The sequence below is a fragment of the Streptomyces sp. NPDC101165 genome (assembly GCF_044768135.1).
Classification (GTDB): Bacteria; Actinomycetota; Actinomycetes; order Streptomycetales; family Streptomycetaceae; genus Streptomyces.
On the sequence record NZ_JBIWPG010000021.1, the window covers coordinates 1 to 185,679 of the forward strand.

Here is a 185,679-nt window from a genome sequence, read left to right on the forward strand (position 1 = left end):
GGGCTTTCCTCCGGGCTTCCCTTCGGTGTTTCCGACTCTATCAGATCTTTTCTCGATCCGATTTCCTCGGCGCTTTCCAGGTTTCCGCTCTCGCGTTTCCCTTTCCGGCGGTTCCGACTCTATCAGATCCTTTCGGCGTCCGATTCCCGGTCGGCGGGTTTGTCTTCCCGGCTGTTGGGCCGTTCCGACGAGTGAGACTTTAGCGGATTCCTGGCCCCCGAGCTAATCGGGGGCCGCGTCCTTTCGAACACGGATTCCTCATTTCGCAAATACGCACGCCAATGCGCACGACGACAGGTCGCCGATTGCTGGCTGGTACTTGCGGAATGGCTGTCCGGGGACCGACCGGAGTCGGCGCTCACGTCGGACAACTCGGAGAACATTACGTAGCGGGCCGGGGTGTGTCAACTCGCTGCGGGCGGGCCCTCTGCGGGCGTACGCTGGGCGACGTGATGACGCATACGTGCACCCAGCTCTGGTGGGCCGCCTGACCGGCGGCCGCACTCACGTATGCACTCAACGGCCGCCGCCTCGGCGGCCGTTCTCGTATCTCCCTCCAGGACTCCGGGGGCCGGCCGACGGGGACGGCGGTCTCGACCTGGAGGTGGAGTAGAGATGACGCGAGTCTTCAGCGGGGTCAAGCCGACCGGACATCTAACGCTGGGGAACTACCTGGGGGCCATGCGGCAGTGGGCCGCGGTGGACCAGCACCGGGCGGACTCCCTGTTCTGCATCGTCGATCTGCACGCACTGACCGTGGACCATGATCCGGCGCGGGTGCGCAGGCTCAGTCGCCAGGCGGCGACGTTGTTGCTGGCGTCGGGACTCGATCCCTCGCTGTGCACCGTGTTCCTGCAGAGCCATGTCGACGAGCACACCCGGCTGTCGTACGTGCTGGAGTGCGTGGCGACGGACGGCGAGATGCGGCGGATGATCCAGTACAAGGAGAAGTCCGCGCGGGAGCGTGCGCGGGGTGGGAGTGTGCGGCTGTCACTGCTGACGTATCCGGTGCTGATGGCGGCGGACATCCTGGCCTACGGGGCGGACGAGGTGCCGGTCGGGGACGACCAGACGCAGCACGTGGAGCTGACACGGGATCTGGCGGTGCGGTTCAACCAGCGGTACGGGCACACGTTCGTGGTGCCGAGGGCCACCCCGCCGAAGGTGGCCGCGCGGGTGATGAACCTGCAGGACCCGACGTCGAAGATGGGGAAGTCGGACGACTCGGGGCCGGGGATCGTCTATCTGCTGGACGAGCCGGACGTGGTGCGCAGGAAGGTCATGCGGGCCGTGACCGACAGCGGGCAGGACGTGGAGTACGACCGGGAGGCCCGGCCCGGGGTCTCGAATCTGCTGGAGATTCTCGCAGCGTGCACGGGCGGGAACCCTGAGTCACTGGCAGCCGTTTACGACTCGTACGGCGCTTTGAAGAAGGACACAGCCGAGGCCGTGGTGGAGGTTCTCAGGCCCGTGCAGGCCAGGCACAGGGAGCTGTGCGCGGATCCTGCCTATCTGGAGGAGGTGCTGCGGGATGGTGCGGAGAAGGCTCGGGCGATGGCCCGGCCGATCGTCGATACCGCCTACCGGGCCATCGGGTTGCTGCCGCCCGTGGCGGAGCCTTCGCTGAGCTCACTGAGCGCCGCTCACTAGCCGTGGGGCGGCGGGGTGGCCCGCCGCCCTTGCGGTGTGGTGGGTGTCAGTCCTTCTTGCCGGAGGCGAGTTCGCGGCTGCGGTCGCGGGCGGCCTCGAGGGCGGCGATGAGCGCGGCGCGGACTCCGTGGTTCTCCAGTTCGCGGATGGCGTTGATCGTCGTACCGGCCGGCGAGGTGACGTTCTCGCGGAGCTTGACGGGGTGCTCGCCGCTGTCGCGGAGCATCACGGCGGCGCCGATGGCGGACTGGACGATGAGGTCGTGTGCCTTGTCGCGGGGCAGGCCGAGCAGGATGCCGGCGTCGGTCATGGCTTCGACCAGATAGAAGAAGTACGCCGGGCCGGAGCCGGACAGGGCGGTGCAGGCGTCCTGCTGGGACTCGGGGACGCGGAGGGTCTTGCCGACGGCGCCGAAGATCTCCTCGGCGTGGGCGACGTGCTCGGCGGTGGCGTGGCTGCCGGCGGAGATGACGGACATGGCCTCGTCGACGAGGGCGGGGGTGTTCGTCATGACGCGGACGACCGGGGTGCCCGCGGCGAGGCGCTCCTCGAAGAAGGAGGTGGGGATGCCGGCGGCTCCGCTGATGACCAGGCGGTCGGCGGGGATGTGCGGGGCCAGTTCGTCCAGGAGGGCGCCCATGTCCTGCGGTTTGACCGTGAGGATCAGGGTGTCGGCGGTCTTGGCGGCCTCGGGGTTGGTGACCGGGCTGACTCCGTAGCGGCTGCGGAGTTCTTCGGCGCGTTCGGGGCGGCGGGCCGTGACCAGGAGGTCGGCGGGGGCCCAGCCGGCCCGGATCATTCCGCTGAGCAGGGCTTCGCCGATCTTGCCGGTGCCGAGGACTGCGACTTTCTGGCTCATGCGCTTCAGTCTGGCACCGGGGTCGGGTGTGCGGGTCGGTTGTCCGGCAGGCGGAATGTCCGTCGGCGGGTGGGCCCGCGGCTATGCCGTGCGCCGTCGTAGCGTCGCTGCTCCGAGTGTCAGGACCAGCACCGCGCAGCCCGCCACGATCGAGACGTCCCGTACGAACGTCGCCGTCATGTCCGTGTGGTGGAGGACCTCGTTCATGCCGTCGACGGCGTAGGACATCGGGAGGACGTCGGAGATGGCCTCCAGCACGGGGTGCATGTTGGAGCGGGCAGTGAAGAGGCCGCAGAGGAGGAGCTGGGGGAAGATCACCGCGGGCATGAACTGGACCGCCTGGAATTCCGAGGCCGCGAAGGCCGAGACGAAGAGGCCGAGGGCCGTGCCGAGCAGGGCGTCGAGCAGGGCGACCAGCAGGAGCAGCCAGGCCGATCCGGTGACGTCCAGGCCGAGGAGCCAGACGGCGAGCCCGGTGGCGAGGGCCGACTGGACGATTGCGAGGCCGCCGAAGGCGAGGGCGTAGCCGGCGATGAGGTCGGCCTTGCCGAGGGGCATGGCGAGGAGGCGTTCGAGGGTGCCCGAGGTGCGTTCGCGCAGGGTGGCGATGGAGGTGACCAGGAACATCGTGATCAGCGGGAAGATGCCGAGCAGGGAGGCGCCGATGTTGTCGAAGGTGCGCGGGCTGACGTCGAAGACGTAGCGCAGCAGGACCAGCATCAGGCAGGGGACGAGGATCAGCAGCGCGATGGTCCGCGGGTCGTGGCGGAGCTGGCGCAGGACGCGGGCCGCGGTGGCTGCGGTGCGGGCGGCGTTCAGGGCGCTGGTGGGCGCGGTGACGGGAGCGGTGGGCGCTGCCGGTGTGGTCGTGCTCATCGGGTCGTCTCCTTGGTGCGGTCCGCGGCGTCGGCGTCGGCTGCTCGGTCCGCTTCGTCGACGAGGCGGAGGAAGGCGGCCTCGACGGTGTCGGTGCCGGTACGGGTGCGCAGGGCGTCCGGGGTGTCGTCGGCGAGGATCCGGCCCTCGCGCATGAGGAGCAGGCGGTGGCAGCGCTCGGCCTCGTCCATGACGTGGGAGGAGACGAGGAGGGTGGCGCCTCGGGCGGCGAGGTCGTGGAAGAGGTTCCACAGGTCTCGGCGCAGGACGGGGTCGAGGCCGACCGTCGGTTCGTCGAGGACGAGGAGTTCAGGCGTGCCGAGGAGGGCGACAGCGAGGGAGACACGGCTGCGCTGGCCGCCGGAGAGGTTGCCGGCGAGGGCGTCGGCGTGGCTGGTGAGGTCGACGTCGGCGAGGACGCGTGCGACGTCCCGGCGGCGTTCGGCGGGGGCGCGGCCGGGGTCGAGGATCGCGGCGAAGTAGTCGAGGTTCTGGCGGATGGTCAGGTCGTCGTAGACGGAGGGGGCCTGGGTGACGTAGCCGATGCGGCTGCGCAGGGTGGGATGGCCGGCGGGGTGGCCGAGGACGTCGAGGGTGCCGGTGACCTTGGCCTGGGTGCCGACGATGGAGCGCATCAGGGTGGACTTGCCGCATCCGGAGGGGCCGAGCAGGCCGGTGATCTGGCCGCGCGGGACGGTGAAGCGGAGGTGGTGGAGGACGGTGCGGGGGCCGCGTACGACGGTGAGGTCTTCGGCGTGGACGGCGTCCGGTGCGGTGGGCTCGGGTGGATCGGGCGCATAATTCATCATGCGATGAATAATCTTCCCGGCGACCGGTGCCGTCAAGGGGAGGAAGTAGGTGTGCCGCACACGAAAGCGGCGGCCCGGGAAGGAACCGGGCCGCCGCTGCTGCTGGGAGGTTGACGAGGTGTCGGATCAGGGCTTGGTCGCGACGAGCAGAAGGACGTCGTAGGTCTCCTCTACGACGCCGTCCGGGAAGACCTTCAGCAGATGGCCGCGCTCTTCCTCCAGGAACGCGTTCCTGCGCTCCTCGGTGGTGACGAGGAAGGCCGAGTGGCTGCCGATGTTGGCGAGGTGGGTGTCGATCGGGACCCGGCGGCTCCAGCGGACCTCGCGGCGGGTGAACCGGAGGCGGCCGCTGGGGTCGGCGCGCTCGGTGCGGTCTCCGGCCCGGCGCTTCTCGGCGGCGATGTCCACGCCGAAGAACCGGCCGGTGCGGTCGGCGGCCTCGGCGATCCACTCGATGTCGAGGGCGTCGGTATTCCACCACAGCGCCAGCGCACCGCCCGGCCGCAGCACGCGCAGCGCCTCCGGCACCGAGTGCGCGGTGTCGGTCCAGTGCCAGGCCTGGGCATAGGTGAGGAAGTCGGCGTGGGCGTCCGCGACGGGGAGGGCGTTGCCGTTGCCCCGCACGATCGGAACGTGCGGCAGGGCACGGCGGAACTCGGCGGCCATGCCCTCACCGGGTTCGACCGCGAGGACGTCGGCGCCGCGGGCGTCCAGCAGCGCGGTCGCGATCCCGGTCCCGGCACCGACGTCCACGACCCGGGCACCGGACAGCGGCCGGCCGGCCAGCTCTTCGACGGTGTCGAAGAGGGCGGGCGGGTAGGAGGGGCGGTTCGCGGCGTACTGGGCCGCGGCGGCGTTGAAGGAGTGGGCGCGCAGGGCGGGCGACGGGGCGGCCGGTTCCGGGCAGGCTGAGGTCGTGGTCATGCCGCCATCGTGCGCGAGGCGGGGTGGGAGGGGACAGCGGGTTTGTGGGCGCGAGCAGCGCGTTTCGGCCAGGCACATCGCCCTGTGCGGACATACCGCTTTCCGGCTTACGGGCTTTACCGTTTACCGGCTTTACATCTCTGCGTCTTTACGGCTCGCCTGCGCCCGTTGCCGCTTACCGGCGCCGTTTCTTCTTCGACGGGTTGCCGGTGCGCCGGGAGGACCGCCGCTCGTACTCCTCGCGGGCCTTCTCGTACTCCTCGCGGTGCAGCTTCTCGCCCGGGGCCTCGGTGAGCGAGCGGAAGAAGTGGGCGAGCAGGGAGCCGACGAAACCGATGGCGAGCAGGCCGCGCAGCGAGGCCTGGCGCTGGGGATCGTGGCGCCGACCGAAGCCCTCCCAGGTGTTGCGGAAGGCAAGCGCGCTGCAGATCGCGAACATGACGACGACCAGAACGGTCACGAAGGCGCCGGTGTCGGCGATCTGGAGACCCTCATAGGCGAAGTTCAGGACCAGGCAGGAGAGGACGGCCGCGGCGAGGGAGCCGACGGCCACGCCGGCTCGGCGGGCCGCGTACCCGTTGTCGTGGTCCACCCAGGAGGTGCCGAAGAAGCGGAGGGGCTCGGGGCGGGGGCCGCCCTGGGCCGCGCCGCCCGGGGAGCCCGCCGGGGTGTCCGGGGTGCCGGTCTCGTCGTCGCTCACGGGACGATTATGGCTCCGGGCGGAGGCGGGCTCTTCGCGGGGTCAGCTGCAGCGGGCGGCGACGTAGCCGTCACTGCCGGTCTGGACGAAGGCGTCCGAGACGTACTCGCCGTTGCCGATGTTGTCCCAGATGTTCGAGGTGCCGTACGGACCGGCGATGGCGGTGCCCGGCGACTGGCAGTAGATGTGGACCTTGGCACCCTCGGGCAGGACGCGGACGAGGTTGTAGCTGGTGCCGGGCCCACTGCGGACGTTCAGGCGTACGCCCGGGGCGACCGAATAGTAGCGCAGGGACTCCGTCGCGACCGCGGCCGCATCACTGCTGTTGTCGTCTTCTGCGACGCGCTCGACAGACATCGAGTGCCTCCCCCCATTGTCCCCATGACTGTCATGGGGTCACGTTGATTCCCCTGAAGCGAATTGCGAAACACCTGTGCGCAACTCGCATGCAGACGCTAGCAAGCCGCCTCTGTCTCGTACGAGTCATCGACTAGGCTCCGTGCGTCGCGCGCGCGGACGAACAGCACGGGGGTGGTCCATGACGCCACAGCGCAACACCGGAGCGGGCGCGGAAGCGGAACTTCCCGAGTACGCCGGTCAGTATCACCTGGACTCATGTCTGGGCTCCGGTGGCATGGGCGTGGTGCATCTGGCCCGGAGCACCTCGGGACTGAAGCTCGCGGTGAAGGTCGTACATGCCGAGTTCGCCCGGGATCGCGAGTTCAGGGGGCGTTTCCGGCAGGAGGTGGCCGCCGCTCGGAGGGTGAGCGGTGCCTTCACGGCGCCTGTCGTGGACGCCGATCCGGAGGCCGAACGGCCCTGGATGGCCACGCTGTTCATTCCCGGTCCGACCCTCTCCGAGCATGTGAAGCGGAACGGTCCGATGCCGGCGGCGCAGCTGCGTCGGCTCATGGCCGGGCTCGCCGAGGCGCTGCGCGACATCCATCGGGTGGGGGTCGTGCACCGGGATCTGAAGCCGAGCAACGTGTTGCTCGCCGAGGACGGGCCGAAGGTCATCGACTTCGGTATCTCCCGGCCCAAGGACAGCGAACTGCGGACCGAGACCGGCAAGTTGATCGGTACACCGCCGTTCATGGCACCCGAGCAGTTCCGGCGGCCGCGGGAAGTGGGACCGGCGGCGGACATCTTCGCCCTCGGGTCGGTGCTGGTGCACGCGGCGACCGGGAGGGGACCGTTCGACTCCGACAGTCCGTATGTGGTCGCCTACCAGGTGGTGCACGACGAGCCCGACCTGACCGGGGTACCGGAGAGTCTGGCGCCGCTGATCCTTCGCTGCCTGGCCAAGGAACCCGACGACCGGCCGACTCCCGACGAGCTGATGCGGGAGCTGCGGTCGGTGGCCGCCTCGTACGACACACAGGCGTTCATACCGGCGCAGCGGACGAGTGAGAACGACCGGGAGCCGAAGGCCGGTGCCGAGCAGGCCGTGGATGAGCCCGCGGAGAAGTCCGCGGAGCGGTCCGCGAGACGCCGTCTCCCGGGGAGGCGAGTGGCGGCCCTCGGTGCCGCGGCGCTCGGCCTGGCCCTGTTCGGCACCCTGGTCTCGGTACGGCTGTTCGAGAACAGCGGGCCCACACCGCAGCACGGGAGCCCGCGAACGGTGTCGACGGCCTCCGTCGGCTGGACGGCCCAACCCGTCCGGGCGGACAAGGGCATGCCGCAATGCTCCTACGGAGCCGGGAAGTTGCTCTGCGCCCAGCCCGGTGCGGTGTTCGCCGTGTCCCCCGCCGACGGCACCCTGTTGTGGCGGCACTCCGTCGCCACGCAGACCACGAGCGAACCGCCCGTGGTCTCCGCCGGTCTCGTGCAGCCCTATACGAACGGCGGGTCACGTCTGGCGGCTCTCGCCCCCGCCTCGGGCAAGCAGGTCTGGGAGCGGAGCCTGCCCCCGGACACGACGATCAGTTACGCGGGCGGCATGGCCCTGCTCACGCGCGCCGACGGGACGGTCACCGGGGTGGACGCGGCGACCGGTGAGGCGAAGTGGCAGCGCGGGTTCACCGGTCAGGGCGCACCGGCCTTCCTCTCGTTCCCGGGGGACTCGTCGGTCTACGCGGCCCGTACCTCCGGTGACGGCTCGAGCACGCAGGTGACCGCGGTGGATCCGCGCACGGGGCACGTACGGTGGGACGTCCGGCTCGCCGGATCTCTGCGGCCGTTCGGTGCCCGGGGCGGCTCGGTGTTCTTCCTGTCCGTCGACAGCGTCTACGGACAGACCAAGGAGGTCGTCCGCTACACGGCCGCCTCCAGGCAGACGAGCCGGGTGAGGTTGCCCGTCGCGCTCGACGACGCTCACGCGACCGTACGGGGCTCCCTCGTCTACCTCCTGGCCACCGGTGGTTCCCTGGTCGCCGTCGACCTGGACGCGCAGAAGCAGCTGTGGCGGCTGGAGACCTCCGTGAGCCGGGGGTCGGCACCGGTCACCGACGGCGCGAGGGTGTACTTCAGCGCGGGCGACGGGCGGCTGCTCGCCGTCGACGCGGCCGGGGGGAGGCTCGTCGGGCAGACCGAAGCCCGGCTCGGCAGCCACTCGGCCCGGGTTGCGGGAGCACCGCCCGCACCGGTCGTCGTAGGCCGTCGCGTGTGTGCCACCGCCCCCGACGGCACCGTCTTCGCCCTCGACGCACGCGACCCCTCGGCCTGGTGACGTGCGAAAGGGGCCGCTCCCTTCCGGGAAGCGGCCCCTTTTTGGTGAACGGTCAGCCCAGCTTGCTCACGTCCCGCACCGCACCCTTGTCCGCGCTGGTGGCCATCGCGGCGTAGGCGCGCAGCGCGGCCGAGACCTTGCGCTCGCGGTTCTTGGGGGCGTAGACGCCGCCGAGGGCCTGCTCGCGTCGCATCAGCTCCGCCTCGTCGACCAGCAGCTCGATCGTGCGGTTCGGGATGTCGATGCGGATGCGGTCGCCGTCCTGGACCAGGGCGATCGTGCCGCCGGAGGCCGCCTCGGGGGACGCGTGGCCGATGGAGAGGCCGGACGTGCCGCCGGAGAAGCGGCCGTCGGTGATCAGGGCGCAGTGCTTGCCCAGGCCGCGGCCCTTCAGGTACGAGGTCGGGTAGAGCATCTCCTGCATGCCGGGGCCGCCCTTGGGGCCCTCGTAGCGGATGACGACGACGTCGCCCTCCTTGACCTCCTGGGTGAGGATGCGCTGGACGGCCTCCTCCTGGGACTCGCAGACCACGGCCGGGCCCTCGAAGGTCCAGATGGACTCGTCCACGCCGGCGGTCTTCACGACGCAGCCGTCGACCGCCAGGTTGCCCTTGAGGACCGCCAGGCCGCCGTCCTTGGAGTACGCGTGCTCGGCGGAGCGGATGCAGCCGCTCTCGGCGTCGTCGTCCAGGGACTCCCAGCGCTCGGACTGCGAGAAGGCCTCGGCGGAGCGGACGCAGCCGGGGGCCGCGTGCCACAGTTCCACGGCCTCGGGGGACGGGGAGCCGCCGCGGACGTCCCAGGTCTTCATCCAGTCGGCCAGGGAGGGGCTGTGGACCGCGTGGACGTCCTCGTTCAGCAGGCCCGCGCGGTGCAGTTCGCCGAGGAGGGCGGGGATGCCGCCGGCGCGGTGCACGTCCTCCATGTAGTACGTGCGGTTCTTCGCGACGTTGGGCGCGACCTTGGCCAGGCAGGGGACGCGGCGGGAGACGGCGTCGATCTGCTCCAGGCCGAACGGGACGCCCGCCTCCTGGGCGGCGGCCAGCAGGTGCAGGATCGTGTTCGTGGAGCCGCCCATCGCGATGTCCAGGGCCATGGCGTTCTCGAAGGCCGCGAACGTCGCGATGTTGAGCGGGAGGGCCGACTCGTCGTCCTGCTCGTAGTAGCGGCGGGTGAGGTCCATGACCGTGCGGGCCGCGTCCTCGTAGAGCCGGCGGCGGGCCGTGTGTGTGGCGAGGACCGAGCCGTTGCCGGGGAGGGAGAGGCCGATGGCCTCGGTCAGGCAGTTCATCGAGTTGGCGGTGAACATGCCGGAACAGCTGCCGCAGGTCGGGCAGGCGTTCTCCTCGATCCGGAGGATGTCCTCGTCGGAGATCTTGTCGTTGACGGCGTCGGAGATCGCGTCGACCAGGTCGAGGGTGCGGACCGTGCCGTCCACCAGGGTGGCGCGGCCGGACTCCATCGGGCCGCCGGAGACGAAGACCGTCGGGATGTTCAGGCGCAGGGCGGCGATCAGCATGCCCGGGGTGATCTTGTCGCAGTTGGAGATGCAGACCAGGGCGTCGGCGCAGTGGGCCTCGACCATGTACTCCACCGAGTCCGCGATCAGGTCGCGGGAGGGCAGGGAGTACAGCATGCCGCCGTGGCCCATGGCGATGCCGTCGTCGACCGCGATCGTGTTGAACTCGCGCGGGATGCCGCCGGCCTCCTTGATCGCCTCGCTGACGATCCGGCCGACCGGCTGCAGGTGGGTGTGGCCGGGGACGAACTCCGTGAAGGAGTTGGCGACCGCGATGATCGGCTTCCGGCCGATGTCCGCACCGGGTACACCGGAGGCGCGCATAAGGGCGCGGGCGCCCGCCATGTTGCGGCCGTGGGTGACTGTGCGGGACCTCAGCTCGGGCATCGTCGCTCGCTCCTTCAGAGACTGCGATCAGAGAGACTTCTGACTCCCTACGAGCGTACGCCGCCCCTCCAAGGGCTGGACAAGGTTGTCCGGAATGCGGGACGCGTGTTTCACGGAACCCCGACGTCAGGGCTGCGTCGCCTTCAGGACCGCGTCACTCTCAGGGCTGGGTCAGATGTCCCTGCACCACCGGCGCCACCCGCGCGATGATCTGCTCCAGATCCGCCGAGGCCAGCGGCTCCAGCTTGATCACGTAGCGCATCATCGCCGTGCCCACCAGCTGCGCGGCCGCAAGCTCGGCCCGCAGCTCCGCGTCCGGCAGGTCCACCTGGGCGGCGATGCGGCGCAGCAGCTGGGCGGCGACGAGGCGGCGGAAGACGGCGGCCGCGGTCTCGTTGTTCACGGCGGACCGGAGGATCGCGAGCAGGGGCGTACGGGTCGTGGGGTTCTCCCAGACGCCGAAGACGAAGCGGGTCAGCCGCTCCCCCACCCCGTCCAGCGGGCCGTCGGCCACCGCGTTCGGCGCGTTGAGTGCGGGTGCGAAGGCGACCTCGATGGCCGCCTCGAAGACCTGTTCCTTGGTGCCGAAGTAGTGGTGGACCAGCGCCGAGTCGACCCCGGCAGCCTTGGCGATGCCGCGTACGGACGTCTTCTCGTACCCGCGTTCGGAGAACTCCTCGCGGGCCGCGGCGAGGATCCGGTCGCGGGTGTCGCCGGACTCGGCGCGCGGCGGCCGGCCCCTTCGGCGTGCGGTCGCCCCGGTCATCGCCGGGGCACCTTCACGGCGGCGGCCAGGTGCTCGCGGGTGAAGGCCAGGGCCTCGGCGAGGTCGGCCTCGCGCTCGGCGCTGGACATCGCCCGGCGGGTGTTGACCTCGATGACGACATGGCCGTCGTAACCGGTGCGCGCAAGGCGCTCCAGCAGCTCGGCACAGGGCTGGGTGCCACGCCCGGGGACCAGGTGCTCGTCCTTGGCCGAGCCCCGGCCGTCGGCGAGGTGGACGTGGCCGAGGCGGTCGCCCATGCGGTCGAGCATGGCCAGCGCGTCCGTGCGGGCCGTCGCCGCGTGGCTGAGGTCGATCGTGAAGTGCCGGTAGTCGTCCTTGGTGACGTCCCACTCGGGCGCGTAGGCCAGCATCTCGCGGTCGCGGTAGCGCCACGGGTACATGTTCTCGACGGCGAACCGTACGTCGGTCTCGTGCGCCATCCGCCAGATCCCGGAGACGAAGTCGCGGGCGTACTGCCGCTGCCAGCGGAAGGGCGGGTGCACGACGACGGTGGAGGCGCCGAGCTTCTCCGCGGCAGCCCTTGCCCGCTGGAGCTTGACCCAGGGGTCTGTGGACCAGACCCGCTGGGTGATCAGCAGGCAGGGGGCGTGCACGGCCAGGATCGGAATGCCGTGGTAGTCGGACAGGCGGCGCAGGGCCTCGATGTCCTGGCTGACCGGGTCGGTCCAGACCATGACCTCGACGCCGTCGTACCCGAGGCGCGCGGCGATCTCGAAGGCCGTCGCCGTCGACTCCGGGTAAACGGAGGCTGTCGACAGCGCGACGGACACGTCCCTTGGTTCAGCCACGTCCGTCACCTTACGGGGTCGAGCGGTGAGGGGGTGGGGTGCCTATTCGCCGTTGTGACGTTCGCCATTCGGGCGGGTGCGGGTGTGCCGTGGTTGCCTGTGCTCACACCGCGGAGCCGCCCACCGACACGGCCCGCACCCCTTCACGCAGTCAAGCCGAACCCATGTGATCGAGACGCCGCAGGATCACGCCCTCGCGCAGGGCCCACGGGCAGACCTCCAGGCTCTCCACCCCGAAAAGATCCATCGCGCCCTCGGCCACCAGTGCCCCCGCCAGCAGCTGACCGGCTCGGCCGTCGGAGACTCCGGGGAGTTCGGCGCGCTGTTGCGTGGACATGCCCGCCAGGCGGGGGACCCAGGCCTCCAGGGACTCCCGCTTGAGGTCGCGCTGGATGTAGAGGCCCTCGGCGCTGCGGGCGGCACCGGCGATGCGGGCCAGCTGCTTGAAGGTCTTGGAGGTGGCGACCACGTGGTCGGGGGTGCCGAAGCGGTGGAACTCGCCGACGGTCCGGGCGATCTGCGCGCGAGCGTGGCGGCGCAGGGCGCGGACGTCCTCGGGGTCGGGCGGGTCGGCGGGCAGCCAGCCGGCGGTGAGGCGGCCGGCGCCGAGCGGGAGGGAGACGGCGGCGTCCGGCTCCTCGTCGATACCGAAGGCGATCTCCAGGGAGCCGCCGCCGATGTCCAGGACCAACAGCTTTCCGGCGGACCAGCCGTACCAGCGGCGGACGGCGAGGAAGGTGAGCCGTGCCTCCTCCGGACCGCTGAGGACCTGGAGTCGCACGCCGGTCTCGTCCTCCACGCGCGCGAGAACCTCGTCGGCGTTGGTGGCCTCGCGCACCGCGGAGGTCGCGAACGGCAGCAGGTCCTCCACACCCTTGTCCTCGGCGGCCTGGAGTGCGTCCTGTACGACCGCGATCAGCTTCTCGACACCGTCATCACCTATGGCACCGCTGTCGTCGAGCAGCTGGGCGAGCCGAAGTTCGGCCTTGTGCGAATGCGCGGGCAGCGGGCGTGCGCCGGGGTGAGCGTCCACCACCAGCAGATGCACCGTGTTCGAACCCACGTCCAGGACACCGAGTCTCATGTACGGAACGCTACTGCCAGAACCGCTGTGCTCGGTCCCCGAAGCGGCCTCGGGCCACTTACCCTGGACGGGTGCCAAAGACGAAAAAGGCTAACTCCGACAAGAGCACCAAGAACACCAAGGGTGCCAAGTCGGGCAAGATGCCCACATCCTCCAAGGGGTCGAAGGATCCTTCGCAGGTGAAGGCGTCGACGTCCGGGAAAGGCCCGAAGGTGAACGACGAGAAGGGTCTCGACTTCGCGCGAGCCTGGGTGGAGTTCCCGGATCCCGCGGACGACGAGCAGATCTTCCGCTGCGATCTGACCTGGCTGACCTCGCGCTGGAACTGCATCTTCGGCAGCGGCTGCCAGGGCATCCAGGCGGGCCGCGCGGACGACGGATGCTGCTCGCTGGGGGCCCACTTCTCCGACGAGGACGACGAGAAGCGCGTCGCCGAGCACGTGGCGCGGCTCACCCCGGAGATCTGGCAGCACCACGACGAGGGCACGCGGGGCGGCTGGATCTCCGAGGACGAGGACGGATCCCGCCAGACCCGGCCCTTCCAGGGCTCGTGCATCTTCCAGAACCGTCCCGGGTTCGTCGGCGGCGCGGGCTGCTCGCTGCACATCCTGGCCCTGAAGGAGGGCCGGGAGCCGCTGGAGACCAAGCCGGACGTGTGCTGGCAGCTGCCGATCCGGCGCACCTACGACTGGATCGACCGCCCCGACGACACCCGCGTCCTGCAGGTCTCCATCGGTGAGTACGACCGCCGGGGCTGGGGCCCGGGCGGCCATGACCTGCACTGGTGGTGCACGTCGGCGACCTCGGCACACGGCGCGGGCGACCCGGTGTACGTCTCCTACCGCGCGGAACTGACCGAGCTGATGGGCAAGGCCGGTTACGACCGTCTGGTCGAGCTGTGCGAACAGCGACTGGCCTCGCAGCTGCCCCTGGTGGCACCGCATCCGGCGGATCCGGCATAGGGCTGCCGGAGGGGCCCCGGGACGTCGCGCTGCCCATGGGGGACGGCGGGGCTGTCTGGGGCCGGGCCGGGTGAGCTGCGCGGCCCCGCGCTGACCGGACCGCCGCGTCTGGCGCGTCTCTAGCTGTCCGACGGGCTCGGAGTTCCGTCGTCGCTCGGGGACGGGGACGGACTCGGGGGGTCGGACGGGGTGGGGGCCGTGGGGCTGGGGCTCGGGTCGGTCGGGGTCGGGGACTGACTGGACGGCGGGTCCGTCGGAGGTGAGGACGACGGGCTCGGGTCGGGGGTGCCCGGGGGCGTGGGCGGGGTCGTCGGGCGGGTCGGGGCGGTGCCGTAGCCGTCGATGGTGACCACCGCACCGGCCGGTGAGACGGCCACCTGTGCGCGCCAGTGGCCGGAGGGCTCGCGGAGATGGTCGACGTACACCTTGATCGTCAACGTCTCGCCGGGGGCGAGGGTTCCCGTGGACTGGCTGAGGTAGAGCCAGGCCGCGGAGGTGGTGGCGGACCAGCGCACGGGGCCGGAACCGGAGGCGGTGAGGGTGATCAGCGTGGTGTCGCCGTCGTTGGCGGCGCTGACCGCGAGCTGGCCCGCGCCCTTCTTGTCTCCTCCGGAGACGCTGATGACCTCCACGGAGACGTCCGACTTGCCGTCCTTGCCTGGGCCGCCGGGCTTCGCGCTGGCGTTTCCGGCGTTCTCGTAGCCGCCGGCGGTGTCGCTGCCGAGCGCGTCGGGCCCCTGCGCCTCGCGCGCGGTGGCCGAGCGTCCGTCCTCGGCGTCCGGGGTACCCCGGTAGGCGGCCCACAGGGCGAGCACGGGGGCTGCGACGACGGTGGCGACGACGGTCGTGGTGACGGCACGCGCGCGTAGGCGGTCACGACGGGCCGCGCGGTCCTTGGGATCCATCGGGAAACCCCGCCGGTCGAAGCGGGGCACGGCCGTGCCCCGCGCGCGCGGCTGGTGCGCGAGGGCGACGTGCAGGGTGGTGCGCGGTGCCTCCAGGACGGGCAGCTCGGCCGGGGTGACCGTGGCGCCGGGCCACTGGCCGGGCACCGCGCGCTCGGCGGTACGGCGGCAGCGCGGGCAGTCGTCGACGTGCCGGACCAGCTCGCGGCGCAGGGCCGTGCTGAGGACCAGCTGACTGTCTCCGGTCAGATGGGCCACGCTCGGGCACCCGCCGGTCTCGACCACGGCGAGTGCGGCGCGGGTGCGCTCGACCTCGCAGGCAGCGGAGGCGAGCAACTCGCGCGCGGCGGCGGGCTCCATGCCGAGGACGGCGGCGACCTCGGGGGCGGCGAGGTGGTGGCGGACGGCGAGTTCCAGGGCCTCGCGCTGCTCGGGGGTGGTACCTGCCGCCTCCGGCCACGCGAGCAGGGCCAGTTCGCGGCGTCGCTGCTCCTGGATCTCCGGGGCGACGGGCGGATCGGGTACCTGTCTCTTGGCCGCGGGCCGGCCCGCGGCGTGACTGGCCTGACGTTTCTGCTTGGCCTCGGCGAGCCCGCGCAGGCATGCCCAGCGGGCCAGCGCGTACAGCCAGGCCCTGCGGTCGGCGGGGGCCTCCGGGACACGCTGCCCGCGCCGCTCGGCCAGCACCAGGACGTCCCCGAGGGCGGCGGTGGCCGCGTCGTGGTCGCACAGCACCGACAGGCAGTAGGTGAACAGACCGTCCAGGTACGGCTCGTAGCGCGCCGGCGGCCGCTGGGCGAGGGTGCGCGCGGCGGCTCGATCGCGCGCCTCTCGATGCGCCCGGTGCGCGCCGGCGGTGCGGGTCGTGGTCTGAGGACTGCTGCTCATCACCTGTGCGACCGTAGGCGGCGACGGAGTGCACCTTCTTGCACCTTGAGCACTTTTAATCCGTACGGGTGAAACGATCCCTCATAAGGGGACAGGAACGTTTTATTCCGTGGCTCGAATCCGACGGGCACTGGCCAATACCGATCCACCCACATACGCCCCGAGCGGGCGCTGTCAGTGCCGCGGGCTACGGTTTCCGCATGGCTGCCCGTACCAAGACCACCAAGGACCGACCGTCCTACCGCTGCACCGAGTGCGGCTGGCAGACGGCCAAGTGGCTCGGCCGCTGCCCCGAGTGCCAGGCCTGGGGGACGGTCGAGGAGTACGGCGCGCCCGCGGTCCGTACGACGGCTCCGGGCCGGGTCACCAGCTCCGCGGTGCCCATCGGCCAGGTCGACAGCCGCCAGGCCATCGCCCGCTCGACCGGCGTGCCGGAGCTGGACCGGGTGCTCGGCGGCGGTCTCGTGCCCGGCGCGGTCGTGCTGCTCGCGGGCGAGCCCGGCGTCGGCAAGTCCACCCTGCTGCTGGACGTGGCCGCCAAGTCGGCGAGCGAGGAGCACCGCACCCTCTATGTGACCGGCGAGGAGTCCGCGAGCCAGGTCAGGCTGCGCGCCGACCGCATCGGCGCCCTCGACGACGATCTGTACCTCGCCGCCGAGACCGATCTGGCCGCCGTGCTCGGTCACTTGGACGCGGTGAAGCCGTCCCTGCTGATCCTCGACTCGGTGCAGACGGTGGCCTCCCCGGAGATCGACGGCGCGCCCGGCGGCATGGCCCAGGTCCGCGAGGTGGCCGGCGCTCTGATCCGCGCCTCCAAGGAGCGCGGCATGTCCACGCTGCTGGTGGGCCACGTCACCAAGGACGGCGCGATCGCCGGCCCCCGGCTGCTGGAGCACCTGGTGGACGTCGTCCTGCACTTCGAGGGCGACCGGCACGCGCGCCTGCGCCTGGTGCGGGGCGTGAAGAACCGCTACGGCGCCACCGACGAGGTCGGCTGCTTCGAGCTGCACGACGAGGGCATCACGGGCCTCGCGGACCCCAGCGGGCTCTTCCTGACCCGTCGTGACGAACCGGTTCCCGGTACCTGCCTGACGGTCACCCTGGAGGGCCGCCGCCCGCTGGTGGCGGAGGTGCAGGCGCTGACCGTGGACTCCCAGATCCCCTCCCCGCGCCGGACCACCTCGGGCCTGGAGACCTCCCGGGTGTCGATGATGCTCGCGGTGCTGGAGCAGCGGGGCCGGATCAGCGCGCTCGGCAAGCGGGACATCTACTCGGCGACGGTGGGCGGCGTGAAGCTTTCCGAGCCGGCCGCCGACCTCGCGATCGCCCTCGCGCTCGCCTCGGCCGCCAGCGACACCCCGCTGCCCAAGAACCTCGTCGCGATCGGCGAGGTCGGCCTGGCAGGCGAGGTCAGACGGGTCACAGGCGTGCAGCGCAGGCTCGCCGAGGCGCACCGGCTGGGCTTCACACATGCACTCGTGCCGGGTGATCCGGGCAAGGTCCCGTCCGGGATGAAGGTCCTGGAAGTCGCCGACATGGGGGACGCGCTCAGGGTCCTGCCGCGCTCCCGTCGCCGAGAGGCCCCACGGGAGGCGGAGGACCGCCGGTAGACTTTGCCCAGGTCTCGCCCGTCCGTACGAACCGAGTGCGCGAAACGGGAGCGCCTCAGAACCTGCGACCGGAGGAGTGCAGTGGCAGCCAACGACCGGGCGGCAGCTCCCGGAAAGTCCGGTGGGAGTTCCCGTGCCGAGGGCCTGATGCGCGCCGCACTGAGCGCAGTGGCTCCGGGCACGGCCCTGCGTGACGGCCTCGAGCGGGTGCTCCGCGGCAACACCGGCGGGCTCATCGTGCTCGGCTCCGACAAGACCGTCGAGACGATGTGCACGGGCGGGTTCGTCCTGGACGTCGAGTTCACGGCCACCCGCCTGCGGGAGCTGTGCAAGCTCGACGGCGGCATCGTGGTCTCCTCCGACCTTTCGAAGATCCTGCGGGCCGGCGTGCAGCTGGTGCCGGACCCGACGATCCCGACGGAAGAGACGGGCACGCGGCACCGCACGGCGGACCGCGTCTCGAAGCAGGTGGGCTTCCCCGTGGTCTCCGTCTCCCAGTCCATGCGGCTGATCGCCCTGTACGTCGACGGGCAGCGGCGCGTGCTGGAGGACTCGGCGGCGATCCTGTCCCGCGCGAACCAGGCGCTGGCCACCCTGGAGCGGTACAAGCTCCGGCTGGACGAGGTCGCGGGCACGCTGTCGGCGCTGGAGATCGAGGACCTGGTGACGGTCCGCGACGTGTCCGCGGTCGCCCAGCGTCTTGAGATGGTCCGGCGCATTGCCACCGAAATCGCTGAATATGTGGTCGAACTGGGCACCGATGGTCGGCTTCTGGCGCTGCAGCTGGAGGAGTTGATCGCCGGGGTGGAGCCCGACCGCGAGCTGGTCGTCCGGGACTACGTCCCCGAGCCCACGGCGAAGCGCTCCCGCACGGTCGAGGAGGCGCTGTCCGAGCTGGACGCGCTCTCCCACGCAGAACTGCTGGAGATGGGCACGGTGGCGCGTGCGCTGGGCTACACCGGCTCCCCCGAGACCCTCGACTCGGCGGTGTCCCCGCGGGGCTTCCGCCTGCTGGCGAAGGTGCCGAGGTTGCCGGGGGCGATCATCGACCGCCTGGTGGAACACTTCGGCGGCCTGCAGAAGCTGCTTGCCGCGAGCGTGGACGACCTCCAGGCGGTGGACGGGGTCGGCGAGGCGCGTGCCCGCAGCGTGCGGGAGGGCCTGTCGCGGCTGGCCGAGTCGTCGATTCTGGAGCGGTACGTCTGATCCGGGGACTACCGGGTCCGTCGTAGCTGCGGGCCCGGTGCGGGCCGGCGCCCTCGGTGGCTTCGGGCGGTCGCTAATCCGCCGACAGTACGAACGAGGCCTGAGACTTCGTGAACCCCGGGGTCTTGGCCTCCAGCAGGTAGGTCCCGGGCTTGGCCGAGCCCGCCGGAGGCGTCCCGCACTGGGGAGCGCTCGGCTTGCGGTCCCACTTCACGGCGTACGTGATGCTCTGCCCCGCGGACACCCGGAACACCAGGCTCGCCGCACCCTTCGGGCAGTCGCCCGAGGACCAGTAGGCGTCACTGCTGTCGGCCGTCGTGATCGTCAACACCGCGCTCTTCGGCCCGAGATCGACCTTGCAGTCACTGGACGACGCGTTCTTCGCGACGAGTTCGAACGTCGGCACCTGGTCCGGCGAGTACGAGTTGTGCAGGCTGCGCAGGCTCAACGTGACCGCTCCGGCCGTGCACTTGGGCAGCGAGGAGGACGCCGGCAGTACGTCGCCCGTACCGACATCGCCCCCACCGGAACCCGAACCCGAGCCACCGCCCGAACCACCGTCGGACCCCGCCGAGCCGGAGTCGCCCTTGCCGTCCGACCCGGACCCGGTCCCGCCGGCGTCTCCGCCGCCGCTCGACTCGTTGCGCCCGCCCGGGTGTTGGCTGATCGCGGACCCGGACGGGGAGGGCCCCGGCGTGATCGTGGACACGGGGTTCTTGCCGTTGGACGCGTCGGTGTCCTTCTTGCCGCCCCCGTCACCGGCCGTGACGATCCAGGTGATCAGCAGCGCCAACACGGCGACCACCGACACCATGACGACCCTCCGTCGCCAGTAGATGGAGGAGGGAAGCGGCCCGACCGGATTGCGCAGAGATCCCACGGCGCAAACTGTACGAGAGATCGGCGCGCTTGCTTGCGCCACCCGCCGCCCCGGCTCCAACTTTTCCGGATCATCATCTCGGCAACTTCCGCCAGGAGAAAGGGTCCTTCACGTATCGCGACCAGACGCAACGCTCGGCAACCGCGCTGTCGTCGGCCATGCCCGCCCGACCCGTGGCAGGATCGGAAGGCCATGACTGAGAAGCTCCACGCCCCCGTGATCGCCTGGTTCGACACCCACGCCCGCGACCTCCCCTGGCGCCGCCCGGAGGCGGGCCCCTGGGGCGTGATGGTCAGCGAGTTCATGCTGCAGCAGACGCCGGTCAGCCGGGTCCTGCCCGTCTACGAGCAGTGGCTCGCCCGCTGGCCGCGCCCCGCCGACCTCGCCGAGGAGGCCCCCGGAGAGGCGGTGCGCGCCTGGGGCCGGCTCGGCTACCCGCGCCGCGCCCTGCGGCTGCACGGCGCCGCGGTCGCCATAACGGAGCGGCACGGCGGAGACGTACCGACGGACCACACCCAGCTGCTGGCCCTGCCCGGCATCGGCGAGTACACGGCCGCCGCGGTGGCCTCCTTCGCGTACGGGCAGCGCCATCCGGTGCTGGACACGAACGTGCGCCGGGTCTTCGCCCGGGCGGTGACCGGGGTGCAGTACCCGCCGAACGCCACCACGGCGGCCGAGCGCAGGCTCGCCCGCGAGCTGCTGCCCGAGGACGAGAGGACCGCCGCCCGCTGGGCCGCCGCGTCCATGGAGCTGGGCGCACTGGTGTGCACGGCGAAGAACGAGGGCTGCCACCGCTGCCCGATCGCCGCGCAGTGCGCCTGGCGGCTGGCGGGCAAGCCGGAGCACGAGGGTCCGCCGCGCCGCGGGCAGACGTACGCCGGCACGGACCGGCAGGTGCGCGGCAAGCTGCTCGCCGTGCTGCGGGAGGCGCACGCGCCGGTGCCGCAGGCGGCGCTGGACCGGGTGTGGCACGAGCCGGTGCAGCGCGCCCGCGCGCTCGACGGACTCGTCACGGACGGTCTGGTGGAGCCGCTGCCCAACCATCTGTACCGGCTGCCGCTGACCTGACACACAGCCAAGTCACGGCGTACGGGCCTTCGTTACGGCCCCTCTCGCCATACAAACCGCCCCATAAAGGAACATAAGCACCAGCCCCTCTACCCCGAACTCACTTCCGTTACACAACCGACGGACAGCCGATTGCTAGCCGCAGGCTGCTCCGCACAGCCCCGTGACAACAGCTCCGTAGCTTTTTTCTCGTGCCCGGCAGACCACGGGCGAGCGGTACAGCGGGACTCGGGCGGGGAGCCGGAGTACACGGGGAACGGAGGCGGTTGATCATGGCGCAGGGTGAGGTGCTCGAGTTCGAGGAGTACGTCCGCACGCGGCAGGACGCGCTGCTGCGCAGCGCCCGCCGCCTGGTCCCGGACCCGGTCGACGCCCAGGACCTGCTGCAGACCGCGCTGGTGCGGACGTACGGCCGCTGGGAGGGCATCGCCGACAAGCGGCTCGCGGACGCCTACCTGCGCCGGGTGATGATCAACACCCGTACCGAGTGGTGGCGGGCGCGCAAGCTGGAGGAGGTTCCGACCGAGCAGCTGCCGGACGCCTCCGTGGACGACTCCACCGAGCAGCACGCCGACCGGGCCCTGCTGATGGACATCATGAAGGTTCTCGCTCCGAAGCAGCGCAGCGTCGTGGTGCTGCGACACTGGGAGCAGATGTCCACTGAGGAGACGGCCGCGGCCCTCGGCATGTCGGCCGGTACGGTCAAGAGCACGCTGCACCGGGCGCTCGCCCGGCTCCGCGAGGAGCTGGAGGCCCGCGATCTGGACGCACGCGCGCTGGAGCGTGAGGAGCGGGAGCGTTGCGCGGCCTGACAGGGGCCGGGCCCAGCGAGGCCCGAGGCAGTACACAGGCGGTGATCGCGGCTGCGGCCGCGCTCGCCGCCCTCGCCCTTTTCGTCGCCGCGTGCGGCACCGGGGGCACGGGGGCACGGGACGAGGGCCCGGCGCACGCCTCCGCGGTGGCCGGTGCGGTCGCCTCCCCGCCGCCGAGTCCCACCGACACGTACCGGCGCGTGGACGCCGTGGCCCTGCTCAAGGAGGACCCCGCGGTCTCGTCGGCCGTCAAGCGCGACCTGAAGCCGTGCAACGGCGACGACTACCCGGTCGACGTCTCCTACGGCGCGCTGACCGGCGGCTCCGTGGACGACGTCGTCGTCAACGTGCTCACCTGCGACGACTGGATCGGCCTCGGCTCGTATGTGTACCGGGACGAGGGCGGCACGTTCAGGAACGTCTTCAAGAACGAGGAGTCCCCGGTCGTCGCGGACATCGAACAGGGCGTCCTGACCGTGACCAAGCAGGTGTACAAGAAGGGCGACCCGATCTCCAGCCCGTCCAGCGAGGATGTGATCCCCTACACCTGGAAGAACGGGCGGTTCGTCCAGGGGCGGGCCGTCCACAACGACTACGGCGCCGGCGTCGGAGACAGCTCCACCGCGACCCCCTCGCCCGTTCCGGGCACCTGACCGACCGCACCGACCACATCACCCAGAACTGAGAGCACCGGGATGGCAGACCAGACCCACGTCCTGTTCGTCGAGGACGACGACGTCATCCGCGAGGCCACCCAGCTCGCCCTGGAGCGGGACGGCTTCGCGGTGACCGCCATGCCCGACGGGCTGTCCGGCCTGGAGGCGTTCCGGGCCGACCGCCCCGACATCGCGCTGCTGGACGTCATGGTCCCGGGCCTGGACGGCGTCAGCCTGTGCCGTCGTATCCGGGACGAGTCGACCGTGCCGGTGATCATGCTCTCGGCGCGTGCCGACTCGATCGACGTCGTCCTCGGTCTGGAGGCGGGCGCCGACGACTATGTGACCAAGCCGTTCGACGGTGCCGTCCTGGTCGCCCGGATCCGCGCGGTGCTGCGCCGCTTCGGCCACGCCGGTGCCGCGCACATCGAGGAGAACCCGGCGCAGGTGAACGGCGGCCCGCTGACCTTCGGTGATGTGGAGATCGACACCGAGGGCATGGAGGTGCACCGGGCCGGGCAGCCGGTGGCGCTGACCCCGACCGAGATGCGGCTGCTGCTGGAGTTCTCCACCGCGCCCGGCACCGTGCTCTCCCGCGACAAGCTGCTGGAGCGGGTCTGGGACTACGGCTGGGGCGGGGACACCCGGGTCGTCGACGTCCATGTGCAGCGGCTGCGGCAGAAGATCGGCCAGGACCGGATCGAGACGGTCCGCGGCTTCGGCTACAAGTTGAAGGCCTGAGCGGGGCCGGCATGCGGGGGATCATCAGGCGTCCGATGGGGTGGGCGGAGCGCGCAGGCCTGCGGACCGGGCTCAGATGGAAGCTCAGCGCGGCGATCGCCCTGGTCGCCGGGCTGGTGGCCATCGCGCTCAGTCTGGTCGTGCACAACGCCGCCCGGGTCTCGATGCTGGACAACGCGCGCGACCTGGCCAACGAGCGTGTGCAGCTGGCCCAGGGAAACTACGAGCGGTTCGGGCGGCCGAACTTCCCCAACATCAAGATCGACGACCCCGAGCTGCCGCTGGTGCTGCGCGAGAAGGTCGAGGAGGGCCGCCGGGCCAGCTACGTCAGTGACCACCGCGGCGGCGTGCCGGACATCTGGGCGGCCGTACCTGCCAAGGACGGGCATGTGCTGTCCGTGCACAGCCACTTCCCCGACCGCTCCACCGACGTGATGAAGGACCTCGACCAGGCCCTGGTCATCGGGTCCATCGCCGTCGTGCTGGGCGGCAGCGCGCTCGGCGTGCTGATCGGCGGGCAGCTGTCGCGGCGACTGCGCAAGGCGGCGGCCGCGGCGGGCCAGGTCGCCAACGGTGAGACCGACGTACGGGTGCGGGAGGCCATCGGCGGGGTCGTACGGGACGAGACCGACGATCTCGCGCGCGCGGTGGACGCGATGGCGGACGCGCTGCGCCAGCGTCTGGAGGCCGAGCGGCGGGTGACCGCCGACATCGCGCACGAGCTGCGCACCCCGGTGACCGGCCTGCTCACCGCCGCCGAACTCCTGCCGCCCGGCCGCCCCACCGAACTGGTCCTGGACCGGGCGAAGGCCATGCGCACGCTCGTCGAGGACGTCCTGGAGGTGGCCCGCCTGGACAGCGCCTCCGAGCGGGCCGAGCTGCAGGACATCATGCTGGGCGAGTTCGTGGCCCGGCGCGTGGCCGCCAAGGACCCGGACATCGCCGTACGGGTGGTGCACGAGTCGGAGGTCACCACCGACCCGCGGCGCCTGGAGCGAGTCCTGTACAACCTGCTCGCCAACGCCGCCCGGCACGGCAAGCCGCCGATCGAGGTGACCGTCGAGGGCCGGGTCATCCGGGTCCGCGACCACGGCCCGGGGTTCCCCGAGGCGCTGCTCGCCGACGGACCGAGCCGCTTCCGCACCGGCAGCGCGGACCGCGCGGGCCAGGGTCACGGCCTCGGCCTGACCATCGCGGCCGGCCAGGCCCGGGTGCTGGGCGCCCGCCTGACCTTCCGCAACGTACGCCCCGTCGGCACCCCCGACCATCTCCCGGCCGAGGGCGCGGTGGCCGTCCTCTGGCTCCCGGAACACGCGCCCACGAGCACGGGCAGCTACCCGATGCTGCCGCCGTCCGGGCGCGCCGGCAGCTGAGCACGGAGCCGGGTTCCCCCAGGTGACACCCTCACGTGGTCGCGACGAGCAGCTCCTCCCCGCGTGACGGCCGCAGGCCGTCCGTCCGGTCGGCGAAGTAGCGCTCGCCGAGTTCCTCGGCCGTGACATGGCGGACCTCACGGAACCCGGTCTCGCGGGCCAGGGCCAGGATCCGCGGCGGTGTGAAGAAGCTGAGGAAGGGGGTCCCGGCGGCACGGGCGCCGTTCACGGCGGCCTGCAGCTGCGGACGCTGCTCCGGCTCGACGTCCGTCGGCGGCCGCAGGAAGGTCGTGGCCAGCGTGGAGCCCGCGGCGAGCGTGGCGACGAGGCGGAACATGGCCTCGACCGCTTCCCCGGTGAGGTACATCGTGACGCCGGTGGCGGCCACCACCGCCGGCCGGCCGGGATCCAGGCCGGCCGTGACCAGCTGCCCCCACCAGTCCCCCTCGAAGTCGACCGGCACCAGCCGCAGCCACTCGGGGACGCCGTACCCCAGCTCGGCCAGCCGCTGTCGCTTCCAGGCCTGCGGCCCGGGCCGGTCCACCTCGAACACCCGGAGCGTGGCGGCGATCTCCGGCCGCCGCTGGGCGAAGGTGTCCAGCCCGGCCCCCAGGAGGACGTACTGGTCGACGCCCCGCGCGGCCTGGTCCGCGACGAGATCCTCCACGAAGCGGGCGCGGGCCGCGATGGAGGCGCGGGTGCGCCGCGTGGCCTCGACGTCCATGTCCGGGCGGCCGCGCCAGTCCTCGTCCGGGGCCGCCAGCCGCAGTCCGATCTCGTCGTCGATCACATGTGGCGGCGGATCGGCCTGGACGTGCAGGGCCCGCCACAGGGCGACCCGCACGGCCGTGTGGTCCGCCGCGACCGTCTGCTCGTGCATGCCGCTGGCTCCCCGTCCGCCGGTCAGCCGAAGTCCTTCGAGAAATCGAGTTCCTCGCTGCGCTCGGTCAGCGAGTACCAGTTGCCGTTGTCGTCCCGGAAGATCGCCTCGATGCCGTACGGCCGTTCCTTCGGCTCCTGGACGAACTCCACTCCCCGCGCCCGGAACCGCTCGTAGTCACCGCGGCAGTCGTCCGTGCGGAACGCTCCGGCCCCCAGCACGCCCTTGGCCACCAGCTTCTTCAGCGCCTCGGCGGACTCGGGGTCGAGGCCGGGGCCGTCCAGGCTCATCAGGGCCAGCTCCACGCCGGGCTGGTCCTTGGCGCCGACGGTGACCCAGCGCATGTCGCCCATGGCGAGGTCGCTGCACACCTCGAAGTCCAGCTTCTCGGTGAAGAAGGCCTTCGTGCGCTGCTGGTCGAAGGTCCATACGGTGGTGATGCCCAGGCCTTTGATCATGGCTCCGCTCTCCTGTCGGCAGGCTGCTGTTCCTGCTCGTCACCGTAGGCAGCGGCGGGCTCGGCGCGCTTCTTCGAAGTTGCGGTGTTGAAGCCGCCGGCCCAGAGCATGGCGTAGCAGCCGGGTATGAGGGAGGCGCCGCGGCCGACGTGCTTCGTGCGGTACTCGCTCGGGGCGAGCCCGGTGCGGGCCTTGAAGCGGGCGGAGAAAGTGCCGAGGCTGCTGAAGCCGACCAGGGTGCAGATCTCGGTCACGGTGAGGTTGGCCCCGCGCAGCATCTCCTCGGCCCGCTCGATCCGGCGGTGGGTCAGATACTGCCCGGGCGTCTCGCCGTACGCGTCCTTGAAGGCGCGCAGGAAGTGATAGCGCGAGTACCCGGCATGCGCGGCCACCGCGTCCAGGTCCAGGGCAGGGTCGGCCCAGTCACGGTCCATGGCGTCCTTGGCCAGGCGCAACCGGCGCATCTTGTCCATGGAGCGATGGTGACATGAGGAACTGACAACGGTTTTGAACAGCCCGCAGCGGCCGCAACCATCGATTGAGGAATCACGACGGCGATCAGCCAGGTCCGCGGGAGCGGCGCCGGTTCAGGCGCAAAAAGGGGCAGGCCCCCGGGGCGGACACCAACCGGGGGCCTTCAGCTCAGGGACGGCTCACACCGCTTCGATCACGGGCGCCGGCACCGCATCGTCGCTGCCCTCCGCAGGAGTCGGCTTCTGCGGGCCGCCCCGGAGCGGCACCTCCTTCACGAACAGCGAGGCGATCAGCACGACCACGGCGATCACCGCGCCCAGCAGGAACGCCGAGTGCGTACCGGCGGACACCGCGTGCTGGTACGCCTCCCGCGCCGCCTTCGGCAGCTTCGCGAGGCTCGCCGCGTCCAGCTGGGCCGACTGCTCGGTGATCTTCGAGCCCAGCGCGCCGGCCCGCTCGGACATGACGTCCTGGACCCGGTGGTTGAACAGGGCGCCCATGATGGCGACGCCGAAGGAGGAGCCGAGGGTACGGAACAGGGTGGTGGACGAGGACGCCACGCCCATGTCCTTCATCTCCACGCTGTTCTGCGCGACCAGCATGGTGACCTGCATCAGGCAGCCCATGCCGAGACCGAGCACGGCCATGTAGAGGCCGGAGGTCAGCCGGGTCGTGTCCGTGTCCATCAGCGACAGCAGGTACAGGCCGACGATCATCAGCGCGCCGCCGACGATCGGGAAGATCTTGTAGCGGCCGCTGCCGGTGGTGACCCGGCCGGCGACCATCGAGGTCACCAGCATCGCGCCGAGCATCGGCAGGAGCAGCAGACCGGAGTTGGTCGCGGAGGCGCCCTGCACCGACTGCTGGTACAGCGGCAGGAAGAGCGTGGCGCCGAACATCACGAAGCCGGTGATGAAGCCGATGAGGGACATCAGGGTGAAGTTGCGGCTGCGGAAGATGTGCAGCGGTACGACCGGCTCGGCGGCCTTGGTCTGCCAGAACACGAACCCGATCAGCGCGGCGACGCCGATGCCGATCAGCTCCATGATCCGCGCGGACGTCCAGGCGTACTCGGTGCCGCCCCAGGTGGTGACCAGCACGATCGAGGTGATGCCGACGGTCAGCAGGACGACGCCGAGGTAGTCGATGCCGGCCTTGGCCCGCTTCTTCGGCAGGTGCAGCACGGCGCTGACCAGCGCCAGCGCGACCACGCCGAGAGGCAGGTTGATGTAGAAGGACCAGCGCCAGCCCCAGTTGTCGGTGATGGTGCCGCCGACCAGCGGACCGCCGATCATCGCGAGCGCCATGACGCCGGCCATCATGCCCTGGTACTTGCCGCGCTCCCGCGGCGGGATCAGGTCGCCGATGATCGCCATCACGCCGACCATCAGACCGCCGGCGCCGAGGCCCTGGATCGCGCGGAAGCCGATGAGCTGCCCCATGTCCTGGGCCATGCCGCTGAGCGCGGAGCCGATCAGGAAGATCACGATCGAGCTCAGGAAGGTGGCCTTGCGGCCGTACATGTCACCGAGCTTGCCCCAGATCGGGGTGGCCGCCGCGGTCGCGAGGGTGTAGCCGGTCACGACCCACGAGAGGTGTTCCAGCCCGCCCAGCTCGCCGACGATCGTCGGCATCGCCGTACCCACGATCATGTTGTCCAGCATCGCGAGCATCATCGCGATCATGAGCGCGAGCAGGACCACGCGCACGCTCTTCGGCTGTTTCTCCTGTGGATCGGGTACCCCCGGGGCCGTCACGGCCGCCTGTGTGTCCGCCATCTCTCCCACTCCCCCTGACGACTACTTACTTGCCGCCCGGCTAGTTCACTACACTGGGGAAGGTAGACCTGTCACTAGCCGGGCGTCAAGTAAGTTTTCGCCGGGGGGCGAGGAGTACGAGGATGGGCGTCACCATGGACGGCACCAAGCAGCAGCGCCGCGGCAATACCCGCCAGCGCATCCAGGACGTCGCGCTCGAACTCTTCGCCGAGCAGGGCTACGAGAAGACTTCGCTGCGCGAGATCGCGGAGCATCTCGACGTCACGAAGGCGGCCCTGTACTACCACTTCAAGACGAAGGAAGAGATCATCGTCAGCCTCTTCGAGGACCTGACGCAACCGATCCAGGACCTGATCGAGTGGGGCCGCAACCAGCCGCACACCCTGGAGACCAAGCACGAGATCCTGCGGCGCTACAGCCAGGCGCTGGTCGGCGCGGAACCGCTCTTCCGGTTCATGCAGGAGAACCAGGCGACGGTGCGGGAGCTGCGCATCGGCGACACCTTCAAGGACCGGATGCGCGACCTCAGGGAGATCTTCATCGACCCCGAGGCACCCCTCGTGGAGCAGGTCCGCTGCATCAGCGCGATGTTCACGCTGCACGCGGGGATGTTCGTGATGCAGGACGTGGAAGGCGACTCCGAGAAGAAGCACGAGGCCGTTCTCGAAGTCGCCATGGACCTCGTCACGCAGGCGCACCGGGGCGCCCACAAGGAGATCTAGTCCAGCCGCCCGGAGGGCCGGCTCAGACGGTCACGCCCTTGGCCTTCAGGAAGGCGACCGGGTCGACCGCAGAGCCGTAGTTCGGGGTCGTACGGATCTCGAAGTGCAGGTGCGGGCCGGTGGAGTTGCCGGTGCTGCCCGAGAGGGCTATGTGCTGACCGGTCTTGACGATCTGACCGATCTTGGCGTCGATCCGGGACAGGTGGGCGTACTGCGAGTACGTGCCGTTGCCGTGCTTGATGACGATGGCGTTGCCGTACGCGGGGCCGTCACCGGCGCCGTTGGGGCCGGCCTTGACGACGGTGCCGCCGTGCGCGGCGACGACCTCGGTGCCGGTCGGGACGGCGAAGTCCTGGCCGCTGTGCTTGGCGACCCAGTGGCTGCCGGCCTGGGCGAAGCTGGCGGAGAGCGTGTACTTCTTCACCGGGTCGACCCAGGCGGTCGCCGACGGAGCGGCGGCGCTCGCGATCCCGGTCCCCAGTACGGCCGTGGCGCCTACTCCGGCAGCCAGGACGGTTACGCGGGTGCGGAGCGAGGACGTACGGGAAGAACGGGACGTGAAGCGCTGGATCATCTGGACCTCGTGGGTTCGGGGACATAACCACCACCCGGCGCTCAGGTGTTCGCCGGGCGGGCCACTCATTGGTAACCCGGCGCCCCATCTCTACTCAAAGCCCCTCATCTACGGCGCAAGCTAGTAGACGCCCTGAAAAACACCCACTTCTTGACAGGTCGGCCAACCCCGGGCACCAGCCCCGACGACATCGGTTTCTTACGCAGACTTCTGGGGTGAAAGTCCCTTTTTGTCCGAATAAAGAGTCCCACTATGTGGGTTAGTAACGGACATTTCGCCTGTGCGGCTTATCACCGGAAACCCAAACCGCCGACCCGAGAAATGTGACGCACACCTCTAGCCACCTACCAGCCGGTAACCCTACGGTTCCCCTCGCGCCACCCTCACCACAGATCATGCCCCTGACAGCCAACCGTTCAGGCCGTGCAGCGTACGGACGTGAGAGGACCCCCACCGATGACCAATCGCCCCTGGGCGCGCCGGATTTCCGCCACCGCCGTCACCGTGGCCGCGCTCGCCGCGTTGGCCGCCCCGGCCGAGGCTGCGGACGCGACCACGAGCAGCGCCTCCGCCACGGCCGCCAAGGTCGACTACGCCACCTGGCAGAAGGACTGCCAGTCGGTCATGGACCAGGCCCTGCCGTACCTGAAGGCCCGCATCGCCGCCGCCAAGCCCGGTGAGAAGCAGGCGATCGTCTTCGACATCGACAACACCACGCTGGAGACCGACTTCGGCTTCAGCTACCCGCAGCCGGCCAACAAGCCGGTGCTGAACGTCGCCGAGTACGCCCAGGAGCACGGCGTCTCGCTGTTCTTCGTCACGGCTCGCCCGGGCATCATCTACTGGCCCACCGAGTACAACCTGGAGCACGACGGCTACGACGTCTCCGGTCTCTACGTCCGCGGCCTGTTCGACCTCTTCAAGGACGTCGCCGCGTACAAGACCGCCCAGCGCGTCGACATCGAGAACCAGGGCTACACGATCATCGCGAACGTCGGCAACAGCGCCACCGACCTGTCGGGCGGCCACGCCGAGAAGACGTTCAAACTGCCGGACTACAACGGACAGTTGTCGTAACCCGTCCGGAATTCGCCCGTCCGGAATTCGGCGCTCCCGCACGGGAGTCCATGCATGCGAAAAGGGGCCGGTGCTCGAAAGCACCGGCCCCTTTTCGTCGACCGTGACGCTTACGCGTCCTTGCTCAGGTTCGGCCCGGCACCGCCGGCCGCCTGCTCGATCGGCGGGACGTCGGGCAGAGCCGACTTCTCCTCGCCCCGGAAGGTGAAGGTGGCGGCGTCGCCCTCGCCCTCGGTGTCCACGACCACGATGTGACCGGGGCGCAGCTCGCCGAAGAGGATCTTCTCCGACAGCGAGTCCTCGATCTCGCGCTGGATGGTGCGGCGCAGCGGCCGGGCACCCAGCACTGGGTCGTAACCCTTCTTGGCCAGCAGCTCCTTGGCGGACTGGGAGAGCTCGATGCCCATGTCCCGGTCCTTCAGGCGCTCGTCCACCTTGCCGATCATCAGGTCGACGATCCGCAGGATGTCCGCCTGCGTCAGCTGCGGGAAGACGACCACGTCGTCGACGCGGTTGAGGAACTCGGGGCGGAAGTGCTGCTTGAGCTCGTCCGACACCTTGTTCTTCATGCGCTCGTAGTTGGACTTCGTGTCGCCCGTGGCCGCGAAGCCCAGGTTGAAGCCCTTGGAGATGTCGCGGGTGCCGAGGTTGGTCGTCATAATGATGACCGTGTTCTTGAAGTCCACGACCCGGCCCTGGGAGTCGGTCAGGCGACCGTCCTCCAGGATCTGCAGCAGCGAGTTGAAGATGTCCGGGTGGGCCTTCTCGACCTCGTCGAAGAGGACGACGGAGAACGGCTTGCGGCGGACCTTCTCGGTCAGCTGGCCGCCCTCTTCGTAGCCCACGTAGCCGGGGGGCGAACCGAAGAGACGCGAGACCGTGTGCTTCTCGCTGAACTCCGACATGTCGAGGGAGATCAGCGCGTCCTCGTCGCCGAAGAGGAACTCGGCGAGCGCCTTGGACAGTTCGGTCTTACCGACACCGGACGGGCCGGCGAAGATGAACGAACCACCGGGACGCTTCGGGTCCTTCAGACCCGCACGCGTACGACGGATCGCCTTCGACAGCGCCTTGACGGCGTCGTTCTGGCCGATGACCCGCTTGTGCAGCTCCTCCTCCATGCGGAGCAGGCGGCTGGACTCCTCCTCGGTCAGCTTGAAGACCGGGATGCCGGTGGCCGTGGCGAGGACCTCGGCGATCAGCTCGCCGTCGACCTCGGCGACGACGTCCATGTCGCCGGCCTTCCACTCCTTCTCCCGCTTGGCCTTGGCGGCCAGGAGCTGCTTCTCCTTGTCGCGCAGGGAGGCGGCCTTCTCGAAGTCCTGCGAGTCGATCGCGGACTCCTTGTCCCGGCGGACGGCGGCGATCTTCTCGTCGAACTCGCGCAGGTCCGGCGGCGCGGTCATCCGGCGGATGCGCATCCGGGAACCGGCCTCGTCGATCAGGTCGATCGCCTTGTCCGGCAGGAAGCGGTCCGAGATGTAGCGGTCGGCCAGGGTGGCGGCCTGGACCAGCGCCTCGTCGGTGATGGAGACGCGGTGGTGGGCCTCGTACCGGTCGCGCAGACCCTTGAGGATCTCGATCGTGTGCGGCAGGGACGGCTCGGCGACCTGGATGGGCTGGAAGCGGCGCTCCAGGGCCGCGTCCTTCTCCAGGTGCTTGCGGTACTCGTCCAGCGTGGTCGCACCGATGGTCTGCAGCTCACCGCGGGCCAGCATCGGCTTCAGGATCGAAGCGGCGTCGATGGCGCCCTCGGCGGCACCCGCACCGACCAGCGTGTGCAGCTCGTCGATGAACAGGATGATGTCGCCGCGGGTGCGGATCTCCTTGAGCACCTTCTTCAGGCGCTCCTCGAAGTCACCGCGGTAGCGGGAGCCGGCGACCAGGGCGCCGAGGTCCAGCGTGTAGAGGTGCTTGTCCTTGAGCGTCTCGGGCACCTCGCCCTTGACGATGGCCTGGGCGAGGCCCTCGACGACGGCGGTCTTGCCGACACCGGGCTCACCGATCAGGACCGGGTTGTTCTTCGTACGGCGGGACAGCACCTGCATGACCCGCTCGATCTCCTTCTCGCGCCCGATGACCGGGTCGAGCTTGGACTCACGAGCGGCCTGGGTGAGGTTCCGGCCGAACTGGTCCAGGACGAGGGAGGTCGAGGGCGTGCCCTCGGCCGGGCCGCCGGCGGTGGCGGTCTCCTTGCCCTGGTAACCGGAGAGCAGCTGGATGACCTGCTGCCGCACCCGGTTGAGGTCTGCGCCCAGCTTGACCAGGACCTGGGCGGCGACGCCCTCGCCCTCACGGATCAGGCCGAGCAGGATGTGCTCCGTGCCGATGTAGTTGTGGCCCAGCTGAAGGGCCTCGCGGAGCGACAGCTCCAGGACCTTCTTGGCACGGGGAGTGAAGGGGATGTGGCCGGACGGGGCCTGCTGGCCCTGACCGATGATCTCCTCCACCTGCTGGCGGACCGCCTCAAGCGAAATGCCGAGGCTCTCCAGGGCCTTAGCGGCGACACCTTCGCCCTCGTGGATGAGACCCAGGAGGATGTGCTCGGTGCCGATGTAGTTGTGGTTGAGCATCCGGGCTTCTTCCTGAGCCAGGACGACAACCCGCCGCGCGCGGTCGGTGAACCTCTCGAACATCGTTAATCGCTCCTCAGAGCGGTCAGGCAGTGGGGGGAACTTCCCCTCCCTGTCCTTCCGCAGCTTAGTCCCGCAAGCGGGGACCGCTCATTCCAACTGCCGACACCGTCCTTGGCCTCCTGACCCCGAACGCCGACATCTGCTCCAACCCGATGGTGCGAGACGATGTTCCCGCAGGCCAGGCAGTTACCCCACTCGCCACTACGCCGATGGCGAACGTGAGACGGCCCGTTCTGCGCGTCGCCCCCTCCCACTAGGCATGTCTTACCCGCAGGGACTGACACTCCATGCCGCGCGCACCGGTTCCCTCCGCTATGGGCGAACAACCTTGCGCCTCCGCGGACCCCCGCACGCTCCCTTTTCGGGCACTCTGCGCAATGGTCAGAGCACCCAGCGTAACCTGTGGCCCGCTTCGGCTGTTGCACTTGGCATGGCTGGCTCGGTCTCCATGACCTCCACTGTCCCCCTTCCTCGCCGAGCGCTCGACCGGAAGCTCTCCGACCTTCCGGAGAACCCGGAAGTACGGGCCCGGCACTGGTACGAGAACGATCTGGGCTGGCCGACCGTGCCCGGACGGCCGCTGCGGTTGGTCACGGGGCTGCGGTTCGACGTCCTGGACGTGCCGGCCGAGGCGGGAGCCGTGGCGCTCAGGCATCTCGCGCCGGGCTCTCCGGTGGCCCTGTGGGGCGATCGGATGCGGCTGCTGCTGGCCGTCGGCAGTGCGGAGGAAGTGCCCGGGCTGCTGGAGTGGCTGGAATGGGGGGCGCTGGCGCTGGACCTTCGGGTCCTGGGCGCGGGCGGCCTGATGGAGGCGCCGGTTCCGCCCGAGCGGGCCTGGAGCGGGGCTCAGCCTCTGCTCGACGGGCCCTGCGCCGCCGATTCCGTGCAGGGGGCCGCCGTATGGCTGCGGCCCCCCGGGCCGGGGGGCGAGGCAGAGGCCTCGCTGCCGGCGTTGCCGGCCATGGGGAGGCCCGGAGGCGCCCCCGATCTCGTACGACTGGTGGACACGGTGGCAGCGCAGTGCCACCGGGTCCGGCTGCGGCGCGCGAGCGCGCGGCCGCCCGCCTGCCGGCGAAATCAGCCGTTGGCCTTCTCGTAGGCCTCGCGAATGGACGCGGGAACACGGCCGCGGTCGTTGACCTCGAAGCCGTTGTCCTTCGCCCAGGCACGGATCTGCGCGGTGTCCTGGCTGCCACCGGAAGCGGCACGCGTCTTTCCACGCCCGCCCGAGGCACGGCCACCGGTACGCCGACCACCCTTCACATAGGGGTCGAGAAGGCCACGCAGCTTGTCCGCATTGCTGGTCGTGAGATCGATCTCGTACGTCTTGCCGTCCAGCGCGAACGTCACGGTCTCGTCCGCCTCGCCGCCGTCGAGGTCGTCGACAAGAAGGACCTGAACCTTCTGTGCCACCGGATTTCCTTTCATCGATAACGTGAGGGTCAGGGGTGTGCGGCGCCCGCCGTTTCGCCGCCCCTGTTATATGCAGTACTGCAGTACGTCGGAAAGCAAACCGCTTTTGCCGGAAAAACACAAACCCCTGGGAGAGACCCAGGGGCCCGCCCCGGCCCGGAAACATGCGCGTTTCGGACATAGGGCACCGGGGCAAAGACGATCACAGATGCAGAAGCATCCGGCTGTTGCCCAAGGTGTTCGGTTTCACTCGTTCGAGACCGAGGAACTCGGCGACGCCCTCGTCATAGGAACGCAACAGCTCCGCGTACACATCGGTGTCGACCGGTGTCTCACCGATCTCCACGAAGCCGTGCTTCCCGAAGAAGTCCACTTCGAAGGTGAGACAGAAAACGCGCCGAACACCGAGCCAGCGCGCTGTCTCCACCAACTTCTCCAGCAACTGATGACCGACGCCGGCGCCCTTGAGGCCGGGCTTCACCGCGAGAGTGCGGACTTCCGCCAGGTCTTCCCACATGACGTGCAGCGCCCCGCAGCCGACCACCTCGGCGTTGTCGTCGCGTTCCGCGACCCAGAACTCCTGGATGTCCTCGTAAAGCGTCACCGTGGCTTTGTCGAGCAGGATGCGGTCGCGGGCGTAGGCGTCGAGGAGGCGGCGCACGGCCGGGACATCGCTGGTCCGGGCCCGCCGGACGGTGATGGCTTTTGCGGTGACTTCGGGACGCTCTGCTGACATGAGCGGACGCTATCGCCCGGCGGCCTCCCCCGCCGCGCCGGGGTTCTCCACTTGCGGGGCTTGGGGGGCTTCCTGGGTTTCCGGACCCTGGACGATGCGTACGGCGTCCCTGAGAGCCTGGCGCTGTTCCTCGCTCATCATCCCGAAGAAGGCGACGAGAGCCGCGGCGGGGTTGTCGCTCTGCGACCAGGCGTCGTTCATCAGAGCGGCGGCGTAGGCGGCTCGGGTGGAGACGGCCTCATATCGATAGGCGCGCCCTTCGGCCTCCCGGCGCACCCAGCCCTTCTGATGGAGATTGTCCAGAACGGTCATCACGGTGGTGTACGCGATGGACCGTTCCTGCTGCAGGTCTTCCAGGACTTCTCGAACGGTCACCGGGCGGTTCCACTTCCACACCCGCGTCATGACCGCGTCTTCGAGTTCTCCCAATGGGCGAGGCACAGCTCAGAACAATAGTGGGAGATCCCGACAATGGCGTGCCGGACGTGCGCTTAGGTTACAAACGTGAACAAAAAGGGCGCACGACTCCGAAAGCACCGGGGTGCGGGGAGTCGTGCGCCCGGGTCCGTACGGTTCAGGCGTCGCCGGCGGCGGAGGCCTGACGCGTGCCTTCCGCGCGCGCGAGGGCGGCGTCCACGGCCGCGTCCTCCTTGGCCTTGGCGGCCCCGCCCTGGGTCTTCACGATCACCCTGACCACACCGATGAAGAACACGGCCATGACGACCGGGGGCACGAGCGCGGAGACGTAGTCCATGGCTCCAGGGTAGCCAGCGGGGTCGGGGCGAAAGGGGCGGGGTGGGCGAACCTGCGCTCAGCCGGCGGCGAGCTGCCGCGACTCGGCGGTCTCGGCCGGGGCGGCGGGCGGCGTCGGCGGCTTGCGGCGGGGGAAGACCTCGCCCGGTGTGGGGATGGGGCGCTTCGGGGCGGCCGGTTCGGAGGCCGGACGCTCGGCGGGGCGTGCGGGAGGGGTCTTGCCGGGCTTCGGAGCGGGCTTCTGGGCGGGCTTCTCCGGGTCGTCGGCCTCCGCGGCCGGGGTCTCCCCCGCGCCGCCGGGAAGGGCCAGCAGGCGCGTCCTGGAGGGCGGTACGGCGGGGGCCGGGACCTTGCGGGCCCCCTGGGCGAAGCGTGCCCGTACGTCCTGCTCGGCGAGCGCCCGGCAGCGGTCCAGCAGGGCGGCCGCCACGGGGTTCCCGCACAGCGCCCGGAGCGCGGCGAGATCGTCCGGCGTCGGCCGGTGCCCGGCACCCAACGCCTCCTCGAGCAGGGCGAGGTAGCCGGCGGCGGTGCCCGGCAGGGCGGCGCGGTACCGGCCCAGGTCGGCCACCAGGAAGGCGCGCAGCCTGGCCCCCTCGCACATCGCCTCGTCGAGGGACTCGGCGAGGCGGAAGCAGTCCTTGGCGTCCTCGGCGGACGCTCGGCCGGGGTGAAGGGCGAGGGCGAGAGCGCGGCGGAGCACACGCAGCTCCTCCGCACCGAACGCCATGCCGCCGCAGGATCCGTATGGCGTGGGCATGCGGCGACGCTACCGCTAATCGGACAAAAGTGACGAATCGGAATGCTGTGTCGTCGCGTGTCGCTGCCAGGTTTCCCCCGACCGGGGTCACCCGCGCGCGTACGGCGCGCAGACCGGGCGCGCGGCGCCCGTGAAGGCCGGCGCCCGCCACGGGCGCCGGTGCCTCACATCCGCGACACGTTCCGTTCGTACACCAGGCGCAGGCCGATCAGGGTCAGCCACGGCTGGTGCTCGTCGATCACCGAGGACTCGCCCAGCACCACCGGCGCGAGACCGCCCGTGGCGATCACCGTGACGTCGTCGGGGTCGTCGGCCAGCTCCCGGGCCATCCGGCCCACCACGCCGTCGACCTGCCCGGCGAAGCCGTACACGACGCCCGACTGCATGGCCTCGACGGTGTTCTTGCCGATCACGTTCCTGGGCCGGGCCACCTCGATCTTCCGCAGCTGCGCGGCCCTGATCCCGAGGGCCTCCACCGAGATCTCGATGCCGGGGGCGATGACCCCGCCGACGTACTCCCCGCGCGCGGAGATCGCGTCGAAGGTGGTCGCCGTGCCGAAGTCGACGACGATCGCCGGGCCGCCGTACAGCTCGTTCGCCGCGACCGCGTTGATGATGCGGTCGGCGCCGACCTCCTTGGGGTTGTCGAACTGGATCGGCACGCCCGTCTTCACGCCCGGCTCGACCAGCACCGCGGGCACGTCGCCGTAGTAGCGCCGGGTGACCTCGCGCAGCTCGTGCAGCACCGACGGCACGGTCGCGCAGATCGCGATGCCGTCGATGCCGTCGCCCAGCTCCTCACCGAGCAGCGGGTGCATGCCCATCAGGCCCTGCAGCAGCACCGCCAGCTCGTCCGCCGTGCGGCGCGCGTCCGTGGAGATGCGCCAGTGCTCGACGATGTCCTCGCCGTCGAACAGGCCGAGCACGGTGTGCGTGTTACCGACGTCGATCGTGAGCAGCATGGCCGTTACTCCGCCTCGCGCAGGTCCAGGCCGATGTCGAGGATCGGCGAGGAGTGGGTGAGGGCGCCGACGGCCAGGAAGTCCACGCCGGTGTCGGCGTACATGCGCGCGGTGTCGAGGGTGAGCCGCCCGGAGGCCTCCAGCAGGGCCCGCCCGCCGACGATCCCGACGGCCTCCGCGCACTCGTCGGGCGTGAAGTTGTCCAGCAGGATCAGGTCGGCGCCCGCCTCGACGACCTCGCGCAGCTGGTGCAGGGTGTCGACCTCGACCTCGATCGGCACCTCCGGGAAGGCCTCCCGTACGGCCTTGAAGGCCTGGGCGACGCCGCCGGCGGCCACCACGTGGTTGTCCTTCACCAGGGCGGCGTCGGAGAGCGACATGCGGTGGTTGACGCCCCCGCCGCAGCGCACCGCGAACTTCTCCAGCGAGCGCAGCCCCGGCGTGGTCTTGCGGGTGTCACGCACGCGCGCCGTGGTGCCCTCCAGCACGTCCGCCCACGCGCGCGTGGCGGTCGCGATGCCGGAGAGGCTGCACATGAGGTTGAGGGCGCTGCGCTCGGCGGTGAGCAGGTCACGCGTGCGCGTGGTGACCGACAGCAGCTTCTGCCCGGCCTCGACGCGGTCGCCGTCCTCGACGTGTCGCTCGACCTCGAACTCGTCCGTGCAGACCACCGAGAGCACGGCCTCGGCGACCCGCAGGCCCGCCGCCACGCCGGCCTCGCGCGCGGTGAAGTCGCCGGTGGCCACGGCCTCTTCGGGGATGGTCGCGACGGTCGTCACGTCCACGCCGCCGGCCAGGTCCTCCTGGATGGCGACGTTCGCGATGTCCTCGACCTCGACGGGGTCGAGTCCGGCAGCTTCCAGCAGCTCGGCGAGCGCGGGGTCGAGCCCGCACTCCAGGTACTCCTCGTCGCCCTCCGCGCCGCAGGCGCAGCCGTCACCGCAGCCGCCGGTCGGGGCGAGGGGAAGGTCGTCGGTGCTCACTTGTTCTGCTCCTGAGGGCGCTGGTGTTGCCGGGTCGGGGGGAAGTCTGCGGTGTCCGTGGTACGTACGGCCAACGACCGGTCGGGATTGAGCCGTACGACGATGTGGCGTCGCCAGTTCGTGTCGTCGCGCTCGGCGCGGTCCTCGCGCCAGTGGCAGCCGCGGGTCTCCTCGCGCAGCCGCGCGGCGGTGACCAGGACGCGGGCCACGCACAGGAGGTTGGTCGCCTCCCAGGTGTCGACGCCGGGCTCGGCGGTCTTGCCGTTCTCCTCCAGGGCGTCGCGGGCCTCGCTGTGCAGCCGCTGGAGCTGGTCCGCGGCCTTGTCCAGCGACTCCGCCGAGCGGAGCACGCCCGCGCCCTCGGTCATGATCCGCTGGATGGCGAACCGGGCCTCGGGGGCGAGCAGCGGGTGCGCGGGCTTCTCCGGGTCCGGGACCGGTATGGGCACGCGCGCGTGCAGGCCGTCCGCGGCGTGGGTCGCCGCGATGTCGGCGGCGATCCGCTCGGCGTAGACGAGGCCTTCGAGAAGGGAGTTGGAGGCGAGCCGGTTGGCGCCGTGCACGCCGGTGCAGGCGACCTCGCCGCACGCGTACAGGCCGGGGACGGTCGTCCGGCCCTGTGCGTCGGTGCGGAGGCCTCCGGAGGCGTAGTGGGCGGCCGGGGCGATCGGGATGGGCTCGGTGACCGGGTCGATGCCGTTGGCGCGGCAGGCGGCCAGGATGGTCGGGAAGCGGTGCTCCCACATGTGGGCGCCGAAGTGCCGGGCGTCGAGGAACATGTGCTCGGCGTCCTGCTCCTGCATCCGCCGCATGATGCCCTTGGCGACGATGTCCCGGGGCGCCAGCTCGGCCAGCTCGTGCTGTCCGACCATGAAGCGCACCCCGTCCCCGTCGACCAGGTGGGCGCCCTCGCCGCGCACCGCCTCGGAGACGAGCGGCTGCTGGCCCTCGGCGTCCGGGCCGAGGAAGAGCACGGTCGGGTGGAACTGGACGAACTCGAGGTCGCTGATCTCCGCGCCCGCGCGCAGCGCCAGCGCCACGCCGTCGCCGGTGGACACGGACGGGTTGGTGGTCGCGGAGAACACCTGGCCCATGCCGCCGGTGGCGAGGACGACCGTGGGGGCGTGCACGGCGCCCACGCCGTCGTGCTGGCCCTCGCCCATCACGTGCAGGGAGACGCCCGCGGTGCGGCCGTCGGCATCCGTGAGCAGGTCCAGGACCAGCGCGTTCTCGATCATGCGCACCCCGCGCGCGCGTGCGGCCTCCACGAGCGCGCGGGAGATCTCCGCGCCGGTCGCGTCCCCGCCCGCGTGCGCGATGCGGCGCCGGTGGTGGCCGCCCTCGCGGGTGAGCTGGATGTCGCCCTCGTCGTCGGTGTCGAAGTGGGCGCCGGTGGAGATCAGCCGCCGTACCGCGTCGGGGCCCTCCGTGACGAGGATCCGTACGGCGTCCTCGTCGCACAGGCCCGCGCCGGCCACCAGGGTGTCCTCCAGGTGCTGCTCCGGGGTGTCGCCCTCGCCGAGGGCGGCGGCGATGCCGCCCTGCGCCCAGCGTGTGGAGCCGTCGTCAAGACGGGCCTTGGTGACGACGACCGTCGTCAGGCCCGCGGCCTCGCAGCGCAGAGCGGCGGTCAGGCCGGCCACTCCGGAGCCGACGACGACCACGTCCGCGGAGATGGACCACCCGGGTGCGGGCGCGTGCAGTCGTATGCCTGTGCTGGTCACGAGGCGGCTCCGAGGGATCCGAAGGTGAGAGGGAGGTTGTCGATCAGCCGGGTGGTGCCCACCCGGGCGGCCACGGCGAGGACGGCCTCGCCGGTGAAGCCGTCACCGATCTCGGTGAAGTCGGAGGGGTCCACGAGGGCGAGGTAGTCCAGTTGGAGCGGCGGGTCGAGGCGGACGCCCTCGTCGAGGACCTGGCGGGCGGCCGCGCGGACGGCCGCCGGGCGGCCGGGTGCGGCGGTGGCCACGGCGTGTGCGTCGGCCGCCGCGCGGGACTCCCCTATGGCGCTCAGCGCCTCGGCACGCGCGTGCGTGGAGGGCACTTCGCGGGCCCGCGCGCGCAGCGCCTCCTGCGCTGCGTGCCGGTCGCTGCCGGCGAACAGCGCGCGGGACAGGGTGAGGGCGGTACGGCGCTCGTCGGGCGAGAGGTAGCGGTTGCGGCTGGACAGGGCGAGCCCGTCCTCCTCGCGCACGGTCGGTACGCCGACGATCTCGATGCCGAAGTTCAGGTCCCGCACCATGCGCCGGATCAGGGCCAGTTGCTGGGCGTCCTTCTGCCCGAACAGCGCCACGTCGGGGCGGCTGAGGTGCAGCAGCTTGGCGACGACGGTGAGCACACCGTCGAAGTGCCCGGGCCGCGAGGCGCCCTCCAGGCGTTCGCCCATCGGTCCCGCGGAGACGCGGACCTGGGGTTCGCCGCCCGGGTACACCTCGTCCGCGGAGGGCGCGAACACGGCGTCGGCGCCCGCCTGCTCGGCGAGTTTCAGGTCGGCTTCGAGGGTGCGCGGGTAGCGGTCCAGGTCCTCGCCGGCTCCGAACTGCAGCGGGTTGACGAAGACGGTGACGACGACCTCCCCGCCCGGGCCGGCCATCTCGCGCGCGGCGCGGATCAGCGTCGCGTGGCCTTCGTGCAGGGCGCCCATGGTCATCACGACGGCCCGGCGGCCGTGCCGCACGCGCGCGTGCAGCTCTTCGGCGGTGCTCAGCAGGGCGGCGGTCATCAGGCGTTCCCCTCGGTGCTGTTCGTGCCGTCGGTCCCGTTCTTGCCGTCGGTGCCGTTCTTGCCGTCGGCCAGCACGCCGAGCAGGTCCTCGGCGAGTTCCGGCTTCAGCAGGCCGTGGGCGAGGGCACGGTCGGCGGTCGCGCGGGCCATCGCCAGATAGCCCGCGACGGTCTGCGGGGCGTGTCTGCGCAGCTCGGTGACGTGCGCGGCGACCGTGCCGGCGTCACCGCGCGCGACCGGTCCGGTGAGTGCCGCGTCGCCCGAGCGCAGCGCGTTGTCCAGGGCGGCGCCGAGGAGCGGGCCGAGCATCCGGTCGGGGGCCTCGACGCCCGCCGTGCGCAGCAGCTCCATGGACTGGGCGACCAGGGTCACCAGGTGGTTGGCGCCGAGGGCGAGGGCCGCGTGGTAGAGCGGGCGGTTCTCCTCGCTGATCCACTCGGGCTCGCCGCCCATCTCGATGACCAGGGCCTCGGCGGCCAGACGCAGCTCCTCGGGCGCGGTGACGCCGAACGAGCAGCCCGCCAGGCGCTGGACGTCCACCGGGGTGCCGGTGAAGGTCATCGCCGGGTGCAGCGCCAGCGGCAGCGCGCCCGCGCGCAGGGCGGGGTCGAGGACCTTCGCGCCGTATCGCCCGGAGGTGTGCACGAGCAGCTGTCCCGGCCGTACGGCACCGGTCTCGGCGAGGCCGGCGACCAGGCCGGGCAGGGCGTCGTCGGGGACGGTGAGCAGGACGAGGTCGGCGCGCTGGAGGACCTCGGCGGGCGGCACCAGGGGCACGTCGGGGAGCATCGTCTCGGCGCGCCTGCGGGAGGCGTCGGAGACTCCGGAGACGGCCACCGGGCGGTGCCCGGCGAGCTGGAGGCACGCGGCCAGGGCGGGACCCACCCGTCCGGCGCCGACGACACCGACGGTGAGCCGCGCGGGGCGGTCCTTGAGGTCTGGCTGGTGGACTGTACTCACGCGACGGCGGCCTTCCCGTTCCAGTCCGCTCTGGGTACCGGACGATTTCTCGTCATGTTAACGCTATCGGGTCGGAGCGCGGCCGGTTGTCCACAGGCTGTGGGTTACCCCACGCCCGCCCCGCCGGAAAACCCCGCTGCCCCGCAAAGGCGCGCAGGGCATGATCCCGGGCATGACTGATACGGCTGAGCAGGGCGAGGAGCGGACCGCGCAGGAGCGGTCGCGGGAACGGCGCGCGGCGGCCCAGCGCGGGGCCCGGAGCGTCCTGTCGCGCGCGGGCTGGCGGGGCACGATCCGGGAGCGGCTCGCGCTGCTCCAGGAGGCGGCCCCCGAGATGTACGACCTGGACGAGCCGGCGGACGTCTACGGCAACGGGATCGTGGCGGCCCTGGAGAAGCGGGTCGCGGCCCTGCTCGGCACGGAGGCCGCCGTGTTCTTCCCGACGGGCACGATGGCCCAGCAGGTCGCCCTGCGCTGCTGGGCGGCTCGCACCGGCAATCCCGCCGTGGCCCTGCACGCCCTGGCCCACCCCGAGGTGCACGAACGGCATGCGCTCAGCCAGGTCGCCGGTCTGCGCCCGGTGCGCGTGACCGACGAGCCCCGGCTGCCCACGGCCGACGAGATACGCGACTTCCCGGAGCCCTTCGGGGCACTGATGCTGGAACTGCCTCTCCGGGACGCCGGTTTCGTGCTGCCCACCTGGGAGGAGCTGACCGAGGTCGTCGAGGCCGCGCGGGAGCGCGACGCGGTGGTGCACTTCGACGGCGCGCGCCTTTGGGAGTGCACCGTCCACTTCGAGCGCCCCCTGGACGAGATCGCGGGCCTCGCGGACAGCGTCTACGTGTCGTTCTACAAGTCCCTCGACGGCTTCGGCGGTGCCGCGCTGGCCGGTCCGCGAACCCTGGTCGAGGAGGCGAGGACCTGGCGGCACCGGTACGGCGGCATGGTCTTCCAGCAGTTCCCGACCGTGCTGTCGGCGCTCGTCGGCCTGGAGCGGGAGCTGCCCCGGCTGCCCGACTACGTGCGGCACGCGCGCGTGGTGGCCGCGGCCCTGCGCGAGGGCTTCGCGGAGGCGGGCCTGCCGTGGGCGCGCGTGCACCCCGAGGTGCCGCACACCCATGAGTTCCAGGTCTGGCTGCCGTACGAGCCCGAGGTGCTGACGGAGGCGGCGATCCGGCAGGCCGAGGAGACCTCGGTGATGCTCTTCACGAACGCCTGGGACGGCGCCGCGCCCGGCCTGGCGTACACGGAGGTCACCGTCCGCTCGGCGGGCCTGGAGTGGACGGCCGCCGACGTCCGTGCGGCCGTCCAGGAGTTCGTGAGCCGACTGCCCGGGAGGGCGTAGCGGGCCCTACAGGGCGCGCGGGCGCAGCCGGCGGGTCAGGGCCTGGCGGAGCCGTCCGTACGCCGGGCGCTCGGCGAGGACCGCGCGGAAGCGCCGGTAGTCGCGCAGTTCGCGCATCAGGTCGCGGTCGTGGCGGCCCGGCGCGGGCGGTGCGGGCTCTCCGTGCAGGCGGGCGCGGTAGGTGTCGAGGAGGTACTGCTGCGTGATGCTCATGGCGGATCGCCTTCTGGGGACGTGGCTGATCGATGACTGATCGGGCTCCGCGGTTGCCCCGGTGTCCTCAGATTGCTCCTGCTCGGAGCGGATGTCCCGTGGATTGACGGCAGCCGTCAATCCACGGGGCACCGTCAGTGGCCGGGTGCACCATGGGGGCATGAGCGTGACGATCGACATCGCCGGACTGCCGCCGGAGCGAATCTCCGTCGTGCCCTCCGCGCTGGCGGAGCTGGGGATGGCGCTGCACGCGCTCAGCGAGCCCGGCCACCACCCGCAGCTGCAGGGCTGGGTGACCGCCGTGTCGACCCGGCTGGACCCGGGTCTGGCCGACCGGCTGTGCGAGGCGGACTTCCTGTGGCGCACGACGTTCTCCGACGTCTTCGCCCCGTTCGCCGGTATCCCCGGCGGGCGTGCGCAGCCGGGCGCCACGCTCGCCGAGGAACTGGACCAGCTGGATCAGCTGACGGACGAACAGTTCGTCCACGCGGCCCTGGAGTTCACCTGCCAGCTGCGCTACGACATCGCCGAGCCCGGCCCGCTCGACGATCCCGAGCTGCGCCGGCGCTCCCTGGAGCTGGCCGCCGCGCGCGGTGCCGTCCAGGAACGGGTCACCCTCCGGCTGCTGGAGGACCCGTCGGCCGTCCGCGCCTGGTTCCGGCAGCTCGTGCTCGACTGCGACGAGGCCTTCTTCGCGGACACCTGGGCCCGGCTCCAGCCCCAGCTCGCGGCGGACGCCCGGCACAAGACCGAACTGCTGCGCCGCAAGAGCTTGGGCGAGGCCCTCGCCTCGCTCTCCGGTGCCGTCTCGCTGGACGAGGAGGCCGGGCTCATCACAGTCGACAAGCTCCTGGTGGGGCGGACGGCCACCGGCGACGGCGGCCTCGTCCTGGTGCCGACCAGCCTCGGCTGGCCCCATGTGATGGTCCTGCACCGCTACGGCTGGCAGCCCACGATCACCTATCCCGTCAGCGGCTGCCACCCGCAGGCGCCGTCCGTCGAGCAGCTCACGCTCCGTCTGGAGGCGCTGGCCCACCCGGTGCGGATGCGACTGTGCCGCCATCTGGCCCGCGCACAGCACACCACGAGCGAACTGGCGGACGCGCACGGCATGTCCGCCCCCGAGATATCCCGGCACCTGGCGGTGCTGAAGAAGGCGGGTCTGATCACGAGCGGCCGCCGCGGCCGCTACGTCCAGCACCAGCTGGACCTGTCCGCGGTGGCCCGCCTGGGCAGCGACTTCATCGAGGGCGTCCTGCGCTAGGCGCTCCGCCGGACATGCCGCGATGTGCCGTCGCTCGCCTGCAGCACCGTCGTGGCCGGTCGCGCCCACGCGGCGGTAGCCGCATGTCAAACACGGCCCCGCGCCCCTTCAGGGCGCTGCCCGACTGCAGCGGACTTCGCCGAGGGGCGTCAGCCGTGGCCGCCGGCCCGCACCAGTCCGGTCTCGTACGCCAGCACCACCACCTGCACCCGGTCACGCAGGCCGAGCTTGGTCAGTATGCGGCCCACATGGGTCTTCACCGTCGCCTCGGACAGCACCAGGCGGGCCGCGATCTCGCCGTTGGACAGGCCCTGCGCGACCAGCACCATGACCTCGCGCTCCCGGTCGGTGAGCCGCTCCAGCTCCTTGTGCTGGGGCTCCCGGCCGGCGGAGGGCAGCATCGGCGCGAACCGGTCCAGCAGGCGCCGGGTGGTGGACGGGGCCACCACCGCGTCGCCGCTGTGCACGGAGCGGATGGCCGCCAGCAGCTCGCCGGGCGGCACGTCCTTGAGCATGAAGCCGGAGGCGCCCGCCTTCAGCCCGGAGAAGGCGTACTCGTCCAGGTCGAAGGTGGTCAGGATGAGCACCTTCGGCGGGTTCGGCTCCTGGCAGATGCGGCGCGTGGCCTCGACGCCGTCCAGCTTCGGCATGCGGACGTCCATCAGGACGACGTCGACGGCGGTGGAGCGCACCACCTGAAGGGCCTCGACTCCGTCACCCGCCTCCGCGACGACCTCCATGTCCGGCTGGGCGGCGAGCACCATCCGGAACCCGGTGCGCAGCAGCACCTGGTCGTCGACGAGCATCACGCGGATCGTCATCGGGGTCCTCTTCCGTTTGCTCTGGGGTGCTCTTGGGGGGGTGTGACAGGTGTCAACAGGGGGCGTGCGGCGGCGTCAGTGCGCCGGTTTGAGCGGGAGCAGCACGCTGATGCGGAATCCTCCGCCCGGGCGCGGGCCGGCGTCCAGGGTGCCGCCGACCATGCCGACCCGCTCGCGCATGCCGATCAGGCCGTGCCCCTGACCGTCGGCGCCGCCCTCCTCGTACAGCTCGTGCGGGGCGCCCTTGCCGTCGTCCTCGACGAGCAGGCCGAGCCCGTCGTCGAAGTAGACCAGTCGCACGCTCGCGCCCGCGTTGGGCCCGCCGTGCTTGCGGGTGTTGGTGAGCGCCTCCTGCACGATGCGGTACGCGGTCAGCTCCACCCCGCTGGGGAGCGGGCGCGGGGTGCCCTCGACCTTGAAGTCGACGGGCAGTCCGGAACTGCGGCACTGCTCGATGAGGTCGTCGATCTGCTCGACGTCCGGCTGCGGGACGTACTCCCCGCTCTCCTGGTGCTCGCCGGTGCGCAGCACGCCCAGCAGGCGGCGCATCTCGGCGAGGGCCTGGCGGCCGGTGGAGGAGATCGTCTCCAGGGCCTTCTTCGCCTGGTCGGGCGCGGCGTCGAGGACGTAGGCGGCGCCGTCGGCCTGGACCACCATCACCGACACGTTGTGCGCGACGACGTCGTGCAGCTCGCGCGCGATCCGCGCGCGCTCGGCCGCGACCGCCACCTTCGCCTGTGCCTCGCGCTCCTTCTCCAGCCGGGCGGCGCGCTCCTCCAGCTGGGCGAAGTAGGCCCGGCGGGTGCGCATGGAGTCGCCGAGCACCCAGGCCAGGGCGAACGGCACCGTCTGGAACACCGCGATCGCCAGCTGGCCCACCCCGCTGGAGTGCTGGTCCGGCCAGCGGATCTGCGCCAGGGCGGCCGCGGACAGGCTGACGAAGAGCGCGAGCCGGGAGGCCCAGCGCGCGCCGACCGCCGCGACCGTGTAGGTGATCACCAGCATGGCGAAGTCGGCGGCGGTCATCTCGATGTCCAGGACCAGCTGGGCCAGCCCGGTCGCGAGGGCCAGCAGCAACATCGCCTCGGGGAAGCGACGACGCAGCGCCACGACGACGCACAGGACGGCGGACACCGCAAGACCGCCGCCGATCGACATGTGGTGGTCCGGCACGCCGTTCTGACTCACCACGCTCACGCCGGAAAGCCCGAACAGGACGACGGCCCAGAAGCTGTCGACCCATGTCGGGTGCCTGCGGAGGAAGTCATAAAGGCGTTGCACGTAACCCAGAGTAGGGAAGCTGGATGCGTGCAGGGGTCAACCGGAGGGCCGATCCGCAAGAGCGACGCGTACTCCGCAAGGTGGATGCCGTGATCACCTGTGCGCCTAGTCTGTCCCGGTGACGGATGAGGCGACGGCGGAGAGCGTCCGCGAGGGACGCGGCTGGCGGGAGGCGACCCAGGAGGCGCTCTACGGGCCGGGCGGCTTCTACCGGCGGCCCGAGGGCCCGGCCGGTCACTTCCGTACGTCCGTGCACGCGTCCGCGTTGTTCGCGGGCGCCGTGGCGCGGCTGCTGTGCCGGGTCGACGAGGCGCTCGGGCGGCCGCGGACGCTGGACTTCGTCGACATGGGCGCCGGGCGCGGGGAGCTGGTGACCGGCGTACTTGCCGCCCTGCCGGCCGACGTGGCGGCCCGCGCGCGCGGTTGCGCCGTCGAGATCGCGGACCGTCCGGCGGGCCTGGACGACCGGATCACCTGGCGCAGCGAACCCCCGGCGACGATCACCGGGCTGCTGTTCGCCAACGAGTGGCTCGACAACGTGCCCGTGGACGTCGCCGAGGTGGACCCGGCGGGCGTGCCCCGGCTGGTGCTCGTCGCGGCGGACGGCACCGAACGACTCGGGGAGCCGGTGTCGGGCGCGGACGCGCACTGGCTGGCGCGGTGGTGGCCGCTGCCGGGCGAGGAGGGGCTGCGCGCGGAGATCGGGCTGCCCAGGGACCTGGCGTGGGCGGCCGCGGTGGACCGGGTGGTGCGGGGACTTGCGGTTGCCGTGGACTACGTGCACACAGCGGACGCGCGCCCCCCGTTCGGGACGCTCACCGGCTTCCGGGAGGGACGCGAGACGGCGCCCGTGCCGGACGGCTCGTGCGACATCACGGCGCATGTCGCGCTGGACGCGTGTGCGGCGGCAGGCACGTCAGCTCACGCGACGGCTCGCAGGCCTCACGAAACGGCGCACACATCCTCCGGCACAGCGCGCACACTCATCGCCGCACGCCTGCTCACGCAACGCGCCGCCCTGCGCGCCCTGGACCTCACCGGCGCACGCCCCCCGCTCGCGCTGGCCTCGGCAGACCCCGCCGCCTACGTACGCGCCCTGGCGAGTGCCGGCGAGGCCGCCGAACTCACCGCCCCGGCCGGCCTCGGCGACTTCGGCTGGCTGCTCCAGCCGGTTGGAATCCCGGACCCGCTCGCCTAGGGCCGGCGGCTCACTTGTCGATGTCCCCGACCACGAAGAACATCGACCCGAGGATCGCCACCATGTCCGCCACCAGCGTCCCCGGCAGCAGCTCGGTCAGGACCTGGATGTTGTTGTAGGACGCGGAGCGCAGCTTCAGCCGGTACGGGGTCTTCTCGCCCTTGCTGACCAGGTAGTAGCCGTTGATCCCGAGCGGGTTCTCGGTCCAGGCGTACGTGTGCCCCTCCGGCGCCTTCAGCACCTTGGGCAGCCGCTGGTTGATCGGCCCGGGCGGCAGCTCGGCGAACCGGTCCAGGCAGGCGTCGGCGAGGTCGAGCGCGTTATGGGTCTGCTCCAGGAGCACCTCGAAACGGGCAAGACAGTCGCCCTCGCTCCGGGTGACGACCTTCAGCGTGTCCTGGAGGTCGCCGTAGGCCAGGTACGGCTCGTCGCGGCGCAGGTCGAAGTCGACGCCCGAGCCGCGCGCGATGGGCCCGCTCACGCCGTAGGCGTGCACGGTCTCCGGCGTGAGCGCCCCCACGCCCCGCGTACGCCCCCGGAAGATCTCGTTGCCGAGCACCAGGTCGTCGAAGACGTCCATCCGGGAGCGCACGGCGGCGACGGCCGCACGCGCGCGTGCCGTCCAGCCGGCCGGCAGGTCCTCCTTGAGGCCGCCGACGCGGTTGAACATGTAGTGCATGCGCCCGCCGGAGACCTCCTCCATGACGTTCTGGAGCACCTCGCGCTCACGGAACGCGTAGAAGACCGGCGTGATCCCGCCCAGCTCCAGCGGGTACGACCCGAGGAACATCAGGTGGTTCAGCACCCGGTTCAGCTCCGCCAGCAGCGTCCGCGTCCACACCGCACGCTCGGGGACCTCCATGCCGAGCATCCGCTCCACGGCGAGGACCACGCCCAGCTCGTTCGAGAACGCCGACAGCCAGTCGTGGCGGTTGGCGAGCATGATGATCTGCCGGTAGTCGCGCGCCTCGAAAAGCTTCTCCGCGCCCCGGTGCATGTAGCCGATCACCGGCTCCGCGTGCAGGATGCGCTCTCCGTCCAGCACCAGCTTGAGCCGCAGCACGCCGTGCGTGGACGGATGCTGGGGGCCGATGTTGAGCACCATGTCGGTGCTCTCGGCGGCACCGCCGATGCCGACCGTGGTCTCCGTCGCAGTCATGGACCCAGTTTCCCCTACGTACGCTGGCTCCATGGAGACGGGGATCCCCGAGCAGACCGGGGTATCGGGGGAAGAGCCGGTGTGGCGGGGGCTGCCGCCCGGCCTGCTGCGCATGCGCCGACTGCTGCTGGCGGTGTGGACGGGCGTGCTCGCCCTCGTGGCGGGGCTGCTGCCCGGCCTGCTCGCCGGCTGGACGTGGGCCGCCCTCGCGCTGCTCCCACTGGCCCTGGGCGCGTGGGGCTGGCTACTGCTGGGCCGCAACTGGCGCTCCTGGCGGTACGCCGAGCGCGCCGACGACCTGCTGATCAGCCGCGGTGTCCTGTGGCGCGAGGAGACCGTGGTGCCGTACGGGCGGATGCAACTGGTGGAGGTCACCTCGGGGCCCGTGGAGCGCTCCTTCGGGCTGGCCAGCGTGCAGCTGCACACCGCCGCCGCGGCGACCGACGCGACCATCCCGGGTCTGGACCCGGCCGAGGCGGAGCGGCTGCGCGACCGGCTCACCGAGCTCGGCGAGGCCCGATCGGCGGGCCTGTGACCACGCCTGACCTCGACGACGTGGCGGCACGCCCGTCCCTGGCCGAGCGGCGGCTGCACCCCGTCACGCCCTTCCGGCGGGCCTGGGCGCCGGTCGCCGTACTCGCCGGCTGGGCCGGGCACGACCCGAGCGGCGCGCAGGAGCAGCTTCAGCGGCTGACCTCCACGATGCTGCTCGTCGGGCTCGCCGTGCTGGTCCCGGCCGCCGGCCTCTACGGCTTCCTGTCCTGGTGGTTCACACACTTCGCGGTCACCGACAGCGAACTGCGCATCCGTACCGGGCTGCTGTTCCGGCGCACCGCGCACATCCGGCTGGAGCGCATCCAGGCGATCGACGTGACGCGTCCGCTCCTCGCGCGCGTGGCGGGTGTCGCCAAGCTGCGCATCGACGTCGTCGGGGCCGACAAGAAGGACGAACTCGCCTTCCTGGGCGAGCAGGAGGCGCGCGCCCTGCGCGCGGAGCTGCTCGCGCGCGCCGCGGGTTTCGCGCCCGAGACGGCGCGCGAAGTCGGCGAGGCACCGGCGCACGAGCTGCTGCGGGTGCCTCCGCGCGAGCTGGCGCTCTCCCTCGTGCTGACGGGCGCCGCCTGGGGCTCGCTGGCCGCAGCCCTCGTCGTACCGCCCGTGCTGTGGCTCGCCACCCACAGTGTGTGGACGGTCCTCGCCGCCGCCCTGCCGCTGCTCGGTACGGCGGGCGCGAGCAGCGCGGGGCGGTTCGTCGCCGAGTACGACTGGACGGTGGGCGAGTCCCCGGACGGGCTGCGCATCGACCACGGGCTGCTCGACCGCGCGCACGAGACCGTGCCCCCGGGACGGGTGCAGACCGTGCGGATCGTGGAACCGCTGCTGTGGCGACGGCGGGGCTGGGTGCGGGTGGAGCTGGACGTGGCCGGGTCCGACAACTCCGTGCTGGTGCCGGTCGCCCCGCGCGCGGTGGCCGAGTCGGTCATAGCGCGCATACTGCCCGGCGTGACCGTACCGGAGTCGCTGTCCCGACCGCCCCGGCGGGCCGGTCGGTGCGTGCCGGTGTGGTGGCGCGGGCACGGCCTCGCGGTCACCGAAGCGGTGTTCGCCGCCCGGCACGGCCTGCTGCGCCGCCGCCTGTCGCTGGTCCCGCACGCCAAGGTGCAGAGCGTACGCCTCACCCAGGGGCCCTGGGAGCGGCTGTGGCGGCTCGCCGACGTCCATGTGGACACCGGGGCCGACAAGACCGTCACGGCCCGTCTGCGGGACGCCGAGGAGGCCGCGCTGCTGCTGCGCGCCCAGGCGGAGCGGTCCCGCACCGGCCGCAGGGACGCCCGCCCCGACCGCTGGATGGCGTGAGCCCGGCCCACCCCTCTCGGGTGGACCGGGCTCGGTGCCTGGTGGGTGCCTGACGGAGTCTCAGGAAGCGGCGGTGCGCAGCCCCTGGAGGTCGATCTGCTCCGTCTCGTCGTGCGCGGTCAGGTCGATGACCTGACCGATGCCGCGCGACTCCGCGTCGGCGGGCTTGAACTCGGCCTCCGCCTCGGCCTTGTGCAGCGCGAGGGCCTCCTGGCCGACGACGTCGGCGAGATCCTCGTTCTGCACGGACTCCAGCGCGGCGGACGCCGACTGCTTCTGGGTGCCGAAGAAGTCGAACCCGCCCTCGATCGCCGGGCGCCGCACGGGCGCGGCCGGTACGACGGCTACCGCGGTCGGCACCGTGAAGTGACCGGCGGGCTGCTGCCCCGCGGGCTTGGCGGGCTGGTCCGGTGTCGTCGAGGTGGCGGCCGCGGGCTCGTGTCCGCCGACCGCCTCGGGCTTCCCCTGCGCCTCGCCCTCCGTGACGGCCTCCTGCGCGGACTCCTTGCGCGCACCGTCACCCGGGGCCTCGGCGGACCCGGCCGCCTTCGGCTCGGCCGTGACGGGCGAGGGCCTGACCGGCTCGGGTTCGGCGGACCCGGGCGCGACGGACTCGGCCGCGACGGACTCGGCCTGGGCAACCGCGACCTCGGCGGACTCGACCTCGGCCTCGGCCGGCGCCCCGTCACGGTCCAGCCGGGACAGCGCCACCGCGGCCTTCAGGAACAGCTGAGCACCCTCGGCGGAGAACGCCGGGCCGGCCTTCGGCTTCTCCTCGGCGGCCTCGACCGTCTCGGCCTCGGACTCGGCGGCCTCGGGCTCGGCGCTGCGCGCGGGCGGCAGCGCGGGCGGGCCGGACGGCTCGGCCGTCTCGATCTCCAGCAGCCGGCGCCCCTCCAGGGCGCTGGCGCGCTCGGTCTCCGCCGTGGCGTAGCGGCGCAGCAGGGCCGCGTGCTCGTTGCGCAGCCCGGCCAGCTCCGCACGCTTGGCGCGCAGCCGCTGCTCGAGCTTGGTGCGCAGCTCGCGCGACTCCTCCAGGTCGGTCTCCAGTTCGGCGACCCGTTCGTCGTAGCGCCACTCGTCGCTGACACGCGCGCGCGAGAGGTCGGCGACCTGCTTGCCCGCCTGGGAGTCCCAGCGGCGCATCACGACGGCGCCCGCGACAGCGGTCGCCGCGGCGGCTGCCGCCAGCGTGCGCAACACCGTGACCTCGGAGAACACCCAGGGACCCAGCGCGCAGACGACGGACACGCCGGCGATCGCCGACGGAGGCAACAGCCGGTGCAGAGGTGGTGAATGGCGGTGGCGTCCACGTGGCATGGCCAGAAACTTACCGCGCGTAGGCGATTCGCGGACCCCCGCCCCGCAAAAACACCGCCACACCATGAGCTTTCCCGGGTAACGGGCACCCGGCGGCTCAGCGGTCGCTCAGCCGCCCGCTGAGCCACTGCAGCGTCGGAGGGATCTCCCGGCGCCAGGTGTTGAAGTTGTGCCCGCCGCTGTCCAGGATGATCGACGAGATCCGGGTCAGGTTCGTGGCCTGCACATCCCCTATGAACTTGAGGGTGTCCTTGTAGTTGTGTTCGCCGATCCTGCTGCTGGTGACGAGCAGCGAGGTGTCGGGCGCGGGCTCGTGCTTGAGGAGCCACCACAGGTCGGCACGATTCTGCAGTTTCGTGTCGCCCTTGAAGAGGTCACCGGTCGTGGGGTCGATCGGCGCCTTGTAGTAGGGCGAGAGGCCGGCGGCGGCCGCGTAGACGCTCGGATGGTGCATGGCGAGCTTCAGCGCGCAGTAACCGCCGGTGGAGTCGCCGACGATGCCCCAGCTGCCGGGCCGCTTGCCCACCCGGTAGTGCGCGAGTACGGCCTCGGGCAGGTCCTGGGCGAAGAAGGTCTCGCTCTGTGGCCCGCCAGGGATGTCCACGCACTCGGTGTCGCGCGGCGGCGCCACGGTCGGCCGCAGCATCACCAGGATCATCGGCTGCATCCGCCCGTCCTTGGCCAGCTCCTGCGCCGTACGCGGGTAGTGCAGTTTGTCCACCAGCGCCTGCGCCGTACCGGGGTAGCCGGTCAGTACGACGGCCGCCGGGAACGTACGCGTGCGGTACTGCGGCTGGAAGTACTCGGGCGGCAGATAGACGTACGCCGGTGTGGCGATGTGGGTCTTGCGGCCCACGATGCCCACCTTCTGGATCTGCCCGGTCGTCTGCGGCCGTGATCCGTTGACGCCCTTGACCAGGGAGGTGGAGACCACCTGCAGCGGGCCGCCCGTACCGGGGTTGGCCGAGTGGTCGACGACTATGCCCTGGTCGGTCTCCTGGCCGAACAGGTCCGCCCAGCTGGCGTAGAACCCGAAGGCCTGGTTGGCGGCGATCCCGAGGGAGCCGACGAGGACCAGTTGTGTGACAAGGAGCAGACCGACGCGCCCGATGACGGCCCGCCAGTTCTGCCGGGCGAGCCGCGGCCACACCCACACCGTGGCGATGAACAGCACCGCGGCGAGCACGACCGCAAGCGCCAGCACCTTGTTGCTCGTGAGACCCATGGGCTCTTCCTGCCTGCGCTTTCCGCCCGTGGCCCACCCAGCATCGTTGCAAGGGCTTGCCCGGGGCTTTCCTTGGCCTTTGACCCGACTTTCCGGAGGGGAGTGAACCTCTCTCCCCGAGACACCGTCCTAGAGGGCGCAATGTCGCCGGATGCCCCGATCGGCACCGGGTTCAAGGTCTCTCGCAGAACTACGGGATGCGATGTCTGTCAGGATAGATGGGGAAATGTCGGGCGAGGTTCCGAGCCGATCAAGCCGGGCGCGGCGCATACTGCGCGGCCCGCGCCCCGAGGCCGTTCCCGCTCTGGTCGCCAAGGCGTGCGCCCTCGTGGGCGTGGTGGACATTGCCGCGGGCGTGTTCCCGCGCTTCCGTCACAGTCGTATGCACGCCCTGGCCGAGGTACTGCCCGGCTCCTTCGGGCCCTTCGCGGCGGCTCTCTCGCTCAGCGCGGGCGTGCTGCTGCTCCTGCTCGCACACGGACTCAAGCGCCGCAAGCGCCGGGCGTGGCGCGCCGCGGTCGCGCTCCTGCCCGCAGGTGCTGCCGCCGAGTTCGTGTACCGGCACTCGGTCATCGGCATGCTCATCTCGATGGCGATCCTGATTCCGCTGCTGCGCCACCGCGACGAGTTCGCGGCCCTGCCCGACCCGCGCAGCCGCTGGCGCGCACTCGCCAACTTCGTCCTGATGGCCGCCGGTTCCCTCGCCCTCGGCCTGGTCATCGTCAGCGTCCATCCGCACCGGATGGTCGGCGACCCGAGCCTCGCCGACCGCCTGACGCACGTCGTCTACGGCCTGTTCGGCTTCGAGGGGCCGCTGGACTACGACGGCAACACCTCCTGGACGGTCGCCTTCTCCCTCGGCGCCCTCGGCTGGCTGACCGCGGTCACCACCATCTACTTCGCCTTCCGCCCCGAGCACCCGGCCGCCCGCCTCACCGAGGACGACGAGGCCCGGCTGCGCGTGCTGCTGGACAAGCACGGCGGCCGCGACTCCCTCGGTCACTTCGCGCTGCGCCGCGACAAGGCGGTCGTCTTCTCGCCCAGCGGCAAGGCGGCGGTCACCTACCGCGTGGTCTCCGGCGTGATGCTCGCCAGCGGCGACCCGATCGGCGACGTCGAGGCCTGGCCCGGCGCCATCGAACGCTTCATGGACGAGGCCAAGGCGCACTCCTGGACCCCGGCCGTCATGGGCTGCTCGGAGACGGGCGGCGAGGTGTGGACCCGCGAGACCGGCCTGGACGCCCTGGAGCTGGGCGACGAGGCGGTGGTCGACGTGGCGGATTTCTCACTCGCCGGACGCGCGATGCGCAACGTGCGCCAGATGGTCAAGCGCATCGAGCGGGCCGGCTACGAAACCCGGGTACGGCGTATCCGTGACCTCGGCGAGGCCGAGCTGGAGCGCATCCGCCGGGCGGCGGAGGACTGGCGCGGCACCGACACCGAGCGCGGCTTCTCCATGGCGCTCGGCCGCATCGGCGACCCCACCGACGGCGACTGCCTGATCGCCACCGCCCACAAGACCGACGACGAGCCCGGCGAGTACGGCGACCTGAAGGCGATCCTGCACTTCGTGCCCTGGGGAACCGACGGTGTCTCCCTGGACCTGATGCGCCGCGACCGCACCGCCGACCCCGGCATGAACGAGCTGCTGATCGCCGCCGCCCTGCAGGCCGCCCCCAAGTTCGGCATCACCCGGGTCTCGCTGAACTTCGCGATGTTCCGCTCCGCCCTCGCGCGCGGGGAGAAGATCGGCGCGGGCCCGGTGCTGCGCGCCTGGCGCGGACTGCTGGTGTTCCTCTCCCGCTGGTTCCAGATCGAGTCGCTGTACAAGTTCAACGCCAAGTTCCAGCCCCGCTGGGAGCCGCGCTTCGTCGTCTACCGCGCCTCCGCCGACCTGCCCCGCATCGGCTTCGCCGCCATGCAGGCGGAGGGCTTCGTCGACCTGGCCCTGCCGCTCCCGCGCTTCCTGCGCCGGCGCCGGGCGGCCGCCGAGCGCCCCTGCGCGCACGCCGTGGCGGAACGCGACGTCCGAGCCGCCTGACCCCGGCCGCCTGCCGCGCGCAGAGCACAGCCCGGCCCCTGACCGGCCCGGGCGGAAGCCCCACCCCCTCCAGCACGGGAGCTTCCGCCCGGGCCGCGGCGCGTGGGCGGCGCCCCCCTGGGCCTACGCTGAACGTATGAACAACCTCAGCGGGCGCGGCCGAGTGGCAGGCCTTCCGGCATGGGACCGGTGCGCGGTCATGGGGGTCGTGAACGTGACCCCCGATTCCTTCTCCGACGGCGGCCGCTGGTTCGACACGACCGTCGCCGTCAAGCACGGCCTGGACCTGGTCGCCGAGGGCGCTGACCTGGTCGACGTCGGCGGCGAGTCCACCCGCCCCGGCGCCACCCGCGTCGACGAGGCCGAGGAACTCAGGCGCGTCATCCCCGTCGTCCGCGGCCTCGCCTCCGAAGGCGTGGCCGTCTCCGTCGACACCATGCGCGCCTCCGTCGCCGAACAGGCCCTCGCCGCCGGCGCCACCCTCGTCAACGACGTCAGCGGCGGCCTCGCCGACCCCGCGATGATCCCCGTGGTCGCGGCCACGGGCGCCCCCTTCGTCGTCATGCACTGGCGCGGCTTCCTGCAGGGCGGCAACGTCCAGGGCGCGTACAAGGACGTCGTCGCCGAAGTCGTGGACGAACTGCAGGCGCGCGTGGAGGCCGTTCTCGAGGGCGGCATCGCCCCCGACCGCATCGTCGTGGACCCCGGCCTCGGCTTCTCCAAGCAGGCCGACCACGACCTCACCCTGCTCGCCCACCTCGACCGCCTGCACGCCCTGGGCCACCCCCTGCTCGTCGCCGCCTCCCGCAAGCGGTTCCTCGGCCGCGTCCTCGCCGGACCGGAGGGCGCACCCCCGCCGGCCCGCGAGCGAGACGCCGCCACGGCCGCCGTCTCGGCGCTCGCGGCGCACGCCGGGGCATGGGCGGTGCGCGTGCACGAGGTACGCGCCACCGCGGACGCGGTGCGGGTCGCGCGCGCCGTTGAAGGAGCCCGGTGAGCGCCCCCCACACCGACGTCGAACAGGTGGAGGCCGCCAACACCGCCTTCTACGAGGCGATGGAGCGCGGTGACTTCGAGGAGCTGTCCTCGCTCTGGCTCACACCCGCCGACCTGGGCGTCGACGAGGAGTACCACGACCCGGCGGACACCGGCGTGATCTCCTGCGTCCACCCCGGCTGGCCGGTGCTCACCGGCCGCTCCGAGGTCCTCAGGTCGTACGCGCTGATCATGGCGAACACCGACTACATCCAGTTCTTCCTCACCGACGTGCACGTCTCCGTGACCGGCAACACCGCCCTCGTGACCTGCACCGAGAACATCCTCAGCGGCGGCCCCGCCCCGGAGGACGGCGCGGAGCTCGGCCCCCTGGTCGGCCAGCTCGTCGTCGCCACGAACGTGTTCCGGCGCACCCTCACCGGCTGGAAACTCTGGTCGCACCACGCCTCCCCCGTGCTGGCCGAATCCGACGAGGAAGAGGAGAACGGTCAGAACGAAGCAAACGGCGATAGTTCGGGTGACAACCCCCTCGCCTGACCGGGTACGAGCCCCACAAGGACCAAGAAGTGGTTGGAATCACCTACCCGGGGGTATGTGCGGCTACCAGCCCATGACGCGGCCGGGTTCCCCGGGGGAAACACACGGTGAAGCCTCCGGGTCGCCGCCGGGGCACACGCCCCCGTCACCCGGATGTGTCAGCGCCCGCAGGTAGATTCGTCAGAGGCCGGTGTGCCGCCCGCACGCGACACCGCCCGGCCGTTCCCGACGATTGCAGGAGTGATTCGCGTGGATCGTGTCGCGCTGCGCGGCCTGAAGGCCCGCGGGCACCACGGTGTGTTCCCCAAGGAGCGCGAGGAGGGCCAGACCTTCATCGTGGACCTCGTCCTTGGCCTGGACACCCGACCCGCCGCCGCCGACGACGACCTGGCGAAGACCGTCCACTACGGCATCGTGGCCGAAGAGGTCGTGGCCGTGGTCGAGGGCGAACCGGTGAACCTCATCGAAACCCTCGCCGAGCGGATCGCCCAGACCTGCCTGAAGCACGAAGGGGTCCAGGAGGCCGAGGTCTGTGTCCACAAGCCGGACGCCCCGATCACCGTCCCGTTCGACGACGTGACCGTCACCATCACCCGGAGCCGAGTATGACCCGACCTTTCGCCCAGGGTCACAGCGACCCGACCGTCCAGCCGGTGCCCGCCTCGGTCGTCGAGCAGGTGGACGCCGCCGACACGACACTGAGCAATCCGAAATGGGCCGTGATCTCCATCGGCTCCAACCTCGGCAACCGCCTGGAGACCCTCCAGGGAGCCGTCGACGCCCTGGAGGACACCCCCGGCGTCCGTGTGAAGGCCGTGTCGCCGGTCTACGAGACGGAGCCGTGGGGCGTCGAGCCCGGCAGCCAGCCGTCCTACTACAACGCCGTCGTCGTCCTGAAGACCACCCTGCCCCCGTCCTCCCTGCTGGAGCGGGCCCACGCCGTCGAGGAGGCCTTCAACCGGGTCCGCGACGAGCGCTGGGGACCGCGCACCCTGGACGTCGACATCGTCGCCTACGCGGACGTCACCTCCGACGACCCGCAGCTCACCCTCCCGCACCCGCGCGCCCACGAACGCGCCTTCGTGCTCGCCCCCTGGCACGACATCGACCCGCAGGCGCTGCTGCCCGGCCGGGGCACGGTGGCCGAACTGCTGTCGGCCGTCACCCTCAACGGCATCGAGGCGCGCGCGGACCTGGAACTCCGACTGCCCGAGTAGTCGTTAAGGTCAAGACGACCACAGTCCGGGACCGGTCCGGGGGAGCTGAAGGGACACCGTGAGAGAGCTGCGCATCAGGGTGCTGGCCGGCGTGTTCGTCGTGGCCGGCGTCCTGTCCTGGGCGGGCGCCCGCCTCTGGAACTCGATCGGGACACTCCCCAGCGTCCCCCTGGCCGCCCCCATCGTCCTCGCACTGATCGCGGTGGTCCTGCTCGCCACCGCGCTCTCGCTGCGCGCCCGCCTCAAGGCCCAGCGCGAACGCCGGCCCGGCGCCAAGGGCGTCGACCCCCTGATGGCCGCCCGAGCGGTCGTCTTCGGCCAGGCCAGCGCCCTGGTGGCCGCCCTGGTCGCCGGCATGTACGGCGGCACGGGCGTCTTCCTCCTGGAGCTCCTGGACATCCCCGCCCGCCGCGACCAGGCCCTCTACGCCGGTCTCTCGGTCCTGGCCGGCATCGGCGTGATAGCGGCGGCCATGTTCCTGGAGCGGGTCTGCAAGCTCCCCGAGGACGAGGACCACAACCACGCGGGCGCGGAGCCGGCGGCCTGACCACCGGCTCCGGTCGTGCGGTGGGGGCCGGTCAGCGCGCCATGATGAGGCTCATCGCCTCGTTCCGCGTCGCCGCGTCGCGCAGCTGACCGCGCACCGCCGAGGTGATCGTCTTCGCGCCCGGCTTGCGGATGCCCCGCATCGACATGCACATGTGCTCGCACTCGACGACCACGATCACGCCGCGCGGCTCCAGGATCTCCATCAGGGAGTCCGCTATCTGCGTGGTGAGCCGTTCCTGCACCTGCGGGCGCCGGGCGTAGACGTCCACGAGCCGGGCCAGCTTGGACAGACCGGTGATCTTCCCGGTCACGGACGGGATGTAGCCGACGTGGGCGACGCCCCGGAACGGCACCAGATGATGCTCACAGGTGCTGTAGACCTCGATGTCCTTCACCAGCACCATCTCGTCGTGCCCCAGGTCGAACGTCGTGGTCAGGACGTCCTCGGGCTTCTGCCACAGGCCCGCGAAGATCTCCTTGTACGCCCGCGCCACCCGCGCCGGCGTCTCCCTGAGGCCCTCACGATCCGGATCCTCACCGACCGCGATCAGCAGTTCCCGTACGGCGTTCTCGGCGCGCTTCTCGTCGAACTCGCCGATGGTGCCCTCACCGTCCAGGGTCACGGGGTCGGTCATCTGGTTCCTCGTTCCTGTGCTGTCACGCGTGCGTCCACGCGCTCTGTCTGCGGACATACGAAATGCCGCGCCCCCCAGGCTAGAACCTGGGGGCCGCGGCATTCATTCCGGCCTGGTGGCTGAAAGTGTTCAGCTCTCGGGGCGGTCTTCCGGGGTCTTGTCCGTCACCGGGGCGGACTCCGACGCCGTCGACTTGGCCGTGCTGATCGCCGCCGTCGATCCGTTCGCCCCGTTGGTCAGTGCCAGCTCCTTCGGGGAGAGCACCGGCGGGCGGGTGGACGGGGTGCGACGGGACGAGCCGGTCCACGCGGGCCGCGGCGGGCGCTTGTGGATCGGGGCGAAGATCTCGGCGATCTCCTCCTTGCCCAGGGTCTCCTTCTCCAGCAGGTGGAGGACGAGCTGGTCGAGCACGTCACGGTTCTCGACCAGGATCTCCCAGGCCTCGTTGTGAGCGGTCTCGATGAGCTTCTTGACCTCTTCGTCGACCAGCGCGGCGACCTCTTCCGAGTAGTCGCGCTGGTGAGCCATCTCACGTCCGAGGAAGGGCTCGCTGTTGTCGCCGCCGAACTTGATCGCGCCGAGCCGCTCGGTCATGCCGTACTGCGTGACCATCGCGCGGGCCAGGTTGGTGGCCTTCTCGATGTCGTTGGCGGCGCCGGTGGTCGGGTCGTGGAAGACCAGTTCCTCGGCCGCGCGACCGCCCAGCATGTACGCCAGCTGGTCGAGCATCTCGTTGCGAGTGGTCGAGTACTTGTCCTCGTCCGGGAGCACCATCGTGTAGCCGAGGGCGCGGCCGCGGGAGAGGATCGTGATCTTGTGGACCGGGTCGGAGTTCGGCGAGGCCGCCGCGACCAGGGCGTGGCCGCCCTCGTGGTACGCGGTGATCTTCTTCTCCTTGTCCGACATGATCCGGGTCCGCTTCTGCGGGCCCGCGACCACGCGGTCGATCGCCTCGTCCAGCGCCTTGTTGTCGATCAGCTTCTGGTCGCTGCGGGCGGTGAGCAGCGCGGCCTCGTTCAGGACGTTCGCGAGGTCGGCACCGGTCATGCCGGGGGTGCGGCGGGCGACGGCGGCCAGGTCGACGTCGGGCGCGACCGGCTTGCCCTTCTGGTGAACCTTGAGGATCTCCATGCGGCCCTGCAGGTCCGGCGGGTCGACCGCGATCTGGCGGTCGAAGCGGCCGGGACGGAGCAGAGCCGGGTCGAGGATGTCGGGCCGGTTCGTCGCGGCGATGAGGATCACGCCGCCCTTGACGTCGAAGCCGTCCATCTCGACGAGCAGCTGGTTCAGGGTCTGCTCGCGCTCGTCGTGACCGCCGCCGAGGCCGGCGCCGCGGTGGCGGCCGACCGCGTCGATCTCGTCGACGAAGACGATCGCCGGGGCGTTCGCCTTGGCCTGCTCGAAGAGGTCACGGACTCGGGAGGCACCGACACCGACGAACATCTCGACGAAGTCGGAACCGGAGATCGAGTAGAAGGGCACCCCGGCCTCGCCGGCCACGGCGCGCGCGAGGAGCGTCTTGCCGGTACCGGGACGGCCGTAGAGGAGCACGCCCTTGGGGATCTTGGCGCCGACGGCCTGGAACTTGGCCGGCTCCTGGAGGAACTCCTTGATCTCGTGGAGCTCCTCGACGGCCTCGTCGCAGCCCGCGACGTCGGAGAAGGTCGTCTTCGGGGTGTCCTTGGTGATGAGCTTGGCCTTGGACTTGCCGAAGTTCATGACCCGGGAGCCGCCGCCCTGCATCTGATTCATCAGGAACAGGAAGACGACCACGATCAGGACGAAGGGCAGCAGGGAGAGCAGGACGCCGACGAACGGGTTCTGCTTGGACGGCGAGACCGTGTAGCCGTCCGGGATCTGCTTGTCCTGGTACTTGTTCTGCAGTGTGGCGGCGATGGCCACGCCCTGGTCGCCGATGTAGCTCGCCTGGATCTTCGAGCTGTCCTCGACCTTCTGGCCGTCCTTGAGGGTGACCTTGATGGTCTGCTCGTCACCGGTGGTGAGCTTGGCCGACTCGACCTTGTTCTCGTTGATCGCCGCCACGACCTGGCCGGTGTCCACCGTCTTGTAGCCGCCGGACGAGCCGACGACCTGCATCAACACGACCACGGCAAGGACGGCCAGCACGATCCACATGACCGGCCCACGGAAGTATCGCTTCACGTCCATCCATACGGAGCGGTGTCGCCCCGTCCCTCCTGCCATAGTGAGTTTGATAAGACAGTTCTTCTGACGGTACCCCAGCATTGTTGTCCGAAGCCGCACGGAGTGGCATGGACGGCTGTCATTCCCGTCTCTGCTTCCTCCAACGGCGCGAAACCCGCTGGGGTTCCCGATCGTCTTACAGGGACTGGCCCGATTGGCTCAGCCGCCGTAGACGTGAGGCGCGAGCGTACCGACGAACGGCAGGTTGCGGTACTTCTCGGCGTAGTCGAGGCCGTATCCCACGACGAACTCGTTGGGGATGTCGAAGCCGACCCATTCCACGTCGATGGCGACCTTGGCGGCGTCCGGCTTGCGCAGCAGCGTGCACACCTTGAGGGACTCGGGCTCGCGGGAGCCGAGGTTGGACAGCAGCCAGGACAGGGTCAGTCCGGAGTCGATGATGTCCTCGACGATCAGGACGTGCCTGCCCTTGATGTCGGTGTCCAGGTCCTTGAGGATCCGCACGACACCGGAGGACTGGGTGCCCGCGCCGTAGGACGACACGGCCATCCAGTCCATGGTGACGGGGGTGGACAGCGCCCGGGCCAGGTCGGCCATGACCATGACGGCGCCCTTGAGCACGCCGACGATGAGCAGGTCCTTGCCCGCGTACTCCGCGTCGATCTTCGCGGCCAGCTCGGCCAGCTTCGCGTCGATCTCTTCCTTGGTGATGAGTACCTGCTTGAGGTCGGCACCCATGTCTTTCGCGTCCACCCGCATCACTTTCGGTCGTCCCGCACTTACGGCCGCTCTTACGGCCACCGGCTGTCCGGCCCGCCGGAGGGTCGCTCCGGAGGTCGGGATTCAGCCTTGCCGAATCACCAGTCTGCCACCCTGACGCTGGGCGACGACCTTGCCGGGGAGATTGATGGCTCCCTGGCCCCGCCAGCCGGTGATCAGCCGGTCGACTTCCTCGATGTGGCGGGCGAAGAGGGAGCCGGCCGGGGCGCCGGCCTCGATGGCGGCGCGGCGCAGGATGCGGCGGCGTACGGCGGGCGGGAGGGCGTAGAGCTTGGCGCACTCCAGGAGGCCCGTGGCGTCGCGTACGGACGCCTCGGCCTGGGAGGCCCAGGAGTCGAGGGCGTCGGCGTCGTCGCGGGAGAGCTGGGCGGTGCGGGCGAGGGCTTCCACGACGCCTTTGCCGAGGGCCTTCTCCAGGGCGGGCAGACCTTCGTGCCGGAGCCGGGAGCGGGTGTAGGCGGGGTCGGCGTTGTGCGGGTCGTCCCAGACGGGCAGGGACTGGACCATGCAGGCCTTGCGGGCGGTCTGCCGGTCGATGTGCAGGAAGGGGCGCCGGTAACGGCCGTCGGCCCCCGAGACCGCGGCCATTCCGGACAGGGAGCGGATGCCGGAGCCGCGGGCGAGGCCGAGCAGGACGGTTTCGGCCTGGTCGTCGCGGGTGTGGCCGAGCAGGACCGCGGCGGCGCCGTGTCGTTCGGCCGCGGCGTCGAGGGCGGCGTAGCGGGCGTCTCGGGCGGCGGCCTCGGGGCCGCCCTCGCGGCCGACCGTCACGGCGATGGACTCGGCGGGTTCGAGGCCGAGTTCGCGCAGCCTGAGGACGACCTCGTCGGCCCGGAGGTCGGAGCCGGGCTGGAGGCCGTGGTCCACGGTGATGCCGCCGGCGCGGATGCCGAGCTTGGGGGCCTCGAAGGCGAGGGCCGAGGCGAGCGCCATGGAGTCGGCGCCGCCGGAGCACGCGACCAGCACGAGCGGGGAGGGGGTGCGCTCGTTCCGGCTCGGTTCGCGGGCTTCCACGGTGGCAGCCGTTGCGGCTGTCATCGCTGCTTCGGTGATGCGGCTGTGGTCGATGAGGAGGTCGTGGAGGACGCGGCGGACCGCCAGGCGTATCGCCGCGACCGCAGGATGGGGACCCATGTCCGGTTCCCTTCATGAAGTTTTCGGGGGGTGAGCCCGAGGTCGGTCACTCAGAGTGTGTAGATGGTGACAGAAGCGGGCCGTTCCCCGAGCATTGCACGCCTACCCATCGCTCACGGTCCCTCGGACGGGTGATTGAAGGGGCGTTCGCCTGCCGTAGGCCGGATTCGGTTCACGACTTCCTCACGCGGTTCACGACTCGGCCTTGCGGTGCACCCGTGCGACCCAGTCCGCCGGTTTGGCGATCTCCGCCTTGGTGGGCAGGGTGTTGGGGGATGTCCACACGCGGTTGAAGCCGTCCATGCCGACCTGTTCGACGACGGCGCGCACGAAGCGTTCGCCGTCCCGGTACTGCCTGAGCTTGGCGTCCAGACCGAGCAGCTTGCGCAGGGCGAGGTCGAGGCGGGAGGCGCCCTTGGCGCGGCGCTGCTGGAACTTCTCGCGGATCTCGGAGACGGTCGGCACGACGCTCGGGCCCACCCCGTCCATGACGAAGTCGGCGTGCCCCTCCAGCAGGGACATGACCGCGGTGAGGCGGCCGAGGATCTCGCGCTGGACCGGGGTCTGCACCAGCTCCACGAAGGAGCGTCCGCCGTCGTCCTCCTCGCCCTCGGGGCGGCCGCCGGCGAGGGACTGGGCGGCTTCCCGGATGCGCTCCAGGACGGTCATCGGATCGACGTCGGTCTCCGCCAAGAACGACTGGATTTCACCCTCGAGGTGGTCACGGAGCCAGGGCACGGCGGTGAACTGCGTGCGGTGGGTCTCCTCGTGCAGGCACACCCAGAGCCTGAAGTCGTGCGGCTCGACGTCGAGTTCGCGCTCCACGTGGACGATGTTCGGGGCGACGAGGAGGAGGCGGCCGCCGCCGTTCTCGCCGGACGGGAGGTCGCGGGAGGCGGGGGCGAAGGTCTCGTACTGGCCGAGGACGCGGGAGGAGAGGAAGGACAGCAGCATGCCGAGTTCGACGCCGGTGACCTTGCCGCCGACGGCGCCGAGGACCGCGTTGCCGGGGCTGCTGCCACGGCGTTCCTGCATCTTCTCCAGGAGGGGCTTGAGAATCTCCCGGAAGCCGGCGACGTTGGCCCGCACCCAGCCCGGGCGGTCGACGACCAGGACGGGGGTGTCGTGGGTTCCCTCGGTGCCCAGCCGGGTGAAGCCCCGGACGTGTTCCTCCGAGGCCTTCGCGTGCCGGCGCAGCTCCGCCACGACGGCCCTGGCCTCGTCGCGGCTGACTTCGGGGCCCGGTCGTACGAGCCGTGTCGCGGTCGCCACCGCGAGGTTCCAGTCGACCATCCCGGGAGATGCGGTGCCACCGAAGCTCGTCATGCGTCAACGGTACGTGAGCGCTCCCGCTTGGGGCAGGCCGTGGGCGTCGGGTGAGGTGCGGTTTCTCGTGTGGTGACGGGTGTTGGCGCCCTACCGGCAGCCGCAGCCCGCCAGCGCCGTCGCCGTCTTGTCCAGCGCCGCCTGGGCCTCGTCGCGGTCGGTCGTGTCGGAGGCCAGGAAGGCGAAGGCCAGGAGGTGGCCGTCCTGGTCCACGACCGTGCCCGCCAGGGTGTTCACGCCGGTCAGGGTGCCCGTCTTCGCGCGTACGACTCCTGCGGCGCCGTCGGTGTAGCGGTCGGCCAGAGTGCCGGTGAAGCGGGCCACGGGGAGACCGGTGAGGACCGGGCGGAGACCGGGGCGGGCCGGGTCGCCGGCCTTGACCAGCAGGGCGGTGAGGAGGTTCGCCGTGAGCCGGTCGTCGCGGTTGAGGCCGCTGCCGTCGTGGAAGGCGGCGCCGGACATGGGCAGGCCGAGCTTGGTCAGCTGGGTGGCGATGGCCTTCGCGCCGCCGTCGAAACTCCCCGCCCGGCCACTGGCCAGGGCGGTCTGACGGGCCAGGGCCTCGGCGATGTCGTTGTCACTGTTCGTCAGCATGCGCTCGACCAGGGCGGACAGCGGGGGCGAGGAGACGGTGGCGAGGGTCTCGGCGCGGTTGGTGGCCTTGGAGGGGCCGGGAGGCGTGGCCTTGATGCCGGCCTGCTCTAGGTAGTCCGCGAACTTGCGGGCCGCGTCGGCCGCCGGGTCGCTCACGCGGGTCACCGGGCCGCTGGTGGAGTCGTCGGTGCGGCCCTCGTCGGCGGCCAGGGCGCTGACCGGGGCGATGTTGTCGTTGACGCCGATGGGAGGCAGCGCGGGTCCGGAGAAGAGCGTGGTGTCGTAGGAGAGCGTGATCTTGTCGATGCCGCGCTTCTTCAGGGCGGCCGCGGCGTCGGCGGCGAGCGTGCGCAGGCTCGCCCAGCCCTCGGCCTTCGGGTGGGCGGTGAGGGTGGGATCGCCGCCGCCGACCAGGACCAGTTCCCTGGTGTCGGGTTCGAGCGCGGCGCGGGTGGTGAGGCGGTGGTCCGGGCCGAGGGCGGACAGGGTGGCGACGGCGGTGGCGATCTTGGTGGTGGAGGCAGGGGTGAGGGCCCGGTCGGCGGCGGTGCCGTACAGCTGCTTGCCGGTGCTGACGTCGACGACGGACGCCGCGTGGGCGCCGCCGAGCGCGGAGGCGGCCAGGAGCGGCCCCAGGACGTCCGCGAGGGCCTGTCGGCCCGGCGGGGCCTTCTTGGTGCTGACGGTGTCCGTGGTGCCGCCCAGGCCCGCCAGGACGGCCGGGGCGCTCGGTGCGGGCCGGGGTCCCCGCGCGCTCGTGCCGGAGTCGCCGTGATCTGCGCCACCTGGCCGCTCCAGGGCGGCGGCCCGGTCCCGCTCGGCCGTACGCTGACCGTTGGCGTCCCAGGGACCGGCGACGGTCACCACACCGGCGGCCAGCGCCAGTCCGGCGGTGGCGGCGCCCGCGGTGTACTGCCAGGTCCTGACGGCTCGCGGCCGAGGGAGGTGTGCAAGCCCCGGGCGCACTGCCTTCGTCAGCCGCGCGACCCCTGGTTTCGCGGCCGTCACGGCGCGCGCCAGTCGCGGTCGTACGGCGTTCGCGAGCCGCATCACCTGCGGTCTCGCGGCTCGCCAAGGCCTCAGCTCTGGCACGACCACCAGCCCCTTTCGCGATCACACACCTGCGTGAGGGACACTTAACCACCAGAACTATGTGCTGATCATGGAGGAGCCACCGGTGGAGTTCGACGTCACGATCGAGATCCCGAAGGGTTCGCGGAACAAGTACGAGGTGGACCACGAGACCGGTCGGATCCGCCTGGACCGTCGCCTCTTCACCTCGACCGCCTACCCGACCGACTACGGCTTCGTCGAGAACACCCTCGGCGAGGACGGCGACCCGCTGGACGCGCTGGTCATCCTGGACGAGCCGACCTTCCCGGGCTGTCTGATCAAGTGCCGTGCGATCGGCATGTTCCGGATGACGGACGAGGCGGGCGGCGACGACAAGCTGCTGTGCGTTCCGGCCACCGACCCGCGCGTGGAGCACCTGCGCGACATCCACCACGTGTCGGAGTTCGACCGCCTGGAGATCCAGCACTTCTTCGAGGTGTACAAGGACCTGGAGCCCGGCAAGTCGGTCGAGGGTGCCAACTGGGTGGGTCGCACGGACGCCGAGATCGAGATCGAGCGGTCCTACAAGCGCTTCAAGGAGCAGGGCGGCCACTGAGTCTCTCTGTTGCCACGGGCCGCACGCGCACGCGTGCGGCCCGTTCGCGTACCCATGCGCATACTGTGGCTTACGGAAGGTCGCGTTCAGGGAGCAGTGCCAGGTGACGGAGGCGGAGGACCGCAAGCCCCGGTCGGACGAGGCGCGGTACGACCCGGAGATCACGTCCGAGTTCGCCATTCCCGAGGGCATCGAGGTCCCCGAGGGCGCCGGTGAGCCGGAGACCACCTCCGAGTTCGTCGTGCCGGAGGGGCTGGCGGCGCCGCAGCCGCCGAGTGCCGAGCCGGAGGGGTCGGCGTTCAGCCTGCCGCGCACCTACAGCGCCAAGGACGCCCCGCCCGCGTTCACCCCGGCGACCGGGATGCCGGCGGTCAGCCTGATCAAGGACGCGCCCTGGCAGGACCGGATGCGCACGATGCTGCGCATGCCGGTGGCCGAGCGGCCGGCGCCGGAGCCGGTGCAGAAGGCCGAGGAGGGCGGGCCCGCCGTCCCGCGCGTGCTCGACCTGACCCTGCGTATCGGGGAGCTGCTGCTGGCGGGCGGCGAGGGCGCCGAGGACGTGGAGGCCGCGATGTTCGCGGTGTGCCGGTCCTACGGCCTGGACCGCTGCGAGCCCACGGTCACCTTCACGCTGCTGTCGATCTCCCACCAGCCGTCCCTGGTGGAGGACCCGGTCACCGCGTCCCGGACCGTACGCCGGCGGGGCACGGACTACACGCGGCTCGCGGCCGTGTTCCGGCTGGTGGACGACCTGACCGACCCGGAGACCCATGTCTCCCTGGAGGAGGCCTACCGGCGTCTGGCGGAGATACGCCGCAACCGGCACCCCTATCCCGGCTGGGCCCTGACCCTGGCGAGCGGGCTGCTCGCGGGTGCGGCCTCCGTGCTGGTCGGCGGTGACCTGATCGTCTTCTTCGCGGCGGCGGTGGGCGCGATGCTCGGCGACCGGCTGGCGTGGCTGTGCGCGGGGCGGGGGCTGCCGGAGTTCTACCAGTTCACGATCGCCGCGATGCCCCCGGCGGCGATCGGTGTGGCGTTCGCGCTGGCACACATCGACGTGGCGGCGTCCGCGGTCGTCACCGGTGGGCTCTTCGCGCTGCTGCCCGGGCGGGCGCTGGTGGCGGGCGTGCAGGACGGGCTGACGGGCTTCTACATCACCGCGGCCGCCCGCCTGCTGGAGGTCATGTACTTCTTCGTCGGCATCGTCATCGGTGTGCTGACCGTCCTGTACTTCGGCGTGAAGGTGGGCGGCGAGCTCAACCCGGACGCGGCGATGAACATCTCCGAACGGCCGCTGATCCAGATCGCCGCGTCCATGCTGCTGTCGCTGACGTTCGCCGTACTGCTGCAGCAGGAACGGTCCACCGTGCTGGCGGTGACCCTCAACGGCGGTGTGGCGTGGTCGGTGTACGGCGCCATGCACTACGTGGGCGGCATCTCCCCCGTCGCCTCCACGGCGGTGGCTGCGGGGCTCGTCGGGCTGTTCGGACAGTTGCTGTCGCGGTACCGGTTCGCGTCCGCGCTGCCCTACACGACGGCGGCGATCGGGCCGCTGCTGCCCGGTTCGGCCACGTACTTCGGGCTGCTGTCCATGGCGCAGAACGAGATCGACAAGGGACTGGTGTCCCTGGCGAAGGCCGCGTCGCTGGCCATGGCGATCGCCATCGGGGTCAACCTGGGCTCGGAGATCTCCAGGCTGACCCTGCGGGTCGGCTCCGCCGGCAAGCGGCGGGCCGCCAAGCGGACCAGGGGATTCTGAGCCGCCTAGTGGTTCCGGGGGTACCCGTTCTGGTCGTACTGCTGCTGCGGGTACTGCTGCTGGTCGTAGTACTGGTTGTCGTACCCCTGGTGGCCCTGGTTGTCATAACCCTGCTGGCCCTGGTTGTCGTAGCCCTGGTTCCAGTACTGCTGGTCCTGCTGCGGCTGGTACGGCTGCTGCTGGTACTGGGGCTGCTGGTACTGCGGCTGGTACGGCTCCTCCGGCTCGATGCGACGGAGCTGGGTGGTGGCGGCGTCCATGACCGGGGGGTGCTGGTACCGGGGCTGCTGGGGAGGCTGAGGCGTCTCCTGCTCGGCCTTCTTGGCCTTGCCGCGCGCGCGGAGGAACTCGATCGCGATCGGGATCACCGAGACCAGGACGATCAGGATGAGGATCGCCTCGATGTTCTTGTTGACGAAGTCGATGTTGCCGAGCCAGGAGCCGAGCAGGGTGACGCCCGCGCCCCACAGGACGCCGCCGATGACGTTGAAGATCAGGAACGAGCGGTACTTCATGCCGCTGACGCCGGCGATGATCGGCGTGAACGTGCGCACGATGGGCACGAAGCGGGCCAGGACCAGTGACTTCGGGCCGTACTTCTCGAAGAACTCGTGCGCCTTGGTGACGTTCTCCTGCTTGAAGAGGCGGGAGTCCGGGCGGTTGAAGAGGGACGGGCCGACCTTCTTGCCGAACATGTAGCCCGCCTGGTCGCCGAGGACCGCGGCGAGGCAGATCAGGGCGATCGCGCCCCACAGCGGGAAGTCCAGCTGGTGGGACGTGATCAGCAGACCGCAGGTGAACAGCAGCGAGTCGCCCGGCAGGAAGAACCCGATGAGCAGACCGGACTCGGCGAAGACGATGAGCAGCAGACCCCAGATGCTGTACGTGTTGAGCAGGTGGTTGGGATCGAGCCAGCTCGGGCCGAGGGCGAGTGTCATCACGGGTCCGGGCTCCTGAGGGGGATGAGGGCGGCTACGGCGGCGCTGAACGTCGATGGGCCGCCGCACAAAGCTACCAACGCGATGTGACCGCCCCAGGTTCCACCGGTGTCTCCAGGATGCACTGTGGGGCAACCGGGGCAAAGCTGTGAGCCATGGGACTCGATGACTACGGCGGCGGCCAGGGGCCCCAGCCGGACGTGCTGGTCGTCACGACCAACGACGTGCCCGGATACCGGGTTCAGCAGGTGCTCGGTGAGGTCTTCGGGCTCACCGTGCGCTCGCGGCACCTGGGCAGCCAGATCGGCGCCGGACTGAAGTCGATGATCGGCGGCGAGCTGAAGGGCCTCACCAAGACGCTCGTGCAGACCCGCAACCAGGCCATGGAGCGGCTGGTGGAGCAGGCACGCGCGCGTGGCGCCAACGGGGTGCTGGCGTTCCGCTTCGACGTGACGGAGGCCGCCGACGTGGGCACGGAGGTGTGCGCCTACGGGACCGCGGTGGTCCTGGCCCGGGAGTAGGTCCCCCCGGGCCAGGGGTCACGCGGTGTGCCGGTCGGCGTTCGCGGTGATCGCCTCGCTCAGGTGATCGGCGAGCCCGGGCCGCATGGCGTCGTAGAACGCCTTGAAACGCTCGTCGGCGACGTACATCGCGCCCAGGCAGCGGTGCATGGAGTGCGGGCACTCGTAGAACCACTTGCTGATGTGCCGGCGGTGCTCCTCGGCCAGGTCCATGGCCGCCTCGCCGGACGGCTGCTCGCCGGCGGTCATCAGGGCGACGTAGCGCTCGGTCCAGTCGTCGACCTCCGCCTGGAGGCGCTTCCAGTCCTCCTTGGTGTAGCGGGCGGCGCGGCGCTGCGACTCCGCGTACGCCTCGGTGCCGCCCCAGCGCTGCTCCGCCTCCTCGGCGTACTGCTCGGGGTCCTTGTCCCCGAAGACCTCGAACCGCTCCTCGGGGGTGAGGTTGATGCCCATCGTGCGTGCCTCCATGGCGTGCTCCACGGCCGTGGCCATCTTCTGCAGCTTCTCGATCCGGGCGGTCAGCAGCTCGTGCTGGCGGCGCAGGTGTACGCGCGGGTCCGACTCCGGGTCGTCGAGCAGGGCCGCGACCTCGTCGAGCGGGAAGCCGAGCTCCCGGTAGAACAGGATCTGCTGGAGCCGGTCGAGGTCGGCGTCGCCGTAGCGCCGGTGGCCGGCGTGGGTGCGCTCGCTGGGCACGAGCAGGCCGATCTCGTCGTAGTGGTGCAGGGTGCGCACCGTGACCCCGGCGAACCCCGCGACCTGTCCCACGGAGTAACTCACTTTTCCGCTCCTTGTCGTCGGTACGCCCTCCACGCTGAGGCCTCACGCCACGTGAGGTGCAAGCCTGTTTCGCTCGGGATGTTCGTCACGTTTTGTCCGCTTATGGTGATCCCGTGGCCCAGGACAGCGCGCAGCAGCCGCTCACCACCGCTCCCGCGACCCCCGCGCGCTCTCTGTTGCCCTTGATCCTGCCCGCTCTGGCCGTGGGCGTGGTGTGCAGCCTGCTCTACGTCGGGGTGAGCGTCGGGGCCGAGCAGCTCGAAGACGTGCTGTGGCAGAACCTGCCCGCCGCCCTGGGCATCGGCGGCTACTCCACGCTGTGGATCTTCGTCATGCTCACCGCGACCGGTGTCGCGGTCGGTCTGGTGGTGTGGAAGGTGCCGGGGCACGCGGGGCCCGACCCGGCCACCATGGGGCTGAACGCGCCCGCGTTGCCGCCCGTCGTGCTGCCCGGCCTGCTGCTGGCGGCGGCCCTGATGCTCGCGGGCGGCCCGAGCCTCGGCCCCGAGAACCCGATCATCGCCACCAACGTCGGGCTGGCGGTGTGGCTGGGGCGCCGGTTCCAGCCTCTGCTGCCGGGCCCGCTGTGGATGGCGCTGGCGGAGGCGGGGACGCTCGGCGCCCTGTTCGGCACCCCGGTGGCCGCCGCGCTGGTCATATCGGAAGCACTGGCCGGGCAGCGGATCAAGGGGCTGCTGTGGGACAACCTCTTCGCCCCGCTGGCCGCCGCCGCGGCGGGCGCCCTGACGACCGACCTCCTCCACCACGCGAGCTTCGACCTCCATCTGCCCCCGGTCAGCCGACCGGACCCGGGCGACATCCTGGCGGCGATCGTCGTCGCGTCGGTCGGCGCGGTGCTCGGCATGTGCGCGGTCTACGCCTTCCCGTACCTCCACCGCGCCTTCCAGCGGCTGCGGCACCCGATGCTGATGCTTCCGGTGGGCGGACTCGTCCTGGGAGCGCTGGGGGCCCTGGGCGGCCCGCTGACGCTCTTCAAGGGGCTGGACCAGATCGCGGAGCTGGCGGCCGATCCCGAGGGCTGGACGGCCGGACAGTTCGCCACGATGACGGTGGTGAAGCTGGCCGCCCTGACGGTCGCCGCGACCTGCGGCTTCCGCGGCGGCCGGATCTTCCCCGGCGTGTTCATCGGCACCGCCCTCGGTCTGTGCGCCCACGCCCTGGTGCCCGGCGTCCAGCCCGCCGTGGGGGTGGCGGCGGGTGTGCTGGGCATGCTCCTGGCCATCACCCGGCAAGGCTGGGTGAGCCTGTTCACCGCGGCGGTCCTGGTCGCCTCGCCCGTCATCATCGCCCTGCTCTGCATCGCCTCGCTGCCGGCCTGGCTGCTGGTGACGGGGCGGCCGCAGATGCAGCTGAGGGCGGACGGCACACAGATCCGCTGACTCACTCCCTGTCTGGAGGCATGTACATGGCCCTGCACAAAGGTCCCGAGAAGCACGACGAGCGGCCGATGTCGGTCAACCCGTTCTTCGGGGAGGCGAACCCGGTTGTCGAGATGGCCGAGGCCCCGCCCAAGCACCGGCTCCCGGACGCGCCCCTGCCCCCCACCGCGGCGGCGCAGATCGTGCACGACGAGCTGATGCTGGACGGCAACTCCCGGCTGAACCTGGCCACGTTCGTCACCACCTGGATGGAGCCGCAGGCCGGGGCGCTGATGGCGGAGTGCACCGACAAGAACATGATCGACAAGGACGAGTACCCGCGCACGGCGGAGCTGGAGCGGCGCTGTGTGGCGATGCTCGCCGACCTGTGGAACGCGCCGGACCCGTCGGCCGCCGTGGGCTGCTCGACCACGGGATCCAGCGAGGCGTGCATGCTCGCCGGGATGGCGCTGAAGCGGCGCTGGGCGAAGCGCAACGCCGACCGCTACCCGGCGGCGCGCCCGAACCTGGTCATGGGCGTCAACGTCCAGGTCTGCTGGGACAAGTTCTGCAACTTCTGGGAGGTGGAGCCCCGGCTGGTCCCGATGGAGGGCGAGCGGTACCACCTGGATCCGCAGGCAGCGGCCGGGATGTGCGACGAGAACACCATCGGGGTCGTCGGCATCCTCGGCTCCACCTTCGACGGCTCCTACGAACCGATCGCAGACCTGTGCGCGGCCCTGGACGACCTCCAGGAGCGCACCGGTCTCGACATCCCGGTGCACGTGGACGGCGCGTCCGGGGCCATGGTGGCGCCCTTCCTCGACGAGGACCTGGTGTGGGACTTCCGCCTCCCGCGCGTGGCCTCGATCAACACCTCGGGCCACAAGTACGGCCTGGTCTACCCGGGCGTCGGCTGGGCCCTGTGGCGGGACCAGGAGGCGCTGCCCGAGGAACTGGTCTTCCGGGTGAACTACCTGGGCGGCGACATGCCGACCTTCGCGCTCAACTTCTCCCGACCCGGCGCCCAGGTGGTCGCGCAGTACTACACGTTCCTGCGGCTGGGCCGGGAGGGCTACCGGGCGGTACAGCAGTCGACCCGGGACGTGGCGCGCTACGTCGCCGGCCGGATCGAGGCACTGGACGACTTCCGGCTGCTCACACACGGCGACGAACTGCCGGTGTTCGCCTTCACCACCGCTCCGGACGTGACGTCGTACGACGTCTTCGACGTCTCCCGGCGGCTGCGCGAGAACGGCTGGCTGGTGCCCGCGTACACCTTCCCGCCCAACCGGGAGGATCTCTCCGTGATCCGGATCGTGTGCCGCAACGGCTTCTCCCACGACCTCGCCGACCTGTTCGTGGAGGACCTGGACCGCCTGGTGCCCGAGCTGCGCCGGCAGCCGCATCCGCTGACCCGGGACAAGGGAGCGGCCACCAGCTTCCACCACTAACGGCCCAGGCGCGCGAACTTCCGTACCGCCAGCGGGAAGAACACGGCCAGCAGTCCGAGCGGCCAGGCCACGGCCGCCCCCACGTGGCCCGGATCGCCGCCCTGACCGCCGAGCAGGTCGCGCACCGCCGTCGCCGTCCGGGACAGGGGGTTCCACTGGACGGCCGTGCCCAGCCAGTCGGGCATGGCGTCCGGTGTGGCGAGCGCGTTGGAGAGGAAGCCGACCGGCCAGACGAGGATCTGCACGGCCTGGACCATCTCGGGCCGGCCGGCGACCAGGGCGAGGTGGATGCCGACCCACAGCATCGCGAAGCGGAGCAGCAGGAGCAGGCCCACGGCGCCCAGGAAGGCGCCGGGGCCGCCGTGCGCCCGCCAGCCGAGCGCGTACGCCACCGCCGTCATCAGGGCGAGCGCCACCGCCGACTGGAGCATGTCGGCCGCCGAACGGCCGACCAGGACCGCCCCGTTGGTCATGGGAAGGGAGCGGAAACGGTCGATGACGCCCTTGTTGAGGTCCTGGGTGACGTTGAGCATCGTGCCCTCCAGGCCGAAGGCCATGGTGAGCGCGAGCATGCCGGGCACCAGGTAGTCGACGTAGTCGCCGGCGACGTGCCGGCCGCCGCCGACCAGGTAGCCGAACATCAGCAGCAGCATCACCGGGAAGACCAGGGCGACCAGCACCTGCCCGGGCTGCCGTGCCCAGTGGGCGAGTTCGCGCCGGGTCATGGTCCAGGAGTCGGTCAGGACGTACGGGGACACCGCCATCACGCGGCCTCCTTCACTCGGTTCTCGTCACCGGTCAGGTGCAGGAACACCTCGTCCAGCGTGGGCCGGCGCAGAGCCACATCCGCCGCCTCGATGCCGGCCGCCTCCAGGGCGCGTACGACCCCGGAGAGCGCGCTCATACGGTCGGTGACCGGGGCGCTCAGCAGCCGGCGGTCGGTGTCCACCGAGACGCCGGTGACGGGCAGCAGGGCGACGGCCGCGCCGAGGTGGCCCGCGTCGCGCAGGACGACGTCGATGCGGTCGCCGCCGGTGAGGGTCTTCAGCTCGTCGGGGGTGCCGTCGGCGACGACCCGGCCGTGGTCCACGAAGGCGATGCGGTGGGCCAGCTGGTCGGCCTCCTCCAGGTACTGGGTGGTGAGCAGGACCGTCGTGCCGCCGCCGACCAGGGAGCGGACGGCGGCCCGGACCTCGGCGCGGCCGCGCGGGTCGAGGCCGGTCGTCGGCTCGTCCAGGAACAGCACCTCGGGGTCGGTGATCAGGGAGGCGGCGAGGTCGAGCCGGCGGCGCATGCCGCCGCTGTAGCGGGCCACCGGGGTGCGGCCGGTGTCGCCGAGGTCGAAGCGGTCCAGGAGTTCGGCGGCGCGCACGCGCGCGCGACGGGCGCCGAGGTGGTGCAGGCGGGCGAACATCTCCAGGTTCTGCCGACCGTCCAGCTGCTCGTCCAGGGCCGCGTACTGGCCCAGCAGGCCGATGCGCCGCCGTACCGCGCGGGCCTCGGTGCGGACGTCGTGCCCGGCGACCTCGACGCGGCCGCCGTCCGGCCTGAGCAGGGTGGACAGGATCCGGACCAGGGTGGTCTTGCCCGCCCCGTTGGGGCCGAGCACCGCATGCACGGTGCCGTGGGTGACGTGCAGGTCGAGCCCGTCCAAGGCGTGTTTGGTGCCGTAGGTCTTGCGTGCGTCCTCGACGGTGATCGCCGTGTCGGCCACGTGCCAACTCCCTCGCTAGTCAAACTTGACTACTCCTCGAAAGTAACGCGAGCCGGCTCGTTGGTCAAACTTGATTAGTGGTCGTCCTCCGGATGCGGCTCCCCCGTCGCGTACGGGTTCTCCTGGCCCTCGGTGAGCACGCCCACGAAGCGCTCGCCCTCGCCGGCGAACGTGTAGGCGCCTGCCTCCAGGCGGGCGATCAACCCCTGGGTCCAGGCCGCGTCGGAGTCGGCCGTGTGGACCCAGAGGTTCATGATCTCGCCGATGTGGCCGAGCTGTTCGGGGCCGTCCTCGGGGATGTAGTGCTCGGTGACGGCCGCCCGCCACTCCCCGATCCGCCGGATCCGCTCCCTGAGCAGGTCCAGGGCCTCGTCCCGCGTCAGCTCGACCAGGAAGCCGATGGCCGCCGACTGGATGTCCATCTTCTGGTCGTAGGAGACCAGGGACTCCCGCAGCAGCCGGAAGAACTCCTCCTCGCCCCGGTCCGTGATCTCGTACTCGGTGCGCGGCGGCCCCCCGGCCGTGGACGGCGCGATCTCGTGCGCGTGCAGCAGCCCCTGCTTCTGCATCTGCTTCAGGGCGTGGTAGATCGAGCCCGGCTTGGCGTTGGACCACTCGTGCGCGCCCCAGTACTCCAGGTCGTTGCGCACCTGGTAGCCATGGGCCCGCCCGTGCTGGCGCACCGCGCCCAGCACGAGAAGACGGATCGCTGACATGCGGTCCAGGTTATTGCCGCGGAGCTAGCCCGCCTGCTCCAGGGCCACCAGCTCGAACGCGGTCTTCCCGTCCAGGGACTCGCGGATGATGTCGGCGTGGCCGGCGTGCCGGGCCGTCTCGCGGATCAGGTGCAGGCACAGCCAGCGCAGGGAGACACGGCCCTGCGGCGGGAACCACGGGTCGGGCGGCAGCGGGAAGCTGTCGTCCAGGCTGGGCGCGGAACGGATGAACTTCTCCGTCTCGGCGGCGATCTCCTCCCAGTACGCGAGCTGCGAGGCGACCGTCTCGTCGCCGACGAGCTGGAAGGTCTCGTGCCAGTTCGACTCGTCGCGCCGGATCGCCGGCGGCTCCTGCTTGGCGCGGAGCACCCAGCCCTGCTCGACCTCGGCGACATGCTTGAGCAGTCCGCCCAGGGACAGCTCGCTGGCGCTGGGGCGGGAGCGGGCCTGCTCCTCGGTCAGCCCCAGCAGCGCCCGGCGGATCCCGCCGCGCTGTTCCTCGATGAACGCGAGCAGCGCTCCCCGCTCGTCGCCCTGCGTCTCCGCCGCCACGTGAGTGACCATGACCGACCGCCCTTCATCGGGTCCGTTTCCCTGACACCGACGAAATTACGGGCCCTTGCGGTCAGGTTCTGTCCGCAAGGGCCCGCGATGCGAAGGAGATCTGGAAGGAGGCCTAGAACGGGAAGCCGCTGCGGCCGTGCTGCACCGAGATCCACTTGATGGTGGTGAAGGCCTCGAGGGTCGTCTCGCCGTTCAGGCGGCCGAGGCCGGAGTGCTTCTCGCCGCCGAAGGGCACGAGCGGCTCGTCGTGCACGGTGCCGTCGTTCACATGGAACATGCCCGTGTCGATCTGCTTGGCGAACGCCACACCACGCTCGATGTCACCCGTGTGGACGGCGCCGCTGAGGCCGTACGGGGTGTCGTTGACGATCCGGACCGCCTCCTCCTCGCCGTCGAAGGGGACGAGGAAGACGACCGGCCCGAAGACCTCCTGCTGCAGCAGGGCGGAGTCGGCGGGGACGTCGGTGAGCACGCTGGGCTCGACCAGGTTGCCGGTGGTGGTGCCGTGCACCAGGGCGGTGGCGCCCTCGGCGAGCGCCTGCTCGACGGTGCCCGAAACGGCGTTGGCCTGCGCGGAGTTGATCACCGGACCGATGACGGTCTGCGGGTCGCGCGGGTCGCCGACCTTGAGCGTCCTGACCTTGGCGACGAACTTCTCGGTGAACTCGTCGGCGATCGAGCGGTCCACGAGCACCCGGTTCGCGGCCATGCAGACCTGGCCCTGGTGGACGTACCGGCTGAAGACCGCCGCGTCGACCGCGTAGTCGATGTCGGCGTCGTCCAGGACCACCAGCGCGCTGTTGCCGCCCAGTTCGAGCACCGAGCGCTTGAAGTGCGAGGCGCAGACGGTGGCGACGTGCCGGCCGACCTTGTCGGAGCCGGTGAAGGAGATGACCTTGGGGACCGGGTGCTCGATGAAGGCGTCGCCGATCTCGGCGATGTCGGTGACGACGACGTTGAGCAGGCCGCCGGGCAGCCCGGCCTCCTCGAAGATCTTCGCGACCAGGGTGCCGCCGGCGATCGGGGTGTTCTGGTGCGGCTTGAGCACCACGCCGTTGCCGAGGGCGAGGGCCGGGGCCACCGACTTGATCGAGAGCAGGAACGGGAAGTTGAACGGGCTGATCACGCCCACCACACCGACCGGTACCCGGTAGACGCGGTTCTCCTTGCCGTCGGCCGGCGAGGGCAGGATCTTCCCCTCGGGGCGCAGCGCCAGGTGGACCGACTCGCGCAGGAACTCCTTGGCGAGGTGCAGCTCGAAGCCCGCCTTCACACGCGTGCCGCCGAGCTCCGCGATGATCAGGTCGGCTATCTCCTGCTCGCGGTCCTCTATCAGCCTGAGGGCCCGCTCGAAGACCGCGCGGCGGGTGTACGGGTTGGTCGCGGCCCACTGCTTCTGGGCACGGGCCGCGGCCCGGTAGGCCTGATCGACCTCGTCGACCGTGGCCACCGTGATCGAGGCCAGCTTCTCGTCGTCGTAGGGGTTGAAGTCGATGACGTCCCAGGAACCGGTGCCCGGGCGCCATTCACCGTCGATGTACTGCTGGGCCAGCTCGCTGAAGTAGGACGACATGTGATCCCTCAATCACTAGCGATGCCAGATCCTGGTCACGGTCTGATCATCCGTCATCGTACTTGCGATTCAAGAGAGTTGAGGGTGACCTCTCAAGACAGTTGAAGCAGACCTCGCAGCAGGTCCCGGCTCTCGTCCGGGCCCGGGCTGTCCTGCTGCAGTTCCTTCAGCGCCTGCTCGTACTGGGCGACGTCCTCCCGCTTGTCCAGGTAGAGGGCGCTGGTCAGCTGCTCCACGTACACCACGTCGGACAGGTCCGACTCGGGGAAGCTGAGAATGGTGAAGGCGCCGCTCTCGCCGGAGTGCCCGCCGAAGCCGAACGGCATGATCTGCAGCCGCACGTTGGGCCGCTGGGAGATCTCGATCAGGTGCTGGAGCTGACCGCGCATCACGTCGCGGTCGCCGTAGGGACGGCGCAGGGCGGCCTCGTCCAGGACGATGTGGAACTCGGGGGCGTTGTCGTCGAGCAGGTGCTTCTGCCGCTCCAGGCGCAGCGCCACCCGCCGCTCCACGTCGGCCGCGCTCGCACCCTTCATCCCGCGCCGGACCACCGCGCTGGCGTACTCCTCGGTCTGCAGCAGGCCGTGCACGAACTGCACCTCGTACACCCGGACCAGGGAGGCGGCGCCCTCCAGACCCACATAGGTGGGGAACCAGCTGGGCAGCACGTCGGTGTAACTGTGCCACCAGCCCGCGACGTTGGCCTCCCGGGCGAGGGAGAGCAGGGACTCGCGCTCCGCCTCGTCGGTGATGCCGTACAGCGTCAACAGGTCTTCCACGTCCCTGGTCTTGAAGCTCACCCGGCCCAGCTCCATCCGGCTGATCTTCGACTCGGACGCACGGATCGAGTACCCCGCCGCCTCACGCGTGATCCCCCGCGCTTCACGCAGTCGCCTGAGTTGCGAGCCGAGCAGCATGCGCCGCACCACCGATCCGGGCTCTCCCGCGCTCACGTTCGCCAGCCTCCCCAACCGTCTTTGGGGCCGAAGTCTGCCACTAAAACACTTCGAGCAGTACTCGTCCGGTTACGGAAACGGAAAGAGGTCAGCCGTTTTCGGCAGGAAGAGGTCAGGACCTTTGACAGACTTGCGATCCAAGTTGGCGGAAAAAATGGCCAAGAAGCGGTACGGGCAGGTTCAATTCGGTCGCGTGCACGTGCATCTGCCCTTGCATCTGCCCTTCCCATCCGAAACCATGGTGCAGCGCCACCGCTGCATCGCAACGACCGCGAATTCCCGGGAGTGCCTCGCATGGGAACGAATGGATCGACCATGCTCAAGCCGTTACGGCAGGGCCTTCCGCCGCTGGACCCCGCGGCCGTGTCCGATGCCGCCTCCTGCGCCCTGCCCGCCCGCTACGAAGCGGTGCGCGAGGCCCGCCGCTTCACCCGCGGCACTCTGGACCAGTGGGACGTGGGCGACCGCTTCGACGACATATGTCTCGTCGTCTCCGAACTCGTCACCAACGCACTGCGCCATGCACTGCCGGCCGACGCGGCGTGCTCCGAGCACGCGCCCTCGGTACGGCTGCACCTGATGCGCTGGACCGAGCGGCTGGTGTGCGCGGTGCGCGACCCCAGTCACGAGACGCCCGTCCCGCGCGACTCGGACGACTTCTCGGCCGAGTCGGGCCGCGGACTGTTCCTGGTCGACTCCTTCGCCGACAGCTGGGGCTGGCACCCGCTCGCGGGCAGCCTCGACGGCAAGGTCGTCTGGGCGCTGTTCCGGCTCCGAACGGCCGACTGAAGAAACGCGGCGCCGACCGACGCCGCGTTTCTACGCGCGTACACCCGAACTTCGCCCGGCCGCCACCGGCTGTCCCGACCACCCCGGCCCAACGGGCCGGTGAGTCGTTTCAGCCGGCGATCAGATGGTCGAACTCGCCGTCCTTGACACCGAGGAGCATGGCCTCGATCTCCGCGCGCGTGTAGACGAGCGCGGGCCCGTCCGGGAATCGCGAATTGCGTACGGCCACCTCGCCGCCGGGCAGCCGCGCGAACTCCACGCAGGAGCCCTGCGAGTTGCTGTGCCTACTCTTCTGCCAGGCCACACCGTCCAGCTGCGTGGCAGCCATGCCGTTGTAAGCCATGCCGTTGTACACGTCGTACCCCCCGTACACGCCGTCAACGTCGCGGTCCACAGGTCGCTCCCCGGTGGTGCACTGGCTGATGTGGCCATGGATGCTGTAGTCAACTGACCCGGATCATAACCCCGTTCATGTGCAGATGCATGAGCAGATGCACGTGCACGGGGGGTGTTCCCGTGATTACAGCTTTGGCGTCCGCTTTACCGAAGTCGTTCCAGCGTCTGCCCCAGAGACGGCAGCACATGCTCCCGCCAGCCCCCGTCCATGATCTTCCGAGCCATCATCTGCGCCGGGTCGTCCGGATCGAATCCCTCGTGCACTAGGAAGAGACGCGTTCCGCGCCCTTCCTGTTCCAGCGTCCACGTAATGGTCCAGTCCGCGGGATTGGCCGGATCGGCGTCCACCCACCGGAGGGACAGCATCCGCTCGGTGTCGTAGGCCAGCACCTGCACCTCCACGACACCGGAGAAGCGGGTGTTGGGACGCGGGACCGAGGTCATCCGGTACCGGTGACCGACCTCGAGCCGGAAGTCCTCGACGCCGGGCATCTGCCAGCGGGCCAGCAGCTCGGGCTCGGTCAGGGCGCGCCAGACCTTGGCGGGCCGGTGCGGGAAGAACTGGTCGACGCGGATCGTGGTGAGGTCGTCGGCGTCGCCGGGCGCGGTGTTCATGGGCGGTCATCGTCCGGCATGCGGTCGAGCAGAGCGCCGAGGCCCTTCAGTTGGTCCCGCCAGAACCGCTCGTACGGGTGGAGCCAGTCCTGCACCTCGGCGAGCGGGGCCGCCTCCAGGCGGTAGATCCGCTGCCGGCCGGAGCGCTGCTCGGAGACGAGTCCGGCCTCCCGGAGCACCCTGAGATGTTCCGAGAGGCTCGGACGGCGCATGTCGAAGTGGTCGGCCAGGGCCTGCACGGGCTGCGGCCCGCGCTCGCGCAGCAGTCGGAGCACTTCCCTGCGGGTGGCGTTGGCGAGCGCCGCGAAGACGCGGTCCTCGGCGGCCTCCCGGGTTCCGGCTGCGGTCATTGCCGACCTTCCTACTGGTGAACCTCCGTGAGCAGCATCAGACCGTTGCCGTCCGGGTCCCGGAAGGAGGCCATCCGCCCCCAGGGGTACCCGTCCGGGCCCTGCACCTCGGTGCCCGCCTCGGCGAGCCGTGCGCAGTCGGCGTCGACATCGGTCGTCACCAACATGATCCCCCGGGCCGAACCGGGCTCGAAATCCCCCATGCCGGGCCCGGAGAGCGTGAAGACGGTCTGCGCGCCCTTCGGTGCGACCTGGAGCCAGCGCCCCGGCGGCATCTGGAGGTCGGCGGTGACCTCGAAGCCGAGGACGTCCCGGTAGAAGCGCAGGGCGCGGTCCTGGTCGGTGACGGGAAGCGTGACGAATGAGGCATGCGTGATGGTCATGCCCAGAAGAATAGGTAGGCAATCTCCTACGAGTCAACCGTAGGAGATTGCCTACCTATCACTGCTCACCTTCGGCGGAGCTCGAAGCGATCCACACCGCCGACCGCGTGGGCCGGCCGCCCCGCGCCGCCTCAGCGCTCCTCTCGGAACTCGACGTGCCGGCCGGCGACCGGGTCGTACTTGCGCAGCGTCATGCGGTCCGGGTCGTTGCGGCGGTTCTTGCGGGTCACATAGGTGTGCCCGGTGCCGGCCGTGGACCGGAGCTTGATGACCGGGCGGAGTTCGTTGTGTGCCATGCCGTCATATTACTGAAAATGAATCCCATTGCCAATAATAGGGGGCGAGAGGTGCGTCACCATGTCCGCCCACCACCTTCGGCCTCTCCCGGGTGAACCTGCGCCAGCAGGCTCACAACGGATTCCTGCCCGGCGTCCGGAAGTCCTCCTGGTAACGGCTGGTAACTTGCTGCGGTCCCTCCGGTCCGGGGGGTCTCGACCGCGACGGGCCGACGGCCCCGGGACGGCCGGCCCGCCAGAGCTTGGGGAGCTTGACGTGACTACGGCGACTGCAAGGGTGCGGACGGCGGCCGCGGCCGCGGGGCTGGTGGGCGCGCTCGCGCTGACCGGGTGCAGCGGGGGCGGCTCCAAGGACGACTCCTCGCCCACCCCGAGCGCGACCCCGACGTCCACGGGCACGGGCGCCGTGACGGGCTCCTCCGGCAAGCTCCAGGGCAGCTGGATCACCACCAGCAAGGGCAGCATCGTGGCCCTGGTGATCACCGGGAAGCAGGCCGGGCTGTTCGTGACCGGCGGGACCGTGTGCAGCGGCGCAGCGGGCACCGAGGCGGGCATGCAGATGATCCATCTGACCTGCACCGGCGGCAGCAAGGACCGGGGCACCGGCATGGTCGAATCGGTGGGCAAGGACGCTCTGAAGGTGACCTGGTCGGGCAAGCTCGGCCAGGAGACCTACACCAAGGCCGAGGGCGGCAAGCTGCCGTCCGGGCTGCCGACGGCACCCGTGAAGCAGTGACGGGCCGCCTGAAGCGGTGAATTCCCCCGGGGCGCGTTATCGCGTCCCGGGCGCAGGGGCCATGATGCGGGGAGACCGTCACGACCTCGATGGGGATCTGCTCATGCGCGCCATTCCGCTCACCGTCACCGCCCTCGCCGCCGCCCTCCTGCTGACCGCCTGCAATGACGGCGGAGGCGGCAAGAACGGAAAGAGCAGCTCCGCCTGCGAGATCGGCGGGGTGTCCGTGCAGATCGGGTCGGCGAGCGTGGCCCCGGCCGCCGGTGACACGGGCGTGGTGCCCGTCAGCATCACCAACCAGAGCGCGCCCTGCGTCCTGGACAAGTTCCCCGGCGCCCTGCTGAACACGGGCAACGTAGAGGTCGACGTGCCCGTGCAGCAGGGGGCGAAGGCCCAGAAGCTGAACCTCGCCAAGGGCGACTCGGCGAGCTTCACCATCACCTATGTGCGCGGCAAGGCGGGCGACAAGAGCAGCGTGGCGGCGAAGACCGTGAAGATCGCCCTGCCCGGCTCCACCACCACCCGGAGCTTCCCGTGGTCGTACGGGCCCGTCGCCTCCAAGGGCACCCAGGGCACCCCGGACGCCTCCGTCAGCGCCTTCCAGCAGGTCGGGGACTGACCCTCACGGCAGCCTGGGGCGGGCCCCGACCTGGGCCTCGTCCGCCGCTCGCGCGCCCTCCGTCCAGCCGGCCGCGTCGGTCACGCCGCGCAGCCGGGTCGTGGTGGTCTCGGGGAACATGCGCTCCAGCCGGTCGGTGACGGCGACCTCGCGGGTGGCGAGGACAGGCAGCAGGTCCTGGGTCACCTGGGTCTCGGCGACGGCCGCGAGGCGGTCGCCGACGCGGTGGGCGTAGGCCGCGAGGAAGGACTGCCGGAAGGTCTTGGTGCGCTTGCGGCCACCGGCTCGCTGGGCGGCCTCCGCCTTGGTCATCGCGTGCGTGGCCTGCACCAGCAGCGACGTGTGGAGCAGCTCGACCACCTCCAGGTCCGCCTCGAAGCCGACGACCGTGGAGAAGCCCAGCGGTTCGTTCCACACGGCGCGGCAGTGGTTGGCGGTGGCGACCGCGTCCAGCAGCATCGCCTTGGCCTGCTCGTACGGCGGCTCGACGCCGATGCGGCAGGCGCCGGGCGCGTCCGGTGCGGGGGCAGCGGCGGCGAGCAGCGCCTCGTCGACGCTGTGCCGGGCCATCAGCTCCTGCGCCTTGGCGCTGAGTGCCTCGGCCTCCTCCGGATACCCGGTCGCCTCGGCCTTGGCGAGCAGGGCGCGGATCCGGGTGAGCATGCGGGAGGCGGCGGGCCCGTGCTCGCGGCGGGGCTCTTCGAGGGGCTCCAGGGCGGGCAGCCGCAGCAGCAGGCGGTACAGCTGGAGGACGGCGGTGGCGTGCGAGAAACGGTCTCCGACGCGCGCGGCGTCCTGCGGCAGGGCCTCCAGCTGGGCGGCCCAGCGGTGCCCGCGCGGGCGGTCCCGTCCGGCCTGCGCCCGGATCAGATCCGCGGCCAGGCGGACGTGACCGTCCTCCAGGTCGCGCCGTACGAGCCGGACGACGTCGGCGGGCTGCCAGCCGCGCTGCCAGGCCGTGGCGACGAACTCCTCGCCCCGCCGCACGAGTTCGGGGTCGGCCGCGGGGTCGGCGGCGAGCAGGGAGGCGCCCGTGTCGAGCCCGGCGTCGGTGTCGTCGTACAGGGCGGCCCGGAAGGCCCGCTCGACGGTGCTGGAGGTGCTGGTCACGGTGTCGATCGTGCCATGGGCCGCGGACAGCGGGCCGGGGCCGTCCACACCCTGTGGACAGCCTTCCGCACACGGCCGCCGGGGCTGCGGTGTCTCACTCCACGGAATTCAGCCACCCCCGCGCGCGGAAGGTGCCCAGCATGAACCCATGGTGGACATGTCTCTCTATACGGCCTTCCTCGTGGCCGCCTTCGCGCTCTGTGTCACTCCGGGTCCGGACATGATGTTCATCGTGGCGATGGGCGGCCGGGGCGGCCCGCTGACCGGCATGACGGCCGCCGCCGGGGTGGCGTGCGCGATGTTCGTGCACGCGGTCGCCGCTGCGCTCGGCCTGTCGGCGCTGTTCCTGACCCTGCCGACGCTGTACCACGTGCTGCGCTGGGCGGGCGCGGCCTATCTGCTGTTTCTCGCGGTCAGGGCGTTCCGCGGCGACGGCGGGTCCGCCGAGGAGGAGGACACGCCGGGGCCGGGACGCCGGCGGGCCTTCTGGCGGGGCGCCGTCACCAATCTGCTCAACCCGAAGGTGATCCTCTTCAACGTCTCCTTCCTTCCGCAGTTCGTGAACCCGGACCTCGGGCACGTGCGGGAGCAGTTCCTGGTCCTGGGGTTCACGATCACGGTGATGGGCCTCCTGGTGGACGGCTCGGTCGGGCTGCTCTCCGGGCGGCTCGCCTCACTGCTGCGGCGCAGCCGGCGGGTGACCCGGGGCCTGGACTACTTCAGCGGGACCGTGTTCGCGGGGCTGGCGGTGCGCCTGGCGGCCGCGCCCAAGTAGCCGCCACGGGCAGGAAATCCGGACTGTCAACCGTCGGTTGACACCATCAGAGTGACAACCTACGGTTGACACATGGCGACCAATCCGAACATCACGGCATCCGTGCGCCTCGACGACCTCATCGAGGCGATCAAGAAGGTCCACCCCGAACCCCTCGACCAGCTCCAGGACGCGGTGATCGCCGCCGATCACCTCGGTGACGTGGCCGACCATCTGATCGGTCACTTCGTCGACCAGGCCCGCCGCTCGGGGGCGTCCTGGACCGACATCGGCAGGAGCATGGGCGTGACCCGGCAGGCGGCGCAGAAGCGGTTCGTGCCGAAGGAGTCCGCCGACCTCGACCCCAGCCAGGGCTTCAGCCGCTACACCCCGCGCGCGCGGAACGTGGTCATGGCCGCGCACAACGAGGCACTGGCCGCGCGCAACCCCGAGGGCCGCCCCGAGCACCTGGTCCTCGGGCTGCTGGTCGAGCCGGAGGGCCTGGCCGCGAAGGCGGTCACCGCGCAGGGCGTCCTGCTGGACTCCGTGCGCCAGGCCGCGACCGCCGCGCTCCCGCCGGCCGCCGAGGAGGTCCCCGACCTCGTCCCCTACGGCCCGGAGGCCAAGAAGGTCCTGGAACTCACCTTCCGCGAGGCCCTCCGGCTCGGCCACAACTACATCGGCACCGAGCACCTCCTGCTGGCCCTGCTGGAGCACGAGAACGGCACGGGCGTCCTCAGCGGGCTCGGCATCACCAAGGCCGGGACCGAGGAGTACGTCGGCAAGGTGCTGGCGCTGCTCCTGGAGCAGAAGAAGGCCGCCTCGGACGCGGAGGAGGCCGCGAGCGACGGACCGGCGGACTGAGAAGGAGCCGGAACAACGGTCGAGGCGCGCCCGGCCCGAGACGCGAATCCGCAGGTCAGGCTCATTGTCAGTGCCGCCTGCCACACTCGCAGTCATGACCGACCGGTGGGCTCTCGCACCGGCCGAGGACGGTGGCGTGGACGTCGCCCCCCTCGGCCCGGACGGGCTGCCCGCCGGTCCGGTGCGGCGGGAGAGCGATCTCGCCGGGGCGGTGCGGAGCCGCCCGGAGGTGACACGCTGGGTGTGGCGGTCGACCCCCGAGGTCTATCCGCGTCTGCTCGCCACGGGGGTGCGAGTGGAGCGGTGCTACGACATCGAGGACGCCGAGACACTTCTGCTGGGCCACGAGGGCCGGTACGGCGAGCCGCGCTCGGCCGCCGCCGCCCTGGCCCGCCTCCGCGGCGGCCCCGTACCGCCCGACCCGCCGCTTCGCCCGGCCGAACCGGGCGCCCAGTCCCCGCTGTTCGAGCCGAGCGGCACCCGGCTGCCCCTGGCGGACCTCCTCGCGGTCTACGCCGACCAGCAGCGGCGGCACGAGAAGACCGCCCACCCCGACCGGATGCGGCTGCTGACCGCCGCCGAGTCGGCCGGGATGCTGGTGGCCGCCGAGATGAACCACGCCGGTCTCCCCTGGAGCGCCGAGGTCCACCGCGAACTGCTGCACGACCTGCTGGGCGAGCGGTACGCGGGCGGTGGCGAGCCGCGCCGCCTGGCCGAGCTGGCCGACGAGGTGTCCACCGCCTTCGGCCGCCGGGTCCGGCCCGACCTGCCCGCCGACGTCGTCAAGGCCTTCGCCCAGGCCGGGATCAAGGTGAAGTCCACCCGCCGCTGGGAGATCGAATCCCTCGACCACCCGGCGGTGAAACCCCTGCTGGAGTACAAGAGGCTGTACCGCATCTGGGTCGCGCACGGCTGGTCCTGGCTGCAGGACTGGGTCCGCGACGGCCGCTTCCGGCCCGAGTTCCTCGCCGGCGGCACGGTCACCGGGCGCTGGGTGACCAACGGCGGGGGCGCGCTGCAGATCCCCAAGGTGATCCGGCGGGCCGTGGTCGCCGACCCCGGCTGGCGGCTGGTCGTGGCCGACGCCGACCAGATGGAGCCGCGCGTGCTGGCGGCGATCTCCCGCGACCCCGGCCTGATGGAGGTGGCCGGCCGCGAGAGCGACCTCTATCAGTCCGTCTCCGACCGCGCCTTCTCCGGCGACCGGGACCAGGCCAAGCTCGCCGTGCTCGGCGCCGTCTACGGCCAGACCTCGGGCGACGGCCTGAAGAACCTCGCCGCGCTGCGCCGGCGGTTCCCCAGGGCGGTGGCCTACGTCGACGAGGCCGCGCGGGCAGGCGAGGAGGGCCGGCTCGTGCGCACCTGGCTGGGCCGCACCTGCCCGCCCGCCGCCCGGCAGGGCGAGGACGCGGAGGAGGAGGCGGGCATCCCCGTCGGCGAGGACACCCCCGACGGGCAGCCGTGGGTCCCCGGATACGCGTCCACCGACTCCCGTGCCCGGGGCCGCTTCGCGCGCAACTTCGTGGTGCAGGGCAGCGCCGCCGACTGGGCCCTGCTGCTGCTCGCCGCGCTGCGCCGGTCCTGCGCGGACCTGACGGCCGAGCTGGTGTTCTTCCAGCACGACGAGGTGATCGTGCACTGCCCCGCCGCGGAGGCCGACACCGTCGCCCGAGCCATCCGGGACGCCGCCGACCTCGCCGGACGGCTGACCTTCGGCGAGACCCCGGTGCGCTTTCCGTTCACGACGGCCGTGGTGGAGTGCTACGCCGACGCCAAGTGAGGGCCCCTCACGGGGCCGAGGCCTCGGCCAGCAGCTCGCGCAGCTCCTCCAGCACCGTCTGCTCGTCGGTGCCGTCCAGGGCCACGAGGGCCGCGCGCCAGGCGTCGTACGCCGCCGGCCGCCGCCCCTGCTCGCTCAGCAGCAGCCCGTGCTGGTGGCGGGCGAGGCCGCCCATGTAGCGGTCGGCGCGGGCGTCGGCCCGGCGCAGCAGCTCGGTGCACTCCTCGGCTGCCCGCTCGACCTCGCCCAGCCGGCGCAGCGCGCGGACCAGACCGAGCCGGGTCTGCGACTCGCCGTGCCAGTCGCCGTGTCCGCCGAGGATGCGCAGGCTCTCCTGGAAGTGCCCGGCGGCAGCGGCCGGTTCGCCGAGGGTGAGGTGGGCGTAGCCGATGTTGCAGTGCGCGGAGTGCTGCACGATGACCGCGCCGATCTCGTCCCCGATCGCCAGCGAGCGCCGGTGCTGCTCGATGGCGGCGCGCGGGTCGGTGTGCTCGTAGAGGTTGCCGAGGTGGCTGCGGGTGACCGCCTCGCCGTAGGGGTCGTTCAGCTGCCGGGAGTGGGCGAGGCTCTGCCGCAGCGCCTCGCCGGACTCCTCGAACCGGCCGAGCCCCTCCAGCAGCAGCCCGCGATTGTTCAGACAGCGCCGGATCCAGGAGACGGTGCCGAGCCGCCGCCAGATCACGAGGGCCTGGTCGGTGAGGGCGAGAGCGTCGTTCTGCCGGCCGGTCAGGAAGTGCAGGCCCGCGAGGTCGCCGAGGGCGTACGCCTCGGCCGCCTCGTCCCCGAGCCGCCGCGCCGCGCCGAGCGCGGCCTGCCCCAGCACCTCCATCTCGGCGACCCGGCCGTTGCGCTGCACGTAGGGGAAGAACAGCCGGACGAGCGTGGAGAGATGGGCGGCCCGGCGGTCGTCGCCCGGGCCGGCGTTGCGCTCCACCAGCGCCACGATGTTCTCCAGCTCCACGTCGCCCCAGGCGAACGCCCGCTCGGCGGACTCGAAGGTGCCGAGGGTCGCCACGTCCGCCGCGTGCTCGGGCGGCTGGGCGGAGGTGGGCCGCAGCCGGTCGTCCTGGTCGAGACCGGGCTCCACGATGGTGACGAGGGCGCGCTCGGCGGCGGCCGCGTACCAGCGCAGGGCGGTCAGGTCCGGATCGGCGCCGGTGGCCGGCTCGGGGCTCTGGCCCGCCAGTTCGCGGGCGAAGTCACGGACCAGGTCGTGCGGGGCGTAGCGGCCGTACTCCGTCTCCTCCAGCAGGGCCACGTCGACCAGCCGGTCCAGGGCGGCCTCGGCGCGACGCGCGTCGGTACCGGTGAGGCGGGCGACCAGCGGGGCGCCGTAGGTGGGCAGGTCGAGCGCGCCGATGCGACGCAGGGCGAGGGCCGCGTCCCGGTCGGCCTCGCGCTCGGCGGCTGCGAGCGCGTCATGGGCGACGGCCAGGGACCGGCGGACGCTCAGGTCGTCGTACTCCAGGTGGTGCAGGCGGCCTTCCGTGGCGGCCAGTTGACCGGCCAGCACGTCCGGGGTGAGGGCCCGGCGGGCGGCCAGCCGGGCGGCGACGACCCGCAGCGCGAGCGGCAGCCTGCCGGTCAGCTCGACCAGGGCGTGGCTCGCGTCGAGCCCCTCGCGTCCGCTCACCGCGCGCAGCAGTGCGGCGCTGTCCTCGCCGGTCAGCGGGCCGAGCGGGAAGCGCCGGGCGCCGTCCAGGGCGGTCAGCGGGGAGCGGCTGGTGATGATCACGGCACAGCCGGGTCCGGCCGGCAGCAGGGGCCGTACCTGGGCCGCGCTCGCCGCGTCGTCCAGCACCAGCAGGATGCGGGCCGGGGCGAGCAGGGAGCGGAGCAACGCGGCCGCCGCGTCAGGGTGTTCGGGGATGTTGCGGGGCTCGGCGCCGAGGTCGCGGAGCAGGGCGGTGAGCGCCTGGCACGAGGTGAGCGGGGCCATGCCGGGGGTCGCACCGTGCAGGTTCACGTACAGCTGACCGTCGGGGAAACGTTCCCTCAGTTCGTGGGCCACGTGCAGGGCGAGGGCGCTCTTTCCCACGCCGGCCATGCCGCTGATCACGGCGAGTCGGCTCCGCCGGGTGACGAGGGTGTCGTGCAGCGCCTTGGTCTCGGGGGCCCGGCCGGTGAAGTGTGCCGGGGGTGCCGGGAGTTGGGCCGGTGCCGGTGCATGGGTGGAGGCCCGGCCCTCGGCCGGGTTCGGGTTCCCATCCGCACCGCCCGTACCGCTTTCGCCGTCGGGCGCGGGTGGCTCCTGCGGGGGTTTCTCGCCGTCGGCGGCCGCGGGGGCGTAGACGCGCTGGGCGGGGACCCGGGCGCTCCTTTCCCCGGCTTCCGGCGCCGGGGCGCCCCGCAGGACCTCCACGTGGGCCTCGCGGACCGAGCGGCCCGGTTCGATGCCGAGTTCCTCCACCAGGCGGGCACGCAGGTCGCGGTGGACGGCCAGGGCCTCGGCCTGGCGGCCGCTGCGGTGCAGGGCGAGCATCAGCTGGCGGTGGTACGCCTCGCGCAGCGGATGCTCGGCGACCAGGGCCGCCAGCTCGGGGACGAGTCCGGCCAACCGGGCTCCACCGAGCGCGAGTTCGGCGTCGTACCGCCATTCCAGCAGGAGCAGCCGCGCCTCCCCCAGGCGCTGCACGAGGGCGTAGCCGCCGAGGTCGGCGGGGAGTCCGCTCAGCGGGGTGCCACGCCAGAGCGCGAGCGCGGCCGTGCAGGAGCGCACCACACCCGCCCAGTCCCGCCGGGCGTGCGCGGCACGCGCCTCGGCGACCCGGGCGTCGAAGACGTGCACGTCCAACTCGCCCTCGTCCACGCGCAGCAGATAGCCGGGCGCCACGGCCCTGAGCCGCTCGGGGTCGTCCAGCAGCCGGCGCAGCCGGGTGACGTGGTTGTGCAGCGAGGCCTGCGCGGAGACGGGGGGTGCCCCACCCCACAGGGCGTCCTTCAGCGACTCGACCGAGACGACCCGGCCGGCCTCCAGCAGCAGCGCGGCGAGCAGGGCGCGGACCTTGGGGCTGCCGATGGCACGGACGAGGTTGTCGGGAGCGTCGGGGGTCTCCGGGGTGCCGAGGACACCGCCAGAGGCGCCGTACGAAATCTCGTACGGCTGTCGGTCGTACAGGACGGGCGGTCCCAGCAGTCCGAACCGCAGCTCGCACCGCCGCATCCCGCTCCACTGCCTTCCCACGCGGTCCTGTCCGACCGTGCTGCACGGCGGACGTGTGCCCGCCGGTCCCTGGCGGAAATCCGCCCCATTCACAACGATTTTCCGCCAGCCACCACCTGTTGGCCGGGGCCGGAATCCGTTAGGGTTCCTGCCTACTAGCCCTGCCGCCCGGCTACTTCCGGCCAGCCGAACCGCGACCCGCGGAAGAACCGTTGGCCATATGTTAGCGATCCGTTGGTGGGCCCTGATGTGATCTTTCCATCGGATCCGGCCCGACGGCGCGCGCGGCAAGTCGCGTAACTCGGGGGAGTGTCGCCGCAGGCCTGATCCGGGGACGCAAGGGTCCCCGGTCGGCGGAGGTGAACGACCGGGGACCTGTCCCGCCCCCTTCGCGCTTTCGCGCCCTTCTCGCTTTCGCGCCCTCGCGCCTTCGTCGCCCCACGCCGCCCTTCGCTCAGATGACGGGCGGGCGCCCGAGCCGGGTGAGCCGCCACACCGTCCGCCAGCGCATCGGCCGCCGCTCGCCGGGCGACTCCCGCAGCCCCTCCGCGAACCCGCCGAACCAGGCCCGCAGCCCGGCCGGGGAGCGGGTGCGGGCGAGGGTGAGCAGCAGCCACGCCCCCAGGTGCACCGGGACGAGCGGCAGGGGCAGCCGGCGCCGGACGAGCCAGACCCGGTTGCGGGCGTTGACGCGGTAGTAGATGGCATGCCGGGCCGGCGAGGTCTTGGGGTGCCGCAGCAGCAGTTCGGGGGCGTAGAGGATCTCCCAGCCGGCGTCGGCGGCCCGCCAGGCGAGGTCGGTCTCCTCGTGCGCGAAGAAGAACTCGGCGGGCCAGTCCCCGGTCTCGGCCAGCATCGCCATGCGGAAGGCGTGCCCGCCGCCGAGGAAGCCGGTGACGTAACCGCCGCGCAGGGGGTCGGACTTGCCCACCCGGGGCACGTGCCGCTGCTGCGTCTCGCCGTGCTCGTCGGCGATGCGGAAGCCGATGATGCCGAGGCGCGGGTCGGCCGCGAACAGCTCACGCACCCGGCGCAGCACATCGGGGTCGACGAGCAGTCCGTCGTCGTCCAGTTCCACGACCGCGTCGACGTCGTCGTACTCCCGCAGCCGGGCCAGGGCGACGTTGCGGCCGCCCGGGCAGCCGAGGTTCTCCTCGACGTCGATGGTCGTGACCTCGCCCGGCAGGGACAGCCGCTCGGCGAAGTCGGGCAGCCGGCAGCCGTTGCCGACGATCACGATGCGGGCGGGCGCGACGTCCTGTTTGGCCACGGACTCCAGCAGGGCGTCGACTTCGGCGGGCCGGTTGCCCATGGTCACCACGGCGACGGCGATCCTCGGCTCCACCACGTCCCTCACCCCATCCGACCGACGGCGGCACCGGCGTCCTGACCGCGGGGCGCTCGCCGTTCACCAAGATGTTGCCTCAGGTGCGCCGGTTCATCTGACGCAGATTCACTTTGCAGCCCCTTTGCTGCGGTTTTGTGTGCACCTTTCCATGGGGCGCGGGAACTTCAGCGGGCCGCGGGAACTTCAGCGGTGGCTCCCCTCCCCCGGCTCACCACGACTCCGCACTCTCGACGACCCCCGACGGCCGTTCGGCCCTCTCGCCATGGCCCGCGTGGATCCGGAGCGCGAGGAGGGGAAAGATCAGGACGGAGAGCATGGCGGCGCCGACGAGAGCGGCGGCCTCGCCCGGGGCGATGGACCGGTCGGCGAGGCCGATGGTGGTGATGGCGACGACGAGGGGCAGGCACGTGGAGCCGTACAGGAGCAGGGCGGCGCTGTCCCGGCGGGTCAGGTCGGGCGGCGCCAGCAGGTAGAGCGGCAGGCCGCGGACCAGGAGGAAGAGCAGCAGGAAGGCCGGCAGCAGGACGAGGGAACGACCTCCGTGCAGCAGCGCGTCGAGGTCGAAGTCGATGCCCGTGACGATGAAGAAGAGCGGGACCAGGAAGCCGAACCCCATCGCCTCGATCCTGCTGAGCACTTGGGCGCTGCGCTCAGGGGCGGCGGCGTGCAGGATCAGGCGGGTGATGACGCCGGCGGCGAAGGCGCCGAGCAGGATGTCCAGGCCGAACGCGAGGGCCAGGCCGAGCATCGAGGCGAGCAGCAGCATGACGAACCGGACGGCGGACTGGCTGCTGCTGTCCAGGGTTTGGGTGATCAGCCGGGAGAACCAGGGCGGACGGGGCCGCAGTGCCCACCACACGCCCGCCGCGGTCACGGCCGCGAACGCCACCAGGACCGCGGTGGCCGCGCCCGGCCTGCGGCCGCTGAGCAGCAGGGCCGTGGCGATGACGGGACCGAACTCACCGACCGCGCCGAAGGCGAGGACGACCGTGCCGAAGCGGCCGCGCAGGTCCCCCGAGTCACGCAGGATCGGCAGGACCGTGCCCAGGGCGGTGCTGGTGAGCGCGGTGCCGATGACGAAACTCTTCGTGGTCTCGCCGCCGGTGAGCGCGAAGGCGATACCGAGGCCGGCCGCGAGGGAGATGACCCAGGCGGCGATCGAGCGGTTCAGGACGGTGCCGCGGACGGCCGCGAAGTCGATCTCGTAGCCGGCGAGGAAGATCAGCATGGCCAGACCGAGGTTCGACAGGACGTCGATGACCTGATCGTGGTGGGCCCAGCCGAGAACGTCGGGGCCGATGACGATGCCGAGCACGATCTCGAAGATGACCAGCGGGACGGGGATCCAGCGGCTGCTGCCGTACGCGAGCAGCGGCGCCAGCACCGCGATGGCCATGATCAGGATGAGCGTCCCGGGATGCGACATGCCACGCAGTATCTAGGCATTCGACAGCAAAAGGGATGAAGCATCCGGCAGACACCTGGCGTCCCGCTCGGGGCGCGGCCGCCACGCCGCCGGCAGTCCGATCGTGCCGGGCAGAGCAGCGGTGCGGAGGAAGGAGGGCCGGTACGGGGGCTCCCCCCCAGGCGGTTGAAACCGCGCTGAAACCACGCTGAACCGCCCCGGCCGCAAGCTCTGCGGCATGACGACGACAGACCACGAACTCGCCATCGCAGCCACCGGGTTGCGCAAGTCCTACGGGGACAGGACCGTCCTGGACGGCATCGACATCCAGGTGCCGGCCGGCACGATCTTCTCGCTCCTCGGCCCGAACGGTGCGGGCAAGACCACCGCCGTCAAGATCCTCTCCACCCTCATCTCCGCCGACGGCGGCCGGGCCCGGATCGCCGGACACGACCTCGCCGCCCAGGCCCAGGCGGTACGGGCCGCCATCGGCGTCACCGGCCAGTTCTCCGCCGTCGACGGGCTGATCACCGGCGAGGAGAACATGCTCCTCATGGCCGACCTGCACCACCTCTCCAAGCGCGAGGGACGCCGGGTCACCGCCGAGTTGCTGGAGCGTTTCGACCTCACCGAGGCCGCGAAGAAGCCCGCCTCCACCTACTCCGGCGGCATGAAGCGGCGCCTGGACATCGCCATGACCCTGGTCGGCAACCCGCGGATCATCTTCCTCGACGAACCGACGACCGGACTCGACCCACGCTCGCGGCACACCATGTGGCAGATCATCCGCGAGCTCGTCTCCGACGGCGTCACCGTCTTCCTCACCACCCAGTACCTGGACGAGGCCGACGAACTCGCCGACCGCATCGCGGTCCTCAACGGCGGCAAGATCGTCGCCGAGGGCACCGCCGAGGAACTCAAGCGGCTCGTGCCCGGCGGACACGTCCGGCTCCGCTTCACCGACCCCGCCGCCTACGAACGGGCCGCGACCGCACTGCGTGAGGCCTCCCGGGACGACGACTCCCTCGCCCTGCAGATCCCCAGCGACGGCAGCCAGCGCGAACTGCGCGCCATCCTCGACTGGCTCGACGCAGCCGACATCGAGGCCGACGAACTCTCCGTGCACACCCCGGACCTGGACGACGTCTTCTTCGCCCTGACCGGCACCGCCACCGCCACCGCCACCGCCACCGCCACCGCCGACAAGGAGACCGTCCGATGAGCGCCCCCGCCCAGGCCTTCCGCGACAACCTCACGATGCTGCGGCGCAGCCTCCTGCACGCCCGCCGCTACCCCTCCCTCACCCTGAACCTGCTGCTCACCCCGATCATGTTGCTGCTGCTCTTCGTCTATGTCTTCGGCGACGTGATGAGCGCGGGCATGGCCGGCGGCCACGCGGACCGCTCCGAGTACATCGCCTACATCGTCCCCGGCATCCTCCTCATGACCGTGGGCATGACCTCGCTCGGCACCGCCGTGTCCGTGGCCACCGACATGACCGAGGGCATCATCGCCCGCTTCCGCACCATGGCGATCTCCCGCGCCTCCGTGCTGACCGGCCACGTGATCGGCACCGTGATCCAGACCATGCTGGCCCTGGCGCTGATCCTGGGCATCGGGGTGGCCTTGGGCTTCCGGCCCGACGCCACGCCGCTGGAGTGGATCGCGGCGGCCGGCCTGATGGCCCTGGTCAGCCTCGCCCTGACCTGGATCGCGGTCGGCATCGGCCTGGTGAGCCCGAACGCCGAGGGAGCCAGCAACCTCGGCATGCCGCTGACGATGCTGCCGCTGCTGTCCAGCGCGTTCGTGCCGGTGGACGCCATGCCGGGCGGGTTCCGCTGGTTCGCCGAGTACCAGCCCTTCTCGCCGGCCATCGAGACCCTGCGCGGGCTGCTGCTGGGCAGCGAGATCGGCACGAAGAACGCGGTGCTGGCGGTCGGCTGGTGCCTGGCGCTGACCGTGCTGGGCTACCTGTGGTCCAGGGCGCAGTTCAACCGCGAGCCGCGGAGTTGAGTTCGCGCAGTGCCGCGGCCCGCAACTCCTCCTGGCCCAGGGTGGCGTACGCCGATCTCGCCTCGGCGTAGGCCGCCCTGTCGGCGTTCTCGGCCGCCTGCCGGGACCGCGCCGAGGACAGGGTGGGGAGGTCCCGCATCACCGGCATCCGCTCCGCCAGCGCCATCAGCCTTACCGCCGCCGCGTCGTCGCGGGCCAGCCCGGTGAAGCCGAGCGCCAGCAGCACCGTGCCGCACACCGAAAGTTCCGGCAGGTCCCCGGCACCCGGGGAGCCGGACAGCACCCCGAGCAGCCGTACCCGCAGGTGCTCGGCCAGGTGGGTCACCGGCTCCAGCCGGCCGTGCTGCGCGTGCGCCGCGAGCGCGGCCGCCTGCACCTGGAGCGCCCACGAATCCAGGAAGGGATCACCGTCCACCAGCAGGCTGCTCTCCCGCAGCCCCTCCGCCGCCTGTCGCCACAGGCCGAGGCCGACCTCGGTCAGCCCCCGGGCCAGTGCGATCTCCGCCCGGGCCTGCAGCCCTTCGGGAGTGAAGGTCTGGGCGTGCTCCGGCTGCCGGTCCGGGGCGGCGAGGCCCAGCCAGTACTCCGCCTCGTCGACCTCCCCGCGCTGCAGACAGGCGGACACCAGCCCGTAGCGGACGCCGATCGCGTCGGACCAGTCCCCGACCTCACCGAGCGCCTCCGCGGCCCGCAGATGCTCGTACGCCTCCGCGCCGCGCTCCGTCTTGAGACACAACTCGCTGATCCGCCCGCGACTGAGCAGCATCATGAACGGATTGCCGAGCGACTCCACCGCGGTGAGCATCCGGCGGGCGCACTCGAGCGCGCGCTCCGTCTCGTACGTGGATTCCCACACGTAGCTGGCGACGCCCGCCGCGATGCCCGCCAGCATGGGCTCGTCGGCGTCGCACAACTCCTGCAGCCGCGCGTACCGCGGCGGGTGTATGTCCGGGACGGCACCCAGCACGACGGCCAGTGCCCGCGGCACGGTGTCCGACGGGGCGGGCGGCAGGCGGCGCAGAGTGGCGAGCTGGCGCACGGCGTGCGGGCCGTGGCCCATGAAGAGGCCGGCCGCGCACACCACCGCCGCGCTTCGGGCCGCCTCCAGATCCTCGGGGTCCTCCGGCCCCGGGCGGAAATGGGACAGCGGCCCGCCGGTCTCGGCGGCGAGCGCGGTGAGCCGGGCGTAGTTGTTGCCGGCGGACCACACGCAGGCCAGTGCGGCGGTCACGGCGGCGACGGCCGGCGCGTCGGTGCGGGCCAGGGCGTGCCGCAGCGCCAGGACGAGATTGTCCTGCTCGGCACGGACGCGGCCGAAGGCGGCCAACGCGTCACCGCCGAACAGCCGGTCGTGGTGCGCCCGGCCGAAGTCCCGGGCCCAGCGGAGGAACCGGCCGGTCACCGCCTCGCCCTCGCCCGCCTCCTCCCGCCGGGCGGCACTGAACTCCCGCAGCGTCTCCAGCATGTGGAAGCGCACCCCCGAAGGGCTGTCGCCCACCTTGATCAGGGACTGGCCGGCCAGCTGCTCCAGCAGATCCAGCGCGCCACCGGTCTCGCCGAGCACGTACTCCGCCGCGTCCACGGTGAAGCCCCCGGGGAACACCGACAGCGCGCGCAGCGCCGCCCGGCCGTCGCTCTCCAGCAGGTTCCAGCTCCACTCGACCACGGCCCGCAACGTGCGATGCCGTTCGGGTGCGTCCCGGGCGCCGCCGCGCAGCAGCGCGAAACGGTCCTGCAGGCGGCGGGCGATGTCGGCCACGGAGAGCACCCGCACCCGGGCCGCGGCGAGTTCCACGGCCAGCGGCAGCCCGTCCAGGTGGCGGCAGATCTCCGCCACGCGGTCGGCGGGCAGCTCCACACCGGGCCGGGCGGCCCGCGCCCGTTGCTCGAAGAGTTCCACCGAGGTCGCCGGGGACAACTCGGGCAGCGCATGCACGGACTCCGAGGTCAGCCCCAGGGGTGCCCGGCTGGTCGCCAGCACCCGCAGCTCCTTGGACCGCGACACCAGCGCCTGGACGAGACCGGCCGCACCGGCGAGTACGTGCTCGCAGTTGTCCAGCACCAACAGGGTGGGGCCGGGCCCCAGCGCGGTGACGATGCCACTCACCACGTCCCCGCCACCGGCGAACTGCCGTACGTCCCCGGTGCCGACCGCCGATGCCACCTCGTCGGCCACATCCTCGTCGGCGGTGGCTCCGGCCAGGGCGACGAAGTGCACCACGGGCTGCGCGGCCGCCCGGCTCACCGCGTACGAGAGCCGCGTCTTGCCCAGCCCGCCGGGGCCCACGACGGTGACCACCCGCGCGTCGCGCAGCAGCCCGGCGACGGCGGCGATGTCGGCGTCCCGCCCCAGCAGGGGGTTCGGCTCGTGCGGCACGCCGTGGCGGACGGGTGGGGTGTCCGCACGCAGCAACTCCTGGTACACGGACCTGAGCCGGGGCCCCGGATCCGTGCCCAGCTCGTCGCGCAGCCCGCGTCGGTAGGCGTCGTACCGGGTCAGCGCCGCGGCCCGGCCCGCCGTGGCCGCCTCGCAGCGCAGCAGCTCCGCCAACACCTCCTCGTCGCGCGGCAGTTCGCGGACCAGCTCGGCCAGCGGCGCGGCGGCCTCCTCCCTGCGCCCCAGCCGGGCCAGCGCGAGCGCCCGGTACCGCACCAGCGAACGGAGCGCCGGGACCCGGTCGGCACGCAGCGCCGTCACCGGATCGTGCCGCTCCTCGCCCTCCCCGGCCCCCAGGCCGCCGTCCCACAGCGCCAGCCCCTGCTCGGCCCGCGCCAGGGCACCCTCATGGTCCCCCGCCCGCGCGCACTCGGCGCTCGCGGCCTCGTGCGACAGCAGCGCCGAGCTGTCGACCTGCGCCTCGTCCAGCGCGAGCCGGTACCCCGTGGGTGTGCTCACGATCAGTCCGGCACCGAACTGTGCCCGGAGCCGCGACACCAGCACCTGCACCGCCTTGCCGGGCCGCTCGGGCAGTTGCTCCGCCCACAGCCCCTCGACCAGCCGCCCCGTACTGCACCCGGTACGCAGCTCCCCGGCCAGCAACGCCAACAGTCCACGCAGCCGGGGCGCCGTGATCTCCTGTCCGCGACAGGAGACTCGGGGCAGCAGGGTCAACTCGGTCGTCACGCCTGAAGACTAGCCAGCAGCGCGCCGAACACACTCCCGAATCCGCCGCCCTCACAGGCCACGACGACGCCGTGGCCACCGGCTCGCACAGCACGTTCGAGAACGCGCACCGGGCAACAGAAAACCCCAGGCCAGAAGCGTCTGACCTGGGGTTCCGACGGAGCCGCTTTCGGGATTCGAACCCGAGACCTACGCATTACGAGTGCGTTGCTCTGGCCATCTGAGCTAAAGCGGCACGCTGTCCGCACTTATGGTGCGATCAGCAACGTCGGTAAGTCTACACAGTTTCCGGGGGTGCTTCGCACACGCCCCGGAGCGCGGGGGTCCGGGGCGTGCCAGAGGTGCTATGAGCAGCGCTTTCCGGCGGGCGGCGGGGTGCCGTGGAGGAGGTAGGTGTCGATCGCCGAGTCGATGCAGGAGCTGCCGCGGCCGTAGGCGGTGTGGCCGTCGCCGACGTAGGTCAGCAGGCGGCCCGAGGAGAGCCGGCGGGCGAGGGACCTGGCCCAGGGGTAGGGGGTGGCCGGGTCGCGAGTGGTGCCGACCACGACGATGGGGGCCGCGCCCTTCGCCTCGATGCGGTGCGGCTCGCCCGTGGCCTTCACCGGCCAGTACGCGCAGTTCAGCGAGGCCCAGGCCAGGCTCTCGCCGAAGACCGGGGACGCCTTCTCGAACTGCGGGACGGCCTTCGCCACCTGCTCGGGGGCGGTGAAGGCGGGCGGCAGGTCGAGGCAGTTCACGGCGGCGTTGGCCATCATCAGGTTGCTGTAGTGGCCGTTCGCGTCGCGTTCGTAGTAGCTGTCGGAGAGAGCGAGCAGGCCGGCTCCGTCGTTCTTCTGCATCGCCGAGGTCAGCGCGTCACGCAGTTGCTGCCAGGTCCCCTCGTCGTACATCGCCGCGATCACCCCGGTGGTGGCCAGCGACTCGCCGAGCTTGCGGTGGTTCGCGTCGCCCGCCGGGATGGGGTGGGCGTCCAGCTTGCGGAAGAAGGCCTGAAGATGGTCGCCGACCTGGGCGGGTGTCGTGCCCTTGCCGCCGAGCGGGCAGTCGGGCCGACGCACGCAGTCCTTGGCGAACGCCTGGAACGCCGTCTCGAAGCCCGCCGTCTGGTCGAGGTTGAGCTTCCGGGCGTCCAGGGAGGGGTCCATCGCCCCGTCCAGCACCAGACGGCCCACCCGGCCCGGGAACAGCCCCGCGTACGTCGCCCCGAGGAAGGTGCCGTACGACGCCCCCACATAGTTCAGCTTCGGGTCGCCGAGCACCGCCCGCAGGATGTCCATGTCCCGCGCCGCCTCGACGGTGGACACGTGCCGCAGCAGCTTCGCCGAGTGCGCCCCGCAGCTGTCGGCGAACGACCTGTACTCGCTGACCAGCGCGTTCTTCTCCCGCTGGTCGTCGGGCGTGCTGTCCGTCTGCGTGTAGGCGTCCATCCGGCGTCCGTCGAGGCATTCGACGGGCTCGCTGCGGGCGACGCCGCGTGGGTCCATCGCGACCATGTCGTAGCGGGCGCGGATCTCGGCGGGGTAGCCGATGCCAGCGTACTGCTGGAGGTAGTCGATCGCGGAGCCGCCCGGGCCGCCCGGGTTGACCAGCAGCGAGCCGAGCGGCCGCTCCTTGCCGGTGGCCTTCTTGCGGGCGACGGCGAGCCGGATGTCACCCGAGCCGGGCTTGGCGTAGTCCAGCGGCGCCACCATCGTGGCGCACTGGAAGCCGGAGGCACCGCAGCTGCGCCAGTTCAGGTGCTGGGTGTAGTACGACGACAGCGCCGACGGGGTGGACCGCGGCAGCGCGGCCAACGCCGCCTCCGCCGCACGTCCGGACGACGCGGTCGAGCTGCCGGCGGAACAGGCGGACACGAGCAGCGCGGCGGCCGCGAGGAGGCTGCCCGAGACGCGCGCGGTCGCCCGGCGGGTCCGGTTTCGGGTCCGGGTTCCGCTCCGGGTGGTGTGCTTCCGGCGAGGGGAAGGCCAGGTGTGCATCGGACGAGCGTAACGCTGAGCTACAGGGTGGGTGCGGTGCGTTCGGACGGTGGCCTCGTACGGGGGACGCAGTCCGTCAACCACCGTACGCCCGGCTCACCCCGCCCGCAGTGCCATCGTCATCGCCTCCACCGCCAGCAGCGGAGCCACGTTGCGGTCCAGGGCCTCGCGGCAGGCGGCGATCGCCTCGATGCGGCGCAGCGTGGCCTCCGGGCTGCTGCCGCGGGCCAGCCGCTCCAGGGCGTCCTCGGTGTCGCCGTTGGCGATGGCGACCCGTGAGCCGAGCTGGAGGGCGAGGACGTCGCGGTAGAAGCCGGTGAGGTCGCCGAGAGCCACATCCAGGCTGTCGCGCTGGGTGCGGGTTCTGCGGCGCTTCTGCATGTCCTCGAGGTCCTTCATCACGCCCGCCGTACCGCGCGGCAGCCGGCCGCCCTGGGCCGCGCCGAGCGCCGCCTTCAGCTCCTCGGTCTCCTTGCCGTCCATCTCCTCGGCGAGCTGCTTGGCGTCCTCGGCGGCCGCGTCGACCAGCTCCTGGGCCGCCTTGAGACAGGCACCCACCTCGTCCAGGCGCAGCGGGAGCCTGAGCACGGCGGCGCGGCGCTCACGAGCCGCCGGGTCGGTGGCCAGCCGGCGGGCCCGGTCGACATGGCCCTGGGTGGCGCGGGCGGCGGCCGAGGCGACCTCGGGTTCGATGCCGTCACGGCGGACGAGCATGTCGGCGACCGCGTGGACCGAGGGCGTCCGCAGGGTCAGGTGGCGGCAGCGGGAGCGGATCGTGGGCAGGACGTCCTCGATCGAGGGGGCGCACAGCAGCCAGACCGTCCGCGGGGCGGGCTCCTCGACGGCCTTGAGGACGGCGTTGGCCGACTTCTCGTTCAGCCGCTCGGCGTCCTCGACCAGGATGATCTGCCAGCGGCCGTTCGCGGGGGAGGTGAACGACTTGCGGACCGTGTCCCGCATGTCCCTCACCAGGATCTCGGAGCCCACGGCGGCGACCGTGGAGACGTCCGCGTGGGTGCCGAGCAGCGCGGTGTGGCAGCCGTCGCAGAAGCCGCAGCCGGGTGATCCGCCGAGGGCTCGGTCGGGGCTCACGCACTGCAGGGCGGCCGCGAAGGCCCGCGCCGTCTGGTTGCGGCCCGCTCCGGGCGGGCCCGTGAACAGCCAGGCGTGGGTCATCTTCGACGCCTCCGGCGGCGGCTGGCCCGCTGCCGCGGCCGTGACCAGGGCGTCGGCGTCCCGGGCGGCGGCGTCGAGCACCGCGCTCACCTTCTCCTGCCCGACGAGGTCGTCCCACACGGTCATGGGTCACGCCGCCCTTCCGTCACACTCTGCGTTCCGCCATCCATTGTGCGGGTGGGCACTGACAACGACGACGGCGCCCGTCGGTGCGCCTGAACGCTCCGACGGGCGCCGCCCGATGTCCTGGCTCAGCCGCGGCGACCGCGACCCCGGCCCCGGCGGCCCTGGTCCTCGCCCGGCTCCCCGTGGTCCTGGTCGTCGTACGACCCCAGCAGCTCGTCCGCCAGGGACGGCAGGTCGTCCAGCGGGGTCTCCTCGGCCCAGTCCGAACGCGGCCGGCGGCGCGGCGTGCCGTCGGCGTCGACCTGGGGCATCTCGCGCGTACGGCCCTCGGAGCCGTCGGGCCCCGCGCCCGGCCGCTCGTCCCGGAAGAAGCCGGGCGGCATCCGGTCCGCCGGAGCCTCACCCCGCACGGGCGGCAGTACGGCGGTCTCGTCCGCGGCGCCGGGGGTCACCGGCGGCAGCACGGCCGTCTCTTCGGTGGACGCGGGCGGCGGTACGGCCTTCTCGCCCACGGACACGGGCGGCAGTACGGCCGTCTCGTCCGCCGCACCCGGAGTCACCGGCGGCAGCACCGCGGTCTCGTCGGCGGCCGACGACGCAGCCGGCGGCTGCGGCAGCTCGGCCGTCACCTCGGAGTCGGGGCCGGCCCCGCGCTTCCGGGCTTCTCCACCCCGCTCCTCGCGCACCGGCCGCAGCACCGTCGTCTCGTCCGCGCCCGGCGAGACGACCGGCGTCGGCACGGTCGCCGCGTCCGGGGTCATGCCCGGCACCGCCGACTGCGGGGTGCTGGGCCTGAGGGCCGCCACGTCGGCCGCAGTCGCGGCCTCGGCCGCCTGACGGCGGGCCTCCTCCGCGCGCAGCAGGGCCTCCTCGGCCTTGCGCTGCTTCTCCAGGCGGCGGGCTTCCTCCTCGGCGCGCAGCCGGGCCTGCCGGGCCTCTTCCTCGGCGCGCAGCCGGGCTTCCTCCTCGGCCTGCTTGCGGCGCCGCTCCTCCTCGGCCCTGCGGCGAGCCTCCTCCTCGGCGCGGGCCTTCTCCTCGGCGAGGAGACGCTGTCGCTCCTCCTCCGCCCGGCGCCGCGCGTCCTCGGCCCGCTGCCGGGCCTCCTCCGCCTGCCGTTCGGCCTCGCGGCGCTGCGCCTCCTCCAGCTCGCGTCGCTTGCGCTCCTCCTCCTCGGCGCGCAGCTTGGCGAGCTGCTCCTCGCGCTCGCGCTCCAGGCGCTCCTCCTCGGCCTTGCGCGCGGCCTCTTCCTCGGCCTTGCGGCGCGCCTCCTCCTCGGCCTTCTTCCGCGCCTCCTCCTGGGCCTTGATCTCGGCCTCGGAGAGCGGCAGCACGGTGTCGAGCCGGTGCCGGATCACGGTGGTGACGGCCTCGGGCTCCTGCGCGGCGTCCACGACCAGGTAGCGGCCCGGGTCGGAGGCGGCGAGCGTGAGGAAACCGGCCCGCACGCGCGCGTGGAACTCGGCGGGCTCCGACTCCAGCCGGTCGGGCGCCTCGGTGAACCGCTCGCGGGCGGCCTCCGGTGCGACGTCCAGCAGGACGGTGAGGTGCGGGACGAGCCCGTCGGTCGCCCAGCGGTTGATACGGGCGATCTCGGTCGGGGACAGGTCGCGGCCCGCGCCCTGGTAGGCCACGGACGAGTCGATGTACCGGTCCGAGATGACGACGGCGCCGCGCTCCAGGGCGGGCCGCACGACGGTGTCGACGTGCTCGGCCCGGTCGGCCGCGTAGAGCAGCGCTTCCGCGCGGTGCGACAGGCCCGCCGAGGACACGTCCAGCAGGATCGAGCGCAGCCGCTTGCCCACAGGGGTGGCGCCCGGCTCGCGGGTGAGGACGACCTCGTGGCCCTTGGCGCGGATCCACTCCGCGAGGGCCTCGGCCTGGGTGGACTTGCCGGCGCCGTCGCCGCCCTCCAGGGCGATGAAGAAGCCGTTCGCCGCCGGGGCCTGGACGGGGTCGTCGCCGCCGAGCAGCGCGTCCTTCAGGTCCTGGCGCAGCGGGACGCCGGAGCGGTCGTCGACCTTGGCGAGCACCAGCGCGGCCACCGGCAGCAGCAGCGCGCCGACCAGCATCAGCGTGAAGGCGGCACCGCCGTGCGCGAAGACGAACCTGCCGTTCTCCAGCCGGTGCGGGCCGATCAGCGCCGCGACCAGGGGGGCGATCAGGGCGCCGAGCGCTATGAAGACCCGTACGACCGCGTGCAGGTGCTCGGTGGTGCGGGCCCTGCGGTACTCCTCGGTCTCCTGGTCGAGCAGGGCGTGCCCGGTGTTCGCGGCCACGCCCGCGGAGACGCCGGCCAGCGTGACGATCAGCAGCACGGTGGTGACGTCCGGGACGAGCCCGGCGGCCAGCAGGGCGATGCCGGTGAAGGCGATCGCGAGGGCCAGGAGCCGGCGGCGCGAGAGCGAGGGCAGCACCGAGGGCGCCGTCCGGATGCCGACGGCGACACCGCCGGTCAGGCCCAGCACCAGCAGGCCGTACAGGACCGGGCCGCCGCCCAGGTCCTTGGCGTGCAGCACGCACACCGCGACCGCGGCGGCGATGGCTCCGGCCACGGCGGCGCAGGCCGGGACGAGCAGCGGGATGGCGCCCGTACGGCCCTTGTCGACGCCCGTGCCGGTGCGCGGACGGCGCAGGCCCTCCAGCGGGGAGCGCGGGCGCGGGGTGCGCGTGTCCGGCAGCTCCAGGAAGGTGATCACGGACAGGGACGCGGCGAACAGTCCCGCCGCCACGTACGACCCGAGGGCCGCCTGGTGCTGGTCGAACCAGGTCACCACGGTGCCGAGCAGGTTGTTCAGCAGGGCGGCGACGACCAGGGCTGCGGCGGCCAGCGGGACCGCCAGGAAGCCGGTGCGCAGCGCGAGGCGGCGCAGGGCGTCCAGGTGGTCCGGCAGCGGCCGTACCGTCGCCCCCTCCGGGGGCGGGGCGGGCAGCAGGGCGGGCGCCGCGCTCTCCCGGCACACCGTCCACAGCCGCTCGGCGACGCCGGTGACGAAGGCGGTGACCAGCAGGACCGCGAGTGCGTTGTCCGGGGTCCAGTCGATCCACAGGGGCGCGACGATCAGCAGCGCGGCCCGCACGCCGTCTGCGCCGGCCATCGTCCAGCGGCGGTCGAGCGGGCCGTCCTGGGAGGTGAGCGTGGTCAGCGGGCCGAGCAGCACCGCGCCGAAGAGCAGCGCGGCGAGGATGCGGGCCGCGAAGACGATCGCCACTGCGAAGGCCACGCCTCGGTAGCCGCCGCCGAAGGAGCCTTCGACGATGGCCGCCTGGAGGACGAGAAGGACGAGCACGAGCAACGCGAGGGTGTCGCCGACACCACTCACGAGCTGCGCGCTCCACAGGCGCCGAAGCTCCGGTCGGCGCAGCAGGGAGCGGACGGCGCGCTCGCGGGAGTCCGCTACGAGTGCATCGTCCGGTTCGGTGGTGGGGGCCGTTGGCTGCTCGGCTCGCGTCATGCGTTCAGCCTATCGGCAGCCACCGACAGCACACCCAGGCCGTCCGGGCGTACGCGCGCCCCGACACCAAAGTGATGCCGGGGCGTTCGTTTCGCGAAGCCGGAACGGCGCACCGGGCGCCGTTCCGACGGGGCGTCAGTCCTCCGCGCCGGAGGCGGTCGTCTTCGAAGCCGTCGCCTTCTTGGCCGTGGTCTTCTTCGCCGTGGTCTTCTTCGCGGCCGCGGTCGTCTTCTTCGCCGCCGTCTTCTTGGCGGCGGTGGCGGTCTTCTTCGCCGGAGCGGCCTTCTTGGCCGTGGCCTTCTTCGCCGTCTTCTTGGCGGGCCCCTTCGCCCGCTTCTCGGCGAGCAGTTCGAAGCCACGCTCCGGAGTGATCGTTTCCACACTGTCGTCGGAGCGCAGGGTCGCGTTGGTCTCGCCGTCGGTGACGTACGGACCGAAGCGGCCGTCCTTGACCACGACCGGCTTGCCGGAGACCGGGTCCTCGCCCAGCTCCTTCAGCGGCGGCTTGGCGGCGGCGCGGCCCCGCTGCTTCGGCTGGGCGTAGATCGTCTGCGCCTCCTCCAGCGTGATCGCGAAGATCTGGTCCTCGGACTGCAGCGAGCGCGAGTCCGTGCCCTTCTTCAGGTACGGGCCGTAGCGGCCGTTCTGCGCGGTGATCTCCACGCCGTCGGCGTCGGTGCCGACGACTCGCGGCAGCGACATCAGGTTCAGGGCGTCCTCGAGGGTCACCGTGTCCAGCGCCATGGACTTGAAGAGCGAGGCGGTGCGCGGCTTGACCGCGTTCTTGCCCGTCTTCGGGGTGCCTTCGGGGAGGATCTCCGTCACGTACGGGCCGTAGCGGCCGTCCTTGGCGACGATCATGTTCCCGGTCTCCGGGTGGGCGCCCAGCTCGAAGTCGCCGCTCGGCTTGGCCAGCACTTCCTCGGCCAGCTCGACGGTCAGCTCGTCCGGCGCCAGGTCGTCCGGGATGTCGGCGCGCTGGTGCTGCTCGGTGTCCTTCTCGCCGCGCTCGATGTACGGGCCGTAGCGGCCGACGCGCAGCACGATGTCGTTGCCCACAGGGAACGAGGAGACCTCGCGCGCGTCGATCGCGCCCAGGTCGGTCACCAGTTCCTTGAGGCCGCCGAGGTGGTCCCCGTCGCCGTTGCCCGCGTCGGCGGCGCCGCCGACGCCCCCCGCGGCGAAGCCGCTGTCGGACGCGGTCTCGCCGAAGTAGAAGCGCTTCAGCCACGGCACGGCCTGGGCCTCGCCGCGGGCGATGCGGTCGAGGTCGTCCTCCATCTTGGCGGTGAAGTCGTAGTCGACGAGCCGCCCGAAGTGCTTCTCCAGGAGGTTGACCACGGCGAAGGACAGGAAGGACGGCACCAGGGCCGTGCCCTTCTTGAACACGTAGCCGCGGTCCAGGATCGTGCCGATGATCGACGCGTACGTCGACGGGCGGCCGATCTCGCGCTCTTCCAGCTCCTTGACCAGGGAGGCCTCGGTGTAGCGGGCCGGGGCCTTGGTGGCGTGGCCGTCGACCGTGATCTCCTCGGCGGACAGCCCGTCGCCCTCGGCGACCTGCGGCAGACGGCGCTCGCGGTCGTCCAGCTCGGCGTTCGGGTCGTCGGCGCCCTCGACGTAGGCCTTCAGGAAGCCGTGGAAGGTGATCGTCTTGCCGGAGGCGCTGAACTCGACGTCCCGGCCGTCGGTGGCGGTGCCGCCGATCTTCACGGTGACGCTGTTCCCGGTCGCGTCCTTCATCTGGGAGGCGACGGTCCGCTTCCAGATCAGCTCGTAGAGCTTGAACTGGTCTCCGGTCAGGCCGGTCTCCGCCGGGGTGCGGAAACGATCACCCGAGGGGCGGATCGCCTCGTGCGCCTCTTGGGCGTTCTTGACCTTGGCGGCGTAGGTGCGCGGCTGCGGGGGCAGGTAGTCGGCGCCGTACAGCTGCGTGACCTGGGCGCGGGCGGCCGTGATCGCGGTGTCGCTCAGCGTCGTGGAGTCCGTACGCATGTACGTGATGTAGCCGTTCTCGTACAGCTTCTGCGCGACCTGCATCGTGGCCTTCGCGCCGAAGCCGAGCTTGCGGCTCGCCTCCTGCTGCAGCGTCGTCGTACGGAACGGGGCGTACGGCGAGCGGCGATACGGCTTGGACTCGACCGAGCGCACGGAGAAGCGGGTGTTCTCCAGGGCGGCGGCAAGGGCGCGGGCGTTCGCCTCGTCGAGGTGGAGGGTGTTCGCGCTCTTGAGCTGTCCCAGGGAGTCGAAGTCGCGGCCCTGCGCGACGCGCCTGCCGTCGACGGTCTGCAGGCGGGCGACCAGCGACGACGGGTCCGACGGGTCCCCCGCGCGGCCGGTCGCGAAGGTGCCCGTCAGGTCCCAGTACTCAGCCGAACGGAACGCGATGCGCTCGCGCTCCCGCTCCACCACGAGCCGGGTCGCGACCGACTGGACACGGCCGGCCGACAGGCGCGGCATGACCTTCTTCCACAGGACCGGCGAGACCTCGTAGCCGTAGAGGCGGTCGAGGATCCGGCGGGTCTCCTGGGCGTCGACCATGCGCTGGTTGAGATCACGCGGGTTGGCGACGGCCTCGCGGATCGCGTCCTTGGTGATCTCGTGGAACACCATGCGCTTGACCGGGACCTTGGGCTTCAGGACCTCCATGAGGTGCCACGCGATGGCCTCGCCCTCGCGGTCCTCATCGGTGGCGAGGAAGAGCTCGTCGGAGTCCTTCAGCAGGTCCTTGAGCTTCTTGACCTGCGCCTTCTTGTCAGCGTTGACGACATAGATCGGCTCGAAGTCGTGCTCGACGTCCACCCCGAGGCGGCGGACCTCGCCGGTGTACTTCTCGGGCACCTCCGCGGCGCCGTTGGGGAGGTCACGGATGTGCCCGACGCTCGCTTCGACTACGTAGCCGGGGCCGAGGTAGCCCTTGATCGTCTTCGCCTTGGCAGGCGACTCGACGATGACGAGTCGGCGGCCGCCCTGTGCGGTCTCGCTGGTCGGGGACAACTTCGCTCTTCTCTCCGGTCGACGCTGTGGCCTCCCCAGGCCTTGGTCCCGGGGTCGCGGCGTGCTTCTGGCTCGTGTGACGCTGCGGAGTGTGACGGTACATCCCGCCCCCGTGTCAAACGGGAAAAGCCCACAACGGCCACTCGAACGGTAACCCGACTACCGGCATTCCTGCCGCCCGGAGTGTCCGGTGACGTCTCGCCCCCTGTCCGGAGCGTGATGCTCCCATTACTCGTACGGCAGTACTGCCGCCGACGTCAGAGGCGGGTGAGGCAGTACACGGCGAGGCCCAGCGCGAAGACTCCGGCGGTGCCGGCAAGGGTGGCCGATGCGACCTGGCTCACACCCTGGGCGACTGGTTCACCACGCCGCACCCGAGCCCCGGTCCACACCAACAGAGCGCCCCCGAACAGGGCGAACACCACTCCCGCGAAGATCGCCGGCCCGCTCTCCATGCCCCGCCCGCCCCTTTCGTGCCGCCCGCCCCTACCCAGCGCGGGGAGGGTGGCACGCGCGGGAGACGGGCGGGCGACATCGGGGTGAACGGAAGGTCGACGTGACCTCGAACACATAGTCGAACGAGATCGGCCCGGTCCGGCACCCGTAATTTTCCGGCCGTTTTACCGGCACCGGCGCGTCCCCGCCCGTGCCACCGGCATACGACCTCGATCCGGACGCGGGTACGACGGCTCGGGTAGCCGGGCTACGGCACCCGGCCCGGCCGCCGTACCCCGCCTCACACCACCGGCTCCAGGAAGCCCTGCTCCACCAGCAGCCGGATCTGCGCGGGCGTGCGGTCGCGCAGCAGCACCGGGTCCTCGCCGACGAGCTGGGCGATGGCGTCCAGGATGCGGCCGGCGCTCAGCGTGCCGTCGCACACGCCCGCGAAGCCCGCGCCGACCGTGTCCACCTTCGTGGCACGGCGCATCCCGCGGTGCTGGCGCAGCACCACGTGCTCCGGGTCCTCGGCGCCGGGCAGCCCGACCTGCTCCTGGACCACTTCGGCGGCCAGCCTGAAGTGACCTTCGAGCAGGGCCGCGTCGTCGTACTCCCGGAGGAAGTCGAGGCGGTCGAAGTGCGCCCGGATCGCCTCCCCGAGCGGCTGTTCGACCGGGTGCGGCCATTCCTCCACGGTGACCGAGGGCTCGGCGGCCCCGGTCCTGCGCAGGGTGATCCAGCCGAAGCCGATCGCCTTGACCTTGCGCGCCTCGAACTCGTCGAGCCAGGCGTCGTACCGTGCCTGGTACTCCGCGGGGTCACCGCGGTGGTCGCCGGCGTCCCTGAGCCACAGCTCGGCATACTGCGTGATGTCCTGCACCTCGCGCTGCACGATCCAGGCATCGCACCCGCGCGGCACCCATGACCTGAGTCTGTCCTGCCAGTCCTCCCCCGCGACGTGCTGCCAGTTGGCGAGGAACTGCGCGAACCCGCCCTCGTTCAGCCGTTCCCCCGCCTGCTGAACGAGCGAGCGGCACAGATCGTCCCCGCCCATCCCGCCGTCGCGGTACGTCAGTCGGGCACCCGGCGAGATCACGAACGGCGGGTTGGACACGATCAGATCGAACGTCTCGTCGTTCCGGACCGGCTCGAACAGCGAGCCCTCGCGCAGGTCGGCGGCGGGCGCGCCGGAGAGCGCGAGTGTGAGCGCGGTGATGTGCAGCGCGCGCGGATTGAGGTCGGTGGCCGTCACGCGCGTGGCGTGCTGGGAGGCGTGCAGCGCCTGGATGCCCGAGCCGGTTCCGAGGTCGAGCGCGGAGGCGACGGGCGTACGGACGGTGATGCCGGCGAGGGTTGTGGAGGCGCCGCCGACACCGAGGACGACGGCCTCGTCGCGCCGGCCGATGCCGCCCGCGCCGCCGACCGCACAGCCCAGGTCGGACACGATGAACCAGTCCTCGCCGCCGGGACCGCCGTAGGGCCGTACGTCCACGGTCGCGGCCACCTCGTCGCCGCCCACGCGCGTGAGCCACCCGCCCTCCAGAGCCTCCTCGACCGGCAGAACGGCCGCCACGCGCGCGTGGGGCGCCGGTTGCTGGAGCAGGAAGAGCCGTACGAGCGTCTCCAGCGGCGCGTCGCCGCGGGTGGCCCGCAGGGCGGGCACGGTCTCGCTGCGGGCCAGCGCCGCATAGGCGGGGGCGCCGAGCAGATCGAGCAGCCCGTCGGCGGTGAAGGAGGCGGCGAGCAGGGCGTCGCGCAGGCGCGCGGCGGCCTCGGGCCGGTCGGTGGCGGGCAGGGGGGCGAGGCCGGAGTCAGTCACGCCCCCCATTGTGGCCCGCGGGGGCGGCCGGAGGCTGCCTCAGCGCGGGCCGTGGGCCGATGTCAGCCGGTCGTAGCCGAGGCCGACGCAGACGCCGACGCCGACGCGGCGACCTGGCAGCTGGGCTGCTTGGCGATGGCCGCCTGGACGTCGCCCTGCTCCAGCCGCTTCAGCGCCTCCGTGCCGCTGTTGCTCTGCTTGCCGATCTGCTTCGTCTGATCGGCGACCTCGTGCAGCCCCTGGGCGAACTTGCCCTGGTCCTTGGTGTCGAGGTCGTCGACCTGCTTCTTCAGGTCGGCGTACGAGGAGGAGAGACCGCTCAGATTCTTGGCGGCGTCCTGCTGCCGCTTGGCGCCGCCGTCGACGCCGGGGGGCGCTCCGGCGCCGCTGATGGCCGCGGCGAGCGCCTTGTAACCGTCGGCCATGTCCTGGAAGGCCTGCGAGTACGTCGCCTTGGCCGTCTTCGGCGGCAGGTTGCTGTCCGTGGCGATCTTGGCTATCGACGCGTTCGCCGCCCTGATCTTCGCGTCCTGCGCGGGCACCGCGTCGCACACCGTCTTGGCCCAGGCCACCAGCTTGGGATCGGGTCCGCTGTCCTTGTTGCTGCTGCTACAGCCCGACAACGCCACTACCAGTACCGCACCGCCGGACAGTGCGGCCGCGAGCTTCTTGTTCACCGGATCGGTCCCTTCCATGGCTCTCGGCACCCGGAATCTACACGCGAACCGGTGTCCTCCACATGCCGAACGCCCCATTAGTCAGCTTTTGTGACTCTTTGCGCATGGGAGAGAAGGCTCACGACGTGGGCGAGCCCACACACGAAGCGGGCGGGCGGCGCGTCAGCACGCGCCACCCGCCCGCCCGTTGTTCAGGCCCGGTCCGGACCGCCTACGAAACCACCGCCGGATCGGCCGAGTTGGAGACCCGTTCGGCACCGTCGTCGTCGCCGACGGCGATGCCGCGCCGCTTGGAGACGTACACCGACACGACGATCACCACGAGCGCCAGGATCGCGATCGCGATGCGTACACCGATGCTCTTGTCGCTGCCGTAGGAGAACTTGATCACCGCGGGCGCGATGAGCAGGGAGACCAGGTTCATGACCTTCAGCAGCGGGTTGATCGCCGGCCCCGCGGTGTCCTTGAAGGGGTCGCCGACCGTGTCGCCGATCACCGTGGCCGCATGGGCTTCACTGCCCTTGCCACCGTGATGACCGTCCTCCACCAGCTTCTTGGCGTTGTCCCAGGCGCCACCGGAGTTGGCGAGGAACACCGCCATCAGCGTGCCCGCGCCGATCGCGCCCGCGAGGTACGAACCGAGCGCGCCGACGCCGAGAGTGAACCCGATGAAGATCGGCGCCATGACGGCGAGCAGACCGGGCGTGGCCAGCTCCCGCAGGGCGTCCTTGGTGCAGATGTCGACGACCTTGCCGTACTCGGGCTTCTCCGTGAAGTCCATGATCCCGGGCTTCTCACGGAACTGCCGCCGCACCTCGAAGACCACCGAACCGGCCGAGCGCGACACGGCGTTGATGGCCAGTCCGGAGAAGAGGAAGACGACCGCGGCACCTGCGATGAGGCCGACCAGGTTGTTGGGCTGCGAGATGTCCAGCGACAGGCTCATCGGCGCACCCGGCCCGGTGAGCTTCGCCCCGACGTCCTGCACGTTGGTCGTGATCGCGTCCCGGTACGACCCGAAGAGCGCCGCGGCCGCGAGGACGGCGGTGGCGATGGCGATGCCCTTGGTGATGGCCTTGGTGGTGTTGCCGACCGCGTCCAGGTTGGTGAGCACCTGGGCGCCCGCGCCCTCGACGTCGCCGGACATCTCGGCGATGCCCTGCGCGTTGTCGGAGACCGGCCCGAAGGTGTCCATGGCGACGATCACGCCCACCGTGGTGAGCAGACCGGTGCCGGCCAGGGCGACCGCGAACAGCGCCAGCATGATCGACGTACCGCCGAGCAGGAACGCGCCGTACACGCCGAGCCCGATGAGCAGGGCGGTGTAGACGGCCGATTCCAGACCCAGCGAGATGCCGGAGAGGACAACGGTGGCCGGGCCCGTGAGGGAGGTCTTGCCGATGTCCCGGACCGGGCGCCGGTTGGTCTCGGTGAAGTAGCCGGTCAGCTGCTGGATCACGGCGGCGAGCAGGATGCCGATGGCGACCGCGACCAGCGCGAGGATCCGCGGGTCGCCGTCCTTGCCCCGGATCGCCGCGTCGGTGACGCCGTCGAGGTCGGAGTACTTCGCGGGCAGGTAGACGAAGACCGCGACCGCGACCAGGACGAGGGAGATCACCGCGGAGATGAAGAAGCCGCGGTTGATCGCCGTCATGCCGCTGCGGTCGGATCGCCGCGGGGCGACCGCGAAGATGCCGATCATGGCGGTGACCACGCCGATGGCTGGCACGAGCAGCGGGAAGGCGAGCCCGGAGTCGCCGAAGGCGACCTTGCCGAGGATCAGTGCGGCCACCAGGGTGACGGCGTACGACTCGAACAGGTCGGCCGCCATGCCGGCGCAGTCGCCGACGTTGTCGCCCACGTTGTCGGCGATGGTCGCGGCATTGCGCGGATCGTCCTCCGGAATGCCCTGCTCGACCTTGCCGACCAGGTCGGCGCCGACGTCGGCGGCCTTGGTGAAGATGCCGCCGCCCACACGCATGAACATGGCGATCAGGGCGGCACCGAGGCCGAAGCCCTCGAGCACCTTCGGCGCGTCGGCCGCGTACACCAGCACCACACAGGAGGCGCCCAGCAGGCCGAGGCCCACCGTGAACATGCCTACGACGCCGCCCGTGCGAAATGCGATCTTCATCGCGGTGTGTGAAACGGTGGTGAGATCCTTTTGCGGTTCACCCGGGGCCGGGGTCGCTTCCCGGGCCGCCGCGGCGACCCGAACATTGCTGCGCACGGCCAGCCACATGCCGATATAGCCGGTGGCCGCCGAGAACGCCGCGCCGATCAGGAAGAACACCGACCGGCCGGCGCGCTGATTCCAGTCGTCCGCGGGCAGCAGCATGAGCAGGAAGAAGACGACGACGGCGAATACGCCGAGCGTGCGCAGCTGCCGGGCGAGATACGCCTTGGCACCCTCCTGGACCGCCTCGGCGATCTCTTTCATGCTGTCGGTGCCCTCGCCCGCTGCCAGGACCTGACGCACCAGGACACCCGCGACCACGAGCGCGGCCAGGGCGACGGCCGCGATCACCGCCACCATGATCCGGTTGTCGTCGGTCAGGACCGCTGCTGCGAAGGTTGTGGGTTGGCCCAACTGATGAGGGGTAGAAAGCCCCGCCATTCGTCCTCCTTGGCGCTTGGGCTGAGCTCAAGATGTGGACGGATTGTAGGTACCCGATCGTGATCTAAACAGGGCGCGGTAAACGGAATTGGCCTTCTTGTGCTCTTCAGCAAATGATCGAGGTCACGTCAGGGAACCCGAAAGCGGTAATGCCTCAAAGGCATTGACGACCAGATTGATGCTTGATCGAATTATCAGGCTATCGATCGTGAATTCCTTCACGAATTCCAGGGTCACCGGAAACGGTGCCGGAGGCAACACGAAGGGCCCTGCTCAGCAGGGCCCTTCGATGCGCTGTGCGCGGGGGTGGTTCAGGCGAGTGCCGCGGCCGGCGGGGCAGTGGGCCAGCTCATGCGGATCAGCCCACCGTTCTCGCCCGTGGTGACCTCCACGTCGTCCACGAGGCCGCTGATGACGGCGAGGCCCATCTCGTCCTCCTCCGCCTCCACGTCCGCGTCGGCGGCGGCACCGCCGGCCACCCTCTCGGCGGGGGCGGCATGCGGGGCCTCGTCGCCGACCTCGATGGAGAACTGTTTCTCATCCTCGATCAGCGCGACCTTCACGGGTGCCGTGATGGCGTTGCTCTGGTGCAGTCCGACAGCACGCGAGCAGGCCTCACCGACGGCGAGCCGGACCTCGTCCAGGACGGCCTCGTCCACTCCGGCCCTGCGCGCCACCGCAGCCGCCACGAGTCGGGCGGTACGGACGTGCTCGGGCAGCGCGCTGAAGCGGAGTTCGACGGTGGCCATGCATCCCCCTCGCGACTACGGGCGTGCGATCCGGGGGCGGGGCGCCGAGAGCCCACACCCCCTGATGAACTTCTGGCCCCGGACACACCGGCCCGGGGCGGGACCGACCGGCGTCCGGACCGATGGTCGGTCCGGACCCGGCGATCGGCCCGGTCTCAGTCGGTGGCCGCCACCGCTTCCTCGACCGAGGTGTGGATCGGGAACACCTTGGTGAGGCCGGTGATGCGGAAGATCTTCAGAATGCGCTCCTGGTTGCAGACCAGGCGCAGCGAGCCCTCGTGGGCACGCACCCGCTTCAGGCCGCCAACCAGCACGCCGAGCCCGGTGGAGTCGAGGAAGTCCACGCCCTCCATGTCGACGACGAGGTGGAAATTCCCGTCGTTCACCAGCTCGACCAACTGCTCGCGCAGCTTGGGCGCGGTGTATACATCGATTTCGCCACCGACCTCGACGACCGTACGATCGCCGACGGTACGGGTCGACAGGGACAGGTCCACGGATCCTCCAGCACCTTGCATCGAGCGGTCGCCCCTAGGGACACCTCGGCTTGCGGCCCCCGGGACGCATCGCCAGCCGCGATGGCATTCAATCACTTACTGGCAGGCGTGCACGACGCCTTGGCTCCATTGTCCGCTACGCCAGTGACACACTCGGTGCCGATGGCCAAGAATCACCGACCCGATCGACCCCTGGCGGACCGGGCGTCCCGCCCGTCTCCGGGCACCGTCCTGGACCGGCTCGCCTCCGGGCCGAGCCGCTCCGCGCGCATCACTCATACGGAGCACTTGCCCCCGCGCGCGGGTCGGCATGCCGTCTGGCCTGATCGAATTCGCTCGGAAGTGATCGCGGCCGTGCAGGCGTGCGGCATCGAGCACCCCTGGACCCACCAGGCGCTGGCCGCCGAGCACGCTCTGGACGGCGATTCGGTGGTCGTCGCCACCGGCACCGCCTCCGGCAAGTCCCTCGCCTACCTGGTGCCCGTCCTGTCCGCCCTCCTGGACGGCTCCGCGGCCCCCAACGGCCGTGGCGCCACCGCCCTCTACCTCGCGCCCACCAAGGCGCTCGCGGCGGACCAGTGCCGGTCGGTGAAGGAACTTTCACAACCGCTGGGCACCGCGGTACGCCCGGCCGTGTACGACGGCGACACGCCGTTCGAGGAACGCGAGTGGGTCCGCCAGTACGCCAACTACGTCCTGACCAACCCCGACATGCTGCACCGGGGCATATTGCCGTCCCACCCCCGCTGGTCCTCCTTCCTGAAGTCGCTCAAGTACGTCGTCATCGACGAGTGCCACACCTACCGGGGCGTGTTCGGCTCGCACGTCGCCCAGGTGCTGCGCCGGCTACGCCGCCTGTGCGCCCGCTACGGCGCCTCGCCCGTCTTCCTGCTGGCCTCCGCGACCGCCGCCGAGCCCGCCGTCGCCGCCCGCCGGCTGACCGGCCTGCCGGTGGTCGAGGTCGCCGACGACGCCTCCCCGCGCGGGGAACTCGTCTTCGCCCTCTGGGAGCCCCCGCTCACCGAACTGCACGGCGAGAAGGGTGCACCCGTCCGGCGTACCGCCACCGCCGAGACCGCCGACCTGCTGACCGACCTCACCGTGCAGGGCGTGCGCTCGGTCGCCTTCGTGCGCTCCCGGCGCGGCGCCGAGCTGATCTCGGTGATCGCCCAGGAGCGGCTCGCCGAGGTGGACCGCTCCCTGGTCCGGCGTGTCGCGGCCTACCGCGGCGGTTACCTCCCCGAGGAGCGCCGCGCCCTGGAACGCGCCCTGCACTCCGGGGAACTCCTCGGCCTCGCCGCCACGACGGCCCTGGAGCTGGGTGTGGACGTCTCGGGCCTGGACGCGGTGGTGATCGCCGGGTACCCGGGCACGCGCGCCTCCCTGTGGCAGCAGGCGGGCCGTGCGGGCCGCTCCGGGCAGGGCGCCCTGGCGGTACTGGTGGCCCGCGACGACCCGCTGGACACCTTCCTCGTCCACCATCCCGAGGCCCTGTTCGACCAACCGGTCGAATCCACGGTCCTCGACCCCGACAACCCCTACGTCCTGGCCCCGCACCTGTGCGCCGCCGCCGCGGAGATCCCGCTGACCGAGGAGGACCTGGACCTCTTCGGCCCCGCGAGCGAAGAGCTGCTGCCGCAGCTGGAGGCCGCGAAGCTGCTGCGCCGCCGGACGAAGGCCTGGCACTGGACGCGCCGGGAACGGGCCGCCGACCTGACCGACATCCGCGGCGCGGGCGGGCGGCCCGTGCAGGTCGTCGAGGAGGGCACGGGACGCCTGCTCGGCACGGTGGACGCGGGCGCCTCCCACTCCACGGTCCACGAGGGCGCCGTGCACCTCCACCAGGGCCGCACCTACCTCGTCCGCTCCCTCGACCTGGAGGCCTCGGTCGCCCTGGTCGAGCAGGCCGACCCGCCGTACTCGACGGTCGCCCGCGACACCACGTCCATCTCCGTCCTGGAGACGGACATCGAGGTGCCCTGGGGCTCCGGCCGCCTGTGCTACGGCTCCGTCGAAGTCACCAACCAGGTGGTCTCCTTCCTCCGCAGACGACTCATCACGGGCGAAGTGCTGGGCGAGACGAAACTCGACCTCCCTCCTCGTACGCTGCGCACGCGCGCGGTGTGGTGGACGGTCACCGAGGACCAGCTGGACGAGGCCCGGATCGACCCGGAGATCCTCGGCGGCTCCCTGCACGCCGCCGAGCACGCCTCGATCGGCCTGCTGCCCCTCTTCGCGACCTGCGACCGCTGGGACATCGGCGGCGTGTCGGTGCCGCTCCACCCCGACACGCTCCTGCCCACGGTCTTCGTCTACGACGGCCACCCCGGCGGAGCGGGCTTCGCCGAGCGGGCCTTCCACACGGCCCGCGAGTGGCTCGCCGCCACCCGGGAGGCCATCGCCTCCTGCGAGTGCGACTCCGGCTGCCCGTCCTGCATCCAGTCCCCCAAGTGCGGCAACGGCAACGATCCACTGCACAAGAGGGGGGCCGTACGGCTCCTCACGGTGCTGTTGCGGGGAGCGCCGGAGGAGAAGCCGGACGAGGGCTGAGGGGTACGGCGTCCAGGGCAGCTGCCTCACCCGGCACGGGGGTCGGCGCGGCGGACGGCATGGGTCCCGGCGGCACCGGCCCCGCCGGCCCCGCTCGGGCCCTGACCTCCGCCGCGAACGGCCCCCGTCCCGACGCCGCCGTCACGTCCGAGGTCTCGCCCACGATCGCGCACCGCACCAACCGGGCCCCCTGCGCGGCCGCCACCCGCTCCGCCCGGGCACAGGCCTCCGCACCGCCCTCGGCCCAGTGGTCCGCCGCCGCGAGCGCCGCCAGATCCGCACCCCCGGCCGCCCGATGCCGTACGACAACGGCCTGCCCGAGGGCGAGCACGGCACCGAAGACCACACAGAGCACGGCAATCGCCCCAAGGCTCCAGATGGTGGCGGACCCCCGATCCGAGCCCTGGAGGCCCCGCCGACGGCGTTTCAACCCCCTGCCTCCGAGGTCCTCACGACCGGGACGGCGATCCACGGCCCCACCGCCAAGGTCCACACGGCCATCGCGGGGCCGGCGCGTCACGGATCCACCTCCTGGGTCCCCGCGGCCGGGGTGGCCCTTCACGACCCGGCCTCCCCGGTCGCCGAGTCCGGACCAGGCCCCGAGTCCGGGCCGGCTCACGGCCCCACCTCCCCGGTCCCCGCAGCCGTACCCGGGCCCGCTCCGACCGCGTCCTCCGCCGCCGCCACGGCCTCCTCCCGCACCTCGAAAGGCAGGCCGGTCAGCAGCGGCGGCTTGGCCACCACCGTCACGTGGATCTGGTCGCCCTCCCGGCCGACCTTCACCCGTGCCCCACGCGGGGCCGCCTCCTGGGTCACCTCCACCACCGCGCCGGGCGGATCCTGCCGGGCAGCGGCCCGGGCGCCCGTGCGAGCGGCGTCCACGCACTGGATCTGCGCCGCCACCGCGAGCAACGCCCAGACCAGCGCCATGGTGAACGCCACCAGCACGGACAGCACCATGGCCGACTCCGCGGTCACGAACCCCCGGTCCGCCCCTCGCTCACATCCGCGCACTGAGGGCTCGCTTCACGATGGCCTGCAACTCCGCCTTGACCTGGCCGCTGGTGACGACCTCGTAGAGCAGCAAGGCGAACCCGACCGCCGCGACGATCCCCATCGCGTACTCGGAGGTCACCATTCCGGCGTCCCCGCGGCACCGCTCCCGCAGACGCATCCACAGCCTCACGGCCCTGTCCCGCACCTTGAGGTTCCGCATCTCGAACTCCCCTCGTTCCAGCTCTGTTGTCCGATGTCCGACTCACCTGCAACCTGCACCGCCCGTCAGCGCCCACCTCCTCCCACCACTCCGCCCGCCAGCCCGATCACCACGGGCAGCACGCCGATCGCGATGAACGCGGGCAGGAAGCACAGCCCCACCGGCGCGGAGACCATGACGGCCGCCCGGCGCGCCCGGGCCGTGGCGGCGCGGGCCCACTCCCCGCGTGCGTCCGAGGCGAGGCGGGCGACGGGCGCCGCCGCGGGCAGCCCCGACTCGTCGGCCCGCTCCAGCAGCCGGGCCAGGGCACCGGCGCCGGGCAGCGCGGCCAACCGCCGCCAGACGTCGGCCGGTTCGCCACCGAGCCGCACCTCCGCCGCACCCCGCGCCAGCGCGTCCCCGACCGGTCCGCCGAGGGCCTCCCCCACCGCCTGCGCCGCGATCACCGGACCGGCGCCGGCCGCGATGCAGGCCGCCAGCAGATCCGCGGCGAGCGGGAGTTGGCGGGCGGCCAGACCCGTGTCGATCTCCTCCGCCGGGCCCTCCTGCGGCTGCCGGCGCCGCCATCGCCACAGTCCCGCGGCGACGCCGAGCCCCACGACCGCACCGACGACCCCGCCGACCAGCACCCACGCACCGCACACCGCTCCGGCCAGGGGCAGCCACCGCCGTACCGCCGCGCCGACCTCGAGGGACGGTGCGGACTCGGCCGTCTCCAGGGCCAGCAGTTCGACCAGCCGGCGCCGCGACCGGCGCCTGCGCCGGGTCAGGTCCAACCACCGGACCGCCCAGCCGAGGGCCGCCACGACGGCCGTGACCGTCCCCAGCCTGTGGACGACTTCCCCGCTCACACCGCCTCAGCTCCCCGCACGATCCGCGCCGCCCACCAGATCCCGGCGCCTTCGAACACCGCCCCGGCCACCAGGCAGCCCAGCCCGGCCCCGCTGTGCAGCAGCACCCGCAGCGGGTCGGCGCCCATGGCCGAGCCGAGCAGCAGCCCGAGGGCGGGCAGCACGGCGAGCAGCAGTGCCGTCGCCCGGGCGCCCGCCAACTGGGCGCGCAGGTCGGCCCGCTGGTCCCGTTCGTCGCGCAGGGCCGCGTCCAGCCGGTCGAGGCCGGCGGCGAGTCCTGCGCCCTGGTCCACGGCCACCCGCCAGCAGGCGGCGAGCCCCAGCAGCCCTTCGGCGCCCGGCCGGCGGGCCGCGACGGCCAGCGCACCCGGCACGTCCCCGCCGAACCGCGCCGCCGCGACCACGGCCGCCTGCGCGTCCCCCAGCCCGCCGGAGTCCCGCGCGGCCCGCAGCAGTGCCTCAGCGGGTTGCCGTCCCGCGCGGACTTCCCCGGCGAGCGCCCCGCACAGGCCGATCACCGCATCCGCGCGCCCGTCCCGGGCCCGCCCGGCAGCTCGGGCCAGCCGCATCCGGCGCAGCACCGGAACCCCGGCCGCCCCCGCGACGGCCGGAATCACCGAGGAACCCAGCACAGCGAGCAGCAGCCCGGCCGCGAGCGACCACCACTCGGCACCCAACCTCGCGTGCAGCCGCCGCAGTTCGGCCACGGCCTGCTCCCAGGTGGGCGGCCCGGTCGCCACCACTCCGCCGCCGGCCAGCAGCAGCCGCGCCCGCCGCACCCCGTAGTGCCGCCCGCCCAGCAGCCAGGCCGCCGCCCCGACGCAGGCCACCGCCGCGCTCATGGCCGTCTCACTGCTCACTTCCGTCACTCCTCTCGCTCCCGAACTCACCGCGCAGCAGCTCCCGCAGCCGCTCCCAGCCGCGCTCCCGGGCGAAGGCCCGCGTGCCCCACCGCAACGCCGGCACCGTTCGCACCAGCCCCGAGGCATCCCGCTCCAGCACGTGCACCTCGGCGATCCGGCGCCGCCCGGACCGGTCCCGTACGAGGTGGAGCACCACAGCCAGCGCGGCCGCCAACTGGCTGTGCAGCGCGGCCCGGTCGAGCCCGGCCGCCGTCCCGAGCGCCTCCAGGCGGGCCGGTACGTCGGTGGCCGTGTTGGCGTGCACGGTGCCGCAGCCGCCCTCGTGACCGGTGTTGAGCGCCGCCAGCAGGTGGACCACCTCGGGGCCGCGCACCTCGCCCACGACCAGCCGGTCGGGCCGCATCCGCAGCGCCTGCCGGACGAGGTCCTCCAGGGTGACCAGGCCCGCGCCCTCCTGGTTCGCCGGCCGGGTCTCCAGCCGTACGACGTGCGGGTGTTCCGGTCTCAGCTCGGCCGAGTCCTCGGCGAGCACGATCCGCTCACCGGGCCCGACGAGACCGAGCAGGGCGCTCAGCAGGGTCGTCTTGCCACTGCCGGTGCCGCCGCTGACGAGGAAGGACAGCCGGGCCGCCAGCAGTGCCCGCAGGATCCGGTCCCCGCCGGGCGGCACGGTGCCCGCCTCGACCAGTTCCTCGAGGGTGAACGCCCGGGGGCGTACCACCCGCAGGGACAGGCACGTGCAGCCGACGGCCACCGGCGGCAGCACCGCGTGGAGCCGGGTCCCGTCGGGCAGCCGGGCGTCCGCCCAGGGCCGCGCGTCGTCCAGCCGGCGTCCGGCCACGGCGGCCAGCCGCTGCGCGAGGCGTCGTACGGCCGCCGCGTCGGGGAAGGTCACCGGGGCCCGCTCCAGGCCGCCGCCGCGGTCCACCCACACCCGGTCCGGGGCGGACACCAGGACGTCGGTGACGCTCGGGTCGGCGAGCAGCGGCTCCAGCGGGCCGGTACCGACGAGCTCGGACCGTAACTGCTCCGCCGCGCCGAGGACTTCGGTATCGCCCAGCACCCGGCCCTGTTCGCGCAGTGCCTGGGCCACGCGCGCGGGGGTGGGTTCGGCGCCGCTCTCGGCCAGCCGGCGGCGGACTCCGTCGAGCAGGGCCGCGCCGTCGGCCCGGTCCAGTCCGGGAGGCGTCATCGTGCGCCTCCCGCCTCGACCAGCGCCTGCTCCCAGAAGGTGGCGCAGAAGCGGGCCAGGGGGCCGCGTCCGGTCGCGCCGGGCGGTTTCGCTGCGCCCTGGGGACGCAGCAGCGCCGGTTCGACGGGCACTTCGCCGGCCAGGGGCAGGCCGAGCAGCCGGGCCACCTCGCGATCGTCCAGGCCGGGCGCGTACGGCCCGCGGACCGCCAACCGCAGGTCCCGGACGACCATGCCGACCGCCGAGGCCACCCGGCCCGCGGCCGCGACCGCGCGCAGTTCGGCAGGGACGACCAGAAGTGCCAGGTCGAGTTGGGCGAGGGCTTCTGCGACCCCGTCGTCCAGGCGGCGCGGGAGGTCGACCACGACCGTGCCGCCGCGCCGCCGGGCGGCGGCGAGCACCGCGCGCACGGCCGGGGGCGGGATCGCGACGCAGTCGCCGCGGTCCCAGCTGAGCACCCGCAGGGAGTGCAGCTCGGGCAGCGACTCCTCCAGGGCGCCGCCGCCGACCCGGCCGCGGGAGGCGGCGAAGGCGGGCCAGCGCAGTCCCTCGGCGCTCTCACCGCCGAGGAGTACGTCGAGTCCGCCACCCAGCGGATCGGCGTCCACGAGGAGTGTGCGCAGTCCCTCGCGCGCGGAGGTGACGGCGAGCGCGCAGGCGAGCGTGGAGGCGCCGGCCCCGCCCCGGCCGCCGATGACCCCGACGGTGAGGGCCGGGCGGCCGACGCCCTCGGCGACGTCGGCGATCCGGTCGACCAGCCACTGCTCGCCGTCGGGCAGCATCAGGACGTGGTCGGCGCCGATCTGGACGGCCCTTTTCCACACACCGGAGTCGTCCTGGTCTCGGCCGACCAGCACCACACCGGGCCGGCGCGCGGTCCCGCGGACCCGGCCGACGGCGTCGTCGCCGACCAGGACGAGCGGGGCCGCTTCCCAGCCACCGCCGTGGTCCGGCACGCCGGGGTGGACCTCCGGTGTGGCGCCCGCGGCCGCGCACAGGCGCAGCAGATCGTCGAGCAGTTCGGCGTCCTCGGTGACGATGAGCGGCCGTCCCGGCCGGCCTCCGGTGGCGGGCGGCGGGTCGTGGGTGACGGTTCCGGTCACGTGTGGTCCCCCTTCGCTGTGTCTTCCGCGCAGCCTCTGCGGCCTCGCGATTCCCAAAGATGTGAAGAACCGGCAACCGGCCTCCATATGAACGGCCGATAGGAACCGGCCATACGCGCTCGGGCAATCAGAACCGGCCATGAACTCGCCGCGGTCGGAGCGCGCAGGAATCACGGTGCAACGAAGCGGGAAATCGTGTGGATCTTGGTCAAAAACCGTGGACAACTCAGCGGTTGTGAATATCGCTGTCACCCATACCGGTGACCCCTGTACTGGCCCCTGTACAACTTCCACAGAGCAGCGCTGCGATTACCGTGAGTAACAGAGCGCGGGCGCGACGAAGGGGCGGCCCGCGCCGCCTGCTACCGGCCTCGCGACCGTTGAAGAGAGAAGAAAACCCACCCGGACATGCGACGACCCCCGCCGGGGGGGAGAGCGGGGGTCGTCCCCACGGCCGACTCGGGGGGGGAGGAGTCGGACCGGGTTAGCACGGTCGCGAACGATCCGTGACTTCCATGGTGTACCCGAGAGCCCTCTCAAGCAAACCCACGCGCCCCACCTTACGCCGAATGGTGGGCGCCTATGCTCAGGGGCGTGGAAAACCACTCCTTGCCCCGCGCAGCAGCCTTCTTTGACCTGGACAAGACGGTCATTGCGAAGTCGAGCACGCTCACGTTCAGCAAGTCGTTCTACCAGGGTGGCCTGATCAACCGCAGGGCCGCACTGCGTACCGCATACGCCCAGTTCGTCTTCCTGGTCGGCGGCCTCGACCACGACCAGATGGAGCGCATGCGCGAGTACATGGCCTCTCTGTGCCGAGGCTGGAACGTCCAACAGGTGCGGGAGATCGTCGCCGAGACCCTGCACGACCTGATCGACCCGATCATCTACGACGAGGCCGCCTCCCTCATCGAGGAGCACCACACGGCCGGCCGCGACGTCGTCATCGTGTCCACGTCGGGCGCCGAGGTGGTCGAGCCGGTCGGCGAGCTGCTCGGCGCCGACCGGGTGGTGGCCACGCGCATGGTCGTCGGCGACGACGGCTGCTTCACCGGCGAGGTGGAGTACTACGCCTACGGCCCGACCAAGGCCGAGGCGATCAGGGAACTGGCCGCGTCCGAGGGGTACGACCTCGACCGCTGCTACGCCTACAGCGACTCGGTGACCGATCTGCCGATGCTCCAGGCCGTCGGGCACGCGCACGCCGTGAACCCGGACCGCGCGCTGCGCCGCGAGGCCGTGGCGCGCGGATGGCCAGTCCTGGAGTTCCGCCGGCCGGTCCGGCTCAAGCAGCGGCTGCCCGCCTTCTCCGTACCGCCCCGCCCGGCCCTGGTCGCGGCGGCGGCCATAGGAGCGGCGGCCGCCACCGCCGGCCTCGTCTGGTACGCCAGCCGACGCCGCGGCGTCGCATCCTGACCCGATTCACCCCCTTTTGAACCCTAAAGTAAAGAAGTGCGGGCAGGGGTTCCGCTTGCTCCGGGGCTGCAGTACAAAGGACTCAACGGCCCGCGTGACCAAAGGACATCCGAGAGGATCCCCTACTACTACGCACTTGGCCCCACGGACCGCGTATGGACATTGGGCACCCACGCGACGTCGACCCGTCGATTACGGGCCAGCCGCACCAGGTGACGGGCAAAGTTCCCGACCTGATGGGCGACATATCGAGGACGCTTGGTAACCCGGTGAACATGCCAGCGGCGGTACGAGGACTCGTACCGCCGCAACCCATGTCCGGGACGATTTCTCAGGCCGCCCCGCGCTGCAGCGCCTCGCACACCGCGGTGGACTCGCGCACGCCCAGCTCGACCGCCCGGCCGCAGTGGGCGATCCAGGCCGCCATGCCCTCGGGGGTGCCGGAGACGTACCCGTCCAGTGCGGCGAGGTAGGAGGCTCGGCCCAGTTCGGCGTGGCCCACCTCGGCCGGGCAGACCGCCTTCGGGTCGAGACCGCTGCCGATCAGGACGATCCGCTCGGCCGCGCGCGCCACCAGGCCGTTGTGCGAGGTGAAGGGCCGCAGCGCGAGGAGTTCGCCGTGCACCACGGCGGCCGTCACCAGCGCGGGCGCGGAGGTCCCCGCGATGATCAGGTCCGCCAGGCCCTCCAGGCGTCCGGACATCTCCTTGGCGTCCGGCAGTGGCAGCTCGATCAGCGGCTCGTCGACCGGCTCGCCCGCCTGGCGCGGCCGTCCGACCTCGTCGCTCTTGTCCGCGGCGGCCACCAGATGCAGCCGGGCCAGCACCCTGAGGGGCGACTGCCGCCAGATGGACAGCAGCTGGCCCGCCTCGGCCGTGAGCCGCAGCGCCGCGCCCATGACGCGCGCCTCGGCGTCGACGCTGAAGTCGGTGCGCCGCCGCACCTCTTCCAGGGCCCAGTCGGCACCGGACAGCGCCGCCGAACCGCGGGCACCGCGCAGCGCGGCCTCGGAGGTGATCTCGTTGCTGCGGCGCCGCATGACCCGGTGCCCGTAGACCCGGTCCACGGCCTTGCGCACGGACTCCACGGACTCGGCCACACCGGACAGCGAGCCCAGGGCCGCGAGGGGGTCCTCCCCGTTCGAGCTCATTCGAGAGCTTGGGGGGGGTTCGGCGGTCGCGCCTGTCGTACTCATGAGTACGACACTACGCACCCGAGCCCTCCGCCCCACGAAGGAGTGGTCTTCTTCACTCCGTCTGACACATACAGCTATCAACTGACTACCCTTGGTGAACATGAAAATTGCTTTCGTCGGGAAGGGCGGCAGCGGCAAGACCACGCTCTCCTCCCTCTTCATCCGCCATCTCGTGGCCGCCGGCGCCCCGGTGGTCGCCATCGACGCGGACATCAACCAGCACCTCGGCCCCGCGCTCGGCCTCGAGGAGGCGGAGGCGGCCGCGCTGCCCGCCATGGGCGAACGACTGTCGCTGATCAAGGACCACCTGCGCGGCTCCAACCCGCGCATCGCCTCGGCCGCAACGATGATCAAGACGACCCCGCCCGGCGAGGGCTCACGGCTGGTCCGGGTGCGGGAGCCCAACCCGGTGTACGACGCCTGCGCCCGCCCGGTGGAACTCGACGGCGGCGCCGCCCGTTTGATGGTCACCGGCCCCTTCACGGACGCCGACCTGGGGGTCGCCTGCTACCACTCCAAGACGGGAGCGGTGGAGCTGTTCCTGAACCACCTCGTCGACGGCCCCGACGAGTACGTCGTGGTCGACATGACCGCGGGTTCGGACTCCTTCGCGTCCGGCATGTTCACCCGCTTCGACATGACGTTCCTCGTCGCCGAGCCGACCCGGAAGGGGGTCTCCGTCTACCGCCAGTACAAGGAGTACGCCCGGGACTTCGGTGTCGCCCTGAAGGTCGTCGGCAACAAGATCCAGGCACCGGACGACGTCGACTTCCTGCGCGCGGAGGTCGGGGACGACCTGCTCGTGACGGTCGGACACTCCGACTGGGTACGCGCCATGGAGAAGGGCCGTCCGCCCCGGTTCGACCTCCTGGAGGAGACCAACTGCCGTGCCCTGCACACCCTCCGGGCCGCCGCCGACGCCACGTACGAGCTGCGCGACTGGGAGCGCTACACACGCCAGATGGTGCACTTCCACCTGAAGAACGCCGAGTCGTGGGGCAGCGAGCGCACCGGGGTCGACCTGGCAGCGCAGGTCGACCCCGGGTTCGTGCTCGGCGAGAGCGTGGCAACTCCCGTCTGACGGCTACTGCTTGACCGCCGGCGCCCCGGGGACACCCTTTGGCGCCGGAGCCTGGTGGCCGGAGAGGAAGGACGCCCAGCCCTGCCGGGGCGCCTGGCCCACCTCCAGGGTGCGCATCTTCGCCAGCGTCTGCGGATCCTGGGCGTCCAGCCAGTCGACGAGCTGGTGGAAGGAGACGCAGCGCACCTCGGACTTGTTGCACACCTCCTTCACCACCTCGTCGACGGCCCGCATGTAGGTGCCGCCGTTCCAGGATTCGAAGTGGTTGCCGATGATCAGGGGCGCGCGGTTGCCGTCGTAGGCCCGGTAGAAGCCCTTGAGCAGGCCGTCGCGCATCTGGTCGCCCCAGTAGTCGTACATGTCGGGGTCGCCCTGGGTCTGCGTGCCGGACTGGTTGACCATGAAGTTGTAGTCCATGGTCAGTTGCTCATAGGTGTGCCCCGGGAAGGGGACCAGCTGCATCGACACGTCCCACAGGCCCTGCTTCTTCTTGGGCCAGACCTGGTCGTTGACTCCGCTGGAGTCGTAGCGGAAGCCCAGCTGGCGGGCCGCCTTCGTGAAGTTCCTCTGCCCTTCCAGGCAGGGGGTGCGGGCGCCGATCAGCTCCTTGTCGTAGTCGAAGGGAAGGGGGGCCGCGTTCTTCATCGCGGTGTTGGTCTTCCAGGACTTCACGAACTCCTTGGCCTGGGCGATCTCGCTCTTCCACTCCTTCACCGACCACTCGCCGACCCCGCCGTCGGGGCCGCAGAAGTGGCCGTTGAAGTGGGTGCCGATCTCGTTGCCCTCCAGCCAGGCCAGCCGCACCTGCTTGAGGGTGTCGGCGATGCCCTGCTCGTCGTTGAAGCCGATCTCCGAGCTGCCCGGCGAGTGCTGCGGGGGCCGGTAGCGGTCACGCTTCTCCTCCGGCAGCATGTACACGCCGCTGAGGAAGTACGTCATCGTCGCGTGGTTCTCCTTGGCGACCTTGCGGAAGTGGGAGAACAGCTTCTGGCTGTCCTCCCCCGCTCCGTCCCAGGAGAACACCACGAACTGCGGGGGCTTTTGACCGGGCTTCAGTCGCTCGGGGCTGGGCAGGTGCGGTTGCGCACCGGTGAACGCGGTCGACCCGTCGCCGATCAGACGGAGCACGCTGTTGGGCGCCGGGGCTCCCTTCTGCGGGCCTGACGACCCTTCCTTCGAGCCGCTGGAACTCGCGCAACCGGCGAGCGAGGCGGCACACGCCGCGGCGGCCATGGCGCCGGCGGCGATCCTCTGGTTGGCGGCCATGTTCCGCCCACCTTCTTCCTTCTCTCGGACAAACGCTGGCGAGCGCGTTCTGTGGTGATGTGCCGGGTTCTGCCGACAGCGCCGCCAAGGTCGCACGAGGCCGAGAAGGAATTAGTACGACAAGCCGATGAAATGCTCGCTTCACTCGCTGGAGTGACCTAATGCGCCATTTGCCCCGAAAAGCTATGTAAGTTCTTTACTTCGTATTACGGTTCATTTACCAAGCGTTGATTTCATCCCGCCGCTGCACGCCGTGACCCCATGGCCGCGACCATGCCCGGCCCCACGGGGCACCCCCAGTCCGCGACCGCGCCGCCCGGAGGAGACGGGACCATGTCAGCCTGCGCACCCCCTCGCGCCCACCACCCCCACCCGCCGCACAGCCCCCCACCGGCCCCGCGCCGCCGCTTCCTCGTCGAGGGCGCCGATCTGTCCGCGTGCGTCGCGGTGTTCCTGATCGCCCTTCCCCTGTCCCTGGGCATCGCCCTCGCCACCGGCGCCCCGCTCCAGGCCGGGCTGGTCGCCGCCGCCGTCGGCGGACTCGTCGCCGGCCGGCTCGGCGGCAGCCCGTTGCAGGTCAGCGGCCCCGCCGCCGGACTCACGGTGGTCACCGCCGACCTGATCCACCGCTACGGCTGGCAGGCCACCTGCGGCATCACCGTCCTCGCCGGGCTCGCCCAACTGGGCCTCGGCTGCCTGCGCGTGGCCCGCGGGGCACTCGCCGTGAGCCCCGCCGTGGTGCACGGCATGCTCGCCGGCATCGGTGTCACCATCGCCGTGGCCCAGCTGCACATCGTCCTCGGCAGCAGCCCCGACAGTTCCGTCCTCGCCAACCTGCGTGCCCTGCCCGCCCAGTTGGCCGACCTGCATCCGGCCGCCGTGTCGATGAGCGCACTGACCCTGACCCTGCTGCTGGCCTGGCCGCGCGTCCCCGGCCGTGCCGGCCGTCTGCTGCGCAGGGTCCCGGCCGCCCTGGTCGCCGTCGCCGGGGCCACCGCCACCGCCGCGCTGACCGGGCTGACCCTGCCCCGGGTCGACCTGCCGTCCTGGAGCAGCCATGCCCTGGCCGGGCTGCCCGAGGGCCCGGTGCTCGGCATCGCCGCCGCCGTGCTCACCACCACCCTGGTGTGCAGCGTGCAGTCACTGCTCGGCGCGGTCGCCGTGGACAAGCTGGTCGCCGCCCGGTCCGGGCCCCAGACCCACGTCGGGCGCTCCGACCTCGACCGCGAGCTGCTCGGCCAGGGCGCCGCCAACATCGTCTCGGGAGCGCTCGGCGGACTGCCCGTCGCGGGGGTGGCCGTGCGGAGTTCGGCGAATGTCAGATCAGGTGCCGTGAGCCGGAACTCCACGATGCTGCACGGCGTTCTCGTAGTAGTCGCCGCGCTGCTGATGATCCCGCTCCTGGAGCAGATCCCGCTCGCCTCGCTCGCCGCCCTGGTGATGGCCGTCGGCATCCAGATGGTGTCCCTGCACCACATCCGCACGGTGACCCGCCACCGCGAAGTGCTGGTGTACGCCGCCACCACACTCGGCGTGGTGTTCCTGGGCGTCCTGGAGGGCGTGGCCCTCGGGGTCGCCGTGGCGGTCGCTCTCGCCCTGCACCGCCTCACCCGCACCCGTATCACGCACGAGGAGAAGGAAGGAGTCCATCACCTACATGTACGAGGCCAGCTGACGTTCCTCGCGGTGCCCCGGCTCAGCAGAGCCCTGCATCTCGTACCCCAAGGCGCCCACGCCGTCGTGGAGTTGGACGGGTCGTTCATGGACCACGCGGCGTACGAGTCACTGCAGGACTGGCAGAGCGCCCACACCGCGCGGGGCGGTTCCGCGGAGCTGGCGGGCCGACGCGGCGGAGTCACGACCGCCGACCCGGCCCCGTCCGCGGTGTGCCGGTGCCGGCCCTGGACGCCCTGGCGCAATCACCAGGCCTGCTTCGCCGGAACCCCCTCGGCCCCCGTCGCCCCGGCGGCCCGTGAACTGGCCCGTGGCATCAGCTCGTTCCAGCGCAACACTGCTCCGCTGGTGCGGGCGGAGCTGGCGCGGCTGGCACGGGAGGGGCAGCGGCCCTCGCAGCTCTTCCTCACCTGTGCCGACTCCCGACTCGTCACGTCGATGATCACCTCCAGTGGTCCCGGCGACCTGTTCGTCGTCCGCAACGTCGGCAACCTGGTGCCGCCGCCGGGCGAGGAACACGGAGACGACTCGGTGGCGGCCGCGATCGAGTACGCGGTGGAGGTGCTCGGGGTCCGGTCCATCACCGTGTGCGGGCACTCCGGGTGCGGGGCGATGCAGGCGCTGCTGACCGCCGAGCCCGGCGGGCCGCAGACCCCGCTGAAGCGGTGGCTCAGGCACGGGCTGCCGAGCCTCGCGCGGCTGGCCGGCGACCGCCGCGCCCGGCCCCGGCTGGCCGGGCGGGCGCCCGCCGACGCGGTGGAGCAGCTGTGCCTGACCAACGTGGTCCAGCAGCTGGAGCATCTGCGGGCCCACGACTCGGTCGCGCGAGCTCTGGCGGCCGGCGCGCTGGAGCTGCACGGGATGTACTTCCACGTGGGCGAGGCGCAGGCGTATCTGCTCGGCAGAACCGGGAAGGTGTTCGAGGACGTGAGAGACGACGGGAGCGCAGTGGAGGAGCTGCGCAGTCCGGTGTGACCAGCCACCCCCAGACAGGTCTAAACCAATTTTGCCGTCGACTCTTGTCATCGGCCCCCCGCGTCTGATGAGCTGTGGCCTGGGACACAACGGACACCCTGGGAAAGGGAGATGTCGTGAGCAACGAAAGCCTGGCCAACCTCTTGAAGGAGGAGCGACGCTTCGCGCCGCCGGCTGACCTGGCCGCGCACGCCAACGTCACGGCAGAGGCGTACGAGCAGGCCAAGGCTGACAGGCTCGGCTTCTGGGCCGAGCAGGCCCGCCGGCTGAGCTGGGCCAAGGAACCGTCGGAGACGCTGGACTGGTCGAACCCGCCGTTCGCGAAGTGGTTCAAGGACGGCGAGCTGAACGTCGCGTACAACTGCGTGGACCGGCACGTCGAGGCCGGGCACGGGGACCGGGTGGCCATCCACTTCGAGGGCGAGCCCGGCGACAGCCGCGCGATCACCTACGCGGAGCTGAAGGACGAGGTCTCCAAGGCCGCCAACGCGCTGCTGGAACTCGGCGTCCGGAAGAGCGACCGGGTCGCGATCTACATGCCGATGATCCCCGAGACCGCGATCGCGATGCTGGCCTGCGCCCGCATCGGCGCCGCGCACTCGGTCGTCTTCGGCGGCTTCTCGGCCGACGCGCTCGCCACCCGGATCCAGGACGCGGACGCCAAGGTCGTCATCACCTCCGACGGCGGCTACCGCCGTGGCAAGCCGTCCGCGCTCAAGCCGGCCGTCGACGACGCGATCGACCGGGTGGACAACGTGGAGCACGTGCTCGTCGTCCGCCGCACCGGCCAGGACGTCGCCTGGAACGCCGAGCGGGACGTCTGGTGGCACGAGCTGGTGGAGCGGCAGTCCGCCGAGCACGCCCCGGAGGCGTTCGAGGCGGAGCACCCGCTGTTCATCCTGTACACCTCCGGCACGACGGGGAAGCCGAAGGGCATCCTGCACACCTCCGGCGGCTACCTGACGCAGGCCGCGTACACGCACCACGCGGTGTTCGACCTCAAGCCGGAGACGGACGTCTTCTGGTGCACGGCGGACGTCGGCTGGGTCACCGGGCACTCGTACATCGTGTACGGGCCGCTGGCCAACGGCGCGACGCAGGTCATGTACGAGGGCACCCCGGACACCCCGCACCAGGGGCGGTTCTGGGAGATCGTGGAGAAGTACCGGGTCACGATCCTCTACACCGCGCCGACCGCGATCCGGACGTTCATGAAGTGGGGCGACGACATCCCCGCGCAGTTCGACCTGTCGTCCCTGCGGGTCCTGGGCTCCGTGGGCGAGCCGATCAACCCCGAGGCGTGGGTCTGGTACCGCAAGCACATCGGCGCCGACCGGACGCCGGTCGTGGACACCTGGTGGCAGACCGAGACCGGCGCGATGATGATCTCGCCACTGCCCGGCGTGACCGAGACCAAGCCCGGTTCGGCGCAGCGCCCGCTGCCCGGCATCTCCGCGACCGTCGTCGACGACGAGGCGAACGAGGTGCCCAACGGCGGCGGTGGCTACCTGGTCCTCACCGAGCCGTGGCCGTCGATGCTGCGCACCATCTGGGGCGACGACCAGCGGTTCATCGACACCTACTGGACGCGCTTCGAGGGCAAGTACTTCGCCGGTGACGGCGCGAAGAAGGACGACGACGGCGACATCTGGCTGCTGGGCCGGGTGGACGACGTCATGCTGGTGTCCGGGCACAACATCTCCACCACCGAGGTGGAGTCGGCACTCGTCTCGCACCCGTCGGTCGCCGAGGCGGCCGTCGTCGGTGCCGCCGACGAGACCACCGGCCAGGCCATCGTCGCCTTCGTCATCCTGCGCGGTACGGCGTCCGAGGACGACAAGCTGATCGGCGAGCTGCGCGACCACGTCGGCGCCACGCTCGGCCCGATCGCCAAGCCGAAGCGGATCCTGCCGGTGGCCGAGCTGCCGAAGACCCGCTCCGGCAAGATCATGCGCCGACTCCTGCGGGACGTGGCCGAGAACCGCCAGCTGGGTGACGTCACCACGCTGACCGACTCCACGGTCATGGACTTCATCCAGGCCAAGCTCCCGGCGGCGCCGAGCGAGGACTAGGGCCTACGACCGAAGGGGCGCCCGGCGACCATCGCCGGGCGCCCCTTTTGCGCGTAACGCGCATATCGTACGGATCACCGGATGCATCCTGCGGCAACCTTAGGTAAACTAAGCAAAGCTCCAACGCGAAACGATCCTCAAGGTGTGCCGGGAAGTCTGGTCGGCAAGCGCTCCGTCCTGCCCACCGACCCGGAGGTCCCCGCCGTGGCCGCGCCCCGCACCCCGAACACCGCCCGCAAGGCTCTCGGACGTCTGTCCCTGCCCGAGCGGACCTTCGTCGCGGACGCGCTGCGCACCGAGACCGTCGGCGGTGTCCTGCTTCTCGTCGCCACGGTGACGGCGCTGATCTGGGCAAACGTCCCCGCGCTGCACCACAGCTACGAGGCGGTCAGCCACTTCCACTTCGGCCCGAGCGCCCTCGGCCTGAACCTGTCCGTGACCCACTGGGCCGCCGACGGCCTCCTCGCCGTCTTCTTCTTCGTCGCCGGCATCGAGCTCAAGCGAGAGCTGGTCGCCGGGGACCTGCGCGACCCCAGGGCGGCGGTGCTGCCGGTGGTGGCCGCGCTGTGCGGGATGGCCGTACCGGCGCTCGTCTACACCCTCACCAACCTCACCGGGCACGGCTCCACCCAGGGCTGGGCGGTGCCCACCGCCACCGACATCGCCTTCGCACTCGCCGTCCTCGCGGTCATCGGCACCTCGCTGCCCAGCGCCCTGCGCGCCTTCCTGCTCACCCTCGCGGTCGTCGACGACCTGTTCGCGATCCTGATCATCGCGATCTTCTTCACGGAGCGGATCAACTTCGCGGCGCTCGGCGGAGCCGTCGCCGGGCTGGCGGTCTTCTGGCTGCTGCTGCGCAAGGGCGTACGCGGCTGGTACGTGTACGTGCCGCTGGCCGTCGTCGTCTGGGCGCTGATGTACAACAGCGGCGTGCACGCCACCATCGCGGGCGTGGCGATGGGCCTGATGCTGCGCTGCACCACCCGTGAGGGTGAGGAGCACTCGCCGGGCGAGCACATCGAGCATGTGGTGCGGCCGCTGTCGGCCGGGCTCGCCGTACCGCTGTTCGCGCTGTTCAGCGCCGGGGTGGCGGTCTCCGGCGGGGCGCTCGCGGATGTGTTCACCGAGCCGGAGACGCTCGGGGTGGTGCTCGGGCTGGTCGTGGGCAAGACGGTCGGCATCTTCGGCGGCACCTGGCTGACGGCCCGCTTCACCCACGCGGAGCTCAGCGAGGACCTGGAATGGGCCGACATCTTCGCGGTGGCCTCCCTCGCCGGGATCGGCTTCACCGTCTCGCTGCTCATCGGCGAGCTGGCCTTCGCGGGCGACGCCCTGCTGACCGACGAGGTGAAGGCGGCCGTCCTCACCGGATCGCTGATCGCCGCCCTGTGCGCCACGGTGCTGCTGAAGATACGCAACGCCCGCTACCGCGGGCTGTGCGAGGACGAGGAGCGCGACGAGGACCGGGACGGCATCCCGGACGTCTACGAGCAGGACGACCCGGCCTACCACCTGCGGATGGCGGACATCTTCGAGCGCAAGGCCGCCGAGCACCGCCGCATCGCCGCCGAGAAGGCCGCCGCGGCGCGCCACGGGGTTGCGGAAGTGCCGGGCAGGGCAGGCGAGGAGGACGGTCGTCCGGCATGATCTGACGAGACGGTACAAATCAAGACGGCAGATACGACTTCAGAGGGAGAACGCGATGAGCGCACCCGACGGCAGCCCGGTCGGCGCCGAACGCAGCATCGGCCAGCTGGTCGCCTCGGCGACGACCGAAATGTCGGCGCTCGTGCACGACGAGATCGCGCTGGCCAAGGCCCAGCTCAGGCAGGACGTCAAGCGCGGCGCGACGAGCGGTGGCGCGTTCGGGGCGGCCGGCATGGTGCTGCTGTTCTCCCTGCCCATGCTCAACTTCGCTCTGGCGTACGGCATTCGGACCTGGAGCGGCTGGAACCTCGCCGTCTGCTTCCTGCTGTCCTTCGCGGCGAACGTGCTGGTCGCCGGCCTGCTCACGCTCATCGGCATGATGTTCGCGAAGAAGGTCAAGAAGAGCCAGGGTCCGCAGACGGTCGCCGCGTCGATGAAGGAGACGGCGGGCGTCCTGCAGAACGCCAAGCCGCACCCGCGCCCCGAGCTGCCGCAGGACCGGGCGCCCGAGGCCATCGAGGCTGTGGCACGCTCGTCGTCATGACGGAGCCCGCCGCGACATCGGCCGTAAGGATCGACCTCCCCCACGGGGAGAAGGTGACGTACCGGGACGTCGCCGCCAACGGCGCGCGCTTCCACATCGCCGAACTCGGCGACGGACCCCTGGTGCTGCTGCTGCACGGCTTCCCGCAGTTCTGGTGGACGTGGCGGCACCAGCTGGTCGCGCTCGCCGACGCGGGGTACCGGGCGGTGGCCATGGACCTGCGCGGTGTCGGCGGCAGCGACCGCACCCCGCGCGGGTACGACCCGGCCAACCTCGCCCTGGACGTCACCGGCGTCATCCGCTCGCTCGGCGAGCCGGACGCCGCGCTGGTCGGGCACGACCTGGGCGGCTATCTGGCATGGACGGCGGCGGCGATGCGGCCCAAGCTCGTACGACGGCTCGCGGTCGTGTCGATGCCGCACCCCCGGCGCTGGCGCTCCGCGATGCTCCGGGACGCCCGGCAGACGGCCGCCGGCTCCTACATCTGGGGCTTCCAGCGGCCGTGGATCCCGGAGCGTCAGCTGACCGCCGACGACGGTGCGCTGGTGGGCCGGCTGATCCGGGAGTGGTCCGGGCCGCAGCTTCCGGAGGACGCGGACGTGGAGACGTACCAGCGGGCCATGTGCATCCCGTCCACCGCGCACTGCGCGATCGAGCCGTACCGCTGGCTGGTGCGCTCACTGGCCCGCCCTGACGGCATCCAGTTCAACCGCAGGATGAAGCGGCCGGTTCGGGTGCCGACGCTCCATCTGCACGGCTCACTGGACCCGGTGATCCGGACACGCAGCGCGGCCGGCTCGGGTGAGTACGTCGAAGCCCCGTACCGCTGGCGCCTGTTCGACGGCCTCGGCCACTTCCCGCACGAAGAGGATCCGGCGGCTTTCTCCACGGAACTCATCAACTGGCTGAAGGATCCCGAGCCGGACCGGTAAGCGGTACGGTGAGTGGAGTATCCGGTTCCTGAACAGTTGTCCCTCGAACGGCCACATGCCTGCCGCATAGGCCAATTGGGGGGCGCGGAAGCGGTTATCGACCTTGGGGCAGGGGCAGACGTCGGGGTATGGGCTGGACGCACGACTACAGTGACGCACCCCGCAACCGCCGCTCGGCCGCTGGGCCGAGCTCCTCACAGCGAGGCACTCCGCAGCTCGCGGAGGCGGACCTCAGGGTGGGAATTCCGCGCATCCTGCGCCGCCGGGCCCGCTGGGTCTCCGTGCGCCTGCGTCACCCGCGCGGCTGAACCGCGCGGGGCGCTTCCCCAACACCCTTACAGGGCACAGCTGTCGGTGCCCACCTGCTCGTTCGCCGCACGACCCCGGCTGACGTCCTGCTTGATCTCGTCGGCCGTGAGCGCGTAACCGGTGTCGGCGTCGTCGAGGGACTTGGCGAACACCACGCCGTACACCTTGCCGTCGGGCGTGAGCAGGGGGCCGCCGGAGTTGCCCTGGCGGACGGTCGCGTACAGGGAGTAGACGTCGCGGCTGACCGTGCCGCGGTGGTAGATGTCCGGGCCGTTGGCCGTGATGCGCCCGCGCACGCGCGCGGCACGGACGTCGTACGAGCCGTTCTCCGGGAAGCCGGCGACGATCGCGCCGTCGCCGCCGGCCGCGTCCTGGGTGGTGAACCGGAGGGCGGTCGCCTTCAGGTCCGGTACGTCGAGGACGGCGATGTCGCGCTTCCAGTCGTACAGGACGACCTTCGCGCTGTACTTGCGGCCCTCGCCGCCGATCTGCACGGAGGGCGCGTCGACGCCGCCGACGACGTGCGCGTTGGTCATGACGCGGCGGTCGGCGAAGACGAAGCCGGTGCCCTCCAGGACCTTGCCGCAGCTCTGGGCGGTGCCGGTGACCTTGACGATGGAGCGCTGGGCCCGGGTGGCGACCGAGCTGTTCGCCAGGGCCGGGTCGGGCGGCTTCACGTCCTTGATCGGCTCGTTGGAGAAGGGGCTGAAGACCTGCGGGAAGCCGTTCTGCGCGAGGACCGAGGTGAAGTCCTTGAACCAGGTGTCGGCCGCGGCGGGCAGCGCCTCCGACACCCCCAGGAGCACCTTGGAGCTGCGGACCTCCTTGCCCAGGGTCGGCAGCGTGGTCTGGGCGAGCGCGGATCCGATCAGCCAGGCGACGAGCAGCATGGCGACGACGTTGACCAGGGCGCCGCCGGTGGCGTCCAGGGCGCGTGCCGGGGACCAGGTGATGTAGCGGCGCAGCTTGTTGCCGAGGTGGGTGGTCAGGGCCTGGCCGATGGAGGCGCAGACGATGACGACGACCACGGCGACTACGGCCGCGGTGGTGCCGACCTCCGCGTTGTCGGTCACGGCGTCCCAGATGACGGGCAGTGTGTACACGGCGACGAGACCACCGCCGAGGAACCCGATCACCGACAGGATGCCGACGACGAAGCCCTGGCGATAGCCCACGACCGCGAACCACACGGCGGCGACCAGCAACAAGATGTCCAGCACATTCACGGACGACACCCTGTCATGACCGCCAGTCGAGCGGGACCTCGTTCTCCCTGTTCCAAGGGCGCTCCCAGCCCGCGAAGTGCAGCAGGCGGTCGATCACTCCAGCGGTGAAACCCCAGACCAGGGCCGATTCGACCAGGAATGCCGGACCCCGGTGACCGCTGGGGTGGACGGTGGTCGCGCGGTTGGCGGGGTCCGTGAGATCCGCCACGGGGACGGTGAAGACGCGGGCGGTCTCGTTCGGGTCGACGACGCCGACCGGGCTGGGCTCGCGCCACCATCCGAGCACGGGCGTGACGACGAAGCCGCTGACCGGGATGTAGAGGGCGGGCAGGACGCCGAAGAGCTGGACGCCGGCGGGGTCGAGGCCGGTCTCCTCCTCGGCCTCGCGCAGCGCTGCGTGCAGCGGTCCGTCACCGTGTGCCTCACCGTCCTCCGGGTCGAGGGCGCCGCCGGGGAAGGAGGGCTGGCCGGCGTGGGAGCGCAGGGAGCCGGCCCGCTCCATGAGCAGCAGCTCGGGGCCTTGCTCGCCCTCGCCGAACAGGATCAGCACGGCCGACTGCCGGCCCGATCCGTTCTCCGGCGGCAGGAAGCGGCTGAGCTGGAGCGGCTCGACCGTCTCCACGGCCCGCACCACCGGGTCCAGCCAGCCCGGCAGGCCCTCCTTGCTCAGCGCGACCGGACCTCTGTGCGTGTCGTGCGTGTACGTCATCGCCACCCCCGTCCTGCCGTGTCCAACGCCCCAGAGCCCCGAGATCGTTCCGTCATCCGGCCCCCAGCGGCGGCGCAGGCCTGCCGCCCGCGTCGAGGTAGGCCTGCGGCGGGTTCAGGCGCTGGCCCGGATAGCCGCCCTTCTCGTACTTCAGGAGCTTCTTCGCCTTCTCCGGGTCCGTCTCGCCCTCGCCGTAGGCCGGGCAGAGCGGGGCGATGGGGCAGGCGCCGCAGGCGGGCTTGCGGGCGTGGCAGATGCGGCGGCCGTGCCAGATCACGTGGTGGGACAGGTCGGTCCAGTCGCTCTTCGGGAACAGCGCGCCGACGGCCGCCTCGATCTTGTCGGGGTCGGTCTCGTCGGTCCACTGCCAGCGCCGCACCAGCCGCTGGAAGTGGGTGTCCACGGTGATTCCCGGGCGCCCGAAGGCGTTGCCGAGGACCACGAAGGCGGTCTTGCGGCCGACGCCGGGCAGCTTGACCAGGTCCTCCAGCTTTCCGGGGACCTCACCGCCGAAGTCCTCGGAGAGGGCCTTGGAGAGACCTATCACCGAGCGGGTCTTGGCCCGGAAGAAGCCGCAGGGGCGCAGGATCTCCTCGACCTCCTCCGGGTTGGCGGCGGCCAGGTCCTCGGGGGTGGGGTACTTCGCGAAGAGCGCCGGGGTGGTCTGGTTGACGCGCAGATCGGTGGTCTGGGCGGACAGCACCGTGGCGACCAGCAGCTGGAAGGAGTTCTCGAAATCCAGCTCGGGGTGGGCGTACGGGTAGACCTCGGCCAGCTCGCGGTTGATGCGGCGGGCACGGCGGACCAGGGCGGTGCGGGACTCGTTGGCAGCCGGTTTCTTAAGAGGTACCTTTTGTCCTGATCTCATACTTTTGTTATTTCCGCCAGAGCCTTGTTCGCCCACAGCGGAATCCCGACGTACAACCACCCACCCAGCCCCCTTGGCCTGTGCTCTCACCGGCGTTTTGGACACCCGGCCAGCCTAAAGCCAGGCACCGACATCCGCCCCGGACCCGGAAGATCAGCCCCCGATTGGACCCCTGCCGCTTACCTTGGGACACCTGTGCGGCATCCTTGTGACAGATCACACTGTTTGGATCGTCCGGCAAAATGGGGAGCACGGTCCCCTGGTACCAAGGGGGAGCAAGATCCCCTGAGCAGGTCGACAAGGAGAGAACTCGTGGACGACGTTCTGCGGCGCAACCCGCTCTTCGCGGCTCTCGACGACGAGCAGGCCGCGGAGCTTCGCGCCTCCATGAGTGAGGTGACCCTCGCACGCGGCGACTCGCTGTTCCATGAGGGGGACCCCGGCGACCGGCTGTACGTCGTCACCGAGGGCAAGGTGAAGCTGCACCGCACTTCCCCCGACGGCCGCGAGAACATGCTCGCCGTCGTCGGCCCCAGCGAGCTGATCGGCGAACTGTCGCTGTTCGACCCGGGCCCGCGCACGGCGACCGCGACCGCGCTGACCGAGGTCAAGCTGCTCGGTCTCGGTCACGGCGACCTCCAGCCCTGGCTGAACGCGCGCCCCGAGGTGGCCGGCGCCCTGCTGCGCGCCGTCGCCCGCCGACTGCGTAAGACCAACGACGCCATGTCCGACCTGGTCTTCTCCGATGTGCCCGGGCGTGTGGCACGCGCCCTGCTGGACCTCTCCCGCCGCTTCGGCGTGCAGTCCGAGGAGGGCATCCACGTCGTCCACGACCTCACGCAGGAGGAGCTGGCCCAGCTGGTGGGCGCCTCGCGCGAGACCGTGAACAAGGCACTGGCGGACTTCGCCCAGCGTGGCTGGCTCCGCCTGGAGGCGCGGGCCGTGATCCTGCTGGACGTCGAGCGGTTGGCCAAGCGGTCGCGCTGAGGTCTCTGGGGGCTGCCGCCCCCAGGCACCCGCTTTCGGCCCGAACGGCCTCGACGCCGGACGCCGGACGGGCCGATCGATGCCGACCGGCACCGAAAAACAAGGCGCTTCACCGTGCCCGTCAGGGCACAGTGAACGCATGGTCGAACCCCCCGTCCCCCACGGGCTCGACGCCCGGGGCTTCATCGAGCGCGAAGGCTCCCTCGCGCGCGTGCCGCACGCGTTCCGTCCGGTCGTGGCCGCCGCGCGCGACCGGCTGCTGGACGCCTTCGGGACGCGGCTGCACAGCGCCTACCTCTACGGGTCGATCCCGCGCGGCACCGCGCGCGTGGGGCGCAGCGACCTGGACCTGCTGGTCGCGCTGTACGAGGAGCCCGCCGACGCCGACCGGGAGGCCGTCCGTGCCCTCGGCGAGGCGCTCGACCAGGAGTTTCCACAGATCGACGGTGTGGGCACGCTGCTGTACGGCCGGGCCCGGCTGCTGAGCGACCTGGAGACGTACGACCTGGGCTGGTTCGTGGCCTGCCTGTGCACCCCGCTGCTCGGGGACGACCTCGCCGAGTATCTGCCCCGCTACCGCCCGGACTCCCTGCTCGCCCGGGAGACCAACGGCGACCTCGCGCTGCTCCTCCCCCGCTGGCGGGAGCGGATCGCCGCCGCCGCGGACCGTGCGGAGGCCCGGCGGCCCCTGGTGCGCTTCATGTCCCGGCACCTGGTCCGTACCGGCTTCACCCTCGTCATGCCCCGCTGGAACGGCTGGACCAGCGATCTGCGGGAGATGGCCGAGGTGTTCGGCGCGTACTACCCCGAGCGGGCCGCCGAACTGCGCAGGGCGGCGGAGTACGGCTACGAGCCCGTCGGCGACCCGGACGTCCTGCGGTCGTACATGGACGACCTGGGTCCCTGGCTGGCCGCGGAGTACGCGCGCGTGCACGGCGTCAAAGCCCCACGGCCGGCCCCTTAGACCCTCGGCCGGACCGGACCTCGGCCGGACTAGATGAGCCCGTGCTCGCTGAGGTAGTCCATCTGCGCCCGCACGGACAGCTCGGCCGCCGGCCACAGGGAGCGGTCCACGTCGGCGTACACATGGGCGACGACCTGGGCCGGGGTGCGGTAGCCGTCCTCGACGGCCGTCTCGACCTGGGCGAGGCGATGGGCACGGTGGGCGAGGTAGAACTCGACCGCGCCCTGGGCGTCCTCCAGGACCGGCCCGTGGCCCGGCAGGACCGTGTGCACGCCGTCGTCCACGGTCAGGGACCGCAGGCGGCGCAGGGAGTCCAGATAGTCGCCCAGGCGGCCGTCGGGGTGCGCCACGACCGTCGTACCGCGCCCGAGGATGGTGTCGCCGGTCAGCACGGCCCGGTCGGCCGGGAGATGGAAGCACAGGGAGTCCGCGGTGTGCCCGGGGGTCGGTACGACCCGCAGCTCCAGGCCGCCGACGCCGATCACGTCCCCGGCGGCCAGGCCCTCGTCACCCAGCCGCAGCGCCGGGTCGAGGGCACGCACGCGCGTGCCGGTCAGCTCGGCGAAGCGGGCGGCGCCCTCGGCGTGGTCGGGGTGGCCGTGCGTGAGCAGGGTGAGGGCGATCCGCTTGCCGGCCCTCTCGGCCGTGTCGACGACGCTGCGCAGGTGTGTGTCGTCCAGCGGACCCGGGTCGATCACCACGGCCAGCTCGGAGTCGGGCTCGGCGACGATCCAGGTGTTGGTGCCGTCCAGGGTCATCGCGGAGGCGTTGGGCGCCAGCACATTGACGGCCCGTTCGGTCGCGGGCCCCGAGAGCACACCGCCTCGCGGCTGGCCGGGCAGGGCTGCTGCGTCGGTCATGCGGGGCCTCCACCGATGCTCGGGGCGGTCGGGATGTGCTTGGTGAACTCGTCGTGCCCCGGCCAGGACAGCACGATCTCGCCGCCCTCCAGGCGGGCACGCGCCAGTACCGGGGTCATGTCGCGCGCGGGCGCCGCGGCGAGCGCCTCGGCGGCGGTGGCGTACGGGAGCAGCTGGCGCAGGGTGGAGATGGTGGGCGGCATCATCAGCAGCTCGCCCTTGTCGTACCCGGCCGCGGCCTCCTCGGGGCGGATCCACACCGTGCGGTCGGCCTCCGTGGAGGCGTTGCGGGTGCGCTGGCCCTCGGGGAGGGCGGCGACGAAGAACCAGGTGTCGTAGCGGCGGGACTCGAACTCCGGGGTGATCCAGCGGGTCCAGGCGCCGAGCAGGTCGGAACGCAGCACCAGGCCGCGGCGGTCCAGGAACTCGGCGAAGGAGAGGTCGCGGGCGACGAGGGCGGCGCGGTCGGTCTCCCAGTCGTCCCCGGTGGTGTCGCCGACGACGGAGTCCGGGTCGGGTCCGGCGAGCAGGACGCCCGCCTCCTCGTACGTCTCCCGGACGGCCGCGCAGACGATCGCCTGGGCGCCGGCCTCGTCGACACCGAGCCGGTCGGCCCACCACGCGCGCGTGGGGCCCGCCCAGCGGACCTGGCGGTCGTCGTCGCGCGGGTCGACACCGCCGCCGGGGTACGCGTACGCGCCTCCGGCGAAGGCCATGGAGGCGCGTCTGCGCAGCATGTGGACGACCGGGCCGGCCGCGGTGTCCTTCAGGAGCAGCACCGTGGCCGCGCGCCTCGGGGACACCGGGGTGAGGGTGCCGTCCGCGAGCGCGCGGATGCGGTCGGGCCACTCCTCGGGGTACCACTGACCGTTCGCCATGGCCGGAGGCTATCCCGTGTAGGGCGAATGTTCGAGAGGTAGCCGAGGTCAGCGGGGCTGAGGGAACTCAGGGAATCAGCTCGACCTGGATCTCGACCTCCACGGGCGCGTCCAGCGGCAGCACCGCGACGCCCACCGCGCTGCGGGCGTGCACGCCCTTGTCACCGAGGACCTCGCCGAGCAGCTCGCTGGCGCCGTTGACGACACCGGGCTGCCCGGTGAAGTCGGCGGCCGAGGCGACGAAGCCGACGACCTTCACCACGCGCGCGATGCGGTCCAGGTCGCCGGTGACGGACTTCACGGCGGCCAGCGCGTTCAGCGCGCAGGTGCGGGCCAGCTCCTTGGCCTCCTCCGCGGTGACCTCGGCGCCCACCTTGCCGGTGACCGGGAGCTTGCCGTCCACCATCGGCAGCTGGCCGGAGGTGTAGACGTACGCACCGGACCGCACGGCCGGCTGGTACGCGGCCAGCGGTGGGACGACCGCCGGCAGGGTCAGGCCCAGTGCGGCCAGCTTGGCCTCGACCGCGCTCACGCCTGCTTCTCCCGCTTCAGGTAGGCCACCAGCTGTTCGGGGTTGTTGGGCCCGGGCACGACCTGGACGAGCTCCCAGCCGTCCTCGCCCCAGGTGTCCAGAATCTGCTTCGTGGCATGGACGAGCAGCGGCACGGTTGCGTATTCCCACTTGGTCATGGGCCGACTGTATCCGCTGTGACCCACGGGACAGGTGGACGGCCTGAGGGCCGTTTATCCACAGCCTCCCGCGTGACCGTCGGCGGGACTGGTTAGTCTCGAAGGCGTGAGCAGGCTCCAGGTCGTCAGCGGCAAGGGCGGGACCGGAAAGACGACGGTCGCCGCCGCACTCGCGCTGGCCCTCGCGACCGAGGGGAAGCGGACGCTTCTCGTGGAGGTCGAGGGCCGGCAGGGCATCGCACAGCTCTTCGAGACGGAGGCGCTGCCCTACGAGGAGCGGAAGATCGCGGTCGCTCCGGGCGGCGGGGAGGTGTACGCCCTCGCCATCGACCCCGAACTGGCCCTTCTGGACTATCTCCAGATGTTCTACAAGCTCGGCGGCGCGGGCCGGGCCCTGAAGAAACTCGGCGCGGTCGACTTCGCGACCACCATCGCGCCGGGCCTCAGGGACGTCCTGCTCACCGGCAAGGCGTGCGAGGCGGTGCGCCGCAAGGACAAGTCCGGGCGGTTCGCGTACGACTACGTCGTCATGGACGCCCCGCCCACCGGGCGCATCACCCGCTTCCTCAACGTCAACGACGAGGTCGCCGGGCTCGCGAGGATCGGCCCGATACACAATCAGGCGCAGGCGGTGATGCGGGTGCTGAAGTCGCCGGAGACGGCGGTGCACCTGGTGACGCTGTTGGAGGAGATGCCCGTCCAGGAGACCGCCGACGGCATCGCCGAACTGCACGCGGCACGGCTGCCGGTGGGCAGGGTCATCGTGAACATGGTCCGGCCCCAGGTGCTGGACGCGACCGACCTGGAACTCGTACGGACCGTCCCGCGTTCCTCCTTCGCGCAGGCCTTGTCGGCCGCGGGGCTCGGCGGGGCCCGGCGGGGCGGGAACGCCGAGCGGCTGGTGGACCCGCTGCTGGCGCAGGCCGCGGAGTACGCCGAGCGGCACACGCTGGAGCAGGAGCAGCGCGCGGTCCTCGGCGAGCTGGACCTGCCGCTGCACGAACTGCCGCTGCTCGCCGAGGGCATGGATCTCGCGGGCCTGTACGAACTCGCCACCGAGCTGCGGAAGCAGGGGTTGTCATGAGTCCGGACCCGGCCGAGGCGCAGGACGCCGCTCGCCCGCACCTCTCCGCCGCGCGCGTGCTCGACATCGACCCGCTGCTGGACGACCCGAAGACCCGGATCGTGGTGTGCTGCGGCTCGGGCGGGGTCGGCAAGACGACGACCGCGGCGGCGCTGGGCCTCAGGGCGGCCGAGCGGGGCCGCAAGGTGGTCGTCCTCACCATCGACCCGGCCCGCCGGCTCGCCCAGTCGATGGGCATCGACTCCCTCGACAACGTGCCCCGGCGGGTGAAGGGCTCCGAGGGCGACGGCGAGCTGCACGCCATGATGCTCGACATGAAGCGCACCTTCGACGAGGTCGTCGAGGCGCACGCGGACCCGGAGCGGGCGGCCGCGATCCTGGCCAACCCCTTCTACCAGTCGCTCTCGGCGGGCTTCGCGGGCACGCAGGAGTACATGGCGATGGAGAAGCTGGGCCAGTTGCGGGCCAGGGACGAGTGGGACCTGATCGTGGTCGACACTCCGCCGTCCCGCTCGGCGCTGGACTTCCTGGACGCGCCCAAGCGGCTCGGCTCCTTCCTGGACGGCCGCCTGATCCGGCTGCTGACCGCTCCGGCGAAGCTCGGCGGCCGCGCGGGGATGGCCTTTCTGAACGTCGGCATGTCGATGATGACCGGCACGCTGGGCAAGCTGCTGGGCGGCCAGCTGCTGAAGGACGTACAGACCTTCGTGGCCGCGATGGACACCACGTTCGGCGGTTTCCGCACCCGCGCGGACGCCACGTACAAGCTGCTCCAGGCGCCCGGTACGGCGTTCCTGGTGGTGGCGGCCCCGGAGCGGGACGCGCTGCGCGAGGCCGCGTACTTCGTGGAGCGGCTGGCCGCGGAGGACATGCCGCTGGTGGGACTGGTGCTCAACCGGGTTCATGGCAGCGGCGCCGGCCGGCTGTCGGCCGAGCGGGCGCTCGCCGCCGCGGAAAATCTTGAGGAGCCCCGCATTGTGGATCAGGGGGGCGGGAAAGCTGGACTTCGTAACTCTCCCGACACGTACGGCAGTTCAGAATCTCCTGCTTCCGCAACACCGGCTCCGGACGACGGCTCCCCCGCCTCGGACGACGGTTCACCGGCCGTGGACAGCGATGCACCGGACAACGGCTCCCCTGACGGGGACACGGAAGCGGACACAGAGCGTTCCGTCGACCAGCTGACAGCAGGCCTGCTGAGGCTGCACGCGGAGCGCATGCAGCTGCTCTCCCGCGAACAGCGCACGCGTGACCGCTTCACCGCCCGCCACCCCGAGGTGGCGGTCGTCGAGGTGCCCGCACTGCCCGGTGACGTGCACGACCTCACGGGCCTGCGCGACATCGGGGACCGGCTGGCGGCACGGCGAACAGAGCTGTCGTAGCGCTCACCGCGGACGGCTGAGCCGCCCGGGCCCCGGCCGTAAACGGGCGCACACCTAACCTGGCTGTGCGCCGACTTCGTACCCGCCTGCCGAGCGGGCGTTGCCCCGAGGGCACGCCCACGCACAGCAGGTGTTCAGCGGATGTGCCCCAAGACACACGTCCGACCGCTGCTTCCCATGCCTCATGGCCGGTCGGAGTGACCCCGGATCCACGCCGGGGGCGATGCCCTCAGCTCACCGCCGCATAGTTCTCGTACACCTCGTCGCTGTCGAGGGGCACGATGCCGACGCCACGCTCGTACTCCAAGCGGGCGGTTTCCAACAGCCTGCGCCAGGAGGTCACGGTGGGCCGCCGGCGCAGCAGTGCGCGGCGCTCCCGCTCCGTCATACCTCCCCACACGCCGAACTCCACGCGGTTGTCCAACGCATCGGCCAGACATTCGGTGCGTACCGGACATCCGGTGCACACCGCCTTGGCCCTGTTCTGTGCTGCTCCTTGAACGAACAGTTCATCCGGATCGGTAGTGCGGCAGGCAGCCTGCGCACTCCAGTCGGTTACCCAGCCCATACCGGCGCCGTCCTCTCCCGAATCGAGGCTCCCCCACGGCGGCAGCGGCATATTCACCGCCGCCAGTTGAGGACGTTACGGAAGGTGGGGACAGCGCAACACCCCCTTCGGGCCCAATCTTGAATGGCCCGAACGGACTATGGGTAAGCGGCAGATCACCCGCGGGAGTGAGCTGGCGACATGCGTGATCATCCCGGCAAACCGGGACGGCTGTGGTGCGCCACAACGGGCGCCAGGTGACACACAAGGCGGATTCGGACACGCCCCCACCAGAAAATCGGGGTACTTCCGGAACGATTCGGGGTCGTCGGACGTATTGATACGTGGCCGCACCGCTGTGACAGTTGAGAGCAGCTTAGGCCAAGGCCTGCGCGCATGTCCGGCGAATGAGAAGGAACGCGTTCTGCTTTGCCGTGCCGTGATGGAACGCTCATCACAACGGTTTAGGCTGCCCCCATGCCAAAGAAGCGCTCGGGCGGTGGCCTGTCGGCAACGCAGCAGGCCGCCAAGTTCCTCGGTGTCAGTGTGCTCGCGGGAGCCGTGATGGCGGGCATCGCGCTGCCCGCTGCCGGCGCGCTCGGACTCGCGGCCAAGGGCTCGGTCCAGGGCTTCGACGAGATCCCTGCCAACCTCAAGAGCCCCCAGCTCAGCCAGCGCACGACCATACTGGACAGCCGGGGCAACCAGCTCGCGACGGTCTACTCACGCGACCGTACGGTGGTGGACCTCAAGGACATCTCGCCGTACATGCAGAAGGCGATCGTCGCGATCGAGGACTCCCGCTTCTACAAGCACGGCGCGATCGACCTCAAGGGCGTGCTGCGCGCCCTGAACAAGAACGCGCAGAGCGGCGGGGTATCCCAGGGCGCCTCCACGCTCACCCAGCAGCTGGTGAAGAACTACTTCATCGAGGAGGCCGGCGACGACCCCACCAAGGTCGCCGAGGCCACCCAGCAGACCCTCGGGCGCAAGGTCCGCGAGCTGAAGTACGCGATCCAGATCGAGGAGAAGCTGGGCAAGAAGAAGATCCTCGAGAACTACCTGAACATCACCTTCTTCGGCGAGCAGGCCTACGGCGTCGAGGCCGCCTCCCAGCGCTACTTCTCCAAGCACGCCAAGGACCTGAACGTGCAGGAGTCGGCGCTGCTGGCCGGCATCGTCCAGTCCCCGAGCCGCTACGACCCGGTGAACGACGAGGCCGAGGCCACCAAGCGCCGCAACACCGTCCTGCAGCGCATGGCCGAGCTCGGCGACATCTCCCAGGCGGAGGCCGACCGGGCCAAGGAGAAGCCGCTCGGCCTGCACGTCAGCCAGCCGAAGAACGGCTGCATCACGGCCACCAAGGGCGCCGCGTTCTTCTGCAAGTACGTCGAGAACGTGTTCCTGACCGACCCGACCTTCGGCAAGACCCGCGAGGCGCGCGCCCAGCTCTGGAACCGCGGTGGCCTCACCATCCGTACGACGATGGACCCGCAGGCGCAGGAGTCCGTGCAGGCCTCCCTGAAGGAGCACGTCTACAAGTCCGACAGCGTCGCGGCGGCGGCCACCCTGGTCGAGCCCGGCACCGGCAAGGTCCTGGCGATGGGCCAGTCGAAGCCCTACGGCTACGGCAACAACGAGACCGAGTACAACTTCTCGGTCAACCGGGACATGGGCGGCTCCAACTACGGGTTCCCGACCGGTTCGACGTTCAAGCCGTTCGTCGCGGCGGCCGCGATCGAGGGCGGCAAGCCCGCGACGCAGGCGTACTCGGCGCCGTACAAGATGAACTACCCGAGCCCGGTCCAGCGGTGCAGCAGCAACCCCTACGTCAACACCAAGGGCGAGACGGTAGAGAACGAGAACGAGTCCGAGAAGGGCCCGTACCGCATGAAGGAGGCGATGGCGAAGTCCATCAACACCTACTTCGTGCAGCTGATCTCCGACATCGGTCTGTGCCCGGTGGTGAAGATGACCGACGCGCTGCACGTGGTGCAGGGCGACGGCTCGAAGCTCCCGGAGACCCCCTCGATCGCCCTCGGTTCGATCGGCCTCTCCCCGCTGACCATGGCGAACGCGTACGCCACCTTCGCCGCGCGGGGCATGTACTGCACCCCGATCGCCATCGAGTCGATCACCCAGAAGATCGGCAACGAGCAGAAGTCGCTCGAGGTCCCCAGGTCGACCTGCTCGCGTGCGATGAGCGAGAAGACCGCCGACACCGTCAACACCCTGCTGCGCGGTGTGGTCGACTCCGGTACCGGCCAGCAGGCGGGCCTGACCGACCGGGAGAGCGCGGGCAAGACGGGTACGACGGACGAGCGCAAGAACGCCTGGTTCGTCGGCTACACGCCCAACCTGGCCGGTGCGGTCTGGGTCGGCAGCGCCAAGCAGAACGTGAAGATGACCGGGATCAGCATCGGCGGGGTCTACCACGACCTCGTCTTCGGTGGTCAGGTCCCCGGCCCGATCTGGAAGGACGCCATGACCGGCGCCCTGGCGGGCAAGGCGGCCCCGGACTTCAACCTGATCGACATCCCCGACGACGACAAAAACGGGAAAGGCCGGGGAAAAGGCCGGGGGAACGACGGCGGCAAGAACGGGGACAACACGGGCGGGCTGATCGGCGGACTGATCGGCGGCCTCACTGACGGGGGCACGACCGGCGGCGCCACGGGCGACACCAACGGCGGCACCTTCCCCACGCCGACGATCTCCCTCCCCGGCAACTTCATCGAGGGACAGACCAACGGCGGGAACAGGAACGGGGGCACGCGGGGCTAGCCCCGGCGGACCTCACCCGGTACGACGGCGGGGCCGCACCTCCCAGATGGAGGTGCGGCCCCGCCGTCGTACTCGTACGTCTCTGTTTCCGGTTGTCAGCCCTGGAGGAGCTTCTTCACCACGGCGGCGACGCGGCCGCCCTCGGCCTGGCCGGCCACCTTCGGGTTCACGATCTTCATGACGGCACCCATGGCCCGCGGCCCCTCGGCGCCGGCCGCCTTCGCCTCCTCGACGGCCTGGGCGACGATCGCGTTCAGCTCCTCGTCGGACAGCTGCTTGGGCAGGTACGCGGCAAGAACCTCGCCCTCCGCCTTCTCCCGCTCGGCCTGCTCGGGGCGACCACCCTGCGCGAAGGCGTCGGCCGCCTCACGGCGCTTCTTCGCCTCGCGGGTGATCACCTTCTGCACCTCGTCGTCGGAGAGCTCGCGCTTCTCCTTGCCCGCGACCTCCTCCTTGGTGATCGCGGCGAGGGTCAGCCGGAGCGTCGAGGAGCGGAGCTCGTCGCGCCCCTTGATCGCGGCGTTGAGGTCGTCGTGCAGCTTCGACTTGAGCGTGGTGGTCATGCGGCCGATTGTCTCAGGTACGACGGCGGGGGCGCCCCCGCATTTACGCGGCGGAAGGGCCCCAGGGTCGGGCGGCGGAAGGGCCCCAGGGTCGGGCGGCGGCCGGCACCGGGGTCGGGCGGCGGCCGGCCGTGGGTGCAAGGCGGCCTGTCTCGACGAGTCGGCGGGGTCTGACACGATGGTCATATGCGCGCGCAATACGGAGTACCCCTGGGAATCATGGCGGCAGGCGCCGCCGGACTGGCGTACGCGGCGGGCTTCGAGGCCCGCTCCTTCCGCCTCCGACGAGTGACGGTCCCGGTCCTCCCGCCGGGCATGCGCCCGCTGCGCCTGCTCCAGGTCTCCGACATCCACATGGTCGGCGGCCAGCGCAAGAAGCAGCGGTGGCTGCAGGCGCTGGCGGGCCTGCGCCCCGACTTCGTGATCAACACCGGCGACAACCTCTCGGACCCCGAGGGCATCCCCGAGGTCCTCGACGCGCTCGGCCCCCTGATGGAGTTCCCGGGCGCGTACGTCTTCGGCTCCAACGACTACTACGGCCCCAGGCCCCGCAACCCCGCCCGCTACTTGCTGGAGAAGGTCAGCGGCCGCCACGGCCTGAACGGCAACGCCCCGGCGGTGGGCGTGATCCACAACCCCTGGGAGGACCTCAGGGACGGCTTCGACGCGGCGGGCTGGCTGAACCTGACGAACACGCGCGGCGTGCTGAAGGTCGAGGGCGTGTCGATCGAGCTGACCGGCCTGGACGACCCCCACATCAAGCGCGACCGCTACGCCCGGGTGGCGGGCGGGCCCTCCGGCACCCACGACTTCTCGATGGGCGTCGTCCACGCCCCCTACCTGCGCGTCCTCGACTCGTTCACGGCGGACGACTACCCCCTGATCCTGGCCGGCCACACCCACGGCGGCCAGCTGTGCATCCCCTTCTACGGCGCCCTGGTCACCAACTGCGACCTGGACACGGACCGGGTGAAGGGCCTGTCCACGCACACGGCGGAGGGCCGTACGTCCTACCTCCACGTGTCGGCGGGCTGCGGAACGAACCGCTACACCCCCGTCCGCTTCGCCTGCCCTCCGGAGGCGACGCTGCTGACGTTGGTGGGGCGGGAGTAGGCGGGAGTAAGGGAGCCGGGGTGGGAGCCGGGGCTGTCCTGTCGCGGCACCTGGCGGCACCGAGGTCACCGATGGCATCTCCGGGACCGACGTAACCCACCCGGAGTGCCCCGGATGGCCCCTTTTACCCCCTCTGCTTAGCGTGGGGGCATGACCGCCCCCATACCCAGGGAGATCCCGGACCTGCCCGCGGTCCCGGGCCCGCCCCTCCTGCTGCCCGCACCGGTCCCGGCCACGGCGGTGGTGGCCCCGGCCCACCGCCCCCTGGCGGCGATGTTCCGCCTCCTGATCGCCCTCACCGCGGCGGCCGGCGTCGCCCTGCAGCTCCTACTGGGCAGCCCCGCCCGGACCCTGAGCTACTTCAGCGTCCAGACCGGCATCCTGCTCGCAGTGGTCATGCTCCTGTCGGCATCCAGGGCCTGGCGGGCCCGCCGCCCGCTCCCCTCGTCCGTGACAGGCGCCACACTTCTCTACGCCGTGATCACCGCGCTGGTCTACCATCTGCTCCTCGCGCACACGACGCCCCCGTTCGGCATGACGGACGCGACCCCGCCCCCGGCCCGCTGGCACGCCCAGTGGGCAGCCCTTCAGCTCCTCCACACGGTGGTCCCCCTGGCGGCCGTCCTGGACTGGCTCCTGCTCACCCCCGCGGCCCGCCTGCACCTCCGCCAGGCGGCGGGCTGGCTCCTCTACCCCCTGGCCTACCTGGCCTTCTCCCTGATCCGGGCCACTTTCGTCACCCCGACCACCCCCGCCCGCTACCTCTACCCCTTCCTCGACGTCGAGGCCCACGGCTACCGCAGCTCCCTGGCGAACGCCCTCCTTCTCGGGCTCGCGATGTACGCCCTGGCGGTCCTCCTGATCGCCCTGGACCACACCCGCCCGACCCCGGTCCGCCACGGCGCCTAAACCGGATTTCGTCTCCGGCCACCAGTGGGCTAAAGTAAACGACGTCGCCGCGACGAGCAGCGACATCGGGGTGTAGCGCAGCTTGGCAGCGCGCTTCGTTCGGGACGAAGAGGTCGTGGGTTCAAATCCCGCCACCCCGACAGTGAAACACCAGGTCAGGCCCGGTGCTGAGAGATCAGCACCGGGCCTGATTTGCTGTGCGAGGCCTTCCTGGGAGAAATCGGGGAGAAGATCTTGGAATCCCGCTCCCAGAAGACGCCTACCGACGCGCTCTCAGACGCTCCTGCAAGAGGTCGTTGAGCACGGTGACCGGCGACGCGGGGCACATGGTCAACCGGGCATCCAAGGACGCCTCCCACTCGGCAGTGAGGTGCTTCAACAGTTCCTCGCGCATCTCTCGGGTGATATGGGAGTAGCGCGCCTGTACCGAACCGTCGATGTGCCCCATGCGCTCATCCATGAGCTTCGGCGGGGTGCGGAACCCTTCCATGCGCGTCTTGTGCGTGTGCCGCAGCCCGTGGGGCGTAAGCCCCTTCGCGATCGGCACCCAGCAGGCATCCGCCCGCGCCTGGGCGCCCCTCCCCCGCGCCGGCACACCGGGCCAGGGGTGGGCAAGAACGGGCACGGGCCGTGCCTCCTGCGGCGCCTTCTTCGGGTACCAGCCGGAAGCAGCCGGCGTGAACAGCCACGTGGCGAACCCGTTCCGGCGCCTGTGCTCCGCCTGGTCGACGGCGCCCCCACCGCGAGTGAACCCGAGAGCCTCGATCGCCTCACGCACGCGCGCCGTCGTGGCTTCGGCTACGGCGTCCGGCCGGTTGAGGACGTTGGACACTGTGCCGGTGGAGACGCCGGCGCGTCGCGCCACGTCCACCACCTTCGCCCCGGTCTCCCCGGTGCGGGACACGCCCTGCCCTCGGAACACGTACGTCTTGCCGTGACAGGTGCAGGGCTTCGGCTGCACACGGGCTATGTGGCCGGTCCACAGGCGAGCGAGCCACGCGGGGGCGTCGATGGTGCGGTAGCTGTCGTCCTTGGGCGGGCAGCGCTCGAACTCTCCAGAGTCGAGTTCGTAGAGCTGCCATTCCACGCGCACGGCTGAGGGGCGGATGAACTCCGTCTCCAGGCCCACGATTTCAGCCCACCGCATACCCGTGTAGCCCTTGGTGACAAGGGCTACGAACTCGTCATCGCGTCCGGAGAGTAGCGACGCACGCTCGGCGCACAGCAGGATGCCGAGCGGATCCGTGACGACCTTTTCCGGCCCGCGGTCACGCGAGCGTCCGGCACGCTTCCCCCTGCCGCGGCGCTTCGTAGCGGGGTTGGAACTGATGAGCTCCTCGTCCACCGCGTCTTCCAGGACGAGGTGAAGCGTGCCGCGCCAGGTCTTCACGCTCGATGCGGCGTACAGCGCCTTTTCCTTCTTCTCCCACACGTCGACGTCCACGCGTTGGATCGACGCAAGCGGGCGGTCCTCGAACTCCGGAAGTAGATGTTCTTCCAGGTGACGGCGATAGTTCTGCATCGTGGACGCGGCCAGATCTTGCGCCGCGTACCAGCGTGAGGCGTACTCGCCGAAAGTGATCTGTCCGGCCGCCGGAACCTTCCATGTGCCGCCCCGCACCTTGGCTTCTTCGGCATCAGCGGCCTTCTTAGCTTCGCGCTTGGTACGGAAACGGATGGCGTTGCCGTTCTCGTCGGCCACTGTGCCGTACTTACCCGGCGAGATCTTGTAGCGGCCACGCCAGTACGTGCCGCGGTTCTCGACGAACCCCATGCTTCCTCTCATCACAAGCGACGGGCGAGAGCCGGCGGTTCGGCTCCCGCCCATCTCGTCATCGCGTTGTCAGGCGGCGTTCCGAGCACGTCGCGGACGTCGTGCCCTGAGCTGCACCGCAGGAGCGTCGAAGGGGACGACTTTCCGACGGCGCGACGAAGTGACCTTGTTCTCGGAGGTATTCACCTGGTCCGGACGCTCCTCAAGGATGTGAAAGATGTCCTCCACGTGTGTCCGCGTGAAGCGATAGCCGCTGCCGCTACGGATGAAAGGGATGCGGCGACGGCGCGCCTGTTCCTTCACCCACCACTCCGAGCAGTCGAGCGCCTCAGCGACTTGGGCAGGTGAGTACGTCGGCGGAAGCGCGTCATTCTTCTGACCCGAGGTCATGGCTCCTCTTTCTTGGAGTCGAGCAGACGGGAAGGGGGCAGCGGCCCCCTTCCTGTCAGTTCCGCTACTTCCGCTACCTCCGCTACCGCCCTGGTCAGGGGCATGATCGAGGTAGCGGATAGGGGTGCGGGTAGCGGATGGAGCCGCTACCGACGCCGGGGTCGTGGCCGCGGATCCGGTAGCGGATGGGGCGTTGCGGTAGCGGATGCGAAGCGCCTTGCCGCTACCCGGAAACCGTCTCTGAGCTGCCCGGTAGCGGAGGTAGCGGAAGTAGCGGACTTTCCGCGGGGGGTGGGCAGTAGCGCTGCCACGCGTCGTGCAGATCGCTCGCGTAGTAGCCCTTCATGACGCTCCCACCGGCCTTGATGTTGCGGGCCGCGATGGGGCTGTTGTCCGCGGTCATGTACTCCCGCAGCATCCGCGACAGCCCGCGGGCATCGAGCGGCTTGCCGCTCATGTCCGCCCAGGGCGCCTCTTCGAGGCTGTGCAGCCTGTCGAGGATGGCGACGGTGGGCAGGCGGTCGATGCCGTTGAACACGTAGTCGCGCAGGTCGGTCAGCAGCCGGATGCCGATGCTGCCCTTGTCGCTGGTCTTGGCCGCGTTCACCAGCTCGATGCACGCGGCGCGGGCCCGCTCCGGCCACGTGCCGCCGGCCGCGTCCGCGATGGCGAGTAGGGGTTCCCACACGTCCGCGGGCCGGTCGCTGACGCCCTCCGGCAGTGCCGGGAACACCCCGTCGACCAGGTGCCGTACGGACTGTGCCCAGGCGGCGAGCCGGTCGCGCAGCGCGTGCCCCTCCTTCTCGTGGATACGCTGCCGAAACGGCTCTACCTGCTCGTTCGGCGCGCGACGGCGCATGCGAACGATGACGGAGCGGGTCAGGATCGTGTCCGGCAGCGAGCCGAGACCGGCGACCGCCACTCCGCAGAACGACGGAAACTCCTGCACCTGTTGGTTGGCCCCGTCGCCGACGCAGCGCCACATGACGCCGGAGCGGCGGTGACCGGCGTTCAGGAAACCGCGGAGCTGTTCGTTCTCTCCGGCCTTGGGCCCGAAGACAGTGTCAATCTCGTCGAACAGGATCGTGGGCCGTCCCTCCATCCCCGACACCGCGCGAAAGAGCGCGGAGGCGGAGGCGTTGACCGCGACCATCGGTTGCGGCACGAGGGTTTCCACGATCTCCAGCGCGCGGGACTTACCCGAACCCGGTTCCGGCGACAGGAACGCGAGCCGCGGGGTGGAGTCGAAGCAGTCGAGCAGGTGCGCGTGTGCGTCCCACAGCGTCACGGCGACGTACGCGGCTTCGAGGGGGAAGATGTTGAAGCGTCGGTGGAAGGCTTCCACCTCGTCGAGCAGTGCGGAGCCGTCCATGGCGGGTGCCGGCGGATTGGCGCTCATGCCGCCTGCCTCCCTTCCTGGTTGGTGCGGAGCGGGCATGCGTCGCGGTGGGCGGTGTGGTCGTCGATCAGGGCGAGCACCTTCGTGTGGCCGACGGCGCTCCGATCCCTGCCGCACAGGCATTTCGAGGTGGCGGTAGACACGGCGCCGCGCGGTGCGCAGATGCACAGCCACGCGACCGGGAACCGTCCGTCGCCTTGGTGCTGGTCAGGACGAAGAGCAGAAGGGACGCCCTTACGGGCGGCGCCTTTCGACTCGCCCACGGCCGGACCGGGCGCGGCTTGTGCGGCGGCGCGCGGGGCGGTCGGGGTGACGGGAAGGCTCTTCAGTGCGGAGCGGGGAGGGGTGCTCATGCCACCCTCCGCTGACCGTTGCGGGCAATCGACCAGTTCAGACCGCTGCGAATGGTCGCCTCACATGATCGCGGCGACAGACCGGCCTGCTCCCCCGCCCACTGAAGAGCCTCCTCAACCTGCTCCCTGGGGAGGTCGCCCCACGCGATGAACCGCCCCAGGGCTCGCGCCGCCCGGAGCAAGGTGGCGTTGCGCTCGCCCTCCGGCGCCTGCCGCACGGACGCGGTTTCCGCATTCAAGCCCGCCGCGGCGTAGCGAGAGGCTCGAACAGCCGACGGTGCAGCCATTACTGCCCGCGAACTCTGACGGGTCGCCAGATAGGCGCTCAGCCAGTCCGGCAGGGGCGCGGGCGGCGTGCCGTTGACGACCGCGTAGGCGCCTGTGGAGGTGAGGCTGCCAGGGGCGACGACGTAGCCGCCCCACGCGCGGGTGTCGATGCGCTTGCCGAGCCGTCCGGCGGTGTTGCCGAGCCGGACGCCGGGCGGGGCGGTGAAGTACAGGTGGACCCCGCCGCTCGCGGTCCGCACCGTGCGGGTGGTGGGGACAGCCTGCCCGGCGCGCTCGCAGAGCGCCATGAAGGTCGTCACGCCGTTAGGCGTGTCCGTACTGCTCTTCCGCTTGGGCATGTCGAGGTCGACGACGACCAGCCCGGACGGGCCGGTCGCGATGCCGACGTTGAACGGCAGGTCGCCCCACGCGCGGCGGATGCGGTCGGGGTCGATGGTGGCGCGCTCTTCCCACTTGCGGTGACCGCCGGCACAGTCCCCGATGCCGGGGCACACGTCCTCGCCGTGCAGAGCGGGCCGCTTGTCACCGGGACGGAGCGGCAGCACCGCCCATCCCTGCTCGGCGGCGTCGAGGGCGGCGTACAGGAGGTGTCGGTTCATGCCACGACTCCCGGGGAGAGGGCCCATCGGCTCTCGCCGAGAACGCTCGGTTGGGACATGCTGTAGGTCTCCTGTTCTGCTACGTCGGGATTGGGAGACCGTGGGCGGTGGGCTGTCCTTGTCCGGGAGGCCACCGCCCACGGGCGTTACTAGCGGTCCAGGTCCACGGGTCGCTCTGCCAGGGCGGGTGCCCGGTCAGTGGCGGTGAGGTAGAGCCGGACGCGGTTGCGGTCGCGGGTCGGATACGCCCTCACTGGGCCGGTGGTGAACCCCTCGGCTAGGGCGGCTGTGATCCGGTCGGCGTCCGCCGGGGCGCAGATGACCCGGATCTCGAACGAGCTAGGCCCGGTCACAGGCTGGGGATGGCGTGGACGATGGCGGCGGCCATCTCGTTGATGGGTCCGGCCGCGCCGGTGGAGGCGAGGAAGAACCCGAACATGACGGCGGTGAACGCGGCCCCGGCGGTGAGGCTGTGGGAGCGCAGCAGGAAGAACAGGACGAGGCCGAAGAGGAAGACGAGCGAGACGGTCACGGCCATGGGGTGAACCTCCTGTCGGAGTTGGGGCGGTGAGGTCGTCGGATGCCGGCGCGGTGGATGTCGCGTCCGGTGTTGAGCAGGCGGCGGCCGATGCGGAGCCGGTAGGCCTGGCCACGGCAGCGGCGGCACAGCTTGACCGTGCGCCGGGCCTGCCGGAGGCCGGTGCCGGAGCACTTCCGGCACGGCGTGAACGGCCGGACCGCACATAACACTACGTAACAGGCGAGGGTCAGCAGGACGGCGAGGCTAGCGAGAGCCACGAGGGCTCACATCCCTTCCAGGGGCGATTTCAGGGTGTTTTCGCAGATGGGCCGCTAGACGCTAGTGGGCAGGTCAGCAACCATGCGGGGTGCTAGTGGGGCTGCTAGACCTAGCGGGCGCGGCTGCTAGGTCTAGCAGTGCTGCTCGGGTCAGGCGGCGGCCCGATCGGCGTTACGGCGCGTAATCGCGGCGGCGACGTCGGCACGCTTGATGCCGCGCCGGTTGGCGCCCTCGCCGTCGTCGGTCTGCCCCCACACCTGCCCCGGCTTGATACCCCAGGGCTTGAGGGCGGCGGTCACGTTCTCGCCCTGCCAGCCGGCGTAGGTGTCGGGGTGCGCGGCGGTGAGCCGGGCGGCGATGCGCTCGCACCACACGGCCTTCTCGTCGGCGGCGATCACGTCGAGGACGTCGGCGAGGATGTCGGAGCCGGTCCCGGTCGTCTCGGGGCCCTTGCCGATGGCGTGGCCGGTGACGTTGCCGTACTCCTCGCGCACCTTGCGGGCGCGGGCGACGATGCGTTCGGCGCCCAGCGCGTCCACGAACGCGGACGCGACGATTCGCGGGTCGTCGCCCTCGCCGGCCATCCAGCAGATGCCCCGGTCCGAGCGGGAGAACATGGTGGCGCGGATACCGGCCTTGTAGGCGCCGGTGCCAAGGACCATGTCATTGGCGGTGTGGCCCATGACCTTCAGGCAGAACCTGAGGACAGCGTTCGCGCTGATGCCCGACGGCAGGGACTTCGCATCGGGACGCTGGGTGCCGAACATGCCCACGATCCCGAGGGCGGGACCGCGCTTGGTGACGTCCTCGCAGATCTCCTCGATCTCCGCACCGTACTCGTCGTCCTCAAACGGCACCTGACACTCATCGAAGGCCGCCACGATCGGGTGCAGTCCCAGGCTCTTGTCGTTGGCCAGTTCGGGGGTGACCTTGGACTCCGGGCACCGGGAACGGGGCAGGGACTTGATGATCTTCGCGCGGCGCCGCAGCTCCTCCCGCAGCTCCCGCAAGCAGCGCACGACGTATTCGATGTCGTCGTCATCCTCGCCGGCGCGGTAGCGGTGGCAGACCGGCTCCAGGGCGCCGAAGTCGCCGGTGCCCTTGAAGTCGAACGCGTAGATCTCGGCGCGGGGGTCGAGGGCGGCGATGAGGAGCAGCAGCCGCATGAGGAAGGTCTTGCCCATGCGGGGCACCGAGCCGATGACGATGGAGGCGAACATCAGCGTGACCGTCACGTCGCGCATGCGCTGGTCGTTGCCGAACACCACAGGCTGGAACAGGTCCACCGTGCCCGACTTCGCCAGCGGCCAAGCGGGTTTGGTGGTCTCGTTCATCGGCTTGTCCCCCACCCACAACACCAGGCGCCCCTCGTGCTGCTCGGGGTCCGGGGACGGCCAGACACAGCCGACCTTGCGGCGCAGACCGGACGCGAGGGGCTTGCGCGCGTCCATGATGTCCTCGGGTGTGACGCCGTAGGGAAGGTCGAGGTCGGCGCGGTAGCCGGGCCCGTCACGGACGATCTCCGAGACGAACCGCATCCCGTTCATGTCACCGCCCTTCTTGATCGCGGCCGTGATCTTCGCGTTCCCGATCGAGTCCAGACCGCGCAGGACGATCGAGCCGGTCAGCTTCTGCACCTCGGTCTTCAGCACCGCCGGACCCACCACCGGAGCGTCGGGCTGCTGCCCGCCGACACCGAGGAGCAGCACCCCGCCGGCCGCGAACGCGTAGAGGTATTCGGGGGCAAGGACATACAGGTACAGGGCGAAGCCGAGACCGAACACGGCCGCGACCAGCGTCACGAGGCCGCGCAGGCGGATACGGCCGGCACGCAGCCGGGCCAGGCGCATGTACTCCTCGACGTCCTCGGTGCGGACCGCGAACTCCCGCAGGGGTGCGGCCTCCCGGTCCCACACCCACCGGTTCGTCGACGCGATGAACCGGCACGCGCCCCGAGGTGACATGAGGGCGAGGCGTCCGGCATACACCGGCAGCCGCACCCCGTGGTACAGGGCGGCGTATCCGACGTTCGCGCCCGCGTGGCGGGCGGTCGCGACGAAGTCACGCCGGTTGGTGAGCCATCCGGCCAGGACCGGCTTGCGCTTCTCCACGCGCACCTTCGGGTCCGGCAATGCCGGGTTGTCCACCGCGACGGGCGCCACCGGTACGTCCTCGTCGCGGTCCGTGTCGAGTACGGGCCGCAGGTGCGGGCCCGCCGTGCTGTCAGCCATGCTGGGTACTCCCTGCTGCTCAAATGTGGTGGTGGGTGGCCCGGGGGTGGCCTGTTTCCTTGGCCGGGACGACCGCCCCCGGGGCGTTGCTACTTGCGGTTCTTGGCGCGCTCCTCGCGCTTGCGGGCCTGCGCGATGACCCGGTCGAACTTGCGCTGAAGGTCGCTCTGGTCGACCCGGCCGCCGAACTGCCGGTCGTCCGCGAGTCCACGCTTGGCCATCCGGGCGGCATACCAGGCGAGCTGGGCTTTCTCACCGGCGGTGAGGCGGGGCTGGTTCCTGCTGCTCACGGCTGTCTCTCCGATCCGGGCCGGGCTGTCCGGCTCCCCACGGCCCCGGACGCGGGTCCGGGGCCGCAGGCAGCCGTCAGCGACGGCCGCGGGCGCGGCGCACGTTGCTCGCGGCACGCTTGCCGTCCTCGCCGCCCACCGAGCGGACGACGGTAACGACGCCCCACGCGCAGACGGCCGCGATCAGGGCCAGCAGCGCGAGGTTGGCGGCGATGGCGGTGAGGACGCCGACCAGCAGCGGGCCGAAGTACACCCCGGCCGCGACGGCTCCGGCCCCGACGCCGGAGCCGAGGGCGATGCGCTGCACGGTGCGGTCCGGCGGCGCCTGGTGGATGTGCTGCACCACCACCGGAGCCGGGGCCGCGTGCTGCTGCGGCAGAGCGGGGGTGATCGTGGCGGGGGTGTCGTCGTAGACGAACCGGCCGTCCGGGAGACGGACGACACCGGGAACAGGAAGACGATCGGGGTCCATCTGGAATCTCCCAGGGTCAGTTGAAGTCGGAGCAGGGCTCGCAGGCACCGAGGGAAGTGCGGATGACGTAGCCCACGTCCTTGCAGCAGGCGGGGCACGTGCGGCGGGGGCGCATCATCTCTTCGTGTGCGCGCCACCGGGTCGGGGTCATCGGGCGGACGGGCTTGGCCAGGTCGAGGCGGTAGAGGTAGGCGGCCGCGATGCCGCGCGGGTAGCGCCACATCAACTGCGCCGCCACCTCCTGACCACCCGGCCGAAGCCCACGCGCCCGCAGTTGCCGACGCGTCGCAAGCCCGTCCGGGGCCAGGTGGAGCGGGTAGGTGGGGATGCCATACGTGACGCCGTCCGGATCCCAGAACCGCGCGGCGGACATCAGGGCGCCGTCGGGGCGGTGTGCTGCGCGCGCTCGGCGAGCAGCGTGTCACGCAGCATCCGGGCGTTCGCCGGCGAGGTGTGCACCTCGCGGCGGATCCCTTCAGCGGTGATCTGCGCGTCCGTCCACCCGGCCGTAGCCGACCGCGCTTCGGCAAGCAACTGATCCGGGGTGCGCTTGGGACGGGGCGATCGGGCGACCTGCGGAACACGGCCCGTCGCCCGACGCGGCCGACTCGACACCGCCGGGACCGACCGCACGACCGGAGCCGGGATCGGCGCGGGAATCTGCCGTACGGGCTTGAGCGGCAGGGTCGACTTGCCCAGGTCGACCGCGACAGGATCCGGCACACTCAGTCGGGTCAGCGTGACCGTGGGCGCCGGGGTCGATTCCCGCAGGTCAGCCCTAGACCGATTCATCTCGGTCTCAGTGGATTCCTCCGCATTCGTACCGACGGGGAGGAGCGGGGCGGCAGCACCGAACATCGACGCGAGGGCCGCGTTGGCGCCATCGGTGATCCGGTCCCGCTGGACATCGAGCAGCCTCGATCCGAGCGCCGCGTCCCCGACCCCGACCTTGCGGGCCAGGCGCCACGACGCCCGATCCGACCGCTTCCTGACCCGATCGCTCGGATGATGGGCGGCACGCGCACGGTGGTAGGCGAGGGCCTGCACGATGTCGGCGATACGCCGCTCGTTCTCCGCGTCGCGGCCATCGGTGTGCACCACGATCCGGCGAGCAAGGAACGCCATGCCCTCGGCGGAGACGGACATGCCCATCGGGGTCAGCGCGTAGACGACGGTCCGGCCCGCATCCGGCGCGGCCATCGCGCCCATGACGGCAGCGGCGGCCGGCAACGCCCACAGTCCCATCCGCACAACGCGCGGTGAGGACTGTCCCAGCATCGTCAGCCCCAGCAGGACCAGGGCGAGCACGGCTGTGGCGCCCTCACCAGCACCGAGGGCACCGAGCGCGGTCCCCCTGCCGTAGGCGTGCCCGATATTGCTGTACGTGCCGATACCGCCGACCACGCCCGTGGCGAGCATGGGCACGAACGCGCCCGTCAGCACACCGACCTGCACCTTCGTCAGCGGCTTGCGTTCGGTCATCACGCCACCTCCCTGGCAGAGGTGCCCGGCCGGCCGAAGCGGCGGCCGTGGACGGTGGGCAACGCGGGGGTCTGCTCGTGCCTCGGGGCGATGCTGAAGCCCCCGCCCTCCCGTTTGGTGCGGTACATCCGCTCGTCGGCCAGCCGCAGCAGGGCGGACAGGTCGGCGGGGCCGCGCCAGTAGCGGGCGACCCCGATCGAGACGTGCACGTCGATATCCCCGCCCGGGTACGGCACCGGCCGTTCAAGGCTGCAAAGCAGGTCACACAGCTTGGCGCTCAGGTTCTCGGTGACGGTGCCGGCCTCGCCGCACACGTCGGTAACGACGGCGAACTCATCCCCGCCCAACCGGCCGGCGACCCCGTGGTGCTCGACCGCCCACGCCCCCAGACGCATGCCGGTCGCGCGGATCACCGCGTCTCCGGCCGCATGGCCACGGGTGTCGTTGACCTGCTTGAACCCGTTCAGGTCCAGCACGAGCACGGCTCGCTGCCGCCCCTTCGACAGGCTCTTGCGGGCGCGCTCCTCGAACGCGTCCCGCGTCCACAGCCCAGACAGCGGATCGCGGCGGGCGGCCTCGACCCGGCGGGTGAGCCGCAGCGCGTGAACGGACCAGCCGACCAGTAACGGAAGACCAGTAGCGGTGGCGAACGTCAACTCACTCATGCCGCTTCCCCCGTTCCCGTCCGGTGGCCGCGAGCGGCGCGCAGGAACGGCACGGTGCGGGTGAGCGCGTCGGCGTACAGGGCATCCCAACCGGCGATCTCCTCGCCGTCCTCGGCCTCGCGGTGCAGGTCGGCGAGGATGTCACGGGCCGCATCCTCGCGGGCAGCACGCTCGTCGACCGTCTCGGGGTCCAGCGGGCCCCGGAACAGGTCGATGTCGATACCGAGCGCCAGTTCCACGAACTCCAGGTCGCCATAGGCCTCTTGGCCAGCGACGAAGGTGCGCATGCGCATGCTGGGTTCTCTCCTCTTGCTGCGTCGGGATGGGAGACCGGAAGCGGCGGGCTGTCCTTGTCCGGGAGTGCCGCCGCGTCCGAGGTGAGGGGCCAACGCCGCGCGGTTGCAGCGGGCCAAGTGCCCCGGGCCGGATTTGATCCGGCGCCCTCACGGCGGGATGCCGGGGCGGTGAACGTGTCTCCTTCGGGGGTGCCGTGCCCGTACCAGGTAGCGCGGCATGACCCCGTTGTAGGCGTATGGAGACGTGACCTTTCGGTCTAAGCCGTCCCGAAAGTGAAAAGGGTCGGGTCCGCCCTCGGCCCGCTCTGTCCCGGGCCCCTTGGGGCCGCATCCGTGGACGCGACCCCCATTGGGTCGTGCGGTCTTGCAGGTCAAGCGCGTGCAGACACAGCTGGCTGGCCCTGCCGGGCCTGCCGTGCTGATGCGTAACAGCATGTACTAGCACGTACCACTGCGCAATAGGTCCGGACAGATCTCGTGCTAGGGCGTACTAACGGTGGGTACGCTCGACGGCGTGACCAGCGCTGAAATCTCGAAAGACAACCCGCGTACGGAGTCCGAGCAAGCGGCCGACATCCTGCGACAGGAGATCGTGAACGGCACCATCCCGCCCGGGGCCCATGTGGGCTCGGTCCGGGACTTGGCGACGCGGTTCAAGATCTCGGGAATGACCGTGCAGCGCGCACTCACGATCCTGCGCGAGGATGGGCTCATCACGACCACGGCCCGCGGTAGCTACGCCCGGGACCCCCAGCAAGCGGCCGAATCCCAGGAGGCGAGCACCGGCGTCGACCTTCCCGAGGTCCTGCATCAGCTCGAACATCTCACCTCCCAAGTCTCAGATCTGCGGGGCAGGGTCGAACGGCTCGAAGCGCTCGGCGAGCGCTCCGGTCCGAGTGGCGCCTGATCTGCAACCAGCCTGCAAGGAACGGGAGTTGTGAGGTAAGTGACAGCTGGGGGACGGCGAGGCAGAGGTGGGGACACGTCCAGTGACACCCCTCTGTCCTCTTCCCTGTCCCCCCGGCTCACGGGCAAGACTCGGAGTAGGCACTCGGAGGAGGGCGCATGACCGACGACAGGCCCGCATGGGCACGGCGCATCGCGGCTGAACGGGCGGCGCGCGACTGGTCACAGCGGGACGCAGTCAGGGCACTGCGGGCACATGCTCCGACGGAGCTCCCAGCGGAAGACAGCCTGATCCGCCAGTGGAAGCGCTGGGAGTCGGGCCAGATGCCGAACGACTTCTACCAGCCGATCATCGCGGCCACCTTCGGCACTGTGACGCACGCGCTCTTCCCCGCGCCCTCACGCCGGGACGGGGACAGCGAGATCCTCATGGCGAGCGGCATGGAGACGCTGGAGATCGTGAGCCGGCTCAACCGGTCCGATGTCGACAGCGCCACGCTCGATGCCCTGCGGATCACGACGGACCGGCTCGCCTCAGAGTACCCATTCATGCCGAGCGAGCAACTGCTCATCGAGGGGCGGCAGTGGCTTCGCCGCGTCGTGGAGCTGCACACGAAGAGCCTCACGCTCGCACAGCACCGTGAAGTACTCGCCCTGTCCGGCTGGCTCGCGCTGCTCGTGGGCTGCGTCGAGTACGACACGGGCGACCGACACGCCGCTGAGTCGACACGCCGCGCCGCCCTCTCTCTCGCGACGGAAGCCGACCACGCAGAGGTTGCCGGGTGGGCACACGAGATGCGGGCATGGTTCGCTCTCACGACCGGTGATTACCGCGGCGTCATCGCGGCAGCGCAGGCCGGAGCGGACACAGCGCAGCACCACGGTGTGACAGTGCAGCTTGCCGCGCAGGAAGCCAAGGCGTGGGCGCGGCTCGGGGACCGCCGGCAGGTTGAGGTAGCTCTCGACAAGGGACGGCGGATGCTCGAAGCGATGCCGCACCCTGAGAACTTGGACAACCACTTCGTGGTGGACCCCGCTAAGTTCGACTTCTACGCGATGGACTGCTACCGCCTGGTCGGCGAAGACAAGCTTGCGCGTACGCTCGCCAACGAAGTGCTGAGGGCGGGAACGGATTTCGACGGCACCGAGCGATCACCGATGCGGAACGCGGAAGCGCGAGTCACGCTCGGAGTCACGGCGGCGCGTGAGGGCGACCTGGAGCAGGCACTGACTATGGGAGAGCGGGCCCTCGAAGGGGACCGTCAGTCGGTTCCCTCGCTGATTATGACCAGCCGGGAACTTGCTGCCGAAATGAGGCGCCGGTACGGCTCCGAACCAGCAGCGCAGGACTACCTCGCGCGGCTCCGCTCCCTCGCCGAGCAAAAGCCCGGATTCCTCCCCCGTTGAGCAGCAGCTGAAGGATCTCGGCGCTCATCTCTCTGGTGCAACTTGCGGCAAGACTTCGACCGGTTGACGATGGTGGAAGGGTCACCTCGGTGGAGGAACCGCCCCCCCCAACTGTTCAAGAGACCAGGCGTCCGACATGAGCCCAAATCGCACCCCGAGGCTGCAGCCACAGGCCGCGCGGTCCAAGGGCAAGAAGAAAGTTCGTTACGCCAAAGGAAAATTGTACTTCACAAAGGCTGACGTGCAACGAGCAGCACGGAAGGTACAAGTCCGCAAAGGCGTGAAGGGCGCCTGGCACACTGTCCCTGCCGAGGAAGTTGTCACGGAGATGCTGACCGGGACACGAAAATCGCTGAAATTCGATAACAGTGATCGCCGAAGGCTCACCCGTGGAGTGTATGAGGTCCTAGCCAATCCGAGCGCCCGGAGCGGCGATCGAGTAAAGGCCGTAGAGGCGCGCCCTACACTTCCGGAAACCGTAATCCTGGATAGTCCCAGATGGCGAGAGGCCATTGGGCCCGTCTACCCCGCCGACCAAGTCCGCATTCTGATAGGACTTCCGCGGAATATGCTCGAAAGAATGACCCGGGATCGCTCCATCCTTGCTCTGCACACCAAGGATGGACAGACTGTATATCCAGTATTCCAGTTCAAGGGTCAACAGATTTTGCCTGGCCTTAGTTTTGTCCTCCGTGCGTTCCCTTACGATGACGCGGACTTGTCGTGGACCATTGCCTCTTGGCTTCGCAAACCGCTGACGACATTGAATGAACGCAGTGTCGTGGAAGCGCTCGGAGATGGCGACACTGAAGCCGCGCTACAAGCAGCGCAAGCCACCGCAAGCCGGTGGTCGCGATGAAAGGCCGGAACGCTGTCGCGCTGCCTCCTTCCCCGGACATGTCCCTGCCCTGGGCAAAGTTCCCGAGAACCGATTTAAAGCCCGGTCTCGTGCTGTATCGGGTCGCTAAGCGGGGCATGGGCGCCTGGTGGTTCTGTCACTGCGGAGAATGCCGGTTCGACCTGCCGGCCCCGCGCGGGACTTGCTACGCAGGCACTGACCCGTTGACCGGAATCTTGGAGAGTATCGGTCCTGACTGGTGCGCCGGCGAGCCAGCCGTGGTACTGATCCCCAAGCTCATCAAAGAGCGGGTAGTCCATTCTTACAAGTTGCCCAGGACTATTGGTGCAGCGGATCTGTCAAACCGCCGGGCGGCCCGCTTCAAAGTAACCAATGAGCTCGTGACTATGACGCCTTACGACGTGCCTCAGCGGTATGCGAAAGTTTTTGATGAGACACCAGGAAGACTCGCGGGACATCAGTTCCAGGGCATTCAATTCCGCACCCGGTTTGACATGGATGCCGCCCCTCATGGCGTCGCACTATTCGACAAAGAGGGGGAAAGGCCATGGAAATCGTCATCAATCACGGATATCGACGCGAATTTGATTGCCGAGTTGGAAGATCTAGGGATTTTCGTCGAAGAGCCGTGCGGTACCACAAAACCTGATCCCGCCTGAGGCGTCCGCCCAATGGATGGAAGATCGCGGATTCAGCCACAACCACTCATCATGACCAGCCAGGAGCTCGCTGTCGAGATGCCGACACGCCTCAGAGCCAGCAGCCCGTGACTACCTCGCCCGGCTCCAGCTCGGAAAGGACGGGCCGGGGTTCCTGCCGCCACAGGTGCTAGGCCGTCATTCGGGTAGATCCTCGGGATCAAAGAGAGACGCAGAATCTTCCAAGCGACTAAGTGACCGGAGTGAGAGAAAAGTAGAGATTTCATCCTGCTCTTCCTCCGTCAAGTCCAACATCAGAGCAAGCGCCGTATACAGCAGCTCCACGATCGGAAACTTAGCTGCGGTCCTTCCGTGCCCAGTCAGAGAGTTGAACTCGCATCTTAGGTTTCTGGCACCGGACAGGGAGGCAATGGCGGCATTAACTCTCGCAGTCGGCCCGAGTACGTCGGCAAAATCTGACAGTTCTTCGTCATGTGCCACATCTTCGACTCGATCAGAACCATAGGTAAGAGTTCTGCGAATGGTGGAAAGCTCAAGCTGGGCCACTGAGATCCGATGCCTTACAGCTCGCTTCACCAGCTCGCCTACACTGATCCCATCGACGTCTTCCGCTCGAACATTCAAGTCCTCGCGGCGACCAGCAAGAAAGGCCGTGAATCGGTCACCCTGCAAAGCCAACATCCCGCGGTCGATGGCCCATCTGAGACCTGCCTGCTCGTCCCAAAGTTGCGGCTGGGAAAGCGTGATTCGACACAGCTTGGCGTGCAACACGTCGAGATTGTTCGAGACGAGTCTCTGCAAGTTACTTGATGGTTGACTGATCACCAATGAGGACAACCGCTCTAGGCTGATCCCCCGCCCAATCCTACGCCAGAAAGTGTCATCGGTAATCTCGTCAAGGTCCAACAGGAAAGCTAGAGCTTCATCGTCGAGGGAGCCGCCCACATCAGTAGCGGCTGGAAAACTCGCGGCGTCGCCACCAGACCCAACCCACACTGCATTCAGGAATCTGGTTAACCTGTCTCGGCGTACATCATCGAACATTTCACCGATGACTTGTGTGGCCGATCGGGTCGTCGGAACGTCCAGTACTTGGGCAGCAGCAAACCCATCCGAAATGCCGCGGGAAACCTCAATTGCCTCTTGCCGCTGCACCAGTCCGCGCCCGCCCTGCAAGATGGCGCTAGAAGCTAGGCTGACGACTGGTGCCTCCCGACGGAACTCGATGAACTCTTGCAGTCCGTCTGCATCCGTCAGGAGAGCACCAGAGGCAAGGGCTGCCGAGTGTAAGGGATTGTCGACCAGCAAAGGCATAGCACGTTCACTAGGCGTCAACGAAAAGAAAATGGCGTCGGGCGAGCCAGCAATATCTAGATCCTGTGCCAGGTAGACCGGGTCAGGGTCCGCCCTAAGGAAGACGCGACGCGTACCGCTGTCCTGCGGCCAACGCAGGATCAAGTCCGGCGCGAAGGCGTGATTGAAGTACTCCGTCGCCTTCACAGAGACGCGCGAGTCGGTTTCTCGAAGCTCATTAATGACCGTCTGCTTGACGGCATGAACACTTCTACGCGGATCCGAAGGATCGATGGCGTTGCGTACTGACTGAGCGTAAGAGGTACTCATCACCAAGTACCTGCCTCAATCTCATGTTTGATTATCAGACCCCTATGTTGAGGTGTGATAACCAACCTCTCCTGCTTGTCCGAGAGAACCAAAAGCCATAGGCGGTCTGCGACCTCTTGCACGATCGCGTCGTCAATGAGCGGGCGAGCCTCTACCTCGGAGGACACTCCGAAGACTCGCTTATGCTCCGAGAGCACCCCTTCGCGGACCTTTTCCTTACTGCAGAGTTGACCCCACGATCCGACAAGGAACGGGTGCCAAGTGATCCACATGAAGTGATCCGCGAGTCTCGCGTGATCTCTACGCGTCACGTAGCACTTCGCAAGATAGGACTGATAATGCGTGCCCTGATCTCCAGCAGCGGAATATTTCTTGCACTCAGCTAGAAACATCTGACCAGAGAAGTCATCGCCGTGAAGGATTCCCCCGATGTCGAAGGAGAAGCTCCATTCACTGTTCGGCCACGGAAACTCAAGCCGCCCTGCCGAATACGGATCGGTGTTGAGCCATGCCGCTTTGACGCGAGTCGTTGACTCAAGCCAACGCTTAGCTCGCCTCGCGCCGTCGTCCCCTAGTTGATGTAACGCCTCCCCTGGCATATGCGGAGCATACAGACCTTGATCTGCGAGTGGTAGAGGGCCGTGACAGAGGGGTCACGGTAAGTGCAGGGCCGCCGTTTGCCGTGCGCACCGATGGGCGCTGACGTGTGCCGACACGGCCCGACTAACTCCGAACCACGGCGACCCGGGGGGCCAAAGAGGGGGCCAACCGGGGCGGCCGGACGATGACCGTCCCGGACAGTAGTGGACTTGGCCGGACACGAGCGAGCAGGTCATCGTCCTAGACGCAACACCTCCGGGGGGCCGATCGCGTTCGGGACGAAGGGGTCGTGCGTGGCCGCGGAGTCCGCCACCTTGCCTGAGGTCAGTTCTGAGCGTCCCCGTCTAGGTACTCACGGGCTTCCCCTATCCACTCTGCAAGTGTCCTGTCCAAAGCAGCTTCTGCCTCGCGTAGGGCCCATCGCCGGTTGTCTGGCAGAAGGCCGTGCCTTGCATCGTCGATGAGCGAGTTGGCTCGCCTACCTGTGACGCCACACTGCGCCAGAGTCGTTAGTGCAAGAGCTTGGGCCTCGGCCACCGCTGCGTTGCGCGCGCCTGCTGCGCTGATTGGGTAACTGCTGCCCTCGGCTTGGGCTCGAGCTGCTGCTCTCAGATCGTGGAGGGCGTCCCGTGCGCTCAAGGCCTGGTCCGCACTTATGCCATCCGGCCCCTCACCGTTTTCCACCGAACGCAAGACGGCATCTGCCCGTGCGACAGTTGAAGCCTTGGCTGCAGCGAGAAGGACCGTAGTGACTCCCTCACGCACGCGGCCCGCTGCCTCTGCCACATGGGCGGGACCTTCCAGGTCAACTACAGAATGGGCGAACTTCACAGCGTCAAGAGCCGCGGTGACAGCATTGTTCAGCCTCGCGTGATCCTCGTTGGGTCCCGCCTTCTTGACCAGATCAGCAGCAGCTGTGGTGGCGTCATTCACGGCTGTTGCGAACGTTGCCCACGCTTCACGCCTCAGCGTGTGACGCCACTGGCGATACTCGGCCCTGGCTTGGTTACGTGAAGCGTCCAGGGCTGCCCGGTAGGTGGCCTCGGCCTGTGCTATTCCCGTCTGCATGGCAGCTTGCGCTTGCGCCCGACCCGCTTCAGCCCCAAGTTCGGCTGCGCGTACGGCTGCTCTGGTCTGGGCGCGCCCGATCAGAATGGCGGCAGGTATGCCTACGAGGGCCACGAGAGCAGACGCGATGGCACCTATGCCTTGAAGATCCATGGCCGCCCATGATGCCGCGAGTTGTCGGGCCGTTGGAACAGTGCGTATCTGCTCGCAGGCTGTCTGAGCCCTGCGGCTCCCTGGGAGAAATCTGGGAGAAGATCTTCTCCCAGCGCCTCCCCGATACCCTGCGAGACCTACCGATCCCAAGGCCTTGATCTGCCCAAATGCCGAGCCGCTAAGCTCTGGATCTTGCCCTGACCTTATTCGGGACGAAGAGGTCGTGGGTTCAAATCCCGCCACCCCGACAGTGAAACACCAGGTTGGGCCCGGTGCTGAGAGATCAGCGCCGGGCCTGATTTGTTTCTCTGAGGCTCTGGGAGAAATCCTGGAGAAGATCTTGGAAGTCGTCTCCGGACCAGCGCCCTACCCTCCAGGCCCGGCCCTACGGATCCGCATGCCGGCGCACTCAAGACGTTCGCCGGCAGGATCAGGACCAACGCCACTCCTGAGGCCTGACCTCCCGAGCGGGAGGTCTACGTGGTCAAGGCCGACGCGGACACCCGTGGCAAGAGCGCCGACCCCAACGCCACCGGCGACGGCTGCTGCACCAGCCAGGCCGCCGAACCGGCCTCCGCGTACGCAGGTTGCAGCTGCGGATGAAGCAGCAGTTCACGGGCGCGTCGGCATCCTGGGCCACAACGACCGTCCGGCCAAAGGCGCAGGACGGGTAGGCACGGCTGAGCCCCCTCGCCTGTCGGGAGGGGGCTCAGGCCCTGCTCGGTCAGCGGGACGCGGGCGGGATGCTCTGGTCGTACTGGAAGACGTTGTGCGGGTCGTACTTCGCCTTGATCCTGCGCAGCCGGTCGAAGTTGGATCCCCAGTAGGCCGTCTCCCAGTCCTGCAGGCTGACGTTCGGCACGTTGACGTAGGCGCCGTTGACGTAGGGGCGCAGTGCCTGGCTGAACTCGGCGATCCAGGCCTGGGCCTGCGGGGTGAGCGGGTCGCAGATGCCCGGCTGGTCACTGCGCTTGCCCCAGCCGACGCCGGGCTCGGCGTAGAAGAGCGCGTCACGGTGCGGGAACGCGGTGCCGCCGCGGGGGCTCTTCCTGACGTTCCCGCCGAACGCCTGGACGAAGTAGTTGCTGTCGTCCGTGGGGGCGTCCTTGATGAACGCGGAGACGATGTCGATCGCCTTGGTCGGGAACGGCTTCCGGGTGAACTGCGAGTAGAACTTCCAGTTCGCGGGTTCGACCTCGGTCGGGATCTGGAATCCCGCATACACGTCGCCCCAGTTGCCCACCTGCGTCGTGACCTGGGGGCTGCCGATCGACAGGATCGGGGCCAGCAGCTTCTTCGCCTCCGCCGGCGTTCCTTCGGGGAGAACCCCGAACAGCAGGATCTGGTTCCGGTGGGCTTCGAGCTGGGTGCCGAGGCGGGCGTCGGTGTGCGGCGCGGTGCGCTGGTAGGCCTCGAAGAGCCTGCGCAGGTGACCGGTTCCGTCCCACGTGGCCTGCAGATACGTGACGCTCTTGAGTGGGGCCAGCTTGTAGGTGAGTGAGGTGACGATGCCGAAGTTGCCGTTGCCCGCTCCGCGCAGCGCCCACAGCAGGTCCGAGTTGTGGTTCAGGTCGGCCTTGATCACCTTGGCGCACTCGCCGCCCTCCGCGACGACGATCTCGGCACCGATCAGGCTGTCGCAGGCCATGCCGAGCCAGCGGGTGAGGAAGCCGAAGCCACCGCCGAGCGTGGCCCCGGAGAGGCCCACACTGCCTTCGGTCCCTGTTGTCACCGCGAAGTTGTGCTTCGCGAGGGTGGTCACCGCTTCCAGCTGGTTGAGCCCGGAACCCACCGTCGCGATGCGGGAGGCGCTGTCGATGTGGACCGATTTCAGTTCGCTGATGTCGATCACGAGGCCGCTGTCGACGTTCGACCAGCCCTCCAGGGCGTGGCGGCCGCTCCGGATCCGCACCGCAACGTCGTTCTGCCGCGCCCACGTCAGGGCGTTCACCACGTCCTGGGTGTTCTGGGCGAAGACGATGACGAGCGGGTAGTGGGAGAAGAGCTGGTCCCAGCCGAGGCGCGCGTCCGTGTACCCGGAGTCCTCGGGGCGGACGATCCGGCCGGTCAGCTTGGCCGGCCCGCAGTGCGTCCCAGACACCTCGCTCCCGGATGCCCCGGTCACAGCGCTCGCACCAGGGGCTTCGGCGGCCGCGGCGCCCGACGCGACGACCGCGCCGGCACCGGCGACCGCCGTCGCCTTGAGCATTCCCCGACGGGAGAAGTCGTTCATGGTCCGTGTCCTCTCGGCCACCAGCGGGCGCGAATTGGTCCTTCATGGATCATTTATGGATCATTTATGCAAAGTGGACAGTAGCAAGGGCAACCACGGTGGACCGTCTCGACACACTCGCGACCACGGCCGAGGCGCTTGACGCCGTACCTCTCCACCTCATACGTGGGTCTCGCGCAGAAGTCCGTCAGCGCAGTGGCAAACCGGGGGCCCTTTGTGGCGCGTGGAGATACAGCAGCGGAGTACCGCAACCTCCCCGACCGCAGCCAACCGTCAGCAGCCCTCAATAACCGACTGGCCAGCCCAGAGACTGACGAGCACGCCAGGGGAGCCGCGTCGGAGCACCGATCTGCTCCCCAAGCCCTCCCGACACCTTGCGAGACCCCTCGACGCCAAGGATCGTCACTGGCGGCTGACATTCCTGGTCACGCCGGTGACGACCGTCGTGGCAAGGATCCAGCCGGTGATGATCAGGGCGTAGGACAGCGCCTGGTACCAGCCGTCCGGTGCGAAGGCGTCCTCCTGGCCGAAGGAGATCACGGGTAGCAGCAGGTCGAGGGTGTAGAAGACCGGGTTGAAGTGCGGGGCCTCGGACGCCTTCAGGGGGCGGGGGTGGTGCAGGGCGTACGCGATCGAGCCGACGGCCAGCAGGGACAGCAGCCAGGCGCAGGCGCGCAGCGGACGGAAGCCGTAGCCGACGGTGGCGTCCTGGACGTAGCCCCACAGGCGTCCGTACCAGGCCCGGGTGCCGCGCAGACGGCGCTGCTTGGCGAGTTGGACGAGGCGGGCGGCGTGGTCGTCGCCGGAGCGGCGGTAGGCGGCGGTCAACTGTTCGTAGGCGTCGGGAACGTAGCCTTCGCCGTCGCGCTCCAGCATGGGCAGGCGGCGTTCGGCGGGCTCGTGCGGGGTGAGGGTGGTGTAGACGAGGCCGCTGAGGAACACATCGGCCGGCACCGCCTCCGGGTCGAGGACCAGGACCTCGACCTGGGCCCGTCGCAGGTTGAGTGCGCCTTCCATGGGCGGACTCTTGCGCAGCCAGAGCTCCCCGACGGTGCAGCTGCTCGCGCGCAGTGCCGCGTCGCCGGGGTTGGACAGGGACGCGTACGACAGGTCGAGCCGCCCGGTGATGCGGGCGCCGCGCAGGCCGATCCAGCCCTCCGTGCGGATGTGCCGCATGTGGAAGTCGCCTTCCACGAGGAGGGTCTGTGCGTCGAGGGCGACGTTGCCCGGATGGCTGAGCCGTGCGTCGTCGAGGCCGGCCGAGCCGGCGATCGAGGTGCTGTTGAGCATCACCTCCCCGTGGGTTCGAAGTCCGGGAGCCCAGAGGTCGTCGCCGATGGTCGCGTGACTGAGCCGGAGCGCGGGCCGCGCGGTGTCCGGCGGGATGATCTCGGCCCCGCTCAGGAAGAGCGGCCCGCCGATCTCTGTCCCGCCGAGCCGCACCGGGCCGCGGAAGCGGCAGCGCGTCAGGTGCAGGATGCCCTCCACCCGCATGGTGGCGGCGGCCAGGCCGGGCATCACCGAGCCGGTGAGGTCCAGCTCGCGGAGCCGGGAGGCGTACAACTGGGGCACGTCCTCGAAGAAGCAGTGGCGCAGCCGTAGCAGGTGCTCGACCGTGCCGTACTGCAGGTCGAGTGCACCGGTGATGCGCGCGCCGTCCAGTCTGAGGGCGGCTATCTCCCCGTCGTCCTGCGACCCGTCCAGGAGAAGGGGGCGCAACACCGCTGCCCGGACGGTCCGTTCAGGGCCCCAGTCCTCCCCTTGGGCCGCGTCCTCGTCCTCCGCCGTGCGGAAGTCCACCGCCGTGCCCCGGGAAAAGGCGCGCCACCCGGCCGTGCCGGGCGGCGTTGGTGGCTTCCTCAGCGCTTCGGGCTCTCCCGCCGGCTTGGTGGATGGGCCGACCCGGTGCTCTCCTACCGACCCCGGTGAAGCCCCGGGCCCGCTGTCGCGGTGGCCGGTGTCGATCGGGGGCGGGCGCTTCCGTCGCGGGACCGGCCCGCGGCCGCCTGTCGCAGTCGCACGGCGGCGTCCAGGCCGGTGCCCGGGGCCGGGTGCAGGCCGATGTCTCCGCCGGAGGCGTGGACGAGGTGGCGGACGATGGGCAGACCGAGCCCGGTGCCGTCGTTGCGGGAGTCGGAGGCGCGCCAGAAGCGGTCGAAGGCGCGGGCGCGTTCGGCCTCGGTCATGCCGGGGCCCTGGTCGATGACGTGGAGTTCGGCGCCGGGCGCGCGGTGGAGGGTGATGGTGGTCCCGGGCGGGGAGACGCGCAGGGCGTTGGCGACCAGGTTGTCGATGATCTGGTCGAGCGCCCCGGGGATCGCCCACACCCGGCCGGCGGGGCGGCCGGTGACGGCGAGGACCACGTACTGTTCGGCGGCCAGCGACTCCCACATCGCGACGCGGTCGGCGATGACGGTGTCCAGGTCGACCGGTTCCGGGGTGGTCGCGCTGTTCTCCAGGCGGGCCAGGGCGAGCAGGCCCTGCACCATGCGGCCGAGGCGTTCGACCTCGCCGACGGCCTCCTCCAGGCTGCCGTGGGCGCGCGGGTCGAGGTAGGGCTCGAAGTTCTCCAGGCGCAGGCGCAGTGCGGTCAGCGGGGTCTTCAGCTGGTGGGAGGCCTCGGAGGCGAACGCCTGCTGGGCCTCCAGGAGATGTTGCAGGCGGGTGGCCGTGTGGGTGAAGGAGGCGGCGAGGCTGCGGAGTTCGGGAGGGCCGGTGGTCGCGTCCGGTGGGGTGGTGAGCCGCCCGTCGGCCAGTTGGGCGGTGGCCGCCTCCAGGGTGCGCAGGGGGCGGGTGATCCAGCGGGCGAGGGTGAAGGCGGCCAGGGCGACGGCGGCCAGGACGCAGACTCCGGCCAGGGCGAGGGCGCCCCAGATGCGATGGACACGGGCGTTGACCTCGGCCATGGGGTACGTCAGGCGCAGGGTGCCCCGGATCGTCGTACCGGAGGAGCCCGGCATGGTGGCCGACAGTACGTCGTCTCCGGTGGCCACGGTCGGCCGGTTGCGCAGGGCGCGGGCGATGTCCGGCTGGGCGGCGATGCTGATTCCCGTACGGCCGGACGGGTCGGAGTCGGCCAGGACGAAGCCGCGCCGGTCGGTGACGACGACGCGGCCGCCGGTGCGGGTGGCGTAGTCGCCGACGACGTCGGGCAGCGCGTCGAGGTTGCCCTTCTCGATGTTCTCCTCGGTGACCTCGGCGAGCATCGAGGCATCGCGTTCGATGCTCTGGGAGGCGCGGGAGATCTCTCCGCGGGCGTAGATCCAGCCGAGTGGCAGTTCCAGCCCGGCCAGTACGAGGATCGCCAGGCCGAGGTAGCTGAGCAGCAGGCGCCGGGTCATCCGGCCGTCCCGGGTTCCGCGTCCTGTCCGGGGACGGTGAGGCGGAAGCCGACACCTCGCGACGTGGTGATCCAGGCCGGGTCCCCGAGCTTGCGGCGCAGGGCGGCGACGTGGGCGTCCAGGGTCTTGGTGGGGCCGAAGAAGTGCGGGTCCCACACCGTGTCCATGATGTGCTGACGCGAGTGGACCGTGCCGGGGTCCTCGGCGAGGTGGGCCAGCAGGTCGAACTCGCGAGGGGTGAGCGGTATGTCGGCACCGTCGAGGCGGACCTGGCGGGTGCGCCGGTTGATCTCCAGCGGGCCGAGCGGCTGGGGGCCGGGAGCCTCGCTCCGGGCCGCCTGATGCGTGGGCACGGGGAAGGGCGGCGCACCGCTGGTGCGCCGGGTGACGGCTCGGATCCGGGCCACCAACTCCCGTACCCCGAACGGCTTGGCGAGATAGTCGTCGGCTCCGAGTTCCAGGCCGACGATGCGGTCGGCCTCCTCGCCCCGGGCGGTGATCATGATGATCGGTACGGCGGAGCGGGCGCGCAGATTGCGGCAGACGTCGAGGCCGTCCATGTCGGGCAGGCCGAGGTCGAGCAGGACCAGGTCCGGGGTTCCGTCGGTGCCGGCGAGTCCGGCGGCACCGGTGCGGACGTGGTCCACGGTGAATCCGTACCGGCCGAGCCCTTCGGTGAGCGGGCCGGCGATTCGGTCGTCGTCTTCGATGAGCAGGAGCCGCATGGCGCAAGGCTCGCACAGCTGTGCCAGGGGAGTTGTGCTGTTCATGGGAAGCCGCCTGGGGCCTGGGAGGCGTACGGGACGGTGCGTGGGCACGGAGGTGCCGCCCGGCCGTCGACACGAGAGAACGGGAGCGGCCGGGCGGCGGCAGCGGGGCGGTGACGAGGCCGACCGTGGGGAGTCAGTCGTCGGCGTGGTCTCCGTCCTCGCGTCCCTGCTCCTCCTCCCCGTGGTCGTCCCCGTGGTCGTCGTCACCGCGGTCACCGGTGACGGGCGGCACGGCGGCGGTCTGCGTCGGCGGGGCGGCCGTGTTCGCTCCGGCACCGGGCGGTCGAGCGGGGAGTGTCGCGTCCGGTGGGAGGGTCGGTGAGCCGGGTGACCTGGGTGCGGAGACCTGGGCGGTGCCGCTGGGGTGCGGGGTGGAGGTGACCGTGTCGCTGACCGTGGACAGCGCGAGGCCGAAGCCGCCGAGGAGCGCGAGTGCGGCAACAGCCGTCACGGCCGAGCGGTGCCGTACCGCCGTCCACCGCCACCTGCTCTCGTCCCGCGCCCGACTCCGCCGGCTCCCGCCCTCCTCGTCCCCCGGCTCCGACTCCGCACCCGTGGCCTCGGTGGGGCCGGGCACGCCGTCGTCGGAGGACCAGGCGTGGGAGAGGGAAGGCGAGGGGTAGTCGAAGGCATCGTCCTCGAAGCGGTCCCCGTAGCCTCCCCGTGCGGAGTCGGGGACCGAAGGCCCCAGGATCGCCGTCACCTCGGCGTCCGACAGTGGCTCGGTGGCGTTCTCGTGCTCGCTCGGCACCTGTTGCTCCCTTCCGGCCGGTCGGCCCGCGCCTCTCAGCCGTCGTTCTCCGTCTCCTCGGTGCCTTCCTGCTTGGTGCCGGTGACCTTGAAGGACTTGTCCAGGTAGACCTCGACCGAGGTGCCGTCCGCCTTCTTCACCTCCACCGCGTACATGCCGGGCTTCTCCGCGTCCTCCTCGGACTTGATCACCGTGCCCGGGTGGGCCGCGACGGCCGCCGCCTCGGCCTTCTGCTTGATGTCGCCGGTCAGCGGCGGTTCCTTCTTGTCGTCGGTGTCGCCGGCGGCCTCGCCCGCCGCATCGGCGCCTCCTGTGCTCTGGGCCTGCTGGGTGTCCGACTTCGAACTGCCGGAGCTGGAGTCGGAGTCGGAACCGCCGCCGCATGCGGCGAGGGCGAACATCAGGACGGCGGCGGGAGCGGCGAGGAGGGCACGGCGGGGCAGGGTACGCATGAACTCGTCTCCGGATGTCGGGGATTCGGGGATCCGGGAGCCGGACCACCGGGGGACGGAAACGACCCTAGGAAGACGCTGTCGAGAGCCGGACCAGCAGAGGGAGAGCGCGAGCCCAGCAGTTGTCCAAGGTTTCGCCACCGATGCCAGCAACTCCCCTGAGCCCCGGCCCACCCGGTTGTGGGCCATGGCGGGGCCCGCTCCCCCGTGTACGAGGTGCCGGCCGAGCCCGCTCCTCGGGGACCGGAACTCCACGACCAGCAGGCGGTCGAAGGAGGCGTCCGGCGGGCCGAGTGACTCGGCGGCGCCTTCCCGGTAGGTGCAGGGAGCGCTGCCGGGGCGCCGCTTCCTGCGGCGGGCGTAGGCGAGGACCGGCGGTGACGGGTCCACTCCGGTCACTGTGCCGAGACCGGCTACCAGCGCGGCAAGGTCTCCGACATCGCCCGGCGTCCCGGACCGGGATGCGGTGGAGGCGGAGCTGACCCGCATGGCACCGGGCGCGCTGCTCCCGGAGGCGGGCGGGGAGCGGGGAGGCCGGCCGGGGGCAGGTGACCCGCTGCGGGGAGCAGCGGGTGGAGGGACAGTGGGAGGAGGGAGCCTCCCCGGGAGGTGGGCACAGTGTGGTACTGGCATGGCGGTGGCTGGGCCTTGATGGCCTTCATGCCCATCGTGTGGATCGTGCTGCTCGGTCTCGTCGTGTGGGCGGTGGTCCGGCTCACGCAGCACTCCCCGGGGCGGGACAGCGGGCCGCCGGGTCCGGGGTGGCAGTCGCGGGAGACGCCCGAGGAGATCCTCGACCGGCGCTTCGCCTCCGGTGAGATCGACGCGGACACCTATACCGAGGCACGCGAACGCCTCGCCGCCCACAGGCCGAAGCCTCCGTGAGTGCGGCGAGGCGGTGGGCGTGGGTCAGTGGCCGCTGACCGTGAGCTCGTAGTCGCCGATCAGGTCGCCGAGGAGGGTTCCGGCGGTGAGGTCGCTCGAGACGTGGCCGGCCATGTAGAGGCGGGAGTAGAGGACCTCGTCCTGCATCCACCGGTAGTCCTCGGCCCGGTGCGGGGAGAGCGCGCTGAGGAAGGTGACGGCCGCGGCGGCGCGGGTGGCGTGGCGGGAGGGGTAGGAGTACGGGCCCTTGGCTCCGGGCTTGATGTGCTTCTCCGGGCGGAGGCTCGGGTCCAGGACGAAGGGGGCCGGCTGCTTGTCGCGGGCGGCGAGCTGGTCGCTGACGGTCTTGGCCAGCTTGAGGGCCGCCTTGAGTTCGGCCTTCTCCGCCGTGCCCTGCTGGGCCGGGATCAGCTCGCGCTGGTCGTGGAGGTAGAGCTTCCAGACGTCCTTCTTGCCGTTGAGCTCCAGCCAGGTGGCCGCCTTCTTCCCGGCGGCCGTACGGGTCTTGGCGAGGGCCTGGACCTGGTGGAGTTCGGCGGTGCGGTCCTTCGCCGTGGGCGGCGCGGGGATCTGCCCGGCGGCCCAGGCGGCGAAGGCCTTGTCGTCGCGGGTGGTGCCGTGCGCCTTCTTCCACTGGGCGAAGAGGGCGTCGGCCTTCTGACGCTGGGCGTCGGCCTGCTTGCCGATCGGGGTGATCTCGGCGTCCGCGAAGAGGGTCGGCGGCGGGTTCTGCTTGATGCGGTCGGTCGCCGAGAGCTTCTGCTTCGTCGAGGAGGCCGTGGGCAGCAGCTGCGGTCGCAGCAGGCCGAAAGCGGCGGCGGACGCGGCGAGCAGCGCGATGACCGCGTACTGCCATTTGATGCGCAGGGCCTTCATGCGGCAGGGGTCCTTTCGAGGAGCGGTGCGGGAGGGGCCTCGGCGGTGAAGTGCGCGCGGGCGAGACGGCGTACGTCGTTGTCGGGCAGGCCGGGCGTGAGCAGCGACTGGCCGACGATGTACTTGCTGAGGGAGACGGGCCGGGCGCCCAGGCGCAGCAGGAGGCGGTCGGCGGGGGCGGGGCGGGTGCCGCCCTTGGTCTCGACGAGGACGTGTCCCGGGTCGAGGCCGGCGGTGCGGTCCCCGTGGTGACAGGTGAGGCCGGCGTCGAGGGTGACGCGCGTTCCGTGGTCCAGGTCGGCGAGGGCCGCGCGGACGTAGCGGATCTCCGCGGCGGGGGACAGTGCCGCGGTGGTGACGGGGACGGCCGCGCGGCGCAGTACGTCGTCGACGAACTCGGCCGCGGAGTCGTCCAGTCGCCCGTAGGCGTGGGCGGGGGCCCTGAGGGCGTGTTTGACCGTGGCGCCTCGCCCGTCCTTCGTCTTCACCTCCACCCGGCACAGCCCGTCCTCCGCGTACAGGCGGGTGCGGACCTTCCAGCGCCGGCGGCGCTGCTGCACATGGGCCCGCCAGGCGCCGAGCCGCTCGGTGTCGAAGTAGGTGCTGAGGTAGCTCGTCGTACGGCGGCCGGCCAGGTCGAGGACGTGGTGGCTGTCGGCGAGCCCCTCGACGAGGAGGCGTGCGCGGTCGAGCGGGATCAGGTACTTGCGGTCGGTGCGGTGCTGGAGCGCGGCCGCCGCGTCGACCTCGGCGAGCGTGGCGCCGCGCAGTGCGGACAGGCCGAGGCCGGCGGCGAGGGGGGAGGCCGGGGTCATGAGACGGTCACCTGCTCGCGCGGCCCGGCGTCCTCGGCGGTGGCGGACTCGCCCGGTACGACGGGGTAGCGGGCGGAGACCCGGGTGGTCTCGCGGACGTAGTCCACCTCGTCGACGACCACCGACAGCGGTGCCTGGCCGAAGCGGAACGCGACGTCGGCTGCGATCACGGAGGGGTCGTCGTAGACGCGGTCCAGGGTCAGCTTCACCGTGCGGGTCGGCGGCTCGTAGGCGCGGGGATCGTCCACCAGCAGGACCGCCACCAGCACCACCACGTCCACCGCGATGACCAGCCAGGTGTCGCGCTCCGGCAGTCCGGTGCACAGGGCTATGACCAGGCTCACGAAGGTGTAGGCGACGTCGCGCAGGGTGAAGGCCGCGCTGCGCAGGCGGACCAGGGAGAGGATGCCGAACAGGCCGAAGCCGACCCCGGCCGGGAACTTGCCCGCGCTGATCGCACTCATCGCCGCGAACAGACCCACGTTCAGCGCGACCAGGACCAGCGGCATCGCCGGCGCGCTGGGGCGGCGCCGATAGAGCCAGCCGACCAGGATCAGCAGGGCGATGATGTCGAGGCCGCCGCGCGTGGTGAGGTCGGTGGGGGCGATGTGGTGGGTGATGCCCTTGGCGGCGAGCACCAGTGCGTCCATGGCTGTCCCTTTCCGTCCCGGCACGTCGGACGGCGGACCGGTCGCGGTCCGCGGAGCACCGCGACCTGAAGGACGGTAGGGATGTCACATGAACAGACCATGAAGCCTTCCGGGCGGCCGGATCCGGGGCGCGGGCGGTTAGCCTGGCCGGTATGCACTACCTGGTCGTCGACGACGAGACCCGCCTCACCGACCTCGTCGTCCGCTACCTCACCGAGTCCGGCCACACCGCAGAGGGCCGTTACGACGGCCCGTCCGGCCTGGCCGCCGCGCGTGACCCCCGCCTGGACGGGATCGTCCTGGACGGGATGCTGCCGGGCATGGACGGGGTCGAGGTCTGCCGGACGCTGCGCGGCGAGGGCGTCGACGTGCCCGTGATCCTGCTCACCGCGCGCGGCGCGATCAGCGAGCGGGTGGCCGGTCTTGACGCCGGCGCCGACGACTACATGGTCAAGCCGTTCGCCATGGAGGAACTGCTGGCCCGGCTGCGCGCGATATCCCGGCGCCGCCCCGAGTGCTCCGGGCGGCTGCAGACAGGCGACCTCGTCCTCGACCCGGAGCAGCAGCGGGCCTGGCGGGCGGACACCGAGCTGGATCTGTCCCGGCGCGAGTTCGCCGTGCTGCGGGTGCTGATGGAGAACGCCGGGCGGGTGGTGTCCCGCCTGCAGCTGCTGGACGAGGTCTGGGACGGCGAGACCGACCTGCGCAGCAACGCCATCGACGTCCATGTCTCCAAGGTGCGCGCGAAGGTCGACCGCGCCTTCGACCGTACGACGATCACGACCCTGCGCGGGCGCGGCTACCGCCTGGAGACCACCCGGTGACACCGCAGGGCAGGCTGGACGCATGGTTCGGGCGGCTGCCCGTCGTCACGCGTCTCGTGCTGGCCGTCGCGGTCACCATGTCCCTCGTCCTGACCGGAACGGCCGGGCTGGTCTACTGGCGGGTCCAGACCGCCCTCGACCGGCAGCTGCACGACGATCTGGCGGCCTACCAGCACAGTCTCGACCGGTCCGTGCGCGCGGGCACCGCACCGCCGCCGGGCCCCAGTGGCAGCCTCCACCAGGTCCTGGACCAGCACGGCCGGGTCCTCGACGCCAGCGCCGGTGCGGGCCACCGGGCCCTGCTCACCCCCGCCGAAGTCGACTCGGTGGCACACGGGCACGCGGTACGACGTGACATCGGCTCCCTGCTGCCGATCACTCCGGACACGCTGCGGCTGCAGGCCAAGCGGGTCAGCGCCGCAGGAGAGACGCGCGTCGTCGTGGCCGCCGTCCGGCGCGGCCACCGCGACGAGGCGCTGCGCGAACTCCTGGCCCAGCTCGCCGTCGCCTCCGGACTGACCCTGATCGCCGCCTCGTACGTCGGCTACCGCACCGCCCGCGCCGCGCTGCGCCCCGTCGAGCGCTACCGCAACGCGGCGGCCACCCTCGCCGACGGCGGCCAGAACCTGCGTCTGGACGTGCCCGCCGACCGCGACGACGAGATCACCCGTCTCGGGCACACCCTCAACCGCATGCTCGACCGGCTGGAGGCGTCCGCCGTCCGCGAGCGCCGGTTCGTCGCGGACGCCAGCCATGAGCTGCGCACCCCGCTGGCCCTGCTGCGGGCCGAGGTCGACGTGGCGCTGCACCGGCCCCGCCCGGCCGCGGAACTCACCGAGACCCTGCGCTCCGTGGACGCCGAGGTGCAGCGTCTGATCGATCTCTCCAACGCCCTGCTGGACCTGGAGGAACTCGGCGGCACCGACCACATCACCCGGGCACCCGTACCACTCACCGAGCTGGTCGGGACCGCCGTGGCCCCGCATCTGCGCACCGCCGAACGGGCCGGGCGCGGCCTGACCTCCGACGCGGCGGACACCACCGTCGACGTCGACGCCCGCTGGCTGGTGCCCGCCATCGGCAACCTCCTCGCCAACGCCCTGCGCCACGGACACGGGAACGTCCGCCTCACCGCCGCTGTCCACGAGGGCAGGCTGCGGCTGTCCGTCACGGACGAGGGGCCGGGCTTCCCGCCCGAGTTCCTGCCCCGGGCGTTCGACCGCTTCGCCCGTGCCGAGGCGAGCCGCACCGGCGAGGGATCCGGCCTGGGGCTCGCCTTCGTGCAGGCGGTGGCCGCGGCGCACGGGGGCACGGCGCGCGCGGAGAACTCGGGGGGCGGGGCGACGGTGACGCTCGACCTGCCCTGCTGAAGCGCCCCTTCAGGACGCCGCCCTCAGCCCCGGCGGACGAACGCCAGCGTCGCCCCCGCCCCCACGAGAATCCCGAGTGCTCCGAAGCCGTAGGGCAGCGAGGCGCCGGAGGCCACCGCGGCCACCAGCAACGGCCCACCCGCGTCGCCGAGTTCGCGGCCCAGTTCCGCCGCGCCCATGGTCTGACCCAGCCGCTCCTGGGGCGTCGAGGAGGCCAGCGCGGCGAAGCCCAGCGGGGTGATCAGGCCCGTGCCGAGGCCGATCAGGGTGGCGCCCACGAGGATGCCGGTGAGTCCCGGCAGCATCGCGCAGACCAGGCCGGCCGCGGTGACCGCGAGTCCCACGGCGAGACCGGACCGGGTCGTGAGGCGCCCTTCGTCCAGGGCCCGCCCGGCACGCGGCTGCACCACGGCGGCGCAGGCGGCGAGCAGCGACACCGCGGCCCCGGTGGCCACCGTGCCCAGTCCGGCGGCGCGGCCGGAGACCGGAAGGAAGCCCACACCGGCCGAGAGGGCGGCGGTCGCCGCGGCGAGCGCACCGGTCGGGGCGAGGAACGCCGGGTCGGCGAGCCGCCGGGCCAGGTCGAGCACCGTCTGCCGGGCCTTGGGCAGCGGGGGTACGACGGGAACGGCGAGCGCGGCCCAGACGGCGACCGCCGCGCCGAGCACCGCCAGGACCGCGAACAGCAGCCGCAGGCCCCCGGCCCACACCAGGACACCGCCGAGCAGCGGACCGAGGGTGTAGCCGATGGACTTGTAGAAGCCGTAACTGCCGAAAGCGCGGCCGTGCTTGGCGGCCGGGTTGAGGCGGGCCACCAGCGCGGAGGCGGACGGCGAGAAGGCGGAGGCCGCGGCCCCCTGCCCGAACCGGGCCGCCCACAGCCAGCCGGGGCTGTCCGCGACGACGTACAGCGCGGACGCGACGGCGAACCCGACGAGCCCGCCGAGCAGCACGGGGCGGGCGCCGACGCGGTCGGCGAGGGTGCCGAAGACCGGCTTGAGGAGCACCTCGGCGCCGTCGTAGAGGGCGAGCAGGCCGCCCAGCACCAGCAGGGAGGTGACCGCGTCCTTGGATGCACCGCCGAGGCTGGCGGCGATGCCGTGCGCGCCGAAGGCGGTGGTGAAACCGGCCGCGTACAGCGGCCACATCCGCCGGGCCGACGCCGCCTGCGTGGTCACTGTTCCGCGTCCGGTGTCCGGTGCGGAGCGGCGAGGACCGGCTCGTGCGACACGAAGCCGAATGTAGCAGCCGTCACATCGGCCGATGTGCCCGGCGATTCGCCCTGGGTGTGCGGCTGTCCGCCGGGCCCTCGCGGGCAGGAGGGCCGAGACTCATCGCACACCCGGGGTTACTTGCGCAAGGCCTAAAATGTTCGCCGTGGAGATGACCGACGTGACGGGCTGGGAGACCGCGGTGCTCGAGGGCGGGCCCGCGGACGGAGTGCGGATGAAGGTCTCCGGCCGGCCGCGCGTGATCCAGGTGACGTACCCCTGCCGGATCGAGGCATCGCCGCCCGGTGTGCGCGCGGAAGCGGTGTACCTCTACCGCCGGGACTACACCGTGAACGACGAGCCGCTGCGGTACGGCTTCGACGTCGCCAGCCCCTGATCTGCGCGGCGGACGAGCCTCAGCGCACCGTGTCGCCGGCGCTGTCGTCGTCCTTCATGGCCTTGGCCTCGCTCTTGAGGATGCGCATCGACTTGCCGAGCCCGCGAGCCGCCTCCGGCAGTTTCTTCGAGCCGAACAGCACGATGATGACGATCGCCACGATCAGCAGGTGCCAGGGTTCCAGCCCGTTACGGAGCATGCCGCCCACCCTTCTTCATGATTGCTGCCTTGCGCAACTGTACAACCTGGCGGTGGGTCAGTCGTCGGAGTCGGGCTTGGTGCGTGCCGCCGTGTAGGCCTGGGCCGGTGTCATGGGGACGCCGCCCAGTTCGACCGTCTTGTAGGGGCT

172 protein-coding genes, 2 tRNA genes and 4 pseudogenes are annotated in these 185,679 nt (G+C 71.0%); 64 read left to right on the forward strand and 114 right to left on the reverse strand.

Going from position 1 to position 185,679, the window contains the following annotated elements; all coding sequences use genetic code 11:
• Together ACIRVH_RS35535 and trpS are read left to right on the forward strand one after the other, a co-directional pair.
• Positions 1–195, forward strand: a 195-nt coding sequence (locus ACIRVH_RS35535) for a hypothetical protein (RefSeq protein ID WP_403962263.1), incomplete at its 5' end; no start/stop codon positions are given.
• Positions 196–615: 420 nt separating this feature from the next.
• Positions 616–1,650 (forward strand): tryptophan--tRNA ligase, encoded by a 1,035-nt coding sequence (gene trpS / locus ACIRVH_RS35540; protein WP_403962266.1) that lies wholly within the window; start codon positions 616–618, stop codon positions 1,648–1,650.
• 46 nt (positions 1,651–1,696) lie between these two features.
• Here the strand turns inward: trpS and proC are convergent, their stop codons facing one another.
• The 6 genes from proC to ACIRVH_RS35570 all read right to left on the reverse strand — a co-directional run bounded on the left by proC (position 1,697) and on the right by ACIRVH_RS35570 (position 6,175).
• The gene (proC, locus tag ACIRVH_RS35545; protein ID WP_403962269.1) at positions 1,697–2,509 is read right to left on the reverse strand and encodes a pyrroline-5-carboxylate reductase; all 813 of its coding nucleotides are present in this window, start codon (positions 2,507–2,509) and stop codon (positions 1,697–1,699) included.
• 81 nt (positions 2,510–2,590) lie between these two features.
• Positions 2,591–3,385: an ABC transporter permease gene (locus ACIRVH_RS35550; protein WP_403962272.1), complete on the reverse strand. Its 795-nt coding sequence runs from the start codon at positions 3,383–3,385 to the stop codon at positions 2,591–2,593.
• Positions 3,382–4,194, reverse strand: coding sequence for an ABC transporter ATP-binding protein (locus ACIRVH_RS35555; RefSeq protein ID WP_403962274.1), 813 nt, complete (start codon positions 4,192–4,194; stop codon positions 3,382–3,384). The genes ACIRVH_RS35550 and ACIRVH_RS35555 overlap by 4 nt, the downstream gene beginning before the upstream one ends.
• A 126-nt stretch (positions 4,195–4,320) precedes the next feature.
• Positions 4,321–5,118 carry a class I SAM-dependent methyltransferase gene (locus ACIRVH_RS35560; protein WP_403962276.1) on the reverse strand — a complete coding sequence of 266 codons (798 nt, stop codon included), beginning with the start codon at positions 5,116–5,118 and terminating at the stop codon, positions 4,321–4,323.
• A gap of 175 nt (positions 5,119–5,293) precedes the next feature.
• Positions 5,294–5,818, reverse strand: a complete 525-nt coding sequence (locus ACIRVH_RS35565; protein ID WP_403962278.1) for an EamA/RhaT family transporter — start codon at positions 5,816–5,818, stop codon at positions 5,294–5,296.
• A 42-nt stretch (positions 5,819–5,860) separates the two neighbouring features.
• Positions 5,861–6,175 (reverse strand): SH3 domain-containing protein, encoded by a 315-nt coding sequence (locus ACIRVH_RS35570; RefSeq protein WP_403962281.1) that lies wholly within the window; start codon positions 6,173–6,175, stop codon positions 5,861–5,863.
• A gap of 181 nt (positions 6,176–6,356) precedes the next feature.
• Between ACIRVH_RS35570 and ACIRVH_RS35575 the strand changes: the two genes are divergently transcribed.
• Positions 6,357–8,486, forward strand: a complete 2,130-nt coding sequence (locus tag ACIRVH_RS35575) for a PQQ-binding-like beta-propeller repeat protein (protein ID WP_403962284.1) — start codon at positions 6,357–6,359, stop codon at positions 8,484–8,486.
• A 52-nt stretch (positions 8,487–8,538) separates the two neighbouring features.
• On the opposite strand, the gene ilvD is transcribed toward ACIRVH_RS35575, so the two are convergent.
• The 4 genes from ilvD to ACIRVH_RS35595 all read right to left on the reverse strand — a co-directional run bounded on the left by ilvD (position 8,539) and on the right by ACIRVH_RS35595 (position 13,051).
• Complete coding sequence (gene ilvD / locus ACIRVH_RS35580; RefSeq protein WP_403962287.1) at positions 8,539–10,392, reverse strand: dihydroxy-acid dehydratase; 1,854 nt, start codon at positions 10,390–10,392, stop codon at positions 8,539–8,541.
• 160 nt (positions 10,393–10,552) lie between these two features.
• Positions 10,553–11,158 carry a TetR family transcriptional regulator gene (locus ACIRVH_RS35585; RefSeq protein ID WP_403962290.1) on the reverse strand — a complete coding sequence of 202 codons (606 nt, stop codon included), beginning with the start codon at positions 11,156–11,158 and terminating at the stop codon, positions 10,553–10,555.
• On the reverse strand, positions 11,155–11,967 hold the full coding sequence (locus tag ACIRVH_RS35590; protein ID WP_403962293.1) for a sugar phosphate isomerase/epimerase family protein: 813 nt from the start codon (positions 11,965–11,967) through the stop codon (positions 11,155–11,157). The genes ACIRVH_RS35585 and ACIRVH_RS35590 overlap by 4 nt, the downstream gene beginning before the upstream one ends.
• Before the next feature lie 151 nt (positions 11,968–12,118).
• Entirely contained in the window at positions 12,119–13,051 is a 933-nt protein-coding gene (locus ACIRVH_RS35595) for a Ppx/GppA family phosphatase (protein WP_403962296.1), read from the reverse strand.
• Between the two features lie 71 nt (positions 13,052–13,122).
• Between ACIRVH_RS35595 and ACIRVH_RS35600 the strand changes: the two genes are divergently transcribed.
• On the forward strand, positions 13,123–14,013 hold the full coding sequence (locus ACIRVH_RS35600) for a hypothetical protein (RefSeq protein WP_403962299.1): 891 nt from the start codon (positions 13,123–13,125) through the stop codon (positions 14,011–14,013).
• A 119-nt stretch (positions 14,014–14,132) separates the two neighbouring features.
• Here ACIRVH_RS35600 and ACIRVH_RS35605 read toward each other — a convergent pair whose 3' ends face one another.
• Positions 14,133–15,806 carry a hypothetical protein gene (locus ACIRVH_RS35605; RefSeq protein WP_403962302.1) on the reverse strand — a complete coding sequence of 558 codons (1,674 nt, stop codon included), beginning with the start codon at positions 15,804–15,806 and terminating at the stop codon, positions 14,133–14,135.
• Positions 15,807–16,006: 200 nt separating this feature from the next.
• On the opposite strand from ACIRVH_RS35605, the gene radA reads away from it, so the two are divergent.
• Together radA and disA are read left to right on the forward strand one after the other, a co-directional pair.
• Positions 16,007–17,416, forward strand: a complete 1,410-nt coding sequence (gene radA / locus ACIRVH_RS35610) for a DNA repair protein RadA (RefSeq protein WP_403962305.1) — start codon at positions 16,007–16,009, stop codon at positions 17,414–17,416.
• Positions 17,417–17,497: 81 nt separating this feature from the next.
• Positions 17,498–18,622 carry a DNA integrity scanning diadenylate cyclase DisA gene (gene disA, locus ACIRVH_RS35615; protein WP_403962308.1) on the forward strand — a complete coding sequence of 375 codons (1,125 nt, stop codon included), beginning with the start codon at positions 17,498–17,500 and terminating at the stop codon, positions 18,620–18,622.
• A gap of 73 nt (positions 18,623–18,695) precedes the next feature.
• On the opposite strand, the gene ACIRVH_RS35620 is transcribed toward disA, so the two are convergent.
• The gene (locus ACIRVH_RS35620) at positions 18,696–19,502 is read right to left on the reverse strand and encodes a hypothetical protein (protein ID WP_403962311.1); all 807 of its coding nucleotides are present in this window, start codon (positions 19,500–19,502) and stop codon (positions 18,696–18,698) included.
• Between the two features lie 192 nt (positions 19,503–19,694).
• On the opposite strand from ACIRVH_RS35620, the gene ACIRVH_RS35625 reads away from it, so the two are divergent.
• From ACIRVH_RS35625 to cseC, 5 genes are all read left to right on the forward strand, one after another.
• Positions 19,695–20,570 carry an A/G-specific adenine glycosylase gene (locus tag ACIRVH_RS35625; protein ID WP_403962314.1) on the forward strand — a complete coding sequence of 292 codons (876 nt, stop codon included), beginning with the start codon at positions 19,695–19,697 and terminating at the stop codon, positions 20,568–20,570.
• A 272-nt stretch (positions 20,571–20,842) separates the two neighbouring features.
• Positions 20,843–21,382 (forward strand): SigE family RNA polymerase sigma factor, encoded by a 540-nt coding sequence (locus ACIRVH_RS35630; RefSeq protein ID WP_067006350.1) that lies wholly within the window; start codon positions 20,843–20,845, stop codon positions 21,380–21,382.
• Complete coding sequence (locus tag ACIRVH_RS35635) at positions 21,370–22,035, forward strand: hypothetical protein (protein WP_403962317.1); 666 nt, start codon at positions 21,370–21,372, stop codon at positions 22,033–22,035. The genes ACIRVH_RS35630 and ACIRVH_RS35635 overlap by 13 nt, the downstream gene beginning before the upstream one ends.
• Before the next feature lie 42 nt (positions 22,036–22,077).
• Positions 22,078–22,779, forward strand: coding sequence for a two-component system response regulator CseB (gene cseB / locus ACIRVH_RS35640; protein ID WP_403962320.1), 702 nt, complete (start codon positions 22,078–22,080; stop codon positions 22,777–22,779).
• 11 nt (positions 22,780–22,790) lie between these two features.
• A complete protein-coding gene (gene cseC, locus ACIRVH_RS35645) occupies positions 22,791–24,152 on the forward strand; it encodes a two-component system sensor histidine kinase CseC (protein WP_403962323.1) in 1,362 nt (453 codons plus the stop codon).
• 31 nt (positions 24,153–24,183) lie between these two features.
• Here cseC and ACIRVH_RS35650 read toward each other — a convergent pair whose 3' ends face one another.
• The 4 genes from ACIRVH_RS35650 to ACIRVH_RS35665 all read right to left on the reverse strand — a co-directional run bounded on the left by ACIRVH_RS35650 (position 24,184) and on the right by ACIRVH_RS35665 (position 27,742).
• Positions 24,184–25,032 (reverse strand): class I SAM-dependent methyltransferase, encoded by an 849-nt coding sequence (locus tag ACIRVH_RS35650; protein ID WP_403962325.1) that lies wholly within the window; start codon positions 25,030–25,032, stop codon positions 24,184–24,186.
• Positions 25,033–25,055: 23 nt separating this feature from the next.
• Entirely contained in the window at positions 25,056–25,490 is a 435-nt protein-coding gene (locus ACIRVH_RS35655; protein ID WP_403962328.1) for a VOC family protein, read from the reverse strand.
• Positions 25,487–25,954, reverse strand: coding sequence for a helix-turn-helix transcriptional regulator (locus tag ACIRVH_RS35660; protein WP_403962685.1), 468 nt, complete (start codon positions 25,952–25,954; stop codon positions 25,487–25,489). Before ACIRVH_RS35660 ends, ACIRVH_RS35655 begins: the two co-directional genes overlap by 4 nt.
• A gap of 189 nt (positions 25,955–26,143) precedes the next feature.
• Complete coding sequence (locus ACIRVH_RS35665) at positions 26,144–27,742, reverse strand: MDR family MFS transporter (RefSeq protein WP_403962331.1); 1,599 nt, start codon at positions 27,740–27,742, stop codon at positions 26,144–26,146.
• A gap of 122 nt (positions 27,743–27,864) precedes the next feature.
• Between ACIRVH_RS35665 and ACIRVH_RS35670 the strand changes: the two genes are divergently transcribed.
• Positions 27,865–28,464 (forward strand): TetR/AcrR family transcriptional regulator, encoded by a 600-nt coding sequence (locus ACIRVH_RS35670; protein ID WP_403962334.1) that lies wholly within the window; start codon positions 27,865–27,867, stop codon positions 28,462–28,464.
• A gap of 22 nt (positions 28,465–28,486) precedes the next feature.
• Here ACIRVH_RS35670 and ACIRVH_RS35675 read toward each other — a convergent pair whose 3' ends face one another.
• Positions 28,487–29,038, reverse strand: coding sequence for a M23 family metallopeptidase (locus tag ACIRVH_RS35675; protein WP_403962336.1), 552 nt, complete (start codon positions 29,036–29,038; stop codon positions 28,487–28,489).
• Between the two features lie 456 nt (positions 29,039–29,494).
• Between ACIRVH_RS35675 and ACIRVH_RS35680 the strand changes: the two genes are divergently transcribed.
• Positions 29,495–30,115: an HAD family acid phosphatase gene (locus ACIRVH_RS35680; protein ID WP_403962340.1), complete on the forward strand. Its 621-nt coding sequence runs from the start codon at positions 29,495–29,497 to the stop codon at positions 30,113–30,115.
• A gap of 110 nt (positions 30,116–30,225) precedes the next feature.
• Here ACIRVH_RS35680 and ACIRVH_RS35685 read toward each other — a convergent pair whose 3' ends face one another.
• On the reverse strand, positions 30,226–32,751 hold the full coding sequence (locus tag ACIRVH_RS35685; RefSeq protein ID WP_403962343.1) for an ATP-dependent Clp protease ATP-binding subunit: 2,526 nt from the start codon (positions 32,749–32,751) through the stop codon (positions 30,226–30,228).
• Between the two features lie 448 nt (positions 32,752–33,199).
• Between ACIRVH_RS35685 and ACIRVH_RS35690 the strand changes: the two genes are divergently transcribed.
• Entirely contained in the window at positions 33,200–33,850 is a 651-nt protein-coding gene (locus tag ACIRVH_RS35690; protein WP_403962346.1) for an SCO3374 family protein, read from the forward strand.
• On the opposite strand, the gene ACIRVH_RS35695 is transcribed toward ACIRVH_RS35690, so the two are convergent.
• From ACIRVH_RS35695 to ACIRVH_RS35740, 10 genes are all read right to left on the reverse strand, one after another.
• Positions 33,829–34,164 (reverse strand): Lsr2 family protein, encoded by a 336-nt coding sequence (locus tag ACIRVH_RS35695; protein ID WP_403962349.1) that lies wholly within the window; start codon positions 34,162–34,164, stop codon positions 33,829–33,831. The two genes, ACIRVH_RS35690 and ACIRVH_RS35695, sit on opposite strands and share 22 nt — an antisense overlap.
• 202 nt (positions 34,165–34,366) lie before the next feature.
• A complete protein-coding gene (locus ACIRVH_RS35700; protein ID WP_386579566.1) occupies positions 34,367–34,900 on the reverse strand; it encodes an amino-acid N-acetyltransferase in 534 nt (177 codons plus the stop codon).
• 9 nt (positions 34,901–34,909) lie between these two features.
• Complete coding sequence (locus ACIRVH_RS35705; protein ID WP_386579565.1) at positions 34,910–35,305, reverse strand: BlaI/MecI/CopY family transcriptional regulator; 396 nt, start codon at positions 35,303–35,305, stop codon at positions 34,910–34,912.
• Positions 35,306–35,474: 169 nt separating this feature from the next.
• The gene (locus ACIRVH_RS35710; protein WP_145885759.1) at positions 35,475–35,654 is read right to left on the reverse strand and encodes a hypothetical protein; all 180 of its coding nucleotides are present in this window, start codon (positions 35,652–35,654) and stop codon (positions 35,475–35,477) included.
• 57 nt (positions 35,655–35,711) lie between these two features.
• Positions 35,712–36,383 (reverse strand): hypothetical protein, encoded by a 672-nt coding sequence (locus ACIRVH_RS35715; RefSeq protein ID WP_403962688.1) that lies wholly within the window; start codon positions 36,381–36,383, stop codon positions 35,712–35,714.
• A 194-nt stretch (positions 36,384–36,577) separates the two neighbouring features.
• On the reverse strand, positions 36,578–37,375 hold the full coding sequence (locus tag ACIRVH_RS35720) for a type III pantothenate kinase (protein WP_145885761.1): 798 nt from the start codon (positions 37,373–37,375) through the stop codon (positions 36,578–36,580).
• Positions 37,376–37,380: 5 nt separating this feature from the next.
• Positions 37,381–38,358, reverse strand: a complete 978-nt coding sequence (nadC, locus tag ACIRVH_RS35725; RefSeq protein ID WP_403962354.1) for a carboxylating nicotinate-nucleotide diphosphorylase — start codon at positions 38,356–38,358, stop codon at positions 37,381–37,383.
• Complete coding sequence (locus tag ACIRVH_RS35730; protein WP_403962357.1) at positions 38,355–40,082, reverse strand: L-aspartate oxidase; 1,728 nt, start codon at positions 40,080–40,082, stop codon at positions 38,355–38,357. Before ACIRVH_RS35730 ends, nadC begins: the two co-directional genes overlap by 4 nt.
• Positions 40,079–41,080 carry a pantoate--beta-alanine ligase gene (panC, locus tag ACIRVH_RS35735; RefSeq protein ID WP_403962360.1) on the reverse strand — a complete coding sequence of 334 codons (1,002 nt, stop codon included), beginning with the start codon at positions 41,078–41,080 and terminating at the stop codon, positions 40,079–40,081. The genes ACIRVH_RS35730 and panC overlap by 4 nt, the downstream gene beginning before the upstream one ends.
• Positions 41,080–42,042 (reverse strand): Rossmann-like and DUF2520 domain-containing protein, encoded by a 963-nt coding sequence (locus tag ACIRVH_RS35740; protein ID WP_403962363.1) that lies wholly within the window; start codon positions 42,040–42,042, stop codon positions 41,080–41,082. Before ACIRVH_RS35740 ends, panC begins: the two co-directional genes overlap by 1 nt.
• Before the next feature lie 172 nt (positions 42,043–42,214).
• On the opposite strand from ACIRVH_RS35740, the gene ACIRVH_RS35745 reads away from it, so the two are divergent.
• Positions 42,215–43,387: a threonine aldolase family protein gene (locus tag ACIRVH_RS35745; RefSeq protein WP_403962366.1), complete on the forward strand. Its 1,173-nt coding sequence runs from the start codon at positions 42,215–42,217 to the stop codon at positions 43,385–43,387.
• Positions 43,388–43,393: 6 nt separating this feature from the next.
• Here the strand turns inward: ACIRVH_RS35745 and ACIRVH_RS35750 are convergent, their stop codons facing one another.
• Positions 43,394–43,600 carry a hypothetical protein gene (locus tag ACIRVH_RS35750; RefSeq protein ID WP_403962368.1) on the reverse strand — a complete coding sequence of 69 codons (207 nt, stop codon included), beginning with the start codon at positions 43,598–43,600 and terminating at the stop codon, positions 43,394–43,396.
• 160 nt (positions 43,601–43,760) lie between these two features.
• Between ACIRVH_RS35750 and ACIRVH_RS35755 the strand changes: the two genes are divergently transcribed.
• Complete coding sequence (locus tag ACIRVH_RS35755; protein WP_403962371.1) at positions 43,761–44,864, forward strand: DUF5937 family protein; 1,104 nt, start codon at positions 43,761–43,763, stop codon at positions 44,862–44,864.
• A 149-nt stretch (positions 44,865–45,013) separates the two neighbouring features.
• On the opposite strand, the gene ACIRVH_RS35760 is transcribed toward ACIRVH_RS35755, so the two are convergent.
• Complete coding sequence (locus tag ACIRVH_RS35760; RefSeq protein ID WP_097253150.1) at positions 45,014–45,685, reverse strand: response regulator transcription factor; 672 nt, start codon at positions 45,683–45,685, stop codon at positions 45,014–45,016.
• Between the two features lie 75 nt (positions 45,686–45,760).
• Positions 45,761–46,966 (reverse strand): sensor histidine kinase, encoded by a 1,206-nt coding sequence (locus ACIRVH_RS35765; protein ID WP_403962375.1) that lies wholly within the window; start codon positions 46,964–46,966, stop codon positions 45,761–45,763.
• 118 nt (positions 46,967–47,084) lie between these two features.
• Here ACIRVH_RS35765 and ACIRVH_RS35770 point away from each other — a divergent pair, with 118 nt between their 5' ends.
• Entirely contained in the window at positions 47,085–48,164 is a 1,080-nt protein-coding gene (locus ACIRVH_RS35770; RefSeq protein ID WP_403962377.1) for an SAM-dependent methyltransferase, read from the forward strand.
• Positions 48,165–48,174: 10 nt separating this feature from the next.
• On the opposite strand, the gene ACIRVH_RS35775 is transcribed toward ACIRVH_RS35770, so the two are convergent.
• A complete protein-coding gene (locus ACIRVH_RS35775) occupies positions 48,175–49,323 on the reverse strand; it encodes an NADH-quinone oxidoreductase subunit D (protein WP_403962379.1) in 1,149 nt (382 codons plus the stop codon).
• 31 nt (positions 49,324–49,354) lie between these two features.
• Between ACIRVH_RS35775 and ACIRVH_RS35780 the strand changes: the two genes are divergently transcribed.
• Positions 49,355–49,858, forward strand: coding sequence for a PH domain-containing protein (locus ACIRVH_RS35780; protein WP_403962383.1), 504 nt, complete (start codon positions 49,355–49,357; stop codon positions 49,856–49,858).
• Complete coding sequence (locus tag ACIRVH_RS35785) at positions 49,855–51,180, forward strand: PH domain-containing protein (protein ID WP_403962386.1); 1,326 nt, start codon at positions 49,855–49,857, stop codon at positions 51,178–51,180. Before ACIRVH_RS35780 ends, ACIRVH_RS35785 begins: the two co-directional genes overlap by 4 nt.
• A 60-nt stretch (positions 51,181–51,240) precedes the next feature.
• On the opposite strand, the gene ACIRVH_RS35790 is transcribed toward ACIRVH_RS35785, so the two are convergent.
• Entirely contained in the window at positions 51,241–52,500 is a 1,260-nt protein-coding gene (locus ACIRVH_RS35790) for a hypothetical protein (RefSeq protein WP_403962389.1), read from the reverse strand.
• 97 nt (positions 52,501–52,597) lie between these two features.
• Entirely contained in the window at positions 52,598–53,725 is a 1,128-nt protein-coding gene (locus ACIRVH_RS35795; protein WP_403962392.1) for an alpha/beta hydrolase, read from the reverse strand.
• A gap of 226 nt (positions 53,726–53,951) precedes the next feature.
• On the opposite strand from ACIRVH_RS35795, the gene ACIRVH_RS35800 reads away from it, so the two are divergent.
• The 6 genes from ACIRVH_RS35800 to ACIRVH_RS35825 all read left to right on the forward strand — a co-directional run bounded on the left by ACIRVH_RS35800 (position 53,952) and on the right by ACIRVH_RS35825 (position 59,063).
• Complete coding sequence (locus ACIRVH_RS35800; RefSeq protein ID WP_403962395.1) at positions 53,952–55,766, forward strand: phosphatidylglycerol lysyltransferase domain-containing protein; 1,815 nt, start codon at positions 53,952–53,954, stop codon at positions 55,764–55,766.
• A gap of 136 nt (positions 55,767–55,902) precedes the next feature.
• The gene (gene folP, locus ACIRVH_RS35805; protein WP_403962398.1) at positions 55,903–56,763 is read left to right on the forward strand and encodes a dihydropteroate synthase; all 861 of its coding nucleotides are present in this window, start codon (positions 55,903–55,905) and stop codon (positions 56,761–56,763) included.
• Positions 56,760–57,299, forward strand: a complete 540-nt coding sequence (locus ACIRVH_RS35810; RefSeq protein ID WP_403962400.1) for a nuclear transport factor 2 family protein — start codon at positions 56,760–56,762, stop codon at positions 57,297–57,299. Before folP ends, ACIRVH_RS35810 begins: the two co-directional genes overlap by 4 nt.
• Before the next feature lie 249 nt (positions 57,300–57,548).
• Complete coding sequence (gene folB / locus ACIRVH_RS35815) at positions 57,549–57,908, forward strand: dihydroneopterin aldolase (protein ID WP_403962403.1); 360 nt, start codon at positions 57,549–57,551, stop codon at positions 57,906–57,908.
• Positions 57,905–58,516 (forward strand): 2-amino-4-hydroxy-6-hydroxymethyldihydropteridine diphosphokinase, encoded by a 612-nt coding sequence (gene folK, locus ACIRVH_RS35820; RefSeq protein ID WP_403962406.1) that lies wholly within the window; start codon positions 57,905–57,907, stop codon positions 58,514–58,516. Before folB ends, folK begins: the two co-directional genes overlap by 4 nt.
• Before the next feature lie 58 nt (positions 58,517–58,574).
• Complete coding sequence (locus ACIRVH_RS35825; RefSeq protein WP_403962408.1) at positions 58,575–59,063, forward strand: DUF3180 domain-containing protein; 489 nt, start codon at positions 58,575–58,577, stop codon at positions 59,061–59,063.
• Between the two features lie 31 nt (positions 59,064–59,094).
• Here ACIRVH_RS35825 and folE read toward each other — a convergent pair whose 3' ends face one another.
• From folE to dacB, 6 genes are all read right to left on the reverse strand, one after another.
• Positions 59,095–59,700 carry a GTP cyclohydrolase I FolE gene (folE, locus tag ACIRVH_RS35830; protein WP_094218329.1) on the reverse strand — a complete coding sequence of 202 codons (606 nt, stop codon included), beginning with the start codon at positions 59,698–59,700 and terminating at the stop codon, positions 59,095–59,097.
• A 129-nt stretch (positions 59,701–59,829) separates the two neighbouring features.
• Positions 59,830–61,869 carry an ATP-dependent zinc metalloprotease FtsH gene (gene ftsH, locus ACIRVH_RS35835; protein ID WP_403962410.1) on the reverse strand — a complete coding sequence of 680 codons (2,040 nt, stop codon included), beginning with the start codon at positions 61,867–61,869 and terminating at the stop codon, positions 59,830–59,832.
• Between the two features lie 195 nt (positions 61,870–62,064).
• Positions 62,065–62,625 (reverse strand): hypoxanthine phosphoribosyltransferase, encoded by a 561-nt coding sequence (gene hpt, locus ACIRVH_RS35840; protein ID WP_403962413.1) that lies wholly within the window; start codon positions 62,623–62,625, stop codon positions 62,065–62,067.
• Positions 62,626–62,709: 84 nt separating this feature from the next.
• Complete coding sequence (gene tilS / locus ACIRVH_RS35845; protein ID WP_403962416.1) at positions 62,710–63,780, reverse strand: tRNA lysidine(34) synthetase TilS; 1,071 nt, start codon at positions 63,778–63,780, stop codon at positions 62,710–62,712.
• A 192-nt stretch (positions 63,781–63,972) separates the two neighbouring features.
• Positions 63,973–65,106 (reverse strand): zinc-dependent metalloprotease, encoded by a 1,134-nt coding sequence (locus tag ACIRVH_RS35850; protein ID WP_403962419.1) that lies wholly within the window; start codon positions 65,104–65,106, stop codon positions 63,973–63,975.
• A 90-nt stretch (positions 65,107–65,196) separates the two neighbouring features.
• Positions 65,197–66,750, reverse strand: a complete 1,554-nt coding sequence (gene dacB, locus ACIRVH_RS35855; protein ID WP_403962422.1) for a D-alanyl-D-alanine carboxypeptidase/D-alanyl-D-alanine-endopeptidase — start codon at positions 66,748–66,750, stop codon at positions 65,197–65,199.
• Positions 66,751–66,877: 127 nt separating this feature from the next.
• Between dacB and ACIRVH_RS35860 the strand changes: the two genes are divergently transcribed.
• Both ACIRVH_RS35860 and ACIRVH_RS35865 read left to right on the forward strand, forming a co-directional pair.
• Positions 66,878–67,369: an inorganic diphosphatase gene (locus ACIRVH_RS35860; protein ID WP_010044289.1), complete on the forward strand. Its 492-nt coding sequence runs from the start codon at positions 66,878–66,880 to the stop codon at positions 67,367–67,369.
• A 103-nt stretch (positions 67,370–67,472) separates the two neighbouring features.
• Positions 67,473–69,128 carry a threonine/serine exporter ThrE family protein gene (locus ACIRVH_RS35865; RefSeq protein WP_403962425.1) on the forward strand — a complete coding sequence of 552 codons (1,656 nt, stop codon included), beginning with the start codon at positions 67,473–67,475 and terminating at the stop codon, positions 69,126–69,128.
• Positions 69,129–69,133: 5 nt separating this feature from the next.
• Here the strand turns inward: ACIRVH_RS35865 and ACIRVH_RS35870 are convergent, their stop codons facing one another.
• Positions 69,134–70,069: a DedA family protein gene (locus ACIRVH_RS35870; protein WP_403962428.1), complete on the reverse strand. Its 936-nt coding sequence runs from the start codon at positions 70,067–70,069 to the stop codon at positions 69,134–69,136.
• Positions 70,070–70,221: 152 nt separating this feature from the next.
• On the opposite strand from ACIRVH_RS35870, the gene ACIRVH_RS35875 reads away from it, so the two are divergent.
• Positions 70,222–70,587, forward strand: coding sequence for a YbjQ family protein (locus ACIRVH_RS35875; RefSeq protein WP_145885814.1), 366 nt, complete (start codon positions 70,222–70,224; stop codon positions 70,585–70,587).
• Positions 70,588–70,605: 18 nt separating this feature from the next.
• Here the strand turns inward: ACIRVH_RS35875 and ACIRVH_RS35880 are convergent, their stop codons facing one another.
• A complete protein-coding gene (locus ACIRVH_RS35880) occupies positions 70,606–71,367 on the reverse strand; it encodes a MerR family transcriptional regulator (RefSeq protein WP_403962431.1) in 762 nt (253 codons plus the stop codon).
• 113 nt (positions 71,368–71,480) lie between these two features.
• On the opposite strand from ACIRVH_RS35880, the gene ACIRVH_RS35885 reads away from it, so the two are divergent.
• Together ACIRVH_RS35885 and ACIRVH_RS35890 are read left to right on the forward strand one after the other, a co-directional pair.
• On the forward strand, positions 71,481–72,767 hold the full coding sequence (locus ACIRVH_RS35885) for an ion channel protein (protein ID WP_403962434.1): 1,287 nt from the start codon (positions 71,481–71,483) through the stop codon (positions 72,765–72,767).
• A gap of 26 nt (positions 72,768–72,793) precedes the next feature.
• Positions 72,794–74,200 (forward strand): glutamate decarboxylase, encoded by a 1,407-nt coding sequence (locus ACIRVH_RS35890; RefSeq protein WP_403962437.1) that lies wholly within the window; start codon positions 72,794–72,796, stop codon positions 74,198–74,200.
• Here ACIRVH_RS35890 and ACIRVH_RS35895 read toward each other — a convergent pair.
• The 6 genes from ACIRVH_RS35895 to ACIRVH_RS35920 all read right to left on the reverse strand — a co-directional run bounded on the left by ACIRVH_RS35895 (position 74,197) and on the right by ACIRVH_RS35920 (position 79,684).
• A complete protein-coding gene (locus tag ACIRVH_RS35895) occupies positions 74,197–74,958 on the reverse strand; it encodes an ABC transporter permease (RefSeq protein ID WP_403962690.1) in 762 nt (253 codons plus the stop codon). The genes ACIRVH_RS35890 and ACIRVH_RS35895 overlap by 4 nt on opposite strands.
• 5 nt (positions 74,959–74,963) lie before the next feature.
• Positions 74,964–75,914 carry an ATP-binding cassette domain-containing protein gene (locus ACIRVH_RS35900; RefSeq protein WP_403962440.1) on the reverse strand — a complete coding sequence of 317 codons (951 nt, stop codon included), beginning with the start codon at positions 75,912–75,914 and terminating at the stop codon, positions 74,964–74,966.
• Positions 75,915–75,988: 74 nt separating this feature from the next.
• Positions 75,989–76,630, reverse strand: a complete 642-nt coding sequence (locus tag ACIRVH_RS35905) for a PadR family transcriptional regulator (RefSeq protein WP_403962443.1) — start codon at positions 76,628–76,630, stop codon at positions 75,989–75,991.
• 24 nt (positions 76,631–76,654) lie between these two features.
• The gene (locus ACIRVH_RS35910) at positions 76,655–77,194 is read right to left on the reverse strand and encodes a DinB family protein (protein ID WP_403962446.1); all 540 of its coding nucleotides are present in this window, start codon (positions 77,192–77,194) and stop codon (positions 76,655–76,657) included.
• A 112-nt stretch (positions 77,195–77,306) separates the two neighbouring features.
• On the reverse strand, positions 77,307–78,767 hold the full coding sequence (locus ACIRVH_RS35915; RefSeq protein WP_403962449.1) for an aldehyde dehydrogenase family protein: 1,461 nt from the start codon (positions 78,765–78,767) through the stop codon (positions 77,307–77,309).
• Positions 78,768–78,859: 92 nt separating this feature from the next.
• Entirely contained in the window at positions 78,860–79,684 is an 825-nt protein-coding gene (locus ACIRVH_RS35920) for a helix-turn-helix domain-containing protein (protein WP_403962692.1), read from the reverse strand.
• A 333-nt stretch (positions 79,685–80,017) separates the two neighbouring features.
• Between ACIRVH_RS35920 and ACIRVH_RS35925 the strand changes: the two genes are divergently transcribed.
• Entirely contained in the window at positions 80,018–80,512 is a 495-nt protein-coding gene (locus ACIRVH_RS35925) for an ATP-binding protein (RefSeq protein WP_403962451.1), read from the forward strand.
• Positions 80,513–80,621: 109 nt separating this feature from the next.
• Here ACIRVH_RS35925 and ACIRVH_RS35930 read toward each other — a convergent pair whose 3' ends face one another.
• From ACIRVH_RS35930 to rpmG, 5 genes are all read right to left on the reverse strand, one after another.
• Positions 80,622–80,855, reverse strand: a complete 234-nt coding sequence (locus ACIRVH_RS35930) for a DUF397 domain-containing protein (RefSeq protein WP_386579628.1) — start codon at positions 80,853–80,855, stop codon at positions 80,622–80,624.
• Between the two features lie 197 nt (positions 80,856–81,052).
• Positions 81,053–81,523 (reverse strand): SRPBCC domain-containing protein, encoded by a 471-nt coding sequence (locus ACIRVH_RS35935; RefSeq protein ID WP_403962454.1) that lies wholly within the window; start codon positions 81,521–81,523, stop codon positions 81,053–81,055.
• Complete coding sequence (locus ACIRVH_RS35940; protein WP_389188639.1) at positions 81,520–81,873, reverse strand: ArsR/SmtB family transcription factor; 354 nt, start codon at positions 81,871–81,873, stop codon at positions 81,520–81,522. The genes ACIRVH_RS35935 and ACIRVH_RS35940 overlap by 4 nt, the downstream gene beginning before the upstream one ends.
• Positions 81,874–81,884: 11 nt before the next feature.
• A complete protein-coding gene (locus tag ACIRVH_RS35945; RefSeq protein WP_403962457.1) occupies positions 81,885–82,256 on the reverse strand; it encodes a VOC family protein in 372 nt (123 codons plus the stop codon).
• 131 nt (positions 82,257–82,387) lie between these two features.
• Entirely contained in the window at positions 82,388–82,552 is a 165-nt protein-coding gene (gene rpmG, locus ACIRVH_RS35950) for a 50S ribosomal protein L33 (protein ID WP_403962460.1), read from the reverse strand.
• Between the two features lie 77 nt (positions 82,553–82,629).
• Between rpmG and ACIRVH_RS35955 the strand changes: the two are divergent.
• The 3 genes and pseudogenes from ACIRVH_RS35955 to ACIRVH_RS35965 all read left to right on the forward strand — a co-directional run.
• A pseudogene (locus ACIRVH_RS35955) lies at positions 82,630–82,707 on the forward strand (30S ribosomal protein S14); the annotation flags it as partial.
• A 101-nt stretch (positions 82,708–82,808) separates the two neighbouring features.
• The gene (locus ACIRVH_RS35960; protein WP_403962463.1) at positions 82,809–83,288 is read left to right on the forward strand and encodes a hypothetical protein; all 480 of its coding nucleotides are present in this window, start codon (positions 82,809–82,811) and stop codon (positions 83,286–83,288) included.
• Between the two features lie 103 nt (positions 83,289–83,391).
• Positions 83,392–83,907, forward strand: coding sequence for a DUF4232 domain-containing protein (locus ACIRVH_RS35965; protein ID WP_403962466.1), 516 nt, complete (start codon positions 83,392–83,394; stop codon positions 83,905–83,907).
• A 3-nt stretch (positions 83,908–83,910) separates the two neighbouring features.
• On the opposite strand, the gene ACIRVH_RS35970 is transcribed toward ACIRVH_RS35965, so the two are convergent.
• Entirely contained in the window at positions 83,911–85,017 is a 1,107-nt protein-coding gene (locus ACIRVH_RS35970) for a DUF2786 domain-containing protein (protein WP_403962470.1), read from the reverse strand.
• Positions 85,018–85,165: 148 nt separating this feature from the next.
• Between ACIRVH_RS35970 and ACIRVH_RS35975 the strand changes: the two genes are divergently transcribed.
• The 3 genes from ACIRVH_RS35975 to ACIRVH_RS35985 all read left to right on the forward strand — a co-directional run bounded on the left by ACIRVH_RS35975 (position 85,166) and on the right by ACIRVH_RS35985 (position 88,415).
• Complete coding sequence (locus ACIRVH_RS35975; protein WP_403962473.1) at positions 85,166–85,792, forward strand: LysE family translocator; 627 nt, start codon at positions 85,166–85,168, stop codon at positions 85,790–85,792.
• Between the two features lie 72 nt (positions 85,793–85,864).
• Positions 85,865–86,635 (forward strand): Clp protease N-terminal domain-containing protein, encoded by a 771-nt coding sequence (locus tag ACIRVH_RS35980; RefSeq protein ID WP_403962476.1) that lies wholly within the window; start codon positions 85,865–85,867, stop codon positions 86,633–86,635.
• A 94-nt stretch (positions 86,636–86,729) separates the two neighbouring features.
• Positions 86,730–88,415, forward strand: coding sequence for a bifunctional 3'-5' exonuclease/DNA polymerase (locus tag ACIRVH_RS35985; protein WP_403962480.1), 1,686 nt, complete (start codon positions 86,730–86,732; stop codon positions 88,413–88,415).
• A 7-nt stretch (positions 88,416–88,422) separates the two neighbouring features.
• Here ACIRVH_RS35985 and ACIRVH_RS35990 read toward each other — a convergent pair whose 3' ends face one another.
• The 3 genes from ACIRVH_RS35990 to ACIRVH_RS36000 all read right to left on the reverse strand — a co-directional run bounded on the left by ACIRVH_RS35990 (position 88,423) and on the right by ACIRVH_RS36000 (position 94,352).
• Positions 88,423–91,578, reverse strand: coding sequence for a BTAD domain-containing putative transcriptional regulator (locus ACIRVH_RS35990; protein WP_403962694.1), 3,156 nt, complete (start codon positions 91,576–91,578; stop codon positions 88,423–88,425).
• Positions 91,579–92,032: 454 nt separating this feature from the next.
• Entirely contained in the window at positions 92,033–92,926 is an 894-nt protein-coding gene (locus ACIRVH_RS35995) for a glycosyltransferase family 2 protein (protein WP_403962483.1), read from the reverse strand.
• Positions 92,927–93,134: 208 nt separating this feature from the next.
• Complete coding sequence (locus ACIRVH_RS36000; protein WP_403962486.1) at positions 93,135–94,352, reverse strand: cation:proton antiporter; 1,218 nt, start codon at positions 94,350–94,352, stop codon at positions 93,135–93,137.
• Positions 94,353–94,569: 217 nt separating this feature from the next.
• On the opposite strand from ACIRVH_RS36000, the gene ACIRVH_RS36005 reads away from it, so the two are divergent.
• A complete protein-coding gene (locus ACIRVH_RS36005; protein WP_403962489.1) occupies positions 94,570–95,553 on the forward strand; it encodes an ATP-binding cassette domain-containing protein in 984 nt (327 codons plus the stop codon).
• The gene (locus ACIRVH_RS36010) at positions 95,550–96,344 is read left to right on the forward strand and encodes an ABC transporter permease (protein ID WP_403962491.1); all 795 of its coding nucleotides are present in this window, start codon (positions 95,550–95,552) and stop codon (positions 96,342–96,344) included. Before ACIRVH_RS36005 ends, ACIRVH_RS36010 begins: the two co-directional genes overlap by 4 nt.
• Here the strand turns inward: ACIRVH_RS36010 and ACIRVH_RS36015 are convergent.
• The 12 genes from ACIRVH_RS36015 to bldG all read right to left on the reverse strand — a co-directional run bounded on the left by ACIRVH_RS36015 (position 96,322) and on the right by bldG (position 115,992).
• Positions 96,322–99,468, reverse strand: coding sequence for an ATP-binding protein (locus ACIRVH_RS36015; protein ID WP_403962494.1), 3,147 nt, complete (start codon positions 99,466–99,468; stop codon positions 96,322–96,324). The genes ACIRVH_RS36010 and ACIRVH_RS36015 overlap by 23 nt on opposite strands.
• Positions 99,469–99,629: 161 nt before the next feature.
• Positions 99,630–99,703: transfer RNA gene (locus tag ACIRVH_RS36020), tRNA-Thr, on the reverse strand.
• A 109-nt stretch (positions 99,704–99,812) separates the two neighbouring features.
• Positions 99,813–101,444, reverse strand: coding sequence for an alpha/beta hydrolase (locus tag ACIRVH_RS36025; protein ID WP_403962497.1), 1,632 nt, complete (start codon positions 101,442–101,444; stop codon positions 99,813–99,815).
• Positions 101,445–101,540: 96 nt separating this feature from the next.
• A complete protein-coding gene (locus ACIRVH_RS36030) occupies positions 101,541–102,746 on the reverse strand; it encodes a DNA polymerase III subunit delta' (protein ID WP_403962500.1) in 1,206 nt (401 codons plus the stop codon).
• Positions 102,747–102,871: 125 nt separating this feature from the next.
• The gene (gene tmk / locus ACIRVH_RS36035; RefSeq protein ID WP_403962503.1) at positions 102,872–106,198 is read right to left on the reverse strand and encodes a dTMP kinase; all 3,327 of its coding nucleotides are present in this window, start codon (positions 106,196–106,198) and stop codon (positions 102,872–102,874) included.
• 135 nt (positions 106,199–106,333) lie between these two features.
• The gene (topA, locus tag ACIRVH_RS36040) at positions 106,334–109,195 is read right to left on the reverse strand and encodes a type I DNA topoisomerase (protein ID WP_403962505.1); all 2,862 of its coding nucleotides are present in this window, start codon (positions 109,193–109,195) and stop codon (positions 106,334–106,336) included.
• A gap of 257 nt (positions 109,196–109,452) precedes the next feature.
• A complete protein-coding gene (locus ACIRVH_RS36045; protein WP_403962507.1) occupies positions 109,453–109,650 on the reverse strand; it encodes a hypothetical protein in 198 nt (65 codons plus the stop codon).
• A 281-nt stretch (positions 109,651–109,931) separates the two neighbouring features.
• Positions 109,932–111,461 (reverse strand): methyltransferase, encoded by a 1,530-nt coding sequence (locus ACIRVH_RS36050; RefSeq protein WP_403962510.1) that lies wholly within the window; start codon positions 111,459–111,461, stop codon positions 109,932–109,934.
• 53 nt (positions 111,462–111,514) lie between these two features.
• Positions 111,515–112,147 (reverse strand): small secreted protein, encoded by a 633-nt coding sequence (locus ACIRVH_RS36055; protein WP_403962513.1) that lies wholly within the window; start codon positions 112,145–112,147, stop codon positions 111,515–111,517.
• A gap of 193 nt (positions 112,148–112,340) precedes the next feature.
• Positions 112,341–114,746 carry a sodium-translocating pyrophosphatase gene (locus ACIRVH_RS36060; RefSeq protein WP_403962516.1) on the reverse strand — a complete coding sequence of 802 codons (2,406 nt, stop codon included), beginning with the start codon at positions 114,744–114,746 and terminating at the stop codon, positions 112,341–112,343.
• A gap of 311 nt (positions 114,747–115,057) precedes the next feature.
• Positions 115,058–115,495, reverse strand: coding sequence for an ATP-binding protein (locus ACIRVH_RS36065; RefSeq protein WP_403962519.1), 438 nt, complete (start codon positions 115,493–115,495; stop codon positions 115,058–115,060).
• Between the two features lie 155 nt (positions 115,496–115,650).
• Complete coding sequence (gene bldG, locus ACIRVH_RS36070) at positions 115,651–115,992, reverse strand: anti-sigma factor antagonist BldG (protein WP_010986038.1); 342 nt, start codon at positions 115,990–115,992, stop codon at positions 115,651–115,653.
• A gap of 81 nt (positions 115,993–116,073) precedes the next feature.
• On the opposite strand from bldG, the gene ACIRVH_RS36075 reads away from it, so the two are divergent.
• Positions 116,074–118,542, forward strand: a complete 2,469-nt coding sequence (locus tag ACIRVH_RS36075) for a DEAD/DEAH box helicase (RefSeq protein ID WP_403962523.1) — start codon at positions 116,074–116,076, stop codon at positions 118,540–118,542.
• On the opposite strand, the gene ACIRVH_RS36080 is transcribed toward ACIRVH_RS36075, so the two are convergent.
• The 7 genes from ACIRVH_RS36080 to ssd form a co-directional block, all read right to left on the reverse strand.
• Positions 118,493–118,888, reverse strand: coding sequence for an Rv3654c family TadE-like protein (locus ACIRVH_RS36080; RefSeq protein WP_403962526.1), 396 nt, complete (start codon positions 118,886–118,888; stop codon positions 118,493–118,495). The genes ACIRVH_RS36075 and ACIRVH_RS36080 overlap by 50 nt on opposite strands.
• Before the next feature lie 269 nt (positions 118,889–119,157).
• A complete protein-coding gene (locus tag ACIRVH_RS36085) occupies positions 119,158–119,520 on the reverse strand; it encodes a TadE family type IV pilus minor pilin (protein WP_403962529.1) in 363 nt (120 codons plus the stop codon).
• Positions 119,521–119,542: 22 nt separating this feature from the next.
• Positions 119,543–119,758 (reverse strand): DUF4244 domain-containing protein, encoded by a 216-nt coding sequence (locus ACIRVH_RS36090; RefSeq protein WP_403962531.1) that lies wholly within the window; start codon positions 119,756–119,758, stop codon positions 119,543–119,545.
• Positions 119,759–119,823: 65 nt separating this feature from the next.
• Positions 119,824–120,609: a type II secretion system F family protein gene (locus tag ACIRVH_RS36095; RefSeq protein ID WP_403962534.1), complete on the reverse strand. Its 786-nt coding sequence runs from the start codon at positions 120,607–120,609 to the stop codon at positions 119,824–119,826.
• Complete coding sequence (locus tag ACIRVH_RS36100) at positions 120,606–121,451, reverse strand: type II secretion system F family protein (RefSeq protein ID WP_403962696.1); 846 nt, start codon at positions 121,449–121,451, stop codon at positions 120,606–120,608. Before ACIRVH_RS36100 ends, ACIRVH_RS36095 begins: the two co-directional genes overlap by 4 nt.
• Positions 121,452–121,458: 7 nt before the next feature.
• Positions 121,459–122,664 carry a TadA family conjugal transfer-associated ATPase gene (locus ACIRVH_RS36105; protein WP_403962537.1) on the reverse strand — a complete coding sequence of 402 codons (1,206 nt, stop codon included), beginning with the start codon at positions 122,662–122,664 and terminating at the stop codon, positions 121,459–121,461.
• Complete coding sequence (gene ssd, locus ACIRVH_RS36110; protein WP_403962540.1) at positions 122,661–123,767, reverse strand: septum site-determining protein Ssd; 1,107 nt, start codon at positions 123,765–123,767, stop codon at positions 122,661–122,663. The genes ACIRVH_RS36105 and ssd overlap by 4 nt, the downstream gene beginning before the upstream one ends.
• A gap of 582 nt (positions 123,768–124,349) precedes the next feature.
• Between ssd and ACIRVH_RS36115 the strand changes: the two genes are divergently transcribed.
• Positions 124,350–125,183: an HAD family hydrolase gene (locus ACIRVH_RS36115; protein ID WP_403962543.1), complete on the forward strand. Its 834-nt coding sequence runs from the start codon at positions 124,350–124,352 to the stop codon at positions 125,181–125,183.
• A 331-nt stretch (positions 125,184–125,514) separates the two neighbouring features.
• Here ACIRVH_RS36115 and ACIRVH_RS36120 read toward each other — a convergent pair whose 3' ends face one another.
• Entirely contained in the window at positions 125,515–126,378 is an 864-nt protein-coding gene (locus ACIRVH_RS36120) for an oxidoreductase (protein WP_403962546.1), read from the reverse strand.
• 100 nt (positions 126,379–126,478) lie between these two features.
• Here ACIRVH_RS36120 and ACIRVH_RS36125 point away from each other — a divergent pair, with 100 nt between their 5' ends.
• Positions 126,479–127,459 carry an ATP-binding protein gene (locus ACIRVH_RS36125; protein WP_403962548.1) on the forward strand — a complete coding sequence of 327 codons (981 nt, stop codon included), beginning with the start codon at positions 126,479–126,481 and terminating at the stop codon, positions 127,457–127,459.
• A 3-nt stretch (positions 127,460–127,462) separates the two neighbouring features.
• Here ACIRVH_RS36125 and ACIRVH_RS36130 read toward each other — a convergent pair whose 3' ends face one another.
• On the reverse strand, positions 127,463–128,725 hold the full coding sequence (locus ACIRVH_RS36130) for a hypothetical protein (protein ID WP_403962551.1): 1,263 nt from the start codon (positions 128,723–128,725) through the stop codon (positions 127,463–127,465).
• Positions 128,726–129,058: 333 nt separating this feature from the next.
• Here ACIRVH_RS36130 and ACIRVH_RS36135 point away from each other — a divergent pair, with 333 nt between their 5' ends.
• From ACIRVH_RS36135 to ACIRVH_RS36160, 6 genes are all read left to right on the forward strand, one after another.
• Positions 129,059–131,374 (forward strand): SulP family inorganic anion transporter, encoded by a 2,316-nt coding sequence (locus ACIRVH_RS36135; RefSeq protein WP_403962554.1) that lies wholly within the window; start codon positions 129,059–129,061, stop codon positions 131,372–131,374.
• 116 nt (positions 131,375–131,490) lie between these two features.
• Positions 131,491–133,446 (forward strand): acetate--CoA ligase, encoded by a 1,956-nt coding sequence (acs, locus tag ACIRVH_RS36140; protein WP_403962559.1) that lies wholly within the window; start codon positions 131,491–131,493, stop codon positions 133,444–133,446.
• A 204-nt stretch (positions 133,447–133,650) separates the two neighbouring features.
• Complete coding sequence (gene nhaA, locus ACIRVH_RS36145) at positions 133,651–135,093, forward strand: Na+/H+ antiporter NhaA (protein ID WP_403962698.1); 1,443 nt, start codon at positions 133,651–133,653, stop codon at positions 135,091–135,093.
• 55 nt (positions 135,094–135,148) lie between these two features.
• Positions 135,149–135,637, forward strand: a complete 489-nt coding sequence (locus ACIRVH_RS36150) for a phage holin family protein (RefSeq protein ID WP_403962561.1) — start codon at positions 135,149–135,151, stop codon at positions 135,635–135,637.
• On the forward strand, positions 135,634–136,569 hold the full coding sequence (locus tag ACIRVH_RS36155; RefSeq protein WP_403962564.1) for an alpha/beta fold hydrolase: 936 nt from the start codon (positions 135,634–135,636) through the stop codon (positions 136,567–136,569). Before ACIRVH_RS36150 ends, ACIRVH_RS36155 begins: the two co-directional genes overlap by 4 nt.
• 128 nt (positions 136,570–136,697) lie before the next feature.
• The gene (locus ACIRVH_RS36160; RefSeq protein WP_145887608.1) at positions 136,698–136,877 is read left to right on the forward strand and encodes a hypothetical protein; all 180 of its coding nucleotides are present in this window, start codon (positions 136,698–136,700) and stop codon (positions 136,875–136,877) included.
• A gap of 27 nt (positions 136,878–136,904) precedes the next feature.
• Here the strand turns inward: ACIRVH_RS36160 and ACIRVH_RS36165 are convergent, their stop codons facing one another.
• The 3 genes from ACIRVH_RS36165 to nth are packed head-to-tail and all read right to left on the reverse strand — an operon-like array spanning position 136,905 to position 139,786.
• Positions 136,905–138,104 (reverse strand): MarP family serine protease, encoded by a 1,200-nt coding sequence (locus ACIRVH_RS36165; RefSeq protein ID WP_403962567.1) that lies wholly within the window; start codon positions 138,102–138,104, stop codon positions 136,905–136,907.
• 13 nt (positions 138,105–138,117) lie between these two features.
• Positions 138,118–138,813, reverse strand: a complete 696-nt coding sequence (locus tag ACIRVH_RS36170) for an NUDIX hydrolase (RefSeq protein ID WP_403962570.1) — start codon at positions 138,811–138,813, stop codon at positions 138,118–138,120.
• A 52-nt stretch (positions 138,814–138,865) separates the two neighbouring features.
• Complete coding sequence (gene nth / locus ACIRVH_RS36175; protein ID WP_403962573.1) at positions 138,866–139,786, reverse strand: endonuclease III; 921 nt, start codon at positions 139,784–139,786, stop codon at positions 138,866–138,868.
• Between the two features lie 207 nt (positions 139,787–139,993).
• Here nth and ACIRVH_RS36180 point away from each other — a divergent pair, with 207 nt between their 5' ends.
• Positions 139,994–140,668 carry a Crp/Fnr family transcriptional regulator gene (locus tag ACIRVH_RS36180; RefSeq protein ID WP_023547771.1) on the forward strand — a complete coding sequence of 225 codons (675 nt, stop codon included), beginning with the start codon at positions 139,994–139,996 and terminating at the stop codon, positions 140,666–140,668.
• A 139-nt stretch (positions 140,669–140,807) separates the two neighbouring features.
• The gene (locus tag ACIRVH_RS36185; RefSeq protein WP_403962578.1) at positions 140,808–141,632 is read left to right on the forward strand and encodes a nucleotidyltransferase domain-containing protein; all 825 of its coding nucleotides are present in this window, start codon (positions 140,808–140,810) and stop codon (positions 141,630–141,632) included.
• A gap of 29 nt (positions 141,633–141,661) precedes the next feature.
• Here ACIRVH_RS36185 and ACIRVH_RS36190 read toward each other — a convergent pair whose 3' ends face one another.
• From ACIRVH_RS36190 to ACIRVH_RS36205, 4 genes are all read right to left on the reverse strand, one after another.
• Positions 141,662–142,492, reverse strand: a complete 831-nt coding sequence (locus ACIRVH_RS36190) for an MBL fold metallo-hydrolase (protein WP_403962581.1) — start codon at positions 142,490–142,492, stop codon at positions 141,662–141,664.
• The gene (locus ACIRVH_RS36195) at positions 142,489–143,370 is read right to left on the reverse strand and encodes an NUDIX hydrolase (protein ID WP_403962583.1); all 882 of its coding nucleotides are present in this window, start codon (positions 143,368–143,370) and stop codon (positions 142,489–142,491) included. Before ACIRVH_RS36195 ends, ACIRVH_RS36190 begins: the two co-directional genes overlap by 4 nt.
• A 67-nt stretch (positions 143,371–143,437) precedes the next feature.
• Positions 143,438–143,902: a RidA family protein gene (locus tag ACIRVH_RS36200; protein WP_403962586.1), complete on the reverse strand. Its 465-nt coding sequence runs from the start codon at positions 143,900–143,902 to the stop codon at positions 143,438–143,440.
• On the reverse strand, positions 143,899–144,060 hold the full coding sequence (locus ACIRVH_RS36205) for a DUF4177 domain-containing protein (RefSeq protein ID WP_003975360.1): 162 nt from the start codon (positions 144,058–144,060) through the stop codon (positions 143,899–143,901). Before ACIRVH_RS36205 ends, ACIRVH_RS36200 begins: the two co-directional genes overlap by 4 nt.
• Before the next feature lie 106 nt (positions 144,061–144,166).
• Here ACIRVH_RS36205 and ACIRVH_RS36210 point away from each other — a divergent pair, with 106 nt between their 5' ends.
• Together ACIRVH_RS36210 and ACIRVH_RS36215 are read left to right on the forward strand one after the other, a co-directional pair.
• The gene (locus tag ACIRVH_RS36210) at positions 144,167–145,144 is read left to right on the forward strand and encodes an ArsA family ATPase (protein ID WP_403962589.1); all 978 of its coding nucleotides are present in this window, start codon (positions 144,167–144,169) and stop codon (positions 145,142–145,144) included.
• The gene (locus tag ACIRVH_RS36215) at positions 145,141–146,526 is read left to right on the forward strand and encodes an ArsA family ATPase (protein WP_403962592.1); all 1,386 of its coding nucleotides are present in this window, start codon (positions 145,141–145,143) and stop codon (positions 146,524–146,526) included. The genes ACIRVH_RS36210 and ACIRVH_RS36215 overlap by 4 nt, the downstream gene beginning before the upstream one ends.
• Before the next feature lie 229 nt (positions 146,527–146,755).
• On the opposite strand, the gene wblA is transcribed toward ACIRVH_RS36215, so the two are convergent.
• Complete coding sequence (gene wblA, locus ACIRVH_RS36220; protein WP_179851885.1) at positions 146,756–147,094, reverse strand: transcriptional regulator WblA; 339 nt, start codon at positions 147,092–147,094, stop codon at positions 146,756–146,758.
• 456 nt (positions 147,095–147,550) lie between these two features.
• Between wblA and ACIRVH_RS36225 the strand changes: the two genes are divergently transcribed.
• The gene (locus tag ACIRVH_RS36225) at positions 147,551–149,857 is read left to right on the forward strand and encodes a transglycosylase domain-containing protein (RefSeq protein ID WP_403962595.1); all 2,307 of its coding nucleotides are present in this window, start codon (positions 147,551–147,553) and stop codon (positions 149,855–149,857) included.
• 95 nt (positions 149,858–149,952) lie between these two features.
• Here ACIRVH_RS36225 and ACIRVH_RS36230 read toward each other — a convergent pair whose 3' ends face one another.
• Positions 149,953–150,420, reverse strand: coding sequence for a GatB/YqeY domain-containing protein (locus tag ACIRVH_RS36230; protein WP_403962598.1), 468 nt, complete (start codon positions 150,418–150,420; stop codon positions 149,953–149,955).
• A 186-nt stretch (positions 150,421–150,606) separates the two neighbouring features.
• Between ACIRVH_RS36230 and ACIRVH_RS36235 the strand changes: the two genes are divergently transcribed.
• From ACIRVH_RS36235 to ACIRVH_RS36245, 3 genes are all read left to right on the forward strand, one after another.
• Positions 150,607–151,533 (forward strand): metallophosphoesterase, encoded by a 927-nt coding sequence (locus tag ACIRVH_RS36235; RefSeq protein WP_403962601.1) that lies wholly within the window; start codon positions 150,607–150,609, stop codon positions 151,531–151,533.
• A gap of 150 nt (positions 151,534–151,683) precedes the next feature.
• A complete protein-coding gene (locus ACIRVH_RS36240) occupies positions 151,684–152,442 on the forward strand; it encodes a Pr6Pr family membrane protein (protein WP_403962604.1) in 759 nt (252 codons plus the stop codon).
• 66 nt (positions 152,443–152,508) lie between these two features.
• Positions 152,509–152,582 (forward strand) — tRNA-Pro (locus ACIRVH_RS36245).
• 119 nt (positions 152,583–152,701) lie between these two features.
• Here ACIRVH_RS36245 and ACIRVH_RS36250 read toward each other — a convergent pair.
• The 14 genes from ACIRVH_RS36250 to ACIRVH_RS36315 form a co-directional block, all read right to left on the reverse strand.
• Positions 152,702–154,216 carry a LacI family DNA-binding transcriptional regulator gene (locus ACIRVH_RS36250; protein ID WP_403962607.1) on the reverse strand — a complete coding sequence of 505 codons (1,515 nt, stop codon included), beginning with the start codon at positions 154,214–154,216 and terminating at the stop codon, positions 152,702–152,704.
• A gap of 69 nt (positions 154,217–154,285) precedes the next feature.
• Positions 154,286–154,606, reverse strand: a complete 321-nt coding sequence (locus tag ACIRVH_RS36255) for a helix-turn-helix domain-containing protein (RefSeq protein WP_403962609.1) — start codon at positions 154,604–154,606, stop codon at positions 154,286–154,288.
• A gap of 223 nt (positions 154,607–154,829) precedes the next feature.
• The gene (locus tag ACIRVH_RS36260) at positions 154,830–156,005 is read right to left on the reverse strand and encodes a DUF3631 domain-containing protein (RefSeq protein ID WP_403962612.1); all 1,176 of its coding nucleotides are present in this window, start codon (positions 156,003–156,005) and stop codon (positions 154,830–154,832) included.
• Positions 156,002–156,358: a hypothetical protein gene (locus ACIRVH_RS36265; RefSeq protein ID WP_403962614.1), complete on the reverse strand. Its 357-nt coding sequence runs from the start codon at positions 156,356–156,358 to the stop codon at positions 156,002–156,004. The genes ACIRVH_RS36260 and ACIRVH_RS36265 overlap by 4 nt, the downstream gene beginning before the upstream one ends.
• Positions 156,355–157,245, reverse strand: coding sequence for a bifunctional DNA primase/polymerase (locus tag ACIRVH_RS36270; protein ID WP_403962617.1), 891 nt, complete (start codon positions 157,243–157,245; stop codon positions 156,355–156,357). The genes ACIRVH_RS36265 and ACIRVH_RS36270 overlap by 4 nt, the downstream gene beginning before the upstream one ends.
• A gap of 149 nt (positions 157,246–157,394) precedes the next feature.
• Entirely contained in the window at positions 157,395–157,598 is a 204-nt protein-coding gene (locus ACIRVH_RS36275) for a hypothetical protein (RefSeq protein WP_403962620.1), read from the reverse strand.
• The gene (locus tag ACIRVH_RS36280) at positions 157,595–157,783 is read right to left on the reverse strand and encodes a hypothetical protein (protein WP_403962623.1); all 189 of its coding nucleotides are present in this window, start codon (positions 157,781–157,783) and stop codon (positions 157,595–157,597) included. Before ACIRVH_RS36280 ends, ACIRVH_RS36275 begins: the two co-directional genes overlap by 4 nt.
• 410 nt (positions 157,784–158,193) lie before the next feature.
• On the reverse strand, positions 158,194–160,275 hold the full coding sequence (locus tag ACIRVH_RS36285) for a cell division protein FtsK (protein ID WP_403962626.1): 2,082 nt from the start codon (positions 160,273–160,275) through the stop codon (positions 158,194–158,196).
• Positions 160,276–160,364: 89 nt separating this feature from the next.
• Positions 160,365–160,565, reverse strand: a complete 201-nt coding sequence (locus ACIRVH_RS36290; protein ID WP_403962629.1) for a DUF6257 family protein — start codon at positions 160,563–160,565, stop codon at positions 160,365–160,367.
• A gap of 76 nt (positions 160,566–160,641) precedes the next feature.
• Entirely contained in the window at positions 160,642–161,037 is a 396-nt protein-coding gene (locus tag ACIRVH_RS36295) for a DUF6251 family protein (RefSeq protein WP_403962632.1), read from the reverse strand.
• 16 nt (positions 161,038–161,053) lie between these two features.
• A complete protein-coding gene (locus tag ACIRVH_RS36300; protein WP_403962635.1) occupies positions 161,054–161,410 on the reverse strand; it encodes an RRQRL motif-containing zinc-binding protein in 357 nt (118 codons plus the stop codon).
• Entirely contained in the window at positions 161,410–162,519 is a 1,110-nt protein-coding gene (locus ACIRVH_RS36305) for a conjugal transfer protein (RefSeq protein ID WP_403962638.1), read from the reverse strand. Before ACIRVH_RS36305 ends, ACIRVH_RS36300 begins: the two co-directional genes overlap by 1 nt.
• Positions 162,519–163,184 (reverse strand): GGDEF domain-containing protein, encoded by a 666-nt coding sequence (locus ACIRVH_RS36310; protein WP_403962641.1) that lies wholly within the window; start codon positions 163,182–163,184, stop codon positions 162,519–162,521. Before ACIRVH_RS36310 ends, ACIRVH_RS36305 begins: the two co-directional genes overlap by 1 nt.
• On the reverse strand, positions 163,181–163,471 hold the full coding sequence (locus ACIRVH_RS36315; protein ID WP_403962699.1) for a hypothetical protein: 291 nt from the start codon (positions 163,469–163,471) through the stop codon (positions 163,181–163,183). The genes ACIRVH_RS36310 and ACIRVH_RS36315 overlap by 4 nt, the downstream gene beginning before the upstream one ends.
• Positions 163,472–163,994: 523 nt before the next feature.
• Between ACIRVH_RS36315 and ACIRVH_RS36320 the strand changes: the two genes are divergently transcribed.
• From ACIRVH_RS36320 to ACIRVH_RS36330, 3 genes are all read left to right on the forward strand, one after another.
• Entirely contained in the window at positions 163,995–164,387 is a 393-nt protein-coding gene (locus tag ACIRVH_RS36320; RefSeq protein ID WP_403962642.1) for a GntR family transcriptional regulator, read from the forward strand.
• Positions 164,388–164,545: 158 nt separating this feature from the next.
• Complete coding sequence (locus tag ACIRVH_RS36325) at positions 164,546–165,793, forward strand: XRE family transcriptional regulator (RefSeq protein WP_403962645.1); 1,248 nt, start codon at positions 164,546–164,548, stop codon at positions 165,791–165,793.
• Between the two features lie 1,062 nt (positions 165,794–166,855).
• Positions 166,856–167,311: a hypothetical protein gene (locus tag ACIRVH_RS36330; RefSeq protein WP_403962647.1), complete on the forward strand. Its 456-nt coding sequence runs from the start codon at positions 166,856–166,858 to the stop codon at positions 167,309–167,311.
• A 177-nt stretch (positions 167,312–167,488) separates the two neighbouring features.
• On the opposite strand, the gene ACIRVH_RS36335 is transcribed toward ACIRVH_RS36330, so the two are convergent.
• Positions 167,489–168,934 carry a hypothetical protein gene (locus ACIRVH_RS36335; protein ID WP_403962650.1) on the reverse strand — a complete coding sequence of 482 codons (1,446 nt, stop codon included), beginning with the start codon at positions 168,932–168,934 and terminating at the stop codon, positions 167,489–167,491.
• A 2,292-nt stretch (positions 168,935–171,226) separates the two neighbouring features.
• On the opposite strand from ACIRVH_RS36335, the pseudogene ACIRVH_RS36340 reads away from it, so the two are divergent.
• A pseudogene (locus tag ACIRVH_RS36340) lies at positions 171,227–171,358 on the forward strand (glyoxalase/bleomycin resistance/dioxygenase family protein); the annotation flags it as partial.
• Between the two features lie 121 nt (positions 171,359–171,479).
• On the opposite strand, the gene ACIRVH_RS36345 reads toward ACIRVH_RS36340, so the two are convergent.
• The 7 genes and pseudogenes from ACIRVH_RS36345 to ACIRVH_RS36375 form a co-directional block, all read right to left on the reverse strand.
• On the reverse strand, positions 171,480–172,988 hold the full coding sequence (locus ACIRVH_RS36345) for an FAD-binding oxidoreductase (protein WP_403962653.1): 1,509 nt from the start codon (positions 172,986–172,988) through the stop codon (positions 171,480–171,482).
• 402 nt (positions 172,989–173,390) lie between these two features.
• Positions 173,391–174,788, reverse strand: coding sequence for a membrane-associated oxidoreductase (locus tag ACIRVH_RS36350; RefSeq protein ID WP_403962656.1), 1,398 nt, complete (start codon positions 174,786–174,788; stop codon positions 173,391–173,393).
• Positions 174,789–174,901: 113 nt separating this feature from the next.
• Positions 174,902–176,329 carry a sensor histidine kinase gene (locus tag ACIRVH_RS36355; protein WP_403962659.1) on the reverse strand — a complete coding sequence of 476 codons (1,428 nt, stop codon included), beginning with the start codon at positions 176,327–176,329 and terminating at the stop codon, positions 174,902–174,904.
• Positions 176,326–177,054: a response regulator transcription factor gene (locus ACIRVH_RS36360; RefSeq protein ID WP_403962662.1), complete on the reverse strand. Its 729-nt coding sequence runs from the start codon at positions 177,052–177,054 to the stop codon at positions 176,326–176,328. The genes ACIRVH_RS36355 and ACIRVH_RS36360 overlap by 4 nt, the downstream gene beginning before the upstream one ends.
• A gap of 178 nt (positions 177,055–177,232) precedes the next feature.
• Complete coding sequence (locus ACIRVH_RS36365; protein ID WP_403962665.1) at positions 177,233–177,850, reverse strand: hypothetical protein; 618 nt, start codon at positions 177,848–177,850, stop codon at positions 177,233–177,235.
• A 35-nt stretch (positions 177,851–177,885) separates the two neighbouring features.
• On the reverse strand, positions 177,886–178,302 hold the full coding sequence (locus ACIRVH_RS36370; RefSeq protein WP_403962702.1) for a peptidase: 417 nt from the start codon (positions 178,300–178,302) through the stop codon (positions 177,886–177,888).
• 267 nt (positions 178,303–178,569) lie between these two features.
• Positions 178,570–178,935 (reverse strand): annotated as a pseudogene (locus ACIRVH_RS36375) (class I SAM-dependent methyltransferase); the annotation flags it as partial.
• A 27-nt stretch (positions 178,936–178,962) separates the two neighbouring features.
• Between ACIRVH_RS36375 and ACIRVH_RS36380 the strand changes: the two are divergent.
• Entirely contained in the window at positions 178,963–179,187 is a 225-nt protein-coding gene (locus ACIRVH_RS36380) for an SHOCT domain-containing protein (protein ID WP_403962667.1), read from the forward strand.
• Positions 179,188–179,211: 24 nt separating this feature from the next.
• On the opposite strand, the gene ACIRVH_RS36385 is transcribed toward ACIRVH_RS36380, so the two are convergent.
• From ACIRVH_RS36385 to ACIRVH_RS36395, 3 genes are read right to left on the reverse strand one after another with little or no spacing between them, the layout of a single operon-like run.
• Positions 179,212–180,063, reverse strand: coding sequence for a phosphatase PAP2 family protein (locus ACIRVH_RS36385; protein ID WP_403962668.1), 852 nt, complete (start codon positions 180,061–180,063; stop codon positions 179,212–179,214).
• Positions 180,060–180,878: a polyphosphate polymerase domain-containing protein gene (locus ACIRVH_RS36390; RefSeq protein ID WP_403962671.1), complete on the reverse strand. Its 819-nt coding sequence runs from the start codon at positions 180,876–180,878 to the stop codon at positions 180,060–180,062. The genes ACIRVH_RS36385 and ACIRVH_RS36390 overlap by 4 nt, the downstream gene beginning before the upstream one ends.
• Positions 180,875–181,528, reverse strand: a complete 654-nt coding sequence (locus ACIRVH_RS36395; RefSeq protein ID WP_403962674.1) for a DUF4956 domain-containing protein — start codon at positions 181,526–181,528, stop codon at positions 180,875–180,877. Before ACIRVH_RS36395 ends, ACIRVH_RS36390 begins: the two co-directional genes overlap by 4 nt.
• 152 nt (positions 181,529–181,680) lie before the next feature.
• Here ACIRVH_RS36395 and ACIRVH_RS36400 point away from each other — a divergent pair, with 152 nt between their 5' ends.
• The gene (locus tag ACIRVH_RS36400) at positions 181,681–182,352 is read left to right on the forward strand and encodes a response regulator transcription factor (RefSeq protein ID WP_403962677.1); all 672 of its coding nucleotides are present in this window, start codon (positions 181,681–181,683) and stop codon (positions 182,350–182,352) included.
• Entirely contained in the window at positions 182,349–183,722 is a 1,374-nt protein-coding gene (locus ACIRVH_RS36405; RefSeq protein WP_403962679.1) for an ATP-binding protein, read from the forward strand. The genes ACIRVH_RS36400 and ACIRVH_RS36405 overlap by 4 nt, the downstream gene beginning before the upstream one ends.
• 23 nt (positions 183,723–183,745) lie before the next feature.
• Here ACIRVH_RS36405 and ACIRVH_RS36410 read toward each other — a convergent pair whose 3' ends face one another.
• Positions 183,746–184,870: an MFS transporter gene (locus ACIRVH_RS36410; protein WP_403962705.1), complete on the reverse strand. Its 1,125-nt coding sequence runs from the start codon at positions 184,868–184,870 to the stop codon at positions 183,746–183,748.
• A 220-nt stretch (positions 184,871–185,090) separates the two neighbouring features.
• Between ACIRVH_RS36410 and ACIRVH_RS36415 the strand changes: the two genes are divergently transcribed.
• A complete protein-coding gene (locus tag ACIRVH_RS36415; protein ID WP_403962682.1) occupies positions 185,091–185,330 on the forward strand; it encodes a hypothetical protein in 240 nt (79 codons plus the stop codon).
• A gap of 28 nt (positions 185,331–185,358) precedes the next feature.
• Here ACIRVH_RS36415 and tatA read toward each other — a convergent pair.
• A pseudogene (gene tatA, locus ACIRVH_RS36420) lies at positions 185,359–185,529 on the reverse strand (Sec-independent protein translocase subunit TatA); the annotation flags it as partial.
• Positions 185,530–185,679: the final 150 nt, after the last annotated feature.

What these genes read in the sequence shown, in the direction of transcription:
- trpS (WP_403962266.1), top strand. Translation starts at nt 616, where the DNA reads ATGACGCGAGTCTTCAGCGGGGTCAAGCCGACCGGACATCTAACGCTG.
- proC (WP_403962269.1), bottom strand. Translation starts at nt 2,509, where the DNA reads ATGAGCCAGAAAGTCGCAGTCCTCGGCACCGGCAAGATCGGCGAAGCC.
- ACIRVH_RS35550 (WP_403962272.1), bottom strand. Translation starts at nt 3,385, where the DNA reads ATGAGCACGACCACACCGGCAGCGCCCACCGCTCCCGTCACCGCGCCC.
- ACIRVH_RS35555 (WP_403962274.1), bottom strand. Translation starts at nt 4,194, where the DNA reads ATGATGAATTATGCGCCCGATCCACCCGAGCCCACCGCACCGGACGCC.
- ACIRVH_RS35560 (WP_403962276.1), bottom strand. Translation starts at nt 5,118, where the DNA reads ATGACCACGACCTCAGCCTGCCCGGAACCGGCCGCCCCGTCGCCCGCC.
- ACIRVH_RS35570 (WP_403962281.1), bottom strand. Translation starts at nt 6,175, where the DNA reads ATGTCTGTCGAGCGCGTCGCAGAAGACGACAACAGCAGTGATGCGGCC.
- ACIRVH_RS35575 (WP_403962284.1), top strand. Translation starts at nt 6,357, where the DNA reads ATGACGCCACAGCGCAACACCGGAGCGGGCGCGGAAGCGGAACTTCCC.
- ilvD (WP_403962287.1), bottom strand. Translation starts at nt 10,392, where the DNA reads ATGCCCGAGCTGAGGTCCCGCACAGTCACCCACGGCCGCAACATGGCG.
- ACIRVH_RS35585 (WP_403962290.1), bottom strand. Translation starts at nt 11,158, where the DNA reads ATGACCGGGGCGACCGCACGCCGAAGGGGCCGGCCGCCGCGCGCCGAG.
- ACIRVH_RS35595 (WP_403962296.1), bottom strand. Translation starts at nt 13,051, where the DNA reads ATGAGACTCGGTGTCCTGGACGTGGGTTCGAACACGGTGCATCTGCTG.
- ACIRVH_RS35605 (WP_403962302.1), bottom strand. Translation starts at nt 15,806, where the DNA reads ATGAGCAGCAGTCCTCAGACCACGACCCGCACCGCCGGCGCGCACCGG.
- radA (WP_403962305.1), top strand. Translation starts at nt 16,007, where the DNA reads ATGGCTGCCCGTACCAAGACCACCAAGGACCGACCGTCCTACCGCTGC.
- ACIRVH_RS35625 (WP_403962314.1), top strand. Translation starts at nt 19,695, where the DNA reads ATGACTGAGAAGCTCCACGCCCCCGTGATCGCCTGGTTCGACACCCAC.
- ACIRVH_RS35630 (WP_067006350.1), top strand. Translation starts at nt 20,843, where the DNA reads ATGGCGCAGGGTGAGGTGCTCGAGTTCGAGGAGTACGTCCGCACGCGG.
- cseB (WP_403962320.1), top strand. Translation starts at nt 22,078, where the DNA reads ATGGCAGACCAGACCCACGTCCTGTTCGTCGAGGACGACGACGTCATC.
- cseC (WP_403962323.1), top strand. Translation starts at nt 22,791, where the DNA reads ATGCGGGGGATCATCAGGCGTCCGATGGGGTGGGCGGAGCGCGCAGGC.
- ACIRVH_RS35650 (WP_403962325.1), bottom strand. Translation starts at nt 25,032, where the DNA reads ATGCACGAGCAGACGGTCGCGGCGGACCACACGGCCGTGCGGGTCGCC.
- ACIRVH_RS35655 (WP_403962328.1), bottom strand. Translation starts at nt 25,490, where the DNA reads ATGATCAAAGGCCTGGGCATCACCACCGTATGGACCTTCGACCAGCAG.
- ACIRVH_RS35660 (WP_403962685.1), bottom strand. Translation starts at nt 25,954, where the DNA reads ATGCGCCGGTTGCGCCTGGCCAAGGACGCCATGGACCGTGACTGGGCC.
- ACIRVH_RS35665 (WP_403962331.1), bottom strand. Translation starts at nt 27,742, where the DNA reads ATGGCGGACACACAGGCGGCCGTGACGGCCCCGGGGGTACCCGATCCA.
- ACIRVH_RS35670 (WP_403962334.1), top strand. Translation starts at nt 27,865, where the DNA reads ATGGGCGTCACCATGGACGGCACCAAGCAGCAGCGCCGCGGCAATACC.
- ACIRVH_RS35675 (WP_403962336.1), bottom strand. Translation starts at nt 29,038, where the DNA reads ATGATCCAGCGCTTCACGTCCCGTTCTTCCCGTACGTCCTCGCTCCGC.
- ACIRVH_RS35680 (WP_403962340.1), top strand. Translation starts at nt 29,495, where the DNA reads ATGACCAATCGCCCCTGGGCGCGCCGGATTTCCGCCACCGCCGTCACC.
- ACIRVH_RS35685 (WP_403962343.1), bottom strand. Translation starts at nt 32,751, where the DNA reads ATGTTCGAGAGGTTCACCGACCGCGCGCGGCGGGTTGTCGTCCTGGCT.
- ACIRVH_RS35690 (WP_403962346.1), top strand. Translation starts at nt 33,200, where the DNA reads ATGACCTCCACTGTCCCCCTTCCTCGCCGAGCGCTCGACCGGAAGCTC.
- ACIRVH_RS35700 (WP_386579566.1), bottom strand. Translation starts at nt 34,900, where the DNA reads ATGTCAGCAGAGCGTCCCGAAGTCACCGCAAAAGCCATCACCGTCCGG.
- ACIRVH_RS35705 (WP_386579565.1), bottom strand. Translation starts at nt 35,305, where the DNA reads ATGACGCGGGTGTGGAAGTGGAACCGCCCGGTGACCGTTCGAGAAGTC.
- ACIRVH_RS35710 (WP_145885759.1), bottom strand. Translation starts at nt 35,654, where the DNA reads ATGGACTACGTCTCCGCGCTCGTGCCCCCGGTCGTCATGGCCGTGTTC.
- ACIRVH_RS35715 (WP_403962688.1), bottom strand. Translation starts at nt 36,383, where the DNA reads ATGGCGTTCGGTGCGGAGGAGCTGCGTGTGCTCCGCCGCGCTCTCGCC.
- ACIRVH_RS35720 (WP_145885761.1), bottom strand. Translation starts at nt 37,375, where the DNA reads ATGCTGCTCACGATCGACGTCGGTAACACGCACACCGTGCTCGGCCTG.
- panC (WP_403962360.1), bottom strand. Translation starts at nt 41,080, where the DNA reads ATGACCGCCGCCCTGCTGAGCACCGCCGAAGAGCTGCACGCGCGCGTG.
- ACIRVH_RS35745 (WP_403962366.1), top strand. Translation starts at nt 42,215, where the DNA reads ATGACTGATACGGCTGAGCAGGGCGAGGAGCGGACCGCGCAGGAGCGG.
- ACIRVH_RS35750 (WP_403962368.1), bottom strand. Translation starts at nt 43,600, where the DNA reads ATGAGCATCACGCAGCAGTACCTCCTCGACACCTACCGCGCCCGCCTG.
- ACIRVH_RS35755 (WP_403962371.1), top strand. Translation starts at nt 43,761, where the DNA reads ATGAGCGTGACGATCGACATCGCCGGACTGCCGCCGGAGCGAATCTCC.
- ACIRVH_RS35760 (WP_097253150.1), bottom strand. Translation starts at nt 45,685, where the DNA reads ATGACGATCCGCGTGATGCTCGTCGACGACCAGGTGCTGCTGCGCACC.
- ACIRVH_RS35775 (WP_403962379.1), bottom strand. Translation starts at nt 49,323, where the DNA reads ATGACTGCGACGGAGACCACGGTCGGCATCGGCGGTGCCGCCGAGAGC.
- ACIRVH_RS35780 (WP_403962383.1), top strand. Translation starts at nt 49,355, where the DNA reads ATGGAGACGGGGATCCCCGAGCAGACCGGGGTATCGGGGGAAGAGCCG.
- ACIRVH_RS35790 (WP_403962389.1), bottom strand. Translation starts at nt 52,500, where the DNA reads ATGCCACGTGGACGCCACCGCCATTCACCACCTCTGCACCGGCTGTTG.
- ACIRVH_RS35795 (WP_403962392.1), bottom strand. Translation starts at nt 53,725, where the DNA reads ATGGGTCTCACGAGCAACAAGGTGCTGGCGCTTGCGGTCGTGCTCGCC.
- ACIRVH_RS35800 (WP_403962395.1), top strand. Translation starts at nt 53,952, where the DNA reads ATGTCGGGCGAGGTTCCGAGCCGATCAAGCCGGGCGCGGCGCATACTG.
- folP (WP_403962398.1), top strand. Translation starts at nt 55,903, where the DNA reads ATGAACAACCTCAGCGGGCGCGGCCGAGTGGCAGGCCTTCCGGCATGG.
- folK (WP_403962406.1), top strand. Translation starts at nt 57,905, where the DNA reads ATGACCCGACCTTTCGCCCAGGGTCACAGCGACCCGACCGTCCAGCCG.
- folE (WP_094218329.1), bottom strand. Translation starts at nt 59,700, where the DNA reads ATGACCGACCCCGTGACCCTGGACGGTGAGGGCACCATCGGCGAGTTC.
- ftsH (WP_403962410.1), bottom strand. Translation starts at nt 61,869, where the DNA reads ATGGACGTGAAGCGATACTTCCGTGGGCCGGTCATGTGGATCGTGCTG.
- hpt (WP_403962413.1), bottom strand. Translation starts at nt 62,625, where the DNA reads ATGCGGGTGGACGCGAAAGACATGGGTGCCGACCTCAAGCAGGTACTC.
- tilS (WP_403962416.1), bottom strand. Translation starts at nt 63,780, where the DNA reads ATGGGTCCCCATCCTGCGGTCGCGGCGATACGCCTGGCGGTCCGCCGC.
- ACIRVH_RS35850 (WP_403962419.1), bottom strand. Translation starts at nt 65,106, where the DNA reads ATGACGAGCTTCGGTGGCACCGCATCTCCCGGGATGGTCGACTGGAAC.
- dacB (WP_403962422.1), bottom strand. Translation starts at nt 66,750, where the DNA reads ATGCGGCTCGCGAACGCCGTACGACCGCGACTGGCGCGCGCCGTGACG.
- ACIRVH_RS35875 (WP_145885814.1), top strand. Translation starts at nt 70,222, where the DNA reads ATGGGACTCGATGACTACGGCGGCGGCCAGGGGCCCCAGCCGGACGTG.
- ACIRVH_RS35890 (WP_403962437.1), top strand. Translation starts at nt 72,794, where the DNA reads ATGGCCCTGCACAAAGGTCCCGAGAAGCACGACGAGCGGCCGATGTCG.
- ACIRVH_RS35905 (WP_403962443.1), bottom strand. Translation starts at nt 76,630, where the DNA reads ATGTCAGCGATCCGTCTTCTCGTGCTGGGCGCGGTGCGCCAGCACGGG.
- ACIRVH_RS35910 (WP_403962446.1), bottom strand. Translation starts at nt 77,194, where the DNA reads ATGGTCACTCACGTGGCGGCGGAGACGCAGGGCGACGAGCGGGGAGCG.
- ACIRVH_RS35915 (WP_403962449.1), bottom strand. Translation starts at nt 78,767, where the DNA reads ATGTCGTCCTACTTCAGCGAGCTGGCCCAGCAGTACATCGACGGTGAA.
- ACIRVH_RS35920 (WP_403962692.1), bottom strand. Translation starts at nt 79,684, where the DNA reads ATGCTGCTCGGCTCGCAACTCAGGCGACTGCGTGAAGCGCGGGGGATC.
- ACIRVH_RS35925 (WP_403962451.1), top strand. Translation starts at nt 80,018, where the DNA reads ATGGGAACGAATGGATCGACCATGCTCAAGCCGTTACGGCAGGGCCTT.
- ACIRVH_RS35930 (WP_386579628.1), bottom strand. Translation starts at nt 80,855, where the DNA reads ATGGCTTACAACGGCATGGCTGCCACGCAGCTGGACGGTGTGGCCTGG.
- ACIRVH_RS35935 (WP_403962454.1), bottom strand. Translation starts at nt 81,523, where the DNA reads ATGAACACCGCGCCCGGCGACGCCGACGACCTCACCACGATCCGCGTC.
- ACIRVH_RS35940 (WP_389188639.1), bottom strand. Translation starts at nt 81,873, where the DNA reads ATGACCGCAGCCGGAACCCGGGAGGCCGCCGAGGACCGCGTCTTCGCG.
- ACIRVH_RS35945 (WP_403962457.1), bottom strand. Translation starts at nt 82,256, where the DNA reads ATGACCATCACGCATGCCTCATTCGTCACGCTTCCCGTCACCGACCAG.
- rpmG (WP_403962460.1), bottom strand. Translation starts at nt 82,552, where the DNA reads ATGGCACACAACGAACTCCGCCCGGTCATCAAGCTCCGGTCCACGGCC.
- ACIRVH_RS35965 (WP_403962466.1), top strand. Translation starts at nt 83,392, where the DNA reads ATGCGCGCCATTCCGCTCACCGTCACCGCCCTCGCCGCCGCCCTCCTG.
- ACIRVH_RS35975 (WP_403962473.1), top strand. Translation starts at nt 85,166, where the DNA reads ATGGTGGACATGTCTCTCTATACGGCCTTCCTCGTGGCCGCCTTCGCG.
- ACIRVH_RS35980 (WP_403962476.1), top strand. Translation starts at nt 85,865, where the DNA reads ATGGCGACCAATCCGAACATCACGGCATCCGTGCGCCTCGACGACCTC.
- ACIRVH_RS35985 (WP_403962480.1), top strand. Translation starts at nt 86,730, where the DNA reads ATGACCGACCGGTGGGCTCTCGCACCGGCCGAGGACGGTGGCGTGGAC.
- ACIRVH_RS35990 (WP_403962694.1), bottom strand. Translation starts at nt 91,578, where the DNA reads ATGCGGCGGTGCGAGCTGCGGTTCGGACTGCTGGGACCGCCCGTCCTG.
- ACIRVH_RS36000 (WP_403962486.1), bottom strand. Translation starts at nt 94,352, where the DNA reads ATGTCGCATCCCGGGACGCTCATCCTGATCATGGCCATCGCGGTGCTG.
- ACIRVH_RS36005 (WP_403962489.1), top strand. Translation starts at nt 94,570, where the DNA reads ATGACGACGACAGACCACGAACTCGCCATCGCAGCCACCGGGTTGCGC.
- ACIRVH_RS36010 (WP_403962491.1), top strand. Translation starts at nt 95,550, where the DNA reads ATGAGCGCCCCCGCCCAGGCCTTCCGCGACAACCTCACGATGCTGCGG.
- ACIRVH_RS36025 (WP_403962497.1), bottom strand. Translation starts at nt 101,444, where the DNA reads ATGCACACCTGGCCTTCCCCTCGCCGGAAGCACACCACCCGGAGCGGA.
- ACIRVH_RS36030 (WP_403962500.1), bottom strand. Translation starts at nt 102,746, where the DNA reads ATGACCGTGTGGGACGACCTCGTCGGGCAGGAGAAGGTGAGCGCGGTG.
- tmk (WP_403962503.1), bottom strand. Translation starts at nt 106,198, where the DNA reads ATGACGCGAGCCGAGCAGCCAACGGCCCCCACCACCGAACCGGACGAT.
- ACIRVH_RS36045 (WP_403962507.1), bottom strand. Translation starts at nt 109,650, where the DNA reads ATGGAGAGCGGGCCGGCGATCTTCGCGGGAGTGGTGTTCGCCCTGTTC.
- ACIRVH_RS36050 (WP_403962510.1), bottom strand. Translation starts at nt 111,461, where the DNA reads ATGGGGGGCGTGACTGACTCCGGCCTCGCCCCCCTGCCCGCCACCGAC.
- ACIRVH_RS36055 (WP_403962513.1), bottom strand. Translation starts at nt 112,147, where the DNA reads ATGGAAGGGACCGATCCGGTGAACAAGAAGCTCGCGGCCGCACTGTCC.
- ACIRVH_RS36060 (WP_403962516.1), bottom strand. Translation starts at nt 114,746, where the DNA reads ATGGCGGGGCTTTCTACCCCTCATCAGTTGGGCCAACCCACAACCTTC.
- ACIRVH_RS36065 (WP_403962519.1), bottom strand. Translation starts at nt 115,495, where the DNA reads ATGGCCACCGTCGAACTCCGCTTCAGCGCGCTGCCCGAGCACGTCCGT.
- ACIRVH_RS36075 (WP_403962523.1), top strand. Translation starts at nt 116,074, where the DNA reads ATGGCATTCAATCACTTACTGGCAGGCGTGCACGACGCCTTGGCTCCA.
- ACIRVH_RS36090 (WP_403962531.1), bottom strand. Translation starts at nt 119,758, where the DNA reads ATGCGGAACCTCAAGGTGCGGGACAGGGCCGTGAGGCTGTGGATGCGT.
- ACIRVH_RS36100 (WP_403962696.1), bottom strand. Translation starts at nt 121,451, where the DNA reads ATGAGCGCGGCGGTGGCCTGCGTCGGGGCGGCGGCCTGGCTGCTGGGC.
- ACIRVH_RS36105 (WP_403962537.1), bottom strand. Translation starts at nt 122,664, where the DNA reads ATGACGCCTCCCGGACTGGACCGGGCCGACGGCGCGGCCCTGCTCGAC.
- ACIRVH_RS36115 (WP_403962543.1), top strand. Translation starts at nt 124,350, where the DNA reads ATGCTCAGGGGCGTGGAAAACCACTCCTTGCCCCGCGCAGCAGCCTTC.
- ACIRVH_RS36120 (WP_403962546.1), bottom strand. Translation starts at nt 126,378, where the DNA reads ATGAGTACGACAGGCGCGACCGCCGAACCCCCCCCAAGCTCTCGAATG.
- ACIRVH_RS36125 (WP_403962548.1), top strand. Translation starts at nt 126,479, where the DNA reads ATGAAAATTGCTTTCGTCGGGAAGGGCGGCAGCGGCAAGACCACGCTC.
- ACIRVH_RS36130 (WP_403962551.1), bottom strand. Translation starts at nt 128,725, where the DNA reads ATGGCCGCCAACCAGAGGATCGCCGCCGGCGCCATGGCCGCCGCGGCG.
- ACIRVH_RS36135 (WP_403962554.1), top strand. Translation starts at nt 129,059, where the DNA reads ATGTCAGCCTGCGCACCCCCTCGCGCCCACCACCCCCACCCGCCGCAC.
- ACIRVH_RS36150 (WP_403962561.1), top strand. Translation starts at nt 135,149, where the DNA reads ATGAGCGCACCCGACGGCAGCCCGGTCGGCGCCGAACGCAGCATCGGC.
- ACIRVH_RS36155 (WP_403962564.1), top strand. Translation starts at nt 135,634, where the DNA reads ATGACGGAGCCCGCCGCGACATCGGCCGTAAGGATCGACCTCCCCCAC.
- ACIRVH_RS36160 (WP_145887608.1), top strand. Translation starts at nt 136,698, where the DNA reads ATGGGCTGGACGCACGACTACAGTGACGCACCCCGCAACCGCCGCTCG.
- ACIRVH_RS36170 (WP_403962570.1), bottom strand. Translation starts at nt 138,813, where the DNA reads ATGACGTACACGCACGACACGCACAGAGGTCCGGTCGCGCTGAGCAAG.
- ACIRVH_RS36185 (WP_403962578.1), top strand. Translation starts at nt 140,808, where the DNA reads ATGGTCGAACCCCCCGTCCCCCACGGGCTCGACGCCCGGGGCTTCATC.
- ACIRVH_RS36190 (WP_403962581.1), bottom strand. Translation starts at nt 142,492, where the DNA reads ATGACCGACGCAGCAGCCCTGCCCGGCCAGCCGCGAGGCGGTGTGCTC.
- ACIRVH_RS36195 (WP_403962583.1), bottom strand. Translation starts at nt 143,370, where the DNA reads ATGGCGAACGGTCAGTGGTACCCCGAGGAGTGGCCCGACCGCATCCGC.
- ACIRVH_RS36205 (WP_003975360.1), bottom strand. Translation starts at nt 144,060, where the DNA reads ATGACCAAGTGGGAATACGCAACCGTGCCGCTGCTCGTCCATGCCACG.
- ACIRVH_RS36215 (WP_403962592.1), top strand. Translation starts at nt 145,141, where the DNA reads ATGAGTCCGGACCCGGCCGAGGCGCAGGACGCCGCTCGCCCGCACCTC.
- wblA (WP_179851885.1), bottom strand. Translation starts at nt 147,094, where the DNA reads ATGGGCTGGGTAACCGACTGGAGTGCGCAGGCTGCCTGCCGCACTACC.
- ACIRVH_RS36225 (WP_403962595.1), top strand. Translation starts at nt 147,551, where the DNA reads ATGCCAAAGAAGCGCTCGGGCGGTGGCCTGTCGGCAACGCAGCAGGCC.
- ACIRVH_RS36230 (WP_403962598.1), bottom strand. Translation starts at nt 150,420, where the DNA reads ATGACCACCACGCTCAAGTCGAAGCTGCACGACGACCTCAACGCCGCG.
- ACIRVH_RS36235 (WP_403962601.1), top strand. Translation starts at nt 150,607, where the DNA reads ATGCGCGCGCAATACGGAGTACCCCTGGGAATCATGGCGGCAGGCGCC.
- ACIRVH_RS36240 (WP_403962604.1), top strand. Translation starts at nt 151,684, where the DNA reads ATGACCGCCCCCATACCCAGGGAGATCCCGGACCTGCCCGCGGTCCCG.
- ACIRVH_RS36250 (WP_403962607.1), bottom strand. Translation starts at nt 154,216, where the DNA reads ATGGGGTTCGTCGAGAACCGCGGCACGTACTGGCGTGGCCGCTACAAG.
- ACIRVH_RS36255 (WP_403962609.1), bottom strand. Translation starts at nt 154,606, where the DNA reads ATGACCTCGGGTCAGAAGAATGACGCGCTTCCGCCGACGTACTCACCT.
- ACIRVH_RS36260 (WP_403962612.1), bottom strand. Translation starts at nt 156,005, where the DNA reads ATGAGCGCCAATCCGCCGGCACCCGCCATGGACGGCTCCGCACTGCTC.
- ACIRVH_RS36265 (WP_403962614.1), bottom strand. Translation starts at nt 156,358, where the DNA reads ATGAGCACCCCTCCCCGCTCCGCACTGAAGAGCCTTCCCGTCACCCCG.
- ACIRVH_RS36270 (WP_403962617.1), bottom strand. Translation starts at nt 157,245, where the DNA reads ATGAACCGACACCTCCTGTACGCCGCCCTCGACGCCGCCGAGCAGGGA.
- ACIRVH_RS36280 (WP_403962623.1), bottom strand. Translation starts at nt 157,783, where the DNA reads ATGGCCGTGACCGTCTCGCTCGTCTTCCTCTTCGGCCTCGTCCTGTTC.
- ACIRVH_RS36285 (WP_403962626.1), bottom strand. Translation starts at nt 160,275, where the DNA reads ATGGCTGACAGCACGGCGGGCCCGCACCTGCGGCCCGTACTCGACACG.
- ACIRVH_RS36295 (WP_403962632.1), bottom strand. Translation starts at nt 161,037, where the DNA reads ATGGACCCCGATCGTCTTCCTGTTCCCGGTGTCGTCCGTCTCCCGGAC.
- ACIRVH_RS36300 (WP_403962635.1), bottom strand. Translation starts at nt 161,410, where the DNA reads ATGTCCGCCGCGCGGTTCTGGGATCCGGACGGCGTCACGTATGGCATC.
- ACIRVH_RS36305 (WP_403962638.1), bottom strand. Translation starts at nt 162,519, where the DNA reads ATGACCGAACGCAAGCCGCTGACGAAGGTGCAGGTCGGTGTGCTGACG.
- ACIRVH_RS36310 (WP_403962641.1), bottom strand. Translation starts at nt 163,184, where the DNA reads ATGAGTGAGTTGACGTTCGCCACCGCTACTGGTCTTCCGTTACTGGTC.
- ACIRVH_RS36315 (WP_403962699.1), bottom strand. Translation starts at nt 163,471, where the DNA reads ATGCGCACCTTCGTCGCTGGCCAAGAGGCCTATGGCGACCTGGAGTTC.
- ACIRVH_RS36325 (WP_403962645.1), top strand. Translation starts at nt 164,546, where the DNA reads ATGACCGACGACAGGCCCGCATGGGCACGGCGCATCGCGGCTGAACGG.
- ACIRVH_RS36335 (WP_403962650.1), bottom strand. Translation starts at nt 168,934, where the DNA reads ATGAGTACCTCTTACGCTCAGTCAGTACGCAACGCCATCGATCCTTCG.
- ACIRVH_RS36345 (WP_403962653.1), bottom strand. Translation starts at nt 172,988, where the DNA reads ATGAACGACTTCTCCCGTCGGGGAATGCTCAAGGCGACGGCGGTCGCC.
- ACIRVH_RS36355 (WP_403962659.1), bottom strand. Translation starts at nt 176,329, where the DNA reads ATGACCCGGCGCCTGCTGCTCAGCTACCTCGGCCTGGCGATCCTCGTA.
- ACIRVH_RS36360 (WP_403962662.1), bottom strand. Translation starts at nt 177,054, where the DNA reads ATGCGGCTCCTGCTCATCGAAGACGACGACCGAATCGCCGGCCCGCTC.
- ACIRVH_RS36370 (WP_403962702.1), bottom strand. Translation starts at nt 178,302, where the DNA reads ATGCGTACCCTGCCCCGCCGTGCCCTCCTCGCCGCTCCCGCCGCCGTC.
- ACIRVH_RS36380 (WP_403962667.1), top strand. Translation starts at nt 178,963, where the DNA reads ATGCCCATCGTGTGGATCGTGCTGCTCGGTCTCGTCGTGTGGGCGGTG.
- ACIRVH_RS36385 (WP_403962668.1), bottom strand. Translation starts at nt 180,063, where the DNA reads ATGAAGGCCCTGCGCATCAAATGGCAGTACGCGGTCATCGCGCTGCTC.
- ACIRVH_RS36390 (WP_403962671.1), bottom strand. Translation starts at nt 180,878, where the DNA reads ATGACCCCGGCCTCCCCCCTCGCCGCCGGCCTCGGCCTGTCCGCACTG.
- ACIRVH_RS36395 (WP_403962674.1), bottom strand. Translation starts at nt 181,528, where the DNA reads ATGGACGCACTGGTGCTCGCCGCCAAGGGCATCACCCACCACATCGCC.
- ACIRVH_RS36400 (WP_403962677.1), top strand. Translation starts at nt 181,681, where the DNA reads ATGCACTACCTGGTCGTCGACGACGAGACCCGCCTCACCGACCTCGTC.
- ACIRVH_RS36410 (WP_403962705.1), bottom strand. Translation starts at nt 184,870, where the DNA reads ATGTGGCCGCTGTACGCGGCCGGTTTCACCACCGCCTTCGGCGCGCAC.
- ACIRVH_RS36415 (WP_403962682.1), top strand. Translation starts at nt 185,091, where the DNA reads ATGTTCGCCGTGGAGATGACCGACGTGACGGGCTGGGAGACCGCGGTG.